This is a genomic window from Streptomyces phaeolivaceus (genome assembly GCF_009184865.1).
GTDB classification, from domain to species: Bacteria; Actinomycetota; Actinomycetes; order Streptomycetales; family Streptomycetaceae; genus Streptomyces; species Streptomyces phaeolivaceus.
In genome coordinates this window covers 1-228,687 of record NZ_CP045096.1, presented here as the reverse complement: position 1 = coordinate 228,687, position 228,687 = coordinate 1, and the positions used below count along the sequence as shown (strand labels likewise).

Here is a 228,687-nt window from a genome sequence, read left to right as displayed (position 1 = left end):
GGCCAAGGCCGGGGTGGACGCCGACCGGGCGCGCACCGAACTGCCCCGGGTGGGCGAGCTGCCGTTCGACGGGGCCACCAAGTACATGGCCACCTTCCACACCGAACCGGACGGTCGTACGAGGGTCCATGTGAAGGGCGCGGTCGACGTCCTGCTGGGCATGTGCGCCGACGTGCTCACCGAGGACGGCGTACGCGCCCTCGACGAAGCGCACCGCGACGAGGTCCTCGCCGTGACGGCACGGTTCGGCGGCGCCGGACTACGGGTGCTGGGCGCGGCCACGGCCCTGATGGAGAGCGCCCCGAGCACGGTCGACCCGGTCGTCCTGCCCGGCCTGACCCTGGTGTCGATCGCCGGGATCGCCGATCCGCCCCGCCCGCAGGCCCGGGACGCGATCGCGCTGTGCCGCACGGCCGGGGTCGCCGTGAAGATGATCACCGGTGACCACGCCGACACGGCGGCGGCGATCGCCCGCGAACTGGACATCCCGGGCCGGGTCGTGACGGGCGCCGAGCTGGACCGGATGACGGAACGGGACATCACCGAACGCGTCGACGACATCGGTGTGTTCGCCCGGGTCGCCCCCGAACACAAGGTGGTGATCGTACGGGCGCTGACCGACCGGGGACATGTCGTCGCCATGACCGGCGACGGGGTCAACGACGCCGCCGCGCTCAAGGCCGCCCATATCGGCGTGGCCATGGGCGTCACCGGAACGGACGTGGCCAAGGAAGCCGCCGACATGGTCCTCACCGACGACGACTTCTCCACGATCGTGCGCGCCGTCCACGAAGGACGGGCCATCTACGCCAACATCGTCAAGTTCGTCCGCTTCCAGCTGGCCACCAACATCGGCGCCATCCTCACCCTGCTCAGCGCCTCCCTCGCCGGACTGCCCTCCCCGCTCACCGCGGCCCAACTCCTGTGGATCAACATCATCATGGACGGTCCGCCCGCGATGGCCCTGGCCGTCGACCCCGCCCGGGACGATGTGATGCGCCGCCCGCCGCGCGACCCGGGCGAACGGATTCTGGACGCCCGCCGACTCCTCGCCATCGGCTGGGCCGGTGCGGTCATGGCCGCGGGCACCGTCACACTGTTCGCCGTCGCCCGCGCGTACGTCGACGCGGACACCGCCCTCACCATGGCGTTCACCACGTTCGTGCTGTTCCAGCCGTTCAACGCGCTGAGCGCCCGAGGGGACGACGGCCCGGTCCTGGGCCGCTTCCAGTTCCGCAACCGCGCGCTCTGGCTGTGCCTGGCCGGTGTCGTCGCCGTACAGATCGCCGTCGTCCAACTGCCCTGGGCGGGAACGGTCTTCGGCACCGTCCCGCTCACCGCCGCCCAATGGGCCGTGTGCCTGGGCACCGCCGCCACCGTGCTCCTCGCCGAGTCCGCCCTGCGCGCCGCACGGTCGGCGACGCGAGGCGGTACCACCGTTGTCACACCGTCACACACCGACCTGTCCAGGTGAGCGATGTACGAGAGACGCCGGACGGGACACGACGGACGAGAAACAGAGGGAATCATGCGTGAGATCCTGATCGTCGGCGGCGGCTACGCGGGCTTCTACACCGCGTGGGGCCTGGAGAAGGCGGTGCGGGCGGGCGAGGCCCGGGTGACGGTCGTCGACCCGCGCCCGTACATGACGTACCAGCCCTTCCTGCCGGAGGTGACGGCAGGTTCGGTCGAGGCACGCCATGCCGCCGTGTCGCTGCGGCGTCATCTGCGCAGGACCCGGCTGGTCGCGGGGAGCGTGACCGAGATTCGGCACAAGGACCGGGCGGTCACGGTCCGCCCGGCGGACGGCGCCGCGTACGAACTGCGCTACGACATCCTCGTCGTCACCGCCGGCGCCGTGACGCGGACGTTCCCCGTTCCCGGGGTGGCGGAGCGGGCCATCGGGCTGAAGCACGTGGAGGAGGCGGTGGCCATTCGCGACCGGCTGCTGACCGCGTTCGACCAGGCGGCGTCCCTGCCGCCCGGCCCCGCGCGGCGGAAGCTGCTCACCGTCACCTTCGTGGGCGGCGGCTTCTCCGGGGTGGAGGGCTTCGGCGAACTGCTGTCGCTGGCGACCGCGATGCTCAAGTACTACCCGGAGCTGGGCCCGGAGGACCTGTCCTTCCATCTGGTCGAGGCCCGGGACCGCATCCTGCCCGAGGTGAGCGACGGACCGGGGGAGTGGGTGGTTCGCTCCCTGGAACGCCGGGGCGCCCGGGTGCACCTGGACACCCAGCTCGTCTCCGCCGTGGACGGGCATGTCGTGCTGTCCGACGGCGAGGAGTTCGACTCGGAGCTGATCGTGTGGACGGCGGGCAACGCCTCCAACCCGGTCGTGCACAACCACACGGACCTCCCGGTGGACGAGCGGGGCCTGCTGGTGGTCCGGCCCGATCTCCGGGTGGGCACGGCGAGCGAACCGCTGCCGGACGTCTGGGCGGCGGGCGACGACGCGGCCGTACCCGACCTGGCCCTGCCGATCCCGGGGGCACGGACGGTGCCGAACGCCCAGCACGCCGTACGCCAGGGCAAGCGCCTCGCCAAGAACATCGCCGCCGATCTGCGGGGAAGGAGGATCCGCGACTACCGCCACGGCAGCCTGGGCGTGGTGGCGACGCTGGGGCTGGGGCGCGGCATCTTCCAGTACCGGAGGCTCGTCATCAAGGGGCTCCCCGCCTGGCTGATGCACCGGGGCTATCACGTCCTGGCCGTGCCCACCTGGGAGCGCAAGATCCGGGTGCTCTCCGTCTGGCTCACCGCGGCCGTGTTCGGCCGGGACCTCGTCTCCCTCGCCTCCGTCCAGCACCCACGGGAGGCCTTCGTCACCAGCGCCGACACACGACCCGCCCCCCTCTCAGGAGCACACCATGGACGCGAGTGAAGAGGCCGCGCGCGGCCTGACCGACATCGAGGCCTTTCTCTACCGGGAGGGCCATCTGCACGCGGCGCAGCAGCGGGTGGCGGCCTTCATCGCCCGGGAGCCCGGTCTGACGCCGGAGCAGAAGAACGACATCGAACGCTGGTACCTCGACGAACAGACCTATGTGGCCCGCATGGTGACCGATCACATCACCGACAGCGTCACCGCGGCGCACGCCCGGCATCGCGTCCGGCTGGGGCGCTGGCTGCGGGGCACCATGATCGCCATGACCCTGATCACCGTTGCCACGGTGGGGCTGTGCGTGGTGATCGTCGAGTCGGTGAACTGACACCGTGTGCCGCTATGGACGCCCCGCGCGGTACAGACCCCGGCCCGCCCGCTGCACACGGGAGGCGCCGACCAGTCGGTCGAGGGTGCTGCGCACCCCGTTGATGCTTCCGCTGTCGGTGTCACGGCCGAGGGCCGCGGCGACATCGCGGGCCCGTACCTCGGCGTCGCCGACGCCCGCGAAGTACTCCATGATCTGCTCGGTGAGCCGGCCGTACGACTTCTGCCCCTGCGCGTCGGCATCGGCCGTGGAGTCGGTGTCCGTGGGCTCGGTGTCGTTGGGCTCGATGTCGATGTCGATGTCGATGTCGGTGGTGGCGGCGCTGTCGGTCCGTCGTCCGGCGCCGTCGGCCGGGTTGTCGAGCAGCAGGGGCTGGAGGACACCGAGGGCCCGCTGCACCGAGCCCAGATGGGCCACGACCGCGGCCAGTTCCCGTTCCAGAGCCTGCTTCTGGATCCGCAGCCGGGCCAGCTCGCCCCGAAGGCTCTCGGCGGTGACCTCGATGCTGTGCCCCGTTACAGAAACCATGTGTTCCTCTCCATCCGCAGCTTCCGCAATCATATGCAGTCGTCGGACACATGGTGGGGGCGCGCGGAGCGGGTACGGGAGGCGAGGAACGCGTCGATCTTGCTCGGGCTGAACACCCACATCAACTGGTGGATGCCCGCGGGCGAGGCCGCCACGGTCAGGAACGCGACGGGCTCGTCCGCCCGGCTGATCAGCACCCCCGTACTGCCGTTGGCGTCGACGAACCGGGGCTCCGCGTCCCGCCAGAGCTTGGTGTACGTCACCATCTTGGCCACCCGGGACCGGCCCCGTACGGGGATACGGGCACAGCCCCGCATCCCGTTGCCGTCGGACAGGCTGACGGTGTCGGGGGTGAGCAGGGCCTCCAGCGAGGCCACGTCCCCGGTGCGGGCCGCCGCGACGAACACGTCGAGCAGGCGCCGGTGTTCGGCCGTGTCCACGCTTCCCCGCTGCTCCTCGGAGAGATGCTTGCGCGCACGGCTGACTATCTTCCGTACGTTGACGAGACTGAGGCGGAGGATCGCGGCGATCTCCGGATAGGCGTAGTCGAACGCCTCGCGCAGCACGTAGGCGGCGCGTTCCGTGGGGCTGAGTCTCTCCAGCACCAGCAGCATGGCCAGTTCGAGGGCCTCGGCGCGCTGGGCTCCCAACTCCGGGTCGGAGCTGGTGTCGACGGGCTCGGGCAGCCACGGTCCGATGTACGTCTCCCGGCGCACCCGCGCGGACTGCGCGACGTTGATGGCCAGCCGGGTGGTCGTGCTGGAGAGGAAGGCGACGGGGCTGATCACCACGGAACGGTCGGTGCGCTGCCAGCGCAGCCACACCTCCTGGACCACGTCCTCGGCCTCGGCCGCGCTGCCGAGGACGCGGTAGGCGATGCCGAAGAGACGCTTGCGGTGCTGGACGAAGACGGACACTGCTTCTTCGAGATCGCTCGTGGCGGGGGACGGTTCGGGATCCGTCGGCCTGCGGTCTCCGCTGAAAGTCACGGCTGCTCCAATCGCGTCTGCCCCACTAGACCGAGCAGAAAGCGTTCTTGTGACACTGGTGCCACAGTGGGAACCGCTCGCCGTTCCAGGACGGCCCGAATTCGGCCTCGGCAGACACACGGTGTGTTCCACGATGTGATTCACGGTGCGGTTACGGCGTGTTCCACGGCGTGTGCGAGTGCTCGTACGGTTGATGGACCGCCCCGCCGTCCGCGTACTCGACGGCGGGGCGTCGTCGTCACTCGGTGCGCAGGCCCTGCGGGCGCATCATCCGCCACAGTGGTGGCAGGCTCACCAGGGTGACGAGCAGGACCAGCGCTCCGCCCACCCCGGCGTAGGGCAGGAAGACCCACGGGTCCGCGGCCTCCTTGCCCAGCATGCCGAGCATCACACGACCCAGCGTCAGGCCGCCGACGGAGGCGAGCAGGGTGCTGACGACGACCGGGACGGCGGTCTGCCAGAGAACCGACCAGGCCAGCGTGGAGCGCCGGGTCCCGAACGCCACCAGGACCGACAACAGGTGCCTGCGCTCCCGGAGTTGCTCGATCTGCGACACCAGCATGCTCGCGGCGATCAGGATCAGCATCAGTGTGCCGCCGACGAACAGACCCGTCTGGACCGACTCGTAGTCCTTGTCGCGCTGCCGGTTCTGCCGCTCCCGCACCGTGAGGGTCGGGTCGACCTCGGCGGCCGTGTTGCGGATCTCGTCCGCCACGTCGGCCACAGCGGAATCGGTGTGCGCACCCGCCCAGGTGAAGGCCCCCGGCAGGGGACCGTCCGGCAGCGCGCCCGGGGTGGCCAGGATCCCGTCGTGCCGCTCACCGAGCGGATCGGGCACGGTCGGGACGACGGGGCTGTCCACCGGGAGGGTCCAGCGGATCTCGCGGGCCGAACCGGAGGTGTAGTCGTCGAGGGTGACCGCCTTGCCGGGCCTGGCCGCCTCGTCGACGGCCCGAGCGCCCACGGTGTCACCGGGGTTGTGCGCGACGAAGGTGTCACCGTCGCGGCACGAGGGCAGACGGGCCATCTTCCGCAGCTGGGCGCAGTCGCCCACGGTCAGGGACGTCACCGCCCGCTCGCCGGCGCTCGCGTACGCCTCCGTGTAGGCGAACGCCGTCGTCACACCCGGCGTACGACGCAGCCCCTCCTCCAACCGCGAGGTGGTGGCGGCGTCCCCGTTCTCCGACACGAGGGTGACGTCCGGGGTGCGGGCGGCGGCGGCCCCCGCACTGCCGCTGCCCCCTCCTCCGCCGCCGCCGGAGGGGTTCATGAAACCCTGCTGCATCGCGCCGAACATCAGCTGCAGCACGATCGCGCCCGCCGTGGCCACCATGATGCCGCTGACCGCGCGAGACGCCGATCCGCTTGACAACTGCAGTCGCCGCACGGCCAGTTGCCAGGGCACGGGACCGCCCCGCAGCGGGGCCACCACCGCCTCGACCAGCCACGGCAGGAGCCCCGCCAGGCCGATCAGCACCAGCGTCACGCCGGCGGCGACGGGGAGCGTACCGATCTCCTGCGACTCCGAGACGACCCGGTCGGAGAGCAGCAGTACCGCCAGGCCCAGGGCCGGCGGCAGCAGCCGCCACCACAGCCGCCTGCGGCGCGGGCGGACGCTGCGGACGACACCCAGTGGCTCCACGGATATCGATCGCATCGCGGACAGTGTCACCACGACCGAGGCCAGCGGCACCGCGACGGCCACGAGCAGGGCCAGGCCGAGCGGCGGGACGATGTCGCCCGGGTGGGCACCGACGTCCCACAGCCGTACGTACGCCGCCGCCTGACGGGCCACCAGGAAGATCCCGGCGCCCAGGGCGACCCCGAGAACCGAACCGAAGAGGGCCTCACCGGCGGCGATCCGGGCGACCGTACGACGGTCCGCGCCGACCAGGCGCAGCGCGGCCAGCCGCCGGTCCCTGCGGTCGCCCCCGAAACGCACCGCCGTGGCGATGAAGATGCCGACGGGCACCAGCAGCACGGCGCACATCGTCACCACCAGCACATAGAGCAGGGCGTTGAACGAATCGTGGCCCGGGACGTATCCGAAGCGCGCGGCGCGCACGGACCCGCCCTCGACACTGATGCGGTCCGTGCCCGCGTAGTAGCGCAGTTCGTTCGCGTCGAGCAGACCGGTGGGGGCGATGGTGCCCACGATCCGGTGGTCCAGACGCTCCTTGAGCAAGGCGCCCTCGGGCGAGTCCAGCAACTCCCGCAGTGCCGGGGAGACCACCATGTCGCCGGGCGCGGGGATCTCCTTGACGCCGGGCGGAGCGGGCGCGCGGGCGCCCTCGGCGCGCAGCAGCAGTCCGCCGACACGGTCGGACCGGAAGTCGGTGTCACCCGAGTCCCACACGAAGGAGGTGTCCGAGCGCGGTACCGAGGTCTCCGACGCGACATTGGACGGCTGACGGGCGTTGCCGCGCTCGGTACGCGCGGACAGGACGTTCGGCGTGGACGTGGCGAGCAGCAGCAGCGCGACGCCGAGCGCCACCCCGATGGCGGTGAGGACGGTCCTGCCCCAGCCCTCGCGGCCCCCGGCCGCGGCGAAGCGTATGCCCAGGCCGAGTTCACGGATCCACGCCGCGGCGCCGTGCGCGCGGTCGTCGGGGGTCATACGGCGGGCTCCGAGAACCCGAGGAAGGTGTTGCTGATTGGCATGGGCGGGACTATACACACTATGTATACATGGTGTGTATAGAGGTGCCACTGTCTCAACGGTGGTTGTCACTTCCTGTGTCGACGGTGGGCGGCCGGTTCCAGGTGCGGAGCTTGTCGGGGTTGAGCACCACCCAGACCTGGACGACCCGGCGATCGGCCACGTCGAGGCTGATGACGGCGGCGACCTGGTGGTGATAGCGGGCGACGAGGCCGGTGGCGCCGTTGACGGAGTGGGTGGTGAGGGTGGTGCGCGGGCGCTGGGCGAGAAGGGTCAGCAGGCTGTGGGCCACCTGTCGGTCGCCGTGGACGGGTCCGGCCAGCGCACGCACCTTGCCGCCGCCGTCGAAGAACGCGGTGGCGTCCGGGCACAGCAGCGACGCCAGCCGGTCGGCGTCCTCGCCCAGACAGGCCTGGCGGACGGCGTCGGCGAGGGCGTCCTGCTGGGCCGGTGTCGTGGGGCGTGCGCGGCGCCGCCGGAGACTGTGGCGGGCCTGGTCGGCGAGTTCGGCGCACTCCGGTTCCGTACGCCCCACGATGTCGGCGATCGCGCCGGGGGCCATCCCGAAGACGTCGTTGAGCACGAACGCCGCCCGCTCGGCCGGCGACAGACAGTCCAGCGCGTGCAGCACGACCCGGCTGACGGCACCCGGCGAGGCGACCGGCTGAACGGCCGTGTCGGCTCCCGCGCCCTCCTCGGCCCGCTCTCCCCCCGCGGCGCCCTCGGCCCGCTCGATTCCCTCGGCCCGCTCGATTCCCTCGAAGCCGTCGGCCGGGGTGGGCGTGGCCAGGCGGCCCAGGCAGAAGCCGCCCGCGGTCCTCGCGAGCCAGGACCGGGGGAGCGTGATCCGCTCGCGCGTGGCGTCGGACAGCCCGTACCACCGCCGGTAGGTCTCGTCGACGACCCGCTCCGCCTCACCGGGGCTGCCCAGCATCCAGTACGCGACATCCAGCAGATACCGCCGCTCCTCGACCAGCTCCGCGATCGGCACCGCCTCGGCGTGATCCATACAGCAGCCTTCCTCTCACACCGCCCATTTCTCGCCTCGAACCGATAGACCGGACACCCCCGCCTCCTGTGACATCGCCCTTCACCGACGCTCCGGACACGGCCCGCCCCCCGGAACGCGGCCGAGTGTCACACCCGCGTGGGCTGCCCGGTCTGTGCTGGCAGCCGAACCCTGGAGGTGCGCTCCCATGGCCGCTGGACGAGGAGACGAAAGCCTGTACTGGCGCGAACGGGCGGCCTGCCTCCGCGTCGATCCCGATCTGTTCTTCCCGATAGGCGTGAGCGGTCCGACGCTCGTCCAGGTCGAGGAGGCCAAGGCGGTCTGCCGCCGATGCCCCGTCGCGCGGCGCTGCCTCGACTGGGCGCTGCGGACGGGACAGGTGGAGGGCGTCTGGGGTGGCACGACGGAGAGCGAACGCCGTGCGATGAGACGACGCGGGCCCTTTCGAACGGTTCATGAATGGCGGCAGGGACATGGATGACGGGTCTCGGGAAAACTCTTCCCTGGAAGGCGGGCCTCAAGAAAAGGAGGCGCGGGCCGGCGGAAGAGGCGAGAAGCTCGCAGAATGGGCCGACGGACGCTTGGGCATCCACCGCCTGGTCAGAGAGAGAACCCGCCGGGTCTTCCCCGACCACTGGTCGTTCCTGCTGGGCGAGATATGCCTCTACAGCTTCGTCGTCATCGTCATCACCGGTGTGTATCTGACGTTTTATTTCCACCCCTCGATGGAGCCGGTGGAATACCAGGGCAGTTACGCACCACTGCGGGGGCGGTTGGTGTCGGAGGCCTTCAATTCGACGATGCACATCTCCTTCGAGGTCCGGGGCGGTCTGCTGATCCGGCAGGCCCACCACTGGGCGGCGCTGGTCTTCGTCGCCGCGATGCTGGTGCACATGATGCGGGTGTTCTTCACGGGCGCTTTCCGCAAGCCCCGCGAACTCAACTGGCTCTTCGGATTCTCGCTGCTGATCCTCGGCATGTTCGGCGGACTGACGGGATACGACCTGCCGGACGACCTGCTCTCCGGAACCGGACTGGCCGTCGTGAACGGAACGATCCTCTCCATCCCGATCGTCGGCACCTGTCTCTCGATGTTCCTGTTCGGCGGAGAGTTCCCGGGCCATGATCTGGTGGCCCGTTTCCACGCGATCCATGTCCTGCTCATTCCGGCCCTGATGGTCGTACTGATCGTCGTCCATCTGCTGCTCGTCCTCTACCACCGGCACACCCAGAACCCGGGCCCCGGACGCAACGGAAAGAACGTCGTGGGTCTGCCGTTCAAGGTCCGCGCCGTGAAATCCGGCGGATTCTTCTTCCTGGTCTCCGGTGTCATCTTCGTGATGGCCGCGGTCGCGCAGATCAACCCCGTGTGGCTCTACGGCCCCTACCGCGCCGACCAGGTCTCGGCCGGATCGCAGCCGGACTGGTACATGGGCGTCGCCGACGGCCTGCTGCGGGTCATGCCGGGCTGGGAGATCGCGTTCTGGGGCCACACCCTGGCCCTGGACAACCTGATCCCGCTGCTGGTGGGCGTCGGTCTCTTCCTCGCCCTGGGCGCGTATCCGTTCGTCGAGGCCTGGGCGACCGGCGACGACCGGGAACAGCACCTCCTCGACCGCCCGCGCAACCGGCCGGTGCGCACGGCGCTCGGCGTCGCGTGGCTCAGCTTCTATCTGGTCGCCCTGGTCGGCGCCGCGAACGACATCATCGCCATCCGCTTCCATGTCTCGGTCAACGCGGTGACCTGGGCGGTGCGCATCGGCCTGTTCGCCGTACCCGTCGCGGCCTACGTCCTGACGAAGCGGTGGGCGCTCGGGCTGCAGCGCCGGGACCGGGACAAGGTGCTGCACGGCCGCGAGACCGGCATCGTCAAGCGGCTGCCCCACGGTGAGTTCGTCGAGGTGCACGAGCCGCTCAGCCAGGAACAGCTCCATGCCCTCACCCAGCACGAGCAGTTCACGCCGATCACCGCCCGTCCGTCCGTGAACGGCGCGGGCCCGGACACGGCGGGCCCGGACACCGCGACCCCGGTGACCCTGTCCACGGCGACCCCGCACCCGGGCCCCCGCCCCGCCCAGCGCCTGCGGGCCAGGATCAGCCGGGGCCTCTATGGCGAAGGCACCCAGATCATCAAGCCGACCGAGCAGGAGTACAGCCGGCGTCGGCACACAGAACCCGCTCCAGACGCCCCAGGTCACCCGAGTGAGCTGCCATGAGGAACGCCTCGACCAGCCGCCGCTGCGCGACCGAGTCCACGGGCTGCCCGCGATGCCCCGCCGCGAGACGCTGCTGGGCGCGGACGACCTGCTGCCTCGTGTTGGCGACACCGAGACACAGCAGCTCGGCGATCCGGCCGTAGGGACAGCCGAAACCCTCGCGCAGGACGTACGCCGCCCGCTGCCTGGGCGTCAGCGTCTCCATCAGCAGCCGCACCGCCCGCTCGACGGCGTCCCGCCGCTCGACCAGTACCTCCGGGGTCGCACGGTCGTCCATGAACTCCGGGAGCCAGGGACTGGCGCAGGACTCCCGGCGCCGCCAGGCCGACTGGACGACGTTGAGCGCCAGCCGGACCGTGGTGGTCCGCAGCAGCGCCGACGGGTTCACGACCCGCGCCCGGTCGGTGCCCTGCCAGCGCAGCCACGCCTCCTGCAGCACGTCCTCGGCGTCGTTGGCGTTCCCCAGGATCCGCTGGGCGATCCTCAGCAGCCCGGGTCTGGCACGGACGAACACCGACATCGCGGTCTCCCGCTCACCCGTCGTGTCCGGCTCACCGGTCGTGTCCGGCGTACCGGTCGTCGGGTCGGCCGTCGTCACGGCCGGTGCTCGGTCATGCCCGGCTCGGGCCAGATAGGTGTCCACGACCGGCTCCTCTGCTCCGTGCCCATCGGCTGGGAAGGCTGTCGCCCACCAACCTCACGCCGACGACCACCCGACCGCGCCCTTGGGACCCCGTGGGCACCTCCGTGGTCGTGCCTGGCCGCCACGTGGCCGGGCGGCGTCCCGGGTCTGTCACACCTGCGGCGGGTGTCCGGTCATAGAGGTGACAGCGGGCGGTGGCCTGCCGATCCGAGGAGTGCAGCGATGACGAAGCACGTTCTTGAGACTGCGGCTCAGGAGCTGGCGGACACGGCGTCCCTTCCGCCCTTCCTGTACGAGCTGGGTCCGGAAGGTGCCCGGAAATTCCTCGACGAACTCCAGGCGCAGCCGGTGCCGAAGCCGGACGTCGAGGAGCAGTGGATCACCGTGCCCGCCGAGGTGGGCGAGGTGGCGGTGCGCGTCGTCAGGCCCGTCGGCAGCCGGGGCGCCCTGCCCGTCGTCCTCTACACGCACGGCGGGGGCTGGGTCGTGGGCAACGCCGGCACACACGACCGACTGGTACGGGAGCTGGCCGTCGGCGCGGACGCCGCCGTCGTCTTCGTGGAGTACGACCGCGCCCCCGAGGCCAGGTACCCGATCGCCCTCGAACAGGTCTACGCGACGGCCCGCTGGATCACGGCCAAGGGCGCCGAGGCGGGCCTGGACGCCGCCCGGCTCGCCGTGGCCGGGGACTCCGTCGGCGGCAACATGACGGCGGCGCTGACCCTGCTGGCCAAGCGTCGCGGTGACATGACCTTCGTGCACCAGTCGCTCTACTACCCCGTCACGGACGCGGCCCAGGACACCGAGAGCTACCGGGAGTTCGCGGACGGCCCCTATCTCACGGCGAGGGCCATGGCCTGGTTCTGGGACTGCTACACCACCGACCCGGCCCAGCGGGCGGAGATCACCGCCTCGCCGCTGCGGGCGAGCCTGGAGCAGTTGCAGGGCCTGCCGCCCGCGCTCGTCATCGTCGACGACAGCGATGTGCTGCGCGACGAGGGCGAGGCGTACGCCCGCAGGCTGACCCAGGCCGACGTCCCCACCACGAGCATCCGGGTCAACGGCGCCCTGCACGACTTCATGATGCTCAACCCCCTGCGGAGCACCCGGGCCGCGAAGGCCGCGACGGAACAGGCCGTCCGCGCCCTGCGCACCGCCCTGCACAGCGACAGCGACTGAGACAGCGACTGAGACAGCGACTGAGACAGCGACTGAGAGAGGCCGGTCAAGATGAGCGACTCGTCGGTGGGCCTGAGCGCCCTGCCCCGTCCCGTGGCCGCGGTGGTGGGCGCCGGTGGCGTGCTCGGAGCCGCGCATGTGGGTGTCGGGTACGCGCTGGAGAAGCGCGCGTTCGTCCCGGACATGATCATCGGGACCTCGGTGGGCGCCCTCAACGGGGCCATCGCCGCCGCCCACCCCGACCGGGCCGCGCCCTGGCTGGACCATGTGTGGACCCGGCTGCGCCGCCGCGAGGTGTATCCGCTCGGCTATCTGTCCTCCCGGACCAGCCTGTTCACCGACCGCGGTCTGCGCCGGCTGATAGCGCGGGCCGAACTGCCGTCGCGGATCGAGCAGTTGGCGATCCCGTTCACCGCCGTGGCGATGGACCTCGTCACCGGCGCCCCGGTGGCGCTCGACCACGGGGACCTGGAGTCGGCGCTCCTGGCGAGCGCGGCCATCCCCGGCGTGCTGCCGCCGGTGGCGCGCGGCGGCCGGACACTGGTCGACGGCGGGGTGGTCGCCTATGTCCCCGTGCTCGCGGCGCTGCAGGCCGGAGCGGCCAGCGTGGTCGTGCTGTCGACCGGACCGGAGAGCTCGCCGCTGCGCCCCGTCGACCCGCGTGCGCGGGCCGGCGCGATCGCCTCCCGGGCCGGGCTGCTGCTGTTGCGCCACCAGATCGAGCGCGATCTGCGGGAGGTGTCCCGGCACATCCCGACCGTCGTGCTCCCCACCGGGATCGAGACCTGGCCCGCCCCCTGGGACTTCGGCCACACCCAGCGGCTGATCGGCACCGCCTCCCGCACGGCGGGCCGCTTCCTCGACGAGCTGCACATCAGGGGACCCGGCCTGTACCGGGCCGACGACCCGGCGCCGACACCCGCCGCACCCGCCGGTCCGGGCACGTCCGCCGTTCCCGCCGTTCCCGCCGTTCCCGCCGGTCCGTGCGGCACACCGACTTCTTCGACCGTGGAGGCAGGCCTGTGAGCACCATCTCGTTCCTCAACATCAGCATGCACGGGCATGTGAACCCGACGCTGCCGGTCGTGGCCGAGCTGGTGCGGCGCGGCCACACCGTCACCTACCACGCCTCGCCCGCGTTCCGCGCGGAGATCGAGGCCGTCGGCGCGACCGTGCGCGACTACCCCGGGGGCAACCCGCCGTTCCCCGACCCGCCGACACCGCTGACCTGGATGGAGGTGCTCGCCGAGACCGCCGTCCGCTGGCTGCCCGGCGTCCTCGCCGACCTCCGCCGGGACCGGCCCGACCTGATCGTCCACGACAGCGCCTGTCTGTGGGGCGCGGTCGCCGCCCGTGAACTGGGGGTCCCGGCGGTCTCGTCGTTCACCACGTTCGCCTTCGGCCGGCAGGTGCCCAGCCCCACCCACGGCTCCTGGGAGCTGCTGGCGGCGGCGCGGGCCCGACCCCGCAGCCTGTGGGGCTATCTGCGGTCCCGCCGGGAGCTGCGCCGGCGTTTCGCCGCCGGCGGGCTGCCCCTGCTCGACGTGGCCAACATCCGCCAGCCGCTCAACCTGGTCTACACCTCGCGGGAGTTCCAGCCCGCCGCCGAGGAGTTCGACGGGTCCTACCGTTTCGTCGGCCCGAGCATCGGCTCCCGCCCGGCCGACCCGTCGTTCCCGCTCGACCGGCTCCAGGACCCCGTGCTGTACGCCTCGCTGGGCACCGTCTTCAACGCCGATCCCCAGCTGCTGCGGACCTTCGCCACCGCGCTGGCCCCGCTCGGCGGCACGGTGATCGTGTCCACCGGACAGACCGACCCCGACGCGCTGGGGCCGCTGCCGGCCAATGTCCTGCCGTACCGCTTCGTACCGCAGCCGGAGGTGCTGGCCCGTGCCGCGCTGTTCGTCACCCACGGCGGGATGAACAGCGTCAACGAGGCCCTGTACGCCGGGGTGCCGCTGCTGGTCGTCCCGCAGGGCGCCGACCAGCCCATGGTGGCCCGGCGGGTCGTCGAACTCGGCGCGGGTCTGTCGATGCGTACCGAGGACGTCGCCAGGGGCACCGTGCGGACCCTGGCCCGGCGGCTGCTCCACGAGCCCGGGTTCCGGGCGGCGGCGGCCGGCCTGCGGACCGCCCAGCACGAGGCGGGTGGCCACCGGCGGGCCGCCGACGAACTGGAGGCATGTCTGCGCGCGGCAGGCCCGGTCCGGCGGCCCGTCCCCGTCGACCCGTCACAGCGAGGCTGAGAGATGTCCACCGCCGTCGTCCTGCTGCTGGTGTTCGCCGGGCTCTCCGAGGCCGCCGGACGCATCGTGCCCCTGGTGTCCCGCCGGCCCGGCATGTCGCGGACCTTCGTGGCCGGGCTGCTGGTGGCCGCCGGTCTCGTCGAGGGCGCCGTCCTCGCGCTGTGGCCGCTGACCGCCTGGACCCTGGCCGAACTGCTGCTGTCCTCCCCGCCACCGGACTCCGGACTGGCCTGGACCCCGAATCTGCTCGTCCCGCTGCTGCTCTCCGCCGTCCTCGCGTTCCCGCTGCTCGGACCCCTGCTGCACATGGTGCTCTTCGTCGGTGTCGGGGCCGGTCTCGCGGGTTCGCTCGCGACGGCGTCCGGGCTCGGCTGGTGGACCGCCGCCGGTTGCGTCGCGGTCGCCGGGACCGGCCTCGGCATCGCGGTGGAGGGCGTACGGCGGCTGGTCGTCCGGGTCAGCGCGACCCGGACACCGGAGGTGATCGTATGAACGACATCGTGCTCTGGATCTGCGCGCTCGGGCCGGTCCTGATCGCCGAGGGCCTGCTCGCCCGCTACGAGGTGCTCGCCTACAGCGCCGGCTGGCGCGACCCCGTCACCGAACTCCCCGACGGCGTCCCCTACGCCCGGGGCGCCGCGCCCGACAGCCCCCCGGCCGCGTACCTGGTCTATCTCGACGGCATCGGGAAACGGCGCTTCCGGGACACCCGGGACGGCGGCCAGCTGGTCAAGGCCGTGCTCGCCGGAGCGCCCGAGCTGCGGGTGCTGGGGCAGGTGCAGCCCTACTCGCCGCTGGCCGACCCGCTCGCCGACCGGCCCGTGTGGGCGTGGCTGCGCCGGCACGTCGGGCTGCTGCTGTTCCTGCACAACGTCATGCAGGTCTTCGTCGCCGCCGACCACCGGTACCGCCCGCTGTACAACCGGGCCGTCGGCTCCCAGATCGCCACGCAGCTACGGCTCGCCGGCTACGAGCCCGACAGCGGTGTCCCCGTGGTGCTGCTCAGCTACAGCGGGGGAGCGCAGGTCGCCACCGGCGCGATCGACGAACTCCACACCCAGCTGCGCGCGCCGCTCGTCGTGATCACGCTCGGCGGGTTCCACAACGGCGCCAACGACCTCACCCACGCCACGCACGTGTACCAGCTCACCAGCGCGGGCGACCGGATCGAGCGGGTCGGCACCTGGATCTTCCCGCAGCGCTGGTCCCTGTTCCGCCGCAGCGGATGGAACCGCGCCCTCCGCGCCGGCCGGATCACCGTGCACCGGCTCGACCCGGCCACCCACCTCGGCCCGCGCAGCTACATCAGCCCGGACACACGGCTGCCCGACGGCCGCACCTACCTCGACCGCACCACCGACACCGTGATCGGCATCGTCCGCGCCCACCACGGCACACCCACGACGACGGACCGTCCCCTGCCCTGACGAACCACTCCCTGCCCTGACGGCTCACCTGTACCCGGGCGTAGCGATCGAATGGCGTATTACCATACCGGTCGAAGCGTGCGGACCGGGGAGCGGCCATGGCGAGGAGCGGTTCACGAGCCGGACTCCTCGGCCGGCGGAACGAGTGCCGGGCGCTCGACGACCTGCTGGCCGGCGCCCGGGACGGCCGCAGCGGGGTCCTGGTCCTGCGCGGTGAGGCGGGCATCGGCAAGACCGAACTGCTGCGGTTCCTCCTCGACCGCGCCGCCGGCTGCCGCACGGTCGGACTGGCCGGCGTCCAGTCCGAGATGGAACTCTCCTACGCCGGACTGCACCAGCTCTGCGCCCCCCTGCTGACCGGCCTCGACCGGCTGCCCGGACCACAGCGCGACGCGCTCGGCACGGCGTTCGGACTGCGCGCCGGTGCCGCGCCGGACCGGTTCCTGGTCGGTCTGGCCACACTGAGCCTCCTCGCCGACGCCGGCGGGGACCAGCCGCTGATCTGCCTCGTCGACGACGCCCAGTGGCTCGACCATGTCTCGGCCCAGACCCTGGCGTTCGTCGCCCGCCGACTGCTCGCCGAATCGATCGTGCTCGTCTTCGCCGTCCGCGAGCCCGGCCCCGGCGAGGCCCTCGGCGGGCTCCCGGAACTGCGCGTGACGGGACTGTCCGAGGACGACTCCCGCACACTCCTCGACTCGGTCGTCACCGGCCCGCTCGACCAGCGGGTGCGCGAACGCATCGTCGCCGAGTCCGGCGGCAACCCGCTGGCCCTGCTGGAACTGCCCCGCCGACTGGCCGTCGGAGAACTGGCCGGCGGCTTCGGCCGCCCGGACGCCGGGCCGCTGTCCAGCCAGATCGAACGAGGCTTCGTCCACCGGGTCCGGTCGCTGCCGGCCGAGACACGACGCCTGCTGTTCACCGCCGCTGCCGAACCCGTCGGGGACGCCGCACTGCTCAGACGCGCGGCCGAACGGCTGGGCATCGACATCGACTCCGCCCTCGCGCACGCCGACACGGCGGAGCTGATCACCCTCGGCACCCGGGTACGGTTCCGGCACCCGCTGGTCCGCTCGGCGGCCTATCGCGCGGCGAGCCCCGACGACCGCCGCGAGGCGCACCGGGCCCTCGCCGACGTGACCGACACCCGGCTCGACCCCGATCGCCGGGCCTGGCATCTGGCCGCCGCGACCTCGGGACCCGACGAGACCGTGGCCGACGAACTGGAGCGCTCCGCCGACCGGGCACAGGCCCGCGGCGGCATCGCGGCGACGGCCGCGTTCCTGCAACGCGCGACCGAACTCACCCGCGACCCCGCCCTGCGCGCCCGGCGCGCGGTGGACGCGGCACGGGCCACCCTGCACGCGGGCGCGTTCGAGCCGGCGGCCACACTCCTCGCCACGGCCGAGGCCGGACCCCTCGACGAACTCGGGCGCGCCCGGATCGACGTCCTGCACGCCGAGATCGCGTTCGCCCAGAACCGCGGCAGCCAGGCCCCCTCGCTGCTGCTCGCCGCCGCCCGCCGGTTCGGTCCGCTCGCCCCCGCGCTCGCCCGCGACACCTATCTGGACGCCGTCGCCGCGGCCGTCTTCGCCGGCCGTCTCGCGCACGGCCCGGGGCTGCGGGAGGTCGGCGAGGCCGCCCGGGGCGCGTCGCCGCCACCGTCGCCGACCGGACTGCCCGATCTGCTGCTGGACGCCGTCGCCGTCCGCCTCACCGACGGCTACCCGGCCTCGGTCCCGCTGATGGAACGCGCCCTCGAAGCCTGTTGCGACGAGGAACTGCCCGTCCGGGACGCGCTGCGGCTGCTCTGGCTCGGCGGGGTCCTCGCCTCGGACCTGTGGGACGACGAGCGCGGCCATCTGGTCGCGACCCGCCATCTGACCATCACCCGCCGGTCCGGCGCGCTCAGCGCGCTCCCCGACGTGCTCGAAGCCCGTGCGCATCTGCACCTCCTCGCCGGTGAGCTGACGACGGCGGCGTCACTGGTCGAGGAGGTCGGCACGGTCTGCACCGCGATCGGCAGCAACCCGACACGGGTACTGCCCCTCGGCCTCGCCGCCTGGCGTGGCCATGAACGCGAGGCCCGCACCCTGCTCGACGCGATCATGAGCGAGGCCGTGCCGCGTGGCCAGGGAGCCGCCGTCACCGTCTCGCACTGCTACCACGCTGTCCTCTGCAACGGCCTCGGCCAGTACACCGAGGCGCTCTCCGCCGCCCGGGAGGCCGCCGCCCACCCCTACGAGTTCGCCTCCCCGCGCTGGGGCCTGGCCGAGCTGATCGAGGCGGCCGTACGCAGTGGTCTGCCCCAGGCGGCCACCGACGCGCTGGAGCAGCTCTCGGCGGCGACCCGGGCCAGCGGCACGGACTGGGCGCTGGGCGTGGAAGCGCGCTCGCGGGCCCTGCTGAGCGAGGGCGACACCGCGGAGCGGCTCTACCGCGAGGCGATCGAACGGCTCGCCCGGACCCGGGTCCGGGTGGAACTGGCCCGCGCACAGCTCCTGTACGGCGAATGGCTGCGCCGGGAGAACCGCCGCGTCGACGCCCGTGCCCAACTGGGCGTCGCCCACGACATGTTCAGCCGGATCGGGGCCGAGGCCTTCGCCGAACGTGCCCGGAGCGAGCTGCAGGCCACGGGCGCGAAGGTCCGCAGACACACCATCTCGGCGCCCACGGCCCTCACCTCCCAGGAGGCCCAGATCGCCCGGCTCGCCGGCGAGGGTCTCACCAACTCCGAGATCGGCACCCAGCTGTTCCTCAGCCCCCACACCGTCGAATGGCATCTGCGCAAGGTGTTCTCGAAGCTCGGCATCTCCTCCCGCAAGGAGATCCGCACCCTGCGCCTCGAAGGCGAGGCGACCTCGGCCTAGGCCGAGGCCTGGGCTGCCGGTCCAGGTGGTCCGGTGCCTACTCGGCGGTGGTGTCGAGGTTGTCGACCAGACCGCGTACGAGGGGGCCGTACTCGGGGTGGGCGAGTGCGAAGGCCAGCTGGGCGACCAGGTAGTCGGCCGGGTTGCCGGTGTCGTACCAGCGGCCCTTGATGACCTGCCCGTACACGGCGCGGGTGGCGGCGTAGGCGTTGATGGCGTCGGTCAGATAGACCTCGCCGGTGCGGTGCTCGTACCAGCGGCGGGTCTGCTCGCGCAGTTCGTCGATGATGCCGGGGGTGACGACATAACCGCCGATGGCCGCGTACGCCGAGGGCGCGGCGGCCGGCTCGGGCTTCTCGACCAGGCCGGTGATGCGCAGCTGGCCGTCGCCGAGGTCCTCCTTGACGATGGGCACGCCGTAGCGCTGGGACTCGGTGGGGTCCATCGGCAGCAGGGCCAGCACCGGGCAGCCGGTCTGCTCGTAGGCGCGGATCAGCTGCTGGGCGCGGGGGACCTCGGCCACGAAGACGTCGTCGGGCCAGAGCACCAGCACGGGCTCGTCGCCGAAGGCACGGGCGGCGTTGAGCACCGGGGTGCCGTTGCCGTACGGCCCGTACTGGTCGAGGTAGGTGATGTGGCCCCGGCGGGCCAGTTCGGCGACCTCCTCCACCGCGTCCGCGTAGGCCGTCTTGCCGTCCTCGCGGAGCTGCTCGACCAGGGCGGGGTTGGGGCGGAAGTGGTCCTGGATGAGGCTCTTGCCGCCGGAGACGACGATGGTGATGTCCGTGATCCCGGAGTCCACCAGCTCGCGCACGGTGTGCTCGATGACCGGCTTGTCGCCGACCGGCAGCATCTCCTTCGGCGTCGCCTTCGTCAGGGGCAGCAGACGGGAACCGAGGCCGGCGGCGGGGATCACAGCCCGGCGAATCGTCGGGGGCATCATGTCTCTCCTGGTCGGGCGGCACACCGTACCGGTTGGCACGGCGACCGGGCACACACGCACACGGTCGCGCGGCTCCGGGAGAAAGCCTACCCAGGGGCTCCGCGGGCGCCGCGCGCCCGTCCCCCGTCGAGCCGGCGCAGGGCGTGCAGTACGGCCTCCGTCCGCTCGTCGAGGTCCGCGAGCTCCCGGCGCAACGTGTCTACCCGGGTCTCCAGCGCGGTCGCCTCGGCGGCCAGCGACACCACGGTGGCCGCCATGGCGACCCGGTCCTCGGACGGTCGGGTCATCGTGGCTCCAGCTCCACGGCGGAGATGTCGAGGACCAGTTTCACCTTGTCGCCGATCAGCACTCCGCCCGTGGCCAGCGCCGAGTTCCAGTCGATGCCCCAGTCGGAGCGCTTCAGGGTGGCCGTGCCCTCGAAGCCGACCCGGTTCTGCCCGTCGGCGTCCTGGCCCGCGCCACCGAACTCCAGGTCGATACGCAGGGGCAGTTCGACGTCCTTGATCCGCAGCAGACCGGACATCCGGAACTGTCCTTCCGCGGCGTCGACGATCCCGGTGGAGCGGAAGGTCATGAGCGGGAAGGTCGCCGAGTCCAGGAAGTCCGCGCTCGTCACATGGGCGTCCCGCTGTGCGATACCCGTGTCGAGACTGCCGGTCTGGACACTGACATGGGCCTCGGACCGGGTGGGGTGCGACCCGTCGATCTTCAGCAGACCCTCGAACGCGGTGAATTTCCCCCGCACATTGGCGATCATGGCGTGCCGGACGGAAAAACCGATGGTGCTGTGGGCCGGATCGATGCTGTAGGTGCCCGTCAGCCCTTGATAGGGCGCGGAAGACGCGGAAGGCATGGAGGGAGTGGAAAGCGCGGAATCGGAAATCGCTGTTTCCGTGCGATGGGACATGGCGAATCGCCCTTCGTGAGGGGAAAACCGAAGCGATGGTTCGAGGGGGGCCGGGTCCCCCGCCCGTCGGCAGGGGACCACGGAAGAAGAGGAGTCACTTCTGCTGCGCGCGCCAGTCGGCGAACCGGGTCTCGGCGATGTGCGCGTCCGGGCCCGGGACGAGCGTGTTCTCCTGCACCTGGGCGCCGGAGTACGGGGCCTTCGGGTCGGTGACGACCGTGCGGGGGTCGCCCTTGGCGGCGAGGGCCCCGCGGATCAGCTCGTCGAGCTGGAAGACGTCGGGGCCGGCGACCTCCACCACCCCGTTGACCGGGGAGCCGACCGCGGTGCGGCCGACGGCGGCGGCCACGTCGTCGGAGTAGATCGGCTGGATCTTCACGGGGGCCAGCCGGACGGTGTCGCCCTCCGTCGACATGTCCGCGATCCCCTTCATGAACTCGAAGAACTGCGTGGCGTGGACGATGGAGTACGGAATCCCGGACGCCTGGATGAGCTCCTCCTGGGCCTGCTTGGCACGGAAGTAGCCGCTCTCCTGGAGGCGGTCCGTGCCGACCACGGAGAGCGCCACGTGGTGCGTCACGCCGGCCTCGGACCCGGCCTTGAGGAGGTTGGTCGTGGAGGTGCGGAAGAAGTCCATGACGGCGTCGTCCGCGAAGGAGGGGGAGTTCGACACGTCGACCACGACCGACGCGCCCTCCAGGACCTCGGCGAGGCCCTCGCCCGTCAGGGTGTTGACGCCGGTGTTGGGCGCGGCGGCGACCGCCTCGTGCCCGTGCTCGCCGAGCTTGCCGACGAGCTTCGAACCGATGAGTCCGGTTCCACCGATCACTACGACCTTCATGACGGAATCCTTTCGGAGGATGTGCTCTGTACGGGAGGTTGTTCTCCGTACCAGAAGAGACAAGACAGTGACTGTTCTTGTGACACGTATTTCGCGGGGATCGAGAGAATTTCTGTCATTCGACAAGCTTTCCCTCGGTCGTGACTTCCTGCATCAGCGAGGAGATCTCGTCCGGGATCGCCGGAATGCTCTCGTGGGTGATACCGGTCGTCGGCGACCACACCAGATTCACCTGGAAAGCGGGATCCAGGTCGGGGTGGTCGCTGCGGTTGTGACAGCCGCGGGTCTCGCGGCGCTCCAGCGCCGCTTCGAGCGTGGCCCGCGCCGCGAGCGCGGCGGACTTGAGGTCGAAGGCGTGGGCGAGGTCCTGATGGCCGGCGATGTCCGGGTGGACACCGACGTCCTCCATCCGCTTCTCGATCACGGAGAGCTCCGCCAGCCCGGCCCGCAGGCCCTCCTCGTCGCGTACGACGCCCGCGTGCTCGGTCATGGTGTTGCGGATGGCGCGCTGCAGGGCCCGTACGTTCTCCGGGCCGTCGGCCGTGAGCAGTTCGTCGACCTCCGCACGGGCCTCGGCGACGGCGGACGCCGAGCGCGGGTGGGCGGTGAGGGACTCGGAGTAGGCGGCGGCGGCCCGGCCGGTGATCCGGCCGAAGACCAGCAGCTCGATGAGGCTGTTCCCGCCGAGCCGGTTGGCGCCGTGCAGCCCGCTCGACGCCTCCCCGATGGCGTAGAGCCCGCGTACGTCGGTGCTGTGGTCCTCGGGGCGCACCCACACCCCGCCCATCGAGTAGTGCGCGGTGGGCGCGATCTCGATCGGTTCCCGGGTGATGTCCAGCATCTGCAGGTCCAGCAGCGTCTGGTACACCCGCGGCAGCCTGGTCATGATCGTCTGCCGGGGCAGATGGGACACGTCGAGCCACACACCGCCCTTAGCGGTCCCGCGTCCCTCCTTGATCTCCGTGTAGGAGGCCAGGGCCACCCGGTCGCGGGTGGACAGCTCCATCCGGTCGGGGTCGTAGCGGGCCATGAACCGCTCCCCGAGCGCGTTGCGCAGGATCCCGCCCTCGCCCCGGGCGGCCTCGCTGACCAGGGTTCCGGCCGCGCTCTCCGGCTCGATGATCCCGGACGGGTGGAACTGCACCAGCTCCGGGTCGCGCAGCCGGGCCCCGGCCTCCACCGCCAGCCGGAAGGAGTCGCCGGTGTTCTCGTCGCGCCGCGAGGACGTACGCCGCCAGATCCGGGTGTGCCCGCCCGCCGCGAGGATCACCGCGTCGGCGTGGATCAGACAGCGCGTACCGTTCGTCAGATCGAAGCCGTACGCGCCGAAGACGGCCCCGTCGTGCGTCAGGAGCCGGGTGATGTACACGCCGTCGAGGACGGGAACCTTCAGCTGTTCCGCGCGCCTGATCAGCGTCCGCTGGATCTCCAGGCCGGTGTAGTCGCCCGCGAAGGCGGTGCGCCGGAACTTGTGCGCCCCGAAGAACCGCTGGGAGATCCTGCCGTCCTCCTCCCGCGCGAACGCCATGCCGAAGCGTTCCAGGTCGTCGATGCCCCGGGCGGCGCCCTGGGTGACGATCTCGGCGGTACGGGGATCGGCGAGCAGATAGCTCTCCTTGAGGGTGTCGGCCGCGTGCTGCTGCCAGCTGTCCTCGGGGTCCATGGTGGCCAGCGCCGCGTTGATCCCGCCGGCCGCGAGGGCCGTGTGCGCGTCCTCCTTGGGGCGCTTGCCGACCGCGAGGACATCCACGCCGGCCTCGGCCAGTTCGATCGCCGCGCGCAACCCGGCGCCTCCGGTGCCGATCACCAGCACCATGGTGGAAAGACGTTGTTCGGTGAGTGCCACGGTCTACTCCGATCGCCGGTGTTGTTCACCCACTACGACCAGGTCGGCCCGCGATCTGTGACAGGCCCGTCGGCACGGCCCGAGGCATGACGAAGCCGTCGTGCGCGCGGGCACACGACGGCTGCGGCTGCGACAGCGGTACGGCCGCGGCTGCGGCTACAGAGCCAGCGTGATGGTGGTCGGCGTCCCCCGCCAGGCCATCTTCGCGTAGGGACACAGCGAGTCGGCCTTCTCCAGGAGCGGTGCGGCGGCCTCCGGATCGACGCCCGGCCACTTGACCACCAGGTCGACGCGCAACAGATAGCCACCGTCCTCCGGATCCCGGCCGAACGCCACGGTCGCCATCACGGAGATCGTGGCCGGATCCAGCCCGGCCTGCCGTGCCACCAGGCTCAGCGCCCCGTGGAAACAGGCGGAGAAACCGGCGGCGAACAGCTGCTCCGGATTGGTCCCGCTGCCGTCGCCGCCCAGTTCCTCGGGCATGCGCAGATCGATGTCCAGCACCCCGTCGTCCGAGCGCGCCCGCCCCGAGGCCCGCCCATGACTCGCCGCCCCGCCGCTCACCGTCACCGTCGTGGTGTAGATGGGGGAGAAGGACTCCCCGTCGAAATCCTTCTCGACGGACAGATCGGGCAACGGGCTCCGCTCGGTCACCACGGGCGGCCCACCGAACCGGCTTTGCCGTATTCCATGTCGTATGCACCTTTATGTAGGGGGGAAGCTCATGGCTCCGGACAGCCTGTTGACCGGCGAGTCACCCCGCTTGTGACACCGCCCCCGCCGCCCAGGTGGCCCGCACCGCCAGTACGGACGGATCGGCCCGTTCGGGCAGCGGAGCGAACCCGGCCCCCCTCAGCTCCCCGACCACCTCCGCACGGCCCGCCGGCCACATCCAGAACGTCTCGTGGTGCTCACGCAGCACACCGCCCTCGCCGCGCACCCAGTAGTCGAAGCCGGTCCGGATCCGGTCCCCTTGGGGCGAGGCCACCATGCGCCCGCCGTACTCGTGCCGGCCGATGCGCTGGGCCGGGAACTCGTACGTCGTCTCGTGCCGCGGCGGACGGGCGGGCGGCAGCTGGACCAGCAGCACACCCCCAGGCACCAGCGCTCGGGCCACGGCGGGCCACAGGGCGCGTCGCGAGACCGGGTGCAGACAGGCGATCGTGTTGTGGCACACGGCGACATCGGCGACCGCGCGCGGATCCGCCTCGTCGAGCCGGTGCGGGTGCACGGTGACCCGTCGTCGCCGGTCGGCGGGCAGCGACGCCAGGCGCGTCATCAGCGGCGCACGCATGGAACGCGTGGGCTCCACCGCGTGCACGGGGACGCGCGAACCCGCGGGGCTCATCAACGTCACCCGTCCGGTGCCGGCGCCCACGTCCAGCACACCGACCCGGGCGCCCGCGACATCACCGCCGTACAGCCGACGCACCCGGGCGTCGTCCCGCTCCGCCTGCAGTACGTCGTAGAACTCGGCGCTGATCGCGTAGGCGTCCACCGCCTCCTCCCCGCCGAGGGGGGAGCCGTTCGCCACCGAAGGGGGAGAAGGATTGCGCATGGCATGTCCTCGGCGGCCGGTCAGCCCTGCCGGTCGTGGCGGGCGCGCGCCCGGACGACCGTCTCCGGGGGAAGCGCGCCGGTGCGGGCCAGCCGGTCCAGGGCGGCGACGACGATCGACCCGGCGTCCACGTGGAAGTAGCGGCGCACGGCGTCACGGGTGTCCGACAGTCCGAAGCCGTCCGTGCCGAGCGAGGTGTGGTCCTGCTCCACCCACTGGCTGATCTGGTCGGGCACCTGCCGCATCCAGTCGCTGACCGCCAGGACGGGCCCCGGCGCGCCCGACAGCGCCGCCGTCACGTACGGCACGCGTTCCTCGCCCCGCAGCCGCGCCCTGTCGGCGCACAGCGCGTCACGGCGCAGCTCCGTCCAGGAGGTGACCGACCAGACGTCGGCGCGCACTCCCCACTCGGACGCCAGCGACTCCTGCGCCGCCAGCGCCCAGTGGATGGCCGTGCCGGAGGACAGCAGCTGGATCCGCGGTCCGGCCGCGTCGGGATCCGCCCGCCGGAACCGGTACATGCCGCGCAGGATCCCCTCCTCCACCGACGGCCCGCCGGGCATGGGCGGTTGCCGCTTGGGCTCGTTGTAGACCGTCAGGTAGTAGAAGACGTCCTCGGGCCGCTCGCCGTACATCCGGCGCAGCCCCTCCTCGACGATCACCGCGATCTCGTACGCGAAGGCCGGGTCGTAGCTCACGGCGGCCGGATTGGTGGAGGCCAGCAGATGCGAGTGCCCGTCGGCGTGCTGGAGGCCCTCGCCGGTCATCGTCGTACGGCCGGCCGTCGCACCGATCACGAAGCCGCGGCCCAACTGGTCGGCCAGCGCCCAGAACTGGTCGCCGGTGCGCTGGAAACCGAACATGGCGTAGAAGATGTAGAAGGGGATCATGGGTTCGCCGTGGGTGGCGTACGCCGTCGCCGCCGCCGTGAACTCCGCCATCGACCCGGCCTCGGTGATGCCCTCGTCGATGAGCTGGCCGTCCGTGGCCTCCCGGTAGCGCAGCAGCTGATCGGCGTCGACCGGCTCGTGGGTCTGGCCCTTCGGCGACGGGACTCCATGGCGAGGTCGCCCGGGAACGCGGGCTGCGCGGACGCCGGGATCGTGTTGACGTGGTCCGAGGTCGGCAGGCCCGGGACGGCCACCCCGGCGCGGGCCGCGTACTCGTGGACGCGCCGCAGCAGATACACGGCACGGTCGGGCCCCGCGTGGGCGATGACGGCGTCGAGCGACGCCCGCCATTCCGCGGTCTCCTCCGCGTCCAGGTCGGGCAGCTGGTCCAGCTCGCTCGTCGTACCGAACTCCGCCGGCCGGGCCGGGCCGTTCACGACACTCGCCCGTTCGCGGGCACGACGGGCCGCCCGAGCCACTCGGCGAACGCCATGTGCCCCAGCCGGGCGCCCTCGCCGGGCAGCAGCGTCCGCTCTCGCAACTCGGCCCCGAAGTACCGGGCCCGCGGGTCGGGGACGACGACCCGTCCGTCCTCGCGCGCGGTCACCACCTCGCTCGCCAGCTCGTCGAGCCGGCGCACCTCCGGCCCGGCGACCTCGCCGAGACCGAACAGCGGAAGCCCTACGGCGACATGCGCGACGGTGACGGCGACGTCCTCCGTCGACACGGGACGCACGAGCACCGGCGCCACGCGCACCTCGTCGGCGAAGGTGTTCCGCTCCACCATCACCTCGATGGACTCGAAGAACGGGGTGGACCGGACGACCGAGTGCGGAACCGGCGAGTTACGCACCATGTCCTCCTGGAGCAGTTTCGCGCGGAAGTAGTCCGACCACAGCAGGTCGGCCCCCACGGCGGAGAGCACCACATGGTGCTCGACACCGGCCGCGACCGCGGCGGCCAGCAGATTGGTCGTGGCGGTACGGAAGAAGTGCAGCCCCGCGCCCTCGGTCCGCGCGGGCGCGTCGGTGACGTCCACGAGCACCTCGGCGCCCCGCAGCGCCTCGCTCAGACCGTCCCCCGTGAGCACATCGACACCGTGGTGACGGGAGACCGGCACAGCCTCCACACCGTGGTCCCGGAGCCTCGCCACCGTTCGAGAACCGATCCGGCCGGTGGCGCCTGCGACAACTACCCTCATCTGGAATCCCTTTCCATGAGTTCCCGCATACACCACATACGACAGACCACGTCCCACTGTTGTGACAACGAGCGCGACGACTGTCACAGAGACAGTGCGCCACCGCACGCCCCGTAATCACGACAAGTCCGCCTCCTCGCCGTAGGTCGGGGCGGCGTGGAGACGGACCGTGTGTGCCTGGTCGGGGAGGGTGTCTAGCCGAACTGGCCGGGCTGGTAGTCCCCGGCGGGCTGCTGGTTGATGACGTTGATGCGGTTGTAGGCGTTGATGACGGCGATGAGCGAGATCAGGGCGACGAGCTGCTCCTCGTCGAAGTGCTTCGCGGCGTTCGCCCAGACGTCGTCGGTGACACCACCGGCCGCGTCGGCGATACGGGTGCCCTGCTCCGCGAGTTCCAGCGCGGCACGCTCGGCCTCGGTGAAGACCTTGGCCTCGCGCCACGTGGCGATCAGGTTGAGGCGCTGCTGGGTCTCGCCGGCCTGGGTGGCGTCCTTGGTGTGCATGTCGGTGCAGAAGCCACAGCCGTTGATCTGGCTCGCGCGGATCTTCACCAGCTCCTGGACGGTGGCAGGCAGTGTCGAGTCCGACACCACCTTGCCGGCCGAGTTGATGTGCTTCAGTACCTTGCCCGCGAGGGGGTGACCGAAGTAGTTGAGACGCGGTTCCACGGTGATCTCCTTGCCGTGTGGCGGATACACCCTACTGACCAGGTAGCCCGGTCGATCCGTGACAGGAAGGCGGATGTGACCTGCGTCTCACGCGCGGCCCGCTCTCCGCCGCCGCCTACTTGGTGAGCCAGAGGTCGGGGCCGAAGACCTCGTAGTGGATGGCGGAGGGGTGCAGCCCCTTCTCCAGCAGCTCGCCGCGCACCGTCCGCATGAACGGCAGCGGCCCGCAGAGGTAGGCGGTGGTGCCGGGCGCGGGGGTGAGGTGTTCGAGGGTCGCGCGCCCGGCGAACGCCTGTGCGGCGGGCGCGCGGTGGGCGTCGTTCTCGTACCACAGGTGAAGATCCGCGCTGGTCAGACGGCTGACGAGGTCCGCCTGCTCGTCCCGGTGGACATGGTCGAGGGGCGAGCGGTCGGCGTGCACGACGGTGACGGGGCGGGCGGAGGAGGTGAGGGCGAGATGGTCGAGCATCGACAGCATGGGGGTGATGCCGATGCCCGCGGAGGCGAGGAAGAGAGGGGTGTCGGCCTCGGGCAGGACGAGGTCGCCGGCGGGCAGCGACACATCGAGGATGTCACCCACCTCGGCGTGCGCGTGCAGCCAGGACGAGACCTCGCCGTCGGGGACGGTGCCGTCGGTGGTCCGCTCGCGCTTGACCGTGATGCGCCAGGTCTTGTGATCGGGCGCGGTGGACAGGCTGTACTGGCGGATCTGGTGGGCGCCGTCGGGCAGTTCGACGCGGACACTGACGTACTGTCCGGGCCGGAAGGCGACGGTGGGACGGCCGTCCGTCCGGCGCAGGACCAGGGACACCGCGTCGGCCGACTCCTGACGACGCTCGGCGATCTCCATACGCCGCCACACGTCCCCGTCCGCGACACCGGCCTCGGCGTACAGCCGGGCCTCGATGGCGATCAGGGCGTTGGCCATCAACCAGTAGACCTCGTCCCAGGCGGCGCCGACCTCGGGCGTCACGGCGTCCCCGAGCACCTCGGCGACCGCCCCGAGCAGATGCCGTCCGACCAAGGGGTACTCGTCGGCGGTGATACCGAGCGAGACATGCTTGTGGGCGATACGCGCGAGGACCGCGTCCGGGCGTACGTCGGGCTTCTCGACCAGCAGGGTGGCGAAGGCGGCCACCGAGCCGGCCAGCGCCTCGCGCTGCGCGCCGGTGGCCTGGTTGGTCCGGTTGAACAGATGCCGCAGCAGCTCCGGCCGCTCCTCGAAGAGTCGCCGGTAGAACAGCTCCGTGATCGTGGTCAGCGAGGCTCCCACCACGGGAAGCGTCGCTCGTACGACGGGGGCCGACTGTGCGGAAAGCATCAGACACACTCCTCGGATCAGTGCTCGATTGAGATCGATTGATGGGTGGCTTGGCAGGTGGATTGAATTGGTATTTTGGATGCGTATTTTTGGTCGCTGTTCGGGCGTGGTCGGTGGCCCGAGGTGTCGGCGACGGTCGGGCGGTCAGCCCGGGGGAGCTCCCAGGGCCAGCAGTACCGGTCCTGTCGGGGATGTCACCAGGTCGGCGACGGTCACCCCGTTCAGTGAGGAGTAGAACGCCTCCTGCGCCTCCCGCAGTGCCCGCCGCAGCCGGCAGGCGCCCGCGAGGGGGCACGGGGCGTCGCCCTCGCACACCACGGCTTCCCGGTCCCCTTCCAGTGTCCTGACCAGGTCCCCCACCGGAGCGCTCCGGCCCGCGGCAGTGAGCGTCAGCCCGCCGTTGCGACCGCGCCGCGCCTCGATCACCCCCAGGTGCTGCAACTGCGCGATGGCCTTCGCCATGTGCGTGTAGGGGACGTTCACGGACTCGGCGATCTGTCGCGTGGTCAGCAACTCCTCGCCGTCCACGACGGCCAGGCGCATCACTGCCCGGAGTGCGAGATCCGTGTATCTGGTCAGCCTCACGGAGGCAGCCTATCAATGTTGCATCGGAGATACGTATTTAAGGGCAGTGGCCTACGTCTCGTCAGTGGCCGTGTGGTCAACGGATGTCGTGGGTGTGGGCGTGGTCGTGGCCCTTCGGCGGACGGCGAGACGGCGTACGACAACGACAGCCTTGACCAGGGCAACTGCCAGGACGATTCCCACAACCCGGCGCTTCCACGGGCCGGACCACGCCAACAGGAGCCCGCCCGCCCCGAGATGGACGGCCGCGACCAGCAGGGCAAGGGCGACGAGGCCGAGCGTCTTGCGCGATCGGGGCCGGGGCCGGGGCCGGTGCCTGGGTCGGGGTCGGCGGGTGGGCGTGGGCTCCTGAGGGATCGACTCGGCGCTCATGATGAGGACTTCACCTTCCGCGTTCTTGTTCCGCGTGCGTGCTGGTTCCGATGCGCATGACAAGGCGGCGAGTTGATCTGTGACAGCGGCCCCCGGCATCCGGCATCCGGCCCCCGGTCCACGGGTCCCACCGGTCGCACCGGACTCAGCGCGCGAAGACCGTGCTCATCAGGACGACGTGGGTGGCGGTGCCGCCGAGGATGCTCAGCAACGCGTTGCGGCGCCAGAGGTGCAGCGCGGCGGTGACGGTCAGGGCCAGCGCGGGGGCGAGGGCGCGTGTTTCGGTGAGGGGCAGGTCCCGCAGGCAGTAGACGAGCAGGATCAGCATGACGCCGGCCGGCATCCGGGTGCTGAGGTACTGCACGGTCGCGCTGGATCGCAGTGGGGCGAGCGCGGCGAACGGCAGGGCGCGCAGGGCCCACGTGACGGCGGCGGAGACGGTGACCGCGGCGATGAGATAGGGCGTGTCAGGCATGGCGGGGCTCCCCGGCGGTGGCGAAGCGGCGGGCCAGCAGCCCGGCCGTGAACAGGGCGAAGGCGGCCAGGAGCAACTGCTCGGGGAACAGCAGCCGGGCGACCACTGCCGCGAGCAGTGCCAGTAGCGGTGTGGGCAGGTCGCCTCGGCGGTCGCGCGGCGCGTCGAGCGCGAGGACGGCGAACAGCGCGGTCAGGGCGAAGTCCAGTCCGGTCACACTGCCGGGGAGGACCGCACCGAGAAGCGCTCCGGCGGTGGCCCCGGCCGCCCAGTACACCTGCATGAACACCTGGAGCCATACGATCCGCCGCCCCGACCAGGAACGGGCCCGCTCACCGGTGGCCAGCGCGTACGCCTCGTCGGTGAGGGCGAACGTGCTGTACGCCCTGCCCAAGCTGCCCTTCACCCGGTCCAGCGGGAAGGACAGTGCGTAGAAGAGGTGCCGGATGTTCACCAGGAGCGCGGTGAGGGCGACGGTCGCCAAGGGGGCGACGGCGACGACCAGACCGATGAGCAGGAACTCGAACGACCCCGCGTAGATCAGGGTGGTGAACGCGGTGGCCCACCACCAGTCCAGCCCCGACCGCGTCACGAGCAGACCGAACGCGAGGCCCAGTGGGACCAGGCCGAGACCCACGGAGGTGGAGTCCTTGAAGGCGGCGGAGCGATCGGGGACGTCGGTGACGGCCGCAGGTGTTCCGGGTGTTCCCATGGGGAAATTTTAGAAGGAATCGGACGTTCTTTGGTTGCCGATTATGGCTCTAGAATGCCTCTGTGAGCAATGAAATGCATATGGATTCCATCGATCACGATATTTTGTTTCATCTGCGGAAGGACGGTCGGCTGACCAACGTCGAGCTGGCGAAACGGGTCGGCCTCACCCCGCCGCCCTGCCTTCGCCGCGTCAAGCGCCTGGAGGAGGCGGGGGTCATCGCCGGCTATCGAGCCGTCGTCGATCCGGCGGCGATCGGGCGCGGTCTGGAGGTCCTCGTCGACGTCGAGGTCTCGGCCACCGACCGCGCGACCGTGCGGGCGTTCGAGGAGACCGTCGCCTCGTACGACGAGGTCATCGAGTTCCGCCGACTCTTCGGCCGCCCCGACTACTTTCTCCGCGTCGCCGTCGCCGACCACGCCGCGTACGAGGCCTTCCTCACCGTCAGACTCACCGGGCTGCCCGGCGTCCTGCGCACCGAGTCCCACCTGACCATGAAGAAGATCAAGGCCGTCTGAGCGCGCCGGAGAGGCTCTGGCCCTGGCGCAGCCGCCGGGCCTCCTCGAAAAGGCGGTTCGTGTGGTTCGCCAGTACGCCGCCCAGGAGGAGGTCCGGGGTGTAGAAGGACCGCGCGGCGGCGGCCACCTCCCGTGCGGTCAGGGCGATCTGGATGATGTCGGTGCGGCGGAGCTCGTCGATCGAACTGGCCCAGACGACGCGCCGCACATCCGCCCACGCCAGTGCGCTCATGCACATCGAACAGGGCTCACCCGTGGTGTAGAGGGTCGTCCCGGACCATCCCTGGTTGCCGTGTCGGCGTACGTAGTCGTTCATCGCGACCACCTCGCCGTGCAGCAGCGGACTGTCCGCCCCGGTATTGACGCCTCTTCCCAGGACCTCACCGCTACGCGAGTCGACGATCACCGCGCCGAACGGCCACTCGGGGTTCCTGCGGGCCTGCTCGACGGCCAGCCACATGAACGGTTCGTGAGACGTGGTGCCACCGGTGGCAGCGGCGGCCTGCGAGGCCGTCGCCGTCGCCGTCGCCGTCGCCGTCGCCGTCGCCGTCGCCGTCGCCGTGTTCGGGTTCGTGTTCGGGTTCGAGGTCGGGTTCGAGGTCGGGGAAGGGGCGAGTGGTGCCGCGATTCCGGTCACCACGGCGCCCCATCGCCCGAGAAACCGCCGCCTGCCCGAATCCATACGCTTCTCCTCGCCCGACGCGATGATCCCTCTGAGTCACCGAATCATCGCAGAGCGTCCCCGTCCCGCCTCGCGGGTCTCGGCCCGCGCCTCGCAGAGTCGGGCGAGGCGGGCGAGCATCGCGCGATGGCGTAGTTGGATCAGTGCCTCCACGCCCACGTTGTGGAGTGCTCCGCCCACGCCCTGCAGCGGGTGTTCGTCCGCGATCACCAGGCAGTACGGTCCCCAGGGGTGCAGCTCGATGGAGATCCGCGCCGTCCCCAGCGCGCCCGCCCGCGCCTCCAGTCCAAGCTCGGAGCCCTCTTCGCAGTGCCGGACGACGGTCTCGTTGGTCAGCCGCAGGGGACCCAGGCGGACCTCGTAGCCGATCGCCGAGTCCCGCTGTGGCCACTGTCCCCGCACCGGCTCGGTGGCCGACGTTCCCACCACCCACTCCGCGTACCGGGTGCCGTCCGCGAGCACGTCCCACACGATTGCTGGGCTCACCTTGATCAGACGATGCCGTACCGCCATGCCGCACCTCCGGCCCATCCGCCTCGGTCGCCCGCCGAGTGCCCGGTCCGTCGAGATCCACACCCGGCCCATGGCGAAGGGGTGGACCGGAGGCCGCGCCGGAGCCGATCGTAGGGCCATGACTGATGTGTACGCGGATGGGGCTGGGGCTGGGGCTGGGGCTGACGGTGAGGGCGATGGTGGGGGAGCGGGTGCCGAGGCCGGGGAGATCCGCCGGTTCTGGGAGGCGCTCGGGCTTCCCGGGCTGGTCGACGTCCATACGCACTTCATGCCGGAGCGCGTCCTGCGCAAGGTGTGGGAGTACTTCGACGCGCTCGGACCGCTGACCGGTGGCATGGAGTGGCCGATCAGGTATCGCGAGGAGGAGGCCGAACGGGCCGCTCTGCTCCGGGAGTTCGGCGTACGGGCGTTCACGGCGATGCTCTACCCGCACAAGCCCGGCATGGCCCGGTGGCTGAACGGCTGGGCGGTCGACTTCGCCCGCCGTACCCCCGACTGTCTGCACACCGCCACCCTCTTCCCCGAGCCCGGCGTCGAGACGTGCGTCCGGGAAGCCGTCGAGGCGGGTGCGCGCGTCTTCAAGGCACATGTGCAGGTGGGGGCGTACGACCCGGCAGACGAACTCCTCGACCGGGCCTGGGGGTTGCTGGCCGAGGCAGGCGTGCCCGTGGTGATCCACTGCGGCTCGGGCCCCACGCCCGGCAAGCACACCGGCCCCGAGCCGATCGCACGGGTGCTGGCCCGGCACCCCCGGCTGCGGCTGATCGTCGCGCACATGGGGATGCCCGAGTACGAGGAGTTCCTCGGGCTCGCCGAGCGGTACGGGGAGGTGCGGCTCGACACGACGATGGCGTTCACCGACTTCACCGAACGGTTCATGCCCTTCCCCCGCCGGGCCCTGCCCCGCCTGACCACCCTCGCCGACCGCGTCCTCCTCGGCTCCGACTTCCCCAACATCCCCTACCCGTACCTACACCAGCTCCATGCCCTGGAACGCCTCGACCTGGGCGAGGAGTGGCTACGGGGGGTGTGCCACGACAACGCGGCTGAACTGTTCGGGCTGTGAGGGGCGTGCGTCCGCCGGGGCGGTGGCTCGACTTGATAGGCAAGTGGTGACTTGCCTATGCTGGGGGTGTGGCCGACGACGATCTGTTCAAAGCCCTGGGTGATCCGACCCGTCGCACCATCCTCGATGAGCTGACCGAGAAATCAGGACAGACGCTGTTCGAGATCTGTGGGCGGCTGAGCATGAAGCATGGGCTCGGGATCTCGCGGCAGGCGGTCTCTCAGCATCTTGCCGTGCTGGAGACCGCCGGGCTCGTCGGGACGAGGCGGGAGGGCCGCTACAAGTTCCACGACCTGAACACCGCCCCGCTGCGACGGATCGCCGAGCGATGGCATGTGCCCGACGCGGGCGGCCCCGAACCGGCGGCAGGCCCCGAACCGAAGGAGAGCACCCCATGAGGATCCATCTGACCAGCGTCTTCGTCGACGACCAGGCCAAGGCCGAGCACTTCTACACGGAGATCCTCGGCTTCGTGAAGAAGCACGACGTCCCGGTGGGCGAGAAGGACCGCTGGCTGACCGTCGTCTCGCCCGACGAGCCCGACGGCACCGAACTCCTCCTGGAGCCCGCCGGCCACCCGGCCGCCAGGACCTACCGCGACGCCCTTGTCGAGGACGGCATCCCGCTCGCCCAGTTCGCAGTCGACGACGTACAGGCCGAGTACACCCGCCTGCACGGCCTCGGCGTCCGCTTCACCCAGGAACCCGTGGAGATGGGCCCCGTCACCACCGCCGTCTTCGACGACACCTGCGGCAATCTGATCCAGATCGCGACACAGCCGCAGTGATCGCGGCGCGGTCGCCGACGGCCGCGGAGCACCGCACTCCGGGTGCGTGAACCGCCCGTCCCCGTCGAGGAGTTGGTCCGGGCCGAGGCGTTGGTCCGGTCTACGCGTCCTGCTTACGGCGTACCATCTCGGTGATCCAGACGGGTGCGAACGGCGACGTACAGCCCGGGGAGGTCGGATAGTCCTTGAGCACCGCCAGGCGCTCACCGATGGCGAGCGCACGGGCGCGGTGTTCGGGGTGTTCGATGCCGATCTGGGCCAGACAGTGGTTCATCGCCCACTGGAGGCGGTCCGGGGCGTCCTTCATCTCCGCCTCGATGACGTCGAGCAGACCGGGGAGGTCGAGGCCCTCGGACTTCTTCGCCACGCGCTCGGTGGTCAGCGCCCAGCACCCGCGTGCACTACTACCGCGCCGGTTCCGCGGGTTCGGCGCTCGCACTCGCCGACGTACTGCCCGCGCTGGCCTCCGGCGCTCGCGTCCTGCACCTGACCGGCATCACCCCGGCGCTCGGCCCCTCGGCGGCCGAAGCCGTGCTCGCCGCCGCCACGACCGCGCGCGAGGCCGGCATCACCGTCTGCCTCGATGCCAACCACCGCTCCCGGCTGTGGACCGCCGACGAAGCCCGCACGGCGCTACGGCCGCTGCTCGCCCACATCGACCTGCTCATCGCCTCCGAGGACGAACTCCCCTCGTGCTGGACCGCCCCGACGCGGGCGAAGCCGAGGCCGTGCGTTCCCTCGTGGCGATGGGTGTCGCCGAGGTGGTGGTGAAACGTGGCGCACGTGGCGCGACCGGCTTCACCGCCGACGGGCCGACCGACCGCGCGGCCCGCCAGGTCGAGGCCGTCGATCTGGTCGGCGCCTTCGTCGCCGGATACCTGTCCGGCGTCCTCGGCGAAACAGCGGGGCGGAACCGCTCTGTGAAAGTGTTCGACGAAGGAAAGTTTCGTTCTTCGCGGCGGAGAAATTAACAGCGGGATGTTCCGGAGGCCAGAGCCGTGACGGTGCGAGATGCCAGAATGAACCGGGCACAACCAGCAGACGGGCGGGCGACCTTGGCTGACTTCGCGGCCGACGGCACGGTGGACGACGGCACGGTGGACGACGCGGGCAGCGGGCCGGTGAGCGGGAACGAAGGGCGGGGCGACACGTCCCGGCCGGTCACGATCGCGTTCATCGCCGAGTCGGCGGGGGTGTCCGTCCCCACCGTCTCCAAGGTGATCAACGGCAGATCCGGTGTCTCCGCCGACACCCGCGCCCGTGTCGAGGAACTGGTCAACCGCCACGGCTACCGCAAACCCACGGGCGCCAACCGGAACAACGTCGTGGAGCTCGTCTTCCGCGAGCTCAAGCACATGTGGGCGGTCGAGATCATCCGCGGTGTCGAGCGGGTGGCCCGACAGCACCGCGTGGGCGTCATGGTGTCCGAGTTCGGGCTGTATGACGCGGACCCGCTCACCTGGGACGACACCGTCTCCCGGCGCCCGAACTGCGTTCTGTCCGTGGCCCAGCTCTCCGCGGCCGAGCGGGAGCGGCTCAGGGCGAAGGGCATCCCGTTCGTCGTCGTCGACCCGGCCACCGAACTACCGGACGACGTCCCGTTCGTGGGCGCCACCAACTGGTCCGGCGGCCGGGCCGCGACCCGCCACCTCACCGAACTCGGACACCGCCGCATCGCCATGATCGGCGGCCCGCAGGACCAGCTGTACTGCTGCGCCCGCCTGGACGGATACCGCTCCGCGATGGGGGCCGCCGGCCTGCCGGTCGCACCGGAACTCGTCGTGCACGCACCCCTCACCAGCGAGGACGGCCACACGGCGGCGCGTTCCCTGCTGGCGCTGCCCGAACGTCCGACGGCGATCTTCACCACCAACGACCTTCAGGCGCTCGGCGTCTACCAGGCGGCACGCGAGGCCGGACTGCGCGTCCCGGACGACCTGAGCGTCGTCGGATTCGACGACCTGCCGGTCGTGGCCTGGGTGGACCCGCCCCTGACGACCGTTCACCAGCCCCTGACCGAGATGGCCGTGGCCGCGACCGAACTGGCCCTCACCCTCGGACGGGGCGAAACCGCACCCCAGGCCGGCCTGGAGATCGCGACGACCCTCACGGTCCGCGCCAGCACGGCACCTCCCGCCGGGAGTTGACCCACGTCGGTAATTGACCCACGACGGCATCGATGCCCCGGGACCGATCCACCGGCGGCATCGATCCACCGGGGCATTGACCGTCCGTACGGCCGTAACTAGCCTGATCGAGAAACTTGTCCGTCGCTGGAAGAGAAACTTTCGTAGCCGCGAAGGGACCGATGAAGGTGACGAGCGCCTCCGGAACGGAAAGTAGTTTCAGCAACCCGGTGATCCCCGGCTTCTACCCGGATCCGTCCATCTGCCGGGCGGGCGACGACTACTACCTCGCCTGCTCCAGCTTCGAGTACTTCCCCGGCGTCCCCATCCTCCACAGCCGGGACCTGGTGCACTGGACGCAGATCGGCAACGCGCTCGACCGCCCGAGCCAACTCCGTCTGCCGCCGGACACACCCTCCTCCGGCGGGATCTACGCACCCACCCTCCGCCACCACGACGGCCGGTTCCGGCTGATCGTCACCAACGTGAGCGGCGACGGCAATCTGCTGTTCACGGCCACCGACCCGGCGGGCCCCTGGTCCGAGCCGATCCGACTGCCCGGCGTGCACGGTATCGACCCCGACATCGCCTGGGACGAGGACGGCACCTGCTGGTGCACCACCGCCGGAGTCGGACAGATCCGCCTCGACCCGCACACCGGGGAGACCTACGGAGAACGTCGGCGGCTGTGGTCCGGGGTACCCGGCGCCAAGGCGCCCGAGGCACCCCATCTGTACCGCATCGGCGACCACTGGTACCTGCTCATCGCCGAAGGCGGCACCGAGCGGGGCCACGGAGTGTCGATCGCCCGGGGCCGCACACCCACGGGCCCGTTCGAGCCCTGCCCGGCCAACCCGATCCTGAGCCACCGGAGCACCGACCACCCCATCCAGAACACCGGCCACGCCGATCTGGTGCAGGGGCCCGACGGGTCGTGGTGGATGGTGCTGCTCGGCGTACGGCCGGGGGGCGGCACCCCCGGCTGGCACGTACTCGGCCGCGAGACCCATCTGGTGCCGGTCGAGTGGGTCGACGGCTGGCCCGTCGTCGGCGAACTGTCGACCGTCATGCCCGCCCCGCCCTGGCCCCTCCGGCCACCCGCCGCCGCGCCGGAGCGCCGGGACGACTTCGACGCGAACGAACTGGCCCCGCACTGGGTCTCCCTGCGCGACCGCCCCACGGAGAACTGCACCACGAAGGAACGCCCCGGCTCACTCACCCTCCGGGCGCGTGGCGGATCGCTCGACGACACCGACGTGCTGTTCGTGGGTCGACGGCAGCAGCACCGCTCGTGCCGGGCGCGCACCCTGGTCGACGCGGCCCAGGGGCGGGGCGGTCTGGCCGTACGCCTCGACGAGAGTCACCACTACTCCGTCGAGACGGAGGCCGCGACCGGGCAGGTACGAGTCCGGGCCCGCATCGGCCCGTTGAACACGGTCGTGGCATCCCGACCGGTGTCGCCGGGCCCCGTCGTCCTCCGCGTCGACGTGACGTCCGTGGACACCGTGAACGACCCCCGTACCGGCCCCGACCTGGTCTCGCTCGGCTTCGAGGAACCGGACGGGACCTTCGTCGCACTGGCCTCCCTGGACGGCCGTTACCTGTCCACGGAGGTCGCCGGCGGCTTCACCGGCCGAGTTCTCGGCATGTTCGCCACGGCCGGCTCGGTTCACTTCGACTGGTTCGACTACGAGCCACTGGACGCCTGAGGCGACCCCGGCCTCAGCCCTTCGCTTGCTCGGGCTCGGGCTCGGGCTCGGACTGGGACTCTGACGGTGCCTGGAGCGGTGTGGCCGGTTCCTGGGGGTCGGGGGCGGTGTAGTAGACGGAGGAGCCCTGCCTCGTGCGCTGTGCGTTGCTCTTGGCCACCAGGCCTTCGAGGGTGGTGCGTACGACATTGGTCTGGATACGGCGGTCGGGGTGAGCCTGCGTGAGCGCCGTGGCGACCTCGGCGGCGGAGTGCGGTCCGCTCTGCTCGGTGAGGTGGACGCGGATCAGCTCGACGAGTGTCGGCTGAGTCTTCTTGCCGGTGCCGGTGGCGGTGGCCGTGGTCGAGTTCGCGGGCTTGGCGGGGGTGGCCTTGGCAGCGTCGGCCTTCGCGGTGGTGCTCTTGGCGGCGACGGGCTTCTTCGCCTTCTTGACGTCCTGCGGGGCGGCAGGCTTCTTCGCCCGGGTCCGCCTACCGGTCGGCGAGGAGGTGGTCGAGGTCTTCTGCCGGGGAACGGAAGGTGCCGCGGCCTCCTCGGGCGAGGGTGCGGGAGTAGGTGTGGGCGTGGGCGTGGGTTGAGGCTCGGCGGTGACGGGTTCAGGTGTCAGGACGCCGAGTGCCTGTTGCATGTTCGCCAGCACGCTCTGGTCCTGCTGGAGGCCGCGGAGTTGGTCCTGCAGCGCCGCGATCTCCTCGCGAAGCCGGTCCTGCTCCTTGGCGTTGCGCTCCAGGTCGGCGGAGACCTGGGCGGTGTACTGCGCTTTGAGGTCGGTTGTCTCCGAAGGCGTTGCGGTCATGGCGGTTACCTCCCGGCAAATGGATGTGGTGTGTGCGGATGTTACTCACCATTTCCTGTTCACAACCCATGAGTCTGCGGAGATTCCCACCGGAGAGGGGTGCCGCCCCGGGGATGGGGCGGCGTGAAGGAGGTCATCGGGTTGATGTCGTACGAGTGAAGGTGCCCCGTGCCGTTGTCGTGCGGCCCGCGCGGCAGCCTGCGCTGTTTCTCGCGCACCCGGTCCAGGTCGTCGGCGCAGGCGCGGTACAGACCGCTGACGTGGTCGAGGCCACCAGCCCTCGAACGGCCACAAGTGATCGGACCGGACGGGCAGCGGTCGGCCGAAAGTCGGAGGAATCCGGAGCGCGGCGGAGGGGCGCGGGCCGATGCCCGGCAGCACGGGGCCGATGCCTGGTACTACGGGGCCGGGAAGCGGAGCGGCGCGGAGTGATCGGCCCGTCTGGCTGCGTGGGCCGGGGATGAGTGTCACGCTTGTCGTAGGTCCGGGCATTCACTGGGGCGGCGAACGCGCCCGCGCGGTGGCGATGACCGTCACCGGGCCATGGGCGCGGCCATCACCTGTCGGAAGGTGGCAGACAGTGAGCACAGAGCCCTACTCCGAGGACGATCCGCGCGTCACGCCCTACCTCTGTGTCGACGGCGCGGCGGCCGGGATCGACTTCTACATCGCCGTCCTGGGCGCCACGGAACGCATGCGGATGGCGGGACCCGACGGCAAGGTCCACCACGCCGAGCTGCAGATCGGCAACTCGGTCGTCATGGTCGCGGACGAGTTCCCCGACCTGGGGTTCCGTAGCCCGAAGACGCTCGGCGGGACACCGGTGAACCTGTATGTCTACGTCGACGACGTGGACGCCGTCTTCGCCGCGGCACTCTCCCTGGGGGCGACCCAGATCAACGCGGTCAAGGACGAGTTCTACGGCGACCGCGTCGGCCACTTCGAGGACCCCTTCGGCCACCGCTGGCACGTCGCCACACATGTGGAGGACATCTCACCGGAGGAGATGGAGAAGCGGGCGGCGGAGGCCATGCCGAGCGACGACTGACCTGCCCCGGGCATGGCCATGACCTCGGGTGAGTCTCCCATTTCCGTTGCCGAGGAGAAGTGGTGCCCCCGATGCTGAGGGCATGAGGTACTACATATGCGGCTGAGGCTGCGTCAGTTCAGGCTCCGGACGGGGCCGCACGAGCACCGTGTCGTCCAGCCCCGGCAACCCCTTCGCCACACGACTCTGCGAGCCCCCGAACCCATCGGCATGCTGCTCGGGGACCACGACGGGCTGAACCGGCTCGCGGGCCTGTTCTCCTTCGCCGCCTACTCCCGGCACACGATCGTCCACGTACCGCTGCGCGACAGCGTCCCTCCCGACGAGGGGCACGGCGAGCCGGTCGACCTCGTCCTCGTCCACGACACGCTCGGTCTGCGCCCCAGCAAGTGGCCCGAGTTGCGGCGCGGGCTGGTCAACGGCACGCCGCTGACCGTCCGCACCGACGAGGCACGCACCGCCCGGGACGCCACCTCGTGGCGGGCCCGGTGCGGGCGCGCCGACTTCGACGAGGAGGTGCGGCATGCCACCCATGCCCGCACGTTCTTCCTGTTCGGCTGCCGTGACGTCTTCGCCGAGATCTCCATGTCCTGCGCCTACGCGGCGGGTTGGGGCCCGCGACAGAAGGGCGTCGACAAGGGCCGCTCGGCGTACATGACGGGACTCACGTCGCTGGTCCAGGAACCCGGTGGTGGCCACCCCCTCGAACTGCTGGTCTGCTTCAAGCCGTATCCGCCGTACGCCCACTTCGTACGTCCCGGGCGACGAGGCGGGGCGTGAACTCGGCGGTAGCGCGCCCGATGGGCAGACCACACCACGCGGCCCGACACCGGACGCTCGACGCGAACAGCCCGTCGAGAACCCGACCGAGCGAAAACCACTGTCAGCCGTCCATGCATGGCCGTTCGGCGAACACCACGGCTCGCGGAGTGTGTCGTTGGTGGCGAGGATGTTCTCGGCCGGTCCGTCGTCGCCGACCGGACGACGGAACACATGGCCCGCCGCGTTGCCCGCGTGACCGGGCCGGTAGGGGATCAACAGGAAGTACACCGTCCCACCGGTCTCCTGGACGACCACGATGTCCTCGACGAAGTCGTTCGAGGGCCGGCGGCGGCGTCGGACATCCAGCGGTCCCTTCACGGTCGGTTCACGGTCGGTGCTGTGGGGCGCGGCGCGGTGCGTCATGGTGCGTGCTTGCTTCTGCCCACTACGCCCGCCCGCCCGACGCGGTGACGGCGTCCTCGCGTGGTGATGGCGTCGTGTCCGGTCGCCAGCCCAGTTCGGGCGCGATCAAGTGGCGTACGTCGTGCAGGATCTGCTCGTAGTCGGCCCGTCGGAACTCGTACGGCAGTTCAAGGCGGAGTTCCGAGACGGACGCCACCACGGGGTCGGCGGTGAGTTGTTCCAGGATCTGGTCGGCGGTGCCCACGACGTCCGAGGCGAACAGGGTGCGTTCGGGGCCCTGTGGCGCGAGCGTGCGGGCGTGCCGGGCGGCGGCGTACGCCCGGTAGCGGGCCCGGGTGGAGAGGTCCGCGCCGTCGAACGGGACGATCACCCGGCCGAGCGCCACCCGCGTCGGCCGGCCCCCGGCGAGGGTGCGCCCGTACGCGGAGAGCAGGGCGAGTTGGGCCGTGGTGAAGTCGTCGGTGGCCTCGCCGGTGACGATGTTGCCGGTGAGCAGGTTGAGGCCGTGCTCCGCGGCCCAGCGGACCGAGCGCAGACTGCCTCCGCCGTACCAGACCCGGTCCACCAGGCCGGGACTGTGCGGCTGGAGGCGTGGCCGCTGGGTGTTGCCGGGGGAGTGGATCACCGTGTCCGGGGTGCCGAGGTAGTCGCCGCGCAGGTGGTCGACGACGCGGGCGATCCTGCCGTACGACAGGTCGAAGCCACGCCAGTCGCCGTCGTACACCAGGTCGCCCAGGAGTTCCGCGTGCGGCATGCCCGTGCTGAAGCCGGCCTGGAGACGGCCGCGGGACAGTACGTCGGCCAGCGCGAGGTCCTCGGCGAGCCGGAACGGGCTCTCGTACCCGATCGGGATGACCGCCGTCCCCAGTTCGACCCGCTCCGTGCGCTGCCCGGCCGCGGCGAGGAACACGGCGGCCGAGCCGACGCCGTGTTCGAGGTGCCGTTGCCGGATCCAGGCGCCGTCGTAGCCCAACTGTTCGCCGTACTCGAACAGTTGGAGTGTCTCCTCCAGACCGGTGTACGGGTCGTCGTCGGCGAAGTTGCCGGGGGTGAGAAACGCCAGCGAGCTGATCGCGGGGGTACCCATGCCGTCTTTGTCCCTCTCGGTCGTGTACGAGATAAGAGTGCGTGTGCGTGCGGCGCTCAGGAACCGCCCCGCTCTCGGGGGAGCTTCTGCCCGGCCTCGATCGCCACCGGCAGGCGGTTCTCGGCCGGGGGCAGCGGGCAGGTGGCCAGGTCGGTGTAGGCGCACGGCAGGTTCGTCGCGCGGTTGAAGTCCAGGAGGACCGTGCCGTCCTCGGCGGGCGGCGCGAGGGCGAGGGCCCGGTTGGCGGCGTACGTGGTGACCCCGGAGGTCGCGTCGGTGAACAGCACCAGCAGGTTGCCGGGACCGTGACCGGGGAACGCGGTGAGGGCCAGGGGGCGTCCGTCGAGTTCGAACTCGACCCGGCCCGGAGCGTCGTACACATGCTCAAGGCCCTCGACCGCCGCGCCCACCGTCGTCGGCCTGGGCGTGTCGAAGGCCGTGTAGCGGCCGGTCACCGCCCAGCGGGGGTGCGGGGCGTAGGCGGGCGTACCCGTGAACGCGGTGCGCAGCGGGGCGTTCGGGTGGCGGGGGCGGACGATGTCGTGGCCGCCGCGCCTGGCCACCTCGATCACGGCGTCGCCCCAGACCGCGTTGACCCCGCCGCGCTCCGGCAGCACCCCGAAGCGGTACTCGCCTCGGACGGGGGTGCCGTCCACGACCAGGTCCGCGCCCTCGTCACCCGCCGTACGTGCGTCGCGCTCGTCGAGGACCACGACGACCCCGTCGGGTCCGGTCGACCAGGCGCCCGGAGCGTCGGGGAAGCGCCGCGGCTCGTCGCCGAGCCAGTGCAGGCCGGTGATGGCGAGGAAGCCGTGCGGGTCGGCGAGCCGGGCCTCCTGCCCGGTGTGCCACTCCTGCCAGTCGCGGCTGAACACGGCGTCCGCGGTGGTGTCCTGAGTGGTGTCCTGAGCGCTGTCCCGAGCGCTGTCCTGAACGGTCATGCGTGCTCCTCGGTCTTGCGCGAAGGGGAGGCGGCCGTGGTGTGACGGCCGCCGGGGATCGCCGCGAGCAGTTCGCGGGTGTAGTCGTGGCGAGGGTGGGCGAAGAGGTCCTCGGCGGTGCCCGTCTCGACGATGCGGCCGGAGCGCATCACGGCCACCTCGTGCGCGATCTGCCGTACGACGGACAGGTCGTGCGAGATGAACAGATACGCCACCCCCGTGTCGGCCTGGAGTTCGGCGAGCAGGTCGAGGACCTGGGCCTGCACCGACACATCGAGCGCGGACACCGGCTCGTCGCACACCACCAGGTCGGGGGAGAGCGCCAGGGCGCGGGCGATCGCGACACGCTGCCGCTGGCCGCCGGAGAGTTCCGCCGGGCGGCGCTCCAGCGTCGAGGCGGGCAGCGCCACCCGCTCCAGCAGGTCACGGGCCCGCGCGCGCCGGGCGGCGCGGTCGCCGACCCCGAACGCGCGCAGCGGCTCGGTGATCACCTCGGCGATGGAGAACCGGGGATCGAGCGAGGCGTACGGGTTCTGGTAGATGAGCTGGGCCCGTCGGCGCAGTTCCCTCGCCCGTGCCCCGCGCGCGGCGGTGACATCGGCTCCGTCGAACACGATGTGCCCTGAGGTCGGGTCGGTCAGGCGGAGCACGAGGCGGGCGGTGGTGGACTTGCCGGAGCCGGACTCACCGACCAGGGCCAGGGTGCGGCCCCGGTGGAGGGTGAAGCTCACGTCGTCGACCGCGCGCAGGGTGCGGGCCGAGCCGCCGGCGCGGGGCAGGCGGAACTCCTTGACCGCGTTGCGGACCTCCACCAGCGGCGTCGCCGCCTCGGGAGCGGTCGGGGGTGTCGTCACCGTGGCCCGGGGGCGTGCCGTCGTCGGGCTCGGCGCGCTGGCCAGCAGCCGCCGGGTGTACTCGTGTCGTGGGTCGTCGAGGATGTCGCGGGTCGGACCGGCCTCGACGACCCGGCCCTCGGACATGACCACGATCCGCTGCGCCCGGTCGGCCGCCACACCGAGGTCGTGGGTCACCAGCAGCACGGCGGTGCCGGACTCCTCGGTGAGGTGCTGGAGATGGTCGAGGATGACCCGCTGCACGGTGACGTCCAGGGCGCTGGTCGGCTCGTCGGCGACGATCAGCCGGGGGCCGCCGGCGATGGCGATCGCGATGAGCGCCCGCTGCCGCATCCCGCCGGACAGCTCGTGCGGGTACTGCCGGGCCCGGGTGGCCGCGTCGGGCATCCCGGCCCGCTCCAGGATGGCGATCGCGTCCACCGGGGCGGAGCGCCGGGTGGCCGGCCCGTGGATGCGCAGCACCTCCGCGACCTGCTCGCCGACACGCTTGACCGGGTTCAGCGACACCGTCGGGTCCTGGGGCACCAGACCGATCCGCGCGCCGCGTACGGTACGCAGCTCGCGCTCGGACAGCGTGGTGAGGTCGTGCCCGCCGAAGCGGACCGTACCGGCGTCGATGCCGCCGTTCGCCGCCAGGAGCCGCACGATCGCGTGCGCCGTCGTGCTCTTGCCGGAGCCCGACTCGCCCACCACCGCGGTCACTTGACCCGGCCACACGTCCAGGTCGACGCCCCGCACCGCCTGTACGGTGCCGCCGCGCGTGCGGTACGACACCGACAGGCCCCGCACCTCCAGCAGGGGTTCCGATGTCGGCGCCGCCGCCGGTGTGGTCGTCATGTTTCCACCCGTTCCGGGGTCGTTCGTCGTGGGGGCGGTCATCGCTGTCGGCCCCATTCGCCGTCGAGCGCTCGCGCGACGCGGTTGGTGGCGAGCACGGTCGCGGCGATCACCAGGCCGGGCAGCGCGGTGAGCCACCACGCGTTGCCGAGGTAGTTGCGGCCGTCTGAGATGAGCGTGCCCCACTCCGGTGCGGGCGGCGGTGCCCCGTAGCCGAGGAAGCTGAGGGAGGACACGGCGAGGACCGCGGTGCCGAATTCGAGGGTGGCCAGGACGAGGACCGGGCCCACCGCGTTGGGCAGCACATGGCGGCCGAGCACCGAGTACCAGCGGGCCCCGCACGAGCGCGACGCCTCGACATAGACCGCCTGCCGGACCCGCAGCACCTCCGCGCGTGTCACCCGGGCGAAGCCGGCGACCCCTGCCGCACCGACCGCGACCGCCACCTTGACCGTCCCGTAGCCGAGCGCCGTGACCAGGGCCAGGGACAGGAACAGCGCCGGGATCGACAGCAGTACGTCGACGAAACGCATCAGCACGTCGTCGACCCAGCGGCCCACGAACCCGGCGAGCAGGCCGAGCAGACCGCCGACCACGAAGGCGACCGCGACCGCGATGAGCGTGGCCTTCAGCGACAGTTGGGCGCCGTGCACCACCCGGGCGAACAGGTCGCGTCCGAGTTCGTCGGTGCCGAACCAGTGCGCACCGCTCGGGCCGCGGAAGTTCTCCGTCGGCACTCCGTGCAGGGGGTCCTTCGCCGTGAACAGCCCCGGCCCGAACGCCGCCAGCACCACGAGGACCACGACCAGGAGCGAGACCAGCAGACCGGGCCGGCGCACGAAGAACCGCAGGGCGCGCCGGAGTTCGGGCCGCCGCCCGGCACCCGGGCCGATACCGGGCGGGACGGCAGGCGCCGGGGCGAGCGCGGCGCCGGTCACGATGCCATGAGCAACGCCGTCACCATGGGCAAGATCGCTGCTATGAGCAACGCCGCCGCCACGATCAACGCCGCCGGCCTGAGCAACGCCGCCGGCCTGAGCACCGCCGACGCCGTGGACATCGCCACCCTCGTGGACATCGCCGACGTCGTCGACGAGACGCTGGGTCATGCGAAACTCCCCTTCCTGCCCGAGGCCACCACGATCCGCGGGTCGAGGAGCGGATAGACGAGATCGACGATCAGATTGGCCAGTACGAAGATCAGCGCACCGAACACCACCACCCCCTGGACCAGTGGGATGTCCTGCGCGGTGACCGCGGCCACGGTCACCCGGCCCAGACCGTCGCGGGAGAACACGGTCTCCACGACCACCGAACCGGCGATCAGCTGCCCGGCGAGCAGCCCGACGACCGTCAGCGCCGGCAGCGACGCGTTGCGCAGCGCGTGCCGCAGATGGATCCGCAGCCGGCCCGCGCCCTTGGCCCGCGCGGTCTCCACATAGGCCTGATCCAGGGCGGTGAGCAGGCTCTTGGCCAGGACCTGGGCGATCTGCGCGCCGGTCGGGATCGCCAGCGTCAGCGCCGGCAGCACCAGGCCCCGCGGCCCGTCGTTGCCGAACGCCGGGAACCAGCGCAGCCGGAACGAGAACACCTCGACCAGCAGCAGCCCCACCCAGAAGGTCGGCACCGAGACCCCCAGCGGCGGCAACGACAGCAGCAGTTGCCGCAGCCACCGCCGCGAGGTGTAGGTCGCCAGCACCGCGAGACCGCCGCCGAGAACCACCGCGAGCAGCAGCGCCGTACCGGTCAGCGTCAGGGTCTGCGGCAGCGCGTCGCCCAGCGTCGAGGTCACCGGGCGGCCGGTGGAGATGGCGTCGCCGAAGTCCCCGCGCACCGCCCGGCCGAGATGGTCGGCGTACTGCGCGAGCACGGGCTTGTCGAAGCCGTACTCGTGGCGCAGCCTCGCCAGCTGCGCAGGGTCGACCGTGCCGGCCTCCGCCCCGGCGCCGGCCATCGCCGACACCGGGTCACCGGGGAGGAGGATCAGCACCAGGAACGAGACGGTGTAGGCAGCCCACAGCACCCCGACCGCCTGCGCGACGCGCTTGACCACATAGCGGCGCACGCGTCAGCCGATCCAGGTGTCGTGCAGCTGGATCCGGCTGGATGCCTCGAAGCCGAGGTCGTGCACCTTCTTGGCCACCCCGAGCTGGGTCTGCAGCTCCACCACGGGTACGACATACGCGTTCCTCACGATCAACCGCTGTGCCTGCTCGACCAGTTGCGCGCGCTCGGTGGCGTCGCTGGTCGCCGCCTGCCGGGTCAGCAGCGAGTCGAGCGGGCTCGCGGGCAGATGGTAGAAGTTGGCGAGCTTCGTGGAGTAGGAGCTGCGCAGGATGTCGGGGTCGGCGCGGGTGACATTGCCCCATACGGCGTCGAAGTCACCGGACTGCAGGGTCGTGGCGAACTGGCTGATCTGCCGTTCCTTGAGGACGATGTCGATACCGACGGCCTTGAGCTGCTGCTGGATCAGCTCCAGGGCGGGCTGGTTGGTGGCCGCGTTGGCGAACCAGGAGACGGTCAGGCTCAGTCTGTCGCCGTCCTTCGTCCGGATGCCGTCGCCGCCGGTCTTCCAACCGGCCTCGTCCAGCAGGGACTTGGCCTTCGCCGCGTCGTGCGCCAGGTCCTTGCCGAGGTCCGTGTAGTCCGGGGTGGTGTGCGCCAGGATGCTCGTGGCCGGCCGGGTGCCGGTCGGGAACACCGCGTCCACGATCTGCTGCCGGTCGACGGCGAACAGGATCGCCTGCCGTACCTTCACATCCTTCAGCAGCGGCCGGGAGTTGTTCAGCCCCAGGTTGAACACATTGCCCGGGTTGGCCCGTGCCGCCAGGTTCACCTGGGCACCCTTGAGCGCGCTCTCGTCGGCCCTGCCGACGCTGCTGATCGCGTCCACCTGACCGGACTGCAGGCTGCCGGTGCGCACACCGGCCTCCGGCACCACCTTGAACACCAGCCGGTCGAGGTACGCCTCGCCCTTCTTGCTCCACAGCGCGGAACCCCAGGCGTACTTGGTCCGCTTGGCCAAGGTGATGGAACGGTTCTGCACATACTGCTTCAGGGTGAACGGGCCGCTGCCGACGACCCCGTCGCTGCACTTCTGCTTCGGGGCCCGCTTCACGCTCGCCGACGACTCGATGCCCAGCGAGAACGTGGAAGTGGCCTGGAGGAACTGGGCGTTGGGCTGCTTGAAGCTCACCCGCACGGTGAGCGGGTCGACCACGGTGGTGCTCTCCACCCCGCTCAGATACCCCTGGGCCAGGGTCGCGAGGGCGCCCAGCTTCGGCACCGCGTCGAAGTTGTCCTTGACCACCTGCGCGGTGAGCGTTGACCCGTCGCTGAAGGTGACCCCTGATCGGAGGTGGAAGGTGAAGGTCTTCGTGTCCTTGCTGATGTCCCAGCTCTTCGCCAGCCACGGCACGATCCTGCCGGTCTTGGGATCCTGGTCGGTCAGGGAGTCGACGATCTGACGCAGGGAGTAGATGGTGTCGTTGCTGCCGACCTGCTGCGGGTCCACGCAGCCGGCGTCGGAGCCCACCGCGAAGGTCAGGGTGCCGCCGGACTTCGGCCGGCCGGTGCCGTCGCTCGCACCGCCGCCGCTTCCGGACGAGCAGGCGGTCAGCAGTGCACCGGTGGTGAGGAGCGCGGTCAGTGTCGCCCATCGGGCGGGGCGGGAATCCGGATGCGATATCACGGAAGTGGTTCTCCTACTCGAAAGCCGTCCCGCACGGGCTCGTGCGGACGGCGGAGATACGCGGATGGTGTCGCTCCAGGGCAGGACGACACGGCTGTGGAGGGTGAGGGAGAAGAAGGAAGGACAAGGAAGCGGAAAGGAAAACGGAAAAGAGCCGGGAAAGGGGCATGCGTCGCCGGTGCCGGAACGGCTGAGACCAGCGGGGGAACGCCCTAGATCGGCTTGGGGGCTGCGGTCAGCCGCGACACAGACAGCTGGTGATGCGCTGCAGGTCGATGTGGCGTCGGCGGGAGAACCGGGAGTGAGCCGCCGCGACCGTGCCGGAGGGACCGGAGATGGCGCTGTACCGCATGCTCACTCCTCCGTGTTCCAGGCCCTGTCAGGGGCCACGCGCTTGCCGGATCGGCGATCCGGCCGGGCTTTCACCTGGAGCACCCCACCGCGGCGGAGGGTTGCCGGTCAGCAAGCCAGGGCTTGACGCTGACACTCAATGCCAGTTGAAACTTTAGCGATCGTTTTCGCGGCCCGTCAACGCCGGGCGGGGAGCAGAGTGCGGACGAAGAGAGCGCCCCGGCGCGCGGCGCGGCCCGTATCGCGCCTACCGGAACGCTCCGTTGACATCCCCCGCCGCACGTGCTTGCATCCCGCCATGCCGTTGTCGGAGCCGCTGACCCGCCGCCGCGCCGTGGACCTCGTCCGTGTGGCCGCCGCGCTCTGTCGGCCGACCGGCTGATCGCGCGCCTCTCCGAGGCCGCCGCCAACCACCTTGCCGCGTAAGCCAGTTGTGCGCGCAACCCCTGCAACCCCTGGCGTCTCCGCCATCGCTGCCATCCCTGCCGTCTCCGCCACCCCTACTCCGCCACTCCTCCCGTCCCTGCCGTGCTCCTTCACTCCGCATGACGAGGATCCGCCATGCTCTCTCCCACCCCCGCCGGTCACCGCCACGAGACCGACTACGACCGTCGCAGGCTGCGCCAGTGGCTCGCCGGTGAGGCCAGGGCCGACGGCGTCTCACGCCGTCGGCTGCTCACCCTGCTCGCCGCCACGGCCGCCGGAACCGCGCTCGGCACCGCACGGCCCGCCCACGCCGCCGACACACCGATCGTCAAACCCCTGCCGCCCGAGTGGTTCATCCAGCGCGGCACGAACGCCGAGACCCGCTGGGAAGCCCTGCGCGGCACCGGCCACCACACCCCCAACAGCCTGTTCTTCGTACGCAACCACACCACCACCCCCGTCCTGGACGCCGCCGACTGGCGGCTGCGGCTGTGGGGGAGCGGGCTGCGCGGCGCCCCCGGCGAGGACCGGCCGGTGGAGTTCGGCTACGACGAACTGCGCGCCCTGCCGGCCGTCACCCGCACCGCGTTCGTCGAGTGCGCCGGGAACGGCCGCTCCTTCTACACGACCCAGCAGGGCGAGACCGTCACCGGCACCGCCTGGACCCTGGGCGCGATCGGCGTCGCCCGCTGGCGCGGGGTGCGCCTTGCCGATGTGCTGCGCGGAGCCGGGCTCTCCCCGTACGCCGTCGATGTGCAACCCCGGGGCCTCGACGCCGAGTTCGTCAGCGGCGGGGAGAGCCTGGGCCGGGTGCGCAGGCCGCTGCCGCTCGCCAAGGCGCTCGACGATGTGCTGCTCGCGTACGAGATGAACGGTGAGCCACTGCCGTACGACCACGGCCACCCGGTGCGGGTGCTGGTGCCGTCCTGGATCGGGATCGCGTCGATCAAGTGGGTCGGTGACATCGAGGTGTCCGCGCAGCCGCTGTTCTCGCCCTGGAACACCGCCTTCTACCGGCTGTTCGGGCCCGCCCACCCCGAGGGCGGCAGCGCGCCGCTCACCCGGCAGACCACGAAGAGCGCCTTCGAACTGGCGCGCGGGGCCACGTTCACGGCGGGGCGGAAACATGTGCTGCACGGGCGGTCGTGGTCGGGCGCGGGTGGTGTCGCCCATGTCGACGTCAGCACCGACGGCGGCACGAACTGGCGGCCCGCCCGGCTGCACGACCGCCCCCGCTCCGGCACCTGGACCCGCTGGTCCGTCGGCTGGCGGCCCGACGCGCCCGGCGCCACCCACCTGCTGGCCCGCGCCACCGACACGGCCGGCCGCACCCAGCCGGACACCGCCGTGCCCAACACCCAGGGCTATCTGTTCGACGCGGTGGTACGGCATCCCGTGAGCGTGGTGTGACCCACGGACGTCCGGTCGGCGGGCCCGGTCGGGGCCCGCCGGCTCAGTCGTCCCTGCGGTCCGGTGTCGTGGACCAGCCGATGAGGGCGCCGCGGAGGGCGGTCACCAGACGGGAGGCGGCCTCGTCCTCGGTACGGCCGCTCTTGATGAGGTCGAGGATGTCGCGGGGGTCGAACAGGGCGTTCCAGAGGACGCTCGACGCGTGGCCACTGGAAGACGCGGAATGCCTCGGCCCGCACCCGCGCACGAACCGCACCGGACCATACCCGCGACGGCACGGTCTCGGCCCGGTCCCGGGCCCGGGATGGAACAGCCTCGTGCTCACCGGCCTGGACGACTACGACGGCCCGCCCGAGGGACACCGGGCCCCGGTCCGACTGCACGACGGCCGGCGCTGGCTGGGCTCTTGCCAAGAGATCGCCCGCGTCCTGCCGCCCCGACCAGCTGCCGCGCCCCCTTGTCCTCCGGGGGTTCGCCCCGAGCGATCGGCTGCGGCGTGCGCTCGCGACGGGCACTCGGCGTGCCCTGGACCTGGACGAGGCGTGGCTGGAGATACACGACGACAGGGGCGAACCGCTCACGGACCGGCTGCTGCGGCCCAAGGTCCGTGCGTGGGGCCCGTCCTCGCACGGGACGGACCTCATCGATCTGGAACTCGACGGAGAGGTGTCCGAACCCGTACCCGAGTACGCCTGGCCCGTCTGGCGGCGCTGGCTCGCCGCCCCGCCGGACGCCCCCGGAGCTTGGACCGACCTGGACACCCGGCAACGCGGGGCCTGGCTCGACCTGGTCCGCGAACGGGGGTGCCGACTGGACCACCGGGACCGCCCCGCCGGAGGGGCGTCCGAGTTGGACGGCCGGTGCATCACCGACGAGCCGAGCCTCTATCCGGCCCTGGGTGAGGCCGTCAACGGCCCCGGCGGCTACTTCGGCGGCTGCCTCGACGCCTTGGTGGACTGTCTGCGCGGCAACTTCGGCCCCACCTCGCCCGCGACCGTGCGCTGGCGGAACGCCCCGATCGCCCACGAACACCTGTCCCACGTCCTGACACCGGAGGGCGAACCGTACGACCTGGTCACCGCGACCCTCGAAGTCCTGGCCGGGGGCGGCACACGCGTCACGCTCACATGACGGTGGCGGACAGGGCGTGCCACCAGTGACCGCAGCCACCGCGGCAGAACCGCTCGCGCCGCCGACCGTCGGCGATCCCGAGCAGTGCGACCAGCGGCCGCAACGCCTTCCGTCGTTCGTCAGGGGGAGCGAGGGAGACGATCTTCCCCAGGTGCTGTTCGATCGGGCCACACGTGATCAGCACGGCGGGCGTGTGTGTCGGCCGCAGCCCGGACAGCCGTACGGCCTCCGGACCGTCCTGGTCCACGACACGCGCCTGAACGCAGTGATGACGCAGGAACATCAGCGTCTCCGACTGCTCCTCCCCACCCAGCCCGTCGAACCAGCCGAGCCCGTCCACCATCGACCGCAGCCCCTGAGCGAGCTTGTTCAACATGACATCACGTTCAGACATGGCCGCTTTCCATCGAACAACCAGCAAGCGATGAGCCGCCTCCGAGCCCAGGTCAGTGGAACCAAGCCACAAGCCGTACATGGTCCGCTCCATGCAGGTCGCCGAGCGTGCGCATCACGCTCCAGACGGGCCCCCAGTGCGTGGCGTCACCGGCGACGGCTTCCCGGCTTCGGGTGCCGGAGCCGTCCGTTTCCCGCCAGTCGGCGGCGGCTAGTTCGGCCCAGGTGATCCACGTCGTGCCGTGGACGTCGGGCTGTCCGCCGTAGACGTCGTACTCGGCTCGCAGGCCCTCGGACGCGTCGGCCGGGAACCCTCGGCCCTCGGCCCTCGGCCAGCGGGCGGAAGCCGCGGTGGTTGCGGATGCCGAAGAGGCCGCCCAGGGCGTCGTAGGCGTTGCCGTTGTTGAGCAGAAAGAGGTCGATGGCGGTGTGCCATACGGAGTCCTCGTCCTCGGGACCCCAGAGGCGGGCGCCCGGTCGGCACTCGATCATTCCGCTGACTTCGGTGGACACGGGGGCATCCTGCCCCCACAGCCCATGTCCCGGCACTTGCTCTTGTCGGCAGAGGGTCCGTCCGTCCGGTGTTCTGACGGGGCACGGTGGTCAGGCCGGTAGGTGTTCGGTGTAGGCCTCGGTCGGTGGGTAGGGGGTGGGGCGGGTCATGCCCACGGACCAGTAGGCCGTGGTGCCGGGGACGGCGGTGACGTCGTTGAGGTACGGCGCCGGGGCCGGGCCGGACGGGCCGCGGACCAGGGTCCAGGAGTCGCCGTTCCGCTGGAGGTACGTACTGCGGGTCTGGTCCTGGAAGTTCCAGCCCGAGATCCAGGCGGCGCGGCCCCGCGCGTCGCCCGCGATGCCCGTCAACGATCCGACGGTGAAGCCCGCTTCGACACGGGCCCAGGCCGTGCCGTCCCAGTGGGCCAGCGCGGGGTTGCCGGGGCGGCCGATCGGCCCGCCGGCACCGGCCTCGGTTCCCACCGCCCAGACGTCGTCCGGACCGGCCGCGTGCAGATCGGCGATGCCCAGCCGCAGCCCCGCGATCGGCGGCAGCGCCGTCCACGCCCCGTCCCAGCGGGCCACGAGCCCGGACCAGCCGCCCCCGTTGGACCGGTCCCCGCCCACCCAGACCTCGCCCCGGCGGCGCACCACGACCCGGTAGAGGTTCACGCTCGGGACGGGCAGAGGGGCCAGCCATCGCCAGCGGCGACCGTCGCCGTGCAGCAGACCGGCGGCGCCGCCCCGGCTGCCGCAGATCCACACCTGGCGGCCGGGGCCGACCGCCACCGAGTTGAGCCGCACGTCCGGCTCGCCCCGGCCCGGGAAGTCGGCTTCGCGCCAGGTGGTTCCCGTCCAGCGCAGCAGCGGGCTGCCGTCCCCGGTGGGCAGACCCACACTCCAGGCCGCGTTCGCGCGCACACCCGCGACATCGGTCAACCGCGTGTGCCCGAGATGGGACAGGTCGGTCTTCGTCCAGGCGGTGCCGTTCCACAGCATGGCCAGCGCGTGCTGCTGGGACTGCGGCGCGAGGTTCTCCTCACCCACGGCCCAGGCCAGCCGGGGCCCGGCGACGGCGACACGGCGCAGCTGCGCGGCGGGAACGCTGCCCGGCGCGGGCACCGCCTGCCAGCCTTCCGTACGAGGCGTCTCCCCTTCCGTACCAGGCGTCTCCCCCTGTGTACGGGGCGCCGACGCACCCGCCCGCGCCGGGACCGGGGCGCCGAGCGTCAGCCCGGAGACCGCGCCGACCGTACCTGCCACAAATCGCCTGCGTCTCACTGCGGGATCCCTCCGGACGGGTCGGGCGCACAGGAGGAACCACCTTGAAACGGCGAAGCAGAAAATTCTAGCTATGCACGTGACAAAGCGCGCGATCCATGGTGCCTTCGCCCCCACCGGGGCCACCCGGGACGGCTGTACTCGATCGGGTGACGAACCAGCGGCGTGTGCCGCCCGTTGTGCGAGGAACACCTCCTATGAGGCGTACACGCATGACACATGGCGTACGTCGAGTGACGCATGACGAGTGACGTACGACGAGTGGCGAGTGACGTAAGACGTAAGACGTAAGACGTACGACGAGTGACGAGTGGGGAGACTGATGCGCGTTCCTATGACCATCGCCGACTTCCTGGACCGGGCTGAGCTGGGGTTCGCCGACAGCCCCGGTGTGATCGACGAGCCGAACCAGCCCGCGCCGCCGGTCGCGCCGTCGACGTACGGACGGTTGGGCGAGCGCGTGCGGGCCTGGCAGGCGGGGCTGGACGCGCTGGGCGTGGGGGAGGGCGAGCGGGTCGCGGTGGTCAGCCACAACTCGGCCCGGATGCTGGAGCTGCTGTTCGCGGTGCCGATGAGCGGGCGGATCTGTGTGCCGGTCAACTTCCGGCTGAAGGCGGAGGAGATCGAGTACGTCGTACGGCAGAGCGGCGCCTCGGTGCTGCTCGTCGATCCCGAGGTGAGGGACACGGTCGCCGACGTCAAGGTGGCTCACCGGTACACGCTGGGGGAGGGGACGGAGACGGAGCTGATGCGGTTCGGGGTGGAGCCGAGGCCCTGGTCGAGGCCGGACGAGGACGCCACCGCGACGATCAACTACACGTCGGGAACGACCGCACGCCCCAAGGGAGTTCAGCTCACCCACCGCAACATCTGGGTGAACGGACTGACCTTCGGCCTGCACACCCGGGCCTGGGAGCGGGACGTGTACCTGCACACCCTGCCGATGTTCCACTGCAACGGCTGGGGCATGCCGTTCGTGATGGCCGGGCTCGGCGCCAAACAGGTGGTGCTCCGCAAGGTCGACGGCGCCGAGATCCTGCGCCGGGTGGACGAGCACGGCGTGACGCTGATGTGCGGCGCGCCTGCGGTGTGGAACGCGGTCCTCGACGCGGCGGCCGACTGGCAGGGGCCGGTGCCGGGGCGTGACCGGGTACGGATCGTGTGCGCGGGCGCGCCGCCGCCGAGCCGGACGATCCAGCGGGTCGGGGAGGAACTGGGCTGGGAGTTCACCCAGATCTACGGTCTGACGGAGACCTCACCGCTTCTGACGTTCAACCGCGCGCGGCCCGAGGACGAGGCCCTGCCGGGCGAGGAGCGGGCCCGGAAACTGTCACGGGCCGGTCTGCCCGCGCTCGGCGTGAAGCTCCGAGTGGCCGACTCCGGTGAGGTGTTGGCGCGCTCGAACGTGGTTCTCGACGGCTACTGGGACAAGCCCGAGGAGACGGCGGCCGTGCTGGAGGACGGCTGGTTCCACACGGGCGACGGCGGGACCCTCGACCCCGGGGACGGACATCTGACGATCTCGGACCGGAAGAAGGACGTCATCATCACGGGCGGCGAGAACGTGTCGTCGATCGAGGTGGAGGACACCATCTTCAGCCACCCGGGAGTGGCCGAGGTCGCCGTCATCGGGGTGCCGGACACCCGGTGGGGCGAGACGATCAAGGCGCTGATCGTCCGGGCCGACGGCGCGGCGGTGAGCGAGGCGGAGATCATCGCCCACTGCAAGGAGCGGCTGGCGGGGTACAAGGCCCCGACGAGCGTGGAGTTCCGGGACGCCATCCCGAGGACGGCGACCGGAAAGATCCAGAAGTTCAAGTTGCGGGAGCCCTATTGGGCCGGGCACACCCGGGGCGTCAACTAGGCCCTGGTCGAACACCCCGACCGCACCTGCACGCCGTCGAGCAAGTCGTGGGACAGCCCGGGTCACAGCGACGCCCCCGCGCACTGGACGAGTTGCTGGCCGGTGATCGCGCCGCCGTCCGGGCCGAGGAGGAACGCGGTCAGGGCGGCGACCTCGTCGGGGGAGACGAACCGGCCGAGCGGCGGGCGGGCCGGGGGTGTGCGGGCGGGGTCGGACAGCATCGGTGTGTCGGTCGGGCCGGGGGCGACCACGTTGACGGACGGCACAGCTACGGACGGACCCCCGGGTTCGGACGGTTCGGCGACTCACGCCTCGCCGCCATGTACCGGCAGCGCAACTGGGACCGCCAGCTCTTCGACGCGGTCGCCACGCTGTCCCGCGTCGCCGACGACGCCGGCCTCCCGCTCACCGAACTCGCCCTGCGCTGGCTCCTCGACCGGGACTCCACCGACGCCCTGCCGCTCGGCGGCTCCCGCACCGAGCACCTGACCGCCAACCTCGCCGCCGCCCAGGCCGGCCCGCTGCCCGCCGACGTCACCGCCGCCTGCGACGAGGTCGGCGCCGCGCTGCGCGGCCCCATGCCCGCCTACAACCGCTGAGCCGCCCCGAACCCCGACCTCCCTCTGCGCCCATCCGCGAACCCCTGCGAACCCCTGCGAACCCCGCGAAGGAACAACCGCTCATGACCCGGCAGAGTTCACCACCCGCCTGCGCGCCCGCGAGCAACTCCTCGGCTACTGGTGCCTGTTGGACGCGCCTGTCGCCACCGAACGCGTCGCCCGCCTCGGCTACGACTACGTCGCCCTCGACGCCCAGCACGGCTTGTTCGGCTTCTCCGGCATGCTCAACAACCTCCTCGCCATCGACGCCAAGGGCTCCACCGCCGTCGGCCTCGTCCGGGTCGAGGCCAACGACCCCGGCCCGATCGGCCGGGCCCTCGACGCGGGCGCCACCGGTGTGATCGTGCCACTGGTCGACACGGCGGAGCAGGCCGCCGAAGCCGTGGCCGCCGTCCGCTATCCGCCGTACGGACGCCGCTCCTACGGCCCGATGCGCTCCGCACTGCGCATCGGCCCCGACCCGGCTGCCGCGCACGACGCCACGGTCGTCCTCGCCATGATCGAGACCGCTGAGGGACTCGCCGACGTGGCACGGATCTGCGCGACGCCCGGCCTGGACGGCGTCTACGTCGGCCCCTCCGACCTGCGCCTCGCCCTCGGCGGCGCCACCTCCACGGACCCGGCCCTCGCCGACACCTTCGAGGCCGCGCTCGTCACCGTCCGCGAGGCGGCGGCAGCCGCCGGAATCGCCGCCGGCATCCACAACCCGGACGGTCCGAGCGCCGCGAAGCGCCTCGCCGAGGGCTTCACCTTCGCGACCGTCGCCTGCGACCTCGTCCACCTGGAACAGACCGCGCGCCGACACCTGTCCGCTGCCCGCACGCCCGGGGAGGCACTGTGACCGCCGACCAGCCCGACCTGCCCAGCCACTCCGACCTGCCCAGCCACTCCGACGGGTCAGAACTGTCCGGCCGGTCCGACGAGCCCGACCGGTCCGGCCGCGTCGATCTGTCCGCTGCCTTCGACCGCACCGACACCCTCCTGCCCGTACCGGCCGTGCAGAACCACGCCGCCAACCTCACCGTCCTGCCCGGCGGCGACCTCGGCTGCGTCTGGTTCGGCGGCACGCAGGAAGGCATGGCGGACATCTGCGTCTGGTTCTCCCGGCTCACGCCCGACGCCACGACCTGGACCGATCCGATCCTCCTCTCCGACGACCCGGCCCGCTCCGAACAGAACCCCCTTCTCTTCCCCGCACCCTCCGGCGCCCTGTGGCTCCTGCACACCGCCCAGCGCGGCGGCGACCAGGACACCGCCGAAGTACGCCTCCGGGTCAGCCACGACAACGGCGTCACCTGGGACGCGCCCCGCACCCTGTTCCCCGCGACGCCCGGGAGCGGCGGTGTCTTCGTCCGCCAGCCACCCGTCGTCCTGCCCACCGGCCGCCTGCTGGTGCCCGTCTTCCGCTGCCGGACCACCCCCGGCGAGAAGTGGTCCGGCGACCTCGACACCAGCGCGGTGATGATCAGCGACGACCAGGGCGACACCTGGCGCGAACAGCCCGTGCCCGCCTCCACCGGCCTCGTCCACATGAACGTCCACCGGCTGCCGGACGGTTCTCTCCTCGCTCTCTTCCGCAGCCGCCGCGCCGACGTCGTACACCGGTCCGTGTCGCTGGACGACGGCGACACCTGGAGTGAGCCGGAACCGCTCGACCTGCCGAACAACAACTGCTCGATCCAGTACCTCCCCCTGACCGACGGCCGCCTGGCCCTCGTCTACAACCACAGCAGCGCCGCCGACGCCACGGCCCGCCGCGTCTCCCTCTACGACGAGATCGACGACAAGGGCGGACTCGCCGACGACCGGGCCCCGGCCGGCGGGACGACCACCGCGGTGGGGCGGGAAACCGAACCGCCCGAGCCGCCCAAGCCGTCGGAGTTGCCCGAGGCGTCCGAGGCGGTGCCCAGGGCGTCCGAGGCGGTGCCCGGGGCCTTCTGGGGCGCTCCCCGCGCTCCGCTCAGCCTCGCGATCTCCTCCGACGGGGGCCGCACCTGGCCCCTGCGCACCGACCTCGTCACCGGCGACGGCCACTGCCTCACCAACAACTCCCGGGACGGCCTCAACCGCGAACTCTCCTACCCCTCGATAGCCCAGACCCCGGACGGGGCCCTCCACATCGCCTACGCCCACCACCGCCAGGTCATCCGCCACATCCGACTGCTTCCGCGCTAGCGGTCGGCGAGGCGAACACCCGCTTCGCCGACCGCCGTCGGGGCGGCGTACGCCGACGCGGTGTCGGAGTACGCCGCCCTGACCCGCGCCCGGGTGGGGGCGGTGGCCGACGCGGTAGGCGCGCTCGGTGCGTGTCGTCGTGCGCGGCGCGGCTACTTGGGGTCGCGGTTGAACTGAGCCGTGGACCAGCGGTAGCCGAGCACGGTCAGGCCGACGCACCAGGCGATCGCTATCCATCCGTTGTTGCCGATCTCGGTGCCGAGCAGCAGACCGCGCAGGGTCTCGATGGCGGGGGTGAAGGGCTGGTACTCGGCGATAGGCCGGAACCAGCCGGGCATTGTGTCGGCCGGGATGAAGGCGCTGGATATGAGCGGGAGAAGGATCAGCGGCATGGCACTGTTGCTGGCCGCCTCGGGGTTCGGGCTGGCCATCCCCATGCCGACCGCGATCCAGGTGAGCGCCAGGGAGAAGAGGACGAGCAGCCCGAACGCGGCCAGCCACTCCAGGACGGTGGCGTCGGTGGACCGGAAGCCGATGGCCACACCGACGGCACCCACGAGGACCGCACTGGCGATGCACTGCAGCACGCTGCCGACGACATGCCCGATGATCACGGAGGAGCGGTAGACGGCCATCGTCCGGAAGCGGGCGATGAGGCCCTCGGACATGTCCATCGAGATGTACACCGCGGCCCCGATCACGGTGCTTCCGACGGTCATCATCAGGATGCCCGGCACGATGTAGGCGATGTACTCGGAGCGGTCCGCGCCACCGCCGCCGATGCCCGCGCTCATCACGTCGCCGAAGATGTAGACGAAGAGCAGCAACAGCATGATCGGGGTCAGCAGCAGGTTCAGGGTCGCGGACGGGTAGCGCCAGGCGTGCAGCAGATTGCGGCGCAGCATGGTGTTCGAGTCGCGGACGGCGAGGGCGAGGGCGCTCATCGGGCGTTCTCCTTGGGCTGGTTGGGGACGGTGCCCGTGACGGTGGTCGGGGCGGTGCCCGTGGCAGTGGTCGGGCCGGTCAGGGCGAAGAACACGTCGTCGAGGTCGGGGGTGTGCACGGTGAGTTCGTCGGCCTCGATGCCGGCGGAGTCCAGCCAGTCGAGGAGGGAACGCAGTTCGCGCTGGGTGCCGTCGCTGGGTATCTGGAGGGCGAGGGCCTCGTCGATGGGGGTCCCCCCGCGCGAGCGCAGCCGAGCGTGGGGGAGGGTGACTTCGCGCAGCACGGCGGCGGCCGACTGATACGCCGCCGGGTCGGTGAAGCGGAGGCGGACGTGGCCGCCGGGGATGAGGCGCTTGAGTTCCTCGGCGGTTCCTTCGGCGGCGATCTTGCCGTTGTTCAGCACCGCGATGCGGTCGGCGAGTTCGTCGGCCTCTTCGAGGTACTGGGTGGTGAGGAAGACGGTGACGCCGTCGGAGACGAGTTCGCGGATGATCTGCCACATGTTGTGGCGGGAGCGGGGGTCGAGGCCGGTGGTGGGTTCGTCGAGGAAGATGATCCTCGGGGCGCCGACCAGGGTCATGGCGATGTCCAGGCGGCGCTTCATGCCGCCGGAGTAGGTGGAGGCGGGCTTCTTCGCGGCCTCCACCAGGTCGAAGCGCTCCAGGAGTTCGGCGGTGACCCGTCGCCCCTCGGCCCTGGTGAGGTGGTGCAGGTCGGCCATGAGGAGCATGTTCTCCTCGCCGGTGATCAGCCCGTCGACGGCGGAGAACTGCCCGGTCACCCCGATCGCCGCACGCACCGCCTGCGGATCGGCGACGACATCGTGGCCCGCGACCTGGGACTGACCGCCGTCCGCGGTGATGAGGGTGGAGAGGATCTTGACGGCGGTGGTCTTGCCCGCGCCGTTCGGGCCCAGCAGCGCGAACACGGACCCGGCCGGGATACGCAGATCTATGCCGTCGAGCACGACGTTGTCGCCGTACGACTTGCGTAGACCGACCGTGGAGATGGCCGCGGTCGGCTCAGGGCCACCACTCGGACTGGATGTGGGCATGACAGATGAAGGCATGGCGCCCTCCCGTTTCGAAGGCTGAAGGCTGAAGGTGTCGGTGGTGAGGGAGCGGAAGCGTTTGTGTATGGGGGCGCAGGAAAGATGAGGTCGGCGCGGCGGGGTGAGGGTGCGCTCAGACCGTGGCGCGGAGGACGTCGATGTTGCCCCAGTTGGTCCGGGCGCGGACCTTGACGGTGTCCTCGGACTGCTCCGGGGCCTCGGACGCGGCAACCATGTTGCGTACCTGCCCGCGGTTGGAGCTGACGTCGAGCCAGGCGGCGGTGCCCTCGCGGATCCCGACCTCGATGGAGCCGTTGGAGGTCTCCAACTGGACGGTGCCACGGGCGACTTCGGCGACGCGGAGGGGGCCGTTGGTGGTGGTGCCGGTGACCGACGCCTCGGCGCGTGCGATGTCGATGGCACCGTTGGCGCCATTCACCCGCAGCTCGCCGGTCACGGCGCCGACGGTCGTCGTACCGTGCGAGTTCTTCAGGACGGCGGGGCCGTCGACGAGGCCGACGCGCACATTGCCGGTGCTGCTGGTGATCTCGGCCGGGCCCTCGACCCGGTCGACCGTGCTCTGGCCGTGCGACGCCTTCAACTGCAGCGGGCCGGTGGTGGCGAGGCGGACGTCGCCGGCCGAGGTGTTCACCCGGACCTCGCCGAGTCGCCCTTCGCCGAGCACCCTCACCCCGGCGCCGGTGATGTCGATGTGCGAGCCCGTGGGCAACTCCACCGTCACGTCGACGGTGCCGCCGCGTCCGAGGAGATTGGCCTTGGGGGTGGTGACGGTCAGTACACCGCTCGCGTACGAGACCTCGGTCTGGTCCGCCGTGCGTACGTCCTGGTCCTTCTCCGTGTCGCGGGGCCGCACATCGACGACGGTGTCGTGGCGGTCGATCGCGCTGAACCGGATGGACCCGGCGTACACGTGAGCGGTGACGGAGATCGGTTCGGGAGTGTCGTAAGAAGGCATGGCTGTCCCGTCCTCATGAGTCCTTGGGGCGTCCCCGCTGGTGGGACGTGGTGTGGATGAAGCGCTGCGGATGAAGTGCTGGGGGCGAACTGGTGGTGGGTGCGGACTGCTAGCGCACCCACCCCGTGAAGCTTTGTCCGACGGTCTGGGCTCTCTCCGCCGGACGCGGCCGGGTGCCGTGGTCGACCGCGGCGGACACGGTGCGCACGAGCCACGCGTTGACCGACAGCCCCTCGCGGTTCGCGGCCTCTTCCGCGCGGGCCTTGAGGTGGGCCGGCAGCCGCAGATTGACGCGGGCGGTGCCCCCCTCGTCGCCGTCGGCCGGAGCCGGGGCAGCGAGCGGTTCGACGGGCACGGCGACCGGCTCCGAGGGGGCGGTGCCGTGCATGGGTGGCAGTGCCACCACGAAGTCGGGGTCCAACCCGCGCAGTCGTACATCGACCGAGCCGGGGGCGAGTTCACGGGTGATCTCGTCCATCGCGGCGGAGAGCACATTGAGCATGGTCAGCCGGGTCGCCGACTCCAGCGGAGCGGTGAGCCGCTCCGCCAGCTCGCGTGCTTCCTCGCCACCGGCTTCGGCGGCCACCGCGAGTTCGCGGCGGAGGGTGTCGACATACGGGGTGAGGTCCATGACGCCATCATGGCGCCAAGGTGGCGTCACGCGCAAGTGGTAACGGTATGTTTTTGGATCGGAATCCGTCGAGGGTGCTCTGACCTGCATGAATATCGTGGCGCTTGGCGGTGCGACTGTGGTGCCAGGCGGGGGTGTGCGGCCTCGGGGGTGCTGTTTGGCTCCGGTTGGCGCCGCTATGGCGCCAACCTGCACCACGGGGTGCCACTCGATGCCATGCGGTGCCACGCATGCCCCAGCGGAACGTCCCCGGCGAAACGTCCCCGGCGGGACGCCCCCTCGGTCGCGGTCGGCGCGCGCGGTCAGTGGGCCCTCTCGGTCTCCGGCGCCGGTACCGGCCGCCGCAGCAGATAGATGCCCGCGACCGACACCAGAAGGGTCATGCACGCGATGAAGACCAGCCCGGCGCCCTCCAGGCCGATCGGTTCCGCGAGGAGGCCCACGCCGATGACCGGTACCGAGATGCCCGTGTAGGCGACCACGAACAGGGCCGAGATCACGGCCGCGCGCCGGTCCGCGTCGGACGCCGCGGCCACCGCCGACAGCGCTCCGCGAAACGCCAGCCCCTGCCCGACCCCGCCGACGACGGCGCTCAGTACCACCAGCGGCAGCAGTTCCCAGCGCAGTGCGCCGGCGAGCAGCGCCAACCCGGCCAGGAGCCCGGCGCAGCCCAGCGGCAGCGACCGGCTCATCCCGACGCGGCCGGCGGCCAGCTGCCCGGCGGTCGAGGCGAAGAAGGCCAGCGCCACGATCAGCCCGCTCACCGCGTGGTTGGTCACGTCCAGGGACTGGGCGAGGAAGGCCGGGCTGACCGAGGTGAACACGCCGAACAGGGCGAACCCCACGAAGGAAGCGGCGGCGGCCGGGCCGAAGACCACCCGTACCCGCGGGGGCGGGCTGGGCCGTTGTGGTCGTACCGCGCTCAGCGGCCGGCGCTCCCGCACGGTTTCCGGAAGTCGCAGCAGGACGGCGGCCGAGCAGACCACCAGGGCGAGATGCACGGCGAACGGCAGATACAGCGGCCAGTCGGCGTACTGCGCCAGCACCCCGGCGAGCAGCGGGCCGCAGCCGAGCCCGCCCATGTTCGCCGCCGTCGCCACGAACGTGGCCCGTGAGGCGCCGCCCGGCGGTGCCAGCTCCATGACGTACGCCGTGGCCGCCCCGGTGAACAGTCCCGCGGACAGCCCGGACATCAGCCGCCCCACATACAGCCAGCCCAGCGCGGTGGCGCACAGGAAACAGACGGCACTCGCCGCCGCGAACCCCAGGCCCCACAGCAGCACCGGTCGCCTGCCCACGGTGTCCGAGGCGTTGCCCGCCAGCAGCAGGACGCCGATGACCCCGAAGGCGTAGACGGCGTAGACGACGGTGACCGTCAGCTCGGAGAAGCCGAACTTCTCCTGGTACAGGCCGTAGAGGGGGGTCGGCAGCGTCGTGCCCGCCATGCAGACCGCGAACACCGCCCCGCCGAGCAGGCATCGGCGCCAACGTCCAAGATCACCGTCCATACCGCCGAAGGTAACCTCGCCCGCCGCCGCACGCGCCCTGGCGTCGCCCCCTCCTCGGACCGTCACACGGTGGCGAGCGCTACCTCGGTCGACTTGATCAGCGCGGTGACGGGGGAGCCCAGCGTCAGGCCGAGGTCGCTGACGGCGTCCTGGGTGATGGCGGCGGTCAGTTCACCGCCCTGCACGGTGACCTTGACGGAGGCCATCGCGGCGCCGGTCGCGATGCCGCTCACCGTACCGGGCAGCCGGTTGCGGATGGACAGGCCGTCCACCGCGCCGGTGGCGAGGGAGACCTCCGTGGACTTGACCAGGGCACGCACGGCGGAGCCCGCGACGAGGCCGAGTTCCTGGACGGCGTCCAGGGTGATCGCCGAGGTGATGTCCTGCCCACCGTCGAGACGGACCTTGACCGTGGCCATGGCCTCGCCAGGGGTAACGGCGGTGACGGTGCCGGGAATCTGGTTGCGGATGCTCAGGCTCATGCGAACGCCTTACGGAGGAGGGGGAGAGGGGATATGTCGGTTCTGTCGCGTTCTGTCTTCTGCGTCGATCACCGTAGCCCGGCCGGGCGCGAATCTTCCGCCAACAGACATGGACCGGGTCGACGTCTCCCCGTACGCCTCCTCGCCTCCGCAGATCCTCACCCCCAAGTAGTTCTCGCTCCCTCAGATCTTCACTCCCTCCCCCGGTCCTCAGACCTCAGACGGGATACGCGTGCGTCTGCGTCGCCTTGACCGTCGCCCAGACCTCCGCGCCCGGATGCAGCCCGAGTTCGGCGGCGGCGACCGTGGTCAGATCGGCGGCGAGCGGCAGCTCTCCGGCGAGGTCGGCGCGGATCTGGTCGCCGTGGGTCTCCAGACCGACGACCTCGCAGCGCCAGAGGTTGCGGGCGCTGGCCCCGGTCGGACGGTCGCGGTAGAGGGTGACCGCGCCGGGCGGGAACGCCACGAAGGCCGGGCCGGACAGCACCTCCGTGGTGGTGAGGGCCGGGCCGCCGTCGAGCCGTACGGTGTGCCCCTCGGCCTCGCCCCGGTAGAGGTTCAGGCCGACCAACCGCGCGATGTAGTCCGTACGCGGGTGGCGGGCGATGACGGACGGTGCGCCTTCCTGGACCACCCGGCCGTCCTCGACCACGACCAGCCGGTCCGCCAGCACCATGGCGTCCAGCGGGTCGTGCGTGACCAGTACGGCGACGGCCTCGAAGTCGGCGAGGTGGCGCCGGAGTTGGGAGCGGACCTCCAGTCGGGTACGGGCGTCCAGTGCGGCCAGGGGCTCGTCCAGGAGCAGCAGCCGGGGCCGGGTCGCGAGGGCTCGGGCCAGGGCGACCCGCTGGGCCTGCCCTCCGGAGAGCCTGCGCGGCTTGGCCCCGGCGTGCTCCGCGAGCCCCAGGCGGTCGAGCCACTCGGCGGCCCGCGCCCGCGCCTCCGCCTTCGTCGCGCCCTGGCAGCGCGGCCCGAACGCCACGTTGTCCAGGGCGGTCAGGTGGGGGAAGAGCAGGTAGTCCTGGAAGACGACGCCGACCGGGCGCGACTCCGGCGGCGTACGCTCCAACGCCGTGCCGTCCAGCCGTAGTCGGCCACCGGTGAGCGGCGTCAGACCGGCGAGGGCGCGCAGAGCGGTGGTCTTCCCGGCACCGTTCGGCCCGAGCAGGGCGACGACCTCACCGGGCGCCACGCTCAGCGCCACATCGAGACGGAACGAGCCACGCTCGACGATCAGCCGCGCGTCGAGACCCTCCTCGGAGGCATCTGGGGCACCGGAGGCACCGAACACGCCAGCCGCACCGAACACGCCAGCCGCACCGGATCCGCCAGCGGCACCGGATCCGTCGGCGGCATCGGATGCGTCGGCGGCATCGTGGCGGGACCCACGCCCGGTCGCCCCCCTGTCCTGGGGCTCGGTCATGAGGTGGTCATCCAGCGGTCGCGCAGGCCCGCGAGGACCGCGACGGAGACGGCCAGCAGGACCAGGCTGAGGGCGATGGCGGCCTCCGGGTCGCTCTGGAGGGCGAGGTAGACGGCCAGCGGCATGGTCTGGGTGCGGCCGGGGAAGTTCCCGGCGAAGGTGATCGTCGCGCCGAACTCGCCCAGCGCCCGCGCCCAGGCCAGTACGGCACCGGCGGCGATGCCCGGCGCGATGAGCGGCAGCGTGACGCGGCGGAACGCGGTGAAGCGGGAGGCGCCGAGTGTGGCGGCGGCCTCCTCGAAGCGGGGGTCGGCGGCACGCAGGGTGCCCTCGACGCTGATGACGAGGAAGGGCATGGCGACGAACGCCTCGGCGACCACGACGCCGGCCGTGGTGAACGGGAGGGTGATCCCGAACCAGGCGTCCAGCGACTTGCCGACGATGCCGTTGCGGCCCAGCGCCATCAGCAGTGCCACTCCGCCGACGACCGGCGGGAGGACGAGCGGCAGGGTGACCAGGGCCCGGACGAGGCCGCGCCCGGGGAACTCGACACGCGCCAGCAGCCAGGCCAGGGGTACGCCGATGACCAGGCTCACGGCGGTGGCGGCGGTGGCGCAGACCAGGGACAGCCGCAGCGCCTGCCACACCTCGGCGCTGCTGAGCAGCTCGGGCAGGCTGCGCCAGGGGGCCCGTACGAGCAGCGCGACCAGCGGCACGATCAGGAACGCCAGGCCGAGCAGCGCGGGAATCAGCAGCGGCAGGGGAGCGCCCCTGCCGCGGTCGCCGGTCCGCACGCGCCGACGCCGCGGCCCACCCCGGAGGGTGTCGGCCGCGGCGTCGGACTTGTCGGTCGTAGGGCTCACGGCTTGAGGAACCCGGCCTCGGTCAGGACCTGCTGGCCGTCGGCGGAGCGCACCAGCTCGATGAACGCCTTGGCGGCGTCGGCGTTCTGCGCGTCCTTGAGCTGGACGATCGGGTAGTCGTTGATGGCATCGGCGGACTCGGGGAACTCCACGCCCTCCACCTTCTCACCCGCCGCGTGCACATCGGTCTTGTAGACCACGGCGGCGTCGGCCTCCTTCAGCTCGACCTTCGTGAGCGCCGCCTTGACGTCCTGTTCGTAGGAGACGGGCGTGAGCTTCAACTTGCTGGCGTCCAGGGCCTTCTGGGCGGCGGCGCCGCACGGCACCTCCTTGTCGCACAGCACGACCTTCAGACCGGACTTGGTGAGGTCCTTGAGGGAGGCGATCTTGTCGGGGTTGCCCGGCAGGGTCGCGATCTCCAGCTGGTTGCGGACGAAGGTTTCCGGCGTGCCCGAGGCGTCCCCGGCGTCCGTCACGATCGCCATGGTCTTGGGGCTGGCGGAGGCGAACACGTCCGCCGGGGCGCCACCGGTGATGCTCGCGGCGAGCGAGTCGCTGCCGCCGAAGCCGAAGGTGACCTTCGTCCCGGAGTGCTCCTTCTCGAACTGCTTGCCCAGCGCCGTGAAACTCTCCTTCAGCGACGCGGCGGCGAACACGGTCAACGTGCCGGACAGCGCGTCCGACGACGAGGCGGACGCGGAGGAGTCCGACTTCGCCGGGGACGAGTCGTCGGACGACGAGCACGCGCTCAGGGCCAGCAGTGCGGAGGCCCCCAGAGCGGCCATCCGCGTCGGCCGACGGGTCCGGCGCGCGGTTCGGGTCATCACGGGTCCACTCCCTCTGGTCCTGACGGACACGGTCGCCTGCGGTCCTGGCGGACCGTTCGCACCCCCGGTGCGGCAGGTGTGCGTGCGCCGATGATACTGCCGCAGATGCGAGAGAAATGTCGCCTGGAGCTTCGCATGAGCTGGGACTGTTATCTGTGGGGATGGCATGTGCGTTTGCATGGGACGCCCGTCCGGGTACCGTCATCCGGGAGGTGATAGCCCGTGAGTGAGACCCTCGGTCAGCCCGCCAGCCAGCCCATCGGCCAACCCCTCGGCCAGTCCCTCGCAGCCGCCGGTACGGACACCGTGCCGATGGCGGAACTGGCCCTGGCCGGTGATCTGGCCCGGCCGTCCCGGCTGACGGTGCCCGATCTGCTCGCCTGGCCCCAGCACACGGCGGCGGCCAGCTTCGAGTGCGCCACCAGCGGCGTCCGGCACCACCGCTTCACCGGCCCCCTGCTGCACGACGTGCTCTCGGCGGCCGGCCCCGGCTTCGACCCCCGCCGCCGCAAGGACCGTCTGCGCTTCCTGATCGCGGTCACCGGCGCCGACGGCCACCACGCCCTGCTCTCCTGGGCCGAGACCGACCCCGACTTCGGGAGGGCGCCCGTCCTGCTCGCGGTCACCCTCGACGACACCCCGCTGGACCGAGCCGGACCCCAACTCGTCCTCCCACAGGACCGCTGCGGCGCCCGGCACATCAGCGGCATCACCGCGATCCGTGTCGACGGCGGCTACCCCACCGGCACCGGAAACCCCGTTGCCGGAAGCGATCTAGGTAACTACCTTCACTCCATGGCGGACGACGAACCCACACGCGCGGCACGGCTGCTGGACGCCCAGGCGAAGGCCGAGCGGCTCTTCGCGGAGATCGAGAAGCTCGGGCTGGTGGCGCCGGGCGAGGGCGAACGGGCGGTCAGTGACCGGGTGCGTGACCTGGCGAACGAGATGTTCGGCACGACCCGGCACTGGCACAAGCGGATCGTGCGCTCCGGACCGAACACGCTCAAGCCGTACAAGGAGAACCCGCCGGACCGGGTGATCGGCGCGGACGACATCGTGTTCGCGGACTTCGGCCCGATCTTCGAGGAGTACGAGGCCGACTTCGGCCGGACCTTCGTCCTCGGCGACGACCCGGTCAAGCACCGGCTGCGCGACGACCTGCCACGGATCTTCGCCGCCGGCCGGAGCTTCTTCGACGCCGACCCGGACATCACCGGCGCGCGGCTGTACGCCGAGGTCGACCGGCTCGCCCGGGACGCCGGGTGGGAACTGGGCGGCTGGCACGCCGGGCACCTGGTCGGCGAGTTCCCGCACGAGTGGATCGACGGCGCCGACGTGGAGTCGTACGTCACTCCCGCCAACGACACCCCGATGCGCCGCACCGACAAGGCCGGGCGCCGCTGCCACTGGATCCTGGAGATCCATCTCATCGACAGGGAAAGGGAGTTCGGCGGCTTCCACGAGGAGCTGCTCACGCTCTGACCGGCGCGGCACAGGCCGAAGCCGCGATGTCCGGCCTTGCACCGCTCAATCCGGCCTCGCACCGCCCCGCCCGGCCTCACGCCGCCCCGTCGACGTCGTGGAGGACGCGTATGCTGCTGCGCCAGCCGCAGTACCTGGTCGCGCCGCCCCGCGAACGGCACTTCGTCCGCGCGGCGGCGGCCTGTCACGTCTCCCAGCCGTCCCTGTCCGCCGCGATCCGCCGCCTCGAACACGAGCTGGGTGTGCCCCTCGTAGCGCCGGGGCCACCGCTACGAGGGGCTCACCCCGGAGGGCGAGGTGGTCCTCGCGTGGGCGCACCGCATCCTCGCCGAACGGGACGGACTGCGCCAGGAGTTGTCGGCCCTGCGGGACGGACTGGCCGGTACGCTCCGCCTCGGCGTGGTCCCCACCGCCCTGCCCACCGCCTCCCTCCTCACCAACCCCTTCTGCGAACGCCACCCGAGGGCCCGGGTGAGCATCGAGTCGCTGTCCTCGGCCGAGATCACCCATGGGCTCGCCGAGTTCGAACTGGACGCGGCGATGACGTACCTCGACGCCGACACCCTCGGCCCCGCCCTGCGCCGACTGCCCCTGTACGAGGAGCGGTACGTCCTGCTCACCCCGGTCGACGGCCCCCTCGCCGACGCGGCCACCGCCCGCTGGGCCCAGGCCGCCGCGCTCCCGCTCTGCCTGCTCGGCCGGCGGATGCGCAACCGCCGCATCATCGACGAGTGCTTCGCCGCCGACGGGGCCACCGCCACGCCCGCGATCGAGTCCGACAGCGTGGCCGGGCTCTACGCCCACCTGCCCGCAGGCCGCTGGTCGAGCGTCGTCTCGCACGCGTGGCTGCACATGTTCGGTGTACCGGAAGGCATGCGGGTCGTCCCCCTGGAGGGCCCCGCGCACGGACCACGGGTGGGCCTGGTCACCGGCCCCGACGACCCGCCCTCGGTCCTCGCCGCGGCCCTGCTGGCGGTGGCCCGGGAGGCGGACGTACGCCGGGCCCTGGACGAACTCCTGCGCACCTACCTCACCCCGCGACGGGAGGACGAGGAGGGATGGCCGAGAGCCGATAGCCGTGGGCTATACCGGCATAGCCAGGTTCGCTTTGACCAGGGCGTTCGACCCCGAGGATGGTGAACGGCATCTGCAGGCAACGCAGTACCGGGTGGTGCTGGACGGCGGCTGGAACATCGCCGACCGCGTGGCCCGTTCGTACGACCTGGAGGGCATGCGCGTCGGTACGGTCGCCGCCGGACGCATCGGCCTCGCCGTGCTGAGCCGCCTCGCCCCCTTCGACGTGAGACTCCACTACACCGACCGGCACCGGCTGCCCGAGGAGACCGAGCGCGAACTGGGGCTCGTCTTCCACCCGTCGGCCGAGGACATGGTTCCGCACTGCGACGTCGTCACCATCAACGCGCCCCTGCACCCCGAGACCGAGGGCCTGTTCGGCGACAAGCTCCTCGGCGAGATGAAGCGCGGAGCGTATCTCATCAACACCGCCCGCGCGAAGATCGTCGACCGTGGGGCCGTCGAACGCGCCCTGCGCGAAGGGCAGTTGGCGGGCTACGCCGGTGACGTCTGGTACCGGCCAGCCCGCCCCGCCCGACCACCCCTGGCGGACCATGCCCCACCACGGCATGACCCCCCCCACATCTCCGGCTCGTCCCTGTCCGCGCAGGCCCGCTACGCGGCCGGCACCCGCGAGATCCTGGAGTCCTGGTTCACCGGCCGCCCGATCCGCGACGAGTACCTGATCACCGACGGCAGCGGGCTGGCCGGAACCGGCGCCCACTCGTACTCCGTCAACGGCTGGCCACCCGGGAGCGCCCCGGCCCCACCGGGCGGTCTAGGGAATCAGCATGGCGACGCACAAGGCCAGCGGGGCGACGATCAAGGCTGCCGCCATCGCCCAGCCGACGTTCGCGGACGACGCCTCGGCGACCTTCACGCAGAACGCCACCATCAGCATGATGTAGGGCACGAGCAGTGGAACGACGAACATGCCTGCCCCCATGGGACTCCCTTCGGACGGCCACGACTCCATCCCGGCATAGATTTGAACGCGTTCAAATGGTGGTCGGGCTGCTCGCCCCTCAATCCCGGGCGGCCGATGTTCCCAGGAGTCCGGTGCGAACCCGGTACAACCATCCGTACCGCCCGTGGGTCACATCAAGTGGGAGCAAAGTGCTCTCATGACCCAAGGGGGAAATATGCGAACCATCCGTAAGATCGCGGTTGTCGGTGCCTTAACGGCTCTGGCGGTGGGCTCCGCGACCGCGTTCGGCGCGAGCGCGTCCGCGGCACCCAACGTCACCCCGCAGGGCGTCTGCGGCAGCGCCTACAAGACCGTGAACTCGGCGCCGATCGGTGCGCTGGGCAAGGTCTACCTGACGTACAACCCGTCGAACGGCGAGAACTGCGTCGCGACCATCCGCACCAACCCGGGCACGCTCAAGCCCATGTCCACGTGGATCTACGTCCCCGCCACCGACGAGTACGCCGGGGACTCCGACAGCTACTCGTCGTACGCGGGGCCGGCCTACGTCTACGGCAAGGGCTACTGCGTGAGCTGGGGCGGCAACATCGACAACGTGTACGTGTCGGTGGAGAACTCCAACTGCGGTTCCCTGAAGGAACACCGGGTCACCGAGATCCGCTGACCCGGCACCTCGCCCCACGGTGAACCCGTCGGCTGCGCGGGCGCGCGACCGCGCAGCCGAATATCGCGTGCGCCCGTGCCGGGAGACGTAGCAGACTCCCCGGCATGGGCGACATGCGGATGTTCCGGGACGAGGTCACCGGCTGGGCGGGAGGCGGCTCCGGCGGGCCCGCGAGGGAGCTCGCGGAGCACCTCGGGGTGCACACCGCCGTCCTGCTGGAAGGGCTCAGCGACCTCGCGGCCGTCGAGGCACTCGCCGAGAGGCGGGGCCGCGACCTGGCCGCCGAGGGGGTGTGCGTGATGTCGATGGGCGGGGCGATGAGCGTCGGCCGCTACGCGGGACTCCTCGGACCCTCCGGCCTCGGCCTGCGCCTGATCGGCCTGTGCGACGAACGCGAGAAGCCCTTCTTCGACCGGGGTCTCGACCCGGCCTCCGCACCCCGCCCGAGCGTGTTCGTCTGCGCGGCGGACCTGGAGGACGAACTGATCCGGGCGCTGGGCCCGGCGCGGGTCGAGCAGATCATCGAGGCCGAGGACGAGCTGCGCCCCTGGCAGACCTTCGTCCGGCAGCCCGCCCAGCACGGCCGCCCCCGGCATCAGCTGCTGCGGCGCTTCCTCGGCACGAAGAAGGGCCGCAAGATCCGCTACGGCCGCCTCCTGGTCGAAGCCCTCGCACCCGACCAGGTGCCCGCCCCGCTGGACGACCTCTTCGCCCGCCTGTGAGCCCCTGCGGGCAGGCGTCGACCCACCCCCTCCGGACCGGCCCCTGGCGCCCTGACCTGGTGTGACTTCCCCCACCTGCTCTTGCCGGGGCGGAGTGGGCTTACCTACGTTCGGTCCCATGTCCCACCATGGCCGCGCCCTTCCCGGCGAACCGGATGACCCGACGACGGACCTGGTCGTCGACCTGACCTCGCACGAAATGCTCCGGCGCGCTCATGTCCTGGACGCCCTCGGCCCCGACTGGGACCCCATGGCCGCCCTGCGGGACGAGGAGGCGGCGTACGGGCTGCTCTACTCCGGCCTCGACGCGGAGCAGCGGCGCGTGTACGACGAACTGGTCGCGGCCGGTGTGCTCCCGCGCCAAGGGGGCGGCCATGCTGCCGCTTGACCCACAGGCCGACATCGGCCGCCGCGCCTGGGTGGCCTGCCCGAACTGCGACGACCGGCGCGGATGCGGCACCTGCGAGCAGGGCCGTACCTGCTCCGAGCACTGGCGTTATCTGCTCGCCAACCACGGCAGCCTGCTCCATCTGCAGTGCCGTTCGTGCACCCACATCTGGGCCCACGAGACCCATTTCGGCGCCACCCGCACCGCGTGGGAGCGCATCACGAGCGGCCTGCGACGACGCTGAGCGGCGGGGCCGGGCCGCCGATGAGGCCGTACGGCGGAGCACCGCCCGCTTTCGGATGACCCGGCCCGTCTGTCGCCGGGAACGGCGGACCACCCTGGCCGAGGATCTCGGTCGGCGGTCATCCCTGCCTGCCGTTCGTCCGCCCGGAGGCAGCCGTGCACATCCTGCTCCTAGCCAGCGCGTTCAACAGCCTCACCCAGCGCACCCACGCCGAGCTGCGCGACCGCGGCCACACCGTGGCGGTCGAACTCGTCCTGCCGGACAACCCGTTGGCGGAAGCCGTACGACGGCACGCGCCCGAGCTGATCGTGGCGCCGATGCTGCGGACGGCGATTCCCGAGGAGGTGTGGTCGGCCCACACCTGTCTCGTCGTCCATCCCGGACCGCCGGGCGACCGGGGACCCTCCTCCCTGGACTGGGCGATCCACGAGGGCATCGAGGAGTGGGGTGTCACCGTCCTCCAGGCCGACGCGGAGATGGACGCCGGCGATGTGTGGGCCACCCTGCCGTGCCGGATTCCCCCGGCGTCCAAGAGCGAGCTCTACCGGGGCGAGATCGCCGACGCCGCGATCGAGGCCGTCCTGCTGGCGGTGGAGCGCTTCGCCGACGGCACCTACGTCCCGCTCAGGCAGGACATGGCAGACCTGGCCGACCCCCGGCCGCGCACACGCCCCTACCTCGACCAGGGTGTCCGGCGGATCGACTGGGCCGAGGACTCCGCCCGGGACGTCCTGCGCAAGCTGAGGGCGGCGGACTCGCAGCCCGGTGTGCTGGACGTGCTGCTCGGCGGTGAGTGGTATCTGCACGGTGGCCACCCCGAGAGCGTGCTGCGCGGCAGGCCGGGCGAGCTGCTGGCCACCCGGGCCGGCGCGGTCTGCCGGGCCACCAAGGACGGCGCCGTATGGATCCCCGAGCTGCGGCCCAGGCGGGCACCGGGACAGCCGCCCACCTTCAAGCTGCCCGCCGTACGGGCCCTGGGCGACCGGCTGCCGCCGCTGCCCGAGCACACCCTGACCCCGTTGCCCGAGGTGCCCCACGACACCTGGTCGGACATCCGCTACCGGGAGGACGGGAACGTGGGCTTCCTGTCCTTCGCGTTCCCCGGTGGTGCCATGGGCACGGACCAGTGCCGGCGTCTGCTGGCCGCCTACCGGGAGGCGTGCGCGCGGCCCACGTCCGTGCTGGTGCTGGGCGGCGAACGGGACTTCTTCTCCAACGGGATCCACCTGGGCGTCATCGAGGCCGCCGCCGACCCCGCCACCGAGTCCTGGGCGAACATCAACGCCATCGACGACCTGGTCGAAGTGATTCTCACCACCACGGACCGCCTGGTGGTCGCGGCGGTCGCGGGCAACGCGGCGGCGGGCGGCGTGATGCTCGCCCTGGCCGCCGACGAGGTGTGGTGCCGCTCGGGCGCCGTCCTCAACCCGCACTACCGGCTGATGGGCCTGTACGGCTCCGAGTACTGGACGTACTCGCTGCCACGCCGGGTGGGGACCGAGGCGGCCGAGCGGCTCATGCGCGAGGCCCTGCCGGTGAGTGCGGCGAACGCACTGCGCCTCGGGCTCGTCGACCGGGTGGTCGACCGCGGTCCCGGCGCGTTCGCGGGGGAGGTCGGCGGGCTCGCGGCCCGGCTCGCCTCCCTTCCCGCGACCTCGTCCCGGATCACCGCGAAGAAGACCGAGCTGGACCGGCTGGAGAGCACGACCCCGCTCGCCGGCTTCCGGGAGCGGGAGCTGACCCGGATGCGCCGGACCTTCGACGACCCGGACGCCCCGTACCACGCCCTGCGTCGCGCCTTCGTCCACAAGAAGCGGCCACCGCGCACCCCGCCGCATCTCGGAACCGCCCCGGTTGCGTGAACCTGCCGGTTCCGCTCCGTCACCGATGTCACCGGAACGGCCCTCGATGGCGTCCCGTCGCGGCCGATCGGCTGATACCAAGAGAACCGATGGTCGAAATGAAGGCTTTCATCCCTTACCTCCCCAGGAGGCGGTCCCATGACTGAGGCGACGCCGGGAACAGTCGATGCCGCGCACGCGGGCGGTGCGCCCGCCGACGAGACCCCCACGATCCACATTCTCTGGATCAACGCGGGGCTGAGCTGCGACGGCGACTCGGTCGCGCTGACGGCGGCCATGCAGCCCAGCATCGAGGAGATCGTGCTCGGTGTGCTGCCGGGGCTTCCGAAGATCGCCGTCCACTGGCCGCTGATCGACTTCGAGTGCGGCCCGGTCGGCGGCGCGGACACGTTCATCGAGTGGTTCTTCAAGGGGGAGAGGGGCGAGATCGACCCGTTCGTGCTGGTCGTCGAGGGTTCCATCCCGAACGAGGCGATCAAGCCGGAGGGCTACTGGTGCGGCTTCGGCGACAACCCGGAGACCGGGCAGCCGATCACCACCAGCGAATGGATCGACCGGCTCGCGCCGAAGGCCCTCGCGGTCGTCGCCATCGGCACCTGCGCCACCTACGGCGGCATCCACGCCATGGCGGGCAACCCGACCGGCGCCATGGGGCTGCCGGACTACCTCGGCTGGGACTGGAAGTCCCAGGCCGGCATCCCCATCGTGTGCGTCCCGGGCTGTCCGATCCAGCCGGACAACTTCTCCGAGACGCTCACCTATCTGCTCTACCAGGCGGCCGGCGCCGCCCCGATGATCCCGCTCGACGACAAGCTGCGCCCCACCTGGCTGTTCGGCGCCACCGTGCACGAGGGCTGCGACCGCGCCGGCTACTACGAGCAGGGCCAGTTCGCCTCGTCGTACGACTCGCCGACCTGTCTGGTCAAGCTCGGCTGCTGGGGCCCGGTCGTCAAGTGCAACGTCCCCAAGCGCGGCTGGATGAACGGCATCGGCGGCTGCCCCAACGTCGGCGGCATCTGCATCGCCTGCACCATGCCCGGCTTCCCCGACAAGTTCATGCCGTTCATGGACGAGCCCCCCGGCGCCAAGCTCTCCAGCAACGCCAGCGGCGCGTACGGCGCCGTGGTCCGCAGGCTGCGGTCGATCACCGCGAAGACCGTGGACAAGGAGCCCAGGTGGCGCCGTGCCGGACAGAAGATCACCACCGGGTACCGGCCCCCGTGGTGAGCGGCCCCCACGCGTAGCCGGATCCCCGCCTCGCGCACCCCCGCCTCGCGCACCTCCGCCTCGCGCACCTCCGCCTCGCGCACCTCCGCCTCGCGCACCTCCGCCTCGCGCACCTCCGCCTTGTGCACCCCATCCGAACCACCCGCAACCTCCCGCGCAATGACGCAACGAAGGGCACGGCACACAGATGTCACCGAAGACGAAGACCGCCGGCGACGGCAGTGGCCTGGTGGAGATGGCCTGGGACCCGATCACCCGGATCGTGGGCTCCCTGGGCATCCACACGAAGATCGACTTCAAGCAGAAGCGGGTCGCCGAGTGCTACAGCACGTCGTCGGTCTTCCGCGGCTACAGCGTCTTCATGCGCGGCAAGGACCCACGCGACGCCCACTTCATCACCAGCCGCATCTGCGGCATCTGCGGCGACAACCACGCCACCTGCTCGGTGTACGCGCAGAACATGGCGTACGGCGTGAAGCCCCCGCACCTCGGCGAGTGGATCATCAACCTCGGTGAGTCGGCGGAGTACATGTTCGACCACAACATCTTCCAGGAGAACCTGGTCGGGGTCGACTACTGCGAGAAAATGGTCAAGGAGACCAACCCCGGCGTCCTCGAACTCGCCGAACGCACCGAGGCCCCGCACGCCGCCGAGCACGGCTACCGCACCATCGCCGACATCATGCGCTCGCTCAACCCCCTGGAGGGCGAGTTCTACCGCGAGGCGCTCCAAGTGAGCCGCTACACGCGGGAGATGTTCTGCCTGATGGAGGGCCGTCACGTCCACCCCTCCACGCTCTACCCGGGCGGCGTCGGCACCATCGCCTCCGTCCAGCTCTTCACCGACTACATGAGCCGCCTCATGCGGTACGTCGAGTTCATGAAGCGCGTGGTGCCGCTCCACGACGACCTGTTCGACTTCTTCTACGAGGCCCTGCCCGGCTACGAGGAGGTCGGCCGCCGCCGGGTCATGCTCGGCTGCTGGGGCGCGCTCAACGACCCCGAGCACTGCGACTTCACCTACGCCAACATGACCGACTGGGGACGGAAGATGTTCGTCACCCCCGGCGTCGTCGTGGACGGCAAGCTGGTCACCAACGACCTCACCGAGATCAACCTCGGCATCCGCATCCTCCTCGGCAGCTCCTACTACGAGGACTGGCAGGGCCAGGAGCAGTTCGTCACCCACGACCCGCTCGGCAACCCGGTGGACCCGCGCCACCCGTGGAACCAGCACACCATCCCGGCCCCGCAGAAGCGGAACTTCGACGACAAGTACAGCTGGGTGATGTCCCCGCGCTGGTTCGACGGCAAGGACCACCTCGCCCTCGACACCGGCGGCGGCCCCATCGCCCGCCTCTGGTCCACCGCCCTGTCCGGGCTCGTCGACATCGGCTACATCAAGGCCACCGGCCACAGCGTGGTCATCAACCTGCCCCGCACCATGACCAAGCCGGAGACCACCTTCGAGTGGAAGATCCCGAAGTGGTCCAACGCGCTGGAACGCAACCGCGCCCGTACCTACTTCCAGGCGTACGCCGCCGCTGTCGCCCTGCACTGCGCGGAGAAGGGTCTCGCCGAGGTCCGCGCCGGACGCACCCAGACCTGGGAGAAGTTCGAGGTCCCGGACGAGGGCATCGGCGTCGGGTTCACCGAGGCCGTACGCGGCGTCCTCTCCCACCACATGGTGATCCGCGACGGCAAGATCGCCAACTACCACCCGTATCCGCCGACCCCCTGGAACGCCAGCACCCGGGACACCTTCGGCACCCCCGGCCCCTACGAGGACGCCGTACAGAACACGCCCATCTTCGAGGAGAACACCCCGGAGAACTTCAAGGGCATCGACATCATGCGCGCGGTCCGCAGCTTCGACCCCTGTCTGCCCTGCGGCGTCCACATGTACGTCGGCGGCGGCAAGACCGTGAAGTCGATGCACGTGCCCACCGGCCTGAGCGGACTGGGCGGATGAGCGCGGTCACGACGGCGCCGGCGCCGGTCAACGCCGAGCGGACCGGACGCCGCGTCGAGGAGGTGCTCGACCGGCTGGCGGCGAGCGGCGACCCGGCCGTCACCACGGCGGCGGAGGAACTCGTGCGGTCCCTCATGGACTTCTACGGCGCGGGCCTCGCCCGCGTCCTCCACCTGCTGTCCACCGCACCCGGCGACCCGGCGGCACGGCTCCTCGGGGACGAACTGGTCGCGAGCCTGCTCGTCCTGCACGACCTGCACCCCGAGGACCGCGACACCCGCATCGCCCGCGCCCTCGACAGCGTCCACGAACACGCCCTGGACGTAGTGGACTTCGACGAGGAGACCGGCACGCTCACGCTGCGGGCCCGGGAGAGCGGCGGCGGGTGCGGCTGCGGCTCCGGCGCGGACGCCCGGCAGGCCGCCGAGGCGGCGCTCACCTGCTTCGCACCCGAGGTCACGGTCGTCGAACTGAAGGCCGCGCCCACCCTGTTGCAGATCGGGACGAAGGCCCGGTGACCGCTCCCACCATCGGCCTGCGCCGGTTCGTCACCGAGCGGGCACCGCAGCCCGAACAATGCGAACTGTGCGCGGTGGCGGTGCCCGAGGACCACCGCCACCTGGTCGACACCGAGAAACGTGCCCTCGTCTGCGCCTGCACCGCCTGCGCGCTCCTGATGGAACAGCCGGGCGCCGCCGCGGGCCGCTTCCGCGCCGTCCCCGCCCGCTACCTCACCGACCCCGGACACCGCCTCGACGACACCACGTGGGAAGCCCTGCAGATCCCGGTCGGCGTCGCCTTCCTCTTCCGCAACGCGGCCCTCGACCGACTGGTCGCCCTCTACCCGAGCCCGGCCGGAGCCACCGAGAGCGAACTCGAACCGGCCACCTGGGAGGCTGTCCTCGGCGGCAGCCGCCTCGCCGGACTCCTCGAACCCGACGTGGAGGCCCTGCTGCTGCGCCGCACGGACGGACGCTGCGAGGCGTATCTCGTACCGATCGACATCTGCTACGAACTCGTGGGCCGTATGCGCCTGTTGTGGCACGGCTTCGACGGCGGGGCCGAGGCCCGCGCCGCCCTGGACGCGTTCTTCGCGGACGTCGCGCGCCGCGCCCGTCCCGTGGCCGAGGTGGTGCGCCCGTGACGACGGAATTCTCCTTCGCCTGCACCGGCGTCCGCGCCGACCGGTACGCCGCCGGACCGACCCTCGTCTTCCGGCTGCGCGTCACCGCCGCCGACAACGCGCGCGTGCACGCCCTCGCCCTGCGCTGCCAGATCCGTATCGAACCCGCCCGACGCGGCTACGAGCCCGCCGAGGCCGACGGACTGACGGACCTCTTCGGCGAACGCTCCCGCTGGGGCAGCACGCTCCAGCCCGTGCAGTTCGCCCAGGTCGCGGTCATGGTCCCGAGCTTCACCGGAGAGATCGAGACCGACCTCGTCGTGCCCTGCACCTACGACATGGAGATCGCCGCCACCCGCTACCTCACCGCCCTCACCGACGGCGAGGTCCCCCTGCTGATGCTGTTCTCCGGTACGGCGTTCACCGGCGACGGCGGCTTCCGGGTCGAACCCGTCCCCTGGGACCGGGAGGCGGCCTTCCGGATGCCGGTCACCGCCTGGCGGGACATGGTCGAGCAGCACTTCCCCGGCTGCGGCTGGATCCGGCTGCCCCGCGACACCATGGACGCCCTCCTCGCCTACCGCTCCCGGCACGCACTGCCCTCCTGGGAGGCGACCCTCACGGCCCTGCTCGACGAGAGCCGTGCCGCGGACGCGCCCGTGCGGGACCCGTTCCGCGCGCTCACCGGTACCACCGGAAGGACCGACCCGTGACCGTCACCGCGTTCGCCGCCGAGACCGAGGAACGGTTCGCCGTCGCCCGCCAGGTGGCCGACGCCGTCCTCTTCGAGGGCTATGTGCTCTACCCGTACCGCGCCTCCGCCGCCAAGAACCGGCTGCGCTGGCAGTTCGGGGTGCTCGTGCCGCCCGGCTGGGGCGCCGAGTGCGAGGAACACGACTTCCAGCACACCGAATGCCTGATGGAACCCAAGGCGGGCGCGACCCTCTCCGTCGAGGTGCGGTTCCTGCACGCCCGGCGGCGCACGGTACAACGGGTCCGCCCGGACGGCGGCTTCGACACCGTCGCCGAACTCGACCTCGACGACCGGGTGCTGGTGCCCTGGGACGAGGGGTTCGAGGAACGGGTCGAGGTGATCGCGCCGGTGGACGACCTCCTCGGCGACGGTGTCACCCGTCCCTTCCGGGTGCCGGCCCGGGAGGACACCGCACCCGTCCTCGACGCGGCCGGCCGGAGCGTCGGCCGACTGGTCCGGCGCTCCGAGGAGATCAACGGCACGGTCCGGCTGTCCGCCCGCGAACTCGACGGCCCCTACCGGACGTTGCGGCTGACCGCCGTCGTCGAGAACACCAGCGGCTGGACACCGCCCGAGGGCCGCGGCGCCGACCGGGACGCCGCGCTGCCGCACTCCCTGGTCGCCACCCACCTCCTCATGGCCCTCAGCGCCGGATCGTTCCTGTCGATGACCGATCCCCCCGAGTGGGCCAAGGGCGCGATCGCCTCCTGCCGCAATCTGCACACCTGGCCCGTGCTCGCCGGCGAACCCGGCCGCGCCGACCTCGTGCTGTCCTCCCCGATCATCCTGGAGGACCATCCGGCCATCGCCCCGGAGAGCCCCGGCGCGCTCTACGACGCCACCGAGATCGACGAGATCCTCGCGCTGCGCACCGCCGCCCTCACCGACGAGGAGAAACGCGAGGCCCGGGGCACCGACGAACGGGCCGCCGCCGTCATCGAGCTGGCCGACTCGATGCCGGCCGAGGTTCTGGAGCGGCTCCACGGGGCGGTACGGAGTCTGCGCGAGGTCACCGGGCCCGAACCCGCTGTTCGAGCCGACGGCTTCCCCGACGAGTACGGGGTGTCGCGGCCGGACACCCCCTGGTGGGATCCCGCGAGCGACGCGGGTTTCGACCCGGCCCAGGACCGGGTCGTCGTGGACGGCCGGTCGGTGGGCAAGGGCAGCCGCGTCGAACTGCACCCGGGCATGCGACGCACCGACGCACAGGACATCTTCCTGCGGGGCCGCACCGCGACGGTCGAGGCCGTCCTGCACGACGTCGACGGCGGAGTGCACCTCGCGGTCACCGTCGAGAGCGACCCGGGCGCCGACATCCGCCGCGAGCAGGGACGCTTCCTGTACTTCCAGCCCGACGAGATCACCCCGCTGGAGGACGACGCATGACCCCGCCGACACAACCCGGCCCCAGGACCCTCGTCGCCGGTATCGGCAACGTCTTCCTCGGCGACGACGGCTTCGGCGTGGAGACCGTACGCCTGCTCGCCGAACGCGAACTCCCCGCAGACATCGGGGTGGTGGACATCGGGGTCCGGGGAGTGCACCTCGCCTACCAGCTCCTGGACGGCTACGACACCCTCGTCCTCGTGGACGCCACGGCACGCGGCGGAGCCCCCGGCACGCTGTATGTGATCGACCACGAGATCGGCGGCGCGAGCCCGTCGCCGACCGCACCCGCCCTGGACGGCCACCGGATGACCCCCGACACCGTCCTGGCGCTGCTCGGCACCCTCTGCGCCGGGACCGACGGCGAACCACCGCGCCGCGTGCTGGTCGTCGGCTGCGAACCGGCCTCGGTGGACGAACGCATCGGGCTCAGCATGCCGGTGTCCGAGGCCGTGCCGGAGGCCGTCCGGCTGATCGAGGAACTGCTGCGCGGCGCTGAGCCGCCCGTGGCGCGGAGTCCGACCACTGAGGTCCCTACCACTGAGGTCCCGACCACTGAGGTCCCGACCACTGGGGTTTCGACCGCTGAGGCTTCGACATGAGGAGAGAGACGGGATGAAGAAGATCGTCATCGGAGGAGCGGCCGTGGCCGCCCTGGTCGCCGTGGCCGCCGAGGTACTGCCGGACATCAGGCGCTACCTGAGGATCCGACGGATGTGAACCGAGGGCGGCGAGCGGTTGCGTCGAACGGCGTACCCGTCGGCCGGTGACGGCGTGCCGGGCCGGACGTCCCGGGCGGGCACGCCTCTAATGAACCCCGGCGTGACCCGGACGGCGAGAGGACGGCGGAGACCCATGCACGAGATGTCCGTCGCACTGGCCGTGGTCGACCAGGTCGCGGAGGCCGCCGACCGGGCCGGGAACGTCACGGCGGTCCGCTCGGTACGGCTCCAGGTCGGCGAACTCGCCGGTGTCGTCCCCGACTCCCTCACCTTCTGCTTCGAACTCGCCTGCGCCGGAACCCTGTTGGAGGGTGCCGAGCTGGTCACCGAAGCGGTTCCGGGGCGGGCCCAGTGCACTGCCTGCGCCCACGAATGGGCCGTCGGCATGCCGCCGCGGCTGACCTGCCCCGTGTGCGACGGGACGCGGACCGACCTGCTCTCGGGCCGGGAACTGCAGATCGTCGACGTGCGCTGGGAGGCCGACGGCCCCGCGCACACCCCCACCCGCGAACCGATCCCCGAGGAGCGCTGACCCCATGTGCCGTGTCGCCGACCTGCGCCAGGCCGTCCTAGCGAAGAACGACGCGAGCGCCCACGCGCTGCGCTCCGCCCTCGTGGCGCGCGGCACCGCGGTCGTCAATCTGCTGTCCAGTCCGGGCAGCGGCAAGACCGCGCTCCTGGAGCAGGAACTGCTGCGGGCACGGGAGCGGTCCCTTCCCGTCGCGGCGCTCAGCGCGGATCTCGCCACCGAGAACGACGCGATCCGCCTGGCACGTTCGGGTGTCCCGGTCAAACAGGTGCTCACCGACGGACTGTGCCACCTGGAGGCCGGAATGCTCGCCGGACACCTCGACGGCTGGCTGCCCGACGACACCCGGCTGCTGTTCGTGGAGAACGTCGGCAATCTCGTCTGCCCCGCCTCCTACGACCTGGGGGAGACCCTGCGTGTCACCCTCGCCTCCGTGACAGAGGGCGAGGACAAGCCGCTCAAGTACCCCACCGCCTTCGGCCTGGCCCAGCTGGTCGTGGTCACCAAGACGGACATCGCGGAGGCCGTCGAGTTCGACGAGGTCGCGTTCCGCGCCAACGTGGAACAGGTCAACCCGGGAGTCGAGATCGTCATGACCTCGGCACGGGCCGGGTGGGGGATCGGCGCACTGCTCGACCGGGCGATCGCCGCCCTGGACGGCACCCCCGTCCACTCCCCGGTCATGGCCCGCCTGCCGCACCACCAAGGCCACACCCACACCCACGCCCACGACCGTCACGCCCACGACGGGCACTCGCACACCCACGCGCACCCGGAGGTCACCGGCGCCATGGCCCACACCCACTCGTGAGCGGTCCCCAGGCCGAGGCCCCGTCGCGGACCCCGGCAGCCGTCGCCGTCGCCGAGGCTCCGTCGCGCCGCCGGGTCACCGTCCGGGGAGTGGTGCAGGGCGTCGGCTTCCGGCCCTACCTGTACGGCCTCGCCACCGAACTCGCCCTGGCCGGGCATGTGAGCAACACTCCGGAGGGCGTCGTCGTGGAGATCGAGGGCTCCGCCACGGCCGTGGCCGGGTTCTGCGACCGGATCGCCGCCCAGGCACCGCCGCTGGCCCGCGTCGACTCCGTCGACCACCGGGAACTGCCTCCCGCCGGCGGCACCGCGTTCACCATCCTCGCCTCCCGCTCCGGCGGACCGGCCCGCACCCTGGTCTCCCCGGACTCTGCCACCTGCGCCGACTGCCTCGCCGAACTGTCCGACCCGGCGGACCGGCGGTACCGCCACCCGTTCGTCAACTGCACCCACTGCGGCCCCCGTTTCACCATCGTCACCGGGGTGCCCTACGACCGGGCCCACACCACCATGGCCGGCTTCGCGATGTGCGCCGACTGCTCCCGCGAGTACGCGGACCCGGCCGACCGGCGCTTCCACGCGCAGCCGGTCGCCTGCCCGGCCTGCGGACCCCGGCTGCGGCTGGTCGTCGGACAGGGGTCGGGCTTCGAGGGCGCCGGAGGAACGGATCCGGTCGCCGAGGCGCGCGCCCTGCTGGCGCGGGGAGCGATCGTCGCCGTGAAGGGGCTGGGCGGCTACCACCTCGCCTGCGACGCCACCGACGAGGCCGCCGTCGCCCTCCTTCGGCGCCGGAAGGCGCGCGGGGACAAGCCGTTCGCCGTGATGGCCAGGACGGCGGACGACATCCGGCACCTCGTGCGGCTGAGCCCCGAGGAGCGGAGTCTCCTCGAAGGCCGGGCCCGGCCGGTCGTGCTGCTCCGACGCCGACCGCGCTCACTCGATGATCCGCGGCCCGCCGATGCCGTCGCGCCCCGCAGCCCCGACCTCGGCGTGATGCTGCCGTACACCCCGCTGCACCACCTGCTGCTCGGCCTGCCCGGCGACGCGGAAGGACCCCGGCTGCTCGTGATGACCAGCGGCAACCTGTCCGGCGAACCGATCGTCACCGACGACACCGAGGCGCTGGAACGGCTGGCGCACCTGGCCGACGCCTGGCTCACGCACGACCGGCCGATCCACGTGCCGTGCGACGACTCCGTGGTGCGGGTCTGCGACGGCGAGCACCTGGTCATCCGCCGCTCGCGCGGATACGCCCCGCTGCCGGTCGCCCTGCCGCTGCCCGTACGCCCGTCCCTCGCCGTCGGCGGCGACCTGAAGAACGCCTTCTGCCTGGGTTCGGGGCGCCGGGCCTGGCTGTCGGCGCACATCGGCGACATGGACGACCTCGGCACCCAGCGGGCCTTCGAACGCGCGGAGGGACAATTGGAGACCATCACCGGAGTACGGCCCGAGATCCTGGTGTCCGACCGGCATCCCGGCTACCGGTCCGCCCGCTGGGCCGACCGCAACGCGGCGCGGCGGCCCGTCGTCCGCGTCCAGCACCATCACGCGCACATCGCCGCCGCGATGGCCGAACACGGGCTCGACGGCACCCGGCCGGTCATCGGCGTCGCCTTCGACGGCACGGGCCACGGCGACGACGGGGCCGTGTGGGGCGGGGAGTTCCTGCTCGCCGACTACGACCGTTTCACCCGGTTCGGGCACCTCGCCCACGTCCCGCTCCCCGGCGGCGACACCGCGGTCCGCCGCCCGTACCGCATGGCACTGGCCCATCTGTGGGCGGCCGGGATCGACCGCTCCGACGACCTCCCCTGTACGGCCGCCTGCCCGCCCGACGAACTCCGGGTGCTGGAGCAGCAGTTGGAGCGTGGCCTGAACTGCGTTCCCACCTCCAGCATGGGCCGGCTCTTCGACGCCGTGTCCTCGCTGGCCGGTGTCTGCCACCGCGCCGGATACGAGGCACAGGCCGCCGTCGAACTGGAGGGCGCGGCACTGTGCGCACCGGCCCGGGACACCATCGCGTACGCCTTCGCCCTGCACGACCCGGCCCCGGACCCGGACCCGGGGGCGGAAGGGGACGGGGGCGGCGCGGTACGGGCCGACGCGGCGCCCGTGCTCGCGGCGATCGTCGGCGATCTGCGCGCCGGCGTCGATCCGACCCTGATCGCGGCGCGCTTCCATCAGGGCGTGACCGCTCTGGTGCACCGGATGTGCGCGCGGGCGCGGGAGCGGCACGGGCTGGACACCGTCGTGCTGTCGGGCGGTGTGTTCGCGAACACGCTGCTCTCCTCCGCCTGCGCCGCAGTCCTGCGCGCGGACGGCTTCACGGTCCTGCGGCATCAACTGGTGCCGCCCAACGACGGCGGTCTGGCGCTGGGCCAGCTGATGGTGGCCGGCCGGGCCGCTCCCGCCGTGACTCCCACCGACTGAGCGAAGCGCGACCCACAGCGAGGAGAGGCTCATGTGCCTGGCGGTACCCGGCAGAGTGCTGGACATCGAGGAACGGGACGGCACCCGGATGGCCACCGTCGACTTCGGCGGCGTGGTCAAGGAGGTGTGCCTGGAGTATCTGCCCGACCTCCAGGTCGGCGAGTACGCCATCGTCCACGTCGGGTTCGCCCTGCAACGGCTGGACGAGGAGTCGGCCCGGCAGACCCTCGAACTCTTCGCCGAACTCGGCATGCTGCAGGAGGAGTTCGGCGACCCCTGGGAGATGGCGGCGAAGGAGGCGGGCACCGACCCGCTGGAAGAGGTGCGCAACCCGTGAAGTACATCGACGAGTTCCAGGACCCGGAGTTGGCGCGTCGGCTCCTCGACGACATCCACGCCACGGTGACCCGGCCATGGGCCCTCATGGAGGTGTGCGGCGGGCAGACGCACAGCATCATCCGGCACGGCCTCGACCAACTCCTCCCGGAACAGGTCGAGTTGATCCACGGCCCCGGCTGCCCGGTGTGCGTGACCCCGCTGGAGGTCATCGACAAGGCGCTGGAGATCGCCTCCCGGCCGGGCGTGATCTTCTGCTCCTTCGGGGACATGCTCCGGGTGCCGGGCACCGGCCGGGACCTGTTCCAGGTCCGCGGCGAGGGCGGTGACGTACGGGTCGTCTACTCGCCGCTCGACGCGCTGCTGATCGCCCAGCGGAACCCCGACCGCGAAGTGGTGTTCTTCGGCATCGGCTTCGAGACGACGGCACCCCCCAACGCGATGACGGTCCACCAGGCCCGCAGGCTGGGCATCGGGAACTTCAGCATGCTGGTGTCCCACGTCCGCGTACCCCCCGCCATCGAGGCGATCATGTCCTCGCCCAGCTGCCGGGTGCAGGGCTTCCTCGCGGCCGGACACGTGTGCAGCGTGATGGGCGTCGAGGAGTACCCGGAGCTGGCGGAGCGCTTCCGGGTGCCGATCGTCGTGACGGGCTTCGAGCCGCTGGACATCCTCGAAGGCGTACGCCGGGCCGTCCGTCAGCTGGAACGCGGGGAGCACACCGTCGACAACGCCTACGCCCGCGCCGTGCGGCCGGAGGGCAATCCGGCCGCACGGGCCATGCTGGAGGACGTCTTCGAGGTCACCGACCGGGCCTGGCGCGGTATCGGGGTGATCCCCGACAGCGGCTGGCGGCTGTCGCCGAAGTACCGCGACCACGACGCCGAGCACCGGTTCGCGGTCGACGGCATCCGCACCGCCGAACCCGCCGAGTGCCGCAGCGGGGAGGTCCTGCAAGGGCTGCTCAAGCCGCACGAGTGCGAGGCCTTCGGCACCCTGTGCACGCCTCGTACGCCGCTGGGAGCCACGATGGTGTCCAGCGAGGGGGCCTGCGCGGCCTACTACCTCTACCGGCGGCTCGACCTGCCCGCCACCACGACGGTTCGGGAGGCGAGCCCCGTTGTCTGACACCACCGAACTGCCCGTCCTCGACGTCGAGGCGTGGACCTGCCCGCTGCCCGTGCGGGACCGGCCCCGGGTCGTCATGGGCCACGGCGGCGGCGGGGTCCTCTCCGCCGAACTGGTCCAGCAGATCTTCGCGCCCGCGTTCGGCGGTGAGGTGCTGGCGCAGATGGGCGACGCCGCGGTCCTCTCCCTGGGCGGCGCAAGGCTCGCGTTCTCCACCGACTCCTACGTCGTACGGCCGCTGTTCTTCCCCGGCGGCAGCATCGGTGACCTGGCGGTCAACGGAACCGTCAACGACCTCGCCATGAGCGGGGCCCGTGCCGCCTACCTCTCCTGCGGGTTCATCCTGGAGGAGGGCGTCGAGCTGGACGTGGTCACCCGGGTGTCCAAGGCGCTCGGCGCGGCGGCGCGCACCGCCGGGGTGGAGGTCGCCACCGGTGACACCAAGGTGGTGGAGGCCGGGCACGGCGACGGGATCTTCATCAACACGGCGGGCATCGGCATCGTCCCGGCGGGGGTCGATCTGCGGCCCCAGCGGGTCGTCCCCGGAGATGTCGTGATCGTCAGCGGCGCCATCGGCGTCCACGGCGTGGCGATCATGAGCGTGCGCGAGGGGCTGGAGTTCGGGGTGGAGATCAAGAGCGACTGCGCGGCGCTCGGCGGCCTCGTCGACACCATGCTCGCCGTCACCCCGGATCTCCATGTACTGCGCGATCCCACCCGAGGAGGCCTGGCCGCCTCGCTCAACGAGATCGCGGCGGCCTCCGGCACCGGCGTCGTCGTCCGGGAACGCGACATCCCCGTCCCCCCGGCTGTGGCCAACGCCTGCGCCATCCTCGGACTGGACCCGATGTACATCGCCAACGAGGGCAAGCTCGTCGCCTTCGTCCCGCGCGCGCACGCCGACGCGGTGCTGGAGGCGATGCGCGCCCACCCGCTCGGCGCGGACTCCGTGATCATCGGCGAGGCCGTCGAGGAGCATCCCGGCATGGTCGTGGCCCGGACCGGGCTCGGCGGCACCCGGGTGGTCGACCTGCCGATCGGGGAGCAGTTGCCGCGGATCTGCTGACCGGGGCCGGACCCGCCCGGTGGGCCGCCACGCCTACCGGGCGGGTCCGCGCCGGTCGGCGTTGAGCCGGGCGGCCTGGCGGGTCAGATGGTCGCGCTCGGCCAGGTTGGGGGCCTTGCGGGCCGCCTCGGCGTAGAGGCGTGCCGCCGTCGGCAGATCGCCGTCGCGCTCATGGAGATAGGCCGCCACCGCGGTGTGCCGGGGCAGCGAGTCGTCCAGCGCGGCGAGCGCCGCCAGACCGGCGCGCGGCCCGTCGGCCTGGCCCACGGCCACCGCCCGGTTGAGCCGGACCACCGGGCTGTCGGTCAGGAGTGCCAGCTCGTCGTACCACTCGACGATCTGCACCCAGTCCGTCTCCTCGGCGGTGGGCGCGTCGGCGTGCAGGGCGGCGATGGCGGCCTGCGCCTGGAACTCGCCGAGGCGGTCCCGGGAGAGAGCCGTCTGCAGGATCACGACCCCCTCGGCGATCATCGTCGTGTCCCACCGGCCCCGGTCCTGCTCGGCCAGCGGCACGAGGCTGCCGTCGGGGGTGGTCCGGGCGGACCGCCGGGCGTGGTGGAGCAGCATCAGGGCGAGCAGCCCCGCCACCTCGGGATGGTCGATCGAGGCGCTGAGCCGCCGGGTGAGCCGGATGGCCTCGGCGGCCAGGTCGATGTCACCGGAGTAGCCCTCGTTGAAGACGAGGTAGAGGACGCGCAGCACGGTGGCGACATCGCCGGGCCGGTCGAATCGCACACCGGAGACGGTGCGCTTGGCCCGGCTGATGCGTTGCGCCATGGTCGCCTCGGGCACCAGGTAGGCGCGGGCGATCTGCCGGGTGGTGAGGCCGCCGACGGCACGCAGGGTGAGGGCGACCGCGGACGAGGCGGTCAGGGACGGGTGGGAGCACAGGAAGTACAGCTGGAGCGTGTCGTCCACCCCGGGCGCGGGGCCCGGCGCCGGCTCCTCGTCCACGAGGTCCTCGCGCCGACGCCGTGCGGTGTCTGAGCGGGTCGCGTCGAGGAACTTGCGCCAGGCCGCGGTGACCAGCCAGCCCTTCGCGTCGCGCGGCGGGTCGGCGGGCCAGACGCGGACCGCCTCGACCAGCGCGTCCTGCACGGCGTCCTCGGCCGCCGCGAAGTCTGCTCCGCGGCGGACGAGGACACCGATCACACTCGGCGTGAGGCTTCTGAGCAGGGCCTCGTCCATCAAGGGTGGCACTCGTCCGTGGTGCTGGGCGCCGCGGTCAGGAACGGGCGCACCTCCAGCCACTCGTGGATCGGCTCTCCGCCCGCCCCGGGGGCGGCCGACAGCTCTCCGGCCAGTTCGACTGCCCGCTCGTGACTGTCGACGTCGATCACCATCCAGCCCGCGATGAGGTCCTTGGTCTCGGCGAACGGTCCGTCGGTCACCGGCGGGCGCCCCTCACCGTCGTAGCGGACCCAGGACCCCTCGGGGGCGAGCGCCTGACCGTCGACGTACTCGCCGGTCTTCTCCAGCCGCTCCGCGAAGTCCCGCATGTACTGGATGTGGGCCGAGATCTCCTCCGGCGTCCACTGGTCCATGGGCACGTCGTTGACGGCGGCCGGGGCGCCCCGGTAGTGCTTCAGGAGCAGGTACTTGGCCATGACGGTTCTCCTCGGTACTGGTGCGGCCCATTCTGGCCGCGTTCACCCCGGGGACGGGGCACGGCACGGGTTCTCGACATCGGCGGGGCAGGATTTCCTGGATTTCTTTCCGGAGTCCGGGACCGCCGGAAGCCGGGGTCGGCCGGTATCTTTTCGGGGCGACCGCGATCTCCGCCGCAGGCTTTGGTTGTCGGACGACAACTGCGTTAACCTTCACCGGATTTCTCTCATCCGGCCGATCCGTGAGCTGCGGAAGACGCGGTAGGTGAGCGGGTCGTTCGCGGCCCGGCGCGGGTTCCGAGTCCTCGGTGCGGGGGCTCTTGGGGAGCGGAACGAGGGTGCGCATGAGCAGCAGGACGATCGACGCCGCCGACCGGGCGCCGGGCGAGCAGGAGCTGCGGCAGCTGCTGGCCGGACTGACCGCCGTACGGGACGGTGACTTCGGCACCCGGCTGCCCTCCGACGGCGACGGCCTGCTCGGCGACATCGCCACCGTCTTCAACGGCATGGTGGACCAACTCTCCGTGTTCACCTCGGAAGTGACCCGGGTGGCGCGCGAGGTGGGCACCGAGGGCACGCTCGGCGGTCAGGCGGAGGTGCCGGGGGTCTCGGGCACCTGGGCCGATCTGACCGACTCGGTCAACGCCATGGCGGGCAATCTGACCACCCAGGTCCGTGACATCGCGCAGGTGGCCACCGCGGTCGCCAGGGGCGATCTGTCGCAGAAGATCGACGTGCCCGCGCGGGGCGAGATCCTTCAGCTGAAGGAGACCGTCAACACGATGGTCGACCAGCTCTCCGCGTTCGCCGACGAGGTGACCCGGGTCGCCCGGGAGGTCGGCAGCGAGGGCCGGCTCGGTGGACAGGCCCAGGTGCCCGGCGTCGGCGGGGTCTGGCGGGACCTCACCGATTCGGTCAACTTCATGGCGGGCAACCTCACTTCCCAGGTCCGCAATGTCGCCCAGGTGACCACGGCGGTGGCGCAGGGGGACCTCTCGCAGAAGATCACCGTGGATGCGCGGGGTGAGATTCTGGAGTTGAAGAACACCATCAACACGATGGTGGATCAGCTGTCCGGGTTCGCCGACGAGGTGACCCGGGTCGCCCGCGAGGTCGGCACCGAGGGGCGGCTCGGCGGTCAGGCGGACGTCCAGGGCGTCAAGGGCACCTGGCGCGATCTCACCGACTCCGTGAACTTCATGGCGGGCAACCTCACCGCGCAGGTCCGCAATGTCGCGCAGGTGGCCACGGCGGTGGCGCAGGGCGATCTGTCGCAGAAGATCACCGTGGATGCGCGGGGTGAGATTCTGGAGTTGAAGAACACCATCAACACGATGGTGGATCAGCTGTCCGGGTTCGCCGACGAGGTCACCCGCGTCGCCCGCGAGGTCGGCACCGAGGGCAATCTCGGCGGACAGGCGATCGTCCGGGGCGCGTCGGGGACCTGGAAGGACCTGACGGACAACGTCAACGTGATGGCGTCCAACCTGACCGGCCAGGTCCGCTCGATCGCCCAGGTCGCCACCGCCGTCGCCCGCGGCGACCTGTCCCAGAAGATCACCGTCGAGGCCAAGGGCGAGGTCGCGGCCCTCGCGGACGTCATCAACACCATGGTCGACACGCTCTCCGCGTTCGCCGACGAGGTCACCCGCGTCGCTCGCGAGGTCGGCACCGAGGGACGCCTCGGGGGCCAGGCCCATGTGCCCAACGTCGCCGGCACCTGGAAGGACCTCACCGACAACGTCAACTCGATGGCCAACAACCTCACCGGGCAGGTCCGCAACATCGCCCTGGTGACGACGGCCGTGGCGGGCGGTGATCTGTCGAAGAAGATCGACGTCGACGCGCGCGGCGAGATCCTGGAGCTGAAGACCACCATCAACACGATGGTCGACCAGCTGTCCTCCTTCGCCGCCGAGGTCACCCGGGTCGCCCGGGAGGTCGGCAGCGAGGGACGGCTCGGCGGACAGGCCGAGGTCGAGGGCGTCGAGGGCACCTGGAAGCGGCTCACGGAGAACGTCAACGAACTCGCCGGGAACCTCACCCGCCAGGTCCGCGCGATCGCCGAGGTGACGAGCGCCGTCGCCGAGGGCGATCTGACCCGCTCCATCACCGTGGTCGCCTCCGGCGAGGTCGCCGAACTGAAGGACAACATCAACTCCATGGTGGAGTCCCTGCGGGAGACCACCCGGGCCAACCAGGAACAGGACTGGTTGAAGACCAACCTCGCCCGGATCTCCGGCCTGATGCAGGGCCACCGCGAACTGCCCGTCGTCGCCGAACTCATCATGGACGAACTCGCCCCGCTGGCCTCCGCGCAGTACGGCGCCTTCTACCTCGCCGAGGACACCGCGCGCGGCCCCGAACTGCGGCTCGTGGGCTCGTACGGCTATCCCAACGACACCGACCGGCCCCATCGCATCCCCGTCGGCCGCTCCCTGGTCGGGCAGGCCGCGCGCAACCGCCGCCCCATCAGCGTCGAGGAGCTGCCGCCGGGCTATGTGACCATCTCCTCCGGTCTCGGACAGGCCGTGCCCAGCGCCCTGGTGGTACTGCCCATCGTGGTCGAGGACCAGGTCCTCGGCGTCATCGAGCTGGGCTCCGTCACCCCCTTCACCCAGATCCACCAGGACTTCCTCTCCCAGCTGATGCCGTCCATCGGCGTCAACCTCAACACCATCGTCGCCAACGCCCGCACCGACGAACTGCTCGGCGAGTCCCAGCGGCTGACCGCCGAACTCCAGGCCCGCTCCGAGGAGTTGCAGGTCCAGCAGGACGAACTCCAGCGTTCCAACGCCGAACTGGAGGAGAAGGCCTCCCTGCTGGCCTCGCAGAACAGCGACATCGAGGCCAAGAACCTGGAGATCGAACAGGCCCGGCAGGAGCTGGAGACCCGCGCGCAGCAGCTCGCGCTGGCCTCCAAGTACAAGTCGGAGTTCCTGGCCAACATGAGCCACGAACTGCGCACCCCGCTCAACAGCCTGCTGATCCTCGCCCAGTTGCTCGCGCAGAACCCCTCCCGCAACCTCACCCCCAAGCAGGTCGAGTACGCGGGCATCATCCACTCGGCGGGCTCGGACCTGCTGCAGCTGATCAACGACATCCTCGACCTGTCGAAGGTCGAGGCGGGCAAGATGGATGTCGCCCCCGAACGGGTCCCGCTGCGCAAACTCCTCGAATACGTCGAGGCGACCTTCCGGCCCATGACGACACAGAAGTCCTTGGACTTCACGGTGGCCACCGCGCCGGGCACCCCCGCCGACCTGCTCACCGACGACTCCCGGCTGCGGCAGATCCTGCGCAACCTGCTGTCGAACGCGGTGAAGTTCACCGAACAGGGCGGCGTCGCCCTGCGCATCGAACCCGCCGCCGACCGGGAGGTCCCCACCGGCGTCCTGCGCGGCGGACCCGTCGTGGCCTTCCGGGTCAAGGACACCGGCATCGGCATTCCCCGGCAGCAGCTGGAGACGATCTTCGGGGCGTTCCAGCAGGCCGACGGCACCACCAGCCGCAAGTACGGCGGCACCGGCCTCGGCCTCTCCATCACCCGGGAGATCGCCCATCTCCTCGGCGGCGCCGTCACCGTCGACAGCACACCCGGCCAGGGCAGCACCTTCACCCTCTACCTCCCCGTGGCACGCGCCGACTTCGAGGAACTCCTCGACGGCGGCGGCCCGTCGTCCGAGCACCCCCATGCCGACGGCCGGGAACTCCCCTCGGCCTCCCGGCCCGACACCGCCTCCGCCTCGGTGCCCGAGCAGCGCCGCCGCCGGCTGCTCGTCGTCGAGGACCGCCCCCGGGGACTGCTGACCCTCGTCGCCGAACGCGCGGTCGCCGACCTCGCGTCCGACGGCGACCCGCTCGGGGCCATCGACATCATCACGGCGATCGGAGCACAGGAGGCGGCGAGCACCCTGGCCGCCGAACCCTGCCACTGCGTCGTCCTCGAACTCGGCATGCCCGACGACGAGGGCGCCCGTCTGCTGGAGGCCATGGAGGGCGACTCCGCGCTGGTCAGCGTGCCCGTGCTGGTGCACACCGGCCCTCGCGTGGACCTGGCGCACGAGCGGACACTGCGCTCCCGGGCGGACGGCCGCCCCCTGGACTTCCTGTCCAGCCTCGACGAACTGCGCGAACGGATCACCCTGCACCTGTCCGCCGAGGAACCCGGCGACGTGCTGTCCCTGGTCCGCGCCGAGGAGTCCCAGCGCCCCGCCGCACAGGTCGTCGACGGCACCTTCGCCGGCCGCAAGGTGCTCGTGGTCGACGACGACGCCCGCAACCTCTTCGCCCTGAGCGGCATGCTGGAACTCCACGGCTTCCACGTCCTGCACGCCGAGAACGGCCGCAAGGGCATCGAGATGCTCCTCGCCCACCCGGACGTCTCCGTCGTCCTGATGGACGTGATGATGCCGGAGATGGACGGCTACACCGCCACCGCCGAGATCCGCGCGATGCCCCAGTACGCCGAACTGCCCATCATCGCCGTCACCGCCAAGGCCATGCCCGGCGACCAGGAGAAGAGCCTCGCGTCCGGCGCGAACGACTACGTCACCAAGCCGGTCGACACGAACGACCTGATCGGGCGCGTCCGGCGCTGGCTCGCCGTATGACGGGCAGCCACGCCACCGCGCGCATCAGCCGACGACCCCGTGGTGTCCCCGGACACCCGAGCCGAGGAACAGGTCGACCGTGAGCCATCCCCACCAGCCCGGCGAGCAGCAGGACGCCGGGGCGGCGAGAGACGGGAAGGAACAGCCTTCCCCCGTGGGCAGACTCGCCGCGACCGTCGAGCGGCTGCGCCGCGAGGTGCAGGCGGCCCAGGCCGAGGCGGACGGGCGCGCCCTGACCGAACTGGCCAAGGGCATCCTCGTCGAACGGCTCGGGTGCGGGCCGGCCCAGGCGGCACGGCAACTCGCCGAGCTGACCGAGCAGGCGGGCGCCACCCCCCTCGAATTCGCCGTCGAGGTCATCAACCAGGCCGCCCGCGACCGGCTCTCCGAGGTCACCACCGCCTTCCTCGCCCTCACGGCCGCCCGCGCCGACGCCACCGAACCGCCACCGGGCGGCGACTCCCCGGCCGTACGGCTGCGGACCGCCGAGAGCGCCGCGCTGGCCGCGCACGACGCCCAGTCCGTGGCCGACTCCCTGCTGGAACACGCACTCACCCCGCTCGGCGCGGAGGCCGTGGCCATCTGGGCGCTCGGCGCCGACGGCTCCCTCACCCTGGCGGGCAGCGCCGGATTCTCCGCCGCCGAGGCGGCCCGCTGGCGCTATGTGCCACCCGGCGTGGTCACCGTGGCCCGCCACGGACTCGGCGAGCGGACCGGCCGCTGGATCGCCTGCCTGTCGGAGACCGGCCTGCCCTCCATCGGACGGCACCACCACCCCGACGGCGGCCGGGTCGCCCTCCCCGCGGGCACCGGCGGCCGGATCCACGGCGTACTGGAGATCGTCTGGCCGATACCGCTGGAGGCCCAGCCTCCGCAGATCGTCCGCCAGATCGAGGCCCTCGCCGAACTGTGCGCGCACACGTTGGAGACCCGCGCCCCGCACCCGCCCGACAGCGCCGGGCCGCCCGGGATCCTGCCGGACGTCGCCGAGCTGATCGACCTGGCGGACGGCCTGCACGACCCGACACTCGTGCTCGTCCCGCACCTGGACTCCACCGGGGAACTCGCCGACTTCCGTATCCACCACGTCAACAGCCGCTTCCTCGACCCGGCCGGACGGCCGCGCGGCGCCGTCAACGGGGCCCTGCTCCTGGAGACGTATCCGATGGCCGCGGGCGAGAGCGAACTGTTCGAGCAGATCGAACGCGTCTACGCCACGGGCGAGGCGTTCCGGGCCCGCCGGATGCGGCTCACCTCCCTGGTCGAGGACGTCCCGCTCGCGGCCGTCGCCGACATCAACATCAGCCGGCACGGCGGCAGCGTCCTGCTGATCTGGCGCATAGAGGACGAGACCGCCCGGCTCGCGAGCCTCCTCCAGCACGCCCAGCGCCTCGGCCGTATCGGCGGCTTCGAGGAGAACCTCGTCACCGGCGAGATCACCTGGAACGGCCAGCTCTACAGCCTCTACGGCAAACCCGCCGTCAGCGGCCCGGTGCCGCTGGAGGACCTGCCCGCGCACGCCCACCCCGACGACGCCGTCGCCATCGGCAGGTTCCTGCGCACCCTGCTGCACCACCGCCGCCCCGCGTCCGCCGCCTTCCGGCTCCAGCGGCCCGACGGAGTGACCCGGCACATCCGGGTGGTGGCCGAGCCGGTCCTCGACTCCGACGGCACGCTGTCCGTCGTCCGGGGCGCCTACCAGGACATCTCCGCCCACCACTGGACCGAGGTCGCCCTCGCCGCCACCCGCGACCAACTCGCCCACTCCGAGCAGCAGGCGAGCGAACGCGACCGGCTCACCCTCCAGCTCCAGCACGCGATCATGCCCCCGGCGCAGGCCCCGCTGGAGGCCCCCGGGCTGCGGGTGGCCGTGCGCTACCGGCCCGCGGAGACCCAGCACCTGGTGGGCGGCGACTGGTACGACGCGGTGGTGCTGCCGTCCGGGCTGGTGCTGCTGTGCGTGGGAGACGTCGCCGGACACGGCATCGAGGCGGCCACCAGCATGGTCGTCCTGCGCAACGCGCTGCGCGGTCTCGCCGTGACGGGCGCGGGGCCGGGCCAACTGCTGTCCTGGCTCAACATGGTGGCCCACCATCTCACCGGATCCGTCACCGCGACGGCCGTCTGCGGCCTGTACGACCCGGCCCGGCACACCCTGCGCTGGGCCAGGGCGGGCCATCTGCCGCCCGTCCTGGTACGCGTCGGCGAGGCGACCTCACTGCCCTTGATCAAGGGCCTGCTGCTCGGCGCGCTGCCCGAGGCCGTGTACGAGGAGCACGAACTCCAACTGGCCGTCGAAGACACCCTGTTGATGTACACGGACGGCCTGATCGAACGCCGAGACCGGTCCATGGAGGAGTCCCTCGCCCAGCTCCTGACCGCCGCCCGCACGGTCCCGCCCACCCTCGACCAGCAACTCGACCGCCTCCTCACCCACAGCAGATCCGACACGGACGACGACACCTGTCTCGTCGGCGTGCGGGTGACCTAGGGCTCAGACAGGCCCTGGGACCCGGCCCCCGGACCGGGCCCGGCGGGCGACCGGGCGGCAGGAGGTCTGAGGACGCGGGGCGCGGGCACACGGTCCGTAGGAGGGACACGAGGGGTTCGGACGACAGGACGGGGAAGTCGATGGCGATCAAGGCGATGGGCTGGGCGCATTCGTTCCCGGTGGCGGGCGGCGTGCGCGCCGGGCGGCGATGGACACGACAGCAGCTGGAGTCCCTTCCATGGACCGCGGCCGAACCCCAGACGGTGGACGCCATCGTCCTGGCCGTGTCCGAACTGCTCACCAACGCGCATGTGCACGCCCACAGCGACGCGCGGCTGATCCTCACCTGGGACGGCGACCTCCTCCATGTGAGCGTCCACGACGAGGACCCGACGATGCCGCGCCGGCGTCATCCGAGGGCGGGCGAGGTCTCCGGCCGAGGGGTGGGCATCGTGCGGATGCTCGCCGACGAACTGGAGATGAAGGGGCAACGGCACGGCAAGACGGTGTCGGCGTGCTTCCGTCCGGCCGGTACCGAACGACCGGACGGTTGTTGAGCGCTGCCGCACGGGCGGGTTATACGATGACGCCCGGTGGCGGGTGAGACGGGGAGGAACCGTGGATGTCTCCCACGGCGTGGGCCGGACGGCTCCGGCGGAGTCGTCGCGTGGCGGCGCGGCGCTGGAGATCCGTTCCTTGGCCGGGCGCCCCGGTATCCGTGCCGCCGGGGAGATCAATGTGAGCACCCGTTCCTGCTGGGAGCAGGGGCTGGAGGAGCTGGCGAGCGCCCACACGGACGTCTCCTTCGTGGAGCTGTCCGATCTGCGGGCCATCGATGTGGGCGGCGCGGCGGCGCTCGCGGTCACCGCGCAGCACCTGGGCGCCGGCCGGATCGTCGTGGACAGTCCGCCACCGGAACTGCCGCGCATCCTGGGCATGTTCTGGCCCGGCCTTTCGACGATCGAGGTGGCGGGGCGATGAGTACGGCCACCGGTGTCGACCCCTTCGCGCACCCCGCGCTGTTCTACCGGGGCGAGGAGCAGTACACGGCGGGCACGGTCCCCTTCCTCCTGGAGGGCCTGGCCGCCGGGGAGGCCCTCGCGGTCGCCGTTCCCGGCCCCCACCTCGACCTGATCAGGGGCGGGCTGGGAACCGGCGCCACCGGCGTCGAGTTCCTGGACATGACCGAGGTCGGCCGCAACCCGGGGCGGATCATCCCCGGTGTCCTGCGGGCCTTCGCCGACGCCCACCCGGGCCGGCGGGTCAGGATCATCGGGGAACCGATCTGGGCCGGCCGTTCGGCCGAGGAGTACCCGGCGTGCGTCCAGCACGAGGCTCTCATCAACGCGGCCTTCGAGGGCCGCGAGGTGACGATCCTCTGTCCGTACGACGCGGACGGCCTGGCGCCCGAGGTACTCGCCGACGCCCACGCCACCCACCCCGACGTCATCGACACCGGTGTCCGGCGGGACAGCGACGCCTACGATCCCGAGCGCGTCGTCGCCCGCTACAACCAGCCCCTCACCTACCCGCCCGGGGCCGCGACCCTGTCGTTCGACGCGCGGGCGCTCCCGGAGGCTCGTGACTTCGCCGTCCGGGAGGCCGGGCGACTCGGGCTCGCCGCGGACCGGTCGCAGGATCTGACGCTGGCCGTGGCGGAGCTGACCACCAACAGCGTGGTGCACGGCGGTGGTTCGGGGACGCTGCGGATCTGGGCCGAGGGCGAGCGGGTCGTCTGCGAGGTCCACGACGGCGGTCGGCTCACCGACCCGATGGCGGGCCGCCGACCACCGACCCGCGACCAGCCGGGCGGACGCGGCCTGCTGCTCGTCCACTACATCACCGACCTCGTACGCCTGCACACCACCGAGGCCGGCACCACCGTCCGCTTCTACCTGCCCCTCTGAGGGGCTCAGATCGCGGCGCGGACGGCCTGCTCGAAGCCCACCACATGGCTGCGGGCGAGATACGCCGCCTTGTCGGCGTCACCCGCGACGATCGCCTCGATCAGCGGGCCGTGCTCCTCGACATGCCCGGCCATGTCGGACAGCCGGTCGACGAACAGGCACCAGATGCGGGTGGCCAGGTTGTCGTGGCGGACGAGGGTGTCCTCCAGATACGGGTTGTGCGTGGCGGCGTAGATCGCGCGGTGCACCTGGAGGTCCAGCTGCATCAGCTCGGTGGCGTCCTGGCGGCCGGAGTCCGCGCCGCCCAGCTCCCGCCGCAGGGCCGTCAGCGCCGCGCGGTCCGTGGCCGTGGCCCGCCGCGCGGCCTGGGCGGCGGCCAGCGGCTCCAGCTCCTGCCGGACCTCGGAGATATGGGCGAGGTCGGTGATGTTGACGTCGGTGGCGAAGGTGCCGCGCCGGGGATACGTCGTCACGAGGCGCTCGTACTGGAGCCGCTTGAGCGCCTCACGGACCGGTGTCCGTCCGACCCCGAGGGACTGCCCCAGCTGCTCCTCGTTGATCGGCGCGCCCGGCCGGATCTCCAGCATGACGAGACGGTCCCGGACGACGCGGTAGGCCCGCTCGGCGAGGGACGGCTCCTCGCCTCCGGGCTCTGTCGCCACCTGCTGCATGCCATGCCCCCTTGACCTGTCCGGCGAGCTCCCATACCTTACCGCAGAGGCTAATATATCAGTCGTTCTTTAGTCGGCTCTCAGAATGGTGTGCAGATGGCAACCACCCCGTCCACCACCACGGTCGCCCCTTCCCTCTCCCTTCGGCTCGGCACGCTCGACCCGGAGATCGCCACCGCGGTCGACGCCGAGCTGCGCCGCCAGCAGTCCACCCTCGAAATGATCGCCTCGGAGAACTTCGCCCCGGCGGCGGTCATGGAGGCCCAGGGCTCGGTCCTGACCAACAAGTACGCCGAGGGCTACCCCGGCCGCCGCTACTACGGCGGCTGCGAACACGTCGACGTCGTCGAACGGCTGGCCATCGCCCGGGTGCGGGAACTCTTCGGCGCCGAGGCCGCGAACGTCCAGCCGCACTCGGGCGCCCAGGCCAACGCCGCCGCGATGTTCGCCCTGCTGGAGCCCGGCGACACGATCCTCGGCCTCGACCTCGCCCACGGCGGCCATCTGACGCACGGCATGCGCATCAACTTCTCCGGCAAGCTGTACGACGTCGTGCCGTACCACGTACGCGAGTCCGACATGCGTATCGACATGGACGAGGTCGAGCGGCTCGCCCTCGCCCACCGGCCCAGGATGATCGTCGCGGGCTGGTCCGCCTACTCCCGGCGGCTGGACTTCGCCGAGTTCCGGCGGATCGCCGACGCGGTCGGCGCGTATCTGCTCGTCGACATGGCCCACTTCGCCGGGCTGGTGGCCGCGGGCCTGCACCCGAACCCGGTGCCGTACGCCGATGTCGTCACGACCACCACCCACAAGACCCTCGGCGGCCCGCGCGGCGGCGTGATCCTCAGCCGCGCCGCCCTCGCCAAGAAGATCAACTCGGCGGTTTTCCCCGGTCAGCAGGGCGGCCCGCTGGAGCATGTCGTCGCGGCGAAGGCGGTCGCCTTCAAGGTGGCCGCCGGCCCCGAGTTCAGGGAGCGCCAGCAGCGCACCCTGCACGGCGCCCGTATCCTCGCCGGACGGCTGCTGGCCGACGACGTCGCCGAGGCCGGGATCACCGTGCTGACCGGCGGCACCGAGGTCCATCTGGTCCTCGTCGACCTGCGGAGGTCCGCGCTCGACGGGCAGCAGGCCGAGGACCGCCTGCACCGCGTCGGCATCACCGTCAACCGCAACGCGGTCCCGTTCGACCCCCGCCCGCCGATGGTCTCCTCCGGCCTGCGGATCGGCACACCCGCCCTCGCCACCCGGGGCTTCGGCGAGGCGGAGTTCCGGGAGGTCGCCGACATCATCGCCCAGGCGCTCAAGGAGGAGCAGCTCGGCGACGAGCGCGCGGGCCTGCTGCGCGACCGGGTCGAGAAACTCGCCTCCGCCTTCCCCCTCTATCCCCACCTGTCCCACCTGTCCCACGTGAACGGAGACGCGGCATGACCAGCACGGCGCTGCCGGAGCATCCGGACTGGCTCTGGCGCAACCCCGAGCCGCGCTCCTCGTACGACGTCGTCATCGTCGGAGCGGGCGGGCACGGCCTGGCGACCGCCTACTACCTCGCCAAGAACCACGGCATCACCAATGTCGCGGTCCTGGAGAAGGGGTGGCTGGCGGGCGGCAACATGGCCCGCAACACCACGATCATCCGCTCCAACTATCTGTGGGACGAGAGCGCGGCGATCTACGAGTACGCGCTCAAGCTGTGGGAGCGGCTCCCGGAGGAGCTGGACTACGACTTCCTGTTCAGCCAGCGTGGAGTCCTCAACCTCGCCCACACCCTCCAGGACGTCCGCGAGGGCGTGCGCCGCGTCAACGCCAACCGGCTGAACGGTGTCGACGCCGAGTGGCTGGAGCCGGACCAGGTCGCCAAGGTCTGCCCCATCCTCAACGTCTCCTCCCGCACCCGGTACCCGGTCCTCGGCGCCACCTTCCAGCCGCGGGCCGGCATCGCCAAGCACGACCACGTCGCCTGGGCGCTGGCCCGCCGCGCCGACGAGATGGGCGTGGACCTGATCCAGGGCTGCGAGGTCACCGGCTTCCTCAAGGACGGCGACCGGGTCGTGGGCGTCGACACCAACCGGGGCCGCATCCACGCGGGCGGCGTCGGCCTCGCCGCCGCCGGGCACAGCAGCGTGCTGGCCGAGCGGGCGGGCGTCCGCCTGCCGGTCCAGTCCCATCCGCTCCAGGCGCTGGTCTCCGAACTGCACGAACCGGTGCACCCCACGGTCGTCATGTCCAACCATGTGCACGTCTACGTCTCGCAGGCCCACAAGGGCGAGCTGGTCATGGGCGCGGGCGTGGACGCGTACAACGGCTACGGCCAGCGCGGCTCGTTCCATGTGATCGAGCAGCAGATGGCCGCCGCCGTCGAGCTGTTCCCCGTCTTCGCCCGCGCGCATGTGCTGCGGACCTGGGGCGGCATCGTCGACGTCAGCCCCGACGCCTCCCCGATCATCGGCACCACCCCGGTCGAGAACCTCTACGTCAACTGCGGCTGGGGGACCGGCGGTTTCAAGGCCACCCCGGCCGCCGGCTGGGCCTTCGCCCACACCATCGCCACGGGCGAGCCGCATCCGCTGAACGCCCCCTTCGCCCTGGAACGGTTCGCGACGGGCGCGCTGATCGACGAACACGGCGCCGCGGCCGTGGCCCACTGACGGACGAGGAGAACACCGTGCTGCTGATCACCTGCCCCTGGTGCGGGCCGCGGGACGAGACCGAGTACCACTACGGCGGACAGGCCCACGTCCCCTACCCCGAGAACCCCGCCGACCTCACCGACGAGCAGTGGGCCGAGTACGTGTTCTACCGCGACAACCCCAAGGGCCCCTTCGCCGAGCGGTGGATGCACGGCACCGGCTGCCGCCGCTGGTTCAACGTCCTGCGGGACACCGTCAGTTACGAGGTCCTGACCAGCTACCGGCTCGACGAGCCCCGCCCCGCACTGCCCCAGGCCGGAGGGAACCGATGACCGACCAGCACTTCCGGCTCCGGCAGGGCGGCCGTGTCGACCGCGACACCGTGCTGCGCTTCACCGTCGACGGCCGGGAACTGACCGGCCACCCCGGCGACACCGTCGCCTCGGCGATGCTGGCCAACGGCGTCGTCGAGGTCGCCCCGTCGCTCTACCGGGGGCGCCCGCGCGGCATCGTCTCGGCGGGTGTCGAGGAGCCCAACGCCCTGCTGCAGATCGGTGGTCCGTGCTCGGAGGGCATGCTCCCGGCCACCACCGTGGAGCTGTACGACGGCCTGTCCGCGACCACGGTCTCCGGGATGGGCCGCCTCGACCCGACCCCCGACCCCGCCGTCTACGACAAGAAGTACGTCCACACCGACGTCCTCGTCGTCGGCGCCGGACCGGCCGGGCTCGCCGCAGCCGCCGCTGCCGCGGGCTCCGGCGCCCGCGTCGTCCTCGTCGACGACCAGCCCGAGCCCGGCGGTTCACTGCTCTCCGCGAGCACCGAGCGGGTCGGCGGGCAGAGCGCCCTGGAGTGGGTCGCCGGGGTCCGCGCGGCACTCGACGCCGCCCCCGAGGTCGTGGTCCTGCACCGCACCACCGCTTTCGGCTCGTACGACGACAACTACGTACTGGCCCTCCAGCGGCGCACCGACCACCTCGGTACCGACGCCCCCGAACCGTCCTCCGGCGTCTCGCGCCAGCGGCTGTGGCACATCCGGGCCCGCCAGGTGGTCCTGGCGACCGGCGCGCACGAACGCCCCCTGGTCTTCGCCGGCAACGACCGCCCCGGCATCCTGCTCGCCGCCGCCGTGCGCTCCTACCTCAACCGGTACGCCGTGGCCCCGGGCTCACGCGCCGTGGTGAGCACGACCAACGACAGCGCGTACGACACGGTCGCCGATCTCCACGCGGCCGGGATCGAGATCGCCGCCGTCGTGGACGCGCGCCCCGAACTCTCCCACCGGGCCGCCGAGATCGCCGTGGCGACCGGGGCACGGGTGCTGACGGGCAGCACGGTCGTCGGCACGGACGGGGACGGCCGGCTGGCGGGGGTCGCTGTCCAGAGACTCGACGCCGACGGTCGACTCACCGGCGTCCCCGAGTCGTTCGCCTGTGATCTGCTCGCCGTCTCGGGCGGCTGGAGCCCGGTGGCGCATCTGCACAGCCAGCGCCAGGGCCGGCTGCGCTGGGACGAGGACCTCGTCGCCTTCGTCCCCGACGGCACCGTACGGGACCAGCGGGTCGTGGGCGCGGCGCGCGGCACGTACGACCTCGACGGCTGTCTGGGCGAGGGCGCGGACGCGGGTGCGCGGGCCGCCACGGACGCCGGGTTCCCGGTGCCGCTGCCCACGGCCCCGCCCGAGGGGACACGGAACGAGGGGACGCGGCCCGAGGTGCGCGCCCTGTGGCTGGTGCCCGGCCCCGACGGCGAACCCGGCGGCTGGGACACCCACTTCGTCGACCTGCAACGCGATGTCACCGTCGCCGACGTGTGGCGCTCGACCGGCGCCGGTATGCGCGGCGTCGAACACGTCAAGCGCTACACCTCCCTCGGCACCGCCAACGACCAGGGCAAGACCTCCGGTGTCAACGCGATCGGCGTGATCGCCGAGGCACTCGGCGCGGGCGCGTCCCCCGGCGAGATCGGCACCACGGCCTACCGGGCGCCCTACACCCCGGTCGCCTTCGCCGCCCTGGCCGGGCGCGAGCGCGGCGACCTGTTCGACCCCGAGCGCACCACATCCATCCACGGCTGGCATGTCGCGCAGGGCGCGGAGTTCGAGGACGTCGGACAGTGGAAGCGCCCCTGGTACTACCCCCGGGCCGGAGAGGACATGGACACCGCCGTGGCCCGCGAGTGCCGGGCGGCGAGGGAGGGGGTGGCGTTCATGGACGCCTCCACCCTCGGCAAGATCGAGATCTGGGGCGCGGACGCGGGCGAGTTCCTCAACCGGATCTACACCAACGCCTTCAAGAAGCTCAAGCCCGGCCTCGCCCGCTACGGCGTGATGTGCAAGCCCGACGGCATGATCTTCGACGACGGTGTGACCCTGCGCCTGGACGACAACCGCTACTTCATGACCACCACGACCGGCGGTGCCGCGAACGTCCTGGACTGGCTGGAGGAGTGGCTTCAGACCGAGTGGCCCGAACTCGACGTCCACTGCACCTCGGTGACCGAGCAGTGGGCGACCATCGCGGTCGTCGGCCCGCAGTCGCGCGAGGTCGTCGCCCAACTGGCCCCGGACGTCGACCTGTCGAACGAGGCCTTCCCCTTCATGTCCTTCCGCGAGACCACCCTCGCCTCCGGCGTCCCCGCCCGGATCTGCCGGATCTCCTTCTCCGGCGAACTCGCCTACGAGATCAACGTCTCGGCGTGGTACGGCCTCGCGGTCTGGGAAGAGGTGTACGCGATCGGCCGCCCGTACGACATCACCCCGTACGGCACCGAGACCATGCACGTCCTGCGGGCCGAGAAGGGGTACATCATCGTCGGGCAGGACACCGACGGCACCGTCACCCCGCAGGACGCGGGCATGTCGTGGGTGGTGTCGAAGCAGAAGGAGTTCATCGGGAAGCGGTCCTTCGCCCGCGCCGACACCTCCCGCACCGACCGCAAGCAGCTGGTCGGGCTGCTGCCGGCCGACCGCACGACCCGGCTGCCCGAGGGCACCCAACTGGTCGCACCGGGCGTGCCGTTGACGCCCGGGGCGGGGCCCGTGCCGATGCTCGGCCATGTCACCTCCAGCTACCACAGCCCGGCCCTCGGCCGCCCCTTCGCCCTCGCCCTCGTCGCCGACGGGCGGGCCAGGATCGGCGAGACCCTCCTCGCCCCGGTGGGCGAGAACCTGGTGCCGGTCGAGGTGGCCGACTTCGTGCTCTACGACCCCGAAGGGACCAAGCGAGATGGCTGAGCCGACGATCGAGGCGCGCACGAGCACGGGTGCGGGTGTGGACACGGGTGTGGAGTCGGGGCCGGTGGCGCTGCGCGTCAGCCCCCTGACCCACCTCGAAGAGCGGATGCGGGCCGCCACCGTGACCGGCGCCCGTGGGGTCGAGCTGACCGAGTGGCAGTGTCTCACCATGCTGAACCTGCGGGTCGACCCCGAGTCCGAGGCGGCCGACCGGATCGGGAAGGCGCTGGGGGCACCCCTTCCGCGGCGGTGCGGGGACACCACCACCTCGGGCCTCCACACGGCCCTGTGGCTCGGCCCCGACGAATGGCTCGTGCTCTCCCACCGCGAAGCGGCCACCGTGGCCGCCGAGTCGAGGGAGGCACTCGCCCAGGCACCGGGCTCGGTCGTCGACGTCTCGGCCAACCGCACCACACTGGAGCTGACCGGCCCGGCCGCCCGCGAGGTCCTGGAGAAGGGCTGCCCGCTCGACCTCCATCCCCGGGCCTTCGCCCCCGGGCAGGCGGTGTCGACCACGGTCGGCCCCGTCCCGGTACTGCTCTGGCAGGTCGACGACGCCCCGACGTACCGGCTCTTCCCCCGCGCCTCCTTCGCCGACTACCTGGCTCGCTGGCTCCTCGACGCGATGACCGAGTACGGCGCCGACGAGGTCGCGTGACGGCACCCGCCGACGCGCCCCCGGCACCCTCGACGGCCCACCGACTGGCAGTATCTGCTGAACAGTTCGAGTGGGCCTGGGGCCTGGGCCGCCGCCGGGCGGTCGGCGCTCCGGGTGACGATGTGGTGATGGAGTGGCGACGGAATGGCGATGGAGTGGCTGAAGAGACACGGGCGGCGGACGGCCGGACTCGTGGGGGTGGCCGGTGCGGCGGCGTTGGCACTCACCGCCTGCGGCCAGAGCGCCTCCGCGGAGAAGGCCCCCGAGAGCCGTGAGGCGAAGTACAAGCGGGTCATCGAGGACCCGCGCCCGACCCCCGCCGACGTCATCGAGATGGCCGGCGCACCGTCCGGGGTGTCCCGCGCGGGCGACGGCTCGCTGCTGCTGACGTACGACGCCGACAACGTCGAGGACGACGAGGGGCCGGCCGCCACCGCCTGGCGCCTCCTCGGACCCGACGGCCGTACGGTCGCCGAGCACGCGGAACACGCCAACGCGGAGGATGTGCCCGCCGCGTTCAAGGGGGTGCCCGGGGGCTTCGTCAGTGTGCCGCCGGGGGAGGGGACCGGCCTCGATCTGCGCGGCAAGCGGCACGAGGTCGTCCTCGCCGAGGCTCCGTCGCGTACCCGGGCCGGTGACATCCTGCTCTCCGCACGGGAACCGACCCTCGTCTACCGCCCCGCCACACGCACCCTGGCGCCCCCGGCCGGCCTGTCCGACGCCGCCGTCGATGTCGCCGTCGACGAACGCGGCACGGTGTGGAGCCTGGACCAGCCCCTGACCGACGAACCCAACCGTGTCGTACGGCAGCGCGACGGCCGCACCCTCGGCTCCGTCGACGTCCCGAAGTCGTACTCGGGCGGCCCGCTCGTCGCCCGGGGCGGCACCGCCGCGCTGGCCCTCGCCACGGACGAGGGCGTGCGCGGCCTGATGGTGACCACGGACGACGGCACGTCCTGGCGGACGCTCCTGGCCGGCGGCATCCCCTGGGAGAGCCTGGACGGTGGCCCCGGCCTGCTGATCCTGGAACTGCTCGCGGACGGACGGCTGCTCGTGGGCGGGGAAGGGGGCCGCTACTGGCTCGCCGACGACGACGAGAACAACGCCTTCCACGAGTTGGAGACACCGGCGACCTTCACCTCGCTCACCGTCGAGGACGACACGCTCTACGGCATCGCCGACGCGACGACGGCGACGTACGACCTCGTGAAGGGCGAAGGGCTGTGGATCTCGCGGGACGGCGGCCGGGAGTGGGAACGCCGCGAGTAGCGCGGCGAACGCCGGCAGCGTGGGGCTACGCCCGGTGCAGGCCCGCGAGTTCCAGTGCCCCGGTCATGGCGGGACGGTCCGGTTCCCGCCAGTCGGGCGCCGTGATGAGGGACATCAGGAGGGCCGGTGACAGTCGGTAGGCCTCGGCGTGGCCGAGCAGCGTCTCGGCGTCGTGGGCCGGCACGGCGGCGTGGTCCTCGTCGGCGATGGTCCTGAGCACGTCCTTCCTGTCGACGAAACGGCTCATCCCGCAGTCGAGTCCGTCGTCGTCGAGGGAGGCCGGGTACGGCGCCCGGGTCCAGGCGCCGTTCTCGTACCAGTAGACACAGCCCAGTTCATTGCCGCTCAGCAGGTCCCGCAGCTGCTCGTGGGGAAGCCAGTCCGGGGCGCCCACGAGCATGTCGACCGGTGGCCGGTGCCACTTGACGCCGCTCGACTCGTCCTCGCCGAAGAGCACGTACCGGCCCTCGCCGCGCCGCGCGAACCCCCACCAGGTGCAGCCGGAGTCGTCCAGATGGAGCCCCTGGTCGTCCACCCATGTGCCCGTGCGGTGACGGCCCGCCCGCTCGTCCTTCGCGGTGGCCTCCAGTACGGCGACGAGCGCCCAGCGCGCCCACAGCACCTCCGCCGACGGCAGATCCCCGGGCAGCCCCGGTCGGTTGATGGTCATGCGTTGCCTTCGTTGCCTTCCGGACTCCACGCGGATCATGATCGGTGCAAGACTCTCACGCACCGAACGACCGCCGCTCCGACCCGGGTCGGCCGTGCCGCATTCGTCGTAGCCGCATCCGTCACAGGGGAGACACCCGCGCATGTCCACGACGCCGCCCTCGCCGACCGGAGCAGAGCCGACCGGAGCAGAGCCGACCGGCACATCGGACGAATCGTCCCTCGGTTCGTCCGTCGAGTCGTCCGTCCGGATCGGCGCACTCGTTCCGCTCACGCGGCCGGGTTGGGTCGAGGCAGGTCAACACCTGCTCGCCGGGCTTGAGTTGGGCGTGCGCGAAGTCAACGACGCGGGCGGGATCGGCGGCGGGCCGGTCGAGTTGGTCGTGCGGGACACCGCGGCCGATCCCGAGCGAGCCGCGACGGCAGTGGACGAGTTGTCCCGTCTCGGCGTGGTCGCCGTGGCGGGGGAGTACCACAGCGTCGTCGCCCGCGCCGTCGCCACCAGGGCCGACGCCCTCGGCCTGCCGTACCTCTGCTCGTCGGCGGTGCTCGACGCGCTCACCGGACAGCCGACGGAACGGGTCGCCCGGCTCTCCCCGCCGCAGTCCCGGGGCTGGCGGACCTACGCCGACTTCCTCCTCGGCGCGGGCCACCGCCGTATCGCCGTGGCGACCCAGCCGGGCCTCTACTGGGCCTCCGGGACCCGTATCCTGCGCGACCACCTCACGCCACGCGGCGGCACGGTCAGCGAACTCGACATGAGCGTGCTCACCCCCGCCGCCGTCTGCGACGCACTCGCCGAGCAGGGCGCGACAGCGCTGCTTCTCCTGGTGGGCACCCCGGAGCCGGCCGTACCGCTCGTCGAGTCCGTCCGCCGCGACGGTCGCCTCGTGGAGGTCATGATCGGTGCCCCGGCCGGGCAGCCGGAGTTCGCCGAGTGGGCGCTGTCGCTGGGCGACCACGGCGCCGGGATCCCGTTCCTGCGCTATCTGCCCGAGCGCCTCGGCCCCCTCGGCACACGAGTGGAGAAGGCCCTCCGCGAGCGGCTGGGCGCTTCGCCGTCCTTCGTCGCCTTCGAGGGGTACGACACGGTCGCGGTCCTCGCCGACGTACTGCGCGCGCACGGCACGGACCGGGCGCGTATCGCCGAGTCCTGGCCGGGTGTCGAGGTCGAAGGCACCCGTGGGTGGATCCGGTTCTCCCGGATGCCGGGCATCGGTGTCTGGCAGTGGGCCGGGCCGCCGATCCAGGTCGTCGACCGTGATCCGGCGGAGCCCGGACGCTTCCGGATCCTGCACACCGGCTGAACGGTCAGCTCAGCGGCATGACCTTGCGGTAGGCGGTGACCGCGAGTGCCGCGACCGCGACATGCATCAGGAGCAGGGCCACGACCCCGGTCGCTCCGCCGGGGCCGAAGAGGAAGAAGTCGGGGACGAAGGAGACCGCGACGACCACCGGGGCCAGCCATCGGATCAGCTTCTCGGGATCCCCGGACAGCTTGCGGACGGCGGCCCAGCCGAGGGCGCCGGCCACCACGCCGACCGTGGTCAGGAAGATGTACGAGCCCGGGTCCAGGGGCTGGAAGTCGTCGGGCGCGCCGATCGCGCGCGCGACCACCGCGATCAGGGCGTTCGCCAGCGAGGACAGTACGATCGCGGCGAGCACGCCGCCTGCCACGACGAGGGGACCGCGGCGCGTGGCGGACGTCTGGGTGACTGCGGACATGGGGGACTCCAGAGCTGCGACAGGTACGACCGCGAGACACGGCGTACGGGTATACGGATTTCGGAGTACGGATGACGGGGTACGGCTACGGGTTTGAAATCTCAAACATGATCCTGGCCGACTGCGCTTGAAACTTCAAGTGATGTGAGGGGGTGGATCGATGTGGGCATGGGCGAGCCCGGGGAGAGGACGGTGAGCGTCCGCGCGGTCCCGGAGACGTGACCGGCGCCGTCGCCGGGCCGCGATCGGCATCCCGCCTACGTCTCGATTGTGTCCCGCCGCCATCCCGTCTGTGTTCCGCCGGAACGCGCTATGCCCACCCGTGTTTGTGGGGCGCGACTGTCCGGGTCGCGGTCTCGGCTGCGGTGAGGCCGAACACGAGGGCCGACGCGATACCGCCGGCGTAGGCCCGGTGCCACAGGCCCCCGGTGTCCGAGCCGGCCGCGAGGAGGCCTGGCACGGGGTGTCCGTCCTCGCCCAGGACGCGGGCCCGGTCGTCGATACGGACCCCGTGGAACGGGAAGGTGATGGCCGGCACCGCCTCGACCACGTAGTAGGGCGGCCGGTCCAGCGGTGCCGGGTCCAGCAGCCGGCCCGGTGTGGGGGCCGCGCCCGCCGCCGCGCTCGCCGCGACGGCGTTGAACTCCTCGACGGCCGCGCGGATCACCGGCCCGTCGTAACCCCATTCCTCGGGCAGGCAGTCGAGTTCGTCGAGGCTCTCCGCGAAGCCGACCCGCCCGCCGCGCCTGGCCGCCAGCGCGAACTTGTCCACGGCGACCGCGCCCTTCACATACGCCCCCACCACCCAGTCGCGGAAGACCCGGGAGTCGGCGACGAGCAGCCCTCGGCTCTCGGGCTGCTCCAGGAGCGCCATGGTCGTCAGATGATCGCCCAGCGTCTCGTCGGTGAACCGCTCACCGCGCAGGTTGAACAGGAGCGCGTGCTCGCTGTAGTAGAGCGACAGGTCGACGAAGTCGGACGGGTCCGCGAACGGGATGCCGCTCGGGATGAGATGCCCGTAGAAGCCGGCTCCGGTGAGCCCCGTCGCCGCCCCGGCGGAGGTCGCGAGGCGGTGTCCGGCGCCGCGGCTGTGCGGGTTGGAGCGCAGTTCCATGCGGTCGGCGTGCGGATGGACGAACCTGTTGCGGAGTTCCGGGTCCCCCTGGAAGCCGCCTGTCGCCAGAAGCGTCGAGCCGGCCCGTACGACGCGTCGCGTGCCGTCGCCCGTGACCAGCTCCGCCCCGGTCACGGCCCCGTCCTCCAGCAGGAGCCGCTCGGTGTCGGTGGCCGTCAGGACCTCGCCGCCCGCCGCGACGACGATACGGCGGCAGGTGTCGAGGTAGTGGTTGGTGTCGAACTGGTGGCCCTGGCCGAAGCCGAGGACGGGCTGAGCGTCCTTGACCTCGACCCCCGTGCTTCCGATCCAGGCGATGCCGTCCGCGAAACGGTCCACGAGGGCACGGGTGAGCGAGGGCTCGCCGCGAGGGTTGTGCCGCTCCATGACCTCGTGGCTCGGGGCGGTCCAGGCGTAGCCGGCGTAGCGCGCGGACCCCCCGACGTCGTCACCGACCTCGGCGACCACGACAGACAGCCCCTCACGGACGGCCCTCGCGCCCGCGGTCAGCCCTGCCATCCCTGCCCCGATGACGAGCAGATCGACCACCGTCTCATCCGGCATCCGCACTCAGCCCCTTCTCACCACCTGAGATGACTTCACATTCCGACGAGGGGCGCGCCACGACGCGCTCCAGCGGGGCTACCAGGGTGCCTGATGGCGGAAGGGAGTACCAGCCTTGCGATGCAGATGAAGTGAAGTGAATTCATTTCCGTCCTGCCGGGGGTCCGCACAGTCCGGCCGCGCCAGGCCCACCCCCGGCCCGCGCCGTCTCACTCGCCGATGTGGCGCCGCAACAGGTTCACTGCCAGGTCGTGGCCGTAGTGGAGGGCGATGTCCATGGGGGTCTCGCCGCTTGGGCCCGGCAGCCGCGGGTCGGCACCGAACGCGAGGAGTACGGCCGTGAGATGCACGGTCAGCGGGCTGCCGCTCTGCAACGCGCTGTCGGCCTCCGTGTCGATGGCGTGGGTCAGGAGCGTCAAGTTGTCGCAGACCTCGTTGGGGTCGGTTCCCTGGGCCAGTAGTTGGGCGAGGGTTTCCACTTCGTCGCTCTCGACGGCCTGATGGGCGGGTGTCCAGGTGTTCTCCACGGCGGCATTCAACTGGTGCCGTCCCGGATCCGCCAATGTCTTTCGGGTCGTCACTGGCGGTTGATCGCCCGTGAGATTCCGGCGGCGGTGGTCGTGGCCAGGATCCAGCCGGCGGCGGTGAGGGTGTAGGCGAGCCATTGGGCGGTGCCGTGTGGGGCGAAGGCCAGGTCCTGGCCGAAGGCGGGGAGGGGGATGAGGAGGTCGAGGGCGTAGACGAGGGCGTTGAACGGTGGTGCCTTCGAGGGTTCGAGGGGGGCTGGAGGGTGGGCCGCGAAGTAGAGGGCGCCGCAGGCGAGCAGGGCCACCAGCCAGAGGGTGGCGCGCAGTGGGCGGTAGCCGTAGCCGACGGTCGCGTCCTGGACGTAGCCCCAGAGGCGGGTGTGGCGGGGGAGCGAGGCACGGTGGTGGCGCTGCTTGGCGAGGAGCACCGTACGGGCCTCGTCCTCGTGTCCCAGCCGCCGGTAGGTCGCCGCGAGCTGCTCGTACGGCTGGGGCAGATAGGCGGCGGTGCCGTGCCGGAGCCAGCCGAGCCGCTCGGCTGCCGACAGGGGAGTGGCCAGGGCGTCGTAGACGGTGTCGGCCAGTCGGAGGTCCGAGGGCCAGGTGTCGGGGGCGTCGTACAGGGTGCCCAACCGGGCGCCGCTCGCGTCCACGGTGCCGTCGATCGGCCGCCGGGTACGCAGATCGGTCTCCCGGGCCTGGGCCAGCCGCAGGGACAGGGCGGTCCCGGCGGGGTTCGTCAGCGTGGCCTCGTGGAAGCTGAGCCGTGTGCCGACGCCGCTGCCGTCGAGTGTGACGCCGCCGTCGACGCGCAGGCCGCGGCCGAGGTCGAAGTTGCGGGCGACGGTGACGTCCACGGCCTCCAGGGCGACGTCGCCCGGATTGTTCAGCCGGGCACCGCAGAAGCCGATCGCCGCCCCGACCGTCGCACCGGAGAGGATGATCCGCCCGTCCGCGCTGAAGCCCGGGTGGAAGGTGAAGTCCTCGGTGATCTGGACGTGGTAGGCGTCCAGGGCGTGGCCACCGGGGTTGTGCAGGGAGGCGCCCTCCAGGTCGAACTCGCCGGATACGGTGGCGCCGGAGCAGCGGAAGGTGCCCCGGACCGTCAGGCCGGTGCACAGGACGTTGCCGCCCGCCACGAGATGGACGGCGGATATCGCCTCGGTCCCGGGCGCGGTGATCACCGTGCCCCGGAGGTCCAGGTCGCCGTGGATCTGGGCGCGGGTGAGCACGAGCGGCCCGGTCAGCCGACAGCGGGACAGAACCAGCCGACTGCCCATCTGGGTCGTGTCGGCGGCGAGACCCGGCAGGTCGCATCCGGTGAGGACCAGCTCCCGGATCGTGGCCCCGCCGAGCAGGGGCGCTTCGTCGAAGCGGCACTCGTCCAGCACCACCGGTACGGGGATCTCGGCGAACCGGAGATCCAGCACGCCCGTGACGCGGGCGCCGGTCAACCGCAGTGCCGGGCGGTCCCCCGGCGCGGGCTCGGCCCCGGCGCCCAGCAGCAGCGCGGCGACGACCTCGGCCCGCACGGTGGGTTCCTCCGTCCGCGCGCCGTCGCGGACATCGACGGCGCCCCCGTGGGCGAAGGAGTTCCACAACTGACGTTCACGGGCGTTGAGTTCGTCGAGACGCATGATCGACGATCTTCCAGGCACGGGCCCGCTCGGAACAAGACCCCGGGACGAGGCTTGCCGAAGCCCGGCCCCGCCGGTGGCCCGAAGGACTCGGGCCACCGGCATCTCGCCGCACCGTCAGTCGTTGACGCAGACGTTGCCGAACGTCGGGTTGAGCACCCCGATCACCTTCACCGAGTTGCCGCACACGTTGACCGGGATGTGCACCGGCACCTGAACGGTGTTGCCCGAAGCGACCCCCGGCGAGCCCAGCGCCTCACCCCGGGCCCCGGCGTCGGCCCCCGCCACTCCGGCACCGGCGAGCACGACCCCCGCCACCCCGAGGGTCACCGTCACCGACTTCGCCACACGAGACACGCTTTCTCCTCTCATAGGCCTGCTGAGCAGCCATTGCGATGACCACACAGCAAGATCATCCAATCGCCCACTCAACGACCCGCGCGCACACCGGACACGGCATGCGGCAACCCGGCGCCCCTCAATTCCCGAGCCGAAGCGGCCCGCGCTGTCCCGCCCTAACGCCCGGAGTCGGTAGCCCCCGTATCCGTATCCGTATCCGTATCCGTATCCGTGTTCGTGTCCGGACCCGCGTCTTCCTTGCCCTCGTTGCTCTGGGACTTGGCGGGGGCGGCGGGGCGCAGGGACTTGGCGCCGCCCCTCAGGCGCTCCAGCGTGCGGGTCAGCTGCTGGAACGCGGACGTCGTCGCCGGTGTCCCGGACGGTGGCTGCGTGTGCGCGGCGGGAGCGGCCTCGGCGGACTCGCGGTAGGCGGCGAGCGCCTCATGGGCGCGCTCGGTGGCCTCCCGGTACAGGTCCCGGGACTTCGTCATGGCCTCCAGCGCCTCGGCGTACGAGGCCACCCGCTTCCGTTCCCGGACGAGTTCCTCCTCCAGAGTGAGGAGGTCCCAGTCGTCACGGAGCGCGGTGAGAGCCGCGTCGGCGCCGTCCGGCAGCGGTCGCGACAGCGCGGCGAACCGTGTCACCGCCCGGACGAGGTCGGTCGGCTCCGAACCGTCCAGGAACACCGAACGTACGGCGAAGTCCTCGGCGTCGTAACCGGACGGGCCCGGCGTGCCGGGCAGCACCACGGCTCCGCCGCGCGGCACCTCCGCGTCGAAGTCCCGCAGCGCCCAGTTCACGACCCGCAGTTGATGCGGCGCGGCCCGGTGCTCCACCACGCGGTGACGCAGGCCCGGCGACAGCCAGCGGGCGAGGGGAAGCCGACCGCGCTCGTCCGTCGTCATGGCCTCGTGGACGACGACATGGACGCACCATCCGCCGCGCCCCGAGTCCCTGAGCAGGCGCCGTACGTCCTTGTCCTCCTCGGGCAGGGCGTTGATCCTGCTCAGCGACAGGCCGGTGGCGGCGTCGTGGTCCCAGTCGCCGTACTCCGGCCAGAACCGGGTGACGGGGGAGGGCCAGGCCGGGTCCCACGCCTGTTCCGCCTCCGCGAGCAGCGTCCACTCCCGCCCGCCGCCGAGATCGGGCGCCAGGCTCAGCCGGGCGCGTACGGTCACCTCGTCGGGAACCCGCCATCGTGCCTCGAAGACCCGCTCCGGTGAGTCGCCGCCGGCATCGGGCGCCTCCCGGAAGTCGTCGATGACCTGGGTGTCCTTGAGCTGTCGCAGGGTGCGACGGAGTGCGTCTTCGGCGTCGGGCCCGACATGGCGGCCACGAGCCGGCCACACCGTCGGGGGAGTCACGGGACGGGCTGTGCGGGAGGTCGGCATAAGTCCATCGGGAAGCAGGGGCACGTGCGCCCACCAGTATCCTCGCCACGGCCCGACTCGGATCACCCGGGGTCCCACCGGCCTTCGCTCCCGCCGCCGTCAGGCGGAGACAGGGCGAGGACGGGAGACGGTGGCCGTCGGCGTCTGCGGGGTGGGTGATCGTGAACATCTTGTTGCGGGCGCACCTCACCCTCTGCGGGACGCTGATACTGGCCGGGTGATCGAGGCGGGCGGGAGGAATCGCGGAGGACTGCGGTGGACTGGACGGTGCCCGGAGGGCTGGTGGCCGGTCTGCTGATCGCGACCGTGACCGCCCCGGTCGGTGTGTCCGGCGCGGTGTTCCTGCTGCCCGTCCAGCTGAGCGTCTTCGGCGTACCGAACCCGGCCGTCACCCCGACCAACCTGCTCTTCAACGTCGTCGCCGGACCGGGGGCCCTGTGGCGCTACCGCCACGACGGTGCCCTGCGCGGCGGCCTCGCCCGGAGTCTGGTGCTGGGCACGCTGCCCGGTGTCGTCCTCGGCGCCGCCGTGCGCGTCTTCGCGCTGCCCGGCCCGGACGTCTTCCGCCTCCTGATCGCCGCCCTCCTCCTGCCCCTGGGCGTCTGGCTCTGCCTGCGCAGCGTCAGCCCGGCCCGCCACCACCCGCCGCCGCCCGCAGGCGAGTTGCGGCCACGCACCCTGACCGGGCTCGCCCTGGCGGTCGGTGTGGTCGGCGGCATCTACGGCATCGGCGGCGGTTCCCTCCTCGGCCCGATCCTCGTCGGCCGTGGCCTGCCCGTCTCCCGCGTCGCCCCGGCCGCGCTCGCCGCCACCTTCGCCACGTCACTCGTCGGCGCCGCCGCGTACGCCCTGCTGTCGCTCGTCAGCCCCGGCGACGTCGCCCCCGACTGGTGGCTCGGTCTCGCCTGCGGCACCGGCGGTCTGATCGGCGGCTACCTCGGCGCCCGTCTCCAACCCCGTGTCCCCGAACGAGCCCTGCGCCTCCTCCTCGGCACCCTCGCCACGGCCCTCGGCGCCCTGTACGCCGCCCAGACCCTGACCTGACTTGACCTGAGCGTCGGGCCGGACCACTCGTCGCTTCGAGCCTCGTCGAATTGTTTCCGTGCCGTCCGTCACAGTGCGAACCTGAGGACAATCGGCACATGGAGGGACGACGTGACGGTGCGGGGGAAAACGGAAGTACCTGGATCACCTGGATCACCTGGATCACCTGGATCACCTGGAGTATTACGGAGACGGTCGTGATGGCGCGGGTGTTCGTCGTCGACGGTCACCCTCTCTTCCGGGCCGGTGTGCGACAGGTCGTGGGGGACGCGGTGGATCTGGAGATGGCGGGGGAGGCGACCACGGGGGAGGAGGCGGTCGTGGCACCGCGGGACGGCCATGTCGTCGCCGATGTCGTCCTCATGGACCTGTTGCTCCCCGGCTGTTCCGGCATCGAGGCGACCCGGGCCATCGTCGCCGAGACATCCACCGGCCCCGACGCGCCCCGGGTGCTGTTCGTCTCCGGGTCCGCCGAGGACGACGCGGTCGTGGCGGCCCTGCGCGCGGGGGCGCGGGGTTACATGGTGAAAGGCGCCCCGGGCGAGGAACTGGTGCGCGGCGTACGGACGGTGGCGCAGGGCGGGGCGGTGTTCAGCGCGTCCGTCGCGGACCGGCTGGGCGGCTACTTCTCCGCCGTCCAGGAACTGCCGGTGGGGGCCGCCTTTCCCGATCTCACCGAGCGCGAGCGCGAAGTGCTCGACCTGGTCGCCCGCGGCCTCAGCAACCGCCGTATCGCCCGTGAGTTGGTGCTGTCGGAGAAGACCGTACGCAACCACGTCTCGCGCGTCTTCGCCAAGCTCCGCGTGGCGGACCGCCACACCGGCGGGACGCGTCACCGCGCCCGCCTGCTGAGCGCCGCCGGCCGGTGGTGGAGGGCCGTACGTCCTCCACCACCGTGCCGTTCCCGCCCGCGCCTCCCCTCCCGCACCTGACGGGCGAGCAGCCCCGATCCGTACGAAGGGACCTGCCCCGACATGGACTTCGTCGTGTTGCCCGACAGCCCGGCCGCCCCGGCCTTGGCCGAGCCACTGACCCGCGCCCCCGGTGTCCGGGTGGTCCGGCACGCCTCGGGGCGCCCCTGGCTCGTGGGCCGTTGGGCGGACACGGAGGTGACAGTGGTGAGCGCCGGGGCGCGGCGCCTCGCCGTCCCGCGCCGCTCGACCGTGGACGGGCACCGTGTGGAACGTGCGCTGGCCGAGGCGCGGACACCGGGCCGACTCGACGACGTGGCACGCTCGTTGCCCGGCTGCTTCCATCTCGTGGCCTCCTTCGACGGGTGGACGCGCGCCCAGGGCAGTGTGTCCACCGCGCGGCAGATCTTCTACGCCGACGTCGGAGGCGTCACCGTGGCCGCCGACGGCCCGCGCCCGCTCGCGGAGTGGGCGGGCGCGGCCAGGGACGGCACCTCCCCCTTCCCTGCCATCGACCGGTTCCTGACCGTCGACCGGTTCCCGGCCGTCGACCGGGATCTGCTCGCGCTGCGTCTGCTGACCCCGGTCCCGCCCTGGCCCCTGTCCCTGCGCCCGGTGTGGTCGGGCGTGTCGGCACTCGGCGTGGGCTGCCGGCTGGAGCTGGCACCTCGACGGTCACCTGCCGGTACAGCGCCGCGAAGTACCCGACCCGGTCACCGGCGCGCACCGCCTCCCGCACGACCCCGGCAAGCCCGTCCACGACCTCGTCGATGTTCTCCGCCGCCATGTCCAACTCCCTTTCCGTGGAACCTCGTTGGGCCCGAAACCCGGTTGTCGCACGTGATGCCGATCACAGCCCCGTTCTGCCACCGGAGGGGCCGGTTCAGGTGGGGTCGTCGCAGGGCGGGTCGTACGCGAGGTCGGGGAAGTGGCGTGCCCACTGGGCGGCCGTGAGGGGGGTACGCACCTGGGCGCAGGCGTGGGTCCGTGCCCGGACGGGGTCGGTGTCCCAGATCTCGACGGTGTGGTCGTTGCTCAGGGTGACGACGGCGTCGTGGGTGGGGAGGGGGACGGCGGTCGCGAGTCCTCCCGACAGGCCGGTGAGGGTGGCCCGTTCGGTGGGGAGCGGGCCGTCGGCCGTACCCCACACACGTGTCGTGCCGTCGAGTCCGGCCGTGACGGCGAGGCGGCTGTCGGGGGTGAACTCCACGGAGGTGATCACATCGGTGTGGCCGTGGAGGCGGCCGAGGCGCCGGTGGCGGCGCGGATCGGCGACGTTCCACAGGAGCGCGGTGTGGTCGTCGCTGCCGGAGACGAGCGTCCGGCCGTCCCGGCTGTAGGCGAGCGCGGAGACGAAGTTGTCGTGGCCTTCGAGGACGGCGATCGTCGGCGCGTCGCGTGGATCGGTGACGTCCCACAGGCGGACGGTGCGGTCGTCGGAGCCGGAGGCCAGGGTGGTGCCGTCGGCGCTGAAGGCGACCGGTTTGACGTTGAGCCGGTGACCGGTCAGGGAGTTCAGCAGGCGGGGGCGGGCCGGGTCGGCGATGCTCCACAGCCGGACGGTGTCGTCGTAGCTGCCGGTGGCGAGTGTGCGGCCGTCCGGGCTCATGGCCAGGGAGAAGACCAGTTCGGTGTGACGGGTCGGGGTGGTCGACACCAGGCGCGGGTGTCCGGGGTCGGCCGTGTCCCAGAGCCTGATCTCGCCGTCCTGGCTGAGACCGGCCAGCGTTTCGCCGCGGGGGCCGAAGACCAGGGTGTGGAAACTGTCGGGGCGTCGGCGGTTCTCGCCCAGGAGCGCGGGGCGCCGGGGATCGGTCAGATTCCACAGGCTGAGGCCGCCGTCGTCACGGGCGGTGGCCAGCGTCCGGCCGTCCGGGGTGACGGCGGTGGCGTGCACGCGCCGGGTCAGGGTGCGCGGGGCGACGCTGAGCAGACTGTCGCGGGTGGCTCGGCCGGAGTCCAACCGGTACGCGGCCAGCGCGAGTTGGGCGGCGAGGGGGCGGTCGCGGGTGCGCAGGGCGGAGGAGGTGTCGGCCGCCTTGAGGGCGAGGGCGTGGTTGCGCTGCTCGGTGACGGTCCGCTGGGAGCGCACCGCGAAGCCGACGGCGGTCGTGGCACAGACGAGCAGGGCGACCAGCGCCGCGACGAGCCGGCGCAGCCGGCGGATGTGGTGGCGGGCGCGCAGCGCATGTGCCCGTTCCGCCGTCTCACCGGCGGCGAGGAAGGCACGCTCGCGGACCGTCAGCGCCTCGTCGGGAAGGTCCCTCGCGGAGGCGAGACGCATGCCCCGGTAGAGGGTGTCGGGATCGCGGTCCAGGGATTCCCAGACGGCGGTGGCCTCGGTGAGCGCGCGGTGCAGCCGCAGCCGGTCCCGGTCCTCGCCCAGCCAGCGGCCCAGACGGGGCCAGCAGCGGATCAGGGCCTCGTGGGTGATCTCCACATGGTCGCGGTCGACGGTCAGCAGCCGTGCCCGGGTGGCCTGTTCGAGGACGAGAGCGGTGTCGGGGGTGTCGTCGAGTTCGCCGCGCGGCACACGGCGTTTGGTGTCCTCGGTGCCGTCGCCGAGGGCGATGAGCCGCAGGAAGAGCCGGCGGGTGATGTTCCGCTGGCTGTCACTGAGGCCGGAGTGGAAGGCCTCGGCGGTCTGGGCGAGGGCGCCCTCGAAGCCGCCCGCCGCCTGGAACCCGGCGAGGGTGAGGGCGTTGCCGCGCCGGCGGTGCCAGGTCTCCAGGAGCGCGTGCGAGAGCAGGGGCAGCGCGCCGGGACGGCCGTGGGCGTCGGCGGTGAGGGCGGCGAGCAGGGCGCCCTCGACCGTCAGCCGCGCGCGGGCGGCGGGCCGTACGATCGCCGCCCGCAGCTCGTCGAGCGTCATCGGGCCGACCGGCAGATGGGCGTCGGCAAGCGCGTCGACGAGGGCGGGCAGCCGGGTGCAGTGCGTGTAGAAGTCGGACCGCACGGCCAGCACGACACGGCACCGGCTGTCGGGGGTGCGCGCGGCGTGCAGCAGGGCGGCGACGAAGGCGTCACGTTCCGCCGCGTCCTGGCAGAGGGTGAACACCTCCTCGAACTGGTCCACGACGACGATGAGTTCGGCCGCCGGGTCCGGCGAACCGGCCAGGATCTGGCGCACCACGCGGTGCAGGGCGCGCGGCTCCGCGGCGAGTTCGGTGTACACCGAGCCCGGGGTGAGACGGGCGCGGGCCGCCAGCTGGATCGCGCATTCCTCCAAAGGGTGCGCACCGGGCGTGAGAACTAGCGCCGGATCACCCGGGAATCGGGGGAGCACTCCGGCGCGTAACACCGATGATTTCCCGGACCCGGAAGCCCCGAACAGAACAAGGAATCTTTTCGCATTCAGGTGTTCGACGATCCGGGTGGTGAGTCTTTCACGGCCGAAGAAAGTGTCGGCGTCCGACTGCTGAAAGGAAGCCAGACCGGCATAGGGCGCGGAAACCTTGTCCCGGGATTCGCCCCCGGTCTCGATCACGGTTCCCGATCCGGCTCCGGCTCCGGCTCCGGTTCCGGTGGAGCATTCCGCTGCCGTCCTGCGCCAGATCAGCTCCCATTCCCGCTCGTCGCCGCCGCAGGCGCGGACGTATGCGAGGGTGACGGCCAGCGTGGGCAGTTGACGTCCGGCGGCGGCAGCGGAGAGCGCGGCGATGGAATAGTGCGCCCGCCGGGCGAGGTCCCGGTAAGTGGGACCTCCGGCCTGTTCCCGCAACTTCCTCAATCGCGCGGCGAATTCCAGCAGCGGACCGCCCTCCGCCTCCAGCGGGCGTTCTCCACGTGGCACCTGCACGCACCTCCCCCGAGCCGTTCGGGATTGTTCACCATGCGTTTGTTCAGCGCCAGCCCACCGATCGTGAACAACGCGACGCGGCTACAAACGGTGCGTCAGGTCCCGCACGGAGGACCGGAATCCCCACAACCGATCGGGAGGACCACATGAACGCCTGCACACGGCACTGCGCCGGATGGCCGGGCAGGGCCGCGGGCACCCCGCCCCCACCGGCGGACCCGCCGCCCCCGCCGGACCCCGATCCGGTCACGGAGCCCGCCTCACTCACGGACCCCCTACGGCTGGGAGGATTCACCGCCGGGCAGTTGGGACGGCTGTGCGATGTCGTCGGGATCGACGCGCGGCGCCGGATCGCCCATCAGCGGGTGCTGTCCGAACTGCTGGGCCCGGCCGCCGCTCGGCCCCTGGCCGCCCCGCCGCCCTCGCCGTCGTTCGTCGCCGACGACCACACGCCGGTGGAGTTCTCACTGACCTTCCCCGTCGGCGCCGCTCCGGTCCTGCGGGTGCTGGCCGACCCGGGCTGCGCCGTCCGGGCCCTGCCGGACAACGCCCGGACGGCCTGGGCGGCAGTCGGGCGGCTGGCGGCCCAATGGGGGGTCGGGCTGCAGGGGTTGACCCGGATCACCGACCTCTTCCTGCCGCCGGCGCCGCACGGACCGCTGACCCTGTGGTGCGCCCTCGACCTGCGGCCGGACGGCCCACCGGGACTCAAGCTGTATCTCAACCCGGGCGCGCGGGGCGCCGAGCGGAGCCTGGAGACCGTCGCCGAGGCCATGGCGAGGCTCGGCCACGCACCCGCCTTCGAGCCCGTACGACGGCACCTGGAGCCGCGCTTCCCCGAACGGGCCGGCCTCATGTTCTTCGCCCTGGACGTGGGCCCGTGGGCCGAACCCCGGGTGAAGGTCTACGTCGTCCACCACCACGCCACCGCCGCCGACGCGGCGGACGCGGCCCGCCTGGTGCCCGGGGCCTCTCCGGAGCGTGTGGCGGACGTGTGCCGCCGGATCGGCGGGGACGGGCCCTTCGCCGGGCTGCCCCTCATCTCCGGCTACTCGTTCACGGGCACCGACACCGGTCGGCCCACCGGCCACACCCTCTACGTCCCCGTCCGCGCCTGTGTCCGCGACGACGAGGAGGCCCGCGACCACGCCGTGCGGCTCCTGCGCCAGTACGGCGTGGCCGACGCCCCGCTCGACCGCGCCCTCGCCGCGCTCACCACCCGGCCGCTGACCGCCGGGCGCGGCCTCATCTCCTACCTGAGCCTCGTCCAGGCGCGCGGACGGGCCCCGCGTATCACCGTCTACCTCTCCTCCGAGGCGTACGGCGTCCTCCCGCCCCGGGGAGACACCTCACCCACCGACTGAGACCGCACCCCCGAACACCCCGAAAGGACACCGACACCATGGAGCCGTACCGGATCAAGGTCGTCGAGCCGATCCCGGTCACCACCCGCGAGCAGCGGCAGGCCGCGCTCGCCCGCGTCCACCACAACCTCTTCGACCTGCGCGCCGACGAGGTCACCGTCGACCTGCTCACCGACTCGGGAACCGGCGCGCTGTCCGCCGCCCAACTGGCCGCCGCGATGGACGGCGACGAGTCCTACGCCGGGTCACGCTCCTTCCACCGCTTCCACGACACCGTGCGGGAGTTGACCGGCTACCCGCACATCCTGCCCGTGCACCAGGGACGCGCGGCCGAGCGGCTCCTGACGGCCACGCTCCTCGGCCCCGGCAAACTCTTCCTGAGCAACACGCACTTCGACACCCTGCGGGCCAACGTCGCCCTGTGCGGGGGCGAGGCCTGGGACCTGCCGTGCCCCGAGGCGGCGGACCTGGACAGCGCCGAGCCGTTCAAGGGGAACATCGACACCACCCGTCTCAAGGCCGTCCTGGACGGGCCGGACGGCGCCCGCGTCGGCGCGGTGATCATGACGCTCACCAACAACGGCGGCGGGGGCCAGCCGGTGTCCATGGCCAATCTGACGCTGACCTCCGCGCTGTGCCGGGAGCACGGTGTGCCGCTCATCCTGGACGCGGCACGGTTCGCGGAGAACGCCTGGCTCGTCACCCAGCGGGAGCCCGCCCACCGCGAACACAGCCCCCGGCAGGTCGCCGAGGCCGCGTTCCGGCTCGCCGACGGCTGTGTGATGAGCGCGAAGAAGGACGGCATCGCCCACATCGGCGGCTTCCTGGGCCTGCACGACACCGAACTGGCCCGGCGCTGCGAACTGCTGCTCATCGCCACCGAGGGCTTCCCCACCTACGGCGGACTGGCGGGCCGTGACCTGGACATGGTCGCCCGGGGCCTGCACGAGGTCACCGACCCCCGCTATCTGCGCGCCAGGGCCGAGGACACCGCGTACCTGGCGGACCTGGTACGGGCGGCCGGCGTCGACATCGTGGAGCCACCCGGCCTGCACGCCCTCTACCTCAACGCCGGCCGGCTGCTGCCGCACATCCCGCCCCACCGGTTCCCCGGCCAGGCACTGGCCTGCCGACTGTATCTGGAGGGCGGCATCCGCGGTGTGGAACTCGGCTCCCTCTATCTGGGCACCGAGGACGAGCAGGGTGCCCCGCTCACCAGCGCGCCGTACGAGCTGCTGCGCCTGGCGATTCCCCGCCGGACGTACACCCGTGGCCACTTCGACCACGTCGGACGCGCCCTCGCCCGCGTGGCCCGGGACGCCCACCTCGTCCCCGGCCTGCGCATCACCGAACAGCCCGCCTTCCTGCGTCAGTTCCGCTCCAGGCTGGCGCCCGTGGACGTGTGACCGAGGGGAACGGAGGGGAGCCGGTGTCGCTCACAGCCTCGTCGCTTAGTCTCGTGCTGGGGCACACCCGAACGACATGGGCGGGATCCCCGCGAGGAGGCGACGATGGTGGCAAGGGGCACGCGGTGGCTGGCGGGCGCCGTGACCCTGGCCTGCGTGGTGCTCGTCGGCCCCAGCGCCCCCGGTGACGGTCTCTTCGCCGGGGCGCTCCCCGCCGACGCCGACCGGGAGGTCATGCCGAACCGGGTCATGACGTGGAACATCTGCAACCCCTGCGAGGTGAGCAACGTCGACCGGGCGGCGGAGATCGCCGCGTACGCGCCCCAGGTCATCGGCTTGCAGGAGGCGTGCGTCCGGGACGTCGAGCGCATCCGGGAGTATCTGGAGAGCCTGCACGGGCTGGTCTACCACGTCGAGTACGGCCCGGTCCTGCGGCACTGGGGCCGCTGCGGGGGAGTGCCGTGGAGCCCGGGAGGCTTCGGTCAGGCGATCCTGTCGGCGGCGCCGATGACGGACCGTGTCAGCGTGGAATACCCCGACGGCGGCTCCGAGGACCGTGGCTATCTGGCCGTCACCACCACGGTCGGCGGCCGGTCCGTGCGGGTCTTCAACACCCACCTCGCCCAACGACGTCAGGAGTCGGTCCGGGAGGGGCAGATCCGGGTCCTCGCCTCGGCCGTCTCCCGGTACGACCGTGCCGTCGTCCTCGGTGACTTCAACGCCGTGCCGGACGCTCCCGAACTCGCCCCGATGTGGGAGCTGGCCACGGACGCGGACCCCGGGTGCCGGCCCCCGGCCGACGGCGACTGCGAGGTGACCACCGACTGGCAGAGCAAGTTCGACTACACCTTCCTGCGGGGCGTCACCGCACGTGAACAAGGCGTGCGGCCCTCCGCGTACTCGGACCACGATCCGGTGCGCGCCGACCTGGAACCGGCCCCGGACTGAGGTCTTCCACGACCTGCCGAAAAAGGGTCCGCCGCGGCCCTCGGGGAGGGCCGCGGCGGACGTCGTGCGATCAGGAGGTGAACGGGGTGGACCCGTCCTCCGCGGTGATCTTCCACAGATGGTCGGCGGTGAAGGTGACCGCACTGTCGTCGTAGTCGATCTGCCCGAGTACTTGCCGTTGGACGCGGACGTCGCGTTGTGGGTGTTCGCGTGGACGACGGTGGCCTGCTCGGCCTCGAAGTCGTGCACCCGCTCCAGCGTCGTCGGCCCGAACGGCGCCTTGAACCGCTTGGCGTCGGTCAGGTACTTCCACGCCGACGAGTACTGCGCGTCGGGGAGGTTGAACGCCCAGGGGGCGTACCCCATCGCCTCGCGCCAGGTCGTCCGGGTCTGCTTCAGCGTGCCGTTGGTGCCGTCCGTGTTGTAGACCTGCATGAAGAAGTTCCGCTGCGGGTCCCACAGCGAGTTCTGCACGGCGGCCTTCAGCTGCGCGGCCTTCGCGTCGTACTCGCTCGCGGTCGCCGTGTCCCCGTTCAGCGTGGAGATCCTGCTGATCGCCTGGGCCGCGGCGAACATGTACGCGTTGATCGTGGGCCGGTAACCCCGGCCGCCGCTGAACCAGTTGCTGCTGTGCGTCGACGTCTCGGTGTACTCCGTGGCGTCGGACAGCGGCGTCTGGTGGAACAGATCGCTCGTGGACCGCGTGCCGTTCACCGTGACGTCGGTGTCGAAGTTCGAGTCCCACCGCTTGTAGAGCGCGATCAGGTGCGGCAGCGCGGACTTGATCTGCGCGGCGTCACCGGTCACCAGACAGCGCTGGTACGCGGCACGGGTGATCCACTCGCTGAAGTTCCGCGCCCCCGAGTTGCCCGCCCCGCGCAGCCAGAAGTCCAGATAGTCGCCCGCGTAGTCGCGGTTGTGCAGCCAGCGCCCGTCCAGCAGGTGGTGGCCCGTCGCGTCCGGCAGCGCCGTGTACGGGTTCCCCGCGTACCCGATCGGCACGTCGTACTCGGTCGACACGTACCCGGTGCCCGGCACGGTGTAGCGCAGCGCGCGCTTGAACGTGCTCCAGCGGTAGTAGTAGACCTCGTCGATGTCGTTGTCGGGGGTGTCGAGGAACGGGATGTCGTCCTTGTACCACTGCCGCTCGTCCAGCTGGTTGGCGGCGAGGATCGCGTCCTTGTCCAGCGCGACCGCGTTCGGGTCGTCGGCGGCCCGCGCGGGCCCCGCACCCGGGCCGGCCGACAACAGGCTGACGGACAACACCGAACAGCACAGGGCGGCCAGCGCACGACCGCTCGTCTGAGGGGACGACGCATAGAGGTGTTCTCCATTGGGCACTCATGCGGTGGCTCGAAATGTTCGAAATTGCGAACGGTGTTCGAAATGCTGTGCGACGGTAGTAACAGGGCGGTGAGGAAGTCGAGAGGTCGGATCGACGGAGCGACGCACCGCCACGGCCCGCCGGACATCCGGCGGGCCGTGGCGGTGGGGTCGTCCCCGTGGGGGCCGTGGGGCGCGTTCTACATGTGGACGACGGGTGCGGCGTCGGGGTTGTGGACGGGCGCGCCGCGCCGGTAGAGCAGGGCGCTGATCACGAGACCGGCGACGAAGAACGCGGCGGACCACCAGTAGGCGGTGGAGTAGCCCTCCAGGCCGGCCTGGGCGAGAACCATCGGGTCCTTGGGGTTCCTGCCTTCGAGGTAGGAGGTGACGGAGCTGGCGAACAGGGTGTTGAGCAGCGCCGTACCGAGGGAACCGCCGACCTGCTGCATGGTGTTGACGGCGGCCGAGGCGACGCCGGAGTCCTCCGCCGCGACCCCGTCGGTGGCCAGGCTCATGGCGGGCGCCATGATCAGACCCATGCCGAGTCCGGCCACGATCAGCGGGGGCAGGATGTGGGCGGCGTAGGTGCTGTCGAGGCCGAGACCGGTGAGCCAGACCATGCCGACGGCGGCGATGCCCATGCCCAGCGGCACGACCGGCTTGGGGCCGAACCGGGGGATCAGTGACGTGGTGGCGAGGGTGGAGGTCACCATCAGCGCGGCGATCATCGGCAGGAACGCCAGGCCGGTCTTGATGGGCGTGTAGCCGAGGGTCTGCTGCAGGTAGTAGGTGAGGAAGAGGAAGACACCGAACATGGCGGCGCCGATGATCAGTACGGAGATGAAGGACGCGGCGCGGTTGCGGTCGAGGAGGATCCGCAGCGGCAGCAGCGGGTGCGCGGCCTTGGTCTGCCACCAGGTGAACGCGGCCAGCAGGACGCCTCCGGCGAGCAGGAAGCCCCAGGTCTGCGGCGAACCCCAGTCGTGGCTCTCGGCGTTGGCGAAGCCGTAGACCAGGCAGAACAGTCCTCCGCCGACGAGCAGGGCGCCCGGTACGTCGATCTTGGCCGTCTTGTCGCGGGTGGTGCGCTGGAGCAGGATCGCCCCGCCGACGAACGCGGCTGCGGCGAAGGCCAGGTTGACGTAGAGGGTCCAGCGCCAGTCGAGGTACTCGGTCAGCACCCCGCCGAGCAGCAGACCGACGGCACCGCCGGCCCCGGCGATCGCGCCGTACACGCCGAAGGCCTTGGCCCGCTCCTTGGCGTCGGTGAACGTCACGGTCAGCAGGGACAGCGCGGCCGGCGCGAGGAGCGCGCCGAACACACCCTGCCCGGCGCGGGCGACGATGAGCATCTCGAAGCTGCCCGCGGCGCCGCCCAGGGCGGACATACCGGCGAAGCCGACCAGTCCCACGAGGAACGTCATCTTGCGGCCGAAGAGGTCCGCTATGCGTCCGCCGAGCAGGAGAAGGCTACCGAAGGCGAGGGCGTAGGCGGTGACGACCCATTGGCGGTCGCCGTCGGAGAACCCGAGGTCCTGCTGGGCCGAGGGCAGGGCGATGTTCACGATCGTCGCGTCCAGCACGACCATGAGCTGGGCCAGACCGATGACGGCGAGGATCCACCAGCGGTGCGGGGGTGGTGTGTCGGCGGGCGAGGATGCGGACACGGCGGGCGTGTCCGGTGTGTCGGTCGCGGTGTGAGACATGGCGGAACTCCAGGAATGGCGGGACGAGGGGAGGTCGGCTGGTGCGCGGAGGGACGGCTGCTTCGTCGCGGTCCGTCACCTGTTCCGGTCGGCGTGGTCACCGGTGAGCCGACAGTCGGATCGCACTCCCGTGAACGCTCTGACATATGTCAGATTAGCCGTAATCTGACATGTGTCAAGCGGGCTGTCCGGTGCCGTCGCCGGGCACCGGTTCCTGGGTCCCCCTTACGCGCTCACGACTTGCCCAGGACGAGGAGCTTCTGGATGTTGTTGGCGGGAGACCCGTCACTGTTCGCGCAACGGATGACGTAGTCCGCGTCCTTCAGCGGGTCCGCCCGCTCGTACGCCACCGAGTCGGTGCCCCCGGGCTTCGCGGACGCCGACACCGTCCTGGTGAGGGAGGACGGCCATGTCGTCGAGCGGTCGGGACACGGGTGCCGAGCAGCGCACGGCCGGACCGCTGTCCACGCGTCGCCCTGTGTACCTTCGTAGCGGGCCGCGAGATCCGCGTCCCTCGGCGCCCGACGGCGCTCACAGCGTTCTCGCCCCCGCCGGGCGAGGCCGACCGGAAGGCACGCCGAACATGACCGGGCAACGCGACCGCTGGGCCGAACTGACCGGCGGGGAGGCCGGAGAGGAGTACGCCCGACGGTTCGCGCGGCTCGCCGAATCGGGCCAGGACATCCACGGCGAGGCCACCTTCTGTACCGCGCTGCTGGAGCCCGCCGCCCGGATCCTCGACGCCGGCTGCGGCACCGGCCGGATCGCGATCCGGCTCGCCGAACTGGGCCACCACTGCACCGGTGTGGACGTCGACCCCTCGATGCTCGCCGTCGCCCGCCGCGAAGCGCCCGCGCGGGAATGGCTCCTCGGCGACCTGGCCCGGTTGGACGCCCTCGACCTGCCCCCGGGCTTCGACCTGGTGCTCGCCGCCGGAAACGTCATCCCCCTGCTGGCGCCCGGCACCGAACCGGCCGTCATCCAGCACCTGGCCGCCGCACTGCGCCCCGGCGGCCTGCTGGTCACCGGCATGGGACTCGACGCGGCGCACCTCCCGCTGCCGGAACCGCCGGTGACCCTGCCGGACTTCGACCACTGGTGCGCCGAGGCCGGACTGACCCTGCGCCGGCGCCACGCCACCTGGAGCGGCGCCCCCTACCGCGAAGGCTGCGGCTACGCCGTGAGCGTGCACTCCCGCGCCACCGCCTGATTCCGCCCGAGGGAGCCGCTCAGCCGAGGAGGGCCGCGATCACCACGAGGGCGGGCACGGACAGGAGGGTGGAGAGGAGCACGGACTCGCGGGCCAGCTGTTCGGCCGTGCGGTACTGGGAGGCGTAGCTGTAGCGGTTCTGGGCGGCGGGGAGGGCCGCGACCAGGTGACGTCCAAGAGCGATCTCGCCTACGCGGAGCCGCGCGGCCGGATCCTCTCCGGCAGCCTCCCCGCCGGCTCACGCCTCGCGCGGTACGACCTCGCCGAGTCCCTCAACATGAGCATCACACCCCTGCGCGAGGCGATCCGGCGCCTCAGGCGAGGGGCTGCTCCAGGTCGACACCCACCGCGACGTCCGCGTCTCTCCCATGAACTCCGACGAGGCCCGCCAACTCCTCGAAGTCCGCCTCTCGCTGGACCCCACCGCGGCCGAACTCGCCGCCGTACGGCGCACGGACGCGGACCTGGCCGCGATGCGGGCCGCGGTCGACAAGCTGCTCCCCGTCACCCGCCAGTGGGGCGAGGAAGCGCTCACGGCACACGCGCCTTCCACGAGACCGTCTACCGCGCCTCGCACAACGACATCCTCATCCGCCTGCTCGAAGACCTCTGGGACAAGTCCGACCGCTACCGCCGCCTCGGGCTCGAACTGCCGCCGGGCGACGAGCCCCGCACCCGCGACCTGGAAGAACACCACCGGCTGGTCGACCTCATCGCGGACCACCGGGCGGAGCGGGCGGCACAGCTCATGCGGGACCACATCACCCACAGCCTCAGCACCACCGCCATCGGCGCCCTGGAGGACCGCGAAGGCCGCCCTTAGGCGCGGCGGCTCACGCGCTTCCACACGGCCCAGCTCGCCGCCCATCTCCCCGACGACCTGTGGCTGCGCGACGCCCGCCGGGCCAGCACGATGGCCACCCGGCTGGGCGACGGCCTCAAGACGATCCCCGACATCGGCCTCCTCGCGACACCACAGGTCAACATCCTCTTCTGCCGCCTGCCCCAGCACGTCACCGAAAGCCTCCTGGCCGAGGGGTACGCCTTCTACCACGACCGCTGGGAACCCGGCGTCGTCCGCTTCGTCACCGCCTTCTCCCACACCCCCGAGGACGTGGACCAACTCCTCGGCGCGATCCGCCGGGCGGTCGCTCAGTCCCCCGCCGGCATCACACGGGTCACCTTGCCGTCGGTGTCGGCCTCCAGATAGCCGGACTGGTTGTACTCGTCGCTCAGGTAGACGGCCATTCCGGCGGGGGTGCCGAAGATGTCGTTGGGCTGTCTCACCAGCAGATAGCGGTTCTCGGGCTCGTCGACGTTCAGCTTCTTGTCCGCCTCCTTGAGCAGCGCGGGAACCTTGTCCCAGTTGAAGTCGTCGAGGCTGACGGGCTGTTCACCACCGGCGAGCGTGCCCTTGATGATGCCCTTCTCCACGCCCTGCCCGGGGCGGTAGGTGTAGGTGTCGTACTTGGTGTCACTGCCCTCGACCATGAGCTGGGCCGACACGAAGTCCGGGTAGACCGAGAAGTCACCGAACATGCTCCGGCCGGTCTCCTTCTTGAACGCCTTGATCGCGGTGCGGATGCCGTCCGGAGTCAGCATGTCGCCGGTCTCGGCGTCCGTCGACTCTTCGGTCGGCTCCTCGGTCGCCTCGGCGTCACCGGCCCGCGAGGCCGTCGACTTCGGCGTCGACGCGGTCGACTTCGGTGCCGAGGCCGAGGGCGAGACCGTCGACGAGCCGCGCGCCTCCGAGCCGTCGGCGTCCGCTCCCGGGGGCAGCAGCCACCACAGCAGCACCAGGACACCGGCGAGCGAGGCCCCCGCCACGCTCAGCAGGGCGGCCCGGCGCGGCGCCCGCCGGGGTACCGCTCGCACGGGCGCGGTGGTCAGCTGGAACGGAGCCTGCCCCAGCTGCGCCGGTACGGGCGGCGGCCCGAATCCCTTGGCCGGGAAGGCATTTGTCGGCCCGGAAGGGCCGAACCCGACCCCGTCCCCGTGCCCGCCCCCGGGGGCGACGGGCGGCGAAGCGGGCACCCCGGCCTGCCCGAACGTGGTCGGCGAGGTGAAACCGCCCGAGGGCGGCGCGGCCGGGTGCGCGGCGGAGGACGGCGGAACCAGCGGGTACGACGTCGGCTCGTCCCACACCGCCGGAGCGGCCGGAGCCGACTCGATCTCGGCGAGCCGCCGGTCCAGCACGGCGGCCGACGGCCGCGCCGCCGGATCCCGTACGAGCACGCTCATCAGGACGTCGCCCAGCGCGCCGGCGCGCACCGGAGGCGCGACGTCGTCGTTGAGGACCGCTGCGAGGGTGGCCAGGGTGTTGCCCCGGCGCAGCGGGTGGTGGCCCTCCACCGCCGTGTACAGCATCATCGCCAGCGACCACAGGTCGGAGGCGGCCCCGCCCTCGTGCCCGGAGATGCGCTCCGGCGCCATGAAGTCGGGCGTACCGATGACGGAACCGGTCGCGGTCAGACCGGTCGTCTCACGGATCGCGGCGATACCGAAGTCGGTGAGGACGGGACGCCCGTCGGGGCGCAGCAGCACATTGGCGGGCTTGACGTCGCGGTGCTGGATACCGGCCTCGTGCGCGGCGGCCAGCCCGGCCAGCACCTGCCGGCCCAGCCGTGCCGCCTCGGCCGGCGGCATCGGGCCCCGCGCCAGCCGGTCGGCCAGCGAGCCGCCGCTGACCAGCTCCATCACGATCCACGGATAGGTGCCGTCGCCGCCGTCGACTATGTGGTGGATGGTGACGACGTTCGGATGGTCGATGCGGGCCAGGGCCCTCGCCTCCCGCAGCACCCGCTCGCGCAGCGTCCGGGCGCCGTCCGGGTCGTACTCGGCGAGGTCCCGGTCGGGCGGGCGGACCTCCTTGACGGCCACGAGCCGGTGCAGCACCAGGTCCCTGGCCCGCCAGACCGTCCCCATCCCGCCACCGCCGAGGCGGGTCTCCAACTCGAAGCGCCCGTCGACGACTCGTCTACCGGGCCCTCTGTCGTCCTCGTTCATGGCGGGAGCATAGTTCCCGCCACCGACAGCCCCCGCAGGAGGTGTTGGTGGCCGAATCCGATCACCGCCGTCCCCGCCGTCCCCGCCGCCCCCGTCGGTCGCTCGTCGTCTCCGGGCGACGGAAACGGCGATGTGAGCCACGTCTCGTCCGAGGGCTGTCACAGCCGTCACGCGGCCGGTGTCTCCATGTCGAGTCCAGAACCGAGGGAGACATGATGAACGGCAACGGCAACGGCAACGGCAACGGCAACGGCAACGGCAACGTCAACGGCAGCGGCAACGTGAAGGTGGTCGTCGTCGGCGGCGGGTACGGCGGCGTGACGGCGGCCAACCGCCTGGCGCGGCGCACCGGTGTGTCGGTGACCGTGATCAATCCGCGTCCCGAGTTCGTCGAACGGATCCGCCTGCACCAGCGCGTGACCGGCTCCGACGACGCCACCGAGGCCTATGACAGGGTCATGGGCGGGAACGTCCGGCTGGTGGTCGACACCGCGACCCTCATCGTCGCCGCCGAGCGCCAGGTGACGCTGGCGAGCGGTGACACGGTCCCCTACGACTACCTCGTCTACGCCGTGGGCAGTGGCGCCGCCGATCCCGGCGTGCCCGGAGCGACGGAGTTCGCCCACTGGGTGTCGGACCTCGAAGGGGCGGAACGCCTGCGCTCGGCGCTGGACGCGGCACCCGCGTCGGCCCCGGTGACCGTGGTCGGCGCCGGCCCGACCGGCCTGGAGACCGCCGCCGAACTGGCGGAGACGGGCCGCAAGGTCACCCTGGTCTGCGGCGAGGTGCTCGGCCCCTCCCTGCACGCCCGGGTCCGCCGCCCGGTCGCCCGTCGCCTCGCCAGGCTGGGAGTCACCGTCCTCGAAGGCCGCCGCACCCAGGTGACGGAGGTGACACAGGACGCCGTACGGCTGGAGGACGGCCGGGTGCTGCCCAGCGCCGTGACGATATGGACCGCCGGATTCCGTGTCCCGGACCTGGCCGCCCACAGCGGCCTGCGCACCGACGCCGCCGGCCGTCTGGTCACCGACACGACACTGACCAGCGTCGACGACGAGCGGATCGTCGCCGCCGGGGACGCGGGCGTGATGCCGGACCACCCGTTCCGGATGAGCTGCCAGGCGGCCGTACAGCTGGGCCCGGCGGCGGCCGACACGGTCCTGCGCCGGATCGCGGGGAAGAGGCCCGCTCCGGTCCGGATGTTCTTCGCCGGGCAGTGCCTCAGCCTCGGCCGCAAGGAGGGCGTCACCCAGTTCTCCTACCCGAACGACAAGGTGAACGCGCTCAGCATCAGCCGGCGCACCGGGGCCGTCGTCAAGGAGATCGCCTGCGTGTTCACCCTGAACAAGCTGGTGTCCGGGGCACGCAAGGCCGGTTCCCGCACGTCCCACAACGGCGGCGTCGACCGCGAGGAAGCTGTGCGACCGCGCGGTGTCTGACCGATGAGCGGCCGCCGCCGACCTTGTGACCGGATGGGTGACCGGAGCGGGTACATGTTCCCTGGCCCGCTCCGGGCCCAAGGGCCCGACCAGCGGAGAGCGAAGCGTACGAGATGAACGACGACGTCACCGACCCCGCGACGGAGGCCTTCGTCGCCCACCGCGATCTGCTGTTCACCGTCGCCTACGAGATGCTCGGCTCGGCCGCCGACGCCGAGGACGTCCTCCAGGAGACCTGGCTGCGCTGGGTGAACGTCGACCCGGCGGAGGTGCGCGACCAGCGCGCCTACCTGGTACGGATCACGACCCGGCAGGCACTGAACCGGCTGCGCACCCTCAATCGGCGCAAGGAGGCCTACGTCGGCCCCTGGCTGCCCGAGCCGCTGCTCACCACGCCGGACGTGGCCGAGGACGTCGAGCTGTCCGAGAACCTGTCGCTGGCCCTGATGTTCATCCTCGAAACCCTCTCGCCGACCGAACGAGCCGTCTTCGTCCTGCGCGAGGTCTTCGACTTCGGCTACGACGACATCGCCGCCGCGATCGACAAGAGCCCCGCCGCCGTACGCCAGATCGCCCACCGCGCCCGCCGGCACGTGGACGCGCGCCGACCGCGTACGGCGGCTTCCCCGCAGGAGACCCGGGTGGCGCTGGACTCGTTCCAGAACGCGCTGGTGACCGGGGATCTGCAGGGACTGCTCGATGTGCTCGCCCCGGACGTCGTCTTCGTCAGCGACGGCGGCGGCCTCAAGCTGGCCGCGCCCCGACCGGTCGTCGGCGCCGACAAGGTGCTCCGCTACATGGTCGGCAGCCTCGCCAAGGCCGGCGGCATTCTCGTCGGAGAGCACACGACGGTCAACGGCAACCCGGGACTCGTCCTGCGCCTGGACGGCGAGATCGACGGCGTGCTCGCCTTCCGCGTGGAGAACGCCCGCGTCACCGGCCTCTACTACGTCCGCAACCCCGAGAAACTGACCCGTGTCGAGCACGAGACCCCGCTCACCTCCCGCTGAGCCGCCCGTGACGTTCGTGGCGAGCCATGCCGGCCGTCGGGATCCTCTCAGCGCCCGTGCCTGCCCGAAGGCCCGGTACCGGCCCGTACGCTCTCCACGGCACGGGCCAGCAGCGTGACCAGCTCGTCGATGACCGGGGGCCGTGCGCCGGGACGGCTGACGGCGAGGATCTCGCGGTGCAGCGGCGCGACCCCCGGCGGCAGGACGACCCTGTCCACTCCGGCGTCGTGCCCCGCGCCGTCGCCGCCGAGGAGCGTGGCCGGGATCAGGCCCACCGCGAGTCCGGCCCGGATCATGGCGAGCATGCTGTGCAGATCCTCGGTCTCCAGCGTCACCCGGGGCGCGATCCCCAGCTCCCCGGCCCAGCGGCGCAGCAGCCGCCGGTCGGGGTTGTGCGCGTGACCGGAGACCCACTCCTGCTCCAGGCATTCGGCCAGCCCCACCGGGCGCCGCCGCGGCGGATCGGCGCCCGCGACCAGCACCAGCGGTTCGCGCCCCAGCACGGTGATGGTCAGCGCCTCGGACGCGGCCGGTGGATCCTCGGGCAGATAGCGGTAGGCGACGAGCAGATCGAGGTCACCCGACCGCACCCTCGGCACACCCCCGTCGGTCTCCACGACGACGAGACGGATCCGGGGACCCGGGCGGCGGGCCCTGAGCATGGCCAGCACCCGGGGCAGCAGATAGGTCATCGCACTGGGATAGATCCCGACACGCAGTTCGGCGACCTCCCGGCCCGCGATGGCGTGGGCCGCGTCCTGGAACCGCGCGGTCGCGTCGAAGAGCGTCTCGGCCGCCCCCGCGAGGGAGCGTCCGGCCGCCGTGAGGATCAGCCGGCTGCCGGGGCGGCGGACGATCAGCTCGACGCCCAGATCGCGTTCGAGCGCGGCGATGTGCTGGGACACCGCGGAGGGCACATAGCCGAGCTCCGCGGCGGCCTCGGCCATCGAGCCCCGGCGCACCACGGCCAGAAAGGTGGCCAGCAGCTTCAGATCCGGCTGGGACCTCACGGTTCATGAACTTTCTCTTCGTGATCCATCGCTTTACGTGTCGCGCGCTCGACGACAGAGTAGGGGCACCGCGCCCGACAGAAAGCGAGACCATGGCCATCGACCTCACCGCCCTGCGGGCCCACTTCCCCTCCCTCGACACGGGCCTCGCCTTCTTCGACGGCCCCGGCGGAACCCAGACGCCCCGCCCCGTCGCCGAAGCCGTCGCCGCGACACTGACCGGCCCGCTCTCCAACCGGGGCACCGTCAGCGCCTCCGAGGTCAACGCCGAACGCGCCGTCGCCGACTTCCGCGCCGCCTACGCCGATCTTCTCCACGTGCCCGCGAACGGTGTCGTCCACGGCCGCAGCGCCACCCAGCTCACCTACGACTTCTCCCGCCACCTCGCCAAGACCTGGACCCCCGGCGACGAGATCGTCCTCAGCCGCCTCGACCACGACGCCAACGTCCGCCCCTGGATCCAGGCCGCCGAACGCGCCGGAGCGACGGTCCGCTGGATCGAGATCGACCCGGAGACCACGGAGCTGGATCTCGACTCGTACGAACGGGCCTTGACCTCCCGCACCCGGGTGGTCGCGGTCACGGCCGCGTCGAACGTGCTGGGCACCAAGCCGCCCGTCCGCCGGATCGCCGACCGCGCGCACGAGGCCGGCGCCCTGGTGTACGTGGACGGCGTCCACTACGCCGCGCACCACCTCGTGGACGTACCCGCCCTCGGAGCCGACATGTTCGTCTGCTCGCCGTACAAGTTCCTCGGACCGCACTGCGGAGTCCTCGCCGCGGCGCCCGAGTTCCTCGAAACCCTGCGCCCGGACAAGCTGATGCCCTCCCCCGACACGGTCCCCGAACGCTTCGAGTTCGGCACCCTGCCGTACGAGACCCTGGCCGGCGCCACCGCCGCCGTCGACTTCCTCGCCGACCTGGACCCCGGCGCGGGGGCCACGCGCAGGGAGCGCCTCACCCGCTCCCTGGACTCGCTGCACGCGCACGAACTGACGCTGCGCGCACGGCTGCAGGAGGGCCTCGCATCCCTGGGCGACGCCCTCACCCTGCACTCGAAGGCCGCCGACCGCACGCCCACCCTCCTGATGACCCTCGAAGGCCGCGACGCCCGTGAGGCCCAGACCCACCTGGCGGCACGCGGCGTGGTGGCGCCGGCGGGCTCCTTCTACGCCTACGAACCCTTCAGCGCGCTCAAGCTCGAAAACCCCGCCCTCCGCGCGGGCCTGGCCCCCTACAACACCACCGACGACGCGGACCGCTTCCTCGAAGGACTCGCCGATTTCCTCTGACCCGAGGGGCGCGAGGGACGCGCTTGGTGTGCGTGGTCAATCCCGTTCGCGCTCCGCCGCGTCGAGCGCGAGCAACGCCACCGTGCGGGCGGCGCGGGCGGGCGTGCCGCTGCCCTGCAGTACGCAGGCGGCGGCGCCGTCGGCGAGTGTGGCCAACTGCCAGGCCAGGGACGCCGGATCCGCCGCGGGCAGCGCCAGGGCGAGCGCGCGCAGCCGGGCCCGGAAGCGTGCCTTGTGGTCGCGTACGATCTCCCGCCCCGGATGTCCCGGCGGCAGCTCCAGCCCGGCCCGTACGAACGGGCAGCCGTGGAAGCCGAGGAGTTGAAGGACGCGGAACTCGACGCCCCGCCCGCCGGTCGTGTCAGCCGACGATGTCAAAGCCGGCCCGTGCCCGGTCCAAGCGGCGGTCGGCCGGATCGTCCCGGCGGATCACCCACTGGACGACACCCAGATCCCCTGCGGTGAGGTCCTCGCCCCCGAGCCGCACCGGCCCGTCCGACGGCGTCTCCCCGCAGGTCTTCCACCACACCGAGCCCGGCTCCCTGCCGTCGGCCACTCGCCGCCGACGGCGTGCTAGGAGACGGGCGTGCCGACCGGGACGTACACGAGCCGGGCCCAGCCGTCGCCGCTCCACGGGTCCTCCGTGTCGGCGAAGAAGAGCAGTGTGCCGTCCTTCGGCGGCGGGAGGTCCGTCGCGTCGGCGGGGAGGGCCGCGAGGTCGATCGCGGCGAGGAACGGCAGCTCCGGAACGGGCTCGCCCTCGGGCATCGGCGGCAGCCCGCCGATCCGTCCGACCACCGGCCCGTCCGGCGGCACCTGCCCGGAGACGCCCGGCGTCGGGCAGCGACGCACGGTACCGAGCCACCGCTCGACCTCGTCCTGCGGCAAGTCACGGCCACGGGCTGTGTCACGGAACGCGTCCATCGATCTCGTTCCGCCGAGTATGCGGGCGCCGATCATGACCACGGGAGGGCGAAACCGGGACGCGCGCGGACGGTGGCCGCGACCACCGCCGTGCTCGACGTCCGCGCCGAGCACGGCAGCACCCCCGACAGCGAACGAGTCCGCCGTCAGGGTCGGCCCAGCGCGCGGTAGTCCCATCCGGCGGCACGCCACTGTGCGGGGTCGAGGGCGTGGCGGCCGTCGACGATCCGGCGCCGGGCGACGACCGCGCCCAGGGCGTGCGGGTCGATCTCCCGGAACTCGGCCCATTCGGTGAGCAGTACGACGACATCGGCCCCGGTGGCCGCGGCGAGGACGTCCGTGCCGTACTGGAGGTCGGGGTAGGCCCGGCGGGCGTTGTCGACGGCCGCCGGATCGATGACGGTCACCTCGGCGCCGGCCTGGTGCAGGGTACGGGCCACGTCCAGGGCGGGAGCGTCACGGATGTCGTCGGAGTTGGGCTTGAACGCCGCCCCCAGCGCGGTCACCCGGGCGCCCGCCAACTCGCCGCCCGCCAGTTCGCGTACCAGGTCCACGGTGCGGGCCCGGCGCCGCTGGTTGATGGCGTCGACCTCGCGCAGGAAGGAGACGGCCTGGCCGACGCCCAGTTCCTCGGCGCGGTGGCTGAAGGCCCGGATGTCCTTGGGCAGGCAGCCGCCGCCGAAGCCGAGGCCGGGCTTGAGGAACCGGCCGCCGATCCGGTCGTCGTACGCCAGCGCCTGGGCGAGCGCGGTGACATCGGCGCCGGTCGCCTCGCAGATCTCCGCCATGGCGTTGATGTAGGAGATCTTGGTGGCGAGGAAGGAGTTCGCGGCGGCCTTGACGAGTTCCGAGGTGGGCAGATCCGTGACGACCACCGGGGTGCCCTGGGCGATCACCGGGGCGAACGCGGCGCGCAGCCGCTCCTCGGCCCACTCCGACGCGACGCCGAAGACCAGCCGGTCGGGCCGCAGGGTGTCGTCCACGGCATAGCCCTCGCGCAGGAACTCCGGGTTCCAGGCGAGTTCGACGTCCGCCCCGGCCGGGGCCGTGCTCCGGACGATCTCCGTCAGCCGCGCGGCGGTGCCCACCGGAACCGTGGACTTGCCGACCACCAGGGTGCGCCTGCGCAGATGCTGGGCGAGTTCGCCCACCGCGCTGTCGACATAGCGCAGATCCGCCCCGAAGGAGCCCGGGAGTTGGGGAGTGCCGACGCAGACGAAGTGGACGTCACCGAACTCCCCGGCCTCGGCGAAGCTCGTGGTGAACCGCAGCCGCCCGCTGTCGAGGGCCTTCGCGAGCAGTTCGGGCAGACCGGGCTCGAAGAAGGGCACCTCGCCCGAGTTCAGCCGCTCGATCTTGTCCGGGTCGACGTCCACACCCAGGACGTCGAAACCCAGGACGGCCATGCAGATGGCGTGGGTGGCGCCGAGATAGCCGGTGCCTATGACGGTGAGGCGGGGAGCGGTTCTTTCGGTGTCGTCCGAAGAGGTCATGGTGGTCTCCAGAGGTGTTTCGGGCATGACGCCCCACCGCACCGGCCAGGGTTGGCCCGCGGTGGCGATGGGGCGGATGTGGGTCAGGAGGTGCAGTCGACGTTGGCGAGGCCTTCACCCGCGTCGTTCGCCTTGTTGTCGCAGGTGACTGTGTTGCCGTCGGACGTGAGCCGGAAGCCGTAGCCGGGCCCGTCCACGTTCGCGGTGTTGCCCCGGAAGATGTTCCGGGTCCCCCAGCCGTTGACGATCTTGTGGGTCTGGAAGCCGTCCTCCGTGGAGTGGCTGCCGGTGTTGCCCTGGAGCAGCCAGCCGTTGCCCTTCACATCGACCCAGGAGTCGTTGTTGTGGGAGCCGCTCAGCTTCGATCCGTCGAAGGTGTTGTCGATGACCTTGCCGTCGCTGGTGCCTTCCTTGATGTCGATGGACTCGGCGGTGGTGTCGCTGATGTCGTTGCCGAGCAGCACATTGCGGTCGCTGGCGTCCGTCTTGCAGTCGCTCACGGTGCACCAGTTGGACTCGGCCGTGCCGATGTAGATGCCCTCGCCGTACTTCTCGCGGCGCAGCCCGGTGGTGCGGATGGTGTTGTCCCGGACCATGTTGTCCGAGCTGAAGTTGCGCAGGTGGATGGCCTCGTCGCCGATCTGTTCGACGGTGAGGCCCTGGATGACGCTGCCGACCGTGCCGTCCGCCATCACGCCCTTCTGGGCGTTGCGGACGGTGAAGCCCACCAGCCGCCAGTGGCTGACGCGGTCCAGGTGGAAGGCGTAGCCGTCGTCGGTGTCGCCACCGTCGATGACCGCTCCGGAACCACCGCACAGGAAGATCGGCTTCTCGGCGGAACCGGAGGCCTCGGCGGTGAAGTTGCCCACGTAGGTGCCGTTGCCCAGCGCGATGCTGTCCCCGGGCCGCGCCCCGGCGAGGGCCTGTTCCAGCGAGGCCGTGTCGTTCACCTCGACGGACGCCTTCGGACAGTCGACGGCGGACGACGGCACCGAACCGCTGGACGCGCGCGCGGTCGGGGTCGGTTCGACCTCCGACCGGGTCGGCTCGGCCGACGGTTCGTCCTCGGCCGCCGACGCCTCGGGCACCCTGGGTCCGGCCGTGGTGGCCCCGGCCGTCACCTCCGGGCCCGAGTCGCCGCTGTTCGCCACCGCCACGACGAGCGCGATCAGGGCGAGCAGGAACGCGCCCCCCGCCAGCCAGACGGCCGGCTGCCGGGCGGGACCGTTCCCCGGCTGGGGAGGTGCGGGGGACGAGGTGGTGGTCGGCGTCTCATCGGACTCGGACATGCGGGGCGGCTCCGGATCGGCGGAAGGCGTCGTCATCGGGGCGGGCGGACGGACTGAGGGGTCAGGGCGCGCAGCGCGGTGGTGTCCTCGTCGTCCTTGGAGAACCAGTCGTGCCCGGAGGAGGAGGTACGCGGGACGCTGATCTCGACGACGGACGCGCTGTTCGTCACCGGCTTCTTGTCCTCGTACGGATGGCTGCCGGGACGTCGCCCTCGGCGGTTTCCTCGGCGGCGTCGGCCCAGGACGGCGGAGAACAGGATGAGCAGCAGGATGAAGGTCCACAGCAGCGTCATCGGGCTGGCGTAGTGCCGGAACTTGACCCAGAAGGAGCTGGTGTCGTGCCAGGCGAACGTCTGGTTCTGCTTGACCGTGATGTCGCCGTGGGCGCGCGTGGTGTCCACGGCGCTCGGGCCGACCCCGGAGATCACGTTGTACGTGATGACCGACTCCTCGACGCCGCCGACCAGGGTGATCCCGTGGTTGGTGCCGTCCTGGACGGTGTTGCCGCGGATCTCGCCCACCGAGTCCCGTATGTAGATGCCGGTCTCGGTGCCTTCGACGATGTTGCCGGTGATCGTCGCGGCGCTCACTCCGTCACGCACCGAGATGCCCTGCCGTGACTGGCCGACGAGCCGGTTGCCGGTGATGGCGACCTTGGTGGCGTCCTTGCGGGCCACGATGCCCATGTCGCCGCCCTCGACGCGGTTGTTCTGCACCCCGACGTCCTTGCCGCCGAAGATCTCGATGCCGTAGCGGCCGTTGTCCCTGGCGGTGCTGTCGGACACGGAGTTGGAGCCGTAGCTGCTGATGGACTCGCCCGAGGCCGAGGGGCCGCTGGCGAGCGGCCGCCCGCTGAGCGTGAACCCGTTGCCGCCGTTGCCCTCGGCGGTGGAGCCGCTGACCCGGACCTGCTCGGTGGCACGGGCCAGCACGAAGCCGTCGCCGCCGTTGTTCCTGGAGACGGTCCCCTCGACCACGGCGTTGGTGACGAACCGGTGCAGTACCAGGCCGTGTTCCAGGCTCTTCTGCACGGTGCTGTCACTGATGCTGACGCCGTTGGCGCCGGACAGGAACAGTCCGAAGGCGTTGCCCGTGAGAGTGGAGTGCGCGATCTCCGCGGAGACGTAGGACAGGCTGGGCACCGAGAACCGGGTGTCCGGTGTGGCCAGCGAACCGGAGGGCTGGGCCACCACACCGCCGTTGCCGCCCTTCGTGCCCGGAGCGACCGTCGTGTCGTCGACGTTGCCGGTGTCGGGACGGTCGGTTCCGGTGAGGCTCAGGCCGCCCGTGCGACCGCTCCAGAACCCGAGGTCGCTGACCTTGGCGTAGTCCATGGCGTACTGACCGCCGATGGCACGGATGTAGGCCCGGCCGTCCCGCACGTCCGTGTCGGGCTTGTTCTTCTTGTCGTCCCAGCTGGTGACCTTCAACGGCGCCTGCTTGGTGCCCGCCAGAGTGAGCCGGCCACCGAACGAGACGATGCTGACGAAGCCCCTGTTGCTGCTGGCCATCTTCAGCGTCAGACCACCGGGATTGGACAGCTTCAGCTTGGCACCGGCGTTGAGATAGATGTTCTCGGTCAGCAGATACGAACCGTCCCGCTCGCGTACGAACGTCTGCGGAGCCAGTTCGAGCAGGTCGGAGACGGTGTAGGCGTTGCTGCGCTGGGTCAGGACCAGCGTGTAGCCGTCCCCGGTGTCCAGTCGGTACGGCGCCTTCCACTCGCCCCCCTTCAAGGGGGCGACGGCGGCGACCGCGCGGACCTGGTCCAGACGGTGGTCCTCGGCGGCCACGAGCGCGGTCTCGTTCTCCGCGTCGGCGGCGTTGACCTGCGGCTTGTCGTCGCCGTCGGCGGCAGGGACGGCCGAGGCGGAGGTGAAGAGCAGACCGGCGGCGAGAGGGAGCACGACCGCGCCCCGGAGCATCCGCAGAGCGGACGGAAGGTGCTGACGTGTCATGACTGCTGCACCTCCGGCCACGAGTTGGCCGTGACCCGCGTCGCGCCTCGCAGAGAGGCGGAGTCCTGCCCCTCTCCGCCGACACTGTCGCTGGTGCGCGTCAGCCAGCCCTGCTTGTTCATGGTGATGAAGGCGAACAGCTTGATCGGCAGCGAGATCATGATGACGACGAGTGCCAGCAGCGGCAGCAGCAGCACCTCCTGCGGATGTCTGCGCAGATGCGAATAACCGCGGATGCCGCGTCCCACGAGCAGCCAGATCAGTACGAGGACGATGCCCCGCCCGGTCAGCTCCAGCCGGCTGAACAGCAGATACCCCAGCGCCATGCCCATCGTGATCGGCGTCAGCAGGATCTGCAGCACGGTGATCTTGGTGACCAGCGGGACCCGCCAGAGCCAGCCCTTGTACAGGGCGGTCAGATAGCAGCGGTAGGAGTTCCTGCTCCAGCGCACCCGCTGCTTGACGAAGGCGCGGAAGGACGAGGGGAACATCGAGATCGCCCGCGCGGAGGACTGGTGCACGGTCTTGTAACCGGAGGCCAGCACCAGCCAGGTCAGCCGTCCGTCGTCGCCGGCGACACAACGCCGGCCCAGGAAGAACTCGTTCTCCAGGTTCTCCAGCACGGGCTCGATCGCGGCCCGCCGATAGGCCGCCGTCCGGCCGGAGAGGCAGGCCACGGCGCCCGCGCGGCCCATGGCCGGCACGTAGTCGTAGTACCGGAGGTTGACCAGCCAGTCCGCGATACGCCGCCAGACGCTGGTCCGGCGCTGGTAGACGTTCTGCTGGGTGCCGACACCGCCGACCTCGGGATCGACGAACGGCATCTGGACGGCGGCCAGCAGCCCCGGCTCCCACCGCGTGTCCGAGTCCACCAGCACCACGAGCTCGCTCGTCGCGGCCCGGATCCCCACTCCCAGCGCCGACCGCTTCCCACGGTGTTCGAACGCCAGCACCCGGACGCGGGGATCGTTCACCTGCGCAAGCCTGCGCAGGACCTCCGTGTCCTCGACGTCCGGGACGATGATGACCTCGGCCGGCCCCTGCTCCAGCCATGAGTCCAGGCAGTCGAGCAGGATGTCCGCGTCCTCCCGGTACGCGGGGACCACCACGGACACCGTGGTCCGGTAGTTGTTCACCACGGGTTTGGCGAACCGGGAGAGCACCGCACGATAGAGCCACAAGCCCCAGACGAAGGCGCCTGCGATACCCAGTGGCATCAACTCACGCCATGATGTCTCGGCGGTCGCCATGACTATCCACGACCAGAGATCGTCGAAAAAATCCGACACGAACCCAGAACCCCCACCCCGGAGCTTTGCCCAAACATGTGGGCGAAATGTGCATTGTTCACGGTCTACAGGGCGAAATCTAGGGCCGAAACGATCCCTCTCGACACATGAGAAACGCAAAGTTCACCTTGCTCAGCCATTAAATGTTCACGCGGGGAGGGATGTCCAGGGTGGGCGGTCCACCACCTGATCGAACCGATCCGCTCGCTCCCGGATGATCTGACGGATCGTCACATCAGCTTTGCCGCAAGGGTGTTGAGGGAAATCAGGGCGAGCGCCGAGACTTCGTCGCCTCGCTCGCGGCCGAGGCGCGCGGGCCTCCGCGCGCGCCTCGCGCGTGTGTCGCACATCACATGCCTCGGAGGGTTGGGTAAGAGGTTTATCGATCTTGGTCTAGTGCGGGCTCCGGCGCATGGCGCACCGGCGCGCCGCGAACCGCCGAACACCCCCGAGGGGCAGGGGAGTTGGATACGGTCGGCGATCACCGGAAGAAATGGTAATGTCACTGATCGCATGTATTTGGTATCAGGCAGTGAGATCGGCTGCCTCGGCGCGTCAACCGTGGGAGTCGACTTGACACCTCGTAAGGGAACCGGCTGGTGTGCCACCCTCCTGCTGGCGGTCGCGTCGGCGACCGGGGCGCTCACCGGGTGTCAGACCTTCGCGGACGCCGCCTCCACCCAGGGCTGCGAGGGTACCGAGAGCCGGGTCGACGACCTGAAGGCGTACGGCGTTCTCGACTCCCGGCCCCAGGGGGCCGTCGTGCCCAAGGGCTTCGAGGCTCTGGACGCAGGCTGCTGGGAGGACAGCGGCGAAGCGTGGGTGTATGCCAACCGCACCTATGCCTTCCCCGGCGACAGGGCCGACGTCACCCGGTACTACCGCGCCGCAGCGGAGCGCGAAGGGTGGAAGCCGTCTCCGGCCACCCGGAAGTCCGCGAAGGAGGACAAGCCCGCGAGCCTGTGCTTCACCCTCGGCGAGAAGGACGACTCCACGACGCTGGACGTCTACTTCCTGACCGAGTCGGTTCTCGACGCGGAAGGGGCCGAAGCCGGGCCCGAGTTCGACTCCGGAGCCGGTTACCTCGTCGCCGTCAACGCCACGGCCGACGGCTCCGCGACCAGTTGCTCAGACTGAGGTCGACCCGCCGGATGGAGCGCGCGGCCCGACGGTGTGGGTGAGCAAGTCCACGACTATCGGCCAACGTTGGCTTGAAGCGACCACTTGTCATGTAACGGATTGACTTCTGTAAGCACGCTGTGAAGATCGTCAGGTGCTTGCGGGAAGACCCCGCACCGTTGCAAGGAGTGAGCTTGATAGCCACGTTCCTCAGACCCGGGCGGAGAGCGGACAGACCGTCCGTCCGGCCCTTCCTTCCTCCGGCCCGGCGAAGACGCCTCCGTTCGGTGGCGGCGACCGTCGTCCTGGCGATGGCCTTCGAAACCGCCCTGATCGCCGGAACCTCCACCGTCGCGGTGGGCCTGGGCCGCGAAGCGCCTGCCGCCGACCGGGGCAAGCGGGCCAAGGACCTCGGGTCCGCGACCGCCGGATCGGTGGCCGCCGCCCGGCTGAAGGCGAAGATCCAGAACCGTCGGATCGAGGCGCTGGACGCCCGTACCGAGACGTCCACGGTGTACGTCAACCCGGACGGTTCGGTGACCGAGGAGGCATACGCCGGGCCGATCCGGTTCCAGGACGACCAGGACCGATGGCAGGACATCGACGTCTCGCTGCGGAAGCTTTCGGACGGCGCGGTGGGCGCCCGACAGCATCCGCACGGGCTGCGCCTGGCCGGGAGGACCACGGCCCCCAAGGGGCTCAAGAGCGTCGGCGAGAGCACGGGTTCGGCCGGTGTCCCCCTGGTGACACTGGAGGGCCGGACCGGACAGCGCATGCAACTGGGCTGGTACGGGGCCCTTCCCGCGCCGGTGATCGAGGGCGAGGAGGACAACGTCGCCCGCTACCGGAGCGCCCTCCCCTCGACCGACCTGTTGGTCGAGTCGACGCGTACCGGCTACGAGCAGTTCCTGGAACTGAAGGACCGTTCCGCTGTCGACGCGAGCGGCGCGATCACCTACAGCCTGACCGCCAAGGGCCTGACCGCGAAGGAGAACAAGGACGGCTCGGTCTCCTTCGCCGACGCCAAGGGCAAGCGCGTCGGGGTGCTGCCGACACCGGTGATGTGGGACGCCCAGATCGACGCCAAGTCCGGTGAGCACAAGCGCACCGCCCCGGTCGGGGTGAAGGCGGCCCAGGACGGAGACACCGTCACCCTGACCCTGACACCGGACGCGAAGTTCCTGGCCGACAGCGCGACGCGGTTCCCGGTGACGATCGACCCCGCGATCAACGTGGGGGCCAGCTTCGACACCTTCGTCCAGGACGGGACCACGACCGACCAGTCCGCGTCCACGGACCTCAAGCTCGGCAACAACGGCTCCTCGCAGGTGGCGCGTTCGTTCCTGTCGTTCCCGATGAAGAACATCACGGGCAAACAGGTCTCGGCGGCGAAACTGAACCTGTTCGCCTACCACTCGTGGTCCTGCACCGAGAAGAGCTGGGAGGTGTGGTCCACCGGCGCCGCGACCACGTCCTCGCGCTGGTCGGCACAGCCTTCCTGGGGGACGAGATACGCCACCAGCACCCAGACCAAGGGCTTCTCCAGTGCCTGCGCCGACGGCTGGGTCAACGCCGACGTGACCTCCCTGGCCAAGGCGTGGGCGGCCAACGGCAGTGCCACCAACCACCTGGGCGTGCGGGCCACGGACGAGACCGACCCGTACGGCTGGAAGCGGTTCTACTCCGGCAACGCCGCCTCGAACACGCCCTACCTGTCGGTGACGTACAACTCGGTCCCCGAACTGCCGACCCTGATCGCCCCGCTGAGCGGGGCCGCCACCAACGACACCACCCCGACGCTGTCGGCGAAGGCCCTGGACGGCGACGGCTCGCAGGTCACCCTCGACCACGAGGTGTGGACCTCCACCGGAACCGCCGCCCTGCGCACCGGCTCCAGCGCCGCGGTCGCCTCCGGCGCCCAGGCCAACTGGACCCCGGCCGCACTCGCCGCGGGCTCCTACAAATGGCGGGTCCGCGCCGGTGACGGCTCCGCCACCAGCGCATGGTCGGCCTTCCGTACCCTGACAGTGGACACCGCCTCCCCTGCCGCGACATCGGTCGCCTCCACCGACTTCCCCGCCGGACAGTGGTCCGGCACTCCGAACGGCAGCGGCGACTTCACCGGAGGCTTCACGCTCACTCCGCCGTCTTCGGACGTCAAGGAGGTCCAGTGGCAGGTGGACGGCGGCGCCTGGCAGTCGATCGCCACCACCGGCGCCGCCGTGACGGCCAAGCCGGTGTTCCGCGCGGGCAGGCACACCCTGTCCGCCCGCACCAAGGACGCCGCCGGCAACGCATCCGCCACCACCACCTTCGTCTACTACGCGGGCTCGGGCGCGGCACTGCTGACCCCGGCGCAGGGGGACCGCCCGGCGCGGCGGACCGTACTGTCCGGTCAGGGCAAGACCGCCGACACGGGGGTCCGTTACCAGTACCGGCGCGGCGAGACCGACTCCTGGAAGGACGTGCCCGTCGCCGACGTGCGCCGCAAGTCGGACAACGCGGCCGTCGCCGCCTGGCCGGTGAAGGTGACCGGTGGTCTGCCGGAGGAGTTGGTGTGGAACATCACCGACACCCTCGCCGAGGACGGTCCGGTGGACATCCGCGCGGTCTTCACCGACGGCTCCAGCACCGACGCCTCCCCGGCCGCCTCCATCACCGTCGACCGTGACGCGGGCGCCGCGCCGACCCAGGCCGCCGGCCCGGGAGACGTGAACATGCTCACCGGCGACCACTCGCTCTCCGCGACCGACGCCTCGGCGTTCGGCCTGACCGCGAGCCGCACCGCGTCCTCACGCCGTCCGACAGCGGGCGGACAGCAGGAGGGCCAGGTCGCCGTCTTCGGTCCGCAGTGGACCGCGGGCACCACCGCCGAACTCACCGACTCCGAGTCGCTGTACCTGCGCAGGACGTCGGACACCTCGGTCGCCCTGGTGGACATCGAAGGCGACGAGACCGGATTCACCGCGACCAGCGGCGGCGGCTGGAAGCCCGAGGAGGGCGCCGAGGCCCTGACCCTCACCGGCAGCCTGACCGGCTCCTTCACCCTGAAGGACACCGAGGGCACCACATCGCAGTTCACCAAGATCGACGCGGCGGCGACGACCTGGCAGCTCTCCAAGACCTCGCTCTCGACCGAGAACTCCACCACCTCGCTGTACTCGGAGAAGGTCACCGTGGGCGGCACCGTGCTGGCCCGCCCGAAGTACGTGATCGCCCCCTCGTCGGCGGTGAGCAACGAGACCTGCGCCAACGCCCCGTCCACCAAGGGCTGCCGCATCCTGGAGTACCAGTACGCCGCCACGACCACGGCGACCGGCAGCACGCTCGGCGACTACGCCGGGCAGGTCTACCGGCTCCGTCTGTGGTCCACCGACCCGGGCGCGTCCACCGCCACCGCCACGGTGATCTCCAGCTACGCGTACGACGCCTCGGGCCGGCTGCGTGAGCAGTGGGATCCGCGGATCTCCCCGGCGCTGAAGACGGCCTACACCTACGACAGCGCGGGCCGCGTGGTCACCCAGACCCCGCCGGGCGAGCTGGCGTGGACGTTCGAGTACGGCAAGGCGGGCGCCAGTTCCGTGGCAGGCGACGGCATGCTGCTGTCCGTCTCCCGGCCCACGCTGAAGCCGGGCAGCAAGGACGAGCCCGACGGCGGCAGGGCCGCCGTCTCCCTCGTCTACGACGTGCCGCTCTCCGGCACCAAGGCGCCCAACCAGGTGTCCCCGGCCGACGCCAGGACCTGGGCCCAGACCGACGCCCCCACGGACGCCACCGCCGTCTTCCCCGCCGACCAGGTGCCCGCCTCGCACAACGGCACCGACCTCGGCGCGGGCGACTACGACAAGGCGACCACCACCTACACCAACGCCTCGGGACTCCAGGTCAACACCGGCCTGCCCGGTCGGCACCTGACGACGACCCAGTACGACGCGTTCGGCAACGTCGTCCTCGAGTTGGGGGCCACCAACCGCGAACTCGCCCTCGGCAGCGCGGAGTACCAGGTCAACACGCAGAGCGAACTCGGTATCCTCTCCGATTCGCCGGCCGAGCGGGCCCAGAAGCTGGCCACGGTCGCGAAGTACTCCGCCGACGGCAGACGGATCGTGGACCGGCTCGGACCGCTGCATCTGGTCACGCTGACCAAACAACTCCAAGGCGACTCGGACAGCCCGGACATTCCGGCCGGTACCCAGGTGCCCGCGCGGGGACACACCGTCACCCGCTACGACGAAGGCCGTCCCACCGACGGGTCCGCGCTGGTCATGGACCAGCCGACCACGTCCTCGACCGGCGCCTTCGTCGAGGACTACCCGACCGACGGCGACATCCGGACCAGCACCACCGGCTACGACTGGGTGAAGGGCCTGCCCACCAGCACGGTGACGGACCCGAACGGGCTCAAGCTGACCCGTACCTCCGTGTTCGACGCCCAGGGACGCGTCACCAAGAACAGCCAGCCCAAGTCCAACGGAACCGATGCCGGGACGCTGGTCTCCCAGTACTGGTCCGCCGGTGGCACCGGAGCGTGCTCGGGCCGCCCCGAATGGGCGGACCTGCTCTGCTCCAGCGGCCCCGCGGGAAAGATCACCGGTGGCGGCTCGAACCCCGATGAACTGCCTACCAAGACCCTGGAATACGACCGCTGGGGCAATGTCAGCAAGGTCACCGAAGCCGCCAACGGGGTGACGCGCACCACCGTCACCACGTACGACGCGGCCGGACGAGGGAAGCAGATCCAGATCAGTGGCGGTGTCGGCACAGCGGTACCGACACAGACCATCACCTTCGACTCCGCCAACGGCCAGGTGGCCACCATGTCCGACGGCGCCACGACGGTTCGGCACAGCGCCGACAAACTCGGTCGTGAGATCTCGTACGACGACGGTGCGGGCAACGTCACGCGCACCGAGTACGACGCACGCGACCGCGTCACCAGAAGAGCCGACTCGGCTCCTTCGGAGACCACCTACAGCTACGACAGTCTGACCGGCCAGGCGACCCGCATACACGACTCCGTCATGGGCGGCATCGGCGACGTCACCGGTTCCTACGACTCCGACGGGCGCCTGTACAAGCAGAAGCTGCCCTGGAACATGGACGTCGAGTTCAACCTCGACCCCACGGGAGCCGAGACCTCACGCTACTGGCACTGGGAGTCCGGCTGGACCGTCCAGGGCGAGTCGCTGAGCGAGAACATCCACGGCCAGGTCGTCTCCCGCACCACATACACGGGCGGGGGCGCGTACCAGGAGTACACCTACGACGCGGCCGGCCGGCTGACCAGGGCCGACGACACCCAGACCGGTGTCACGACCCACCGCGGCTACGGGTTCGACGACAACACCAACCGCACGTCCCTGGTGACGACGGTCGACGACGTGGACGGAGGAGCGCCCACCAGCACGACGGTCAACTCCTCCTACGACAGCGCCGACCGACTGATCGCCACCGGCACCGCCTACGACGCCTTCGGCCGTACGACCACCCAGTCGAGCGGTGCCGAGAACGCGTACTACGCCAACGACCTGGTGCGCAGGATCACGGCGCGCGGCGAGCGCACCACCTGGAACCTCGACGCGACCGGCCGCCTCGCTTCCTCCACGAAGGAGAGTCAGGACGACAACGGCGCCTGGTCCACCACGGCGACCACGCGCAGCCACTACGGGGCCGACGGGGACAACCCCACCTGGATCGGGGAGGGCGACGACAAGATCACCCGGAACCTGTCCGACCTGACCGGAGGCCTGATCGCCACCACCGGCGCGACCTCCGCCGAGGTGGTCCTCCAACTCGCCAACATCCACGGCGACATCGCCACACAGATTCCCCTGGTCGACGCCACCACACCCGTCGTCAACAGTTACGACGAGTACGGCAACCTCCTTCCCGGAACCGACGAGGCCCGCTACGGCTGGCTCGGCGCAGAGCAGCGCTCGTCCGAGACTCCGAGCGCGGTCACCCTCATGGGGGTTCGCCTCTACGACTCGGACACCGGGCGGTTCCTGTCCGTCGACCGCATTGTCGGAGGGAACGCCAGTTCCTACGACTACTGCTTCGCCGACCCGGTGAACTGCTACGACATCAGCGGAAACTACAGCATCAACGGCCTGGTCCCCGAAGCCGCGATATGCGCCCTGTTCCTGCTGTGGTGTGCGGACATGGCCTACATCACGTACTGGGCTCTCGGTGAGGCCAAGAAGAGGTATTCGGGGGCGAAGCAGAATGCCTACCGCCACTGCATCTGGCAGGCGATGCTGACCTGGGCTGTCGGTTCCTCCCTGGCCAAGGCTCTCGGTAACGCCCACGAGAAGAACGCGGGAAGCGGCGAGGCCGCGAGGCGTGATTCCGCGGCCGACAAGTTCAACAACAAGGTCGGAAGAAAGCTGGGAGGGAAGATCACGGCCTGGACGTACGGAAAGGCGAAGGAAACCGCCTGCCGCTTCTGCAAGGACGCGGTCAAAAAGCACAAGCTGAAATCCAACGCAAAGGGAAAGAATATGGTCTAGGCCGTCCATGACGGTTCCTGGAACCGCCCCTGGGCGGTTACGGGAGTGCCCATGTCCGCCCGTGTCGGACGGGGTCGAGCGGGGTGGTGCGGAGGTCGCGCGCCACCCCGCTCGGTCGTTCGGCGGGGCTCCGGCGGGGCTCCGGCGGGGCTCGTGCGGGCCGGCGGCTACAGGCCCGCTCGGGTCAGCAGCCACTCCATGTGCGCGGCGGGGAGGAACGGTGAGGCACCGGCGGCCTCCGCGACGCGTTCGCAGGGGTCGGCCAGGAGCCGGAGCAGCGACGGGAGCGGGAGATTGCGGTGCGGCGCGACCGCGCGGCGGACGCGTTCTTCGGGGTCGGATGCCAGCTTCTCGGCGAGGGCCGCCGGCAGGTTCGGATCGCGCGGCGCGAAGGAGCGGAGCCGGGGCACCGGGTCGGTCACGAAGCGGCGCAGGACCTCTGAGGAGAACGTCAGGACCGCCGCCTCGTTCCACCAGAACGTGAACTTGTCCCGTCGGCGATAACGGCGCTCGATGCTCTCGGCGGTCGCGATCATCTCGGCGTACATGTCGTCGGTGAGGTCCGGACGCCTCGCGACCTTCCCCCCACTCCGCCGCCACGCGAACAGCCGCCGGACCAGGTGTGCCGGCAGGGCGGGATTCGTCGCCAACCCGTCCAGCACCTTGGCGAGGTGGACCGGGGGCACGGTGTCGGCGTCCATGGGGTGAGGATGTCAGGCGGGCCTCGCCGCACAGCCGCCGGGCCGGGGTTGGCCCCCGCCCCGGCTCCACCTCGCGAGTGACAACGGGTCGGTCAGGTGAGGAACCCCGGCGTCAGCTCGTACTGCCGGCTCACGCGCACACCGAAACGGTCGAGTGTGAAGTTGACCTGCCAGATCTCGACGCCGCGTTCCACCGCCCGCGCGACCTGGTCTCTCACTTCGCTGTGACGGCTGCTCTCGCGGGCCTGGAAGCCGGGGTTGTCGTAGAGGAAGCGGACGAGGAGGATCGCCCGTTGGTGCGCTTCGAGACTGCGGCCGAGTTCACCGATGTGCTTGACGAGCCGCTCGGTCGAGGCCAGGGGCGGACGCGGCCGGGTGCGGACGTGGTCGCCGAGGGGCACTTGGAGGTTGTCCAGGGGAGTCTTCACCTCGACATAGGTGTCGCCGTCGATGAGGAAGTCGAGCCGTGACCGCCCGAGGAACGTCTCCCGTCGGACGGACTCGGCGGTGACGATCCGCGACAGGAGTCCACCGGCGAGGGCCTGTTCGACATAGCGGTTGGCCGCGGTCTGGTTGATGCCGATCCAGGTCGTCATGGACGCGCGTCCATGAGCGGACCGGGTGCTCGCCCCACTCGCCCGAAGGCCGATTCGCCTCACGGCTACTGGCTACTGGCGATTGGCCAGCGGCCGTTGGTCAGGCAGCTCAGCGGTGGGGCGTCAGTCGCCGTGACCCTCCGCGTACAGGGAGACCGTGTCCCGAGCCCGCCGCATCACGGCCTCGCGCAGCTCAGCGGGCTCCAGGACCTCCACCGCCGGGCCGAACGCCAGCAACTGTTCGGCCGCGCGAAGCGCCGGGAACCGTAGCTCCAGTTCCACCGGTTCCCCCTCACCGCCGGCCCAGGCTCGGCCTCGGCCCCAGCCCCAGCCCCAGCCTCCTCCAAGACCGAGACCGGCCCGGCGAGATCGGCTTCGTGATAGCGCAGGAACCGGGCCAGCACCGACCGCCGTACTCGCACCACCACCCGCACCGGAGCCGGGATCCGGTCGACGCGGCGGCGCAGCGCCTCCCACACGTCCGCCAGCTCGACCCCGGCACGGCGGCGCACCGGCTCGTCGGCCACCGACGCCGACAGCATCCGGTCGAGCCGGAACATCATCGGCTGCCCCCGATGGTCCGCCACGAGATACCAGGCCCCGGCCTTGCTCACCAGCCCATAGGGATCCGGCGTGTACGAGCGCACCCGGGCGTCACGGCCGTGCCGGTAGCGCAGCCGTAGCCGCCGGTCGTTGAACACCGCCGCCTGGAGGACTCCGAGGTCGACGTCGAAGGGCGCGGGCTCGTGCGCCAGCGCACCGGATCGATCATGATCCGCCGGCTCGCCAGATCGGCGTCCCCGCGAAAGGGCGCCGGCAGCGCCACCATCACCTTGCGCAACGCCGAACCGATCGCCTGGCCCAGCCCCAGATCCGTATGCGCCTGCTCCGTGACCAGCACGAACAGGGCCTGAAGGAGCGCACCACCGACCGGGACAGGGCGATGTCCCCCGTCGCGTACAGCAGTCAGCTCAAGGCCATTCACCGCTGGGGCCTGGGGCGGCCCCATGATCTCTCCGTCATCCGGCAGCCCGTGCTCGTCGCGAACGGCGACAGCGACAGAATGGTTCCGTCGAAGAACTCGGCCGACCTCGCGCGACGGCTGCCGAACGCCGAGTTGGTGATCTACCCGGACGCCGGTCACGGCGGCATCTTCCAGTTTCACGAGCAGTTCGTGGAGACCGCTGTCGAGTTCCTCGAACGGCAGTGAACGGAGGGGCGCCCGGACACCCGAAGGACATGTTGTCGGCCTCGGCTCGCCACTTTCCGGCCTTGTGGGGTGACGCGGGTGTTCTCGGCAAGGGAGTGTTTCCGGTCCACCTTCGCCCGTGGGCATGCCGTTTGGGCGGCGTGTGAAGTTTCCGTCGAGTATCTGTAAGTACCCTGTGTATTGCGGCGCTGGTGGTCCGTGAGGGCCGGGGCGATGGTCCCGAGACTCCTCAATGATCAGTCAATTCCCTTGTCCGGAACGCGAGTTGGCGGTTTGCCCGGAGCATTTGCCTGCATCACAGTGAGGCGGCTCCACCCTCCGGGGGCTTGTGCGGCCCCGGAGTCGTTCGCAGCACGTTTCCGTTCCATCTCGTCACATGAGTGAGAGGAAACAGTCATGCGCGTCAGATCCTTACTCGCCTCCGCCGCACTTACCGGTGCGGCGGTGTTCGGGGCCGTGGCCCCGGCCCAGGCGGCGCCCACCAACGACACGGACCAGGACGTGGGCGCCCTCGCGGTCGTACACGTCGTGCTCTACCAGCACGGCAACTACGGCGGTGCGTCGTTCACCCTGAACGGCGACTACGGCTGCGACACCAACGCGGATGTGGACTGGCAGCTCGGCTCGTACTCGTCCTCCGGATGGAACGACATCGTGTCGTCCTTCCTCGGCTACTCCGACTGCCAGACCAGGGTCTGGGAGCACGACAACTACGGCGGGGCCAACTACGGCGCCTACACGAACAGCAGTTACGTGGGCGACGCCATGAACGACAAGACCTCGTCGTCCCAGAACTCCTGATCCTCACGCGGTGAGCGGTGGCGCCGACGGCCGGAATCCGCCGGCGCCACTGGACGGAAGTCTCCCAGAAGGTTCCCCCCACCCGGAGGTTCGGACCACCCATGAGCCGGATTCGGTTCCCTGTCACGCTGCCGGCCCTGGCCCTGGCCGCCGCCGCTCTCGTGTCGGGCTGCTCTGCGGACGGCGACGCGTCGGGCGCGTCCGCGCCGGAACTCGGCGAGGTACCGCGGGTGCGCGGCAGCGCCGACATCCCCGATCTGCCGCTGGACGCCTATGTCCTCACCAAGGAGCAGTACCAGTCCTATCTCAAGGCACAGCGGCTGCTGATCCGGGAGTGCATGTCCCGGTTCGGCTTCGACTTCCGGGCCCTGGACGTGGTGCTCGACCCCGAGAAGGTGCCCGATCTGCGCCCCGACAAGACCCGCTACTACTTCCTCGTCGACGCGAACTCGGCGGCAGCGTCCGGGTATCGGGCGCCCGACCGGACTCCCTCCGGCGGGAACGACGAGGGCAGCGGGGAGGACACCACCCCGACGGCGGCGGAGCGCGCGGTCCTGGCCGGCAGCAACGCCGGCAAGCAGGTCGCGGGCGAGCGCGTCCCGAAGGGCGGCTGCCAGGGAGAGGCGAACCGCGCGACCCTCGGCGAGGACGGCACCGCCACGTTCATGAAGCTGCCCAACGAGCGGGTGGCGATCCGAGCCCGCGTGGACGCCGACGAACGCGTACGGGACGTCTTCGCGGAGTGGAGCACCTGTATGGACAAGTCGGGCTATGACTACGACGACCCGATGCAGGCCAACGACGACGACCGCTGGAAGACCCCGGCCCCGGCGGGCGGGGCGGAGATCCAGGTGGCCAAGGCGGACGTCGACTGCAAGCGGAGGACCAACGTCGTCGGCGTGTGGTGGGCCGTACAGGCCGCGTACGAGAAGCAGTACATCGAGAAGAACGCCGAACGCATGGCCGACGTGAAACACACGGTCGACGCCGTCCTCCGCAACTCGGGACGACTGGCGGGCAGCGGTGCCTGAGAGGCGCGAGGGCGAGCAGTCCCAGGGGGAGTCCGGGGACGAGGAGTCCTCGTCCCGGGAGAAGCCCTCGTCCCGGGAGGCATCCATTGGCGGGTCGGACGGAACGTCGGTGGAGACGGTGGGTGCGCGGGCCGTGGTGGTGCGGCGGCGGACTCTGCTGATCACCGTCGTCGCGACGGCCGTGGTGCTGTCGGCCGGCGGCATCGGGGCGGCCGGACTGGTCAAGTCCCCGGCGGAACGGGCCGCTTCGGAGGCGCCACCCCCGGCCGATGTGCTGACCGCCCCGGTCGAGTACCGGGTGCTCAAGGACTCCGTCGTGCTGCGCGGCACGGTACGGGCCGACCAGACCGTCGAGATCGCGGCCCTCTCGGCGGGCGGCGGGGACGCCGTACGCGCGGTGGTCACCAGGACCCCGCTCCGGGAGGGCGTCGGCGTCAAGGCGGGCTCGAACCTGATCGAGATCTCCGGACGCCCCCTCTTCGCCCTGCAAGGCACCCTCCCCGCCTACCGCGATCTGAAGCCCGGCGCCCACGGCGCGGACGTCACCCAACTCCAACAGGCACTCGCCCGCCTCGGCCACACCACCGGCCCCGACACGAAGGGCACGTTCGGCGCCGGGACCAAACGGGCCCTCACCGCCTTCTACGCCTCCCGGGGCTACGACCCCCTGCCCGCCACAGCCGACGGCGGCGCCGCGCTGACCGCCGCCGAACGCACGGTGACCCAGGCCGAGCGCGCCTGGGAGGACGCCCCGAAAGGCAAGGCCAAGAGCCGCGCCGCCGAGGACCTGGCCGCGGCCAGGGCCGAACGCGCCGCGCTGGAGGCGATCGACGGGCCCATGCTGCCCGCCGCCGAGGTGGTCTTCCTGCGCAGCCTCCCCGCCCGGGTCGACCGACTGGGCACCCGGGTCGGCACCGAGGCCGGGCCCGGCACCGAACTCCTCACCGTGTCCTCCGGCGACCTGGTCGTCCAGGGCGCGCTCGGACCCGAGCAACGCGCACTCGTCCGGGCCGGGCAGCAGGTGGAGATCCTCTCCGAGGCCACCGGCACGACGGCCGACGGCACCGTCACCACCGTGTCCGAACAGCCCGACCAGAACACCGGCGACAGCCAGGACTCCGGGGACGGCGGCTCGGGCGAGGGAAGTGGAGGCGGCTATGTCGTGCTGGTCGACCCCACGAAGAAGCTTCCCGCGAAGCTCGCAGGTGAGGACGTCCGGCTCACCGTGACCGCGGGCTCCTCCAAGGAAATGGTGCTGATCGTACCGGTGAGTGCGATCTCCTCGGGCGCCGACGGCAAGGCGGTCGTCACGGTGTACGGACCCGGCGGCGGCCACCGCCGTACGGAGGTGACGACCGGCACCACGGGCAACGGCTTCGTCGCCGTACGCCCCGTCGGCCGAGCGTCCCTCCGCGAGGGCGACCGCGTGATCGTCGGTGCCACCGGTGACACCGGTGGGGCGACGGGTGGCGCGACGGGCGGGACGGCGGGCGGGACGGCGGGCGGGGAGACGGGCGGCGACGGGGCCGGGGAGAACGGGGGATGACGGAACCCGTGGGCGCGAACCAGCCCACCACCGCTCCGCCCGAGGCCGATGCGCCCCCCACTCCCGTGCTCGAACTCCGCGGTGCCGCGCTCACCTACCCCGGCCCGCCCCCGGTGGAAGCCCTCAAGCCATGTGATCTGCGGGTGGAACGGGGTGAGTACGTCACCGTCGTCGGGCCCTCCGGCTCGGGGAAGTCGACGTTCCTCAATATCGCGGGGTTGCTCGACACCCCCACCACGGGCGTGTGTCTGCTGGACGGTCATGACACCGGTGCGCTGAAGGACGCCGAGCGCACGGCGCTGCGGGGCCGGCGCATCGGTTTCGTCTTCCAGTCCTTCCACCTCCTCGCCCACCGCAGCGCACGCGAGAACGTCGAGTTGGCGATGATGTACGGCGGCCGTCTACGGCGAGCGGCTCGGGCGGCGCGTGCGCGGGAGGCGTTGGAACGGGTCGGGCTCGGTCCGCGCGCCGATGCGCCGCCCACACGGCTCTCGGGTGGTGAACGCCAGCGCGTGGCCATCGCCCGCGCCCTCGTCGCCCGCCCCTCGCTCCTGCTCTGTGACGAACCCACCGGCAGCCTGGACACCGCGACCGCCGAGTCCGTGCTCCGCCTCCTCGACGCGCTGCACCACGACGGGATGACCCTCGTGGTGATCACCCACGATCCCGCCGTCGCCGCCCGGGGAAGACGCACCGTCACCATCCGGGACGGAGTGCTCAGCGAGGAGCCGGCGAGCCAGGAGCCGGCGAGCCAGGAACGAGGAGCCCCGGCATGACCACCACCCCCGCCGGTCGGGTCGTCGACCGCTCCCGGCTCTCGCTTCGCGACCTCCTCTCCGAAGCCGTCGCCGGTGTGCTCCAGCGCCCCGGGCGGTCCGCGCTCACCGCGCTCGGAACCGTGCTCGGTGTCGGTACCTTCGTGGCGATCCTCGGGCTGACCGCGACGGCCTCCTCACAGATCGACTCCCGCTTCAACTCCCTGACCGCGACCGAGGTGACCGTCGAGGACACCGGCGGCGACGCCCCCGTGAAAGCAGCCCTCTCCTTCCCGGACGACGCCGACCGCAGGATCGAGCGGCTGGGCGGGGTCGAGGCCGCCGGCGTCTACTGGACCGTCGACGCCCCCGCCGCCCGCCGGGTGCGTGCCGCTCCGGTCGGGGACGGGGCGCGGGGCGACGAGATCCCGGTCCTCGCCGCGTCCTCCGGTGTGCTCAGGGCGGCACGGGCCACCGTCGGACAGGGCAGGGTCTTCGACTCCTGGCACGACCGGGAGCGGCAGCGGGTCGCCGTGATCGGCACGGGCACGGCGGCCCGGCTCGGCATCACCACCCTGGACACCCGCCCCGCCGTCTTCATCGGTGAGGTCCCCTTCACGGTCGTGGGCATCGTCGCGGACGTGGAACGCAAGGCGGATCTGCTGCTCTCCGTGGTCGTGCCGCGCACCACCGCGGCCGAGCTGTGGGGGCCGCCCGCCCAGAACCGCGCCGGGATGCTGATCTCCACGCGGGTCGGCGCGGCCGTGCAGATCGCCGAGGAGGCCCCGCTCGCCCTGCGCCCGGACGTGCCGGGCCACTTCAGGGCCGTACCGCCGCCCGACCCGAAATCCCTGCGTACGTCGGTCACGTCCGACCTGGACCAGCTCTTCCTGGTCCTCGCCGCGATCTGCCTGGTCATCGGGGCCGTGGGCATCGCCAACACCACGCTCGTCGCCGTACTGGAACGCACCGGGGAGATCGGTCTGCGCCGCTCGCTGGGGGCGCGGGGGCGGCACATCCTGGGCCAGTTCCTCGCGGAGTCCGGGGCGCTGGGCATGCTGGGCGGGCTGGTCGGCACCTCGCTCGGGGTACTCACCGTGCTGACGGTCGCCGTCGTACGGAACTGGACGGCCGTCATCCACCCCGGCACCGTGGCCGCGGCCCCTCTCATCGGCCTCGTCACCGGCGTACTGGCGGGCCTCTACCCGGCCTGGCGGGCCTCCCGCGTCGAACCCGCCGAAGCGCTGCGAAGGTAGAGCCGAGGGCGTCTCGGTGACCAGTTCTTGTGCGCGAGAGGGCCGGCACCCGGTCGGTCAGCGCAAGGCACGCTCCAAGGCGAGCCGGTGATCGGCGACCCACTGAGAGGCCTCCCGCACCTCTGTCACCGCCCCGGCGTCACGGAGACGGATCATCGCGAGGTCTCCGGAGTCAGCGGCGGCCTCGATGCCGCGCCGGCATCTGTCCTGCCACCACAAGATCGTGGAGACGAGCGCACGCCGGTCAGCGAGCCGATAACCGTCAGCGATCAACCTCAACCGGCGCGCGGCCTCGGAGGTGTCGTCGACGCGCGGCCCGAGTCCGAGGTACTGCCAACACGCGTGGGCGACATCGTGGATACGCGCGCCCGGGGCTGCCAGGTCCCAGTCGATGAAGGCCACCGGGCGCAGGGCGCCGCTTACGGGGCGACAGACCGTGTTCTTGGGCGCGAGGTCGTTGTGGCATACGACCTCATGCGATCCGGCCAGTGCCGTGCCTGCCGTCAGGTCGTGGAACTCCCGCACAAGCTCCGTGACCCGAAGCGGACTCTCGTCGGAGTACACGGCCGGCGGCTGCCGCGGCTCCCAGGCCACATGTCCGTCGACGTAGGTGAGGACCTCCCGGCCCTTCTCGTCGATGCCTCGGTAGCGCGGTGCACCTGGCCGGTCGTCGGCCTCAAGCATCCTCAGCAGGTCGCCGACGAACTCCGTACCGGCCGACCCGGGCCGACGCACCGTGGCACCGACACGCACGACGTGATTGACAGAGCCACCAGGCAGGGACGACTCATCCATCCCCGATCGGCTCGACCAGCCATCGCTGTTCCGCGTCTCCGTTCCGGGGGCTGGGGACCAGGACGGTGCCGGCCTCGGGTGAGGCGGGGGCTATCACGAGGTTTCTCTCGTCGCGTGTGAGGAGTTCTCCTTCGGCGCTCAGCTCGAAGCGGAGGCCGAACGAGAGGTCGCCCGCGGAGTCGCAGAGCTCCAGATCCAGGATCTCGTCGTCCCCTCCGGCGTCCAGGCACAGATCCGGTTCGGCGAGATTGCTCAGGAGTCCGTCGTCGAGGTAGGTCCACCGCTGGGTACTGGCGGTCGAGCAGGCGGAGAGGGTGACCTCCGCGCCGCGCGCGGGCGGTGTTCCACGGACGTCCAGGCACAGGTCGGCGGCGGCGTTGCGCAGTCGGCCGCTCTCCGGGGCGACAGGGAGGGCGGTCGCGGTCGCGGGGGAAGAGGGGGACGGCGTGGGCGTGGGCAGCTGTGTCGCAGGAGGCGGTGCGGTGTTGTCGGACGAAGTGCCGGTCACGACGAGTGCTGCCGCGACAGCGGCCGAGCCGGCGGCGATCCCGGCGATGAGGATCTTCGTGCCCTTGCGGGTGGTACCGGTTTTTCCCTGCCGGGCCGGTCTTTGTGGCGTCTGCGGGGCGTCCGGGTGGCGGGCGTCGGCTCTCTCGGCTGCCGCGGCCACGGACGCTCTCCGCGACGGGCGTGTCCGGCAGGCGGCCAGATAGGGATGTGCGCTCTCGCCGAGGAGCGCCTCCGCCAGCAGCACACCCGGTTTCGTGGCGCAGAGCCTGAGCTGTTCGGCGGTGTGTCGGCAGTAGGAGCACTGATCCAGATGCAGTTGCACCTCGGGCAGCGTGGAACCGAGCGCGGGTGCGTCGAGGAGGCGGCTGTAGTCCCGGCACTCTCTCCCGACCGCGTTCTCGACATGCGTACGCAGGAGCGCTGAGCGCAGTTGCTCCCGCGCCCGGTCCAACTCGAAGGGCGGTATGTCCTCTTCGAAACCGAGCAAGGCCGCGGGGACGGCCGACGACTCGGCTTCTACCTCCAGGTGCCACAGAAGGTACTGGGTGCTCCTCGGGAGCCGCAGAAAGGCGGTGTGGGTCAGGTGCCGGTCCTCGGCGATCGAGTGTGGGGGTGGCTTGTCCCTGTCGGCGGTTCCGGCCTGGTCGTACGACGGCCCCGAGGCGGTGCCGGTGCTCTGGGCGCGCGCACGGGCGGCGTCGCGCACGGCGACGAGGAGGCGAGGGCGCAGGGCGTCGGTGGGTCCGGCCTTCTGGAGGTCCCGTATCACATGGCGAAACGCCGAGGCGGCGAGTGCGCGCGACAGCGCGGGTGAACCGAAGGCGCAGATCTCCGCATAGTCGGTGACCGACGGTCCGTGTCGCGCCATCAACGCCGCGACTGGGGTTGTGCCCTGGACGGTCCGGGACATTCTCAGCGCGGCGACCAGGGCGTCGTCGGACATCCCCGGAGCGGTCTCGGGGTCGGGGGCCGGGCTTGCGGGAAGCGGGTGAGCGAAAGGCACAGGGGGCTTTCCTTCTCCCAGGGCCGCACTGGCAGCCTCATCCCGGGCCGATGCGGGAACGGCGGCAGCGCGGACCTGGCTGTGGCCGTGCGGAGAGAGATGTTCAGCTGGTGACCGCCTGGGGCATGCCGCGCGACCGCCTTGTGGGGGAGCGGGCAACGCATGACCTGTGCGAGCCGATAAACCTGTCACGGAATGTTTCGGGTGTGAACCACCCTGTCACACAGGCCAGATGTCCAACAAGGGGCACCGGGACGAAAGAGAAAGCGATCGGCCTTCCCAGGCGGAACCGTCCTCGCACCAGGTGAACTCGCCGAGCCGGACCCGCTTGTCCGGCTCGGTCCGCACGGCCACCGTGATCGCGACCGAGCCGGGGACGACTCACGGCGACACCCGACTCATGCCGTGCGGCGGAGTGCGCCGATTCGTCCGCCCAACGCGGCGGAGAAGTGGTCCGTGACCTGCTCCAGTGCCTCGGCGGCAGCGGGCGCGACGACCGGTGTGCCGTGGTCGTCGGTGGCGATGTCCCTGTCCAGGGTGAACCAGCCGGGCACGATGTGGGACGCCCCCATGGAACTCAGCACGGGCCGCAACGCGTAGTCGATGGCGAGGACATGGGCCGTGCTGCCCCCGGTGGCCAGCGGCAGCACCGTCTTACCGGCGAGGGCGTACTGCGGGAGCAGGTCGAGCAGCGACTTCAGCAGGCCCGAGTAGGAGGCCTTGTACACGGGCGTGCCGATCACCACCCCGTCCGCACGGGCGAAGAGATCGGTGGCGGCGATGATCGCCGGATGCTTGAAGTCCGCGCCGAGCAGGGCCTCGGCGGGCACCGTACGGACGTCGAACGGGGTCACGTCATGGCCCTGCTGTCGGAGCCGTTCGTCGAGATGGCGCAGCAGACGTGAGGTGCGGGAGGTGGGGGAGGGGCTTCCGGAGACGGACAGGACGGCGGCCATGGGAGAGCCTTCCGGGGAGTGGGGTTCAGATACGTCGAGGGGGTCGTGGACAACTCGTGCTGCTGCTGGTGGTCACCGGCTGCTCACCGGGTGCTCGCCGGGCACTCACCAGGCGCTCGACCGCACGGAGATCAGTGGCCGCAGTTCGTTGCGGAGTGTTTCGAGGAAGGAGACGACCTCGGCGGCCACCGAGCGGTGCTGGAGGTCGTTGAGCACGTCGTGATGGGCGCCGTGGACGACCGAAAGGCGGGCCCTCGACAGGGACTTGGCCGCGCGCTCCAGTGCCTCGTGGTCGGCGAGCGGATCGGCGCCACCGGCCAGGAGCAGTACGGGGATGTCGACCGCGCCCTCGTCCAAGGCGGTCAGTACGGCGTCGGGGACCGCGTCGGCCAGGGTGCCCCGCCGGACCTCGGGGTCCCGGGTGAGCGCGCCGCGGTGGGTCGGGCAGGAGGTGCGGACGTCGAGTTCGTCGTCCCAGGTGGCGCCGGCGTAGGCGGCGCGACCGGGCAGACCGGCGAGGACCACGGCGTCGGGCCGCAGCGCGGCCGGTACGTCGGCCCGGCCGAGGAGCGCGGCGACGGCGGCGGCTCCCGAGTCGGCTCCGACCAGGACGACGGGCCGGGCGACACCGTCCTCGGGCGCGGTGCCCTCGACGGCGTCGGCGAGACGGGACGCGAACGCGGTCAACGAGGCGTCGGGATACGCCTGTTCGAGGACCGGGGCGTCGACCACCCGGACGCGGTAGGCGTCGGCGGCGAGCCGCTTGCCGAAGCGGGTGTAGGTTCCCTGGGTCTCGCCGCGCCCCGGCACCACGATGACGGTGCCCCGGACAAGGAGGCCCTCGGGGCCGAAGTAGTCGCTGTGATCGGTCATTTCACACTCCTGCGGATGCGGATGCGGATGCGGATGCGGGTTCGTGGTTGGGGGTTCGTGGCGCGGGCGGCGCGGCCGGTCCCAGGCGTCGAGACAGGCGTCGGCCCCGGGGCGCTGCCCCCCGTCGGTGGGGGCGTCGAAGCCGTACGCGGCCCCTGGCGAGCTGAACACGCCTTGCCAGACACGGTCGTCGAAGTCGCCGGCCTCGGGCTGGATCCGGAACCCCGGCGTACGCACCTCGCGGTTGGCTGCGGCACGGTCACGGCGGTGCCGAGCCTGATCCGGGTCGTGCGCGCGGCGGCGTGCGCGAGGAAGGTCCACGGCGAGGACGGTCCGCCGCCCCCGAGGGGGACGTGGTGCTGGGCGACCCATCCGATGTCGAACCCGAGTTCGTCGGCGGCGACGAAGAGGCCCTGTGCGTTGCGGTAGGTGCGGGCGATGTCGCCGTCGCGCCCTTGGGCACGGGTGAGGAAACCGAGCCGGAGGCGTGGTCTCTCGATCGACATGGCTGGTACGCCTCTCGTGTCGCGCTGTCAGGCGGCGGTCGTGGCCGCGCCCGCCGTGAGTACGCCGGAGTACGCGGCCTCCGCACCGGCATGCCCCAGCACCAGGTCCAGCACCTCGGCGGCACCGCCCTCGGGCAGTCGCGCACCGCGCCAGACGACGTGCTGGTCGGGGCGGATCAGGACGTTGGCGGTGCCGTACACGGCGCGGGCCGCCGCGTCGGTGAGGTGGACGACCGTGAAGGGCAGGCCGCGCGCGGCGGCCTCGGCGGTGAAATCCTCCTCGACCGTCCGGTCCTCGGTGAGGACCAGCAGGCCGAAGGACGTGCCCAGGCGGTCGTAGAGCGTGCCACCACCCGGGTCGACGGGACCGTCCGGTGCGCGGTGGCCGGGACGCGGGTCGTCCTCGTAGACGTCGGCCCGCCAGGGCGGTTCGTCGTCGAGCTGCCCCGCTTCGTACCAGACGGCCACCGAGGCGTCGTACCGCTCGTCGAAGGCAACCCCGTCGTAGCCGAAGCGGTCCTCGCGCAGCCGCGAGGCGATCTCCGTACGGCGCCGATCCGCCCCGGCGCTGCGGTCCGCGTCGTCGGGGATGCCGCCGGCCCGGATCTCCGCGAGGGTGTCCTGCGTACGGCGGGACCGTTCCAGGGAGTGGTCGGCGACCCGCCGGTTGTGCGGGCGGCGCTCCTGGCCGTAGGTGTCGAGGAGGGACTCCGGGGCGTGGCCGCCGATGACGGCGGCCAACTTCCAGCCCAGGTTGGCCACATCGCCGATGCCCTCGCCCAAGTTGCCGCCGGGCGTGCGCACATGGGCGGCGTCCCCGGCGAGCAGCACGCGTCCCCGGCGGAAGGTCTCGGCGATCCGGGTCGCGTGGTAGAAGGTCGTCGCCGACGCCAGTTCGAGGTCGGCGTCGAACCCGAACGCCGCCCGCGCCACCGTCAGCAACTCCTCCTCGGTCGGCTCGTGTTCGAGCGGGTAGGGACCGGCGTACACCCGCCACTCACGGGAGCTGATGGCGGCCAGGAAGCCCGAGGCCTCGGCGTTGACGACGATGTTGGTGGCGCTCGGCGCGGGACCGACCCGCCCGGCGATGTCTCCGGTGCGTACGACCAGACGCAGCCGCTTCTCGGTGGCGTGCTCCCCTTCCCGGCCGATGCCGGCCAGCCGCCGGGTGGTGCTGCTGCCTCCGTCCGTGCCGAGGACGTAGGCGGCGCGGACGGTACGGGACGCCCCCAGGTCGGTGTCGACGACCTCGGCGGTGATCCCCTCGGCGTCCTCGCGCAGCGCCGTCAGGTCCCAGCCGCCGGCCACGCTCACGCGCTGCTCGGCCAGATGGTCGAGGAAGACCTGCTGGAAGACGGTCTGCGGCCGGCGCAGGGCCTCGTCGGAGGAGTGGCCGAGGCGGCTGCCCCGGTCGGTGAAGGACGGGCGGGGTGCGGACACCAGTTCGTGTCCGACGAGGGAGGTGACCAGCTTGGTGCCCTGGTGCCACTCCGGCGGATAGGTCCAGGCATCGCGGACGCGCTGGAGCAGTCGCCAGCGCCTCAGATGCTCCACCACACGCGGGGTGTGGCCCATCGCCCCCGCCCGCACCAGACTCGCGGTGCGGGCACGCTCGACGACGGCGACCCCGACCCCGCGCGAGGTCAGCTCGACCGCCGCCGCCAGGCCCACCGGGCCCGCGCCGACGATCAGTACGTCCACCGCCGCCGGGGGAGTGGCGGACGGGAAGCGGACGGTGTGCACGTCACGGCCGCCTGTGACCGAGAGGTCGGCCACCGACGGTTCGACCACGGACGACAGCTCACTCATGCGGCGGCCCTCAGTCGCTCACGAGCCGAGGCTCGCGAGTGTGCCGGTTGGCGGGGATCGGCAGGCCGAGGTTGCCGCGCAGGGTGTCGGACGTGTACTCGGTGCGGAACAGCCCGCGCTTCTGGAGGAGCGGGACGACACCGTCGACGAAGTAGTTCAGCTCCTCCTCGGTACGGAAGGCGAGGTTGATGCCGTCGAAGGCGCCGGCCTCGAACCACTGCTGGATGCTGTCGGCCACGGTCCGCGGGTGGTGTCTCATTGGGCGGGACGGCTACGGTACGGCCCCTGACCGCTGATCAGAGGCTTGTCAGCGCGCGGTGGGGGTACCGCGCCGGGTGGCCGGATGCGTCACGGCCTCCTCGGGATGCAGCCACACGGGGCCGTTGCCGGTCTCCACACGCACGGCCCCCGGGGGCGGCCACGGGCCGTGGGTCAGGAACTCGCGCTCCGGTTCGGTCAGGCTCCGGTACCGCGCGAGCGCCTCCGCCGCGTCCGGCGTCACCGGGGCCGACACGGGACCGGGCGCCAACTCGTCGACGGCGCGGGCGTACACGTCGTACGGCCGCCAGCCCGGCACCGCGCGCACCCCGGCCGCCGAACGCACCAGCACCGTCGGCAGCGCGTACCGGTGTCCGCCGTCGGGCGTCTCCTTGGCGGCCCCGGGATGCGGAGACCCGGCGGGCACGGACAGCACCTCGGCGACCGGCCGACGCGCCTCGCCGTGATCGGCACGCACACGTTCGAGTACGGCGGCCGACGCGGCGTCGGCCGCCAGCCGCTCCAGGTCGAGCCCCGGCACGCCCCGTACGGCCGACAGCGCGAGCGCCGGGGTGTCGGCCGGATCCCCGAGGACGAAGACGGTCTCCCGCAGCCGGCGCAGCACCCGCTCGGCCACGTCGGCGCCCTGCGATTCGGCGGCCTTGGCGACGAGCGAGGCCGGCCACGAACTCGCCGCCACCCGGCTCAGATCGACCGCCCTCGGCGCGCGCGTATGACCGCTGATGTCCTCGACGTAGCGGGAGTACCAGGCCGTCTCGGCGGCGGGGTCGGGCGCCGGGTCGTCGTACTGGTCGAACATGACGCAGTACACGCGACGCCAGCGCACCCGGTCCGCCAGCGCCGCACGCAACTTGCGCAGGACCGGCTCCGCGCCCCAGGACCAGGGGCACAGCGGGTCGGTGTACTCCACCACCTCCACCGCGGTGCCGTCCGATACGACCGTCACGCCGCTCCCTTCCGGCTCGACGGGCCGGCCATCTCGTCGTGCAACAGAGTGGTGAGCGTTGTCCCGCCCAGGATCGCGGCGGCCTCCTCCTCGATCCGCCGCCACACCTCGGGCAGGCCGGAGGCGGGTCCCGGATAGTCGAGCCCGGCCAGCGACTCGCCCCGCAGGGTGATCAACTCACCGTCCACGGCACGCGCCACATCCAGGAGCGTGATCTCGTCGGCGGGCCGGCCGAGCCAGTACCCGCCCTCGCAGCCGCGCTGGCTGCGCACCAGACCGGCCTTCCGCAGTTCGCCGACCACGGACTTCAGGAAACGGAACGGAACCTGCTGCGAGGAGGCGATGGCCTCGCATGTGAGGGGGTGGGCAGGATCGCGGGCGAGCTCCAGAAGGGCCCGCGTGGCGTAGTCCGCCTTCGCGGAGATATGCATGCGCACATAATGCCCGACGAGCGGCCCGAGGAGAGCGGGTTGGTGGCTTCCCCTTCACCATTGCGGCAACATTGCCGCAGGTGAAGCGCAATGGACACCTCTTGACATCCTTTTCGGGGCGGCTCTAGCGTCCCGACCCATGAGCGAGCCGTTGACGACCCCCGGCGAAGGTTTCCACCCCCACCTCCACGACACCGCGACGCGGCCGGGATCACCCCTGCGCACCCGGCTGCACCACATCCGCGCCGACGCGCTCGACGGTGACACCGCCCAGACCGGGGGCATGCGCCGCTTCGCCGCGGTCAGCGGCCGGACGGTCGGCTCCGAGAAACTCTGGATGGGCCAGACCCATGTCGCCCCGTCCACCTCCTCCTCCGACCACCACCACGGCGAGTCCGAGACCGCCATCTACATCGTCAGCGGACACCCCGAGTTCGTCTTCCTGGACGACTCGGGCCCCCAGCCGGAGGAGATCCGCCTGCGCACCTCCCCGGGCGACTACATCTTCGTCCCCCCGTTCGTCCCCCACCGCGAGGAGAACCCCGACCCCGTCGAGGAGGCGGTGGTCGTCATCGCCCGCAGCACCCAGGAGGCGATCGTGGTCAACCTCCCGCAGCTGTACGCGCTCCGGGCCGGAGAGGTGTGAGCGCCGCCGCCTGTGTGCCACTCTGGCAGCCGTGATCATCAGAGTGAGCGAGGCACGCGTACGCCCTGAACGCTTCGCGGCGTTCCGCGACGTGATCGTCTCAGCGGTGCGTGAGTTCCCCGGCCGCTATCCAGGCCTGGTGGACCACGAGGTACTCCTCGCGCCCCCCGACTCGCTGCTGTACGTGAGTCGTTGGCGCACCGAGGAGGACCTGGTCGACTACGCCGGCGAGCACTGGCGTGACCAACCCGTGGTGCTGCCGGGCGAGGACGACTACCTTCTCCAGCCGCTCCAGGTACGGCACTTCGTGCGCGCGTCTCTGTGAACCGCTCCGGGACCGAGGCCGCTGCCCCGGCGGTCCGCGTCGTGCCCCGGCCGTCAGGAGATGTCGGTGCTCACCTCTGCCGGGCCGGGTCGGGGCCGGGCGGGGCGGCGTCGAACAGGGGAGTCAGCAATTCGCGGGCCCGCTCCGGGGTGATGACGTCCGCCGGGTCCATCTTCTCGATGCGGCGGCTGCCGGTGTCCTCGTAGATGTGCTCGCCGATCAACCGGCAGTCCGCGTCGTACGGCCAGAACGACGCCATGTAGTGGGTGAGTTGGTAGTAGGCGTCCGGGTCGTCGATGTCCTCGCCCTGCTCGGCCAGGACCCGGCCGGGGAGGTGGTGGCCGAAGAAGGACTCGATGGCCAGGCCCCAGTCCGCGACGGCCACATGGTCGGTGATCGGGCCGAAGACGTTCGCGCGGGCGTCGGTCAGGCCCGCGTAGAACGCGCCGATCTCAGTCATGCCGCGCAGCTGGAACGACGCGCCGTTCTCGTTGATGCGGTACAGGGGCTCGTCGACGACCATCTCCGGCACGAGGATCTCCTGCCAGCGACCGGAGACCTCCAGCAGCGCGTGCCTGCGGAAGTTCAGCAGGATCGCCCGGTGGCGCGGGTTCTCCGTGACGGCGAGGAGGGCGTCGGGCTCTTTGACGACGTCGCGTACGTCGAACATGTTCATGGGAGTGCCTTTCGAGCCGAGTGGTGCGGGCCGGTGCTCCAACCAGGTGGTTCAGCCGGGTGCTTCAGAGGCGGATCTGCATGGGGTCGCTGGCGTCGACGCCGCCGTCGATGACGTGGACGGCGCCGGTGATGTACGGCGCCTCGTCGCTCAGCAGGAAGGCGACCAGGGCGGCGACCTCGTCGGCCGTGCCCATGCGCCCGAGCGGGCTGTGCGCGCGCAGCGCGGCGACGACCGGCTCGCCGCCCAGCGCTTCGGCGAGAGGTGACTGCATCGGCGTCTCGATCAGGCCGGGCGCGACGACGTTCACCCGGACCCCGAGCGGGGCTCCCTCGATCGCGGCGCTGCGGGCCAGGCCGATCACCGCGTGCTTGCTCGCCGTGTACGGCACGATCGCGGCGCTCGCCCGCAACCCGGCGAGGGAGCTGGTGACGACGACCGCGCCGGGGCGGGCGGTGGCGCGGAAGTGCCGCAGCGCGTCGCGCAGGCCGAGCAGGACGCCACGCTGGTTGACCGCCACGACCCGGTCGTAGTCCGCCACGTCGACGTCGGCGAACGTACCGAAGGGGCCGGGGATCCCCGCGTTGAGGTGGAACAGATCGACGCGGCCGAAGCGGGCGACGGCGGCCCGGAGGTACTCCGCCGCGTCGGCCTCCTCCGAGACATCGGCGGTGAGCGCGAGTGCTCCCCGCCCGCACCCGGCGGCGACGGCGGACACGGCGTCCTCGTCGCGGTCGACGAGGGCGACCGAGCAGCCCTCGGCCGCGAGGCGCCGTGCGGTGGCCGCCCCGATCCCGCTTCCGGCGCCGGTGACCAGCGCCACGCGTCCGGCAAGCCCGGCGAATGACATTCGGCCACTCCTTAACTACTCAGAAGTCCTGTTATTTAGGACTGGCGTTTCGTTTGAGGGGACACTAGCCTGCGACCACACGTCGGTCAACGACAGGGAAGGAGCCGCGACGGTGAACAGTTCGGACACCGCCCTGACCGTGCGGGGACTGGGGAAACACTTCGGCGGGGTGACGGCGCTGGACGGTGTGGACCTCGCCGTGCGCCGTGCCGAGGCGGTGGCGGTCATCGGTCCGAACGGGGCCGGAAAGAGCACCCTGCTCAAGCTGATAGCCGGGGTGCACCGCCAGGACTCGGGGACCATCCACCTGGGCGACCGCCGACTGGACCGGCTGCCGCCGCACCGCATCACCAGACTGGGGGTGGCCCTGGCCCACCAGGTACCGAGGCCCTTCCACGGCCTGACCGTCCGCGACAACGTACGGATCGGGGCCATGGCCGCCGGCCCGCCCCTGCGCGGTCCCGAGCTGGCCGACCTGCTGGCCCTGTGCCAGTTGGACACCAAGGCGGACCGGCCCGCGGACTCGCTGCGCGTCCTGGACCTGAAACGGCTGGAGGTCGCCCGCGCACTGGCCACCCGCCCCCAGGTGCTCATGCTCGACGAGGTGGCGGCCGGACTGGTCGGCCGCGAACTCGACGAGGCGATCGACCTGATCCGCCGGGTGCACGGACTGGGCACCACCGTGATCCTCGTCGAGCACATCGAACGCGTCGTACGCGAGATCGTCGACCGCGTCCTGGTACTCAACTGGGGGCGCCCGATAGCGGAAGGGACACCGGCGCAGATCGCCCTCGACGAGGAGGTGCGCGCGGTCTACCTCGGCGACGGCGGCTCCTCGGGGAGCGGCGCTCCCGCAGTCGGCCCTCGCGACACTTCTCAGGACAAGGGGGTCGTAGAACAGGACACGTCTGCGGGAGCCGCGCCGCGCGACACCGACGACGTACTGGTTCTGGACAACGTCAGCTCCGGATACGGCGACATGCTGGCCCTGCGGGACTTCTCGCTGCGCGTCGCACCCGGGCAGATCGTCACCGTGCTGGGGGCGAACGGCGCCGGGAAGTCCACGCTCTGCGGCACCCTCATGGGGACGGTCGGCACCCGTACCGGCCGCATCACCGCGTTCGGCCGGGACATCACCCACCTGCCGGTGCACGAACGGGCCCGCCTGGGCATCGCCTACTGCCAGGAGGGCCGCCGCGTCTTCGGCGACCTCACCGTCGCCGAGAACCTGCGACTCGGCGCCCCGCTCTCCCTCCCCAGGGACGAGGTGGGCACCCGGATGGAGCGGGTGCACACCGTGTTCCCCGTGCTCGCCGAACGCGCCGGGCAGCGCGCGGGCACGATGTCCGGTGGGCAGCAGCAGATGCTCGCCGTGGGCCGCGCCCTCATGGCGGACCCGTCCGTACTGATCTGCGACGAGATCTCACTGGGCCTCGCCCCGGTCGCCATCGACGCGCTGTACCAGGCGCTCGCCGAGATCAACGCCCAGGGCGTGGCGATCCTGCTCGTCGAGCAGAACGTCAAGCGCGCCCTCGGCATCTGCGACCACGCCGTCGTCCTCTCCCGGGGCCGCGTCTCCTACCGGGGCGGCCCGGAGGGCCTGCTCGACGACGCCGACCTGGACGCCGCGTACTTCGGCGCCGCCACGGATGCCCCCGCCACGGATGCCCCCACCACGGATGCCCCCACGACGGAGGCCGCTGTCTCCGCCGCCTCCGCCACCGCCCCCACGACGTACTCCGGCTCGCCCACCCGCACCACTGGAGAACCCTCATGAGAACAGTCAGACCGTCCCTGCGCTGGGCCTGTGCCGCCGTGTGCGCCGCGTTGCTCGCCACCGGCTGCGCCGGCAACAGCACATCGAGCGCGGGCAGCACGAGCAGCAACGACCCCATCGTGATCGGCACCAGCATCTCCCTGTCCGGCGCTGTGGTGCTGACCTCCGTCAAGGACGGCTACCAACTCGCCGTCGACAAGGCGAACGCCGCCGGCGGGATCACGGTGGACGGCGTCAAGCGCAAGGTCAAGCTGGTCGTGCTGGACAACCGCAGCGACACCAACACGATGGTGCAGCAGGTCCGCTCCCTGGTGCTCAGCGACCACGCGGTCGCCCTGCTGGGCTCCTGCTGCCAGCAGAACATCGACATGCAGGGCCAGGCCGACGCGCTGAAGACCCCCCTGCTGATGGGCGCCCTCCCGGTCGAACTGCTGCCCGCGGGCCAGGGATACGCCTGGGACTCCTTCCAGTCCCTGGCCGACGGCGCCGACAAGTTCTACGAACTCGCCGCCACCGCGTCGACCAACAAGAAGATCCTGATGGTCAACACCAACGACGCCCAGGGCAAGGCCACCGGCGAACTGTGGGGCGGACTGGGCGAGAAGGCCGGATTCACCGTCGCCGCCAGCAAGGCGGTGCCGGGCGGCACCACGGACTTCTCCGACGTCATCCAGGCCGGCAGGTCCACCGGTGCCCAGATACTCATCGCCAACATGACACCCCCGGACTGCTTCGCGATGTGGAAGCAGATGAAGGCACTGGCGTACAAGCCGAAGCTCGCCATCGGCCTGCAGTGCGCCCAGACCCCCGGCTGGAGTTCACTCGGCGCGCTGGGCGACGGCACCCTCGTCCAGCTCAACTGGACCGACTCCGCCGGACTCCCGGACACGCGGATGATCGTCGACAAGTTCGCCAAGAAGTACCCGGCGCTCAACGACCTCGGCTCGGTCGCACTCGGCTACCACGAGACCGAACTCCTGCTGGACGCCATCTCCCGGTCCGGCGACGCCACCCCCGCCGCCATCAACAAGGCCCTCGCGACCACCGACATGTCGTCCGCGCTCGGCCCCGTGAAGTTCAAGGACAACAAGAGCACCACCCCGTCCTTCATCGGGCAGTGGGAGAACGGCAAGATCCAGCAGGTCTGGCCCGCCAAGGGCGCCGTTCCCCTGAAGTCCCTCGCCGGCCTGAACTGAGCGTCGCGCCGAAACGACAGAAGGGAGCCGAGACATGAGCCTCGACGTGCTAGCCGCCGGCATTCTGGCCGGCGGCCTGTACGCCCTGATCGGCCTGGGAATCTCCCTGGTCTTCGGGGTGCTCGGACTGATGAACCTGGCCCACGGCGAACTCGTCATCGGCGGCGCCTACTTGGCCTCGCTGCTCGTCGTGGACGCCGGCTGGGACCCCCTGGCAGCCCTCCCACTGGCCATGGCCACCATGGCACTGATCGCCTACCCCCTCCAGCGCTACCTGCTCACGCCCCTGCTGCGAGGCAGCAAGAGCGCCCCGCTCGTCGCCACCTTCGGCCTCTCCCTGCTCGCCCAGGCCCTCTTCCAGGCCGCCTTCGGTACCCACCCCAAGGCCCTGCCCGCCGCCTACGCCGACACCGGACTGTCCGTGCTCGGTGTACGGGTCCAGACCGTGTACGTCATCGCCTTCGGGCTCACCGTCCTCCTGTGCGCCGCGACCCACCTGGTGCTCACCAGGACCCGGGCCGGCAGCGCCGTACGGGCCGCCTCGGCCGACCCCGACACGGCGGCCGTCCTCGGCATCGACGTCAACCGCGTCTACGCCGTGACCTTCGCCGGAGCCGCGGCGCTCGCCGCGGCCGGCGGCGTCCTCACCGGCGTCGCCCAGAGCTTCACCCCCAGCAGCGGACTGCCGCTGCTGCTCACCGGCTTCGCCGTGATGGCCCTCGCCGGCATCGGCAGCGTGGGCGGTGTGCTGGCGGCGGGCGTGGCGCTCGGGGTCCTGCAGTCCGTCAGCGTCGGCCTGTTCGGCGGCGGCTGGCGCGACGTCGTCGTCTACCTGGCCTTCTTCCTCGTCCTCGCGGTCCGCCCGCAGGGCCTGTTCCGAAAGGCGCACGCCGGATGACACTCCCGACCGTCCCACGGCGCTGGTGGCCGGCGAGCGCACTGCTGCTGTCCACCGTGGTCTGCTTCGCCCTCGGCGGCGTGCTCGACAACGGCACCCTCGACCTCGGCGTCACCCTGCTCTGCTATCTGGCCATCGCCCAGGCGTGGAACGTCCTCGCCGGATTCGGCGGCCTGGTCTCGCTGGGCGCCGCGGCCTTCGTCGCGACCGGCAGCTACGCCGCCGCGCTGGTCCTCGTCCACACCGGCCTCGGCTGGCCGCTCGCCGTGGCGGCGGCACCGGTCACCGCCATGCTCCTCTCCCTCCTGCTGTCCGCCGCCCTGCTGCGGCTGCGCGGCGACTACTTCTCCATCGGCACCCTGGCCATCGCCATCGCCCTCCAGGCACTGATCCGCAACTGGAGCTGGGCGGGCGGCGCCAGCGGCGTCACCCTCCCGGCCGACGCCGTACCCAGCGGCGGCAACCTCTTCCAACTCGCCGTACTCGTCGCGGCACTGGCCATGGCACTCACCCTCTACGCCCGGTACAGCGACTTCGGACTCCGCCTGGCGGCGATCCGCGACAACGAACCCGCCGCCGCCGGACTCGGCGTCGCCGTCCGCCGCCACCAACTCGCCGCGCTGCTGCCCTCCAGCGGGATCACCGGGCTGGCCGGAGCCGTGATCGCCTTCCAGTTCGTCGTCATCTCCCCGGACGGCGTGGCCAGCGTCTCCTGGAGCCTCAACGCCGTACTGATGACCGTGGTCGGCGGAACCGGCACCATCCTGGGCCCGGTCCTGGGCGTAGGAGTCGTCTACTACGGCCTCACCCGCGGCCTGCAGAGCGAGCAGACGCTCTCCCTGGTGATCGAGGGCATCCTGCTCATCGGCATCGTCCGCTTCGCCCCGCAGGGCGTGTGGCCACTGCTGTGCCGGGCCGCCCGCCGCCTCCTCGGACCACGCCCCGACTCAGACTCAGACTCAGACTCCGACACCGGTCGCCCGGTGGCCGACCGCGGCAAGAAGGACGAACCCGCCCCCGCAGGAACCGAGCCCGTCGCCCTGGACGCCGTATGAGCGCCCGGGAGTTCGCCGGCCGTACCGTCCTGATCACCGGCGGCGGTGGCGGAATCGGATACGCCACCGCCGAACTGCTGGCCGAGCGCGGCGCCGCCGTGGTCGCCCTCGGGCCCGACGACCGCGGCCTCGCCGAGGTCGCCGCACTGCCCCGGGCGGTCGGCGTCCCCGGAGACGCCGCCGACGAGAACGACGTACGCCGTGCCGTCGACGCCGCGCTGCGGAACGGAGGCCGGCTCGACGCGGTGGTCTGCTGCGCCGGCATCGGCACCTTCGGCACCGTCCTGGACCCGGAACCCGGCTGGCAGGACACCCTCCACGCCAACCTCGACACCGCCTATGTGACGACCCGCCACGCACTGCCCGCGCTGATCGACACCGGCGGATCCGTGGTGCTCGTCTCCTCCCTCGCCGGGACCCTCGCCGTACCCGGCGCCGCCGCCTACACCACCTCCAAACACGCCCTCGTCGGCCTCACCCGGTCGCTGGCCGCCGACTTCGGCCCCCACGGCGTACGCGCGAACGTCGTCTGCCCCGGTGCCGTGCGCACCCGGATGCTCGACCGCGTCATGGACGAGATCGGCTCCCGGTCCGGTCTCGACCGGGACACCGCCTACGCGCGTGCCGGATCGCTGGTGCCGTTGCGGCGGGCGGCGGAGCCGTCGGAGATCGCCGAGGTCATCGCCTTCCTCGCGGGTCCGCGCTCGGCGGTCGTCACGGGGGCCGTACTCATGGCGGACGGCGGTGCGTCCGCGGTCGACCTGAGCCTGTCGGCGCTCGACGCGGGGTGACCGACGGGCCCGCGCATACGCCCGTCCAGTGAGCCCGCCGCCCGCCCCGACGACCACCACGGAGCCCACCCATGACCGAACCGACACCGCCGACAGGCCATGACCCGGGCCAGCCTCCGGCCCCGGCCCGCCCCGCCGTGCTGATCGTCGGCGCGGGCCCCGTCGGCCTCACCGCCGCCCACCTCCTCGGCGCGCGGGGCGTACGGGTCCTGCTGGTCGAGCGCAACGCCACCACCAGCGACGACGCCAAGGCGATCAGCCTGGACGACGAATCACTGCGCACCCTCCAGTCCGCCGACCTGGCCACCGCCGTGTACCCGATCATCGTGCCCGGCACCGGCACCAAGTACTTCGGCGTCGGTGGCCGCCCCCTGGTGCACGCCCGAGGCACCGGCGACCGCCGCTTCGGGCACCCCTTCAAGAACCCCTTCGCCCAACCGGACCTGGAACGCGTGCTCCGCGCCGAACTCGTCCGCCACCCACACGTCGAGGCCCGCTTCGGCACCACCCTGACCGGGCTCACCCCACTCCCGCACGGCGTCCGCGCCACACTCCACGGTGGCGCAGGGCGCCCCGCCGAGGAAGTCACGGCGGACTACGTACTCGGCTGCGACGGCGGACGGAGCACGGTACGCCGACTGCTGTCCGTACCGATGCGGGGCCGCAGCTTCCCCGACGACGTGTGGCTCGTCCTGGACACCCTGGGCGACCCGCACCGCGAGCGGTACGGCATGCACCTCGGCGACCCGGCCCGCCCGACCGTGATCGTGCCCGGCCGCGACGGCCGCTGCCGCTACGAGTTCCTGCTCCGCCCCGACGAGGGCGCGGCCGGGAGAGAACCCCCGTTCGAGCTGGTGAGCAGCCTCCTCCGGCCGCACCGGGCGATCACCCCGGACCAGGTGGAACGCGCCGTCGCCTACAGCTTCCACGCGCTGCTCGCCGAGCGGCTCAGGGTGGGCCGCTGCTTCCTGCTGGGCGACGCCGCGCACATGATGCCGCCGTTCGCCGGCCAGGGCCTCAACTCCGGTGTACGGGACGCCGCCAACCTCTGCTGGAAACTCGCGGAAGTGGTGGCGGGGCGGGCCGGCGACGCACTCCTCGACACCTACGACATGGAACGCCGACCACATGCCCAGGCCGTCATCGACCTCTCCGTACGGCTGGGCCGGACGGTCATGACCACCAGCCGCCCACGCGCACACCTCCGGGACCTGCTGGTGCGTACCGCGCTGCTGACCCGCCCCGGAAGCCGCTACCTCACCGAGATGCGCTACCGCCCCGACACCCGGATCCGGTCGGGAGCCGTCGTCCGCCCGGAGGGCCGGGCACACCCGCTCCTCGGCGCGCCGCTCCCGCAACCGCGCGTCCTGCACGGCCCCGACTACCGCCTCACCCCGCTCGACGACGTCCTCGGCACCGGCTGGAGCCTGCTGGGCGTGGGCCTCGCCGAGGCCGACTGGACCACGGCCGGACGGGCCGGACTCCCGGACGCCACCGAGGTCGACGTGGTCATCGGTGACCGGGCGCTCGACGGCACCGGCCACCGGGCCGGGATCACGGACGCCGACGGCGGGCTGCGGGCGATCCTCCGGGACCTGGCCGGTCGGTTCGTTCTCGTACGCCCGGACCGACTGGTCGCCGCGGTCTTTCCACCGGGCCGAGCCGTACGGGTCGCGCGGGAACTCCGCCGCTTCACGGCCGCTCGCACGGCGAACCCTCCAGGCAGCGAAGGAGTCACCCCATGACAGCCACGGGCCCGCCTCCCACCGGACCGCGCCCGGACGCTACAGTGTCCGGCATGTCAGGAACAGCGTCCCCCAACTACCGTGACCGCAACTCCACGGCCGACCGCGCACTCGACATCCTGACCATGTTCGACGACACCCACCTGGTCATCTCCGGGACGGCGGTGGCGGAGCGGCTCGGCGTCGCCCGTTCCACCGCGTACCGCTATCTGCAGAGCCTCGTCTCCGGGCGCTTCCTGGAGGAGGCGCCCGGCGGCGGATTCCGGCTCGGCCTGCGGGTCCTGGAGATCGCCCGGCTGGCCCGCCGCAGCTACGGGCTCTCCGAGATCGCCCTTCCCCCGATGCGGGCACTCGCCGAAGAGGTGAGGGAGACCGTCCTGCTCACCCGCCGCACCGGAGACCTGGTCATCTGCGTGGACCGCGCGGAGAGCGCGGCCCAGGCGGTACGCATCTCCTACGAGCGCGGCAGCGCCCTGCCCCTCAACGCCGGAGCCGCCGCCCTCGTCCTGCTCGCCTGGAGCCCCGAGGACGAGGCGCGCCGCCTGCTGGAGGCCACCGAACTGCGCAGGTTCACCCCGGCCACCCTCACCGACGTGGACGCCCTGGTCGAACGCCTGGGCAGGATCCGCCGCCTCGGGTACTCCGTCACCCGAGGCGAACTCGACCCCGACGTCGTGGGCATCTCGGCACCGATTCGCAGCCAGGGCGAGCAGGTCGTGGCGGCGGTGAGCGTGGCCGCCCTCGCCTCCCGCCTGTACCCGGAGGCGGAGGCCGAGGTCGCCCAGCGGGTGCTGGCCGTCGCGGGCGAGATCAGCGAACGCCTGGCCCTGGCCGCCGCCTGACACCGCGTCCGCGAAGCGACACCCCCTGGGTCCGCCGGAGGAGTTCGGCGGCCCGTTCCGCGATGGCGATCACCGTGGCGTTGGTGTTCGCCGCCGGGATCGACGGCATCACCGAGGCGTCGGCGATACGCAGGCCCTCGATTCCGCGCACCCGCAGTTCCGGGTCGACGACGGCCATGGCGTCGTCGGCGTCGCCGATGCGGCAGGTTCCCGTGGAGTGGAAGTAGGTCATGAGGCTCTTGCCGACCCAGTCGCGCAGCTCCGCGCCCTGAACGCCCGGGGCCGGGAGCACCTCTTCCTCCCGCCAGGGATCGAGGGCTGCCGCACGGCCGATGTCCCGGACCGTCTCCATGCCGACGACCCAGGTGGCGACGTCACGCGGGTCGCAGAGGTACTGCGGATCGAGCAGCGGCCGGGTGCCCGGGAGCGCGTCGGCCAGGCGCAGGATGCCTCGGCTGTGCGGTGCCATGAGCGCGGTGATGATCGTGTATCCGCTGTCGGGGCCCTGGAACGCCGGGCTGATGAACGGCACGGACACCGAGATCATCTGCAGATCGGGCACCTCGCCGCCGAGCCCGCTGCGCACCAGCCCGCCGATCTCGCCGTGGTTGGCGGTGCTCAGCGGCACCGGCTTCCTGGCGGTGTGGGTGACGCCGGTCCATGGGGTGGTCGTGCGGGTTGGCACCGACACCCGGGAGGTCGAGGACGACGTCCACACCCACGTCACGCAGGTGCTGGGCCGGGCCGATCCCTGACAGCGGCAGGGCCTGGGCCGTACCGATGGTTCCCGCCGCCATGATCACTTCACGGGCGCCGTGTGCCACGGTGGCCCCACCGCGTCCGCCGGCCGCCGCGTACTCGACCCCCGTGCACCTCTCGCCGCTCACCAGGACGCGGTGCACCAGGGTGTCGGTGAGCACGGTCAGATTCGGCCGGTCCAGTACGGGGCGCAGATAGGCCTCGGCCGCGCCGAACCGTCGTCCGTCGACGATGGTCAGGTCGAGCCAGCCGAAGCCCTCCTCCAGCCCACCGCCGATGTCCGTCGCCCGCCCGTGCCCCGCCTCGACCGCCGCCTCCAGGATCGCGGCGGCGAGCGGGTTCGGGTCGGCCGCCGGGGCCACGACCATCGGGCCGCTCGTCCCACGGTTCACGGGGTCCCGGTTCATGGCGTCCCGGCCCCGCACGCTCTCGCCGCGTTTGAAGAACGGCAGGAGATCGTCGTAACCCCAGCCCTTCGCCCCGGCCGCCGGCCACGCGTCATGACTCGACCGGTGTCCCCGGAGGAAGCCCATGGCGTTGATGCTGGACGAGCCGCCCAGGCCACGCCCGTGGCTCCAGCTCACCGGCCCGCCGACACACGGCTGCTCGACCGTGGCGTCCGCCCAGTCCGCCGTGGTGCCGCGGAGGCCCGGCCAGGCGGGCGGGACCGCCATGGCGTCGAGCGGGTGCGCGCTGCCGGCCTCCAGCAGGAGCACCCGCACCTCGGGGTCCTGCGACAGCCGGGCGGCGAGCACGGACCCCGCGCTGCCGCCGCCCACCACGACGTAGTCGTAACCGTCCGTCTCAAGTGCTGTGCGCTTTGCCTTCTTTCCCCTCTTTGCCGGTCACTCCGCGAACGAGGCGGAGGTCGGGTGGGACGCGGACGGGTGTCACCGTCCGCGGGGGTACGGGGCCGCGGTGGGCTCCCCCGGTGGGGCAGGGGACCGCGCCTTGTGAACTCACCGTGGTTTCGAGGCGGCCGACGCCGCCGATGTCGACCGTGACGCGGTCGCCGTCGGCGAGGGTGCCGACACCGGCGGGCGTGCCGGTGGTGATGATGTCGCCGGTGCGCAGGGTCATGACCGAGGACGCGTAGGCGATCAGCCGGGGGACGCTCCAGATGAGGTCCTTCAGGTCGGCGTCCTGGCGCAGCTCGTCGCCGACCCAGGTGCGCAGCGTCAGCGCCTCGGGCGGTCCGGTCTCGTCCGGGGTGACCAGACAGGGGCCGACGGGGGTGAAGGTGTCGAAGGACTTGCGGGTGGAGCGGTCCTCGCCGCCGCGCATGGTGATGTCGAGCAGGCAGGTGTATCCGGCTACGTGCCCGAGGGCGTCGTCGACGGCGATGTCCCGTCCGGGGCGGCCGACGACCAGCGCCAGTTCGCCCTCCTGGTCGAAGCGCCGGTCGGTGTAGGGGAGGCGGATCGTGCCCTGGTGGGCGAGGACCGACGACGGGGCCTTGAGGAAGATGCCGAGGGCGTCGATGTGGTACGCCTCGTTCATCTCGGCCTGGTGGTCGCGGTAGTTGACCGGCGCGGCAATGATCTTCGACGGGTCGGGTACGACCGGCAGGAGGGTGACCTCCTCCAGGTCGAAGACGTCCGCGCCGTGCGGCCTGCCCTCCGGTACGGGATCGGCGAGCAGCGTCCGCAGCGGCCGGCCGAGGTCGACGATCCGGTGGTCGTCGTCGAGCCGTCCGGCCGTGGCGGTGCCGTCGGGCCTGACGAAGCTGAGCAGTTTCATGCGGCGTCCTCGGTGGGGGCGGCGTAGAGCCAGTCGAGATCGGAGTAGTCGTCGGGCCTGCGCAGCCGGAACACGCGGTTGCGCAGGGCGAGCAGGGTGGGGTCCTGGGTGTGCCACAGGTCGCCCCAGGGCCGGGCCACGGTCTGGCAACGGGACGCGTGGGCGATACGCCGCTCCTCGTACCGTTTCAGCGCCCGGTCCTGGGAGTGCGGATGGTCGGACACGGCCTCGGCGAGCGCGACCGCGTCCTCCAGGGCCTGGCAGGCGCCCTGGCCGAGGTACTGCAGCATGGCGTGGGCGGCGTCACCGAGCAGCACCGAGTGGGCCGTCGTCCAGGTCGGCAACGGGTCCCGGTCGTGCACCGGCCAGTCCCGGTGCGGATCGATCAGCGCGACGTACTCACGGACGCTCGGGTGGGCGACGGAGAAGGCGGCACGGAACTCCTCCACGTCACCGCGCGGCTCCAAGGCGCCCGCCGGACGCTCGTACACGGCGACCTGGTTGTACAACTCGCCGCCGCGCACCGGGTACTGCATGAGGTGGATGCCCGGCCCGATCCACAGGGTCACATCGTCGGGTGCCAGGCCCGCGCCGAGCCGCGACCGTACGCTCGTGCCCCGGTAGGCGACATGGCCGCTGAACCGGGGCGGCTCCTGATCGATGAGGCGGCGCACCTGGGAGCGGAGGCCGTCCGCCCCGACGAGCAGCCGCGCGGCCAGCGACTCCCCGTCGGCGAAGGTGACTTCGGCGTGCTCGTTCCCCTCCCGTACGTCGACGGCGGTGCGGCCGGTCCGCAGCTCGATGCCGGGTTCGGCCCGGCAGGCGTCGATCAGGACGGACAGTACGTCGTGCCGGTGTGCGACGACGTACGGATACCCGTACCGGGCGCGGAACGAGGGCCCCAGGTCGAGCACCGTCAGCTCCTCGCCCGTGACCGCGTCGCGGATCACGGCGCGGTCGGGGTGCACGGCCGTGTCGAGGACCGGTCCGAGCACGCCGAGCCGGTCGAAGGCCCGCATCGCGTTCGGGCCGAGCTGGAGCCCGGCGCCGATCTCGGCGAAGCGCGGGGCCTGTTCCACCACCAGGGTCCGGCGCCCGGCACGGGCGAGCGCCAGCGCCGCCGCGAGCCCGCCGATGCCGCCGCCGACTACGAGCGTGTCGTGGACGTTCATACGTCCACCCGCTCGGTCCGGTGCAGGCCCAGGGCCTCCAGCACCGGGCTGTCGCTGGTGGTGAACACGTCCAGCCGGGAACGCGCGTACAACTGCTGCGTGCACCAGGACGGCACGACGAACACATCACCGGGGGACAGGTCGAACGACTCGCCGTTCAGCACGACCGTCCCTGACCCGTCGAGCACGGCGGAGACACGGGTACCGGTCTGCCGCTCCCGGCGGGTCGTCGTACCGGGCAGCACCCGCCGCATCTCGCAGCGCATCGTCGGCATGACGTCGCGGTCGCGGACGGGGTCCCGGAAGCGGACCGTGACGTCCGCCGCGTCCTCGACCTCCAGCAGGGCGTCCAGCGCGGCGTCGGTGTCCCGCCGGCGGTAGACCAGCAGGGGTGAGTGCGCGGGCAGCCCCGACGTGTCGGCGGGCACGAGACCGGCGCCCGCACCCCAGCGACGCTCGGCCGCCGAGCGCAGGACGGGACCCCGGTCCGTCTTCGAACCGGCGTCAAGCCCGACGCCAAGCCCCGTGTCAGGGCCGCCCTCAGGGGCGGCGCCCGGTTCGAAGAAGACCGCGTCGAGCGCCGCGACCATCGGCAGATCGAGCACGTCCAGCCACATCATCGGCACGTCACCGGGATTGTGGTGTTCGTGGAAGGTCCACGACGGAGTCAGTACGAGATCCCCGCGGGCCATCGAGATCGGGTCGCCGTCGACGAGCGTGTACACGCCCTCCCCGTCGAGAACGAACCGCAGCGCGGCGGGCGTGTGCCGGTGCGGGGGCGCCGACTCGTGCGGCTGGAGGTACTGCACCGCCGCCCACAGGGTCGACGAGATGAACGGCGCGCCGTCCAGACCGGGGTTCGACATCGCGAGGACCCGCCGGTCGCCGCCCCGGTCGACCGGGACCAGATCACCGGCCCGCCGACCCAACTTGGCAAGATCGTCCGCACGCCAACGATAGGGCCGCGCACGTACTCGGGGCACCGGCGTGAGTAGTCCTTGCAGTTCCCACAGTGGCTGCAAATGCTGGGCTGAGAGGTCATCGTAGAACGCGTCGAGCGCCGCTTCGTCCGACCTGAACCGGGGTGTCGCCATCGTCCACCTCACTAATGTTCCGTATACGTATCATCAGCATGCGGCTGATCGGCCAGGCATGTCAACGGCCCTGGGTGGAGCTTTCTCCGGAGGTGCGGTGCGGCCCTACGGACGCCGTCCGGTGCACGCCACCTCATGGAGGTGGCCGATGAACACCGCTCGCTCCTCGGGCCCGAGAGGGCCCAGCAGAGCGGACTGCACGGCCTCCACCGGCCCCGTGAGGGAGCGCAGCGCCGACCGCGCCGGCGCGGTGAGCCGCACCCGCGCCCGCCGCCGGTCCTCGGCCGAGGTCTCCTTCGCGACCCACCCCTGGGCGCCGAGCCGGGCGACGATGTCGGCGGTGCTCGACGAGTCCAGGGAGGCGGCCTCGCCGATCCGTGACTGGTCGGCGGTGCCGAGCCGGGCGAGTGCGGCGAGCACGGCGTACTGCGGCCCGGTCACGTCCGGCACGGTGGCGCTCCACAGGGTGGTGTGCACCTGCTGGGCGCGGCGGATCAGATAGCCGGGTGCGGCCCGCATGAGCAGGACGCCGTCCTCGTGCCGCTGCCCGGCGACATCGGCCTCCTCGATCCGCGCGACCCGGCCGAGCCGTTCGGTGAACTCCTGGCGGTCGGACGCGGGCAGTGGGCCCAGGATGTCCCGCTGGACCGAACGCGCGGCCTCGGTGACCTCGGCCAGTCGTTCCGCCGATCCGTCGGTGAGGGTCAGCAGCCGGCGGCGGCCGTCGTGCGGATCGCGAATCCGATCCACCCACCCCTTGTCGGCGAGCCGTCGCACCACGTCGGCGACGGTGGACTTGTCCAACGAGGCCAGCTGCCCCGCCCGCCGCTGGTCGACGTCGTCCCATCCCGCGACAGCCACCAGCGTCGCGTACTGCGGTCCGGTCAGGCCGTCGACCCGCGCGCCCCACAGTTCGGTGTGCACCTGCTGCGCCCGGCGCAGCAGATGTCCCGGGGCCGATTCCGGCGGCACCACGGGCGCCGGCTCGGACGGTCGCCGGACGTCACCTCGCGCGTCGTGGACCTCGACCGCCCCCGCCGCCACTGGCTCGACCACGTCCACAGCCCCCTCCCTGGACGAAAACACGTGTACGGAGTATATCGACCGCTGGGCCCCCGTCGCTGACACGCCTATGGCTGGCACATAGCTTGGCAGGCAATTACTCCGTGTACGTATGACACGGCGGCGCCTCGGGCACGGGCACGGGCACGGTCACCCGGTGGATGCTCGGCATCGAGGCCCCGCCGCTCTGGAGGTACCCGCTCTCGGTGAGATTCCCGGACTACCGGGGCCCGGTCGACCGCTGGCAGATCATCCGCTTCACCGCACCGGCCACCATCTGCATCGACGTCGACGTCGGCGTCGCCAAGGCCGGCACCGGCGCCCCCGAGGGCGACCGCGGCCAGGGCGTCAACGGATACGTCCTCAACACCATGTGCCCCACCGGCCCCAAGAGCTGCCGGTACCTGTGGGCCATCGCCCGGAACTTCGCCACCGACAGCCAACGGATCACCTCCGAACCGCGGGAGGGAGCCGCCGGTGTCTTCGCCGAGGACGAGGCCATGCTCAACGCCCAGCAGACCGCCATCGACGCCAACCCCGGCCACGACTTCTACAACCTCAACATCGACGCGGGCGGCATGTGGGCCCGGCGGCTGATCACCGCGATGGTCGAACGGGAGCGGATGTGAGCCTCAACGTCACCCGCGACTGGCAGATCTGCGCGATCACCGCCAACACCCCGACCGCCACCGCCGTCCGGGCGGTGTCCCTGCGCTTCCCGCAGGCGCCGCCCGATCCGATCGAGGGCGGCCACCTCGACGTACAGGTGATGGTGGACGGCCGCCCCGAGACCCGGTCCTACTCGATCGTGCGCCGAGACCCGGACGACCCACGCGTCCTCGTACTCGGCGTCCAGGCCGCGACCGGCTCCCGTGGCGGTTCCCTCGCCATGCACCGCCTCACCCCGGGCAGCCGGATCCGGGCGACCCAGCCGCCGGTGACGTTCCCCTACGTCCCGTCGGAGCGGCCGACCCGCCTCCTGGCCGGCGGTATCGGCGTGACCGCGCTGATGGCGATGGCCGACACCACGGCCCGGCGGCCCCCGGCGGGCGGATACCGCGTCACCTACCTCGCCCGCTCCCGCTCCCGCATGGCCTTCCTGACGGACCTGACCGCCCGCCACGGCGACCTCCTCGACGTACACGTCACCGACGAGGGCACCCGGCTCGACATCCCGGACTACGTACGCGCGTGCCCACCGGACACCGTCCTGTACCTCTGCGGCCCCCTGCCGCTCGTCGACGCCGTCCGCACCGCGTGGAGCGCCGAGGGCCGCGACCCGCAGGACTGCCGCTCGAGACGTTCGGCACCACCGGACGCTTCCCCACGGGCGCGTTCACCGCCCATGTACCGGCCCTGGGCCTGACCGTGACGGTGGACGCCGGACGCTCACTCCTCGAAGCGTTCGAGGACGTCGGCGCGGAGGTCCTCGCGGACTGCCGCAAGGGCGAGTGCGGAATCTGCCGCATCCCCGTACTGGCGGTGCAGAACGGCGTCATCGACCACCGCGACGTCTTCCTCTCCGCCCGACAGCGGGCGTCCGACACGTGGATCTGCCCCTGCGTGTCCCGAATCCACGCGGACGCGGACGGCGCGGGCGTCGTACATGTCGATCTGCCCTGACCGTCCGCCTGGGACTCAACGCACGTACGGGGAGCGGGACTTGGCGGGGCCCTCCCCGCGGGCTCTCTCAGGGAGAGGAAACCCTCAGGCCGCGCAGCCGTCCGGTGTTGTCGAACGACCCGAAGCCCACCCGGCCGGAGGTGAGGGTGGTGTCGACGGCGGTCATCAGCGGCCGTTTCGCGCCGTCGACGTAGACCGCGATCTCACCCGTGCTCGCGCAGCGCACCACCCGCACCTTGTGCCAGTCGGTGTCGGTGACGGCCGGTGGGGCGCCCGTCGTGCCGTTCCACTGGTCGTCGACGCGCAGGCGGTCGGTGTCGTTGACGACGAAGACACCGTTGTGCGGGTAGATCGTGTTGTCCTGGGACAGGTGGGCGTAGGAGAACCTCGTGTCCGACTGGTGGTCGAAGACGATGATCACGTCCCGGTTGGTCGTCTCGACGGGGGTGTCCATGCGGACCTCCGCGTCGATCCGGACATCGCCGTACGCCGCCGGGCCCGCCGTCAGTACGGCGTACCCGGACGGGCGGCGCGGGCCGGGGCGCTGGACACCGGCCTCCGCGAGAACGGCCTCCCGGCCCGGGAAGCGCCACTTGGACGGGGTGACGGGGGCCCAGTTCCGGCCGTCCATCACGTGGGTCAGGCGGGAGCCGGTCGTGTCGCAGGAGGCGAAGGCGCGAGTGCCGGTGATCTTCCAGATCTTGCCGTTGGCCTTCGACAGCAAGTACAGCTCGCCTTTCGCGTCCCGGCCGAAGTGCAGGTCCACCCGGGGGCTCTGGGCCAGGTCCCGCATCGTGACGCGCTTGCCGCTCGCGTCGTACAGCATCAGGTCGTACAACTGCGCCAGTTGCCCGCTGTCGCGTCGCATGTCCTTGGTGTCGGCGAAGAGCAGGCGTCCGTCGACTATGTCTCCGAAGATGTACTTGCCGCGTAGCGCGGGCAGGGCACTTCCCCGGTAGACGAAGCCGCCGACAACCGCCCGGCCGACGTCCGACGTGCAGTTCCAGTCGGCGGGCGGGTCGTGGTCGTAGGCGACGACCGGGTAGGTGTAGCCGTACTTCGCGTCGTCCTCGGGGAGGGGGAGGATCTGGTCGCAGGGGTCGGTGGCCCTCTTGTCGAAGACGAACGGGCCCTCGCGTTCGCTCCAGCCGAAGTTGTCGCCCGCGCGCACCTCGTAGACCGACTCGACGGCATGCTGGCCGATGTTCCCGACGTACATTCGGTGGGCGCCCGCCGGGTCCCAGCTGAAGCGGTGCGGGTCGCGCAGACCGTACGCGTAGATCTCGCCGATGGCGCCGGGGGTGGCCGTGAACGGGTTGTCCGGCGGGATTCCGTACTCGCCGTTGGTGCTGTTCGTGCCGCGCGGGTCTATGCGCAGGATCTTGCCGTGGGGGAGGGCGAGGCTCAGCGGCTCGCTGTTCCTGGCGCCCTGGCCGCCCTCACCGACCGCGAGGTACAGCAGTCCGCGGTCGGGGGCGTGGCGGCCGGCCGTCGGGTTGAAGTCGATCTGCTGGATGCCGTGGACCGGACCCGCGAAGCCGATGCGCAGGATTTCGCGGCGGGTGCCGGCGAAGGTGTCGGCCGCGGGGTCGGTGGCGGTCCACTCCGTGACGACGCCGTGGTAGACGGTCGTCGCCTGTTGCCGGTGGTCGGGGACGGCGGTGGTGGCGGAGGCCAGTTCGGTGTGCACGGTGTAGAAGCGGCCGTTGCGGCGGAAGTCGGGGTCGAAAGTGACGAAACCGAAGCCCTGGCCGAGGCCCCGGCTCGCGAAGAACGCGGGGGAGAAGGTGGCGGCGATGTCCAGATAGAGGTGAGGGGTGCCAGCGCCGTCCCGTGAGTCCCGGACGAAGTACAGCTTGCCGTTGAGGTCCGGTACGGCCTTTCGGCCCGAGCGGTCGGGAAGTTCGCCGAGGTGGTTGATGCGGGCGTACCGCATCAGCCGGGGGTCGGTGACCGGGCCGGGCGGTGGCTCGGTCTTCGGGAAGGCGGCGTACTCCTCGACGGTCAGCCCGATGCCGGAGGCGGCGGGCCGCTCGGGGATGGGGTCGGTGAGGGGTCCGGCAGCCGCCGCGCGCGCCGTGCCGGGGAGGGCGACCAGGGCCGACAGCAACAGCGCGAGGACGACCAGGGGGAGGGGGATCAGTGAGTGGGCTCGGCGTCTGAGGGCCGGAGATGCGGCCATATCAAGGTCACTCCTTTTTGTGAACGTGCGTCGTCAGCGGGCGGCCGACCACCGGTACTGCGCCCGGATCCGGTCGTCGCCCACCGCGCTGTCCAGGAACATCAGGCTGTCCATGCGGCAGTCGCAGGGATTGCGTTCGGCGGTGTTCTGCGGAAAGCTGCCGCCGATCTTGATGCCCCGGGGGTCGGTGGGCGAGGCACGGTGCGGGCCCGGCCCCGCGAGGTCCCAGGGGTCGCCGGGAACGGTGTAGGAGCCGGCCAGCCGCCGGCCGTTGCGGTACAGAGCCATCGCTCCCGTGCCGAAGTCGAAGGTGGCGGCCAGGAAGACCCACTCGCCCACGGGCAGCAGGGTGCGCCAGTCCTCGGAAGCGGCGAACGTCTGCGAGGCCGACCCGTCCACACGTCGGCCGAGGGCCACGAGCCGCAGTTCGCCGCCCACCTCGATGATCTCCAGCAGGCCCCGCACCGCGTGGCCGTCGGAGTCCCCGGACAGCACTCCGGCCAGACCCACGGCGCCGTAACGGTCGTCCGGGGCAGCCGTGTTGCTGTTGAGGGCCGGGTTCGGGCCGGTCATCTTGAACCAGCCCATCACCGTCATCCCGTCAACCCCGTTGAACGCCCGGAGCGTCGGCACGCCGGACGGCCCGTACACCCCCGCCTTCCAGTCGTCGTTGCCCTTCGCGTCCGGGGCGACCTGCCGCACCTGGAGCGAGACCCGACTGCCCCGGTGCGCTCCGTCGTACGTCCGCGTCCGCGCCCCGCCGCCGACCAGGTCGATGTCGGTACGGGCGAAGCCCAGGTCACGTTCGCGGGCCGGGTTGCCGGGGACCGGGTGCTCGAAGTCGTAGTACGCCGCCAAGTGAGGGCGGAGGGAGGGGAGTACGGGGCCGGCCCCTGCCCCGGAGGGTGTCGCTGCCGTGGTGGTGAGGGCGGTCAGCAGCGCGGCGACCGTCGCCGTGACCGTGTTCCGTCTGCTGCGCATCAACGGTCTCCTCGGAGTCCGGCGGAGTGATCGGAGTGATCGGAATGGTCGGAGCGGTCGGACTCATCGGCGAGCGGGCCGCCCGCCCAGATACAGCTCGCCCAGCTGCGGATCGGTGAGCAACTCCCGTCCCGGGCCCGCGATATGGACCCGGCCGAGGTCGAGGACACAGCCGGTGTCGGCGGCCTCCAGGGCGCGCCGCGCACCGAGCGAGCCAGCGCCGGCCGCCACCCCGTCGCGGAAGCGGAAGCGGAAGCAGAAGCAGAAGCAGAAGCAGAGCCAGAGCCAGAGCCAGAAGCAGCCACAGTCACTGGCGCTCCTTCCGGTCGCCGTGGTCGATCGCGTCGAGCAGCGACCACAGCACGTCGCACTTGAAGGCGAGGGCCGCCACGGCACGCCCCTGGTCGGCCTCGGAGCGGGCCCAGTCCAGTACGAGCCCCAGTGCCTCGCCACTGTCCTGCCGGCCCTGGGTCTCGCGAGTACGGAAGTACGCGAGCCCGTCGGCGTCGATCCACCGATAGTGCCGCTCGAACGCGGCGATACGCGTGCGCATGATCCCCGGCGCCGACAGCTCGGTGAGGGAGGCCGCGACGGCTTCCAGCGGGGAGCGGAGCCGGCAGAAGTTGACGTATCCGTCCACCGCGAGCCGTACGCCGGGCAGTACCCCCTCCCCGGACAGCAGCCCGGCCCGGTCGAGCCCTGCGGCCTCGCCCAGCCTCAGCCACCGCTCGATGCCGCCCTCGCCCTCGGCCCGGCCGTCGTGCTCCTCGATCCGCCGCAACCACATCCGGCGCAGCCGCGGGGTGCCCCAGCTTGGCCAGGACCAGGGTGTCCTTGACGGGGATGTGCCGCTGGTAGTGGAACCGGTTGAGGATCCAGCGACGTAACTCGTCGGGGCTCAACTCCCCTTGATGCATACGGACGTTGAAGGGGTGGCAGTCGTGGTAATGGTCCCGGGCCACTGTTCTGAGCTGATCCTCGAAGCGCTGTTCCTCGAAGCTCACAGTCGGATCACCATTCCGTCTCCGGCCACCTCGATGCCCCGGTCGGCCAGTCGCTTGTGCTGCGGTGCGCTCGGATCGACGAGGGGGTTGGTGTTGTTCAAATGGGTGTAGAGACAACGGGCGCGAAGCGGCGCCAGGCGCTCGGCGGTGCCGCCCGGTCCGTCGATCGGAAGGTGCCCCATACCGGTCGCGGTACGGGTGGAGATGCCGGTGCGCCGGGGTTCCTCGTCGTCCCAGAAGGTGCCGTCGACGATCACGCAGTCGGCGTCGGCGACAGCGGACTCCAAGGCGTCGGGCCAGACGGCCAGGGCGGGGGCGTAGACGACCGTCGTCCCGGTGGCGCGGTCGGTGAGAAGCAAAGCCACGACCCACGAATCCCCGTCGGGTATGGGCAACTCGGCCGCGTAGCGGGGGCGTTTGGCGGATACGGGGATCGCGCTGATCATGAGGGGTGAGGGGGCCGTCGAGTCATCGGTGAGCGGTGCGGGCCGCTCCAGTGGCAGTTCGCGCCAGGTGAGCGGGGTGTACGGCCCGAGAACGGCATCCAGCCGCAGCCCGGTGAGCAGCGCCTCGCGCACCGACCCGGTCGCGAGCAACTCCACTCCACCGGCACCGGCTTCGCGCAGCCGGGCGATGCCGAGGGTGTGGTCGAGTTCGGCGTCGGTCAGGATCAGCCCGGCGACCGGGGTCCGCCGCGCACCAGGACTGGAACCAGAACCGGGTCGCAGGGAAGAGCAGGTCTCGATCTGGTCGCCGATGTCGGGGGTGGCGTTCACGAGGTACCAGCGGTCCTCCGACGCCTGTACGGCGAGCGAGGCGTGGCGGCGCCGCCAGTGCGGATGTGCACGTGCCCCGGAGCAGCCGGGACACGCACAGTTCCACTGGGGTACCCCGCCGCCCGCCGCGGTGCCGAGCACGTGCGGCAGCACGGCGGCGGGCTAACGGTCGCTCAGGAAATACGCGGTGACCTCCAGCGCGGTCTCGACGACCACGAAGTCGGGGGTCTGCCAGCTCGGAGCTTCCTCGTCGACCTGCTGTACGGATTCGGTCATGTGCCGTACCTGCCTTCCGCTGTGGGAAACCTGTGGTGCAGCATCGCCAGCATCCGGCAGCCCGGTCAATGGGTCGTCACTAAAGTGATCCGATCTCTCGTTGGCCGAAAACGAGAACCTCAAGGTCGGCCACTGTCGGGCATATTGGCGAAACCACAGGTGAAGCGGGAATCGAACATCGATTCACCAGTTGAAGGTATGAACCTTTGGCTTTAACCGCCCTTGACCCTCGATCGCATACCTCCTACCTTCCGGAGGGCTTCATGACACCCCCCACAGCGAGGAGTTCGCCCATGCGCGCATTCCGAACCATCACCACGGCCGCTGCCGTGGCCGCTCTCACCACAGGTCTGCTCGGCGCCGCGGCCGGCACCGACTCCGTCCCGTCGGCCGTCCGAACCGTCTCCTCCGGCTGGACCGTCCCCTGGGGCCTGAGCTGGCTGCCCGACGGGTCGGCGCTCGTCACCGAACGGGACTCCTTCAAGCTGTTCAAGCTCACCCAGGCGGGCACCAGGACCGAGATCGGCAGGGTGCCCAATGTCGTGACCACCAGCGGCGAGGGCGGCCTCCTCGGAGTGGCGGTCTCACCGACCTGGAACAGCGACCACCACGTCTACCTGATGCACTCGGCGGCCTCCGACAACCGCATCGTCCGGATGACGTACGACGGCTCCTCGCTCAGCGGCTACACGGTCCTCGTCACCGGCATCGCCAAGAACAGGTACCACAACGGCGGGCGCGTCAAGTTCGGCCCGGACGGCCACCTCTACGCCACCACGGGCGATGCGCAGAACAGCAACCTCGCGCAGGACAGGAACTCCCTCAACGGGAAGATTCTGCGGATGACGAAGGACGGCAAACCCGCCCCCGGCAACCCGTTCGGCACGCTCGTCTACTCCCTCGGCCACCGCAACCCCCAGGGCCTCACCTGGGACGCCCAAGGCAGGCTCTGGGAAGCCGAGTTCGGCAACAGCAGGTACGACGAACTGAACCTGATCGAGTCCGGCAAGAACTACGGCTGGCCGGTCTGCGAGGGCAGTTGCTCCACGTCCGGTATGACGAGCCCCCAGCGGCAGTGGGCCGTCAGCGAGGCCTCCCCGAGCGCGGTCACCTACGCCGACGGAGCCCTCTACATGGCGGCGCTGCGCGGCGAGCGGCTGTGGCGCATCCCGGTCAGCGGCACCAGCGCCGGCACCCCCACCGCGTACTACACCACCCAGTACGGCCGACTGCGCACGGTGGAGAAGGTCCCCGGCGCGAACGCCCTGTGGCTGTCCACCACCAACGCCGACAACAACGGAGGCGAGCCGGACGGCGCGGACAAGGTGTTCCAGGTCGATCTGCGGTAGCTCACGACGGGCGACGCGTCGGACTCCGGGGCCCCGGGGACGCGAGCGCGAGAGGATTCGGAGACCGCGGTGACAACCAACAGGGCCTCCTGGCGTCGCCGTCCGGGATCGCCACCCCGGGCGGCCGGGAGGCCCTGCCACTGCGCCCGGAAGCAGCCGGACCGGTGGGGCGCGGCGGACGTCACGCGGACGACCGGGTGAGCCTGACGGCCACGGCGTCGAGGACCCAGTCGAGGCCGGTCGCGAAGGATGCCTCGGCGTCCACGTCCGTCGCGTCGTACACCGCCTTGGCCAGCGCGGGGAAGCGGCCCGTGGCCAGCATGCTCGTCACATGCGGACCGGAGGCGCGCTGCCAGTCGAGCTCGGACAGGCCCGTGGCGCGCTCGGCCCGCAGGTTCTCGATCTCGCGCCTGATCGCGCCGTTGGAGTAGGCGCTGACGGTCTCCACGGCCCGCATGACGGTGTCGATGTCGGCGAGGCCGTCGAGGGCCGCCAGCGTGGCCTCGGTCACGGCGAGACCGTTCGGGCCGAGCGTCGGGCGGCCACCGAGCAGGTCGGCCAGCCACTCGTGACGCAGTGCGGTCCGCCTGGTGCGGTGGGCGAGGGCACTCAGCGCCTCCCGCCAGTCACCGGGCCGCTCCTCGGGGAGGATCTCGCCCTGGACCTCGTCCACCATGAGGTCGAACAGTCCCTCCTTGGTGGAGATATAGCCGTACAAGCGCATGGGACCGGCGTCCAGCCGGGCGGCGACCTTGCGTAGGGCTGGGGCAACTCGCCCTGGACAAAGCCGGGTTGCTGACGGAGTTCCAGGCGCTGTCCCGTCCCGAGGGGCAGGCCATGCGCATCCTGGACACGGACGGGACCGTCCTGCGCGACTGGCGACCCCGCCCGGACGAACGGGCCAATCCCGAGATCGACCGCGGGCAACTCCGTGACCTGCTGCTCGGCCCTCTCGACGTCCGGTGGGGGCGGGGTGTGGCGAAGGCGGTGCCGGGGGTCGGCGGCGGCGCGGTGGTCCATTTCGTGGACGGGCGGCAGGAGACGTTCGACCTCGTCGTCGGCGCGGACGGCGCCTGGTCCCGGGTCCGCCCGGCGGTCTCATCGGTGACACCGCACTACACCGGCGTCACCTCGGTCGAGACCTCCCTCGACGACGTCGACACCCGCCACCCCGACCTCGCCCGGTTGGTCGGCGACGGTTCCGTGGCCGTGTACGGCGTCAACCGATCCCTCGTCGCCCAGCGCAACAGCGGCGGTCACGTCAAGGTGTACGCCCAGTTCCGCGCGCCGCTCGACGGGCACGCAGACCTGGACTAGGCCGACGTCGAGGCCGTACGAGCGAGCCTGCTGGCCCTGTTCGACGGCTGGGCCGCCCCCGTCCGCGACCTCCTCCGCCACGGCACGGCTTTCGTCCACCGCCCCCTCTACGTCCTTCCCGTGTCCCACACCTGGCCCCACGTCCCCGGAGTGACGCTCCTGGGCGACGCCGCCCACCTGATGCCGCCCCTGGGGGCGGGCGCGAACCTCGCGATGCTGGAAGGCGCCGAACTCGCCGAGGCCGTCGTTGCCGCCGCCGCTACCGGTCCCGGCGAACTGGACGAGGCCGTCCACGCCTTCGAGGAGCGGATGTGGGCACGCGCCGCGAGGTGGGCGAAAATCACCACGGCAGGCCTGGAACGCCTGGTGAGCCCGGACCCCTCCCAGGCCCTCGCCCTCTTCGACGAGGTCCAGCCGTCCTGACCACCGGAAGCGAAGGCCCCCGCGACCGTCCTCGTAGCGACTGGCCTCGTTGCCACCGTCCTCGTCCTCGTCCTCGTCCTCGGCGTCTTCGACACGACCGCGTCACGACAGCAGCATGCGCGTCCACGCCACGGCCAGGAGCGTGCAGGTGAGCGCGAACAGGCTCTGGATGACGGCGGTGACCGGCATCCTCAGGAGGCCGTGCACGACCGCATGGGTCGCCGCCAGGGCCGGAATGCCCCAGACGGCGAGCCACATCAGGACGGGGACATCGCGGGAGCGCGCGGTTGAGGAAGAGTCCGGTGGCTGAGCGGTGCCCATGCCGATCATCACCAACAGCATCGTGGCGACCACGACGATGATGACGTCCGCGGCCAGGAACAGCAGGGCGACCGCGATGTCCATGAGCAGGGAGGGGCGTTCACGGGTCTGGGGAGGCGCCGGAGTGTCCTGGTCGTCCTCGGGCGGTGAGGCCATGGCAAGACTGCACCACGGAATGACCGGTTCGGCACCGCACGGGATCGCATCGCGGCCCGACTGTGATCAGCCGTCACCACGACTCGCGGGGCCGGACCCCTGAACGGCGGCCCGGCCCCGCGAGAGCGGGCTCACACGCGGTCGGCCGCGATCAGGACGTACTGGAAGGAGCCGTCCCGGTAGGACTCGATGAACGCCTCCTCGATTCCGGTGACCAGCGAGGACGTCGCCCGCAACTCCCAGTACGGCAGGGTGTCCGAGGTGAGGTCCACGATGGTGTGCGGCACGAGCCGGTTGTCGGCCATGGCGCGCAGATACTCGCGGCGGGAGTGGATGTTGCACTCGAAGTGCGCGTTGATCTGGGAGACCCACTTCGACGGCTGGCCGTAACGGGGGTTCCAGCAGCCGGTGATGGTCACGTACCGGCCGCCCGGCTTCAGGAAACGCGAGTGCTCCGCGAACAGGTCGTGAAGGTCGACGTACATGGTCGACTCGTTGTTCCACGAGGCCGCGACGCTGCCCTTGTCGAACGGCGTGTCGAGCATGTTGCACACACGGGAACGGACACGGTCGTCGATACGGAGTTCCCGCGCCCGGTTGTTGCCGAAGTCGGCCTGGGTGGCGGACAGGGTGACCCCCTCGACCCTGCTGCCGAAGCGCTGGTGAGCCATCACCATGGAGCCGCCGCGCCCGCAGCCGGCGTCGACGAGGGTGTCGTCCGCACCGACGCCGCCGAGGTGGTCCAGGAGGAACTCCGCCTGCGCCGACTCCAGCCGGTGCAGCTCCGCGATGAGCTTCTTCTCGTACTCGCTGTGCGCCGGGTCGCCGAGCGCGGCGTGGTCCACGGCGCCGATGCCGTAGTGATGGTGGTAGAGCCCGTCCACGTCACCGAGGCGCAGGTTGACGGGCCGCGCCTCGTTGTTCCAGTAGCGGGCGATGTCCCCCTGGTACGGCGACGCCGGAGCCGGGATCTTCGCGGTGACGGCGGACGTGGCGGCGGACGCGGTGGCGGACAGGGCGGCGGACGTGGCAGTGGTCTCAGTGATCACAGAAAGTATCCGTTCTTTACCAGAAATCGGGCAGGGTGTAGCGGAAGGTATTGGTGCGGTGCCAGTCGTGGTTGCCGTCGACCCAGGCGGCCACGCCCCTGAGGAACCGCAGCACGGTGGGCAGCGGGCAGGCCCGCGCCAGCTCGGCCGCGGCGGCCTCGAAGGCGTGCTGGAGTTCGTTGTGGACCTCGACGGCCTTGAGATAGGCGTCGCGCTCGGACAGCTGCTCGCGCTTCGCGATCACCACCGGCAGGTTCAGATGGAGGCCGGGGCTGTCGAGTTCCTTGGTGTACGAGTACAGGTCGTTGACGATGGTCGTCGCGTTGCCCGCGAGGGCGATGACCCGCTGCATGTCCGGCCGGGCGTGCGCGTCCGCCGGCAGTTCGTAGCCGCCGACGGCGTCGGTGATCGTGGGACAGGGGCGGAAGTTGTTGAACTGACGCATCGCCAGGTACTCCCACACCTCCGGCACATGACCGGTCTGCGCCCACGCGGCCTCGGCGAGATAGCCCATGTGCAGACGGGCCATGTCATGCCGGTACCGATCCGCCTGGGAGGGTGTGGTCGCCCGGACGAAGTAGTCCATCGCGCTGCGGTACGCCCGACGCGGGGCGTCCGATCCGAGCGACTCCTGCCACGCCGGTGCGTACTCCGCCGTGCTGTGGACGTGATCGAGCGCGGTGTGCGCGAGCAGGAGGCGTCCGCCGAGACCGACGGGTGACCCGCCGTGGTCCTCGCAGTAGCAGTCGTCCACCGCGTTCTCCGCGACCATCAGCCGGGTGGCCAGCATCAGATGGTCGACCGTGGGGGCGTCGGGGTGGCAGGCGACCATGTAACGGCCGACGGAGAAGCCGTCGAACTGCCCCTCCCACTCCTCCGGATAGAGCTGGACCTCGTCCTCGGCCCAGCGCTTGATCCGGCGGCTCACCTCTTCGACACGCACCGGGTCGGGCTCCGGGACGGGGTGGTGATACAGACCGGGAACGGCTCGCCCCTCGGCGGGCGGAACGGGTGCCGGGGACTCCGGCGCCGGCAGCGCGGCCCTGTACCGGTCGGCCAGGGCGAGCGCGGTCATGCCCAGCCCGGTCGACCCGCGCAGGATTCCCTGAAGCGCGGAGTCGGGTGCGGGTGCGTCCGCCGATTCCCGTACGGCGGTGCCGGTGCTCTTGGCGGGTGCGGGTGCGGGTGCAGGCGCCGGTGCGGGGGCGGGAGCCGGTGGCGGACCGGGCGTCATGACCGCCGGATGCAGTGCTGCCAGAAAGCCGGAGGCGATCGGTGCGACCGGGAGGTCCGGGATCACCGGCGCGGGGGCGTCCGGCAGGGCCGTGTGCGGCGTCGGCCGCTGCTCAGGGGGTGAGGACCCGAGGGGCCCGGAGTCGGGCATCGGTAGCTCCTTGCTGCGGTGGGGCGGGTGCTCCGCCGTATTGCTGCGGTGGGGTGGATGCTTCGCCGTGCGCGCGGCGGATCAGGCCGTAAGCCCGTAAGCCCGTAAGCCCGTAAGCCCGTAAGCCCGTAAGCCCGTAAGCCCGTAAGCCCGTAAGCCCGTAAGCCCGTAAGCCCGTAAGCCCGTAAGCCCGTAGGCGCGTCAGCCCGAAGGCCCGTCAGCGCGTAGGCCCGTCAGCGCGGGGCGGGGGCGATCTGGACGTTCTCCATCACGCCGAGGGCGTCGGGCAGGAGCACCGCGGCGGAGTAGTAGGTGCTGACGAGGTAGGAGATGATCGCCTGTTCGTTGATGCCCATGAAGCGCACGGAGAGGCCGTCTTCGTACTCGTCCAGCAGCCCGGTCCGCCACAGGCCGATGACGCCCTGGTTCTTCTCGCCCGTGCGCATCGCGATGATGGAACTGGTCTGTTCCTTGCTGATCGGGATCTTGTTGCACGGCAGGATGGGGACCCCGCGCCACGCGGGGACGGACTGCCCGCCGAGGTCGACATGGTCGGGGTAGAGACCGTGGGCGTTGAAGCCACGTCCGATGGCGGCGATGGTCCTGGGATGGGCGAGGAACAGTTTGGTGCCGCGTCGCCGGCAGAGGAGATCGTCCATGTCGTCCGGGGTCGGCGGGCCCGAGCGGGGTTGGATGCGTTGCTTGAAGTCGGCGTTGTGCAGCAGCCCGAACTCGCGGTTGTTGATCAGCTCGTGTTCCTGGCGCTCACGCAAGGCCTCGATGGTGAGCCGGAGTTGCTCCTCGCTCTGGTTCATCGGACCGTTGTAGAGGTCGGCGACCCGGGTGTGGACCCGCAGAACGGTCTGCGCGACGGACAGTTCGTACTCGCGCGGCTCCAGTTCGTAGTCGACGAAGGCGCTCGGCAGGTCGACCTCGCCGACGTGACCTGCCGTCAGCGCGATCTCGGCCTCGCCGTGCTTGTTCTGCCGCTGCCGTGTGCGGGAGCCGAACCGGTCGACGTGGGCCTGGAGACGGGGCGCGGAGGCCCGGACGGCGGCGAAGCCGGCACGGGAGAGGGTGAGGAGGGTACCGGCGGTCTCGGCGGTGACCGTACGGTCGTGGCGGGCGTCGGGGTCCAGCAGGGCGTTCTCACCGAAGTGTTCGCCGTCCGAGAGGACCGCGATGGCGATCTCTCCGCCGTACTTGCCCTCGGACGTCTGGCCGACCCGGCCGTGGGCGATCAGATGGATCCCCTCGGCGGGGCTGCCGCGCTCGACGAGGACTTCGCCCGCCACGAAGTCGCGCTGTGCGCAGCGGTCGGCGAGGGCGGTGAGGACGTCCGTGTCCTCGAATCCGCGCAGCAGGGCCAGTTCACCGAGTTCCCGGGGGATCACCCGGACCGTGGCGCCCTCCTGGACGAATGCGACGCGCCCGTCGCCGACGGTATGGCGCAGTCGCCGGTTGACCCGGTAGGCGCCACCCTCGGCCTCGACCCAGGGCAGCATCCGCAGCAACCAGCGGGAGGTGATCTCCTGCATCTGCGGGGCGGACTTGGTGGTCGTGGCGAGGTTACGGGCGGCGGCAGTACCCAGGGACTGCTGCGGTGCGTCGGATGTGGTCCGAGCTTCCCGGACGCTGTCGACGGACATCGAGGGCTTTCTCCTTGCACGGCGGGTCGTCCGGCGCGCAGGAGTGCGCCGAACGAAGGACACGGAGGAGTTGGGGGCGGGCGAGAAGGATCACAGGAATCCGTCCACCTGCAGAAAGTTAGCCGCCGGACTGGCCGCATCCACCAGGGAGACAAGATGCTTACCTCGAAGCAGTGATAATCGGTGCAATGCGGTTTATCGGCCCGTTATGTGTCAACGCCCCGTACCACCGGACCCTTACGGCCGTCACCGCCGCACCCCGTCCGGCCGGGCCCGTGGATGTCAGTGCCGGGGGCCATACTCGTGCCGCAGATGCCACACGGGCACCGCGACACGAGGGGAGCGACATGGCTGAGGTGCTGGTCTTCCACCACGGACACGGGCTGACCACGGGCGTGCGCGAGTTCGCCGAGCGGTTGCGCCGCGCCGGACACACCGTCCACGCCCCGGACCTGTACGAGGGGCACGTGTTCGACAGCCTTGAGGAGGGCATCGGCTACGGCCGGAGCGTCGGCTTCGACACGATCGCGGCGCGCGGAACGGCCGCCGCGGAACAGCTGCCCGCAGAACTCGTCCACGTCGGATTCTCCCTCGGCGTCATGTCGGCACAGCGACTGGCCCAGACCCGCCCCGGTGCGAAGGGCGCACTGCTGCTCGAAGCCTGCGTCCCGGTCTCGGAGTTCGGCGACGTCTGGCCCCAGGACGTCCCGGTCCAGGTCCACGGCATGGACGCGGATCCCTTCTTCGCGGGGGAGGGCGATGTGGACGCCGCTCGCGCGCTCGTCGAGACCGCGGCGGACGCCGAGTTGTTCCTCTACCCCGGCGACAGACACCTGTTCACCGACAGCAGTCTGCCGTCCTACGACGAACAGGCCGCGCAGCAGGTCAACGATCGCGTGCTCGCCTTCCTCGACCGCGTCAAGTAGGTCAGCGACCACCTGCCGCTGTCCGCGTGGTGAACCGCTCGCGGGCCCGCGGTCGACGTAGCCAAGCCTCATCACCGGCGTTAGCGTTTCCCCCGGAGCCTGAGCTGCGACTGCCGGGCAAGGGCGCGAGGGCGGGGGGATGGGGGAGTGGGCATGGGCAACTGGGCTGTGACGGTGCAGTACTCCTACGGTGAGGCGTACAGGACCGAGTTCATCTGCCGTGGGCGGGAGACGAAGGACGAGGCCCTGAAGGCGCTCCGCGCTGCCGTCCACACGTATGTGCCGAGCCGGAGCATCATCGAGAAGCGGCGTCAGGTGTACCGCTTCGCCGACCAGGAGACGTACCTGGTGGTGATCAAGGGCAAGCTGACGGAGTGGGAGTGCACTCTACGCGTCGCGGAACTGGTCTCGGACTCGACCGACCCGACCGTGGCCGAGCGGGCGCGGATGGAGCAAGGCACGGCGGAAACGGCGGACGGCCCACAGGACCGGATCCCGCCCGGCTATTGAACGGCGGACCGAGTTCCCCTGCTCGTCGGCGGCGATGTTGCGCTCGGCCGCTGTGTCGTCCAGCACCGCAGCACCGAAAGCGGATCGTCGCGCCACGGCCGGGAAGGTAGCCATGTTGTTCGGGTCGCAGACCGCATTCGGTTTGGAGTTCCACGTCGAACGGGACCCGGGGCTGCTGTGCGTCGACGTCTTCATCGGCGGGCTCCACGCGAACACGTGGGACAACGCGTTCTACCCACCCCTGCTGGTCAAGAAGCTCAAGGACGAACTCGAACGCTTCCGCACGCCGACCACGCCGCCGAACGGCTTCACCTCGCCGTCCGAGGCCTTCCGCATCGCCGAGAACTGGATGCACGCCGATACCGATACCCATACCGCACACGGCGCCGAAGCGGCACTCGCACGCTGTGCGTTCCTGGAGTGGGGAGAGTGCACCGACGACGTCACAGCGTTCGCGTTCCCCGACGGGGACCGGATCCACCTCGCCTGCCGAGTACGCGACGACGGCGGCGCTGCCCGGGACACCGAGCCCCGGCGCGAGCCGACGGTGGCGACGGTGAACCGAACGCTGTTCGTCGACACCCTGGAGAGCGGCCTCACCGTCGCCGAACGCGAATGGTCCGCCCGACTCGCCGCCACCAAGGCCCGCACAGACACCTGCGACGCCGAGGATTTGCCCAACGTACCTTCTCTATAAGCCTCTTCCGCAGGCCCGTCGGGAAGGGCACTGAAACAACAGCGGCTCCTGCACGCGCGCCGCAAGGTTCGGCCCGCCAGTACGAAAACGGACACGGGCGGGCGGCGCTGAGCGGCTTTCTTCGTCGGCATGTCCGTCGACCTCGTGGGAACGATGCACGCCCCCGTGCCCCTGGACCGGCTCGTCGCCACGGCCCGGGAGACGTGGGCGCGGTTGCTCGGTCTGCGCACGGTCCCCGGCATCGACGTGATCACCGACCGCAGATTCGTTCAGGGACGCCTCGTCGACGCGGGCCGGCCTCTCGCGCCCCGGGAGCTGGGCACCGTACTGGTCGGCGCGTGCGGTGGCGAGTCCCCGAGCGGGCTCGACCTCGCCTTCCGTGTCGCCGGATCGGGAGACACGGTCGGACTCATCGAGTGGGACCCCTGCGAGTCGACGGACCAGTCGACGGATCAGTCGACGGACCATGAGCTTCGGCAGGGGCACCGTGAACCGGTGCACGCGGTGTTCAGCCCCACGCGGACGTGTGTCGGCGTCGTGACCGCGACGGCCCTTGCGCTGGCGGCGGGAAGCCTGGGCGGCGGCGAGTTCGCCGACGCCGAGATACCCATGCTGGAACCGTCCGAGCCGGACCCCGCACGGATGATCGAGCGCACTCGGCTGCCCGACCGAGGCGACGACCGCACCGCACGGTGCGAGCGCTTCATGCGTCAGTTCACCCGACTGAACGGCTGGCCCCAGGAAGCGCGGCTGCCACCACCCAGGGGATCGGTGAGGACACCACGGGCCCCCGCGCTCACCGCGCCCACATCGCCGCCGTACGACGGCAATCCCGGCCCCCCGACCACCGATTGAGCGCTCCGGTCCCGTATCCACCTCGTACTCCTGGGGCATGGGTCAACAAGCGGGCACAGGAATCACAGCCGGAATCACAGGGAAGTGAGGCAGAGGATGGTCCAAGCGGAACCCGAACCCCAGAGCATCGGCGTCCCGGCCGAGTCGACCGTGGGTGAGACGAGGGTGGCGGCGACCCCGGCCACCGTGGGAAAGCTTGTCACGCTCGGGTACGACGTGGTGGTCGAACCGGGGGCGGGGGCGTCGTCCCGCTTCTCCGACGCGGCCTACGAGGAGGCCGGCGCCCGGCTCGGCGACCCGTGGGCGGCACAGATCGTGCTCAAGGTGAACGGCCCCTCCACCGAGGAGATCGGCCGACTGCCCGACGGGGCGACACTGATCGCGCTGATCAGCCCGGCGTTCAACCCGGAACTGGTCGAGGATCTGGCCCGGCGACCCATCACCGTCCTCGCCATGGACGCCGTGCCCCGCATCTCCCGAGCCCAGTCGCTGGACGTCCTCAGCTCGATGGCGAACATCGCCGGATACCGGGCCGTCGTCGAGGCCGCGCACGCCTTCGGACGGTTCTTCACCGGACAGGTGACCGCCGCCGGCAAGGTGCCCCCCGCCAAGGTCCTGGTGGCCGGCGCCGGGGTCGCCGGACTCGCGGCGATCGGCGCCGCCCGCAGCCTCGGCGCCGTGGTCCGCGCCACCGACCCCCGGCCCGAGGTCGCCGAACAGGTCCGCTCCCTGGGCGGCGAGTTCCTCACGGTCTCGGCCGCGCAGGAAGTGAGCACCGACGGCTACGCCAAGGCCACCTCGGACGACTACAACCGGCACGCCGGGCGGTTGTACGCCGAGCAGGCGGCCGACGTCGACATCATCATCACCACCGCGCTCATCCCGGGCCGTCCGGCACCGAGACTCATCACCGCCGCCGACGTCGCCCGCATGAAGCCCGGCAGCGTCATCGTCGACATGGCCGCCGCCCAGGGCGGCAACGTCGAGGGAACGGTCGCCGGCAAGGCCGTCGTCACCGACAACGACGTGACGATCATCGGCTACACCGACCTGCCCGGCCGCCTCCCCGCCCAGGCCTCACAGCTCTACGGCACCAACCTCGTCAACCTGATGAAGCTACTCACCCCCGGCAAGGACGGCCGCCTCGTCCTCGACCTCGACGACATCGTGCAGCGCTCGATGACCGTGGTCCACGACGGAGAGAAGACCTGGCCCCCGCCCCCGGTACAGGTGTCCGCCGCGCCCACCCCCGCCCCCGACGCCGCCCCGGAACCCGCCACGCCGTCCTCCGCGGCGGCGGCGAAGCCCGCACGCCCGGCCCGCTCCACCTACGCCCTCGTCGGCGCCGGAGCGCTCGCCCTGTTCCTGGTGACCGCCTTCTCGCCGAGCGAACTCATCGGCCACTTCACGGTGTTCGTGCTGGCGATCGTCATCGGCTTCTACGTCATCGGCCAGGTGCACCACGCACTGCACACCCCGCTGATGTCGGTCACCAACGCCATCTCCGGGATCGTCGTGGTCGGCGCGCTGCTGCAGATCGGACACGGCAACACCGCCGTCACCGTACTGTCGTTCGCCGCGATCCTGCTGGCCGGCATCAACATCTTCGGCGGATTCGCCGTCACCCGCCGCATGCTCGGCATGTTCTCGAAGGGCTGATCAGGGATGACCATCGTCACGGCCGCAGAAGCCGCCTACGTCGTCGCCGCGTTGCTGTTCATCCTCAGCCTCGCGGGGCTCTCCCAGCACCGGACGTCCCGCTCGGGAGTCGTCTGGGGCATCACGGGCATGGTCATCGCCCTGGCCGCCACCGTCGGGCTCGCCTCCCGGAACATCACGTCGACCGGTCTCGTACTGATCGCCGTCGCCATGGCCCTCGGCGCGGGCATCGGACTGTGGCGCGCCCGGGTCGTCGAGATGACCGGCATGCCCGAACTGATCGCCATCATGCACAGCCTCGTCGGCCTCGCCGCCGCGTTCGTCGGCTGGAACGGCTACCTCGACGTCGACGCCGAACTCTCCGGATCGCTGCTGGGCATCCACCACGCCGAGGTGTTCATCGGGGTGTTCATCGGCGCCGTCACCTTCACCGGCTCCGTCGTCGCGTACCTGAAGCTGTCCGCGCGCATCGACTCCCGCCCCCTGACCCTGCCCGGCAAGCACATCCTCAACGTGAGCGCCCTCGTCGCCTTCGTCGCGCTCACCGTCGCCTTCGTGGCCCGCCCCGGCATGGGCCTGCTCATCGCCGTCACCGTGATCGCGCTCGCCCTCGGCGCACACCTGGTCGCCTCCATCGGCGGCGGTGACATGCCGGTCGTCGTCTCCATGCTCAACAGCTACTCCGGCTGGGCCGCCGCGGCCTCCGGTTTCCTCCTCGCGAACAACCTGCTCATCGTCACCGGCGCGCTCGTCGGCTCCTCCGGCGCCTACCTCTCGTACATCATGTGCAAGGCGATGAACCGCTCCTTCATCTCGGTGATCGCGGGCGGCTTCGGCACCCCGGCGGCGGAAGACGACGGCGAACAGGGCGAACACCAGGAGATCAACGCCGAGGAGACCGCGGAACTGCTGCGCGACGCCACCTCGGTGATCATCGCTCCCGGCTACGGCATGGCCGTCGCCCAGGCCCAGTACCCGGTGGCCGAACTGGCCCGCAAACTGCGCGAACGGGGCGTCGAGGTCCGCTTCGGCATCCACCCGGTCGCCGGCCGGCTGCCCGGACACATGAACGTGCTGCTCGCCGAGGCCAACGTGCCGTACGACATCGTCCTCGAAATGGACGAGATCAACGACGACTTCCCCGCCACCTCGGTCGTCCTCGTCATCGGTGCCAACGACACCGTCAACCCGGCCGCCATCGACAACCCGGCCAGCCCCATCGCCGGCATGCCCGTCCTGCACGTATGGGAGGCCGCCCACGTGGTGGTCTTCAAGCGGTCCATGGCGGTCGGCTACGCGGGCGTGCAGAACCCGCTCTTCTTCCGCGAGAACACCCAGATGCTCTTCGGCGACGCCAAACAACGGGTGGAGGACATCCTGCGTGGCCTCGACGCCCTCGACACACCGGTACCGGAGATGGCCGGCACGTCACGCTGAATCGCCAATCGCCAATCGCCAATCGCCAATCGCCAATCGCGACAGGTGTCCCGGACGGTAAGCCGTCCGGGACACGGCGCGGTACCACCGCACTCCTCAGTCCTCCCTGTCCGTCGTCCTGCCCGTTGTTGTGCTCGGCAGGCAGATCCGGCGGGCCCAGAGGCCCAGGAGTGCCATTCCGGGTCTTCGAAGTTAAGCGGTGCGGAGGTGCCCACGGGCTCGCCGCGTGGTGACGCAACGTGTGCGTAGTCGCTGGTTGTCGGCGTTGCGGAAGCCGAACGCGTGGCGGGCGACGAGCTTGATCACGCGGTTGATCCCTTCGCTCTTGGCGTTGCTGTGTCCGGTGTCGATGAACGCCTGGATTTCGGGCCACCAGCGGTCGACGGTGGCCGCGAGGGTGCGGACTTCGGGGATGTCGGCGTCCGCGCACCAGGTGAGGAACTTCCAGCGGGCATGGCCGACTTGGTTCCGGCCGGCGTCGGTGCGGGCCAGGGCGAGGAGGGTGCGCAGGCTTTCTTTGGCGATCCACGCCGTCAGCAGCGTCTGTCCGATCTTCCCTTCGTCCAGCAGCGGGTTCCACATGCGCTCGAACTGCTCGTGGTCAAGGTCTTCGCGGTTGCGGAGCAGGCGGCGTCGGGCTTTCCACTCGGGGTCACCGGCGCGTCCGCGCCGGCCGCGGATCTCGGCGGTCGTGCGGCGCCGGACCAGGGAGAGCATCTTGTTCGCGAGCTGCACCACATGAAAGTGATCGACCACGACGGTGGCCTCGGGCAGGCCGGTGCGGATCGCGGAGCGGTAGACGGCCGACATGTCGATGGCGACGTATCGGATGGCCTTCCTCCAGGTCAGGGGCGTGGTGGAAAGCCAGGCCAGCACGTCGGCGACGGTGCGGCCCTCGACCTGCCCGAGCAGTCCGCCGGATCCGAGGGCGTCGACGAACCCGGTGTGCCAGCGGTCCCTGGTCATCTTCCACTTCCCGGTGTCCGGATCCTGTTCCCACCGGGTCCGTCCGCGCCGGGTCTCATCGATGCCCAGCACTTCGACCTCGGGCAGCGGAGCCCCGACGACCTCGCGGGCGGCGGTGCGGAAGGCGTTCATCACGGTCGGCCAGGACAGGTGCAGATCGCGGGCCGTCTGGATGACCGTGGAACCGGCATCCCTCACGCGCCGCCCGGACGCGGCCCGCAGCCGCCCGGTGATCCGGGCCCCGGCCGGTATCTGCTCGATCTGCTCGGTGAACGACCGTCGTGGACAGGCCGTCTCACGGCACCACCAGCGCCGCTTGTGCCAGACGAACTCCAGCCCGCTCTCCCCGTAGGGCAGATCACGAGGCCGGGTGGTCGCCCAGCCCTTCACCCGGGTTGCGAAGACCCCGCAGGCCGGACAGGCCCGGGCCGAGGCGTCCGCCGTGGCCAGGTGAACCCGGCGCCCACCGCACTGAAGCCGCTCGACCCGCATGACGGACACTCCGTCGAGGTCCAGCAGCAACGTCGTATCGTTGACCAAGCCCGTGGCTCCCAGACGATCATTCTGCGTAGAGAACAGAAATGATCACCCAGGACCACGGGCGTCCTGCGTCCAGGGCCCACCAACAGTTCTCCCCATCACGTGCAGTGACTGTCAGTCAGCGCACGCGAAGGGCACACCGCTCAAGTTCGAAGACCCGCCATTCCGCCCACCAGCAGCGGTACCGGGTCGTCGGAGAGCGGCGTCAACACGTAACCCAGCGTCGACACCGTGCAGACGGTCAGGGGGACGAACGCCGCGGCGCCCTCCATCCCCGATCGCGCCAGCGGTCGGCCCGTACCCAGGACGCTCGCCCCGCCGGGCACCCAGGGACCGACAGCGACGATCAGCAGTCCGGCGGTGCCGCAGACGTCGGCCACCGAGCTGGACATCGCCTCGTGCCCCGGCGAACCGGCCCACGACAGACGCAGAGTGTCGCCGATCACCATGAGGCCCACTCCGACGATCGCCGCCCAGACGGTGGCCCGTCGGTCGCCCCGTACGAGACGTCGCAGCGCCAGCAGAAAACCGAGGAACACCACCTCCGAGGTCCACAGGACGCCGAGCATTCCCGTCTCCGGTCGCCAGCCGTCCCCGGTCCCGCCCAGGAGCACCCACCCCGCCATGAACACGGCCGCGGCAATGACGGCCCCGTCGAGTACGCGCCGCAGCCACGCCCGCCACCCCGTACCGGCATCGGCCGCGACCACCAGACCGGCCATCCCCAACCCGACCGTGACCGCCACCCCCGCGACCACGACCGGACCGGCCAACCCCGGTGAGTCGGACGACGGTGACGGCCGGCTCGACAGGGCGACGAGGGAGGCCCGATAGACACCACCGGCGATCGCGGAACCCGCCACCAGGAGCAGACGGGTCCGTACCCGCCCCCGCGTGCCCCAGGCACGCAGCAACAGGGAGAGAGCCAGCACCAGGCAGCCGACGGCCGGCCCGAGGGACAACGACAACGTCATCCACCCTCCCCCTCGGCCAACGGATCCCGACACAGACCGTACGAAACCCGCACCGGCACCGAGCGACGAAGTCAGCCGATTCACTCGTGTTGCGTACGGGGGACCGGACCGAGACCTCGTGCGGTCCGCCATCGCTTCGTGCGGGTGAAGGCACGCGACCATCCGGGCGCCGACAGCGTGGCGTGCCGTCGACCGTGGTGTGTGTGGTGTGCCCTGAGGCCTTGTCACGGCTCACGGGTGAAGGAGAGACACGGCATGTTCGGACAGACACAGGCGTTCAGTGGCTTCGCGGTCGACGACCTCGACGCGGCCCGCCGCTTCTACGGTGAGACTCTCGGGCTGCGGGTGGAGGAGTCCGGGCAGGGGGACATGCGCATGCTGACCCTCACGCTCGGCAGCGGCGCGCTTGTCTTCGTCTACCCGAAGGAGACGCACACCCCGGCGACGTTCACGCTGCTCAACTTCCCCGTGGACGACATCGAGTCCGCCGTCGACGAACTGCGGCGGCGCGGCGTCAGCCTGGAGCGCTACCCCGAGTTCGACCACGACGAGAAGGGCGTCGTCCGGGTCGGCGACGGCGGCCCCGCGGCGATCGCGTGGTTCACCGACCCGGCCGGGAACGTCCTCTCCGTCCTCCAGGAGAACTGACGAGCGGGCCGCGCCGAAGCGACCTCGAAGCGACCTCGAAGCGAGTGGCGCTCCGGAACCAGTCGGCCCGGGTCCGAGCACATCGGGTCCAGCTTCATGGCGACCATCGGTAACAAGTGTTACCATGCCGGTATGGCCAAGACACAGCTGGGCGCCCGTGTGGACGAGGACGTCGCGGAACTCGCGAAGAGGCGAGCCGCCGACCTGGGACTGAGTATCGGCGACTACCTCGCCAGGCTGGTGCAGGACGACACCAGCGGCCTGCGCGCCCGAGCGGTCGACGCGGCGGCCCGCTTCCTCGCCGAACACCAGGCGGTCTTCGACGAGGCCGAACAGGACCAACAGGCACCGCGCGGAGCACACGCGGCCTGATGGACCTGCACATCGACGTTCCCTGGATCCTTCAGGTCGCCGAGGCCGCCGGAGCGGACGACCCGGCCCCCGACGACTACGGTGTCCCGGTCTCGGCGGTCGCCCGCCACCGGGCCGAGCTGTTCGAGCAGCCCGTCTACGACGGCCCCTACGCCCGAGCCGCCGCCCTGGTGCATTCCCTGGGCCGGTGCCGCTGGCTGGAACGCTCCAACATGGCCGTCGCCGCCGCGTCCGGTGTCATGTATCTCGAAGCCGCCGGGATCACCGTCAAACCCGGCCGCGAGGACGCCATCGCCCTCAAGGACCTGCTCCTCGACCCCGCCTGCACCGCCGGGAGGATCGCCGCTCTGCTACGCACCTGGCCCACCATCACCTGACGCTTCGAAGCCCCGGCACGACTCTCGGGAGACGGGAGCGGTGCCGGGCCGCGCAGGGGGCACCGCCGCCACGCACGAGAACTGGGCCGGGGCCCAAGCAAGTGCCGTACCTCCCGGAGGGCACGCCCGTCCTCCTGGAGGGCACGCCCGCCCTCCCGGCGCATACGTCCCCTGCCCCGGAGGCATACCTCCGCGTGGAACTCGGCGCGGTCGGTGGGCAGAGCGCCCCGGATCTGTGGCTGCCCCAGGCCCGGAAAGCCCTGCTCGGCGACACCCGGCACTGGCACCGCCCCCGCGACACCCCGGCCGAACTCAAGCCGTTCGTCCGCGCCTCCGGACGCCTGCGTACCCGCATCGGCCATCAGCTCGGCGGCCACGCCCTGCCCGTCCGGGGCCCGGTGGAGTACGAGATCGCCAACGCGACGCTCGGCGGCGGCACACACACGTGGCGCGACGAAGGCACCCTCTACTGGCTCATCCGCACGGAAGACCCCGCCGCCCACCGACTCGACCAGGTCCGGCTCACCGTACGGAGCTGGCTGACCCCCGCCGCCCGTGACGGCTCACCCTTCCTGCGGCTGCGGCGCTGTGCCGCAGGCAGGCCCGCCGGAATCCTGGTGGCCGTCGTCGGGGCGGGAGGGTCGGCCGGTGATGCGGTGGTCGCTGACCGCATTCGGTCAGCGACCACCACAACGGCCTGATGGCCTAACTGCCCAGGACTTCCCCGTACTTGACGGCCCCGTTGGGCAGTGCGAAGCCGAACGGAGTCAGTGACTTGCCCGGCGGGTACGTCTCCTCGGTGCTGCTCGGGACGAACCAGACGCCACCCGACCTGGGGTCACCGGCGTTCTCCCCGGGCGCGCTCACCGCTGTGTCCCAGAGGCCGTCGCGGTTGTAGTCGCCGACGGTCACCTGGGCGCCGAAGCGGTCGCCGGCCTCGGCCGCGCCGGGCATGTTCGGGGTGCTCTGGCTGCGGGCCAGACCCCCGTAGAGGCCGTACTCCGGACTACCGTTCATGACGACGTATCCGCCCGCGTCCTTCACGGTGCCGACGTCCTCACCGGGCACGCCGACCACCAGTTCCGGCCGGTGGTCGCCGTTGAGGTCGCCGGCGGACACCGCGGCGCCGAAGTCGTCACCCTCCTCCGCGACACCGCCGACCTCTGGGCTGGACTGCGTGAAGCAGCCGCTCTCGGAGCCGAAGGACGCGGTCTTCGAGCCCTTGAGCAGGAGCACCGCACCGCCGAGCCGGTCCTGGCAGTGTGTCGCCTCGGACTCGGGAATGGGCTGTACGAGGCCGACCGCGAGGTCGTCGGTGCCGTCCTGGTCGAAGTCGGCGGCGGCGAGCGCGCTGCCGCGGTCGGCGTCGGCCCACCACTGGGCCGGCTGGGCCCGATCGTCCCAGCGTGTGATGAACGTGCCGGAGTCCTCCAGCCCCTGCCAGGTCGTGGCGAGGTCGTCCCGGCCGTCACCGTCGAAGTCACCGGTGACCAGATCACGGGTGCTGCCGCCCATGCTGTACCTGCGCACGGTGGTCGTGGTCACCGGGTCGGCGGTGAGCGGGCCCGGACGGAAGCGGAGCGCGCCGTGCTCCTCGCCGTTCTCGCCGTACGCGAGATCCGTGTCGCCGTCGCCGTCGTAGTCACCCGTGGCGACGGTACGGCCGATACTGCTGTACTCGGACGTCCCCCTGGCCACGGTGACGCCCGTGACGTTCCACTGCGAGCCGTCCAGAACGGTGATGGTGCCCTCGTCCCTGAGCTGATCGGAGGTGAGCGACTCACCGCTCGCGCCGACGACGAGCTCGAAGACGCCGTCGCCGTTCACATCGACGGGCGCCACGGAGGAGCCGAAGCGGTCACCGGCCTCGGGCGTGCCGGGAATGCCGGCCTCGGCCTGGCTGATGACGCCGGTGGACTGACTCGGGCTCTGCGGGCCGCCGTAGATCACGCTCACATAGCCGGCTCTGGCCTTCCCGTTCACCGTGGCGTCAGGCATGCCGACCGCGATGTCCGTGAATCCGTCACCGTTGAAGTCGAACCGCGCGGCCGAGGCGGCCACGGCACTGCCGGCGAACGGCAGGGTCAGACCGGCCGCGGTGAGTGCCGCCACGGCGGTGGTGGCGGCCAGAGTGCGTGCGCGCATAGTGAACTCCCGTAGTTCGAAGGGGAAACGAGGGGCGAGTCGTGCGGGGATGTGACGCACGAGGTGGACGAAGGGTTGTGGGAAGGTGTCCACCCGGTCAACACAACCTGTCTCGATACGAGTTGCCCCCGGCGTCCAACTACAAGCGGTGCCGCACGCGATACCGATCTCTCCCGGCGCGGGGCTGAACCGCGTCCCTCAGAGGCTGACGAGGAACCCCGTGGCCGAACGGACCGGGCTGATGGCTCAGCAGGCGATGACGTACCAGACCGGAGTCCAGTACACGTCGTTCCTGGCGGGGCATCGATGGAGAACATCCAGGCACCGTCGACGTCGTAGACGTGTGCCCTGGTGCCCGGCGTCCGGTTGTTGTGGAGGGATCCCCATTCCGCGAGGTTGGGCAGGGTGTACGTGGTGTTGCACGCGCAGTTCAGCGAGGCGGCGATCGAGCCGGCCCCGGCCGTTTCGGGTACGACGGCGTTCTCCATCTGCGTTGCTGTCGGCGACGGTTGCCGAGCGCCCTCGAAGGCGGCGAGCCGGTGCCGCAGTCGGCGCTCACGGTATGGGCGGCGGCCGTACTGCCGAGCCCGACCGTCGAGGCCGCGATCGCCGCTGCCGGGACAAACAACCCCTGAACACGTGACACGGCCGTCGGACGTGTGTCAGCGGGTTCTCGGGCTCCGGTGGTCTGAGGATGTCGAGAAGGCACCACCGGCTCCGTCCCGGGTGCGTCAGGCGCCCACCCACGGGCCGCAGGAGTAGGAAAAGGAAGGAAGGAGAAGCCCGCATGGCGATTCAGCGAATGGACAACGTAGGCATCGTCGTCGAGGACATGGACGCTGCCATCGCGTTCTTCGTGGAACTCGGTATGGAACTGGAGGGCAGGGGGCAGGTCGAGGGCCTCGTCGCCGACCGGTGCACCGGACTCGACGGCGTCCGCTGTGACATCGCGATGGTCCGGACCCCGGACGGCCACAGCCGGCTCGAACTGGCGAAGTACCGCAGCCCCGAAGCGATGAGCGCCGGGCCGCGCAACCGGCCGCACAACGTTCTGGGCACGCACCGTGTCATGTTCGCCGTCGACGACATCGAGGACACCATCGCCCGCCTGCGTCCTCACGGCGCCGAACTCGTCGGCGAGATCGCCCGGTACGAGGACAGCCATCTGCTCTGCTATGTGCGCGGCCCGGAAGGCATCATCGTCGGACTCGCCGAGCAACTTCACTGAGAAGGAGAAACCGAACCGGGCGGCCGAGCGACGGCTGTGGGCCCGCGCTCGTCTGCCGTCTTCCGTCTGCCGTTGTGGGCCCACGCCCGTCTGCCGTCTGCTCGCCTGTGCACTGGCGACCGAAGCCCGTCCGCTGGTCAGACCAAAGGCTCTTCCCCGGATTCCCGCACCCTCCGGCGTGTACTCGTCGGCGGATTGCCGATCCCCGCTGCGAAAGCCCCGGGGTAATCCCTGGCGAAGAGGCTCGCCGCGCCTGTTAGTCTTCGGCGTCCTGTCGCACACTCGTGCGCACACACCGCACCACTCGTCGCATCAGTTCCATGGGGGAACCTGTCATGACCCAGTCAGCTCCATCGCCGTCCGAGGGCAACCCGTTCGCCCAGCAGCCCGCCGGGGGTAACCCTTACGCCCAGCAGCCCGCCGACGGCAACCCCTATGCCCAGCAGCCCGCTGAGGGCAACCCGTTCGCCCAGCAGCCCGGTGCCGCCCTGCCTCCCCCGGCCCCGTTCGCGCCCCCGGCCGCGCCGGCCCGCAACAACGTCGCCCTGGGCCTGGTCGTCGCCGTCGTCACGGCCCTGGTCACCGCCGGCATCTACGGCGGGATCGTCGGCGCGACCGAGTACGAGATCGGCTACGCGGCCGTCGGCGTCGGCTTCCTCATCGGCTTCGCGGCGGGCAAGGTCGGTGGCGCCAACCCGCTCCTGCCCGTGGTCAGCGCCCTGCTGTCGCTGGGCGCGGTCTACCTCGGCCAGCTCATCGGCATCGCGATGATCGGCGGCGACGAAATCGGCGTCTCGGCGGTCACGCTGTTCACCGAGCACTTCGACGTGCTGACGGAGGGCTGGAGCGAGGCGGCCGACGCGATGACCTTCCTCTTCCTCGCCATCGGCGCGTACGCCGCGTTCTCCGGCGCGAGGAAGGGCGCTCGGCAGTGACGGAGACGCCACGCGAACAGGCACCCCGCGCATGAGCATGAACACGCGCAACGCCCGAAGCGGCCCGTCCACCTCACGGTGACGCTACTGCTCTTTCCGGGCCCTGATGCTTCGTCCCGCTGGTCATCCAGCGGGACGAAGTGCTTGAGAGCACTTCAGAGCGCTTCAGAGCGCTTCGGACGGCGTGTGCGGACGCGACCACAGCCCCTGGACATCCCCACGGCAGCAGGGCGCCGGCGAACTCCATCACGCGGTGCGGCACCGCGCGGCATCTGCAGCTGTGTCGCCAGTTCCCGGACGATCGACTCGTCGCTGGGCAGGGATCCCGTTCACGTCGGGCTTGATCCGCCCGCGCAGCGCAGGGTCGAACCGGGGCAGCATCTCCGCCGCGAGGCCATCCACGTCCGCGCATGCCGCAGTGGGGCAGCGCTGGAAGTCCTCCGTCACACGCTCGGCCTGTTCTCCGACGATGAAGAAGGGGCGCCCCCACACATGCAGATGACCGGACGCGTTGACCGCGAGAGCGTCGATGTCTCTTGCGCAGGCCCATGGAGCCAAGGGCTGATCGGTGGTTGCGCGTCATTGATCGTCGAGGAAGAGCTCTTCGATCTTCAGGCCGAAGATCCTGGCGAGACGGAAGGCCAGGGGAAGGCTTGGGTCGAACTTCCCTGTTTCGATGGCGTTGATCGTCTGCCTGGACACGCCGGCACGCTCAGCCAGGTCGGCCTGCGTCCACCCGCGTTCGGCGCGAAGTTCCGTGATGCGGTTCTTCATCGGTAGCGGATCTTGCCGACGGCAAAAGCGATCACGAACACGACTCCCATGAGCGCGGGGAGGACGGCGACATCGACGTCGCGGGCGACGAGGTCGCCGGCGTCCACGACGACATAGGCGAATCCGACGACCCACCCCACGCCGAGGGTGACCGCCAGCGCATCCTGCATGATCTTCCGTTGCAGCTCGTCGAGCACGCGGAGAAAGCGCGTGAAGGCGAGAATCCAGCCGATGCCGACGATGAAGTTGACGGCAACGGCAGCCCAGCTCGCCCCCCACTGCTGCGGATTCCACAGGAGTCGGGGGCCGAACTTGGCCAGGGCAAGGGTCGCCACCCAGGCGAGTGTCCAGAACGCGAGCCAGGTAGTCGCCTTGATCTCCTTGAGCGCTTGCATCGGTACCCTCCTCCGAGGCGATGTCAAGTACACTTGACACGCTAGAGGCGCCCCCGGAGGGATGTCAAGCATGCTTGACACAGGGTGCCAAGATGCCGCCGAGGGCCACCTGGTCGAGCATGATGGGTCGGTCGCCACCGAAGGTGACCTGGGAGCGCCCGGAGTTGAAGCTCGCCATCCCCTGACGGAGAACAGCCGGATCTAGCAGGACTCACGACCGCTCGCTGAGACGCCAGCCACGAGGATCCTGGTCGACCCTGGCGGACCACGATCGCGTCACACTTCGCGGCCACCAGGATCTGCTTTCGACACCCGCCAAGCCCTCCAACGGGCCCGGACTACTCCGCCTCGGGCTTGAGATCTTCGACGAAGTAGCTGTCGTGCCGGAAACGAAAGCGCTCAAGCTCCTCGCCACCGCGCTGCGACATCTCCGCGACGTGCTCGAAGTACTCTTCGCGTGGGGCACCGGGGGAGAAGAGCATGAGCATGGATGTGGGCTCGTCGGTAACGTTCTTGAAGGCGTGCAGGCCGCCGACGGGGACGTACAGGAAGTCACCCTCGCGGCCCGTCACCCACCTCTCGCCGTTGTAGAGCTCCAGTTCGCCGGAGAGAATGTAGAAGGACTCCGACATCGCCTTGTGGAAGTGGGTCTTGGCTCCGGCGGACTGTGCGCCTAACTCCACCCTGTACAGGCCGAATTCGCCGCCGGTCGACTCGTTGGTGGCGAGGTAGTGGGTGGAGGCGCCGGGCGAGACGATGTCCGGCGGGGAGTCAGCCGGGCGGAAAACCGCGTTCACTTCGCCCCTGTCGCTGTGGTATCGGGGCTCCGGGTACTCGAGGTACTCCAGGTAGGACATGATGCGCTCCTCTTGGCAGGTCTTCACCGGCATGGTGGCTCCCGCTGCCCGGAGCTGACATCGGGCCTGCGGATGATCTTCGGTTGGCCCAGGACCGAGGGCCTGGGACCTAGGGCGCGTGGAAGGAGACTGGAGGTCATATCGGCATGCGCGCTACCGGACATGAACGACACGACAGAAACGCCATTCCTGTGGCTTGACCTGCCCCAGAAGTTCCGACGAACCCAGCCACGACCTACGTGAGTCTTGATCGTCGAGGCGTCCGCGCAGGTCGGCACGCACCTCCTGATGCGCGTACGGCCACCGTGATCACGAGCGTTGGTGACGACACCAGCGGCCATCCCCTCTGCGACGCCAGACAACGTGCCATCACCGTCGTTGCCGGAGCTTTCAGCTCCTTGGCCTGGTAGCGGGCCCGGTCCCGAACTCGATGCCGCGGATAAAGCCTGTGGTGATGTGCCACTGGGTCCGGCATCATTCCCGTGTGATGGTGATGCAACCCGTTCTGGAGATCGTCGCTGCAGACGACTTCGCACTCTGGCCGGTTGGCGAGCACGATTCCTGCGGCTACCTCGTGCTGAACGGGAAACTGACTCCGCCGCAGGTCGGCAGAGCGGTGATGCGGATCGCCGCCTGCAACGACTTCGGGCCGGAGGAAGAACACGGGCCGGAGGAAGAACACGGGCCGGAGGAAGAACACGGGCCGGAGGAAGAACATGGGCCGGAGCGAGAATATGGGTCGTGCCCGAGCGACCCGCTCGCCGCGTTCCTGCACGGGCTGCTCACCATGCCCGACCTCTTCGCCGCCGGCGGGTTCCGGGTGACCGACGACGCCACCGGCACCACCTTCGTGGACCCGGGCTGCTGCAACGGACTGGAGGCATGGCGGGACTGGCTGGAGGTGCTCGACGGCACAGGCTGCGCCTACTTCGGCCACGACCCGTCGTCGGCGGCCGAACGCGACGGCGACACGGTCCGGTTGACCTTCGACGCCTACGCGGAGAACGGCAGCCCGGTGATCGAGCTGCCGGTGGACGAGGTACGCGAGCTGGTCACCGCTGCTCAGCAGGACTTGCGGGACTTCCTCGACCTCGCCGGAAACTGGGCTGAGGAACATCTGTCGGCACACGCCGCCGCCGTTACCTCTGCCCTGGCCCGAGCCTTGGACCTGGAGCTCACACGGTGCCCAGCTTCCTGACCCACCGGGCACGCGTGCTTGACGCCCGGCTCCCGCTCCATCGACGGCACAGCGCCCTGCGTACCTGCCTCACCGTCTTCGCGCCGTACGGCCTGCGGGCGACCTACCACCACCTCACGCTCAGCGCCGCGATGCCCCGGCGGCTGGAGGCGGATCCTGACGCGCTGGTGCGGGCGGTGGAGGAACTGCACGAGGCACGGGTGCTGTGGCTCGCACGGGCCGAGGAGTACGCCGCGCAGCGCCGGGCGGAGAAGCAGGCCGGGCGGCGGGCCGTACCGGACCCTCGGCCGTGGTGGCTGCGGAGCTGGTGGGAGGGATCAGAGCGCGCCTGGTACGACGCTCCGTTCCGACACCCGTCGCTGCGACTGACCGAGTACGTCCGACGGCAGAACGCTCTTCTGGATGGCGCTGAACTGCCAGGCTGCCCGGCGTGCGGTGACGAGGGCCCGCCGGAGCCGCACCCGACCGGGCACGGACGGGTCGAACTGTGCGGCCGGTGCGCCTGGGCGCCGACACGGTGTCCGTGCGGGCGGCGCCACCGGCTGGTGCCGGAGACTCCGTACGGTTGGAACCAGATCTGGCAGCGGGCGCATATGGGCGATGACGGCACGCCGAACCCACACTGGCCTGAGGGCTGAGCAGCTGAACGCGGCACGACGAACACCAGGGAAGCCAGAGCCTGTAGCCCACGGCGAACCCGCGCGCTGGAGAAGCGCAGCCGTCCAGACGGTGACGAGGTGGGTGGCCGGTCATCGCTCTCGTGATGTACCAGCCCCGCCCGCTGCGGCCGGACCGGCGGCGCCCCGTCCTCCACTGCCGAACTGGCCACGGCCCGCCGGTAAGACCTCAATGTCACCTGGCTCATCGTCGTCGTCGACGGCGGCTACGGCATCCTCCGCGAGTACATGACGGACGCCTTCGGTGAAACCACCACGACCGAACTGACCCGCCCGAACTGACCCGCCCGGACTGACCCGCCCGGACTGACCCGCCCGAACTGACCCGCCCGGACTGCGTCGCTCTGGCCGAGTCCTTCGGCGTCCCCCGGGGTCCGCACGACCCCGGAGACGGTGTCGGACGATCTGTCGAAGGCACTTGAGGTGGTGGTCCTGTCGGCGGTGCTGCGGATGTTCGCGCCGACGCACCTGGATTGCCCGGTCCCGGGGCGAATTCCCGACTTGGGTCTTGTGCGCTCTTCCTTCGTGCGAGGATCTGACCTTCCGCGCTCCGGTGCCGACTTCGGGGGAGACCAGGTGGACGACAGTCAGTTCCTCGCGTTGCTGACCGACGAGGACCGTGAGCGGGTGACGACCCACGAGAGTCGCCTCCTCGACCGCGCGGTGGTGGACGCGGCCGACCTCATGGACAACACACCGGGTGACCTTGTTCTGGACGGTTCGGTCAGGCAGGAGGTTCGGGCCAGGCTGTCGGTGAACGCGCTCCGCGAACAACACCGGGCCTGGCTCGAAGCGAGCAGCGACCGATGGATCACGAGACAGCGACGACGGGCGAGAAACCGGATCACCGCCGTGCCCCTTCTTGTCTGTGTGCTCACCTGGCTCGCGGCAGCCGTGTACGCGGTCGCCGCGGCCAAGGGCTGGGACCACCTGCGCGTCCACGACCGCTCGAATCTCTCGTTCAGCCTGGGCGCTCTCCTGCTGGCGGTAAGCCTGTCCCTGGTGCTGTGGACATGGAGGCGGCCGACGCGCACCGCCTCCGCCCGCGCCAAGCTGCACCTGACGGGTGCGGAGGACCGGCTCTTCCTGGCGCTGAGGTCCGAGGCCGAGTCCCTCCTGTCGACGGTGCTGAACGAGCGCTGGGAGCAGAGCAAGAGCGAGTTGGCCGCCCTGGACAGCAGGGGCGCGCCGAATCTCGTGGAACTGGAGTCGGTGAACGCCGTACCGTCGAAGTCGGCGCGGGAGATCTACGACTTCATCGGGGAGCACCGCGCGTCGGCGATCGGCATCAGCGGTACGCGCGGCGTGGGAAAGACCACGCTCATGCAGTCCGTGCAGAACTGGAACCCCGAGAACTACATCGGTGTCTACGTGCCGGTGCCGGTGCACTACGCGGCGCCGGAGTTCTTCCGCATGTTGTTCCGTGAGGTCGCGGACGCCATCCTCAAGTCGAACCGCGAGGGAATCGCCTACCTGGAGCAACAGAATCGAGTGATCCGTCACCCGACCGACCTGGTCCGGCTCGCGGTCGGTCCGGCGTTCGTGCTGGTGGGCGTGATCCTCATTTCCTACGGCCGGACGACGGCCTCGTCCCCCGTCAAGCTCACCGATATCCCCGGACTCCTGCTCGTCTTCGCCGGGCTGGGCATCGCGGTGGTCGCCGCCCTGTCCAGCCCGGCCGTCCGCCGCGCGATCCGCGAGTTCATGGGTCCCCGCTATGTGGAACGGGACATCTCCCTGGCGGCGGACGCGCTACGGGCCCTCGACTACTCCGCCACGCACCAGCGGCTTTCGAAGAACGCCTTCGTGTTCAAACTGTTCACCATGGAGGACCACGAGCAACTGGAGCTGGCCGAGCGCGAGTTGACGCATCCGGAACTGGTCCTGAGATTCAAGAACTTCGTCAGCAGCTTCATTCGTACCTCGCCCCGGCAGATCATCGTCGCCCTGGACGAACTGGACAAGATGGAGGACGGCGAGGATGCCGTGGCCTTCGTCAACAGCATCAAGGACCTCCTCCATATTCAGGGGGTGCATTTTCTGGTCTCCGTGTCGGAGGACGCCCTGCACAACTTCTCGCTGCGGGGCGTTCCGGTGCGAGACGTCTTCGACTCCTCCTTCGACTCCATCATTCCCGTGCAGAGGTTCACCGCCGAGGAGTCGAAGAATCTGCTGAAGAGCCGGGTGGTGGGATTCCCGGACCCGCTCGCCCTGTTCTGCCACGCGATGAGCGGCGGGGTGCCGCGTGACCTCATCCGGGTGGCGCGAGAGTGCGTGCGGGTGGCCAAGGAGAGCGGCTCCTCGGTGCCGGTGGACCGGGTGGTCGGAACGGAAGTGGGCCGGCAGGCGCGTCTCGTCTGCGAGGCTCTGGCAGCCAGGATGAGACAGGAACAGAAGCCGGTCGCGACCGCGTTCTTCGAGGCCCTGCCGGCCATGCGGGAGGCAGGGGACACGGCGGCCCTGGTCGCCGCGGTCGAGGAGGTGGTCCAGCGCATCCGAATTCACCTGGTGGGGGAGTATTCGCAGGCCGAGGACGCCGCCGTGTATCTGTCGTGCCTCGCCACGATCTGCCAGTACTTCGGTGTTCCCAGGACCAACGCGTCATGGCAGCGGGAACGGGACGCGGGCACGTCGGTGCGCGTGGCCGAAACAGTGGCGGAGGCCTTGGAACTGCTTCGGGTGGACGGCGGCATCACGATGGCCGCCCTGGCCTCCATCAGAGCGGACGTGGCGAACGCCGTGCCGACGCCCTGAGCACGTCAGGGGCGGCCCGCCGTGCGGGCTGGAACCGCACGGCGGGCCGAACCGCCCACCGGATCGCCTGGACCCACTCCGGGTGGTCGATGAACGGGTTTCGGTTGCCCGGGTAGTTGGAGTGGACGAGGTTCTGGCGGCGCTCGTCGACGGCGCCGTTGGGCTCCAGGTCGGGCCGGCTGTCGTCGCCCTTGTTGCGCAACTGCGGGCGGGTGTCGAGGAGGAGGAGGCTGTTGCTGCGGGGAGCGTCGTGGTGGCCGGCGCCGTGGCTGGTGATGACGATCCGGCTGCTCGCCGTCCTGCGCACGGACAGCCTCGCCGCGGCCCGCAACCTGCTGCTGGCCGCGCGGTCAACACCGGCGACGTCGCCGCCGTCCGCCGGTGAGCCGTCCGACGGGACGTTTGGGGGAACGAACCGCTGCTGTCGGTGAGGGGCGGGCCGAAGCCGCACGGTAGGGGAGTCGGTTCCCGGCTTCCGCAGGACACACCCCGAAGACCGGCGCTCTCGTGATGGTGGATGCCGGGTCGTAGTGGGCGAGCGCCGCTCAGTCGCTCAGCCGTACGTCAGGCCGCGGCGAGTTCCTGTTCGCGGTCCGGCGTCTTGACCTTCGGCTTCTTGTTCGGCAGGGAGAGCCGGAAGACCTTGTGCCAGGCGGAGAACACCTGCTTGGGCAGTGGCCCGGTGACGTAATCCAGTTCGTACTTCTCGAAGAGTGCGCGGACCTTCACCGCGACCTCGGCGTACCGGTTGCTCGGCAGGTCCGGGAACAGGTGGTGCTCGATCTGATGGGACAGGTTGCCGGTCATGAAGTGCATGGCCTTGCTGCCGCTGATGTTGGCGGAACCCATCATCTGGCGCAGGTACCACTGGCCGCGTGTCTCGCCCTTGATGGAGCGGCGCTCGAAGACCTGCACGCCTTCCGGGAAGTGGCCGCACATGATCACCGAGTGGGTCCAGACGTTGCGGACCAGGTTCGCGGTGAACGTGGCGGCGAGGGTGGTGAGGAAGGAGGGGCCGGAGAGCAGGGGGTGGATGACGTAGTCCTTGAGGACCTGCTTGCGGATCTTGCGGCCGACGGCCCTCGCCCGTGCGCGGAACTCGGGATTGTTGCGGCGGCGCTTGTGGAGGTTCTTGCCGAGTTCCAGGTCGTAGGCGGCGATGCCGTATTCGAAGAAGCAGGCGTTGAGGAAGTTCCACAGGGGCTGGCCGAGGTGGAAGGGGTGCCAGCGCTGGTCCTCGTCGACGCGCATGATGCCGTAGCCGAGGTCGTTGTCCTTGCCGATGACGTTGGTGTACGTGTGGTGGAGTTCGTTGTGGGAGTGCTTCCACTGTTCGGACGGTGAGACGTGGTCCCATTCCCAGGTGGTGGAGTGGATCTTGGGGTCGCGCATCCAGTCCCACTGGCCGTGCAGGATGTTGTGGCCGATCTCCATGTTGTCCATGATCTTCGCGACCGACAGGCCGGCGGTGCCGATGATCCATGCGGGCGGGAAGAACGAGAACAGCAGGATGCCCCTGCTGGCCAGTTCGAGCTTGCGCTGCGCCGAGATGACCTTGCGGATGTAGGCGGCGTCCTTCTCGCCGCGGGCGGCGATCACCTCGTCGCGGATCGCGTCCAGTTCGCGGCCGAGTTCCTCGATCTGCTCGGCGCTCAGGTGGGCGGTGGGGTCGATGGCGGTCAAGGTGTTCCTACCGTTCGATGTCGCAGGGGCCCGCCGCGGCGGACACGCAGGTCTGGATGAGGACGCCGGGTGCGGCTTCGGTGATCTCGCCGGTGCGCAGGTCGCGTACGGCGCCGGCCTTGAGCGGTGTGACGCAGCCGAAGCAGATGCCCATGCGGCAGCCCGAGGGCATCAGCACGCCGGCTTCCTCGCCGATGTCCAGCAGCGGTGTGGCGCCGTCGGCGTCGGCCTTCTTGCCGGTGGCGCTGAAGGTGACCTCGCCGCCGTCGCCGGTGGCGACGACGCCGGCGCGGAAGCGTTCGGTGTGCAGGCGCTCCGGGACGCCGTGCTCGGCCCAGTGTTTCTCGGCGGCGTCGAGCAGGCCCGCGGGCCCGCAGGCCCAGGTCTCGCGCTCGGCCCAGTCGGGCACGAGTGCGTCGAGGCGGGCGATGTCGAGGATGCCGTCCGTGGCGGTGTGCACCTCGGTGAGCCGCAGTTTGTCGCCGGCGGCCAGGTCGTGGAGTTCGTCGCGGAAGATGACGTCCTGCGGTCGCGGCGCGCAGTGGACCATGACGGCGTCGTCGAACCGGGTGTCGCGCAGCATGCCCATCACGGGGGTGATGCCGCTGCCGGCGGTCAGGTAGAGCACCTTGGCGGGCGTGTCCTGCGGCAGGACGAAGTCGCCGGTCGGCTGGTCGAGGTGGATGAGCGTGCCCGGTACGGCCCTGCGGACGAGGTGGTTGCTGACCTTGCCGTCCTCAATCGCCTTCACGGTGATCGTGATGCGGCCGTCGCGGCGGTCGGTCGGCGAGGTGAGGGAGTAGGCGCGCCACAGGCGGACCCCGTCGACGTCGACCCCGATCCGTACGTACTGGCCGGCGGTGTGGCCGCGCCAGCCCCGTCCGGGTCTGATCACAAGGGTCGCGGCGTCGGCCGTCTCGGGGTGCACGGCCTCGATGCGCCCGCGCAGGTCGGCGCCCGCGCGCAGGGGGCTGACCAGGTCGAGGTAGTCCGACGGCAGCAGCGGCGTCGTGACCATCTCCATCAGTTTCCACGCCCTGCTGCGGAGGGCTGTACTCGTCATGTGTTCAGCTTGCTGTGCCTCAGGGCGTAAAGTCCTGTCCGCAGGACGTGAATCTGTTCGGCTGGATTGTTCGCAGGGAACAAAAGACGTGAGTCATGTAATGAGGAGGGCCAGCGAGCTGGCCCTGGACGAGACGACGGTCACCGTACTGCGGGCCGCGCTGAGGAGCACCGCCGACGAGGTCGTCCAGGCGATCATCGACGAGGTCCCCTCCTACACGGGCGCCCTGTCGGGCCACATGGGCGCCACCATCCGCCGGGCCGTCCGTACCGCCCTGGGGCACTACCTGGACCTCGCGAGCGGGAACGCCACGGGCGGCGACGGCGGGGACGCGGCCTACGAGCTGGGCCGCGGCGAGGTGCGCGACGGCCGTTCGATGGACGCCCTGCTCAGCGCCTACCGCGTCGGCGCCCGCGTGGCCTGGCGATGCCTGGCGGCCGGTGCCGTACCCGCCGGTCTGCCCGCCGCCGAGGTCGCCAAGTTCGCCGAGCTGACCTTCGCCTACATCGACGAGCTCTCCGCCGCGAGCGCCGCGGGCCACGCCGACGAACTGGCCGCCCGGGGCCGGGCCCACGAGCGCCACCTGGAACACCTGGCCCGCGACCTCCTGGCCGGTGCGAGCCCGGACGTGCTGCTGGCCTCCGCCCAACGGGCCGGGTGGCAGCCCCCGGTCTCCCTGACCGCGGTCCTGCTGCCCGCCGCCCAGGCCCGGCCCGCCTACCGCACCCTCGATCCGAGCACCCTCGTCCTGGACGACCTGCCGGACGCCACCGGGGTGCTGCTCGTCCCCGACGCCGACCGGCCGCATCTCCTGCGGCGGCTGACCGACCGCACCGCCGTGGCCGGCCCGGCCCGGCCGTGGACGCGCGCGTCCGCCTCGTACGCACGGGCCGTACGCGCGCGCTCCCTCTCCTCCGAAATCCGCGACACCGAGGACCATCTGCCCGAGCTGGTGCTGAGCGCCGACGCCGACGCGCTCGATGACCTGCGTGCCCGCGCCCTCGCACCACTGCGGACCCTGCCCGCCGCGACCGCGCGGCGGCTGGAGGAGACGCTGCGGGAGTGGCTGCTGCACCAGGGCAGACGCGACGAGGTGGCCGCGGCGCTGTTCGTCCATCCCCAGACCGTCCGCTACCGCATGACGCAGCTGCGGGAGCTGTTCCCGGACCTCGCGTCACCCCACCGGGTCCTGGAACTGACACTGGCGGTCGGCCTTCGGGCCGGCTGATACGTACCTCGGCTGAGTAGGGCGGGTCTGTACGCTCACCGGTGTAATTGATGATCATGGAAGAGACATCAAGTGACTGACACCGTGACCGAGTTCGTTGCCGCCGATGACCAGGCGGATCCGTCGCCGGAGGCCGCGACGGTCGAGCAGAAGCTGATCGACCAGCTCGTCGGGCAGGCCCGCAGTAAGGGGCTGCAGCTGACCGGCGAGGGCGGGCTGCTGCAGCAGCTGACCAAGGCGGTTCTGGAGTCCGCCCTGGAAGGCGAGATCACCGACCATCTCGGCTATGACAAGCACGACCCGGCGGGCAAGGACGGCGGCAACTCCCGTAACGGCACCCGGTCCAAGACGGTGCTGACGGACATCGGGCCGGTCGAGATCGACGTGCCCCGCGACCGGGAGGGCTCCTTCGAGCCGGCCATCGTCAAGAAGAGGCAGCGCCGGCTGACCGGCGTGGACGAGATGGTGCTCTCGCTGTCCGCGAAGGGCCTCACGCACGGGGAGATCTCCGCACACCTGGCCGAGGTCTACGGCGCGAACGTGTCCAAGACGACCATCAGCACCATCACCGACAAGGTGATGGACGGCATGGCCGAATGGCAGAACCGTCCGCTCGACCGCGTCTACCCGGTCGTCTTCATTGACGCCATCAACGTCAAGATTCGCGATGGCCAAGTGGCGAACAGGCCGATCTACGTGGCCCTGGCGGTCACCGCCGAGGGGCACCGCGACATCCTCGGCCTGTGGGCCGGCGACGGCGGCGAAGGCGCGAAACACTGGCTGCGCGTGCTGTCGGAGCTGAAGAATCGGGGCGTCGAGGACGTCCTCATGCTGGTCTGCGACGGCTTGAAGGGGCTGCCCGACGCGGTCGGCGAGGTCTGGCCCCGAACTGTGGTGCAAACGTGCGTGGTTCACCTGCTGCGGGCGTCGTTCCGTTACGCGGCCCGGCAGGACTGGGACAAGATCGCGAAGGCGCTCAAGCCCGTCTACACCGCGCCGAGCGAGGACGCGGCCACGACACGGTTCCTGGAGTTCGCCGAGACCTGGGGCAAAAAGTACCCAGCGATCGTCCGCCTCTGGGAGTCCAGCTGGCCCGAGTTCACGCCTTTCCTTCAGTTCGATGCGGAAATACGCCGCATTGTGTGCACGACGAACAGCATCGAGAGCGTCAACGCCCGCATCCGCAAAGCCGTCCGTTCCCGCGGGCACTTCCCCACGGAGCAGGCCGCCCTCAAGTGCGTCTACATGGCCGTCATGAGTCTCGACCCGACCGGCGCCGGCCGCAAACGCTGGACCACGCGCTGGAAGGGCGCCATGAACGTCTTCGACCTGGCCTTCGACGGCCGCCTCACCGCAGGTCAACTCTAGCCACACCAAACCCAGTTACACCGCTCGCTTTACAGACCCGATCTTTGCTTGAGTGGCTTGTCGCCGGTAGTGGCTGGCCTGGGATCGGGCCTGGTGGCGGCGCCGCCAGACGGACCAGCCGAGCCGGTGGGCGGCATCGTGGACGGGGCGGACAACGAGGGTGATGAACAGGCGCTGAATCTCGTTGCAGGTGAGCGGGATGAGGGCATCGGGTGCGGGGCGGGTGTGCTCGTCTGCGCGTATGACGGCGAGGAAGGCGTGTGCGAGCATGGCGAGGGTGACCCAGCGGGACCAGGAGATATAGCGGCGGACCTGGTGCTCGTCGAGTGCGGCCAGGCCCTTGCCGGACTGGAAGAACTCCTCCACCCGCCATCTTGATCCAGCGACTCGGACCAGCACGGTCAGCGGTACTGACGCGGGCGAGTAGCAGCGGTAGTAGGCGAGTTCGCCGGTGCTGCGGTTCCGACGAATGAGTAGCTGACGACTTCCGGCGCGGGGGTCGGGGAGGTCGATGACTGCCCAGTTGTAGAAGCGGTGGCCCTTGGCTCCGGGCCCAGCGGAGAGCTTCTGCCAGGCCCGCTTCGGCACCTTCTTGGCCAAGGTGTCCGCACGGAACTTCCCTGCTCCGGTGGTGACTTCGTGTGAGCAGGCCACCGCGAGGACGTAGCCGGTGCCGCGTTCCTCCAGTGCGGTTCGCAGCTTCGGGTTACCGCCGTAGACCTCGTCTCCGGCAACCCACGACGCGTGATGGCCGACGTCCAGAAACCGAGTGATCATGCGGGTGGCCAGTTCCGGCTTGGTGGCGAAGGCGGTGTTCTCGCCCAGCCCGGCGGCCTGGCAGCGATCGGGGTCGGCCGTCCAGGAACGTGGGACATACAGTTCCCGGTCCACAGCCGCGTGCCCGCGCTGGCCGGCGTAGACCAGGTAGACCGCGACCTGGGCGTTTTCGATCCTGCCTGCGGTGCCGGTGTACTGACGCTGGACGCCGACCGTGTGGGTGCCCTTCTTCACGTCCCCGGTCTCGTCGACCACCAGCACCGCCTGGTCGTCGTGCAGATGCTCCATCACGTACTCGCGCACGTCGTCGCGTACCTGGTCGGCGTCCCACTTGGCACGGCCCAGCAGGTGCTGCATGCCGTCCGGGGTGGTCTGTCCGGCCCATTCGGCGATGGTCCAGCAGTTTTTGCGCGGCAGGTCCGACAGCAGCCCGAGCACCAACTGTCGGACCCGACGCCGGGGTTCGACCCGCGTGAACCGTCCCGCTATCCGCGTCAGCAGGCCCTCGAATGTTTCCTGCCGGCGGGCAGGGTCTACGCTGTGACCTGCGGCCACCGCATGATCGTTTGTCTTCACACGCCGATGATCAACGGTGGCCGCACCCTTGCCCGAACAGGCCCCCCCAGCGAGCTCACAATCTATCGCTGGGGCTCGACCGCCATTCCGCTTCGAGGATGCTGAACATCTCGGAGTCCCGCCAGCCGTCCCGGATCAACGCGGTGTGCCGATGCCGCCCCTCGTACGTCATACCGAGCTTGCCCAGCAACCGAAACGACGCGCGATTGCGGGGGTCGCAGGTCGCGTAGATCCGGTGGAGTCCCAATTTCCCGAACCCGCGCGACAGAAGCTCTTGCCCGATCGCCGTGCCCACGCCACGTCCCCAGGCCCTCGGGTGCACAATGTAGGCGATTTCGCCCTGACGATGGCGACGGCTACGGATGCGCAGTTCACCCATGCCGACGAGTTCGTTCTCGAAGCGAGCAATGTAGACGAATCGCTGCTGATGGGCGTGCGACCAGGCTTCGACGGCGGTTTGCACGAACGCGCGCGTCTGGTCCTCGGTGTTCGGCCCCCAAGGCTGGTAGCGACAAGCCTCCTCAAGGCTGGCCCAGGAGTGCACTGCTTGCCAGTCGTTGAGCGCGAGCTTGCGCAAAGTCACCATGGATTGGCTCACAAGCGGATCTTGCCAGATCTCGTATGGGGCACAAGCCCGAACTTCGGCAGCCCGCCACCGCCGTCAGACCGAGCCCCACAGACCGGCGTGAACCGCCCCGGGTTCGGTAGAGATCTCAGATTGTGGTTGTGACCTGGGGTTTCGTGGATTCCTTGTAGTGATTGGCCTCGTACTCGGCGGGTGGAACGTGGCCTATCTCACCGTGGAGTCGGCGGTGGTTGTACCAGTCGGCCCACTCGGCGGTGGCCAACTCGACCTGGGAGAGCGACTTCCAGGGACGCTGGGGTTTGATCAGCTCGGTCTTGTACAGGCCGATCGTCGACTCCATCAGGGCGTTGTCGTACGCATCCCCGACTGATCCAATACTCGCCGCGATGCCGGCCGCGTCGAGGTGTTCGGCGAGGCGGAACGACGTGTACTGCGACCCGGCATCGGAGTGGTGGATCAGCTGCCCCGGAGTGTGCCGGCGGTCCTCGCGGTCACGCTGCCACAGGGCCATCTCCAGTGCATCCAGGACGAGTTGGGTCTCCTTGGAGGCGGAGGCGGACCAGCCGACGATGCGCCGGGAGAACGTGTCCACGACGAAGGCGACGTAGACGACACCGCTCCAGGCGGCGACATGCGTGAAGTCGGCGACCCAGCAGCGGTTCGGGGCACGGGCGACGAAGTCGCGGTCGAGAAGGTCCGGGGCCCGCCCGGCGGCCGGATCGGTGATCGTCGTGATCACCTTCCTGCCGCGGACGGCGCCGGTGATGCCGAGTTCGCGCATCAGACGCTCGATGGTGCAGCGGGCCACCATATGTCCCTGCCGGTTCAGCTCGCGCCATATCTTCCGGGCCCCGTAGACACGGTAGTTGGACGTGTAGACCTCCTGGATCCGTTCTTTGAGTTCCTCATCGCGCACGGAACGGGCGGAGGGAGTTTCAAGGCGTTTCTTGTGGGCGTAATACGTGGAAGGGGCGATCTTGCAGTCGTGCTCGGTGAGCGTCCTGCAGATCGGCTCGACGCCGCCGAAGCGGTCCCGGTGCTCGTCGATGAACGCTACGAGCGTGTGTGTGGCCGGTCGAGCTCGGCCGCGAAGAAACTCGCCGCGGCCTTCAGGATCTCGTTGGCCCGCTTGAGTTCGGCGTTCTCCTTCTTCAACGCCTTGAGCTGGGCGGACTCCTCCGTCGTCATCCCCGGACGCTGGCCACCGTCGATCTCGTGCTGCTTCACCCAGTTCCGCAGCGTCTCGCGCGAGCCGATGTCGAGCTTCTCTGCCACCGCCTGCAAGGCGGCCGTCTCGGTCGGATAGCCGTCGCGCACCTCGGCGACCATGCGCACCGCACGACGGCGGAGCTCAAGCGGGTAACGGGAAGGTCGTGCCATGACTCGATCCTTTCATGAAATCGAGTCTCCATTCGAGCCGGGGCG

At 71.1% G+C, this 228,687-nt stretch carries 211 protein-coding genes, 16 pseudogenes and 1 riboswitch (1 of these 228 only partly in view); of the genes and pseudogenes, 116 read left to right on the top strand and 111 right to left on the bottom strand.

The genetic code is table 11. The annotated features are described in order from the left end of the window. The 3 genes in view from F9278_RS01410 to F9278_RS01400 are tightly spaced (at most 54 nt apart) and all read left to right on the top strand, a layout consistent with a single transcriptional unit that may run on beyond the window. Positions 1–1,474, top strand: partial view of a cation-translocating P-type ATPase gene (locus tag F9278_RS01410; protein ID WP_152166604.1) — the 3' portion only. It extends 1,343 nt beyond the left edge of the window; the window shows 1,474 of its 2,817 coding nt (coding positions 1,344–2,817); its start codon lies off the left edge, out of view; the stop codon is at positions 1,472–1,474. 54 nt (positions 1,475–1,528) lie between these two features. Continuing rightward, the gene (locus F9278_RS01405) at positions 1,529–2,881 is read left to right on the top strand and encodes an NAD(P)/FAD-dependent oxidoreductase (protein WP_152166603.1); all 1,353 of its coding nucleotides are present in this window, start codon (positions 1,529–1,531) and stop codon (positions 2,879–2,881) included. After that, on the top strand, positions 2,868–3,209 hold the full coding sequence (locus F9278_RS01400) for a hypothetical protein (RefSeq protein ID WP_152166602.1): 342 nt from the start codon (positions 2,868–2,870) through the stop codon (positions 3,207–3,209). The genes F9278_RS01405 and F9278_RS01400 overlap by 14 nt, the downstream gene beginning before the upstream one ends. Before the next feature lie 12 nt (positions 3,210–3,221). Here the strand turns inward: F9278_RS01400 and F9278_RS01395 are convergent, their stop codons facing one another. From F9278_RS01395 to F9278_RS01380, 4 genes are all read right to left on the bottom strand, one after another. Continuing rightward, on the bottom strand, positions 3,222–3,737 hold the full coding sequence (locus F9278_RS01395) for a hypothetical protein (protein WP_152166601.1): 516 nt from the start codon (positions 3,735–3,737) through the stop codon (positions 3,222–3,224). 29 nt (positions 3,738–3,766) lie between these two features. Beyond that, positions 3,767–4,726 carry a sigma-70 family RNA polymerase sigma factor gene (locus tag F9278_RS01390; RefSeq protein WP_152166600.1) on the bottom strand — a complete coding sequence of 320 codons (960 nt, stop codon included), beginning with the start codon at positions 4,724–4,726 and terminating at the stop codon, positions 3,767–3,769. 238 nt (positions 4,727–4,964) lie between these two features. Further along, positions 4,965–7,343 (bottom strand): ABC transporter permease, encoded by a 2,379-nt coding sequence (locus F9278_RS01385; protein ID WP_152166599.1) that lies wholly within the window; start codon positions 7,341–7,343, stop codon positions 4,965–4,967. 97 nt (positions 7,344–7,440) lie between these two features. Beyond that, a complete protein-coding gene (locus F9278_RS01380) occupies positions 7,441–8,394 on the bottom strand; it encodes a sigma-70 family RNA polymerase sigma factor family protein (protein ID WP_152166598.1) in 954 nt (317 codons plus the stop codon). Between the two features lie 187 nt (positions 8,395–8,581). On the opposite strand from F9278_RS01380, the gene F9278_RS01375 reads away from it, so the two are divergent. Beyond that, the gene (locus F9278_RS01375) at positions 8,582–8,875 is read left to right on the top strand and encodes a WhiB family transcriptional regulator (protein ID WP_152166597.1); all 294 of its coding nucleotides are present in this window, start codon (positions 8,582–8,584) and stop codon (positions 8,873–8,875) included. Next, on the top strand, positions 8,868–10,610 hold the full coding sequence (gene qcrB / locus F9278_RS01370; protein WP_152166596.1) for a cytochrome bc1 complex cytochrome b subunit: 1,743 nt from the start codon (positions 8,868–8,870) through the stop codon (positions 10,608–10,610). The genes F9278_RS01375 and qcrB overlap by 8 nt, the downstream gene beginning before the upstream one ends. Here qcrB and F9278_RS01365 read toward each other — a convergent pair. Next, positions 10,525–11,253 (bottom strand): sigma factor, encoded by a 729-nt coding sequence (locus F9278_RS01365; protein ID WP_226966581.1) that lies wholly within the window; start codon positions 11,251–11,253, stop codon positions 10,525–10,527. The genes qcrB and F9278_RS01365 overlap by 86 nt on opposite strands. A gap of 222 nt (positions 11,254–11,475) precedes the next feature. Between F9278_RS01365 and F9278_RS01360 the strand changes: the two genes are divergently transcribed. From F9278_RS01360 to F9278_RS01335, 6 genes are all read left to right on the top strand, one after another. Beyond that, positions 11,476–12,432 (top strand): alpha/beta hydrolase, encoded by a 957-nt coding sequence (locus F9278_RS01360; protein WP_152166595.1) that lies wholly within the window; start codon positions 11,476–11,478, stop codon positions 12,430–12,432. Between the two features lie 51 nt (positions 12,433–12,483). Continuing rightward, the gene (locus tag F9278_RS01355; RefSeq protein ID WP_152166594.1) at positions 12,484–13,458 is read left to right on the top strand and encodes a patatin-like phospholipase family protein; all 975 of its coding nucleotides are present in this window, start codon (positions 12,484–12,486) and stop codon (positions 13,456–13,458) included. After that, positions 13,455–14,678, top strand: a complete 1,224-nt coding sequence (locus tag F9278_RS01350; RefSeq protein ID WP_152166593.1) for a macrolide family glycosyltransferase — start codon at positions 13,455–13,457, stop codon at positions 14,676–14,678. Before F9278_RS01355 ends, F9278_RS01350 begins: the two co-directional genes overlap by 4 nt. A 3-nt stretch (positions 14,679–14,681) precedes the next feature. Further along, on the top strand, positions 14,682–15,170 hold the full coding sequence (locus F9278_RS01345; RefSeq protein WP_152166592.1) for a hypothetical protein: 489 nt from the start codon (positions 14,682–14,684) through the stop codon (positions 15,168–15,170). Then, complete coding sequence (locus F9278_RS01340; RefSeq protein WP_152166591.1) at positions 15,167–16,105, top strand: hypothetical protein; 939 nt, start codon at positions 15,167–15,169, stop codon at positions 16,103–16,105. Before F9278_RS01345 ends, F9278_RS01340 begins: the two co-directional genes overlap by 4 nt. Before the next feature lie 98 nt (positions 16,106–16,203). Next, the gene (locus tag F9278_RS01335) at positions 16,204–18,975 is read left to right on the top strand and encodes an ATP-binding protein (RefSeq protein WP_152166590.1); all 2,772 of its coding nucleotides are present in this window, start codon (positions 16,204–16,206) and stop codon (positions 18,973–18,975) included. A gap of 37 nt (positions 18,976–19,012) precedes the next feature. Here the strand turns inward: F9278_RS01335 and F9278_RS01330 are convergent, their stop codons facing one another. From F9278_RS01330 to F9278_RS01265, 14 genes and pseudogenes are all read right to left on the bottom strand, one after another. Further along, positions 19,013–19,915 (bottom strand): UTP--glucose-1-phosphate uridylyltransferase, encoded by a 903-nt coding sequence (locus tag F9278_RS01330; protein WP_152173628.1) that lies wholly within the window; start codon positions 19,913–19,915, stop codon positions 19,013–19,015. Between the two features lie 89 nt (positions 19,916–20,004). Further along, positions 20,005–20,205 carry a hypothetical protein gene (locus F9278_RS01325; RefSeq protein ID WP_152166589.1) on the bottom strand — a complete coding sequence of 67 codons (201 nt, stop codon included), beginning with the start codon at positions 20,203–20,205 and terminating at the stop codon, positions 20,005–20,007. Beyond that, positions 20,202–20,771 carry a YceI family protein gene (locus F9278_RS01320; protein WP_152166588.1) on the bottom strand — a complete coding sequence of 190 codons (570 nt, stop codon included), beginning with the start codon at positions 20,769–20,771 and terminating at the stop codon, positions 20,202–20,204. Before F9278_RS01320 ends, F9278_RS01325 begins: the two co-directional genes overlap by 4 nt. A 148-nt stretch (positions 20,772–20,919) precedes the next feature. After that, positions 20,920–21,666, bottom strand: coding sequence for an SDR family oxidoreductase (locus F9278_RS01315; RefSeq protein WP_152166587.1), 747 nt, complete (start codon positions 21,664–21,666; stop codon positions 20,920–20,922). Between the two features lie 115 nt (positions 21,667–21,781). After that, the gene (locus F9278_RS01310; protein ID WP_193241952.1) at positions 21,782–23,482 is read right to left on the bottom strand and encodes an L-aspartate oxidase; all 1,701 of its coding nucleotides are present in this window, start codon (positions 23,480–23,482) and stop codon (positions 21,782–21,784) included. A 186-nt stretch (positions 23,483–23,668) separates the two neighbouring features. Next, a complete protein-coding gene (locus F9278_RS01305; protein ID WP_152166585.1) occupies positions 23,669–24,166 on the bottom strand; it encodes an Ohr family peroxiredoxin in 498 nt (165 codons plus the stop codon). A gap of 100 nt (positions 24,167–24,266) precedes the next feature. Next, positions 24,267–25,070 carry a class I SAM-dependent methyltransferase gene (locus tag F9278_RS01300; protein ID WP_152166584.1) on the bottom strand — a complete coding sequence of 268 codons (804 nt, stop codon included), beginning with the start codon at positions 25,068–25,070 and terminating at the stop codon, positions 24,267–24,269. 20 nt (positions 25,071–25,090) lie between these two features. Next, a pseudogene (locus F9278_RS01295) lies at positions 25,091–26,137 on the bottom strand (transketolase-like TK C-terminal-containing protein); the annotation flags it as partial. Positions 26,138–26,393: 256 nt separating this feature from the next. Continuing rightward, complete coding sequence (locus F9278_RS01290) at positions 26,394–27,161, bottom strand: SDR family oxidoreductase (protein WP_152166583.1); 768 nt, start codon at positions 27,159–27,161, stop codon at positions 26,394–26,396. A 194-nt stretch (positions 27,162–27,355) separates the two neighbouring features. Next, positions 27,356–27,829: a carboxymuconolactone decarboxylase family protein gene (locus tag F9278_RS01285; protein WP_152166582.1), complete on the bottom strand. Its 474-nt coding sequence runs from the start codon at positions 27,827–27,829 to the stop codon at positions 27,356–27,358. 115 nt (positions 27,830–27,944) lie between these two features. Then, the gene (locus tag F9278_RS01280) at positions 27,945–29,150 is read right to left on the bottom strand and encodes a globin domain-containing protein (RefSeq protein WP_152166581.1); all 1,206 of its coding nucleotides are present in this window, start codon (positions 29,148–29,150) and stop codon (positions 27,945–27,947) included. 144 nt (positions 29,151–29,294) lie between these two features. Continuing rightward, a complete protein-coding gene (locus tag F9278_RS01275) occupies positions 29,295–29,735 on the bottom strand; it encodes an RrF2 family transcriptional regulator (protein WP_152166580.1) in 441 nt (146 codons plus the stop codon). Between the two features lie 517 nt (positions 29,736–30,252). Next, entirely contained in the window at positions 30,253–30,582 is a 330-nt protein-coding gene (locus F9278_RS01270) for a branched-chain amino acid transporter permease (RefSeq protein ID WP_193241333.1), read from the bottom strand. After that, positions 30,575–31,294: an AzlC family ABC transporter permease gene (locus F9278_RS01265; protein ID WP_152166579.1), complete on the bottom strand. Its 720-nt coding sequence runs from the start codon at positions 31,292–31,294 to the stop codon at positions 30,575–30,577. Before F9278_RS01265 ends, F9278_RS01270 begins: the two co-directional genes overlap by 8 nt. Before the next feature lie 80 nt (positions 31,295–31,374). Here F9278_RS01265 and F9278_RS01260 point away from each other — a divergent pair, with 80 nt between their 5' ends. Further along, complete coding sequence (locus F9278_RS01260) at positions 31,375–31,812, top strand: Lrp/AsnC family transcriptional regulator (RefSeq protein WP_226966579.1); 438 nt, start codon at positions 31,375–31,377, stop codon at positions 31,810–31,812. Here the strand turns inward: F9278_RS01260 and F9278_RS01255 are convergent. Continuing rightward, positions 31,799–32,494 (bottom strand): nucleoside deaminase, encoded by a 696-nt coding sequence (locus F9278_RS01255; protein ID WP_226966578.1) that lies wholly within the window; start codon positions 32,492–32,494, stop codon positions 31,799–31,801. The two genes, F9278_RS01260 and F9278_RS01255, sit on opposite strands and share 14 nt — an antisense overlap. 36 nt (positions 32,495–32,530) lie before the next feature. After that, complete coding sequence (locus F9278_RS01250) at positions 32,531–33,007, bottom strand: SRPBCC family protein (RefSeq protein ID WP_152173625.1); 477 nt, start codon at positions 33,005–33,007, stop codon at positions 32,531–32,533. A gap of 118 nt (positions 33,008–33,125) precedes the next feature. Here F9278_RS01250 and F9278_RS01245 point away from each other — a divergent pair, with 118 nt between their 5' ends. The 3 genes from F9278_RS01245 to F9278_RS01235 all read left to right on the top strand — a co-directional run bounded on the left by F9278_RS01245 (position 33,126) and on the right by F9278_RS01235 (position 34,860). Beyond that, positions 33,126–34,073, top strand: coding sequence for an amidohydrolase family protein (locus tag F9278_RS01245; protein ID WP_152166577.1), 948 nt, complete (start codon positions 33,126–33,128; stop codon positions 34,071–34,073). 68 nt (positions 34,074–34,141) lie between these two features. After that, complete coding sequence (locus tag F9278_RS01240; protein WP_152166576.1) at positions 34,142–34,471, top strand: ArsR/SmtB family transcription factor; 330 nt, start codon at positions 34,142–34,144, stop codon at positions 34,469–34,471. Next, complete coding sequence (locus F9278_RS01235) at positions 34,468–34,860, top strand: VOC family protein (protein WP_152166575.1); 393 nt, start codon at positions 34,468–34,470, stop codon at positions 34,858–34,860. Before F9278_RS01240 ends, F9278_RS01235 begins: the two co-directional genes overlap by 4 nt. A 100-nt stretch (positions 34,861–34,960) precedes the next feature. On the opposite strand, the pseudogene F9278_RS01230 reads toward F9278_RS01235, so the two are convergent. After that, a pseudogene (locus F9278_RS01230) lies at positions 34,961–35,248 on the bottom strand (DNA alkylation repair protein); the annotation flags it as partial. 8 nt (positions 35,249–35,256) lie between these two features. On the opposite strand from F9278_RS01230, the gene F9278_RS01225 reads away from it, so the two are divergent. The 4 genes from F9278_RS01225 to F9278_RS01215 all read left to right on the top strand — a co-directional run bounded on the left by F9278_RS01225 (position 35,257) and on the right by F9278_RS01215 (position 38,695). Beyond that, positions 35,257–35,631, top strand: coding sequence for a carbohydrate kinase family protein (locus F9278_RS01225; protein ID WP_226966577.1), 375 nt, complete (start codon positions 35,257–35,259; stop codon positions 35,629–35,631). After that, positions 35,607–35,831 carry a hypothetical protein gene (locus F9278_RS46745; RefSeq protein WP_226966576.1) on the top strand — a complete coding sequence of 75 codons (225 nt, stop codon included), beginning with the start codon at positions 35,607–35,609 and terminating at the stop codon, positions 35,829–35,831. The genes F9278_RS01225 and F9278_RS46745 overlap by 25 nt, the downstream gene beginning before the upstream one ends. Before the next feature lie 84 nt (positions 35,832–35,915). Beyond that, positions 35,916–37,007, top strand: a complete 1,092-nt coding sequence (locus F9278_RS01220) for a LacI family DNA-binding transcriptional regulator (protein WP_404818843.1) — start codon at positions 35,916–35,918, stop codon at positions 37,005–37,007. 161 nt (positions 37,008–37,168) lie between these two features. After that, positions 37,169–38,695: a glycoside hydrolase family 43 protein gene (locus F9278_RS01215; protein WP_152166574.1), complete on the top strand. Its 1,527-nt coding sequence runs from the start codon at positions 37,169–37,171 to the stop codon at positions 38,693–38,695. A gap of 13 nt (positions 38,696–38,708) precedes the next feature. Here the strand turns inward: F9278_RS01215 and F9278_RS01210 are convergent, their stop codons facing one another. Further along, positions 38,709–39,491 carry a hypothetical protein gene (locus F9278_RS01210; RefSeq protein WP_152166573.1) on the bottom strand — a complete coding sequence of 261 codons (783 nt, stop codon included), beginning with the start codon at positions 39,489–39,491 and terminating at the stop codon, positions 38,709–38,711. A gap of 580 nt (positions 39,492–40,071) precedes the next feature. Between F9278_RS01210 and F9278_RS01205 the strand changes: the two genes are divergently transcribed. Together F9278_RS01205 and F9278_RS01200 are read left to right on the top strand one after the other, a co-directional pair. Beyond that, positions 40,072–40,539, top strand: coding sequence for a VOC family protein (locus F9278_RS01205; RefSeq protein WP_152166572.1), 468 nt, complete (start codon positions 40,072–40,074; stop codon positions 40,537–40,539). A gap of 96 nt (positions 40,540–40,635) precedes the next feature. Beyond that, positions 40,636–41,319, top strand: a complete 684-nt coding sequence (locus F9278_RS01200) for a hypothetical protein (RefSeq protein ID WP_152166571.1) — start codon at positions 40,636–40,638, stop codon at positions 41,317–41,319. Positions 41,320–41,746: 427 nt separating this feature from the next. Here the strand turns inward: F9278_RS01200 and F9278_RS01195 are convergent, their stop codons facing one another. From F9278_RS01195 to F9278_RS01180, 4 genes are read right to left on the bottom strand one after another with little or no spacing between them, the layout of a single operon-like run. After that, a complete protein-coding gene (locus F9278_RS01195; RefSeq protein ID WP_152166570.1) occupies positions 41,747–42,811 on the bottom strand; it encodes an LLM class flavin-dependent oxidoreductase in 1,065 nt (354 codons plus the stop codon). Positions 42,812–42,867: 56 nt separating this feature from the next. Next, complete coding sequence (locus F9278_RS01190) at positions 42,868–43,752, bottom strand: DUF1684 domain-containing protein (protein WP_152166569.1); 885 nt, start codon at positions 43,750–43,752, stop codon at positions 42,868–42,870. Then, positions 43,749–45,443 carry a dipeptide ABC transporter ATP-binding protein gene (locus F9278_RS01185; protein WP_226966575.1) on the bottom strand — a complete coding sequence of 565 codons (1,695 nt, stop codon included), beginning with the start codon at positions 45,441–45,443 and terminating at the stop codon, positions 43,749–43,751. The genes F9278_RS01190 and F9278_RS01185 overlap by 4 nt, the downstream gene beginning before the upstream one ends. Before the next feature lie 38 nt (positions 45,444–45,481). Next, positions 45,482–46,381, bottom strand: a complete 900-nt coding sequence (locus F9278_RS01180) for an ABC transporter permease (RefSeq protein ID WP_404818842.1) — start codon at positions 46,379–46,381, stop codon at positions 45,482–45,484. 6 nt (positions 46,382–46,387) lie between these two features. On the opposite strand from F9278_RS01180, the gene F9278_RS46040 reads away from it, so the two are divergent. Beyond that, positions 46,388–46,609 (top strand): hypothetical protein, encoded by a 222-nt coding sequence (locus F9278_RS46040; protein ID WP_193242107.1) that lies wholly within the window; start codon positions 46,388–46,390, stop codon positions 46,607–46,609. Here the strand turns inward: F9278_RS46040 and F9278_RS01175 are convergent. The 3 genes from F9278_RS01175 to F9278_RS48415 form a co-directional block, all read right to left on the bottom strand. Next, a complete protein-coding gene (locus F9278_RS01175) occupies positions 46,549–47,508 on the bottom strand; it encodes an ABC transporter permease (protein WP_152166567.1) in 960 nt (319 codons plus the stop codon). The genes F9278_RS46040 and F9278_RS01175 overlap by 61 nt on opposite strands. A gap of 3 nt (positions 47,509–47,511) precedes the next feature. Further along, entirely contained in the window at positions 47,512–49,134 is a 1,623-nt protein-coding gene (locus F9278_RS01170) for an ABC transporter substrate-binding protein (RefSeq protein ID WP_152166566.1), read from the bottom strand. 235 nt (positions 49,135–49,369) lie between these two features. Continuing rightward, positions 49,370–49,486 carry a putative leader peptide gene (locus tag F9278_RS48415; RefSeq protein ID WP_319023097.1) on the bottom strand — a complete coding sequence of 39 codons (117 nt, stop codon included), beginning with the start codon at positions 49,484–49,486 and terminating at the stop codon, positions 49,370–49,372. Positions 49,487–49,519: 33 nt separating this feature from the next. Beyond that, positions 49,520–49,629: riboswitch (SAM riboswitch) on the bottom strand. Between the two features lie 417 nt (positions 49,630–50,046). Here F9278_RS48415 and F9278_RS01165 point away from each other — a divergent pair. After that, entirely contained in the window at positions 50,047–51,321 is a 1,275-nt protein-coding gene (locus F9278_RS01165) for a sulfite oxidase (RefSeq protein ID WP_152166565.1), read from the top strand. A 43-nt stretch (positions 51,322–51,364) separates the two neighbouring features. On the opposite strand, the gene F9278_RS46740 is transcribed toward F9278_RS01165, so the two are convergent. Further along, complete coding sequence (locus F9278_RS46740) at positions 51,365–51,568, bottom strand: hypothetical protein (protein WP_226966574.1); 204 nt, start codon at positions 51,566–51,568, stop codon at positions 51,365–51,367. A 419-nt stretch (positions 51,569–51,987) separates the two neighbouring features. On the opposite strand from F9278_RS46740, the gene F9278_RS46735 reads away from it, so the two are divergent. Beyond that, a complete protein-coding gene (locus F9278_RS46735; RefSeq protein WP_226966573.1) occupies positions 51,988–52,452 on the top strand; it encodes a barstar family protein in 465 nt (154 codons plus the stop codon). Here the strand turns inward: F9278_RS46735 and F9278_RS01155 are convergent. The 3 genes from F9278_RS01155 to F9278_RS01145 all read right to left on the bottom strand — a co-directional run bounded on the left by F9278_RS01155 (position 52,445) and on the right by F9278_RS01145 (position 54,603). Continuing rightward, positions 52,445–52,846, bottom strand: a complete 402-nt coding sequence (locus tag F9278_RS01155) for a DUF5958 family protein (protein WP_152166564.1) — start codon at positions 52,844–52,846, stop codon at positions 52,445–52,447. The genes F9278_RS46735 and F9278_RS01155 overlap by 8 nt on opposite strands. A 146-nt stretch (positions 52,847–52,992) precedes the next feature. Beyond that, positions 52,993–53,358, bottom strand: a complete 366-nt coding sequence (locus tag F9278_RS01150) for a hypothetical protein (RefSeq protein ID WP_226966572.1) — start codon at positions 53,356–53,358, stop codon at positions 52,993–52,995. Between the two features lie 90 nt (positions 53,359–53,448). Continuing rightward, on the bottom strand, positions 53,449–54,603 hold the full coding sequence (locus F9278_RS01145; protein ID WP_152166563.1) for a hypothetical protein: 1,155 nt from the start codon (positions 54,601–54,603) through the stop codon (positions 53,449–53,451). A gap of 340 nt (positions 54,604–54,943) precedes the next feature. Between F9278_RS01145 and F9278_RS01140 the strand changes: the two genes are divergently transcribed. Beyond that, positions 54,944–56,485, top strand: a complete 1,542-nt coding sequence (locus F9278_RS01140) for an AMP-binding protein (protein ID WP_152166562.1) — start codon at positions 54,944–54,946, stop codon at positions 56,483–56,485. A gap of 62 nt (positions 56,486–56,547) precedes the next feature. Here F9278_RS01140 and F9278_RS01135 read toward each other — a convergent pair whose 3' ends face one another. Further along, the gene (locus tag F9278_RS01135) at positions 56,548–56,751 is read right to left on the bottom strand and encodes an SDR family oxidoreductase (protein ID WP_226966571.1); all 204 of its coding nucleotides are present in this window, start codon (positions 56,749–56,751) and stop codon (positions 56,548–56,550) included. A gap of 54 nt (positions 56,752–56,805) precedes the next feature. Here F9278_RS01135 and F9278_RS48065 point away from each other — a divergent pair, with 54 nt between their 5' ends. The 3 genes from F9278_RS48065 to F9278_RS01120 all read left to right on the top strand — a co-directional run bounded on the left by F9278_RS48065 (position 56,806) and on the right by F9278_RS01120 (position 59,280). Next, positions 56,806–57,084 (top strand): aldo/keto reductase, encoded by a 279-nt coding sequence (locus tag F9278_RS48065; protein WP_152166561.1) that lies wholly within the window; start codon positions 56,806–56,808, stop codon positions 57,082–57,084. A 109-nt stretch (positions 57,085–57,193) separates the two neighbouring features. Further along, positions 57,194–57,946: an HpcH/HpaI aldolase family protein gene (locus F9278_RS01125; RefSeq protein WP_152166560.1), complete on the top strand. Its 753-nt coding sequence runs from the start codon at positions 57,194–57,196 to the stop codon at positions 57,944–57,946. Continuing rightward, positions 57,943–59,280: a sialidase family protein gene (locus F9278_RS01120; RefSeq protein ID WP_226966570.1), complete on the top strand. Its 1,338-nt coding sequence runs from the start codon at positions 57,943–57,945 to the stop codon at positions 59,278–59,280. Before F9278_RS01125 ends, F9278_RS01120 begins: the two co-directional genes overlap by 4 nt. 152 nt (positions 59,281–59,432) lie before the next feature. Here the strand turns inward: F9278_RS01120 and F9278_RS01115 are convergent, their stop codons facing one another. The 9 genes from F9278_RS01115 to modA all read right to left on the bottom strand — a co-directional run bounded on the left by F9278_RS01115 (position 59,433) and on the right by modA (position 67,983). Next, positions 59,433–60,224, bottom strand: coding sequence for an ABC transporter permease (locus F9278_RS01115; RefSeq protein WP_152166559.1), 792 nt, complete (start codon positions 60,222–60,224; stop codon positions 59,433–59,435). Further along, positions 60,221–61,279, bottom strand: a complete 1,059-nt coding sequence (locus tag F9278_RS01110) for an ATP-binding cassette domain-containing protein (protein WP_404818841.1) — start codon at positions 61,277–61,279, stop codon at positions 60,221–60,223. Before F9278_RS01110 ends, F9278_RS01115 begins: the two co-directional genes overlap by 4 nt. Positions 61,280–61,409: 130 nt before the next feature. Beyond that, positions 61,410–62,252: a DUF4097 family beta strand repeat-containing protein gene (locus F9278_RS01105; protein WP_152166557.1), complete on the bottom strand. Its 843-nt coding sequence runs from the start codon at positions 62,250–62,252 to the stop codon at positions 61,410–61,412. Between the two features lie 109 nt (positions 62,253–62,361). Then, on the bottom strand, positions 62,362–62,883 hold the full coding sequence (locus F9278_RS01100; RefSeq protein WP_152166556.1) for a toxin-antitoxin system HicB family antitoxin: 522 nt from the start codon (positions 62,881–62,883) through the stop codon (positions 62,362–62,364). Positions 62,884–63,185: 302 nt separating this feature from the next. Then, the gene (locus F9278_RS01095; protein WP_152166555.1) at positions 63,186–64,391 is read right to left on the bottom strand and encodes an MFS transporter; all 1,206 of its coding nucleotides are present in this window, start codon (positions 64,389–64,391) and stop codon (positions 63,186–63,188) included. A 62-nt stretch (positions 64,392–64,453) separates the two neighbouring features. Continuing rightward, positions 64,454–64,873, bottom strand: coding sequence for a TOBE domain-containing protein (locus F9278_RS01090; RefSeq protein ID WP_152166554.1), 420 nt, complete (start codon positions 64,871–64,873; stop codon positions 64,454–64,456). Between the two features lie 217 nt (positions 64,874–65,090). Continuing rightward, positions 65,091–66,296 (bottom strand): ABC transporter ATP-binding protein, encoded by a 1,206-nt coding sequence (locus tag F9278_RS01085; protein ID WP_152166553.1) that lies wholly within the window; start codon positions 66,294–66,296, stop codon positions 65,091–65,093. Beyond that, complete coding sequence (gene modB / locus F9278_RS01080; protein ID WP_152166552.1) at positions 66,293–67,159, bottom strand: molybdate ABC transporter permease subunit; 867 nt, start codon at positions 67,157–67,159, stop codon at positions 66,293–66,295. Before modB ends, F9278_RS01085 begins: the two co-directional genes overlap by 4 nt. Next, the gene (gene modA, locus F9278_RS01075) at positions 67,156–67,983 is read right to left on the bottom strand and encodes a molybdate ABC transporter substrate-binding protein (RefSeq protein WP_152166551.1); all 828 of its coding nucleotides are present in this window, start codon (positions 67,981–67,983) and stop codon (positions 67,156–67,158) included. The genes modB and modA overlap by 4 nt, the downstream gene beginning before the upstream one ends. A 315-nt stretch (positions 67,984–68,298) precedes the next feature. Here modA and F9278_RS01070 point away from each other — a divergent pair. From F9278_RS01070 to hypE, 23 genes and pseudogenes are all read left to right on the top strand, one after another. Then, a pseudogene (locus tag F9278_RS01070) lies at positions 68,299–68,736 on the top strand (molybdopterin-dependent oxidoreductase); the annotation flags it as partial. 45 nt (positions 68,737–68,781) lie between these two features. Continuing rightward, the gene (locus F9278_RS01065; RefSeq protein ID WP_152173620.1) at positions 68,782–69,471 is read left to right on the top strand and encodes a M24 family metallopeptidase; all 690 of its coding nucleotides are present in this window, start codon (positions 68,782–68,784) and stop codon (positions 69,469–69,471) included. A gap of 110 nt (positions 69,472–69,581) precedes the next feature. Continuing rightward, a pseudogene (locus F9278_RS01060) lies at positions 69,582–70,503 on the top strand (LysR family transcriptional regulator); the annotation flags it as partial. A gap of 76 nt (positions 70,504–70,579) precedes the next feature. Further along, the gene (locus F9278_RS48060) at positions 70,580–71,704 is read left to right on the top strand and encodes an NAD(P)-dependent oxidoreductase (RefSeq protein WP_264300156.1); all 1,125 of its coding nucleotides are present in this window, start codon (positions 70,580–70,582) and stop codon (positions 71,702–71,704) included. After that, the gene (locus F9278_RS01050; protein WP_152166550.1) at positions 71,688–72,137 is read left to right on the top strand and encodes a spore-associated protein; all 450 of its coding nucleotides are present in this window, start codon (positions 71,688–71,690) and stop codon (positions 72,135–72,137) included. Before F9278_RS48060 ends, F9278_RS01050 begins: the two co-directional genes overlap by 17 nt. 104 nt (positions 72,138–72,241) lie before the next feature. Further along, the gene (locus F9278_RS01045; protein ID WP_152166549.1) at positions 72,242–72,859 is read left to right on the top strand and encodes a TOPRIM nucleotidyl transferase/hydrolase domain-containing protein; all 618 of its coding nucleotides are present in this window, start codon (positions 72,242–72,244) and stop codon (positions 72,857–72,859) included. 118 nt (positions 72,860–72,977) lie between these two features. Continuing rightward, on the top strand, positions 72,978–73,247 hold the full coding sequence (locus tag F9278_RS01040; RefSeq protein WP_152166548.1) for a DUF6400 family protein: 270 nt from the start codon (positions 72,978–72,980) through the stop codon (positions 73,245–73,247). Next, entirely contained in the window at positions 73,234–73,491 is a 258-nt protein-coding gene (locus F9278_RS01035; protein ID WP_152166547.1) for a hypothetical protein, read from the top strand. Before F9278_RS01040 ends, F9278_RS01035 begins: the two co-directional genes overlap by 14 nt. Positions 73,492–73,646: 155 nt before the next feature. Continuing rightward, positions 73,647–75,350 (top strand): annotated as a pseudogene (locus tag F9278_RS01030) (enoyl-CoA hydratase-related protein); the annotation flags it as partial. Positions 75,351–75,491: 141 nt separating this feature from the next. Then, entirely contained in the window at positions 75,492–76,580 is a 1,089-nt protein-coding gene (locus F9278_RS01025; protein ID WP_152166545.1) for an NADH-quinone oxidoreductase subunit B family protein, read from the top strand. Between the two features lie 187 nt (positions 76,581–76,767). Then, on the top strand, positions 76,768–78,552 hold the full coding sequence (locus F9278_RS01020; RefSeq protein ID WP_152166544.1) for a nickel-dependent hydrogenase large subunit: 1,785 nt from the start codon (positions 76,768–76,770) through the stop codon (positions 78,550–78,552). Then, the gene (locus tag F9278_RS01015) at positions 78,549–79,070 is read left to right on the top strand and encodes a protein kinase family protein (protein ID WP_152166543.1); all 522 of its coding nucleotides are present in this window, start codon (positions 78,549–78,551) and stop codon (positions 79,068–79,070) included. The genes F9278_RS01020 and F9278_RS01015 overlap by 4 nt, the downstream gene beginning before the upstream one ends. Further along, positions 79,067–79,696, top strand: a complete 630-nt coding sequence (locus F9278_RS01010) for a DUF5947 family protein (protein ID WP_152166542.1) — start codon at positions 79,067–79,069, stop codon at positions 79,694–79,696. The genes F9278_RS01015 and F9278_RS01010 overlap by 4 nt, the downstream gene beginning before the upstream one ends. Continuing rightward, positions 79,693–80,388 (top strand): DUF6084 family protein, encoded by a 696-nt coding sequence (locus tag F9278_RS01005; protein WP_152166541.1) that lies wholly within the window; start codon positions 79,693–79,695, stop codon positions 80,386–80,388. Before F9278_RS01010 ends, F9278_RS01005 begins: the two co-directional genes overlap by 4 nt. Further along, entirely contained in the window at positions 80,385–81,815 is a 1,431-nt protein-coding gene (locus tag F9278_RS01000) for a hypothetical protein (protein ID WP_152166540.1), read from the top strand. Before F9278_RS01005 ends, F9278_RS01000 begins: the two co-directional genes overlap by 4 nt. Then, positions 81,812–82,417 (top strand): hydrogenase maturation protease, encoded by a 606-nt coding sequence (locus F9278_RS00995; protein ID WP_152166539.1) that lies wholly within the window; start codon positions 81,812–81,814, stop codon positions 82,415–82,417. The genes F9278_RS01000 and F9278_RS00995 overlap by 4 nt, the downstream gene beginning before the upstream one ends. Positions 82,418–82,430: 13 nt before the next feature. Next, positions 82,431–82,535, top strand: a complete 105-nt coding sequence (locus tag F9278_RS48595) for a DUF6893 family small protein (RefSeq protein ID WP_371573149.1) — start codon at positions 82,431–82,433, stop codon at positions 82,533–82,535. Between the two features lie 135 nt (positions 82,536–82,670). After that, positions 82,671–83,069: a hydrogenase maturation nickel metallochaperone HypA gene (gene hypA / locus F9278_RS00990; RefSeq protein ID WP_152166538.1), complete on the top strand. Its 399-nt coding sequence runs from the start codon at positions 82,671–82,673 to the stop codon at positions 83,067–83,069. Between the two features lie 4 nt (positions 83,070–83,073). Then, complete coding sequence (gene hypB / locus F9278_RS00985) at positions 83,074–83,877, top strand: hydrogenase nickel incorporation protein HypB (RefSeq protein ID WP_152166537.1); 804 nt, start codon at positions 83,074–83,076, stop codon at positions 83,875–83,877. After that, positions 83,874–86,306, top strand: a complete 2,433-nt coding sequence (hypF, locus tag F9278_RS00980) for a carbamoyltransferase HypF (RefSeq protein WP_152166536.1) — start codon at positions 83,874–83,876, stop codon at positions 86,304–86,306. Before hypB ends, hypF begins: the two co-directional genes overlap by 4 nt. 31 nt (positions 86,307–86,337) lie before the next feature. Continuing rightward, on the top strand, positions 86,338–86,643 hold the full coding sequence (locus tag F9278_RS00975) for a HypC/HybG/HupF family hydrogenase formation chaperone (RefSeq protein WP_152166535.1): 306 nt from the start codon (positions 86,338–86,340) through the stop codon (positions 86,641–86,643). Beyond that, positions 86,640–87,770, top strand: coding sequence for a hydrogenase formation protein HypD (gene hypD / locus F9278_RS00970; protein ID WP_152166534.1), 1,131 nt, complete (start codon positions 86,640–86,642; stop codon positions 87,768–87,770). Before F9278_RS00975 ends, hypD begins: the two co-directional genes overlap by 4 nt. Further along, positions 87,763–88,836, top strand: coding sequence for a hydrogenase expression/formation protein HypE (hypE, locus tag F9278_RS00965; protein WP_152166533.1), 1,074 nt, complete (start codon positions 87,763–87,765; stop codon positions 88,834–88,836). Before hypD ends, hypE begins: the two co-directional genes overlap by 8 nt. A 33-nt stretch (positions 88,837–88,869) precedes the next feature. On the opposite strand, the gene F9278_RS00960 is transcribed toward hypE, so the two are convergent. After that, complete coding sequence (locus F9278_RS00960) at positions 88,870–90,024, bottom strand: RNA polymerase sigma factor (protein WP_152166532.1); 1,155 nt, start codon at positions 90,022–90,024, stop codon at positions 88,870–88,872. Then, positions 90,024–90,443: a YciI family protein gene (locus F9278_RS00955; protein WP_152166531.1), complete on the bottom strand. Its 420-nt coding sequence runs from the start codon at positions 90,441–90,443 to the stop codon at positions 90,024–90,026. The genes F9278_RS00960 and F9278_RS00955 overlap by 1 nt, the downstream gene beginning before the upstream one ends. A gap of 344 nt (positions 90,444–90,787) precedes the next feature. On the opposite strand from F9278_RS00955, the gene F9278_RS00950 reads away from it, so the two are divergent. The 5 genes from F9278_RS00950 (at position 90,788) to F9278_RS00930 (ending at position 99,454) form a co-directional block, all read left to right on the top strand. Further along, a complete protein-coding gene (locus F9278_RS00950) occupies positions 90,788–95,056 on the top strand; it encodes a HAMP domain-containing protein (protein WP_152166530.1) in 4,269 nt (1,422 codons plus the stop codon). Between the two features lie 79 nt (positions 95,057–95,135). Next, positions 95,136–97,547, top strand: a complete 2,412-nt coding sequence (locus F9278_RS00945) for a SpoIIE family protein phosphatase (protein WP_152166529.1) — start codon at positions 95,136–95,138, stop codon at positions 97,545–97,547. Positions 97,548–97,687: 140 nt separating this feature from the next. Next, complete coding sequence (locus F9278_RS00940; protein WP_152166528.1) at positions 97,688–98,104, top strand: ATP-binding protein; 417 nt, start codon at positions 97,688–97,690, stop codon at positions 98,102–98,104. Positions 98,105–98,165: 61 nt separating this feature from the next. Then, on the top strand, positions 98,166–98,528 hold the full coding sequence (locus tag F9278_RS00935) for an STAS domain-containing protein (protein ID WP_226966568.1): 363 nt from the start codon (positions 98,166–98,168) through the stop codon (positions 98,526–98,528). Then, entirely contained in the window at positions 98,525–99,454 is a 930-nt protein-coding gene (locus F9278_RS00930) for a sensor histidine kinase (protein WP_152166527.1), read from the top strand. Before F9278_RS00935 ends, F9278_RS00930 begins: the two co-directional genes overlap by 4 nt. A 5-nt stretch (positions 99,455–99,459) precedes the next feature. Here F9278_RS00930 and F9278_RS00925 read toward each other — a convergent pair whose 3' ends face one another. After that, a complete protein-coding gene (locus tag F9278_RS00925) occupies positions 99,460–100,125 on the bottom strand; it encodes a GntR family transcriptional regulator (protein WP_152166526.1) in 666 nt (221 codons plus the stop codon). A gap of 96 nt (positions 100,126–100,221) precedes the next feature. On the opposite strand from F9278_RS00925, the gene glyA reads away from it, so the two are divergent. The 6 genes from glyA to F9278_RS00895 all read left to right on the top strand — a co-directional run bounded on the left by glyA (position 100,222) and on the right by F9278_RS00895 (position 107,917). Continuing rightward, the gene (gene glyA, locus F9278_RS00920; RefSeq protein ID WP_152166525.1) at positions 100,222–101,556 is read left to right on the top strand and encodes a serine hydroxymethyltransferase; all 1,335 of its coding nucleotides are present in this window, start codon (positions 100,222–100,224) and stop codon (positions 101,554–101,556) included. Continuing rightward, the gene (locus tag F9278_RS00915; RefSeq protein ID WP_152166524.1) at positions 101,553–102,773 is read left to right on the top strand and encodes a sarcosine oxidase subunit beta family protein; all 1,221 of its coding nucleotides are present in this window, start codon (positions 101,553–101,555) and stop codon (positions 102,771–102,773) included. The genes glyA and F9278_RS00915 overlap by 4 nt, the downstream gene beginning before the upstream one ends. Positions 102,774–102,790: 17 nt before the next feature. After that, positions 102,791–103,087 carry a sarcosine oxidase subunit delta gene (locus F9278_RS00910; protein WP_152166523.1) on the top strand — a complete coding sequence of 99 codons (297 nt, stop codon included), beginning with the start codon at positions 102,791–102,793 and terminating at the stop codon, positions 103,085–103,087. Further along, positions 103,084–105,990, top strand: coding sequence for a sarcosine oxidase subunit alpha family protein (locus F9278_RS00905; RefSeq protein ID WP_152166522.1), 2,907 nt, complete (start codon positions 103,084–103,086; stop codon positions 105,988–105,990). The genes F9278_RS00910 and F9278_RS00905 overlap by 4 nt, the downstream gene beginning before the upstream one ends. Beyond that, complete coding sequence (locus tag F9278_RS00900) at positions 105,983–106,648, top strand: sarcosine oxidase subunit gamma (protein ID WP_193241332.1); 666 nt, start codon at positions 105,983–105,985, stop codon at positions 106,646–106,648. The genes F9278_RS00905 and F9278_RS00900 overlap by 8 nt, the downstream gene beginning before the upstream one ends. Positions 106,649–106,798: 150 nt before the next feature. After that, complete coding sequence (locus tag F9278_RS00895; RefSeq protein WP_152166521.1) at positions 106,799–107,917, top strand: NHL repeat-containing protein; 1,119 nt, start codon at positions 106,799–106,801, stop codon at positions 107,915–107,917. Between the two features lie 25 nt (positions 107,918–107,942). Here F9278_RS00895 and F9278_RS00890 read toward each other — a convergent pair whose 3' ends face one another. After that, entirely contained in the window at positions 107,943–108,587 is a 645-nt protein-coding gene (locus F9278_RS00890) for a hypothetical protein (RefSeq protein ID WP_152166520.1), read from the bottom strand. Between the two features lie 142 nt (positions 108,588–108,729). Here F9278_RS00890 and F9278_RS00885 point away from each other — a divergent pair, with 142 nt between their 5' ends. Continuing rightward, positions 108,730–109,893, top strand: coding sequence for an ABC transporter substrate-binding protein (locus F9278_RS00885; RefSeq protein WP_152166519.1), 1,164 nt, complete (start codon positions 108,730–108,732; stop codon positions 109,891–109,893). A 4-nt stretch (positions 109,894–109,897) separates the two neighbouring features. Here F9278_RS00885 and F9278_RS00880 read toward each other — a convergent pair whose 3' ends face one another. From F9278_RS00880 to F9278_RS00855, 6 genes are all read right to left on the bottom strand, one after another. Then, on the bottom strand, positions 109,898–110,311 hold the full coding sequence (locus F9278_RS00880; RefSeq protein WP_193241331.1) for a DUF6069 family protein: 414 nt from the start codon (positions 110,309–110,311) through the stop codon (positions 109,898–109,900). A 310-nt stretch (positions 110,312–110,621) separates the two neighbouring features. Next, complete coding sequence (locus F9278_RS00875) at positions 110,622–111,989, bottom strand: FAD-dependent oxidoreductase (protein WP_152166518.1); 1,368 nt, start codon at positions 111,987–111,989, stop codon at positions 110,622–110,624. 209 nt (positions 111,990–112,198) lie between these two features. Next, entirely contained in the window at positions 112,199–112,516 is a 318-nt protein-coding gene (locus F9278_RS00870) for an ankyrin repeat domain-containing protein (RefSeq protein WP_152166517.1), read from the bottom strand. Positions 112,517–112,566: 50 nt separating this feature from the next. Further along, a complete protein-coding gene (locus tag F9278_RS00865) occupies positions 112,567–114,153 on the bottom strand; it encodes an oxidoreductase (protein WP_152166516.1) in 1,587 nt (528 codons plus the stop codon). Between the two features lie 117 nt (positions 114,154–114,270). Then, positions 114,271–114,510 (bottom strand): chaplin, encoded by a 240-nt coding sequence (locus F9278_RS00860; protein ID WP_152166515.1) that lies wholly within the window; start codon positions 114,508–114,510, stop codon positions 114,271–114,273. A 158-nt stretch (positions 114,511–114,668) separates the two neighbouring features. Then, positions 114,669–115,883: a hypothetical protein gene (locus tag F9278_RS00855; RefSeq protein ID WP_226966567.1), complete on the bottom strand. Its 1,215-nt coding sequence runs from the start codon at positions 115,881–115,883 to the stop codon at positions 114,669–114,671. A 255-nt stretch (positions 115,884–116,138) separates the two neighbouring features. Here F9278_RS00855 and F9278_RS00850 point away from each other — a divergent pair, with 255 nt between their 5' ends. Both F9278_RS00850 and F9278_RS00845 read left to right on the top strand, forming a co-directional pair. Further along, on the top strand, positions 116,139–116,927 hold the full coding sequence (locus tag F9278_RS00850; protein ID WP_152166514.1) for a sulfite exporter TauE/SafE family protein: 789 nt from the start codon (positions 116,139–116,141) through the stop codon (positions 116,925–116,927). A 98-nt stretch (positions 116,928–117,025) separates the two neighbouring features. After that, the gene (locus F9278_RS00845; RefSeq protein WP_319023096.1) at positions 117,026–117,859 is read left to right on the top strand and encodes a response regulator transcription factor; all 834 of its coding nucleotides are present in this window, start codon (positions 117,026–117,028) and stop codon (positions 117,857–117,859) included. 862 nt (positions 117,860–118,721) lie between these two features. Here F9278_RS00845 and F9278_RS00835 read toward each other — a convergent pair. Next, positions 118,722–121,631, bottom strand: coding sequence for an nSTAND1 domain-containing NTPase (locus tag F9278_RS00835; protein WP_152166512.1), 2,910 nt, complete (start codon positions 121,629–121,631; stop codon positions 118,722–118,724). A gap of 152 nt (positions 121,632–121,783) precedes the next feature. Between F9278_RS00835 and F9278_RS00830 the strand changes: the two genes are divergently transcribed. The 3 genes from F9278_RS00830 (at position 121,784) to F9278_RS00820 (ending at position 125,355) form a co-directional block, all read left to right on the top strand. After that, entirely contained in the window at positions 121,784–123,001 is a 1,218-nt protein-coding gene (locus F9278_RS00830) for a tryptophan dimethylallyltransferase family protein (RefSeq protein WP_152166511.1), read from the top strand. Positions 123,002–123,039: 38 nt separating this feature from the next. Continuing rightward, positions 123,040–124,407, top strand: coding sequence for a tryptophanase (locus tag F9278_RS00825; RefSeq protein WP_152166510.1), 1,368 nt, complete (start codon positions 123,040–123,042; stop codon positions 124,405–124,407). Positions 124,408–124,512: 105 nt separating this feature from the next. Further along, positions 124,513–125,355 (top strand): endonuclease/exonuclease/phosphatase family protein, encoded by an 843-nt coding sequence (locus F9278_RS00820; protein WP_152166509.1) that lies wholly within the window; start codon positions 124,513–124,515, stop codon positions 125,353–125,355. A 303-nt stretch (positions 125,356–125,658) separates the two neighbouring features. Here F9278_RS00820 and F9278_RS48590 read toward each other — a convergent pair. From F9278_RS48590 to F9278_RS46035, 3 genes and pseudogenes are all read right to left on the bottom strand, one after another. Next, a pseudogene (locus F9278_RS48590) lies at positions 125,659–126,357 on the bottom strand (MGH1-like glycoside hydrolase domain-containing protein); the annotation flags it as partial. 521 nt (positions 126,358–126,878) lie between these two features. Next, entirely contained in the window at positions 126,879–128,387 is a 1,509-nt protein-coding gene (locus F9278_RS00810) for an MFS transporter (RefSeq protein WP_152166508.1), read from the bottom strand. 233 nt (positions 128,388–128,620) lie between these two features. Beyond that, positions 128,621–128,773 carry a hypothetical protein gene (locus F9278_RS46035; RefSeq protein WP_193241330.1) on the bottom strand — a complete coding sequence of 51 codons (153 nt, stop codon included), beginning with the start codon at positions 128,771–128,773 and terminating at the stop codon, positions 128,621–128,623. A 197-nt stretch (positions 128,774–128,970) separates the two neighbouring features. Between F9278_RS46035 and F9278_RS00805 the strand changes: the two genes are divergently transcribed. Continuing rightward, complete coding sequence (locus tag F9278_RS00805) at positions 128,971–129,597, top strand: class I SAM-dependent methyltransferase (RefSeq protein ID WP_152166507.1); 627 nt, start codon at positions 128,971–128,973, stop codon at positions 129,595–129,597. Positions 129,598–129,616: 19 nt separating this feature from the next. Here F9278_RS00805 and F9278_RS46720 read toward each other — a convergent pair. Further along, a pseudogene (locus tag F9278_RS46720) lies at positions 129,617–129,763 on the bottom strand (AEC family transporter); the annotation flags it as partial. Here F9278_RS46720 and F9278_RS48585 point away from each other — a divergent pair. From F9278_RS48585 to F9278_RS00790, 4 genes and pseudogenes are all read left to right on the top strand, one after another. After that, positions 129,764–129,859: pseudogene (locus F9278_RS48585) on the top strand (hypothetical protein); the annotation flags it as partial. 106 nt (positions 129,860–129,965) lie between these two features. Then, a pseudogene (locus F9278_RS48580) lies at positions 129,966–130,046 on the top strand (hypothetical protein); the annotation flags it as partial. Positions 130,047–130,111: 65 nt separating this feature from the next. Beyond that, positions 130,112–130,420, top strand: a complete 309-nt coding sequence (locus tag F9278_RS46705) for an FCD domain-containing protein (RefSeq protein ID WP_226967248.1) — start codon at positions 130,112–130,114, stop codon at positions 130,418–130,420. A 90-nt stretch (positions 130,421–130,510) separates the two neighbouring features. Continuing rightward, a complete protein-coding gene (locus F9278_RS00790) occupies positions 130,511–130,807 on the top strand; it encodes a hypothetical protein (RefSeq protein ID WP_226966566.1) in 297 nt (98 codons plus the stop codon). Here F9278_RS00790 and F9278_RS00785 read toward each other — a convergent pair. Next, positions 130,750–132,603, bottom strand: a complete 1,854-nt coding sequence (locus F9278_RS00785) for a serine/threonine-protein kinase (protein WP_152166506.1) — start codon at positions 132,601–132,603, stop codon at positions 130,750–130,752. The genes F9278_RS00790 and F9278_RS00785 overlap by 58 nt on opposite strands. Before the next feature lie 212 nt (positions 132,604–132,815). On the opposite strand from F9278_RS00785, the gene F9278_RS00780 reads away from it, so the two are divergent. Together F9278_RS00780 and F9278_RS00775 are read left to right on the top strand one after the other, a co-directional pair. Next, positions 132,816–134,042 (top strand): NAD(P)/FAD-dependent oxidoreductase, encoded by a 1,227-nt coding sequence (locus tag F9278_RS00780; protein ID WP_226966565.1) that lies wholly within the window; start codon positions 132,816–132,818, stop codon positions 134,040–134,042. Positions 134,043–134,155: 113 nt separating this feature from the next. Beyond that, entirely contained in the window at positions 134,156–135,052 is an 897-nt protein-coding gene (locus tag F9278_RS00775) for an RNA polymerase sigma-70 factor (RefSeq protein WP_152166505.1), read from the top strand. 47 nt (positions 135,053–135,099) lie between these two features. Here the strand turns inward: F9278_RS00775 and F9278_RS00770 are convergent, their stop codons facing one another. Beyond that, entirely contained in the window at positions 135,100–136,062 is a 963-nt protein-coding gene (locus tag F9278_RS00770; protein ID WP_152166504.1) for a LysR family transcriptional regulator, read from the bottom strand. Between the two features lie 92 nt (positions 136,063–136,154). Here F9278_RS00770 and F9278_RS00765 point away from each other — a divergent pair, with 92 nt between their 5' ends. Continuing rightward, the gene (locus F9278_RS00765; protein ID WP_152166503.1) at positions 136,155–137,354 is read left to right on the top strand and encodes a cysteine desulfurase-like protein; all 1,200 of its coding nucleotides are present in this window, start codon (positions 136,155–136,157) and stop codon (positions 137,352–137,354) included. A gap of 36 nt (positions 137,355–137,390) precedes the next feature. Here the strand turns inward: F9278_RS00765 and F9278_RS00760 are convergent, their stop codons facing one another. The 7 genes from F9278_RS00760 to F9278_RS00735 form a co-directional block, all read right to left on the bottom strand. Next, complete coding sequence (locus tag F9278_RS00760; protein ID WP_152166502.1) at positions 137,391–137,732, bottom strand: hypothetical protein; 342 nt, start codon at positions 137,730–137,732, stop codon at positions 137,391–137,393. Next, positions 137,716–137,910, bottom strand: coding sequence for a hypothetical protein (locus F9278_RS46030; protein ID WP_226966564.1), 195 nt, complete (start codon positions 137,908–137,910; stop codon positions 137,716–137,718). Before F9278_RS46030 ends, F9278_RS00760 begins: the two co-directional genes overlap by 17 nt. 17 nt (positions 137,911–137,927) lie before the next feature. Continuing rightward, positions 137,928–138,278, bottom strand: coding sequence for a DUF1963 domain-containing protein (locus F9278_RS00755; RefSeq protein ID WP_193241328.1), 351 nt, complete (start codon positions 138,276–138,278; stop codon positions 137,928–137,930). A gap of 146 nt (positions 138,279–138,424) precedes the next feature. Further along, entirely contained in the window at positions 138,425–139,771 is a 1,347-nt protein-coding gene (locus F9278_RS00750) for a UDP-glucose dehydrogenase family protein (protein WP_152173613.1), read from the bottom strand. 83 nt (positions 139,772–139,854) lie between these two features. Then, a complete protein-coding gene (locus F9278_RS00745) occupies positions 139,855–141,060 on the bottom strand; it encodes a right-handed parallel beta-helix repeat-containing protein (RefSeq protein WP_152166500.1) in 1,206 nt (401 codons plus the stop codon). A gap of 32 nt (positions 141,061–141,092) precedes the next feature. Beyond that, entirely contained in the window at positions 141,093–143,018 is a 1,926-nt protein-coding gene (locus F9278_RS00740) for a right-handed parallel beta-helix repeat-containing protein (protein WP_226966563.1), read from the bottom strand. Next, entirely contained in the window at positions 143,015–144,235 is a 1,221-nt protein-coding gene (locus tag F9278_RS00735) for a glycosyltransferase family 2 protein (protein ID WP_226966562.1), read from the bottom strand. Before F9278_RS00735 ends, F9278_RS00740 begins: the two co-directional genes overlap by 4 nt. Before the next feature lie 645 nt (positions 144,236–144,880). Between F9278_RS00735 and F9278_RS00730 the strand changes: the two genes are divergently transcribed. Both F9278_RS00730 and F9278_RS00725 read left to right on the top strand, forming a co-directional pair. Next, positions 144,881–145,444: a hypothetical protein gene (locus F9278_RS00730; RefSeq protein WP_152166498.1), complete on the top strand. Its 564-nt coding sequence runs from the start codon at positions 144,881–144,883 to the stop codon at positions 145,442–145,444. Between the two features lie 269 nt (positions 145,445–145,713). Beyond that, the gene (locus F9278_RS00725) at positions 145,714–151,935 is read left to right on the top strand and encodes a DNRLRE domain-containing protein (RefSeq protein ID WP_226966561.1); all 6,222 of its coding nucleotides are present in this window, start codon (positions 145,714–145,716) and stop codon (positions 151,933–151,935) included. 167 nt (positions 151,936–152,102) lie between these two features. Here the strand turns inward: F9278_RS00725 and F9278_RS00720 are convergent, their stop codons facing one another. From F9278_RS00720 to F9278_RS49005, 4 genes and pseudogenes are all read right to left on the bottom strand, one after another. Then, positions 152,103–152,636, bottom strand: coding sequence for a hypothetical protein (locus tag F9278_RS00720; RefSeq protein ID WP_152166497.1), 534 nt, complete (start codon positions 152,634–152,636; stop codon positions 152,103–152,105). A 92-nt stretch (positions 152,637–152,728) separates the two neighbouring features. Beyond that, positions 152,729–153,232 carry a DNA/RNA nuclease SfsA gene (locus F9278_RS00715; protein WP_152166496.1) on the bottom strand — a complete coding sequence of 168 codons (504 nt, stop codon included), beginning with the start codon at positions 153,230–153,232 and terminating at the stop codon, positions 152,729–152,731. Between the two features lie 123 nt (positions 153,233–153,355). Then, positions 153,356–153,514 carry a WYL domain-containing protein gene (locus F9278_RS48050; protein WP_264300155.1) on the bottom strand — a complete coding sequence of 53 codons (159 nt, stop codon included), beginning with the start codon at positions 153,512–153,514 and terminating at the stop codon, positions 153,356–153,358. A gap of 305 nt (positions 153,515–153,819) precedes the next feature. After that, positions 153,820–153,933: pseudogene (locus F9278_RS49005) on the bottom strand (WYL domain-containing protein); the annotation flags it as partial. 176 nt (positions 153,934–154,109) lie between these two features. On the opposite strand from F9278_RS49005, the gene F9278_RS00705 reads away from it, so the two are divergent. The 6 genes from F9278_RS00705 to F9278_RS00680 all read left to right on the top strand — a co-directional run bounded on the left by F9278_RS00705 (position 154,110) and on the right by F9278_RS00680 (position 159,831). Beyond that, on the top strand, positions 154,110–154,442 hold the full coding sequence (locus F9278_RS00705; protein WP_264300154.1) for an alpha/beta fold hydrolase: 333 nt from the start codon (positions 154,110–154,112) through the stop codon (positions 154,440–154,442). Between the two features lie 396 nt (positions 154,443–154,838). Then, entirely contained in the window at positions 154,839–155,243 is a 405-nt protein-coding gene (locus F9278_RS00700) for a hypothetical protein (RefSeq protein ID WP_152166495.1), read from the top strand. Between the two features lie 101 nt (positions 155,244–155,344). After that, positions 155,345–156,274 carry a hypothetical protein gene (locus F9278_RS00695; RefSeq protein ID WP_152166494.1) on the top strand — a complete coding sequence of 310 codons (930 nt, stop codon included), beginning with the start codon at positions 155,345–155,347 and terminating at the stop codon, positions 156,272–156,274. Beyond that, positions 156,267–157,820: a peptidoglycan-binding protein gene (locus F9278_RS00690; RefSeq protein ID WP_226966560.1), complete on the top strand. Its 1,554-nt coding sequence runs from the start codon at positions 156,267–156,269 to the stop codon at positions 157,818–157,820. Before F9278_RS00695 ends, F9278_RS00690 begins: the two co-directional genes overlap by 8 nt. Continuing rightward, on the top strand, positions 157,817–158,596 hold the full coding sequence (locus F9278_RS00685; RefSeq protein WP_152166493.1) for an ABC transporter ATP-binding protein: 780 nt from the start codon (positions 157,817–157,819) through the stop codon (positions 158,594–158,596). The genes F9278_RS00690 and F9278_RS00685 overlap by 4 nt, the downstream gene beginning before the upstream one ends. After that, positions 158,593–159,831, top strand: coding sequence for an ABC transporter permease (locus F9278_RS00680; RefSeq protein ID WP_152166492.1), 1,239 nt, complete (start codon positions 158,593–158,595; stop codon positions 159,829–159,831). Before F9278_RS00685 ends, F9278_RS00680 begins: the two co-directional genes overlap by 4 nt. Before the next feature lie 57 nt (positions 159,832–159,888). Here F9278_RS00680 and F9278_RS00675 read toward each other — a convergent pair whose 3' ends face one another. The 9 genes and pseudogenes from F9278_RS00675 to F9278_RS00635 all read right to left on the bottom strand — a co-directional run bounded on the left by F9278_RS00675 (position 159,889) and on the right by F9278_RS00635 (position 167,939). Next, positions 159,889–160,584: a phosphotransferase family protein gene (locus F9278_RS00675; RefSeq protein ID WP_226966559.1), complete on the bottom strand. Its 696-nt coding sequence runs from the start codon at positions 160,582–160,584 to the stop codon at positions 159,889–159,891. A 34-nt stretch (positions 160,585–160,618) separates the two neighbouring features. Next, positions 160,619–162,079, bottom strand: coding sequence for an RICIN domain-containing protein (locus tag F9278_RS00670; protein ID WP_152166490.1), 1,461 nt, complete (start codon positions 162,077–162,079; stop codon positions 160,619–160,621). 458 nt (positions 162,080–162,537) lie between these two features. Further along, complete coding sequence (gene ssuE / locus F9278_RS00665; protein ID WP_152166489.1) at positions 162,538–163,095, bottom strand: NADPH-dependent FMN reductase; 558 nt, start codon at positions 163,093–163,095, stop codon at positions 162,538–162,540. 105 nt (positions 163,096–163,200) lie between these two features. Then, positions 163,201–163,968, bottom strand: a complete 768-nt coding sequence (locus F9278_RS00660) for an alpha/beta hydrolase (RefSeq protein ID WP_152173610.1) — start codon at positions 163,966–163,968, stop codon at positions 163,201–163,203. Beyond that, positions 163,965–164,474 (bottom strand): LLM class flavin-dependent oxidoreductase, encoded by a 510-nt coding sequence (locus tag F9278_RS00655; RefSeq protein ID WP_226966558.1) that lies wholly within the window; start codon positions 164,472–164,474, stop codon positions 163,965–163,967. Before F9278_RS00655 ends, F9278_RS00660 begins: the two co-directional genes overlap by 4 nt. A 27-nt stretch (positions 164,475–164,501) precedes the next feature. Beyond that, positions 164,502–166,283 carry an FAD-dependent oxidoreductase gene (locus F9278_RS00650; RefSeq protein ID WP_226966557.1) on the bottom strand — a complete coding sequence of 594 codons (1,782 nt, stop codon included), beginning with the start codon at positions 166,281–166,283 and terminating at the stop codon, positions 164,502–164,504. 10 nt (positions 166,284–166,293) lie between these two features. Next, positions 166,294–166,530: pseudogene (locus F9278_RS00645) on the bottom strand (LLM class flavin-dependent oxidoreductase); the annotation flags it as partial. Between the two features lie 60 nt (positions 166,531–166,590). Then, on the bottom strand, positions 166,591–167,508 hold the full coding sequence (locus F9278_RS00640) for a DsbA family oxidoreductase (protein WP_152166488.1): 918 nt from the start codon (positions 167,506–167,508) through the stop codon (positions 166,591–166,593). After that, a complete protein-coding gene (locus tag F9278_RS00635; RefSeq protein ID WP_152166487.1) occupies positions 167,505–167,939 on the bottom strand; it encodes an RrF2 family transcriptional regulator in 435 nt (144 codons plus the stop codon). Before F9278_RS00635 ends, F9278_RS00640 begins: the two co-directional genes overlap by 4 nt. A gap of 139 nt (positions 167,940–168,078) precedes the next feature. Here F9278_RS00635 and F9278_RS00630 point away from each other — a divergent pair, with 139 nt between their 5' ends. Together F9278_RS00630 and F9278_RS00625 are read left to right on the top strand one after the other, a co-directional pair. Beyond that, positions 168,079–168,585: a cupin domain-containing protein gene (locus F9278_RS00630; protein ID WP_152166486.1), complete on the top strand. Its 507-nt coding sequence runs from the start codon at positions 168,079–168,081 to the stop codon at positions 168,583–168,585. Between the two features lie 31 nt (positions 168,586–168,616). After that, entirely contained in the window at positions 168,617–168,910 is a 294-nt protein-coding gene (locus F9278_RS00625) for an antibiotic biosynthesis monooxygenase (protein WP_226966556.1), read from the top strand. Positions 168,911–168,980: 70 nt separating this feature from the next. On the opposite strand, the gene F9278_RS00620 is transcribed toward F9278_RS00625, so the two are convergent. Next, positions 168,981–169,586: a hypothetical protein gene (locus F9278_RS00620; protein WP_226966555.1), complete on the bottom strand. Its 606-nt coding sequence runs from the start codon at positions 169,584–169,586 to the stop codon at positions 168,981–168,983. Positions 169,587–169,650: 64 nt separating this feature from the next. Beyond that, entirely contained in the window at positions 169,651–170,436 is a 786-nt protein-coding gene (locus F9278_RS00615) for an SDR family NAD(P)-dependent oxidoreductase (RefSeq protein ID WP_152166485.1), read from the bottom strand. 112 nt (positions 170,437–170,548) lie between these two features. On the opposite strand from F9278_RS00615, the gene F9278_RS00610 reads away from it, so the two are divergent. From F9278_RS00610 to F9278_RS00580, 7 genes are all read left to right on the top strand, one after another. Beyond that, the gene (locus F9278_RS00610) at positions 170,549–172,213 is read left to right on the top strand and encodes an ATP-binding cassette domain-containing protein (protein WP_193241327.1); all 1,665 of its coding nucleotides are present in this window, start codon (positions 170,549–170,551) and stop codon (positions 172,211–172,213) included. Then, positions 172,210–173,409 carry an ABC transporter substrate-binding protein gene (locus F9278_RS00605; protein WP_152166483.1) on the top strand — a complete coding sequence of 400 codons (1,200 nt, stop codon included), beginning with the start codon at positions 172,210–172,212 and terminating at the stop codon, positions 173,407–173,409. The genes F9278_RS00610 and F9278_RS00605 overlap by 4 nt, the downstream gene beginning before the upstream one ends. Positions 173,410–173,443: 34 nt before the next feature. Next, positions 173,444–174,307: a branched-chain amino acid ABC transporter permease gene (locus tag F9278_RS00600; protein WP_152166482.1), complete on the top strand. Its 864-nt coding sequence runs from the start codon at positions 173,444–173,446 to the stop codon at positions 174,305–174,307. After that, complete coding sequence (locus tag F9278_RS00595; protein ID WP_152166481.1) at positions 174,304–175,362, top strand: branched-chain amino acid ABC transporter permease; 1,059 nt, start codon at positions 174,304–174,306, stop codon at positions 175,360–175,362. The genes F9278_RS00600 and F9278_RS00595 overlap by 4 nt, the downstream gene beginning before the upstream one ends. Further along, the gene (locus F9278_RS00590; RefSeq protein ID WP_152166480.1) at positions 175,359–176,153 is read left to right on the top strand and encodes an SDR family NAD(P)-dependent oxidoreductase; all 795 of its coding nucleotides are present in this window, start codon (positions 175,359–175,361) and stop codon (positions 176,151–176,153) included. The genes F9278_RS00595 and F9278_RS00590 overlap by 4 nt, the downstream gene beginning before the upstream one ends. A gap of 71 nt (positions 176,154–176,224) precedes the next feature. After that, entirely contained in the window at positions 176,225–177,898 is a 1,674-nt protein-coding gene (locus F9278_RS00585) for an FAD-dependent monooxygenase (RefSeq protein ID WP_152166479.1), read from the top strand. Positions 177,899–177,951: 53 nt separating this feature from the next. Next, a complete protein-coding gene (locus F9278_RS00580; RefSeq protein WP_152166478.1) occupies positions 177,952–178,740 on the top strand; it encodes an IclR family transcriptional regulator in 789 nt (262 codons plus the stop codon). On the opposite strand, the pseudogene F9278_RS49000 reads toward F9278_RS00580, so the two are convergent. From F9278_RS49000 to F9278_RS00555, 5 genes and pseudogenes are all read right to left on the bottom strand, one after another. Beyond that, positions 178,709–180,281 (bottom strand): annotated as a pseudogene (locus tag F9278_RS49000) (GMC family oxidoreductase). The gene F9278_RS00580 and the pseudogene F9278_RS49000 overlap by 32 nt on opposite strands. Before the next feature lie 22 nt (positions 180,282–180,303). Beyond that, positions 180,304–181,239, bottom strand: coding sequence for a fumarylacetoacetate hydrolase family protein (locus tag F9278_RS00570; RefSeq protein WP_152166477.1), 936 nt, complete (start codon positions 181,237–181,239; stop codon positions 180,304–180,306). Continuing rightward, positions 181,236–182,411 carry an FAD-dependent monooxygenase gene (locus tag F9278_RS00565; RefSeq protein WP_152166476.1) on the bottom strand — a complete coding sequence of 392 codons (1,176 nt, stop codon included), beginning with the start codon at positions 182,409–182,411 and terminating at the stop codon, positions 181,236–181,238. Before F9278_RS00565 ends, F9278_RS00570 begins: the two co-directional genes overlap by 4 nt. Next, positions 182,408–183,340, bottom strand: a complete 933-nt coding sequence (locus F9278_RS00560; RefSeq protein ID WP_226966554.1) for a cupin domain-containing protein — start codon at positions 183,338–183,340, stop codon at positions 182,408–182,410. The genes F9278_RS00565 and F9278_RS00560 overlap by 4 nt, the downstream gene beginning before the upstream one ends. 270 nt (positions 183,341–183,610) lie before the next feature. Further along, positions 183,611–184,561, bottom strand: a complete 951-nt coding sequence (locus F9278_RS00555; protein WP_193241326.1) for a MarR family winged helix-turn-helix transcriptional regulator — start codon at positions 184,559–184,561, stop codon at positions 183,611–183,613. Positions 184,562–184,719: 158 nt separating this feature from the next. On the opposite strand from F9278_RS00555, the pseudogene F9278_RS00550 reads away from it, so the two are divergent. From F9278_RS00550 to F9278_RS46025, 3 genes and pseudogenes are all read left to right on the top strand, one after another. After that, positions 184,720–185,196: pseudogene (locus F9278_RS00550) on the top strand (hypothetical protein); the annotation flags it as partial. Then, positions 185,193–185,933, top strand: a complete 741-nt coding sequence (locus tag F9278_RS00545) for a ferredoxin reductase (protein WP_193241325.1) — start codon at positions 185,193–185,195, stop codon at positions 185,931–185,933. The pseudogene F9278_RS00550 and the gene F9278_RS00545, both read left to right, overlap by 4 nt. A gap of 8 nt (positions 185,934–185,941) precedes the next feature. After that, on the top strand, positions 185,942–186,190 hold the full coding sequence (locus F9278_RS46025; protein ID WP_193241324.1) for a 2Fe-2S iron-sulfur cluster-binding protein: 249 nt from the start codon (positions 185,942–185,944) through the stop codon (positions 186,188–186,190). A 67-nt stretch (positions 186,191–186,257) separates the two neighbouring features. Here the strand turns inward: F9278_RS46025 and F9278_RS00540 are convergent, their stop codons facing one another. The 6 genes and pseudogenes from F9278_RS00540 to pqqA form a co-directional block, all read right to left on the bottom strand. Continuing rightward, positions 186,258–188,372, bottom strand: a complete 2,115-nt coding sequence (locus tag F9278_RS00540) for a PQQ-dependent sugar dehydrogenase (protein ID WP_152166471.1) — start codon at positions 188,370–188,372, stop codon at positions 186,258–186,260. Positions 188,373–188,405: 33 nt separating this feature from the next. Then, positions 188,406–189,353 carry a LamG domain-containing protein gene (locus tag F9278_RS00535; RefSeq protein WP_152166470.1) on the bottom strand — a complete coding sequence of 316 codons (948 nt, stop codon included), beginning with the start codon at positions 189,351–189,353 and terminating at the stop codon, positions 188,406–188,408. Positions 189,354–189,416: 63 nt separating this feature from the next. After that, a complete protein-coding gene (locus F9278_RS00530; protein ID WP_226966552.1) occupies positions 189,417–189,584 on the bottom strand; it encodes a hypothetical protein in 168 nt (55 codons plus the stop codon). Positions 189,585–189,660: 76 nt separating this feature from the next. Further along, positions 189,661–190,357: pseudogene (pqqC, locus tag F9278_RS00525) on the bottom strand (pyrroloquinoline-quinone synthase PqqC). Continuing rightward, a complete protein-coding gene (gene pqqB / locus F9278_RS00520) occupies positions 190,354–191,286 on the bottom strand; it encodes a pyrroloquinoline quinone biosynthesis protein PqqB (protein WP_152166469.1) in 933 nt (310 codons plus the stop codon). Before pqqB ends, pqqC begins: the two are co-directional and overlap by 4 nt. Positions 191,287–191,295: 9 nt before the next feature. Then, positions 191,296–191,409, bottom strand: coding sequence for a pyrroloquinoline quinone precursor peptide PqqA (pqqA, locus tag F9278_RS00515; protein ID WP_152166468.1), 114 nt, complete (start codon positions 191,407–191,409; stop codon positions 191,296–191,298). Between the two features lie 293 nt (positions 191,410–191,702). Here pqqA and F9278_RS00510 point away from each other — a divergent pair, with 293 nt between their 5' ends. Then, positions 191,703–192,758: a PQQ-dependent sugar dehydrogenase gene (locus F9278_RS00510; RefSeq protein WP_152166467.1), complete on the top strand. Its 1,056-nt coding sequence runs from the start codon at positions 191,703–191,705 to the stop codon at positions 192,756–192,758. Between the two features lie 181 nt (positions 192,759–192,939). Here F9278_RS00510 and F9278_RS00505 read toward each other — a convergent pair whose 3' ends face one another. Continuing rightward, positions 192,940–193,482, bottom strand: a complete 543-nt coding sequence (locus F9278_RS00505) for a TetR/AcrR family transcriptional regulator C-terminal domain-containing protein (RefSeq protein WP_152166466.1) — start codon at positions 193,480–193,482, stop codon at positions 192,940–192,942. Here F9278_RS00505 and F9278_RS48395 point away from each other — a divergent pair. Then, positions 193,470–194,498 (top strand): annotated as a pseudogene (locus F9278_RS48395) (FAD-dependent oxidoreductase); the annotation flags it as partial. The gene F9278_RS00505 and the pseudogene F9278_RS48395 sit on opposite strands and share 13 nt — an antisense overlap. Before the next feature lie 102 nt (positions 194,499–194,600). On the opposite strand, the gene F9278_RS00495 reads toward F9278_RS48395, so the two are convergent. From F9278_RS00495 to F9278_RS00480, 4 genes are all read right to left on the bottom strand, one after another. After that, a complete protein-coding gene (locus F9278_RS00495; protein WP_152166465.1) occupies positions 194,601–194,975 on the bottom strand; it encodes a hypothetical protein in 375 nt (124 codons plus the stop codon). Positions 194,976–195,106: 131 nt separating this feature from the next. Beyond that, positions 195,107–195,991 carry a geranyl diphosphate 2-C-methyltransferase gene (locus F9278_RS00490; protein ID WP_152173606.1) on the bottom strand — a complete coding sequence of 295 codons (885 nt, stop codon included), beginning with the start codon at positions 195,989–195,991 and terminating at the stop codon, positions 195,107–195,109. A gap of 49 nt (positions 195,992–196,040) precedes the next feature. Continuing rightward, complete coding sequence (locus F9278_RS00485; RefSeq protein WP_152166464.1) at positions 196,041–197,408, bottom strand: family 2 encapsulin nanocompartment cargo protein terpene cyclase; 1,368 nt, start codon at positions 197,406–197,408, stop codon at positions 196,041–196,043. Positions 197,409–197,641: 233 nt separating this feature from the next. Further along, positions 197,642–199,057: a family 2B encapsulin nanocompartment shell protein gene (locus tag F9278_RS00480; RefSeq protein ID WP_152166463.1), complete on the bottom strand. Its 1,416-nt coding sequence runs from the start codon at positions 199,055–199,057 to the stop codon at positions 197,642–197,644. Between the two features lie 347 nt (positions 199,058–199,404). Between F9278_RS00480 and F9278_RS00475 the strand changes: the two genes are divergently transcribed. The 6 genes from F9278_RS00475 to pntB all read left to right on the top strand — a co-directional run bounded on the left by F9278_RS00475 (position 199,405) and on the right by pntB (position 205,141). After that, complete coding sequence (locus F9278_RS00475; protein WP_152166462.1) at positions 199,405–199,983, top strand: dienelactone hydrolase family protein; 579 nt, start codon at positions 199,405–199,407, stop codon at positions 199,981–199,983. Positions 199,984–200,136: 153 nt separating this feature from the next. Further along, on the top strand, positions 200,137–200,493 hold the full coding sequence (locus tag F9278_RS00470; protein ID WP_152166461.1) for a hypothetical protein: 357 nt from the start codon (positions 200,137–200,139) through the stop codon (positions 200,491–200,493). A gap of 52 nt (positions 200,494–200,545) precedes the next feature. Beyond that, positions 200,546–201,190 (top strand): hypothetical protein, encoded by a 645-nt coding sequence (locus tag F9278_RS00465; RefSeq protein WP_226966551.1) that lies wholly within the window; start codon positions 200,546–200,548, stop codon positions 201,188–201,190. A gap of 129 nt (positions 201,191–201,319) precedes the next feature. After that, entirely contained in the window at positions 201,320–202,045 is a 726-nt protein-coding gene (locus F9278_RS00460; protein WP_152166460.1) for a hypothetical protein, read from the top strand. Positions 202,046–202,141: 96 nt separating this feature from the next. Next, positions 202,142–203,704 (top strand): Re/Si-specific NAD(P)(+) transhydrogenase subunit alpha, encoded by a 1,563-nt coding sequence (locus F9278_RS00455; protein ID WP_152166459.1) that lies wholly within the window; start codon positions 202,142–202,144, stop codon positions 203,702–203,704. A 6-nt stretch (positions 203,705–203,710) separates the two neighbouring features. Then, a complete protein-coding gene (pntB, locus tag F9278_RS00450) occupies positions 203,711–205,141 on the top strand; it encodes a Re/Si-specific NAD(P)(+) transhydrogenase subunit beta (RefSeq protein WP_152166458.1) in 1,431 nt (476 codons plus the stop codon). A gap of 192 nt (positions 205,142–205,333) precedes the next feature. On the opposite strand, the gene F9278_RS00445 is transcribed toward pntB, so the two are convergent. Beyond that, positions 205,334–206,647 (bottom strand): ISL3 family transposase, encoded by a 1,314-nt coding sequence (locus F9278_RS00445; protein WP_152166457.1) that lies wholly within the window; start codon positions 206,645–206,647, stop codon positions 205,334–205,336. Between the two features lie 143 nt (positions 206,648–206,790). Beyond that, entirely contained in the window at positions 206,791–207,621 is an 831-nt protein-coding gene (locus F9278_RS00440) for a hypothetical protein (RefSeq protein WP_152166456.1), read from the bottom strand. A 255-nt stretch (positions 207,622–207,876) separates the two neighbouring features. Between F9278_RS00440 and F9278_RS00435 the strand changes: the two genes are divergently transcribed. From F9278_RS00435 to F9278_RS00420, 4 genes are all read left to right on the top strand, one after another. Then, positions 207,877–208,269, top strand: a complete 393-nt coding sequence (locus F9278_RS00435; protein WP_152166455.1) for a VOC family protein — start codon at positions 207,877–207,879, stop codon at positions 208,267–208,269. A 132-nt stretch (positions 208,270–208,401) separates the two neighbouring features. Beyond that, on the top strand, positions 208,402–208,641 hold the full coding sequence (locus F9278_RS00430; protein WP_152166454.1) for a hypothetical protein: 240 nt from the start codon (positions 208,402–208,404) through the stop codon (positions 208,639–208,641). Continuing rightward, positions 208,641–209,018, top strand: coding sequence for a fic family toxin-antitoxin system, toxin component (locus F9278_RS00425; protein WP_152166453.1), 378 nt, complete (start codon positions 208,641–208,643; stop codon positions 209,016–209,018). The genes F9278_RS00430 and F9278_RS00425 overlap by 1 nt, the downstream gene beginning before the upstream one ends. Before the next feature lie 101 nt (positions 209,019–209,119). Further along, positions 209,120–209,719, top strand: coding sequence for a YwqG family protein (locus F9278_RS00420; protein ID WP_152166452.1), 600 nt, complete (start codon positions 209,120–209,122; stop codon positions 209,717–209,719). 4 nt (positions 209,720–209,723) lie between these two features. On the opposite strand, the gene F9278_RS00415 is transcribed toward F9278_RS00420, so the two are convergent. Beyond that, positions 209,724–211,163, bottom strand: a complete 1,440-nt coding sequence (locus tag F9278_RS00415) for an FG-GAP and VCBS repeat-containing protein (RefSeq protein ID WP_152166451.1) — start codon at positions 211,161–211,163, stop codon at positions 209,724–209,726. A 787-nt stretch (positions 211,164–211,950) separates the two neighbouring features. On the opposite strand from F9278_RS00415, the gene F9278_RS00405 reads away from it, so the two are divergent. Together F9278_RS00405 and F9278_RS00400 are read left to right on the top strand one after the other, a co-directional pair. Beyond that, a complete protein-coding gene (locus F9278_RS00405; protein ID WP_152166450.1) occupies positions 211,951–212,391 on the top strand; it encodes a VOC family protein in 441 nt (146 codons plus the stop codon). 335 nt (positions 212,392–212,726) lie between these two features. Next, positions 212,727–213,326, top strand: coding sequence for a hypothetical protein (locus tag F9278_RS00400; RefSeq protein ID WP_152166449.1), 600 nt, complete (start codon positions 212,727–212,729; stop codon positions 213,324–213,326). 579 nt (positions 213,327–213,905) lie between these two features. Here F9278_RS00400 and F9278_RS00395 read toward each other — a convergent pair. The 3 genes from F9278_RS00395 to F9278_RS00385 form a co-directional block, all read right to left on the bottom strand. Continuing rightward, positions 213,906–214,100, bottom strand: a complete 195-nt coding sequence (locus F9278_RS00395; protein ID WP_152166448.1) for a helix-turn-helix transcriptional regulator — start codon at positions 214,098–214,100, stop codon at positions 213,906–213,908. Beyond that, a complete protein-coding gene (locus F9278_RS00390; RefSeq protein ID WP_152166447.1) occupies positions 214,097–214,495 on the bottom strand; it encodes a hypothetical protein in 399 nt (132 codons plus the stop codon). Before F9278_RS00390 ends, F9278_RS00395 begins: the two co-directional genes overlap by 4 nt. Positions 214,496–214,833: 338 nt before the next feature. Next, positions 214,834–215,352, bottom strand: a complete 519-nt coding sequence (locus F9278_RS00385; RefSeq protein ID WP_152173604.1) for a cupin domain-containing protein — start codon at positions 215,350–215,352, stop codon at positions 214,834–214,836. A 487-nt stretch (positions 215,353–215,839) separates the two neighbouring features. Here F9278_RS00385 and F9278_RS00380 point away from each other — a divergent pair, with 487 nt between their 5' ends. The 4 genes and pseudogenes from F9278_RS00380 (at position 215,840) to F9278_RS00365 (ending at position 219,981) form a co-directional block, all read left to right on the top strand. Beyond that, entirely contained in the window at positions 215,840–216,550 is a 711-nt protein-coding gene (locus F9278_RS00380) for a hypothetical protein (protein ID WP_319023140.1), read from the top strand. After that, positions 216,535–217,188, top strand: coding sequence for a hypothetical protein (locus F9278_RS00375; protein WP_152166446.1), 654 nt, complete (start codon positions 216,535–216,537; stop codon positions 217,186–217,188). The genes F9278_RS00380 and F9278_RS00375 overlap by 16 nt, the downstream gene beginning before the upstream one ends. A 156-nt stretch (positions 217,189–217,344) precedes the next feature. Further along, positions 217,345–217,698 (top strand): annotated as a pseudogene (locus tag F9278_RS46685) (thiamine pyrophosphate-dependent enzyme); the annotation flags it as partial. Between the two features lie 105 nt (positions 217,699–217,803). After that, positions 217,804–219,981, top strand: a complete 2,178-nt coding sequence (locus tag F9278_RS00365) for a P-loop NTPase fold protein (protein ID WP_152166445.1) — start codon at positions 217,804–217,806, stop codon at positions 219,979–219,981. Here F9278_RS00365 and F9278_RS00360 read toward each other — a convergent pair. The 3 genes from F9278_RS00360 to F9278_RS00350 all read right to left on the bottom strand — a co-directional run bounded on the left by F9278_RS00360 (position 219,944) and on the right by F9278_RS00350 (position 222,727). Beyond that, positions 219,944–220,288, bottom strand: a complete 345-nt coding sequence (locus tag F9278_RS00360) for a hypothetical protein (protein ID WP_152166444.1) — start codon at positions 220,286–220,288, stop codon at positions 219,944–219,946. The two genes, F9278_RS00365 and F9278_RS00360, sit on opposite strands and share 38 nt — an antisense overlap. A gap of 257 nt (positions 220,289–220,545) precedes the next feature. Next, positions 220,546–221,664, bottom strand: coding sequence for a fatty acid desaturase family protein (locus tag F9278_RS00355; protein ID WP_152166443.1), 1,119 nt, complete (start codon positions 221,662–221,664; stop codon positions 220,546–220,548). A 7-nt stretch (positions 221,665–221,671) separates the two neighbouring features. Next, positions 221,672–222,727, bottom strand: coding sequence for a ferredoxin reductase (locus F9278_RS00350; RefSeq protein WP_152166442.1), 1,056 nt, complete (start codon positions 222,725–222,727; stop codon positions 221,672–221,674). Positions 222,728–222,815: 88 nt separating this feature from the next. On the opposite strand from F9278_RS00350, the gene F9278_RS00345 reads away from it, so the two are divergent. Beyond that, positions 222,816–223,955 carry a PucR family transcriptional regulator gene (locus tag F9278_RS00345; RefSeq protein WP_152166441.1) on the top strand — a complete coding sequence of 380 codons (1,140 nt, stop codon included), beginning with the start codon at positions 222,816–222,818 and terminating at the stop codon, positions 223,953–223,955. A gap of 153 nt (positions 223,956–224,108) precedes the next feature. Further along, complete coding sequence (locus tag F9278_RS00340) at positions 224,109–225,323, top strand: IS256 family transposase (RefSeq protein WP_226967246.1); 1,215 nt, start codon at positions 224,109–224,111, stop codon at positions 225,321–225,323. Positions 225,324–225,338: 15 nt separating this feature from the next. On the opposite strand, the gene F9278_RS00335 is transcribed toward F9278_RS00340, so the two are convergent. The 3 genes from F9278_RS00335 to F9278_RS00325 form a co-directional block, all read right to left on the bottom strand. Further along, entirely contained in the window at positions 225,339–226,655 is a 1,317-nt protein-coding gene (locus F9278_RS00335; RefSeq protein ID WP_450373489.1) for an IS701 family transposase, read from the bottom strand. A 76-nt stretch (positions 226,656–226,731) separates the two neighbouring features. Further along, positions 226,732–227,274 carry a GNAT family N-acetyltransferase gene (locus F9278_RS00330; RefSeq protein ID WP_226966550.1) on the bottom strand — a complete coding sequence of 181 codons (543 nt, stop codon included), beginning with the start codon at positions 227,272–227,274 and terminating at the stop codon, positions 226,732–226,734. A gap of 115 nt (positions 227,275–227,389) precedes the next feature. After that, positions 227,390–228,642 (bottom strand): IS3 family transposase gene (locus F9278_RS00325; RefSeq protein WP_152166439.1). Its coding sequence is split into 2 segments (ribosomal slippage): positions 227,390–228,360 and positions 228,360–228,642, totalling 1,254 coding nucleotides; the frame shifts between segments, so codons are not numbered across the junction. Positions 228,643–228,687 lie beyond the last annotated feature (45 nt).

Bases quoted from the DNA above. Each gene is read 5' to 3' on its own strand.
- F9278_RS01405 (WP_152166603.1), top strand. From the start codon at position 1,529: ATGCGTGAGATCCTGATCGTCGGCGGCGGCTACGCGGGCTTCTACACC.
- F9278_RS01400 (WP_152166602.1), top strand. From the start codon at position 2,868: ATGGACGCGAGTGAAGAGGCCGCGCGCGGCCTGACCGACATCGAGGCC.
- F9278_RS01395 (WP_152166601.1), bottom strand. From the start codon at position 3,737: ATGGTTTCTGTAACGGGGCACAGCATCGAGGTCACCGCCGAGAGCCTT.
- F9278_RS01385 (WP_152166599.1), bottom strand. From the start codon at position 7,343: ATGACCCCCGACGACCGCGCGCACGGCGCCGCGGCGTGGATCCGTGAA.
- F9278_RS01380 (WP_152166598.1), bottom strand. From the start codon at position 8,394: ATGGATCACGCCGAGGCGGTGCCGATCGCGGAGCTGGTCGAGGAGCGG.
- F9278_RS01375 (WP_152166597.1), top strand. From the start codon at position 8,582: ATGGCCGCTGGACGAGGAGACGAAAGCCTGTACTGGCGCGAACGGGCG.
- qcrB (WP_152166596.1), top strand. From the start codon at position 8,868: ATGGATGACGGGTCTCGGGAAAACTCTTCCCTGGAAGGCGGGCCTCAA.
- F9278_RS01360 (WP_152166595.1), top strand. From the start codon at position 11,476: ATGACGAAGCACGTTCTTGAGACTGCGGCTCAGGAGCTGGCGGACACG.
- F9278_RS01355 (WP_152166594.1), top strand. From the start codon at position 12,484: ATGAGCGACTCGTCGGTGGGCCTGAGCGCCCTGCCCCGTCCCGTGGCC.
- F9278_RS01345 (WP_152166592.1), top strand. From the start codon at position 14,682: ATGTCCACCGCCGTCGTCCTGCTGCTGGTGTTCGCCGGGCTCTCCGAG.
- F9278_RS01340 (WP_152166591.1), top strand. From the start codon at position 15,167: ATGAACGACATCGTGCTCTGGATCTGCGCGCTCGGGCCGGTCCTGATC.
- F9278_RS01335 (WP_152166590.1), top strand. From the start codon at position 16,204: ATGGCGAGGAGCGGTTCACGAGCCGGACTCCTCGGCCGGCGGAACGAG.
- F9278_RS01330 (WP_152173628.1), bottom strand. From the start codon at position 19,915: ATGCCCCCGACGATTCGCCGGGCTGTGATCCCCGCCGCCGGCCTCGGT.
- F9278_RS01325 (WP_152166589.1), bottom strand. From the start codon at position 20,205: ATGACCCGACCGTCCGAGGACCGGGTCGCCATGGCGGCCACCGTGGTG.
- F9278_RS01320 (WP_152166588.1), bottom strand. From the start codon at position 20,771: ATGCCTTCCGCGTCTTCCGCGCCCTATCAAGGGCTGACGGGCACCTAC.
- F9278_RS01315 (WP_152166587.1), bottom strand. From the start codon at position 21,666: ATGAAGGTCGTAGTGATCGGTGGAACCGGACTCATCGGTTCGAAGCTC.
- F9278_RS01310 (WP_193241952.1), bottom strand. From the start codon at position 23,482: ATGGTGCTGGTGATCGGCACCGGAGGCGCCGGGTTGCGCGCGGCGATC.
- F9278_RS01300 (WP_152166584.1), bottom strand. From the start codon at position 25,070: ATGCGCAATCCTTCTCCCCCTTCGGTGGCGAACGGCTCCCCCCTCGGC.
- F9278_RS01290 (WP_152166583.1), bottom strand. From the start codon at position 27,161: ATGAGGGTAGTTGTCGCAGGCGCCACCGGCCGGATCGGTTCTCGAACG.
- F9278_RS01280 (WP_152166581.1), bottom strand. From the start codon at position 29,150: ATGCTTTCCGCACAGTCGGCCCCCGTCGTACGAGCGACGCTTCCCGTG.
- F9278_RS01270 (WP_193241333.1), bottom strand. From the start codon at position 30,582: ATGCCTGACACGCCCTATCTCATCGCCGCGGTCACCGTCTCCGCCGCC.
- F9278_RS01265 (WP_152166579.1), bottom strand. From the start codon at position 31,294: ATGGGAACACCCGGAACACCTGCGGCCGTCACCGACGTCCCCGATCGC.
- F9278_RS01260 (WP_226966579.1), top strand. From the start codon at position 31,375: ATGGATTCCATCGATCACGATATTTTGTTTCATCTGCGGAAGGACGGT.
- F9278_RS01255 (WP_226966578.1), bottom strand. From the start codon at position 32,494: ATGGATTCGGGCAGGCGGCGGTTTCTCGGGCGATGGGGCGCCGTGGTG.
- F9278_RS01250 (WP_152173625.1), bottom strand. From the start codon at position 33,007: ATGGCGGTACGGCATCGTCTGATCAAGGTGAGCCCAGCAATCGTGTGG.
- F9278_RS01245 (WP_152166577.1), top strand. From the start codon at position 33,126: ATGACTGATGTGTACGCGGATGGGGCTGGGGCTGGGGCTGGGGCTGAC.
- F9278_RS01235 (WP_152166575.1), top strand. From the start codon at position 34,468: ATGAGGATCCATCTGACCAGCGTCTTCGTCGACGACCAGGCCAAGGCC.
- F9278_RS46745 (WP_226966576.1), top strand. From the start codon at position 35,607: ATGGGTGTCGCCGAGGTGGTGGTGAAACGTGGCGCACGTGGCGCGACC.
- F9278_RS01215 (WP_152166574.1), top strand. From the start codon at position 37,169: ATGAAGGTGACGAGCGCCTCCGGAACGGAAAGTAGTTTCAGCAACCCG.
- F9278_RS01210 (WP_152166573.1), bottom strand. From the start codon at position 39,491: ATGACCGCAACGCCTTCGGAGACAACCGACCTCAAAGCGCAGTACACC.
- F9278_RS01200 (WP_152166571.1), top strand. From the start codon at position 40,636: ATGCGGCTGAGGCTGCGTCAGTTCAGGCTCCGGACGGGGCCGCACGAG.
- F9278_RS01195 (WP_152166570.1), bottom strand. From the start codon at position 42,811: ATGGGTACCCCCGCGATCAGCTCGCTGGCGTTTCTCACCCCCGGCAAC.
- F9278_RS01190 (WP_152166569.1), bottom strand. From the start codon at position 43,752: ATGACCGTTCAGGACAGCGCTCGGGACAGCGCTCAGGACACCACTCAG.
- F9278_RS01185 (WP_226966575.1), bottom strand. From the start codon at position 45,443: ATGACGACCACACCGGCGGCGGCGCCGACATCGGAACCCCTGCTGGAG.
- F9278_RS46040 (WP_193242107.1), top strand. From the start codon at position 46,388: ATGAGCAACGCCGTCACCATGGGCAAGATCGCTGCTATGAGCAACGCC.
- F9278_RS48415 (WP_319023097.1), bottom strand. From the start codon at position 49,486: ATGCGGTACAGCGCCATCTCCGGTCCCTCCGGCACGGTCGCGGCGGCT.
- F9278_RS01165 (WP_152166565.1), top strand. From the start codon at position 50,047: ATGCTCTCTCCCACCCCCGCCGGTCACCGCCACGAGACCGACTACGAC.
- F9278_RS01155 (WP_152166564.1), bottom strand. From the start codon at position 52,846: ATGTCTGAACGTGATGTCATGTTGAACAAGCTCGCTCAGGGGCTGCGG.
- F9278_RS01140 (WP_152166562.1), top strand. From the start codon at position 54,944: ATGCGCGTTCCTATGACCATCGCCGACTTCCTGGACCGGGCTGAGCTG.
- F9278_RS48065 (WP_152166561.1), top strand. From the start codon at position 56,806: ATGTACCGGCAGCGCAACTGGGACCGCCAGCTCTTCGACGCGGTCGCC.
- F9278_RS01115 (WP_152166559.1), bottom strand. From the start codon at position 60,224: ATGAGCGCCCTCGCCCTCGCCGTCCGCGACTCGAACACCATGCTGCGC.
- F9278_RS01110 (WP_404818841.1), bottom strand. From the start codon at position 61,279: ATGCCCACATCCAGTCCGAGTGGTGGCCCTGAGCCGACCGCGGCCATC.
- F9278_RS01105 (WP_152166557.1), bottom strand. From the start codon at position 62,252: ATGCCTTCTTACGACACTCCCGAACCGATCTCCGTCACCGCTCACGTG.
- F9278_RS01100 (WP_152166556.1), bottom strand. From the start codon at position 62,883: ATGGACCTCACCCCGTATGTCGACACCCTCCGCCGCGAACTCGCGGTG.
- F9278_RS01095 (WP_152166555.1), bottom strand. From the start codon at position 64,391: ATGGACGGTGATCTTGGACGTTGGCGCCGATGCCTGCTCGGCGGGGCG.
- F9278_RS01090 (WP_152166554.1), bottom strand. From the start codon at position 64,873: ATGAGCCTGAGCATCCGCAACCAGATTCCCGGCACCGTCACCGCCGTT.
- F9278_RS01085 (WP_152166553.1), bottom strand. From the start codon at position 66,296: ATGACCGAGCCCCAGGACAGGGGGGCGACCGGGCGTGGGTCCCGCCAC.
- modA (WP_152166551.1), bottom strand. From the start codon at position 67,983: ATGACCCGAACCGCGCGCCGGACCCGTCGGCCGACGCGGATGGCCGCT.
- F9278_RS01065 (WP_152173620.1), top strand. From the start codon at position 68,782: ATGGCGGACGACGAACCCACACGCGCGGCACGGCTGCTGGACGCCCAG.
- F9278_RS01050 (WP_152166550.1), top strand. From the start codon at position 71,688: ATGCGAACCATCCGTAAGATCGCGGTTGTCGGTGCCTTAACGGCTCTG.
- F9278_RS01045 (WP_152166549.1), top strand. From the start codon at position 72,242: ATGGGCGACATGCGGATGTTCCGGGACGAGGTCACCGGCTGGGCGGGA.
- F9278_RS01040 (WP_152166548.1), top strand. From the start codon at position 72,978: ATGTCCCACCATGGCCGCGCCCTTCCCGGCGAACCGGATGACCCGACG.
- F9278_RS01035 (WP_152166547.1), top strand. From the start codon at position 73,234: ATGCTGCCGCTTGACCCACAGGCCGACATCGGCCGCCGCGCCTGGGTG.
- F9278_RS01025 (WP_152166545.1), top strand. From the start codon at position 75,492: ATGACTGAGGCGACGCCGGGAACAGTCGATGCCGCGCACGCGGGCGGT.
- F9278_RS01020 (WP_152166544.1), top strand. From the start codon at position 76,768: ATGTCACCGAAGACGAAGACCGCCGGCGACGGCAGTGGCCTGGTGGAG.
- F9278_RS01015 (WP_152166543.1), top strand. From the start codon at position 78,549: ATGAGCGCGGTCACGACGGCGCCGGCGCCGGTCAACGCCGAGCGGACC.
- F9278_RS00995 (WP_152166539.1), top strand. From the start codon at position 81,812: ATGACCCCGCCGACACAACCCGGCCCCAGGACCCTCGTCGCCGGTATC.
- F9278_RS48595 (WP_371573149.1), top strand. From the start codon at position 82,431: ATGAAGAAGATCGTCATCGGAGGAGCGGCCGTGGCCGCCCTGGTCGCC.
- hypA (WP_152166538.1), top strand. From the start codon at position 82,671: ATGCACGAGATGTCCGTCGCACTGGCCGTGGTCGACCAGGTCGCGGAG.
- hypB (WP_152166537.1), top strand. From the start codon at position 83,074: ATGTGCCGTGTCGCCGACCTGCGCCAGGCCGTCCTAGCGAAGAACGAC.
- F9278_RS00975 (WP_152166535.1), top strand. From the start codon at position 86,338: ATGTGCCTGGCGGTACCCGGCAGAGTGCTGGACATCGAGGAACGGGAC.
- F9278_RS00960 (WP_152166532.1), bottom strand. From the start codon at position 90,024: ATGGACGAGGCCCTGCTCAGAAGCCTCACGCCGAGTGTGATCGGTGTC.
- F9278_RS00955 (WP_152166531.1), bottom strand. From the start codon at position 90,443: ATGGCCAAGTACCTGCTCCTGAAGCACTACCGGGGCGCCCCGGCCGCC.
- F9278_RS00950 (WP_152166530.1), top strand. From the start codon at position 90,788: ATGAGCAGCAGGACGATCGACGCCGCCGACCGGGCGCCGGGCGAGCAG.
- F9278_RS00940 (WP_152166528.1), top strand. From the start codon at position 97,688: ATGGCGATCAAGGCGATGGGCTGGGCGCATTCGTTCCCGGTGGCGGGC.
- F9278_RS00930 (WP_152166527.1), top strand. From the start codon at position 98,525: ATGAGTACGGCCACCGGTGTCGACCCCTTCGCGCACCCCGCGCTGTTC.
- F9278_RS00925 (WP_152166526.1), bottom strand. From the start codon at position 100,125: ATGCAGCAGGTGGCGACAGAGCCCGGAGGCGAGGAGCCGTCCCTCGCC.
- glyA (WP_152166525.1), top strand. From the start codon at position 100,222: ATGGCAACCACCCCGTCCACCACCACGGTCGCCCCTTCCCTCTCCCTT.
- F9278_RS00915 (WP_152166524.1), top strand. From the start codon at position 101,553: ATGACCAGCACGGCGCTGCCGGAGCATCCGGACTGGCTCTGGCGCAAC.
- F9278_RS00905 (WP_152166522.1), top strand. From the start codon at position 103,084: ATGACCGACCAGCACTTCCGGCTCCGGCAGGGCGGCCGTGTCGACCGC.
- F9278_RS00900 (WP_193241332.1), top strand. From the start codon at position 105,983: ATGGCTGAGCCGACGATCGAGGCGCGCACGAGCACGGGTGCGGGTGTG.
- F9278_RS00895 (WP_152166521.1), top strand. From the start codon at position 106,799: ATGGAGTGGCTGAAGAGACACGGGCGGCGGACGGCCGGACTCGTGGGG.
- F9278_RS00890 (WP_152166520.1), bottom strand. From the start codon at position 108,587: ATGACCATCAACCGACCGGGGCTGCCCGGGGATCTGCCGTCGGCGGAG.
- F9278_RS00885 (WP_152166519.1), top strand. From the start codon at position 108,730: ATGTCCACGACGCCGCCCTCGCCGACCGGAGCAGAGCCGACCGGAGCA.
- F9278_RS00880 (WP_193241331.1), bottom strand. From the start codon at position 110,311: ATGTCCGCAGTCACCCAGACGTCCGCCACGCGCCGCGGTCCCCTCGTC.
- F9278_RS00875 (WP_152166518.1), bottom strand. From the start codon at position 111,989: ATGCCGGATGAGACGGTGGTCGATCTGCTCGTCATCGGGGCAGGGATG.
- F9278_RS00865 (WP_152166516.1), bottom strand. From the start codon at position 114,153: ATGCGTCTCGACGAACTCAACGCCCGTGAACGTCAGTTGTGGAACTCC.
- F9278_RS00855 (WP_226966567.1), bottom strand. From the start codon at position 115,883: ATGCCGACCTCCCGCACAGCCCGTCCCGTGACTCCCCCGACGGTGTGG.
- F9278_RS00845 (WP_319023096.1), top strand. From the start codon at position 117,026: ATGGAGGGACGACGTGACGGTGCGGGGGAAAACGGAAGTACCTGGATC.
- F9278_RS00830 (WP_152166511.1), top strand. From the start codon at position 121,784: ATGAACGCCTGCACACGGCACTGCGCCGGATGGCCGGGCAGGGCCGCG.
- F9278_RS00825 (WP_152166510.1), top strand. From the start codon at position 123,040: ATGGAGCCGTACCGGATCAAGGTCGTCGAGCCGATCCCGGTCACCACC.
- F9278_RS00820 (WP_152166509.1), top strand. From the start codon at position 124,513: ATGGTGGCAAGGGGCACGCGGTGGCTGGCGGGCGCCGTGACCCTGGCC.
- F9278_RS00810 (WP_152166508.1), bottom strand. From the start codon at position 128,387: ATGTCTCACACCGCGACCGACACACCGGACACGCCCGCCGTGTCCGCA.
- F9278_RS00805 (WP_152166507.1), top strand. From the start codon at position 128,971: ATGACCGGGCAACGCGACCGCTGGGCCGAACTGACCGGCGGGGAGGCC.
- F9278_RS00790 (WP_226966566.1), top strand. From the start codon at position 130,511: ATGGCCACCCGGCTGGGCGACGGCCTCAAGACGATCCCCGACATCGGC.
- F9278_RS00785 (WP_152166506.1), bottom strand. From the start codon at position 132,603: ATGAACGAGGACGACAGAGGGCCCGGTAGACGAGTCGTCGACGGGCGC.
- F9278_RS00780 (WP_226966565.1), top strand. From the start codon at position 132,816: ATGATGAACGGCAACGGCAACGGCAACGGCAACGGCAACGGCAACGGC.
- F9278_RS00775 (WP_152166505.1), top strand. From the start codon at position 134,156: ATGAACGACGACGTCACCGACCCCGCGACGGAGGCCTTCGTCGCCCAC.
- F9278_RS00765 (WP_152166503.1), top strand. From the start codon at position 136,155: ATGGCCATCGACCTCACCGCCCTGCGGGCCCACTTCCCCTCCCTCGAC.
- F9278_RS00755 (WP_193241328.1), bottom strand. From the start codon at position 138,278: ATGGACGCGTTCCGTGACACAGCCCGTGGCCGTGACTTGCCGCAGGAC.
- F9278_RS00750 (WP_152173613.1), bottom strand. From the start codon at position 139,771: ATGACCTCTTCGGACGACACCGAAAGAACCGCTCCCCGCCTCACCGTC.
- F9278_RS00745 (WP_152166500.1), bottom strand. From the start codon at position 141,060: ATGTCCGAGTCCGATGAGACGCCGACCACCACCTCGTCCCCCGCACCT.
- F9278_RS00740 (WP_226966563.1), bottom strand. From the start codon at position 143,018: ATGACACGTCAGCACCTTCCGTCCGCTCTGCGGATGCTCCGGGGCGCG.
- F9278_RS00735 (WP_226966562.1), bottom strand. From the start codon at position 144,235: ATGCCACTGGGTATCGCAGGCGCCTTCGTCTGGGGCTTGTGGCTCTAT.
- F9278_RS00720 (WP_152166497.1), bottom strand. From the start codon at position 152,636: ATGGACGCCGACACCGTGCCCCCGGTCCACCTCGCCAAGGTGCTGGAC.
- F9278_RS00715 (WP_152166496.1), bottom strand. From the start codon at position 153,232: ATGACGACCTGGATCGGCATCAACCAGACCGCGGCCAACCGCTATGTC.
- F9278_RS00705 (WP_264300154.1), top strand. From the start codon at position 154,110: ATGCGCCTGCTCCGTGACCAGCACGAACAGGGCCTGAAGGAGCGCACC.
- F9278_RS00700 (WP_152166495.1), top strand. From the start codon at position 154,839: ATGCGCGTCAGATCCTTACTCGCCTCCGCCGCACTTACCGGTGCGGCG.
- F9278_RS00695 (WP_152166494.1), top strand. From the start codon at position 155,345: ATGAGCCGGATTCGGTTCCCTGTCACGCTGCCGGCCCTGGCCCTGGCC.
- F9278_RS00685 (WP_152166493.1), top strand. From the start codon at position 157,817: ATGACGGAACCCGTGGGCGCGAACCAGCCCACCACCGCTCCGCCCGAG.
- F9278_RS00680 (WP_152166492.1), top strand. From the start codon at position 158,593: ATGACCACCACCCCCGCCGGTCGGGTCGTCGACCGCTCCCGGCTCTCG.
- F9278_RS00670 (WP_152166490.1), bottom strand. From the start codon at position 162,079: ATGTCCGACGACGCCCTGGTCGCCGCGCTGAGAATGTCCCGGACCGTC.
- ssuE (WP_152166489.1), bottom strand. From the start codon at position 163,095: ATGGCCGCCGTCCTGTCCGTCTCCGGAAGCCCCTCCCCCACCTCCCGC.
- F9278_RS00660 (WP_152173610.1), bottom strand. From the start codon at position 163,968: ATGACCGATCACAGCGACTACTTCGGCCCCGAGGGCCTCCTTGTCCGG.
- F9278_RS00655 (WP_226966558.1), bottom strand. From the start codon at position 164,474: ATGTCGATCGAGAGACCACGCCTCCGGCTCGGTTTCCTCACCCGTGCC.
- F9278_RS00650 (WP_226966557.1), bottom strand. From the start codon at position 166,283: ATGAGTGAGCTGTCGTCCGTGGTCGAACCGTCGGTGGCCGACCTCTCG.
- F9278_RS00635 (WP_152166487.1), bottom strand. From the start codon at position 167,939: ATGCATATCTCCGCGAAGGCGGACTACGCCACGCGGGCCCTTCTGGAG.
- F9278_RS00630 (WP_152166486.1), top strand. From the start codon at position 168,079: ATGAGCGAGCCGTTGACGACCCCCGGCGAAGGTTTCCACCCCCACCTC.
- F9278_RS00620 (WP_226966555.1), bottom strand. From the start codon at position 169,586: ATGAACATGTTCGACGTACGCGACGTCGTCAAAGAGCCCGACGCCCTC.
- F9278_RS00615 (WP_152166485.1), bottom strand. From the start codon at position 170,436: ATGTCATTCGCCGGGCTTGCCGGACGCGTGGCGCTGGTCACCGGCGCC.
- F9278_RS00605 (WP_152166483.1), top strand. From the start codon at position 172,210: ATGAGAACAGTCAGACCGTCCCTGCGCTGGGCCTGTGCCGCCGTGTGC.
- F9278_RS00600 (WP_152166482.1), top strand. From the start codon at position 173,444: ATGAGCCTCGACGTGCTAGCCGCCGGCATTCTGGCCGGCGGCCTGTAC.
- F9278_RS00595 (WP_152166481.1), top strand. From the start codon at position 174,304: ATGACACTCCCGACCGTCCCACGGCGCTGGTGGCCGGCGAGCGCACTG.
- F9278_RS00590 (WP_152166480.1), top strand. From the start codon at position 175,359: ATGAGCGCCCGGGAGTTCGCCGGCCGTACCGTCCTGATCACCGGCGGC.
- F9278_RS00585 (WP_152166479.1), top strand. From the start codon at position 176,225: ATGACCGAACCGACACCGCCGACAGGCCATGACCCGGGCCAGCCTCCG.
- F9278_RS00580 (WP_152166478.1), top strand. From the start codon at position 177,952: ATGTCAGGAACAGCGTCCCCCAACTACCGTGACCGCAACTCCACGGCC.
- F9278_RS00570 (WP_152166477.1), bottom strand. From the start codon at position 181,239: ATGAAACTGCTCAGCTTCGTCAGGCCCGACGGCACCGCCACGGCCGGA.
- F9278_RS00565 (WP_152166476.1), bottom strand. From the start codon at position 182,411: ATGAACGTCCACGACACGCTCGTAGTCGGCGGCGGCATCGGCGGGCTC.
- F9278_RS00540 (WP_152166471.1), bottom strand. From the start codon at position 188,372: ATGGCCGCATCTCCGGCCCTCAGACGCCGAGCCCACTCACTGATCCCC.
- F9278_RS00535 (WP_152166470.1), bottom strand. From the start codon at position 189,353: ATGCGCAGCAGACGGAACACGGTCACGGCGACGGTCGCCGCGCTGCTG.
- pqqA (WP_152166468.1), bottom strand. From the start codon at position 191,409: ATGACCGAATCCGTACAGCAGGTCGACGAGGAAGCTCCGAGCTGGCAG.
- F9278_RS00510 (WP_152166467.1), top strand. From the start codon at position 191,703: ATGCGCGCATTCCGAACCATCACCACGGCCGCTGCCGTGGCCGCTCTC.
- F9278_RS00505 (WP_152166466.1), bottom strand. From the start codon at position 193,482: ATGCGCTTGTACGGCTATATCTCCACCAAGGAGGGACTGTTCGACCTC.
- F9278_RS00495 (WP_152166465.1), bottom strand. From the start codon at position 194,975: ATGGCCTCACCGCCCGAGGACGACCAGGACACTCCGGCGCCTCCCCAG.
- F9278_RS00485 (WP_152166464.1), bottom strand. From the start codon at position 197,408: ATGCCCGACTCCGGGCCCCTCGGGTCCTCACCCCCTGAGCAGCGGCCG.
- F9278_RS00480 (WP_152166463.1), bottom strand. From the start codon at position 199,057: ATGTCCGTCGACAGCGTCCGGGAAGCTCGGACCACATCCGACGCACCG.
- F9278_RS00475 (WP_152166462.1), top strand. From the start codon at position 199,405: ATGGCTGAGGTGCTGGTCTTCCACCACGGACACGGGCTGACCACGGGC.
- F9278_RS00470 (WP_152166461.1), top strand. From the start codon at position 200,137: ATGGGCAACTGGGCTGTGACGGTGCAGTACTCCTACGGTGAGGCGTAC.
- F9278_RS00460 (WP_152166460.1), top strand. From the start codon at position 201,320: ATGTCCGTCGACCTCGTGGGAACGATGCACGCCCCCGTGCCCCTGGAC.
- F9278_RS00455 (WP_152166459.1), top strand. From the start codon at position 202,142: ATGGTCCAAGCGGAACCCGAACCCCAGAGCATCGGCGTCCCGGCCGAG.
- pntB (WP_152166458.1), top strand. From the start codon at position 203,711: ATGACCATCGTCACGGCCGCAGAAGCCGCCTACGTCGTCGCCGCGTTG.
- F9278_RS00440 (WP_152166456.1), bottom strand. From the start codon at position 207,621: ATGACGTTGTCGTTGTCCCTCGGGCCGGCCGTCGGCTGCCTGGTGCTG.
- F9278_RS00435 (WP_152166455.1), top strand. From the start codon at position 207,877: ATGTTCGGACAGACACAGGCGTTCAGTGGCTTCGCGGTCGACGACCTC.
- F9278_RS00430 (WP_152166454.1), top strand. From the start codon at position 208,402: ATGGCCAAGACACAGCTGGGCGCCCGTGTGGACGAGGACGTCGCGGAA.
- F9278_RS00425 (WP_152166453.1), top strand. From the start codon at position 208,641: ATGGACCTGCACATCGACGTTCCCTGGATCCTTCAGGTCGCCGAGGCC.
- F9278_RS00415 (WP_152166451.1), bottom strand. From the start codon at position 211,163: ATGCGCGCACGCACTCTGGCCGCCACCACCGCCGTGGCGGCACTCACC.
- F9278_RS00405 (WP_152166450.1), top strand. From the start codon at position 211,951: ATGGCGATTCAGCGAATGGACAACGTAGGCATCGTCGTCGAGGACATG.
- F9278_RS00400 (WP_152166449.1), top strand. From the start codon at position 212,727: ATGACCCAGTCAGCTCCATCGCCGTCCGAGGGCAACCCGTTCGCCCAG.
- F9278_RS00395 (WP_152166448.1), bottom strand. From the start codon at position 214,100: ATGAAGAACCGCATCACGGAACTTCGCGCCGAACGCGGGTGGACGCAG.
- F9278_RS00390 (WP_152166447.1), bottom strand. From the start codon at position 214,495: ATGCAAGCGCTCAAGGAGATCAAGGCGACTACCTGGCTCGCGTTCTGG.
- F9278_RS00385 (WP_152173604.1), bottom strand. From the start codon at position 215,352: ATGTCCTACCTGGAGTACCTCGAGTACCCGGAGCCCCGATACCACAGC.
- F9278_RS00380 (WP_319023140.1), top strand. From the start codon at position 215,840: ATGGTGATGCAACCCGTTCTGGAGATCGTCGCTGCAGACGACTTCGCA.
- F9278_RS00350 (WP_152166442.1), bottom strand. From the start codon at position 222,727: ATGACGAGTACAGCCCTCCGCAGCAGGGCGTGGAAACTGATGGAGATG.